Raw genomic sequence first — 223,597 nt, forward strand, 5'->3', positions numbered from 1 at the left:
GGGGGGGGGGGGGGGAAGGGGTTACTTCTTCTGCAGGGCGTTGGCGAGGTCGTTATCGGTCTGCTGGAGCAGCTCGGCCGCCTTCGTCAGGTAGGTGCTCATCCCGTCCAGGCCGGAGATGGTCTTCTTCGCACCGTCGGTGAATTCGGAATAGCCCCGATCGAAGGCCACCGATGACTTGTCGGTGACGTACCCTCCGGAGACCAGGCTGTCGACGAGGCTCTTGAGCTGGGCGAGGCGCGCGTTGATCTCCTCTTCACCGGCCTTGAGACGGGTGGATGCATCCCTCATCTCGTCGTACGTGACGTTCAGGTTGGCCATGGTGTGCCTTCTTTCTTCAGGGCCGGACTGGGGCCGGCCGTCGGGGGGATCAGGAGCGGGCCGGCTCGGGAGCGCTGCGCGTTGCTGCGTAGCGCACGTCGGGGAGCAAGCCGCTGGTGAGCAGGCCGTCGCGCACGGTGAAGCGCCATAGCGCTGCGCTGAAGCCGCCTTTGACGAGCACCACCCAGGAGAAGTCGGGAGAGCCGAAGAGGCTCCGCAAGACCTCCGCCTGCGCGCGGGATGGGGTGCTCTCCAGCACAACGATGCCGCTGCCCTCCTGTTCGAGTCGGGCGAGCAAGGAATCCACGCTCCGCTCTGCGTTCTCCTCGCGTCCGCCGGCCCTGACGACCCGCTGATTGGGGTCGGACCAGGGGCTCGTGGTGAGCTCGGCGACCCACGCGTCGATCACCTCGTCGACCTCTGCGGCGGGCCCGTCGATGCTGACCGGCCCGCCGGCGCGCGAGAAGTCCAGGAGCACGCCTCCGGACGCGGTCATGCCCAGGGAGACCAGGCGCGAGAAGGATGAATCGGTGCCCGGTGGGACGGGCTGCGACTGGAGGTGCGCGAGCGACGTGGTCCACGTTCGCCCGTCGGCCGAGGCGGTCCACCCGATGGGTGCGGTGGCGGCGGGCGCCGTCAGGAGGAGGTGGACGGCTCCGTCGTCCACGGTCACCATGTACAGCCCCGGGAAGCGCACGCCCTCGCGCGCGCAGGCGGCCACGAGGATCTTCAAGGCACTGTCCACGATCCACGAAGACGAACGGTCTGCCCGAAGTGTGACGCCCCGTGCGGCGGACGTCCGGCGACGGCGCATCCGCAGCACGAGGAAGGCGGCGGCGGCGAGCGCCACGAGCGCGGCCGCGATGAGGCCCCCGATGAGGGCGACAGTGGCGGGAGCAACGGCTGCGTCGGATGCTGCCGCTCCGGGCCGCTCGGCCGGGATCGATTCGCCCGCATCCGTACCGCCGCCGGGATTCGTCCCCTCGGACGTCGCTGGGGGGAGTGGGCTGTCCGGCTGGAAATCCGAGATCGGAGGTCCCATCTGAAGTCCGTCGCCACGTGCGTCGGGCGGCATCTGCAGGATCCATCCGGGGTTCAGCACGGCCGGGTCGGTCATCGCCAGGCCGTCCGGCTGGACGCGGCCCTCGTTCAGGGCGAAGATCTCCCGGAACCGCTCTCCGTCGCCCAGGAAACGCTGAGCGATGGCGAAGAGGAACTCCGGCTCGCCGTTGACGGCGGGTTGGACCACGTAGAACGGCACGTCCTCGGCCGACGCCGATGCCGCGGCCGGCCCGATGGGGGTGAGCGCGAAGGCCGGCACCGGCATGGTTGTCAACGAGAGGGCCACGACGGCGCCGGCGACAGCGATGGCCGTGCGCACCCGCTTTCGCGGAGCGCGGGCGCGGGCAAGGGGAGGAAGATCAGCCGGGGGAAGCACTCATCCATTCACCCCCGCAGCGGCGAACCGATCATCCGTGCAACTACGTAAGCCCTACGGATGGATCCAGGGGGGAGACAGGGCCCCCTCTCCGGGGAGCCACTGCCCCGCGGGGGCCGTACTTTCGTACCATGACCGACCCGAACAACCCGCTGGGCGCGGTTCTGCGTGCCCGGCGCGAGGAGAACCCATGACGACCATCGGAATTCTCGGCGCCGGCCAGGCGGGAAGCACGCTCGCCCGCGTCGCCATCAGGGCGGGCTATGACGTCGTCATCGCCAACTCGCGCGGACCCCAGACCCTCAGAGGTCTCGTCGCCGAGCTCGGCCCCCAGGCGCGTGCCGCCACCGCGGCAGAAGCCGCCGCCGCTGGGGACTTCGCGTTCCTGGCCTTCCCGTACACGCCAAATGACATCCTTCCGGTCGAGGAACTCGCGGGGAAGGTTGTCATCGACAACAACAACTACATGGTCTGGCGCGACGGCAACTACCCGGAGGTGGACTCGGGCCTCAAGACGATCCATGAGTTGCGTCAGGAGCAGCTGCCTCGATCGATGGTCGTCAAGGCGTTCAGTCACATCCAGTTCCACGAGCGTTTCCAGATCCGCGTACCCAGCGACGCGCTGCCGGCCATCGTGCGGCTGGCCCGGCCTGCCGGCGCCCCGGACCGGAAGGCGCTGGTCGTCTCGAGCGATTACCCGGAAGCCGTCGAGCTCCTGACGCGCTTCTACGACGACCTCGGTTTCGATGCCGTCGACGACAGCCCGCTGAGCGAGTCCTGGCGCAGTTCCCCCGGCACACCGATGTGGCGCCACATCGTGGATGGGCAGAACCGCGAGGACCTCGTCCGAAACCTGCAGCGCGCACAACGCATCGTCCGTTGAGAGGAACAGAAGTGAGTTCACTCACCGCCGCATCGCGCGGCAATCCCCGAGTAAAAGTGGATGTCTGGGCCGACGTGATGTGCCCGTGGTGCTACATCGGCAAGCGTCGTCTCGAGGAGGCGGTTCGCTCGTTCGAGGCCGCCGGCTTCGGCGAGGGCCGGGCGGTCGAGGTCGAGTTCCACAGCTTCGAGCTCCAGCCGGACCTCCCGATCGGGCCGACGCAGTCGGTCTTCGACTTCAACGTCGAGAGCAAGGGGATGAGCGAGAGCGAGGCCACCGCGCTTCTGGCGCGCGTCACGGTGCGCGGCCGGAGCATCGGGCTCGACATCAACTTCGACACCGCCCTGCTCACCAACACGTCTCTGGCCCACCAGTTGATCCACTACGCCAAGGCGCGCGGGAAGCAGCCCGAGGCGGAGGAGGCGCTGTTCGTCGCCTACTTCTCGCAGGGTCGCAACGTCTCCGACGTCGAGACGCTCGGGCAGATCGCCGACGAGCTCGGCCTGGATCGCGCGGACGCCGTCCGGTCCATCGAAGCGGGGGAGTATGTGGACGCTGTCCACGCCGACGAAGCGGCTGCCGGAGCCTACGGGATCACGAGCGTCCCCTTCTTCGTGATCGACGGCAGGTACGGGGTGGCCGGCGTGCAGCCCACCCAGCTCATGGCGGATGCGCTGCAACAGGCATGGTCGGAGAGACAAGTCTCCCCGTCCGTCTGACCACGTCGCGCGGTGAGTCGACGCGAAAACGCCCGGAAGAGATTCTCTCCCGGGCGTTTCCGTCAGGTTCACGCGTGTCCGCTGACTACCAGGGCAAGATGCCGTGGTCGTCCTGCAAGGTCCCTGTGGGGCCGTCGGGAGCGAGGGTCGCCAGTCGGACGACAACGCGCGCGCTTTCGGCAGCCGGTCTCCCGTCGACCTGCAGGGCGGCCGTCATCTCCGTGGCGGTCGTGCCGGGTTCCACGGCGTTGAACTTGATCTCGGGATAGGCCTTCGCGTACTGCACCGTCAGCATCGTGATGGCCGATTTGGATGCGGAGTACAACGGCAGTGCGACGGCGTACTCCGGTCGCTCCGGGTTGGTGACGGCCCAGAACGACCCCGCGCTGCTGGACACGGTGACGACGGTGGGGTGGGCGGACGCACGGAGGAGAGGCAGAGCCGCCTCCGTCACGCGCACCCAGCCCACCGCGTTGGTGTCGAAGACCCGGAGGGCCGTGGCGGCATCGATAACCCCGTCGCCGTGGATCCCCGCGTTGTTCACCAAGACGTCCAGGCGCGGTTCGGCCGCCGAGATCGTAACGATGGCGGCGTTCACCGATGCGTCGTCGGTGACATCGAGCGGGACGAACCGCGCACCGATGTCGGCCGCTGCCCTTTCCCCCGCCGCGATGTCGCGATCTCCGATGTAAACGGTGTGGCCCACACCCAGAAGCTGCTTGGCGGTTTCGAGGCCGATGCCGCGAGCTCCGCCGGTGATGAGTGTGACGGTCATGGTCGTCGATGCCGGTTCCGGCTGTCAGGCCGCGAGCTGCCGCTTCATGGTGCCGGCGTCGTGGAGCGCCGTCATGTGGATGAAGCGGCCGTCACGCACCTCGTAGATGGCGTACTCCGTGATGGAGAACGACTTGCCCGAGGCCGGGACGCCGAGCCACTCCGTTACGGGAGTGCCCGTGTTGGTGAGGCGCGCGGCGAGACGGTCACCGTCGAACAGCAGTTCGTGCAGTTCCCAATGGAGGTCGGGAACCGCCTCCACGTCGGCCTTCTGCACGGTGAGGAGCACATCACGGGTCGCCGGTACGCCGTTCAGCGTCGTGGTGTCGTTGATGAACTCATCCATGCCGTCGAACTTGTGGGCGTTGAGGTCCGCGATATAGCGCTCGTACCAGCGACGCATGGTCTCGATGTCAGACATGTTGCTTCCTTCTTCTTCTGTTTTCCGTGCCCGGGTGGGGCAGAAGACAAGCTACGAGCGCCTCCCGGGCTCAACCAGCTCCCCGTGTATCCGGGGGTTCAGCAGGGCCCCTCTCCCGCGGAATCGAACCCGTCCGGGTGCGGTTCGAGCGGTGGATGGCAGCAACCCGCGCCACCCTATTCACACTCAGGAGAAGAAGTTGACCACCGCAAACTTGTCGACCGAGCGGTCGACCCCGCACAAGCCAGCGTGGGGCGGCGTCGTCGCACTCGGCGTCGCGATCTTCTCGTTCGTCATGGCGGAGTTCCTGCCGGCGAGCGTGCTGCCCCGCATCAGCGACGACCTCGGAATCACCACGGGCACCGCCGGGCAGATGGTCACGGTGACGGCCCTCGCCGCAGCGTTGACGGCTCTGTTGCTCCCGGCGATCCTGCCGCGCGCCGATCGCCGCCGCGTGATGATCGTGCTGACGGCTCTCGCAATCGTCTCCGACCTTCTGGTGGCCATCGCGCCCAACTTTGAACTCGTGATGCTGTCGAGGATTCTCCTCGGCGTGGCGTTCGGTGGATTCTGGGCACTGGCCACGGCCGTGGCCGCTCACCTCGTGAGTGCCGACCACCTGGGCCGCGCGCTGACGATCATCAACACCGGTGTCGCGCTCGCCACCGTCATCGCGGTTCCGCTCGGGGCGTGGCTAGGCGAGTTCTGGGGATGGCGCGGCTCGTTCATGCTCGCCGCGGTCGTGTCGGCTGTCGCTCTCATCGCCCAGTTGGTGAGCCTTCCGCACGTGACGCCTGCTCAGAGCCACGGTCTTCGTGCTCTCGGTCGGGTGCTGCGTTCGGGCACGATGCTCGCCGGGCTCCTCGCGATGCTCCTGATCTTCGGCGGCCACTTCAGTGGGTTCACCTACATCCGCCCCGCCGCCGAGTTCATCTCCGGAATCGACGCCGGCGGTCTCGCCCTGCTCCTGGGCATCTTCGGTGTCGCCAACCTGGTCGGTGCGGCACTGGCCGGACCGCTGGCGGATCGCGCTCTGCGTGTCGCGGTGCTCCTGTTCCCGGCCCTGATCGGTCTCGGACTCCTCGTGGCCCTGGTGCTGGGTGGATCGACGCTCGGGCTGTTCATCGGTGCGGTGCTGTGGGGGATCGGGTTCGGGGGCACGCCGACCGCGATGCTCACCTGGGGTGCGCGCGCGGAACCGACGCGCCTCGAGCAGGTGGGTGGCCTCATCGTCACGACCTCCAACGTCTCAGTGGCGGTCGGCGGTGTGGTCGGCGGCCTCCTCGTAGACAACGTGGCCGCCAGCGGGCCCTTCGTCGTGGGTGCGATCGCCGTCCTCGTGGGTGCCGTGCTGATCACCAGCCTGCGCATCGGCAAGAGCTGATCTCCCGCAGCCCGAGGAGGTGAGCACCCGGAAGCGGTTGCCCACCTCCTCGGGGTCTGCCCCCGGCTCAGTGACGGCTGGAGTAGGTCCGAGCCGCAGAAGGTTATTGCTCCTCATGGGAAACACGCAGCCATTCGCCCGGGTCCGCTGTTACTGCGATGCCGAGAAGCTCATGATGCTCGCCGCAGCCGCGCCCGGCGTCGACAGGTCGGCCCTGGCCCGAGACCAGCACGACGTGGCCCTGGCTCAGCGCTGACCAGGACGGGCGCTTGCGCTCAGCGCTCCGCCGTGACAGCGGGGTGGACGGGGCGAGAAGCTTCCACCTCGGTGCCGGCGTCGGCGGGATGCCGCTCCGTCTCATGCACGGTGATCTCGGTGAAGGAGCGCAGCGGCAGAGTCGCCAAGATCGCATCCAGTTCCGCCGTGTTCCTCGCGCGCCACAACCCCCAGGTGACCCAGCGACTCGGTACGCCCCACACGCGCAGCAGGGAGCCCTGCCCCGCCAGCGCGGCGAGGGACTCGCGAACTCGCCGCCGGAGATGGTGCACCTCGGATGGCGAGACCCACTCGGGGATCTGCACCTCCATGCGCACGAGAAATTCATTCATCGTGGTCAGCCTCTGCCCCAGCGGAGACGGTCTTCTCCGCGCCCGTCTTCGGGGCTGTCGCATCACCCATGCGGCGTCCCCTCCCCGCCTCAGACCGTGCGGCTCTCGGCGCGCGCGGATGGGCGCTGCAGGAGTTCGATGGTGATGCCATCGGGGCCCCTCAGGTAGCACGCCCAGCCGCCGGCATTTATCCCCGCGGTGATCGCGACAGGCTCCGAAAGGGGGATCGCGCCCCGCGCCGTGACGCGGGCGAAGACCGGACGGATGTCGGGCACGAGAAAAGCCAGATGCATCGCGCCGGGCTGGGGGTTCCGCAGGGCGAGCGGCGCGAGTTCGGGCTCGTCATAGGAGATGAGTTCGACGACGTGGCCGCTCCTGGGCCGCGGGCCATCCGTGAAACGCAACTGAGCGATCCGGAATCGAGCCTCGGGCTCGCCGACGAGAAGACGCGAGTAGGCGTTGTCCTGCACCTGCACGTGGACGAGTTCCATCCCGAAGCAGGAGGTGAAGAAGTCGATCGCCGCGTCCAGGTCGCTCACTGTCAAGCCGACATGGAAGACGGACACACCGCTCACGGTCTCGTGAGGAGAGTCGCTCGAGAGGTCGTCGAGGCCGCCGCCAACCGCGCCGTCGCGATCAGAAATGTTATGCATGCCACAATCACTTTCACGTCAGGTGCGAAGAATGCACGCCCGGATATCATGGAGCTTATAGGTGTACTAACCGCTTGGAGTATATGAACCCCGCTTTGACGACTCATAGGGGATTCGTATACTATGAAGTCATGAGTGGGACCCGCTCGTAACAACGGCGTACGAGATCGAGGGAGAGATGGATCAGACTCGAGGTACTACAGCGGCACCGACCGACACGTTGCCGACTGTCCGCACCGACGCGCCCTTCGGCCGTGACCGACAGCAGACGACGCTGCGCCGGCTCTTGTCGTTCGACGAGCTCGGTCCGCTGCTCGCCCTGCTGGCGCTGGTCCTGATCATCGGTGCGTTTCAGCCCCGCTTCCTCGATGAGGACGTCCTGCTGGCCACGCTCCGCACCGCGTGCCTCGTCGCAATCACCGCCTACGGGATGGTGTTCCTGCTGGCGATGACCGAGATCGACCTGTCCGTCGGCGGCACCTACGCCGTGGCGATCATCCTCGCGGCGGAGTGGATGACGTCGATCGACCCGTGGATCGCGGCGGGACTGGCCATTGTGGTCGCGATCGGTCTGGGCGCGATCAACGGCCTCCTCGCGAACATCTTCCGCGTGCCGGTGATCATCATCACGCTGGGCACGTTCACGGCGTATCGCGGTCTGGTCCAGGTGATCACCGGGGGAAGCCCCGCCACGGGGTTGCCGCTGGATTCGAGCTTTTTCAGCGTGCTCGGCGAGAACGTGCTGGGGCTGCCCGCCGCGGCGTGGGCGGCGCTCCTCCTCGGCGTCATCCTCACCTTCATCTTCAAGAAGACGCGCTTCGGCGCCATGGTTCGCGCCAGCGGCTCGAACTACCAGGCGGCGGAGTTCTCCGGGATCCCCACGCGGCGCATCCGGCTGTACGCGCTCATGCTCACCGGCGGTCTCGCCGGAGTCGCCGGCATCCTGAGCCTGGCGTACTACCAGGGCGCCGACCCGTCGGTCGGGGTGGGCTTCGAGATGCAGGTGATCGCGGCGGCCATCATCGGTGGAACGGCGATCAGCGGAGGCACAGGCACCGTGCCCGGAGCCCTCATCGGAGCACTGATCGTCGCGGTGATCAACAGCGGCATGGTCTTCTTCCGCGTCGACCCGAACTGGACGAGCTTCGTCACGGGCGCCGTGGTGGTCATCGCCGTCTGCTCGGATGCGGTGCTCCGGCGTCGCCGCGACGCACGGCGCCGCTGATCGGCGACACGCCTTCCCCCAGATCACGCACGAACGAGTCAAAGGAGAACTCAGACGCATGAATAGGAACAACTTCGGTAGGACGACGCGCACTCTCGCCGGCCTTGCCGCTCTGACGCTCACCGCCGGCCTCGCCGGCTGCGCCAGCGACAACGGGTCGGAGGCCGGCTCGGGCGGAGGCGACGGGGAAGTCGTCGTCGCTATGACGGTGCTGCACACGGCCGCGAAGTACTACCAGGAGGAGATGCAAGGGGCGAAGGACTTCGGTGCGGAGGATGGCAACGTCGACCTGACCGTCACCGGACCGCCCGCCTACGACGCTGAGATCGCCCAGAAGCAGATCCGCGACCTTCTCGCGACTCAGCCGGATGCGGTCGGCTTCACCCCGCAGCCCCCCGACCTGTGGGTGCGCACGATGAAGGATGCCGCCGAGCAGCTGGACGGCAAGGTCATCGCGTTCAGTGAGCGCCCCACCTCCGCGGAGGAGGACGCCGCCGCCGCCGCTGTCAAGACGACGGTCGGCTACAACGACCGCGGCCAGTCGAAGGCGCTCATGGAGGCGACCATCAAGGAGGCGGGCCTTCCGGAATCCAGCACCGGCACCGTGCTTCTCGGCCCGTGCACGGCCGACACGACCGGAACCGTCGCCCTGCGGCTGGCGGGTTTCGTCGACGCCGTCGAGGAACTGCTGCCCAACGCCAACGTCGTGACGGTGGTCACCGCCCCCTCGGTCAAGGAGAACCAGGACCGGTGGTCGTCTGCGCTGACGGCCGAACCCGACGCCATCCTTGCCGCCGGCACCTGCGAGCCCGATGGCCAGAGCCTGTACCGCCTGAAGAAAGAGCGCGGATACGACTTCGCTCTGGGCGCCATGGAACTCACCGCCGAGGGTGTGGCGGGTCTGGAGGACGGCCTGGTCACCGCCGTCCAGTCCGCCAACACGTGGCTGATGGGCTACACCACCGCGCGCATGCTCACCATGGCCGCCCGCGGCGAGGAGCTTCCGGAAGGATTCGTCTCGACCGGTGGCTCGCTGTTCACGCCGGCCAATGTGGATGAGGTCGACATGCGCGAGAACGACCCGGCGACGTTCTACCAGCCGCTCGTGGACGAGCTGTTCGCCGACGGAATGCCCAAGGCTGCTCCGATCACGGACGCCTGGAAGTAATCGGAATCATCGAAGCGACGTCAGCGAGGACCTCATGTACACGGTCAGAGATCTACACAAGACCTACGGTGGAGTGAAGGCCCTCGCTGGCGTCGATTTCGATATCGCCCCCGGCGAGGTGCACGCCCTGCTCGGTGCCAACGGAGCGGGAAAGTCCACCCTCATCAAAGTCCTCGTGGGAGCGGCCTACCCCGACGAGGGCACGCTCGAACTGGACGGCGAGCCGGTGAGCTTCTCGAACACCCGGGATGCTGCTCGCCGCGGCGTGGCGATCGTGTCGCAGGAGCTGACGCTCTTCCCGCACCTCGACGTGCTGCAGAACCTCTTCCTCGGCCGCGAACCGCTCGCCGGTGGCATCTCCATCGACCGCGGGGCCATGCGCCGCCTGGCCGCCCCGGTGCTCGAGGCGATCGGGCTGGACCTGGACGTGAGTCGCCCGCTCGGGACTCTCCGCCTCGGGGAGCAGCAGCTCGTCGAGATTGCGCGTGCGCTGTTGGAAGACCCGAAGATTCTCATCCTCGACGAACCCACCTCCGCCCTGCAGGCCGCCGACACGGAGCGGCTTCTCGGCGTCGTCCGCAATCTGCGGGACCGGGGCGTCGCCGTCGTGTACGTCTCGCACTTCCTCGAGGATGTCTTCGCCGTCGCCGACCGCATCACCATCCTGCGGTCGGGAGAAGTCGTCGTGCCGCGCCGGCCGCGGGAGGAGATGACGATCTCACAAGCCGTGCAGGCGATGCTCGGCGAGACGGCCGTCCAGGAGAGGCAGTCTCAAAGCTCCGCCGCTTTCAGCGGCGCGTCGGCGTCGGCGGGACCCCTCATCCTCGAGGGCATCGCCGTTACGGGCATGCTCGAGCCGATCGATCTCGTCGCCAGCCCCGGTGAGGTGGTCGGTCTGGCGGGTCTGGAAGGATCCGGTGCGCGGAGCGTGCTCGATGTCGTCTTCGCACTGCAACGCCCCAGCCAGGGCCGCATCACCCTTCCGGGCGGTGGTCCCTGGCCGCGGACGATGAACCGCGCCGTGAAGGCCGGGATCGCCTACATCCCGGCCGATCGAAAGCGTCTCGGCCTCATGCTCGACGTGTCGATCGCCGAGAACATCAGCACGGTGCGCGGCGGTCCGCTCAAGCGCATGGGGATCGTCCTCGGGCGCGGGGCGATGCGACGCAGGGCCGAGCATTGGCGTCAGACCCTCCGGATCGCGATGGCCACGCCTGAGCAGGCGGCGGGCTCGCTGTCGGGCGGCAACCAGCAGAAGATCGTCTTCGCCAAGTGGCTGGAGGCCGATCCGTCCGTCATCCTGCTCGACGACCCATCGCGCGGCGTGGACGTAGGGGCCAAGGAAGAGATGCACGCGGTCATCGCGCAGATGGCCGCCAGTGACAAGGTGGTCCTCTACACCTCGAGCGACCTCGAAGAGATGGCCGCGGTCTGCGATCGCGTGCTCGTCTTCCTCGGCGGCCGCGTGGTCGGTGAGATCGCCGGTGACCGCCTGTCCGAAAGCGTCCTCATGGAGGCCATCAACGGCGGAGACGTCGGCCAGCCCGGCGCGCTCCAGCCCGTCCCCGCGCTACCCGAGAGCCTGTGACCGCCATGACGGTCGGCTCTGTCCTGCCCGCATCAACCGTGAAACGGAGCACCGCCGTGACTTCCTCCATCGACGTCGACAGAGCTCAGGTCGGGGCCATCCTCGGTCGGCCCGTCCACCACATCGGATACGCGGTGGCGAGCATCGAGGAGACGGTGGAGTTCCTCACGGCCACCGCAGGGGCCGGTCCGTTCTTCCTGATGCCCAACATCCGCATCGCCCTGCTCCGCAACGCGCGCGGGCCGATCATCTGGGACCACTCGGCGGCTTTCGGCCAGTGGGGTGGGGTCTCCGTCGAGCTGCAGGAGGTGCATCGACTCGAGCCGGCCGACGCGCTCGGTGCTGCGTACCAGCGAACCACCGGCATCAATCACGTCGCCTACGTCACGGATGACCTCGCCGCAGAGCGGGCCCGTCTCGAAGACATGGGGCTGGAGTTGCTGTTCGAAGCGTCCAACGGACCGCACGACTCCCTGCTGTTCGATGCGCCCCTCCTCGGGCACACGATCGAGGTGCACCGTCCCTTCCCCATGTTCAACGAGTTCTGGTCGTCACTGGCCGTCGCCGCCGACGGTTGGGACGGACGGGATCCGTTGCGTCCGGCGCCGCGCGAGCTGCAGGAGACGCTCGGGAACACGAATCTGTGACCGTGATGGCACCCGAGCACACGGACACGACGCGGTACTTCCAGCTGGCCGACACCGACGGGCGATGGGCATTCACCGACCTGGCGGGTGAACCGTTCTTCAGCCTGGCGGTCAACCATGCGGATGAGTCGAACCTCAAGTACCTCAGCAATTTCGACATCTGGCGGGAGCGGTATGGGTCGCGCGCGTCGTGGATCACGCGAGGCGTCGTTTCCGACCTGACGAGCTGGGGGTTCAACACGATCGGGTGGACGACGGAATGCGTCGCGTTGGGAGAGGTGAAGGTCAACGATTACGACGCACCATATGACGCCCGGCACTCACCGCAGTGGGCACGGGCCGACTTCGCCACCGCGGGCATGCCGTACTGCATCGCCCTGCCGGTCGCCGCGTTCGAGGAGTGGAACCTCCACCCGGCCTTCCCGGACGTCTTCTCGCAGGAGTGGCAGCAATGGTGCGACTACATCGGCAGATCGCTCGTGGCCGACCACGCCGATGACCCGCTGCTGGTGGGCTACTTCTTCGTCGACATCCCATCGTGGCGCACGCATGCCACCGGCGCGTACTTCCCCGGGCAGCAGCCGGGCGATGAGGTCGCACTGGCCGCGGTCGCGAAGCGGTATTACCAGAGCATCCACGACGCCATCCGTGCGTACGACCCGCACCATCTGATTCTCGGAGACCGGTACAACGGCAACGTGGGTATCCCCGATGTCGTGCTGGATGCCATGGCGCCCTACGTGGACGTCCTGTCGGTGCAGTACTTCCCGGATGCCGACCGCGCAGGGCGTAGGCGGATGCGAGACGACCTGGCCCGATGGCATGAACGCAGCGGGAAGCCCGTGCTCATCGCCGACATCGGCAACTGGTGCGCCACGGCGCACAATCCTCAGCGCGCGAGCGGACTCGCCGACCAGCGCGCCCGGGCCGATGACTACATCGCCGCATTCGAGGCCGTGGTCGACGAGCCCTGGCTCGTCGGATGGCACTGGTGCTCTTATTCGGAGAACTACAGCCGGGGGTGGGGGCTCAAAAGCCCCGAGGACGAGCCGTACGACGACCTGGTGGCACCGATCGCCGCCTTCAACGCCACGGTCGCCGGCCGTGTTTTCGGCCACAGCCCGCAACGCCGACCCCCGCGTAACCCGGTTCGAAACTGACGCTCTCGTAGCTCCCCATTGAGCCGGCGGGCGCCGTGGCCCCCGGAAAGGACATCATGGTCGCCGACGACCTTCGGAACTTCTATCACCGCTACATCACAGTCCTCAATGCGCACGAGGCGCATCGCATGGACGAATTCGTGCACGAGCGCATCACCCTTCACGGTGAGCCGAGCACGCGACAGGCAGTCGTGGAGCAGCTCAACAGCATCCTCGACGCCGTTCCCGACATGCACTGGGTCACGCAGGAGATCGCCGTGGACGGTGAACGCCTCGCCGCGCGCCTGATCAATACCGGCACCCCGTCCAAGACCTGGCTCGGGGCGGAGCCCACAGGCAGGTCGTTCGAGATCGTGGAGTTCGCCGTGTACACGATCCGAGACGGGAGATTCCTCCACCTTTCGTCGATGCACGATGCGGAGACGCTGCTCACCCAACTGGCCCCCTGACGTACTTCTCCTCCCTCGGATCGCTGCCGCCTGGTCCGGCGGCGCACCAACCAATAAGCAACCAAGCAACCAAGCAACCAAGCAAAGGAATCTCATGACCGATGAACTGAACGGAAAGGTCGCCCTCGTGACCGGAGGCGCCCGCGGGTTGGGAGCGGCCACGGCCGTCGCGCTCGCCGAGCGCGGAGCCGACGTGGCCATCAGCTACGTGGCGTCGGCCGAGAAAGCCGGCGATGTCGTGCGGCTCGTCGAAGCGCTCGGCCGCCGAGCGATCGCCATCCAGAGTGACCAGGCCGACCTGACCGCCGCGGGGCCGCTGGTGGACGCGGTGATCTCCCACTTCGGGCGGCTCGACATCCTCATCAACAACGCCGCCATCACCGTCCAGGGGCAGAAGGTGGACGACCCGCAGCTGCGGGGGAAGGACCTGGACCACCTCTGGCACACCAATGTGCTCGGAGTCGTGGCCGTCACGCGCGCGGCCTCCCGCGTGATCGCCGACGGTGGCCGGATCGTCTTCATCGGTTCGGCCATCGCCAGCCGTGTGGCCTTCACGGGGGTCGCCGATTACGCCGGCAGTAAGGCCGCCATCGCCGGGTACGCCAAGGGCGTCGCGCGTGACCTCGGCCCGCGAAACATCACCGTGAACGTCGTGCAGCCGGGCGTCATGCCCACCGACATGGCCGCGGATGCCGCACACAACGTGCCATCGACGATGATGGATTACCACGCCATCCGGCGCATCGCCGAGCTGGACGAGGTCACCTCGACCGTGTGCTTCCTCGTCAGCCCCGGCATCGGCTATATCAGCGGCAGCGTCCTGGACATCGCCGGCGGCTTCCACATCTGAGGTCCGCTACGCGGGCAGCCCCTGCGGATGGATGAACAGCTTGGCGTCGCGTCCGGTCGCGGCGCGGTCCATGGCCGCGATCGCGTCCTCGAGGGCGAACCGCCCGGTGATCATCGGCGTCAAGTCCAGTCGTCCGGCGGCGTGCAGGGCGATCACCGCGGGGTAACCGCCGCCGAGGTGAGCCACGGCGCCGTGCATCGACGCGGAGCGGAACATCAGGGGATTGGTGTCCATCGGAAACGGCCCGTTGTTGACGCCGAGGACGACGATCTTGGCGCCGACGGCGATGGAGGCGAAGATCGCCGGCATGACGCGTGACCCGGCGCCGCTGGCATCCACGACCATGTCGACGCCGACCCCGCCCGTCTGATCCATCAGCCAGGACGCGGCGTCGCCGGAGGTGGGGTCGAACGTCGCCGAGGCTCCCAGCCGGGTGGCGATGTCGCGTTTGACCTTTTCCGGCTCGAGGGCGAGAACTTTCCCCGCGCCCAGCGCGCCCGCCAGTCCGACCGCCGCAAGCCCGATGGGTCCGCAGCCGAACACGGCGACGGTGTCTCCGGGGAGGAAGCCGCCAGCGCGCGCGACCATGCCGTTGTAAACGACCGCACCGGGCTCGGTCAGTGCGCCGACATCCAATGCGAATGCTTCCCCGTACCGCTCCGCGACGGCGGTCAACGGCCAGCAGTAGCGTTCCTCGGCGACGGACATGGTCGCTGTTCCCCCGTCGAGGGTGATGCCGCGGTCCTCGATGTTGTCGCAACTGCTGGGGATGCCGCGCAGGCACGGCCGGCAGCGTCCGCAGTTCACCTGTGCCTCGACGGCCACGAGGTCGCCCGGTGCGACGCGCGTGACGGCGCTGCCGACGGCGATGACCTCGCCAGAATATTCGTGCCCGATCGCAATGGGTACGCGCGACTGCGCCGGATGATTGAGATACCCGTCCGCGTCCGGGACGTACATGTGCACATCCGACCCGCAGATCCCGCACACCCGGTTGCGAATGAGGACGTCGTGCTCATCCCTGATGGCCGCATCGGGCCGTTCCCCCACCGCCATCCGCGGGTTGAACCACACCTGATTGCCGTGGCGCGCCCGGCGGGAGCTCTCCTCAGCGGCGGTGACCTCGTAGCCTGCCCTGGGCTTCCATTGGGCCGTCAGAATGAGTCCGCGCATCGCCGGTCCCTCCCTTTCGTTGTCGTTGTCGTACCCGTGCCCGCGTTATCGCGCTCAGGACCCCTGAAGTCCGCCGTGGATCCCGAGGTCTTCCCCGGTGACATAGGTGGCGGCGTCCGAGACCAGGAAGGCGACGACCTCGGCGACCTCGGCGGGGGAGCCCAGGCGCCCGAGCGGGATCCGGCTCTCCCACTCCTGCCGGACGGCATCGGGCGACTCGGCCCCCTGGGCCGTGCGGGCGACGCGGATACCCTGAAGCATGGGGGTCTCCACGAGCCCCGGCGAGACGCAGTTCACCCGGATTCCCGATTCCGCGAGCGCCACCGACGTCGACCTCACGAGTGAGACGATCGCCGCTTTCGAGGCTGCGTAGTGGGCGGCGAGAGGGCGTCCCGCGCGGCCCGCCGTGGACGAGAACAGCACGGCGCTTCCGCCGCCGGACCGAGCCATCTGCGCGGCCGCGGCCTGGAGGAGGAAGAACGCAGCGCGGATGTTGACGGCGAACACCCGATCGAAAGCGTCGGGGGTGATCCGGTCGAAACGTTGGGTGTCCATGATGCCGGCGGCGTTGACCAGACCGTCGAGGCGGCCGTGAACGGAGACAGCATCGTGAAGAGTGGGGGCGATGGCGTCGACATCGGTGAGATCCAAGGTCGCCCAGCTGCCGCCGCGCGGGGCCGCACCCGAGTGGCGATCGATGCCGATCACGGTGGCTCCGCGGGCGGTGAGAAGGTGCGCGCACGCTTCCCCCAGCCCGGACGCGGCGCCGGTAACGGCGATCACCTTGCCTTGCATCGCGTGCTCCTTCGCTCGTGATCACCGGCCAAAGTATGCCGTGACAGCCGAAGTATATCTTCTACAGCGGCGTGTGCACCCGTGGGTTCTCAAGGGAGCCTGCGCGCTCTACCAGGGCACGATCCCGTGGCGGTCGGTGAATGTTCCCGTCGGCCCGTCCGAACCGATGGTGGCCATGGCGACGATCGCGTCGGTGCCCTCTCTGACGGTCTGCGGGCCGCTGTGATCGTTGAGATCGGTGGCTGTGTAGCCCGGGTCGATGACATTGACCCGTACCCCGGGGAGCGCGCGCGCATATTGCGTCGTGAGCATGACAACCGCCGATTTGCTCGGCGCGTACGTCACATTGTTGCTCGCGTTCTCGTCGCGGGTGGGGTCGCTGGTCAGAACAATCGATCCCTGGCCACTCGCGACATTGACGATGACAGGCGCCGCGCTGTCGCGCAGGAGGGGAAGGAACGCGTTGGTGACGCGGACCATGCCCGCAACATTCGTGCGCATCACCTCCTCGACGTCATCGCCCGTCGTGTCCTCGACGGCGACCGATCGCCCGAAGATGCCGGCGTTGTTGACGAGGACATCGAGCCCGGTGCCTGCCTGGCGCACCGTCTGGACCGCTGCGTTCACACTCTCGTCGTCTGTGACGTCAAGGCGAACGAAGCGGGCGCCGATCGCATCGGCCGCCTCGCGGCCGCGCTCCGAATCGCGGGCGGTCACCCACACATCGTGTCCGAGGTCGATCAGGCGTCGGGCGGCTTCGCGGCCGAGTCCCCGGTTGGCTCCGGTGATGAGCATCGTCGTCATGGGCGACATCGTACGTGCACCCGGACTGGTGCCGTCGACAGAAGCCTCCCTGATATTCCTCGCCTGCGCTGGCATACTGGTCGTATGTTTGCTTGGACCGGTGCAGAGAGCGGGAGGTGACCGTGCCTATGGCTGTCGAATCCGATGATCGGGCGGTGGGTGTCACGGAGGCGCGGAATCAACTCCGGCAGGCGGTGCTGCGCACCGAGCTGCGGCCGGGCGCGGTGTACGCGCAGGACGAGGTGCGAAAACTCCTCGACGTGGGCCGGACGCCGTTCCGCGAAGCCCTGCGCATGGTTCAGGTCGAACAGCTCATCGAGATGCTTCCGAACGGGAGGCTCCGCATACCCGAGCTCTCGATGGACGATTTCACACAGGTGCAGGTCGCCCGAATCGCCCTCGAGTCAGCGGCCCTCCGGTTGTCGATCCCGAAGCTCAGGCCTGAGGATCTTGCGCATCTCGAGGGATACATGGCCCAGATGTCGCACTACTTGAGTTCGGATCACTTCGATCGGGTGGAGACTCCGCACCTGGAGTTCCATCACGGGCTCATCGTCGACGCTGGTTCGACGATCGTCTCGAAGATCGGCGAACTCAGCGACCGCGTGCGGCGCTATCGGTGGGCTCACGCGGTGGAGTTGCGCGACGACTGGGTGAATCGGACCGCGGAGCATCGGGCGATTCTGGATGCCGCGATCGCCGGGGACGTCGAAGCTGCCGTCGCGCAGCTCGTTCGGCACTACCTGAGGGCGGGGTTGTTGCTCGCTGACCTGACGCAGGCTTCCGACGGCGCAGCCGGCCGGGAGAAATTCGAGGCGGCCGTTATGGCCAGCCTTGCTCCGAGCGTCCGGTCGGATGTCCTGAAGCTCGGGTAGGCGGAGGGCCACCCTCTGTGACGCCCCGTGCCGTCTAGCCGGGGCGCCGTTCTCCCTGGCTGGGACCAGGTGGACATGCGTCTCGCTATTGTTCGCCAATTGAGCCAGTTGTATACTTTCGCGTGTATTGAACCCGATAAGGTGTTCAGGATATCCAGGCACATGAGAGGGCAATGGCGCATGAGAGGTCTTGTGGTATCGGCGGACTGGAAGCCCAAGGAGGGCTACCGGGTCACCGCTGCGGAGGAACGAACCGGTCGCGTGCGACTGGCGAACCAGGTTCTTCATAACCCGACCCTGGCGGTTGCCGAGCGCCCGGACGCCGTACTCGCGGGTGACCATGACGTCCTGATCCGCAATGTCGCCAGCGGCATCTGTGGAAGCGACCTTCATATGGTGATCTCTGACGGGGACGGGTACATGGACCTTCCGGCGCCCTTCCGCGTTCCTGTGGCCCTCGGACACGAGAACTCCGGCGTTGTGGTCGAGGTCGGAAGCCAAGTGACCCGCGTCAAGCCCGGCGATCTCGTCGCCGTGGAGGCCCAGGTGGAGTGCGGAACCTGCCGCGCGTGCCTGCGGGGCCTGAAGGCCGCCTGCGAAAACCTGTGGGACCGCGGCTTCACGCTCGACGGAGGCACGGCCACGATGTCCGTCGCGCACGAACGGCACTGCTGGCCGTTGACGGATGTGGCGGAGCGATTCGGCGAGCGCAAGGCGGCCGACATCGGCGCCCTCGTCGAACCGGCGAGCGTCGCATACAACGGGATGGTCAACCGCGCCGGGGGCTTCCGCCCCGGCGACACCGTCGCGGTCTTCGGCGCCGGTCCCATCGGTCTGGCCGCGGTCGCACTGGCGAACGCGCTGGGAGCGGGCCGCGTGCTCTCCATCGACCCTGTCCCTTCCAAGCGGGAGATCGCCTCCGCGCTCGGCGCCACGGAGACTTTCGATCCGACTACCGGGCGGACGGAGGAGTGGCTGCTCCAGGTGACCTGCGGTGCCGGTGTCGACATGGCGGTGGACGCGACGGGCGTAGGTCGACTCGTGATTCCGCAGATCGTTCCGATCATCGCGGTGGGCGGCAAGATCGTCTCCGTCGGGGCGAACATGGCACCGGTCGAAATGGACACGATCAAGCTGATGTTCCGGGCAGCATCCATGCACTTCACACTGGGGCACCTCGGGGGTGGGTTCCCCGCCGTCATCGCGCTGCACGCCGCGGGGAAGCTCGACCTGACCAGCATGGTCACGGCGCGCTTTCCCCTGGACGACGGACTCGGGGCGATGGAGCGAGCCCTCAAGGGGCAGGACGCCAAGATCCTCATCTATCCGCACGTCGAGGACTACGAAAGGGCAGTGTCCGCATGAGTGCTGGTACGCCGCTGGTCACCACGGAGGCCATCGATGAGTACATCGCGAAGTACTCGAACTGGGGCCGTTGGGGGGTCGACGACGAGCTCGGAGCGGTCAACCTCATCACCCCATCGATCGTGCGAGGCGCGGCCCATGCCGTGCGTGCAGGGCGTGTCGTCGGGCTGGGCTTGCCGTTCGACCAGAACGGACCGCAGACCGGGGTGCTGGGACGGACCAACTGCCTGCGATACTCCACGGCGACGGGCACCGATCATGCCGAAGGACTGCAACGCCTGGCGGGGGAGCCGCTGCCACATGGCTTCGGGTTCGCTGACGACGTCATCGTGATGCCGTTGCAGTCCGCGACACACTGGGATGTGCTCTCGCACATCTTCCATGACGGGCGCATGTACAACGGGCGCCCGTCTTCGACGGTCACTGCCGCGGGAGCCCAGTTCAGCGGGGCCGAACTCTGGCGCGAGACTCTGGTCGGCCGTGCGGTGCTCCTCGACCTGCCCGCCACACTCGGAGTCGAGTGGCTCGAGGATGGGCACGCCATCGACGCCGACCAGTTGGACGCGGCGGCGGAGTTCGGAAAGGTCGAGATACGGGAGGGCGACATCCTCCTGCTGCGGACGGGCAAGCTCAAGCGCGCCCGCGCCGAGGGGTGGGGTGCGTATGCCGGTGGCGACGCGCCGGGCCTCAGCTACTACACCGTGCCGTGGCTCGCCTCGCACGGGATCGCGGCGATCGCTAGCGACACCTGGGGCGTCGAAGTCCGGCCCAACGAACTCCCTGGGGCGTTCCAGCCCTTCCATATCCCTGCACTGGTCTACATGGGGCTCGCGCTCGGGGAGATGTTCGACTTCGAGGGGCTGTCCCAGGCCTGCGCGGAGGAGGGGCGATACGAGGTCTTCTTCTCTGCGCCGCCCCTCGCCTTCACGGGGTCCGCCGGTGCTCCTCCCGGACCGGTCGCCATTCTCTGACCCTCGCGGGGGGCGGCGTGTGGCAATCGATATAAGAGCGTCTGTGGTGCGAATCAACACCTCGGCAAGGGAGCGGAGACCGCGGTGACGGTCGTCAAGGGACAGGGTGCCGTCGGGGTTCCCGAGGTTCGGGACCGCCTCCGGGAGGCGGTCCTCAAGGGTCGCCTGCGTGAAGGAACCCTGCATTCGCAGGACGCCGTCATGGACCTGCTCGGTGTCCGCCGCACGCCCTTTCGCGAGGCTGTGCGCATGGTGCAGGCCGAAGGGCTTCTTCAGGTGCTGCCGAACGGTCGCTTGAAAGTGCCCGAGCTCTCGATGAGCGCTTTCGGGGAGATACAGATCGCCCGCATAGCGCTCGAATCGGCTGCCGTGAGGGTTGCCGTTCCGCGCCTGGATATGGACGACCTCGCGCGGCTGGAAGGCCTGATGGCCGAAATGTCGCACTACATCGGCAATGCCGACTTCGAGAGACTGGAACGCCCCCACGTCGCGTTCCACCTGGGGCTGGTGGCGCCGGCAGGACCGGTCTTCCTCGGAGCGATCGCCGACCTGATTGACGGCGTGCGCCGTTACCGATGGGCGTTTGCGACCGGGCTACCGCGCTTCTGGGAGGAACGCTTCACCGAGCACCGCGCCATCCTGGACGCGGCAAAGGCGGGGGACGGTGAAGCAGTCGCGCGCGAACTCGCCCGCCACCACATCCAGGCGGGGATGCGGTTGGCTCGCATGATGGGCACGATCGGCGGCGCGACAGAGAGGGAGCGGTTCGCACGCGATCTTCGAGAAAGCCTCCCGCCTCAGCACCAGCGTCTCGTCGAAATGTCGGCCTGAGGCTCCCGAGGCTTTCAGGGTCTATACTTCCTCGATAACGCATATTTTACCTGCAAAATATCCAGAATCTTGGAGTGCCCAATGACGGACATGGCAAAGACGGAACCAGTGGTGCTCGCTCAAGGAGACGCCGCCTACGAGGAGGCCAGACGGAACGCCGTCTGGAATGGGCGCACTCCGGCGCGCTACCCGGACGAGATCGTGCTCGCCGAGAGTGCCGGCGATGTCGTGGCTGCCGTGCGCCGCGCCGTCGAACGTGGGATGCGTATCGGTGTGAAGTCCGGCGGGCACAGCTGGGCGGGCAATCACCTGCGGGACGGCGGCATGCTGCTCGACGTTTCACGGCTGAACCAGCTGGAGGTGGATTCCGAGGCCCTGACCGCCGTGGTCGGACCCGGGTTCAAGGGGCTCGCCGGCGCACTCCAGCCCTACGGGCTCTTCTTCCCGGGGGGCCACGATCTCGACGTGGGCGTCGGCGGCTACCTTCTGCAGGGCGGCTTCGGCTGGAACGGCCGCGTCCACGGTCCGGCATGCATGAGCGTTCAGGCGATCGACGTCGTCACCGCCGATGGCGAGCTCGTACACGCCGACGAGCACCAGCATCCTGACCTGTTCTGGGCGGCCCGCGGGGCCGGGCCCGGCTTCTTCGGCGTCGTGGTCGCGTTCCATGTCCGCCTCTACAAGGCGCCCGGCTACATCGCGAGCAGCCTGATGCGATTCCCCTTCGACGTCGCGGACGAGCTGTTCCCGTGGGTGCAGCAGGTCGCCCCGACGCTCGCCCGCGAGGTCGAGCTCTCCCTCTTCATCCACCGCGCGGAGAACGGCGAGCCCGAGATCACGCTCACAGCTCCTGCCTTGGTCGACACCGCGGAGGAGGCTGCCGCAGCGCTGGCCTTCGTCGCCGAGTGTCCTCTGCGGGAGCGGGCGCTGGAGGTCGTGACAGCCACCGAAGCCTCTTTGGGCGACCTGTACGCCGGCGTCGGCGGGTTCTATCCCGCCGGGTCGCGCTACGCGGTCGACAACATGTGGACCCACGCGCGCGCCGCCGACCTGCTGCCGGGGATGAAGGAGATCGCCCGGACGCTACCGCCCTACCCCTCCGCCATGATGTGGAACCACTGGGGAGGGGACTGGCCGGAGCGTCCCTCCATGGCGTTCAGCGTCGAGGACGAGACATACATCGCCGCCTACGGGGTCTGGGACGATCCCGCGGACGACGACCGCTATGCGACGTGGGCGGAGGAGCGGATCGGCGCGATGGCCCACCTGTCCACCGGAATCCAGCTGGCTGACGAGAACCTCGGTCGTCGACCGGCTCGCTTCGTCTCGGACGAGAACCTGGCGCGCCTGGATGAGATCCGTCACCGGTACGATCCGGCCGGCCTCTTCCACCCGTGGATGGGGCGACTGCCCTCGCCGGACCTGTCTCACGGATGACCTGCCCGTTCCCCCACGTCTGAATCGAGGGTTCCATGCGTTTGAAGGACAAAGTCGCTGTCATCACTGGAGGTGGTCAGGGCATCGGCCGCGGCATCGCGCTGGCTCTCGCTCGCGAGGGCGCGCGCTGCGTCCTCGCGGCGCGAACTCGCGCGAACCTGGAGGCCGTCCAGGCGGAGATCGAAGCGGCGGGCGGGGAAGCGTTCGTCGTGCCGACCGACCTTCGCTCCGAGGACGAGATCGACGATCTCGCCCGGCAGACCCTCGATCGATTCGGCCACGTCGACGTCCTCGTCAACAACAGCGGTGTTACCGGCCCGATGAAGGAGCTGTGGAAGATCGACCCCGCCGAGTGGGACGAGACCTTCGACGTCAATGTCCGCGGGGTCTTCCTTACCTGTCGGGCCTTTCTGCCTTCGATGATCGAGCGGCGCAGCGGAAACATCATCATCATCGGCTCGCCGTCGGGAAAGCGCCCGCTGCACGGTCGCACCGCGTACACCACGGGAAAGCTCGGGCTGGTGGGATTGGTGCGCACGCTCGCGTGGGAGATCGGTCCCTACGGTCTGCGCGCCAACCTCATCTCCCCGAGCGGGTCGGACGGACCGCGCATGGATGCGATGCTGCGAGGCCAGGCGGAGACGCGAGGAATCACGTACGAGGAGGTCCACGCGGAGTTCCTCCGCCTGTCTCCCCTCGGCCAGTTCACGCCGGCGGAGGACGTCGGCAATGCCGCTGTCTTCCTGGCTTCGGACGATTCCGCGTCTGTGACGGGTGAGGATATGAACGTCTCTTCCGGACTCGTCATGTACTGAGACTGCATATTTGCTTGGGATAGCGGATTAAAGGGCCTATAATATACAAGTCGTACGCGATTCGTCTGGATGCAGCGATGTGTCGTATCCGAGCCGCTCACCCATCAACGGAGATCCGCCGTCGGGCAGTCGAGTCGCCTTACCAATCGAACGGAGAACACCATGTCAAACCGCACGGTTTCCCAGCTGGCATATGTGGAGTTGGCAACGCCGCAGCTCCAGCAGTCGCGGGACTTCTACGTCAACGTGCTGGGAATGACCGAGGTCGCCCATAACGACGCGGGGATCTTCCTCCGCGCCTGGGGTGACTTCCTTCCCTACAGCCTGCAGCTGACCGAGGGTGCCGAGGCGCAGGCGGTGCGCATCGGGTGGCGTGCCGACAGCGCCGAGGATCTCGAGCACGCCGTCGAGGTGCTCACCGCCGACGGCGGCGAGGGCGAGTGGACCGGGGAGAACCTGGGGCGCGGTCGCGCGTACCAGTTCCGGTCGCCGGGTGGACACGGGCACGAGATCTTCTGGGATCTGAAGTCCGTGGAGGTTCCCGAGAACCTCCGCTCCACCTACCCCAACCGTCGCCAGAAGTTCTCTCCGCTCGGAGTGGCGGCTCGTTCGATCGACCACGTCACCTTCGGCACCGACGATGTGCTCCGTGACGTCTCGTGGTTCCGCGACAAGCTGAACTTCCGCTACATGGAGTACACCGCGCTGGACGAGTCTCCGGAGACGCCGTTCTTCGGCATGGTGTCCACCACGGAGCAGGCCCACAACCTCGGCATCCTGCACAACACCACCGGCGTCTCGGGCGCGGTCCACCACGTCGCCTACTGGCTCGACCAGGAGATGGACGTCTATCGTGCCGCCGACGTCCTCATCGAGGCGGGCTTCCCGGTGGAATACGGACCGGGCAAGCACGGCATGGGCGAGAACACGTTCCTCTACGTCCGCGAGCCCTCGGGCTTCCGGATCGAGCTCTTCTCCGGTGGCTACCGCAACTACATGCCCGACTGGGAGCCGGTCGGCTGGCTAGCGAAGCAGGGCTCGCTGGACGCGTTCCGCAACCGGTCCGTTCCCGACTCGATCAACGAGCTGTTCCCCGGCGGTCGTGCCGGCGCGATCAACCCGGAGGGCGACCTGGAGACGAGCCCGTTCGCCATCCGCGGCATCAGCTGACCGAAACCAGCGCCTCAGCCGTCCCGTGCGGCATCCCGCGGCCGGTGCCGAGTGGTCATGGCCCCTCGGCGCCGGCCGCGCCGGTGTTCCCGGCGGCGGCGGCGATCATGAGACGGGCCGCGGTGCACGCGGCCACGGAGAGGACCTGAGATGACGCTCGACCCGATGGAGATCACCGGGATGACCCGGACCGTGTTCGTGATCGCCGATCCGGTGTTCCAGCTGCGGACGCCGCAAGCGCAGAACGCGATCTGGCGCGAACGCGGTGCCGACCTGGTCACGGTGCCCGCACATGTGCCGGCCGCGCACCTGCGCTCCTTTCTGGACGTGATGCGTGCCACCCCGAGCACGGCCGGTGCTGTCGTGACGGTGCCGCACAAGCAGGATGCGGCGGAACTGTGCGACGAGCTGGGCCCGGACGCCGTCATCAGCGGAGCGATCAACGCGATCCGCCGCACGGAGGACGGGCGGCTGGTGGGCGACACCTTCGACGGCGCCGGCTTCGTGGCCGGGTTGCGCGCGCAGGGGATTGATCCGGCCGGCCGCTCGGTGCTCCTGATGGGTGCCGGCGGCGCGGCGAGCGCCGTGGCCGCTGCCCTCGTCGGCGCGGGGATCGCCTCGCTCGACATCGAGAACCGCACGCTCGCCAAGGCGGACGCCTTGGCCGAGCGGCTCTCCGACCGGCTGGGGTTCGCGGACGTCACCGTCGGCGGAACCCGTGCGGCCGACGCCGACCTGGTCGTCAATGCGACCTCTGTGGGGATGACCCCCGGCGCGGAGGTCTCCTTCGACGTGGATCGGTTCGCTGCGGGCGCCGTCGCGGCCGAGGTCATCGTCTCCGCCGAGCTCACGCCGTTCCTGGCGGCGGCGGCAGCTCGCGGGCTGGCCGTCCATGAGGGCAGGCACATGCTGGTCGGCCAGATGCAGCCGATCGCCGATTTCCTGGCAGGGTGATCGCCGTGGAGTTCCTGGTGAACATCCGCATCCAGTTGCCGCCGGACATGCCCGCGGACGTGGAGGGGGAGTTGCGCCGAGGAGAACTGGCTCGAGGACTCGAGCTCCGCGAAGCCGGCACTCTCCTGCGCGCCTGGCGGGTGCCGGGCAGGCGGGAGAACTGGAGCCTGTACTCGATCGCGGATGCCACGGCCCTCCACGACGTGCTGAGCTCTCTGCCCATGTGGCCGTGGATGGACATCGACGTGCATCCGCTCGCCGAGCATCCGCTTGAGCAGGCGTGATGACCCACGGGTCGACGGGAAGGTGCCGCGGATGTCCGACAGAGACCTACGGGCGTTCTACGCGCGCTACATCGAGGCGCTCAACGCCCACGAGTTCGACCGTATGGAGGAGTTCGCTCACGAGGACGTGTCGCAGCAGGGGGAGCCGGCGTCGCGCGACGCCCTCATCGCCAACCTGCGCTCGATCACCGATGCGGTGCCCGATTTCCACTGGGAAGTGCAGGAGCTCGTCGTCGACGGCGATCGTCTCGGCGCGCGCCTGCTCAATTCCGGCACGCCCACGAAGGAGTGGCTGGGGGTGGCGCCCCATCACCGGCGGTTCGAGATCGTCGAGTACGCGATCTACACCCTTCGCGACGGCAGGTTCCGGCACATGTCCGCCATCCACGACGCCGCCGTGCTGAGGCAGCAGCTGCAGTGAGCACCGCCGGCGTGTGATCGACGACACTGGATATGTGGACGAACCTGTTGCCACAGACGTCGCCGCGAAGATCGACCACGTCGTAGCGCACTGGACCCCCGGGTGGTGGGGCTCGAGGGGAGCGAGGACGTCCACCTCGGGCCTGGCCAGTTCTACGTGGTGCCGCGCGGCGTCCGGCACAACCCCGTCGCCGACGAAGAGGTCCATATCGTCCTCATCGAGACGGTGACCACCGCGCACACCGGGGACGTCACCGTGTCGGGCGGTGTTCCGATCGAGCGTCAGCTGGGCGACTTCGCCTGACGCCCGGTCGGACGACCCCGGCCTCAGACGATGGCTTCGGGAAACGCGCGCGACCGGGAGTGGGCGTCCGAGGCCGGGAGCTCCCGCACGGTGCGGTCGATCCAGTCGCAGATGTAGTCGCGGACCACCGGGATGTTGTCGACGCTGCAGTGCTCGACGCCGCCCTCGCGGTCGGTGAAGATCTTCAACTGCGGGGCGGGGGAGTTCACGAGATCGTCGTAGAGGGCGTACGCGTAGCGCAGGGGGATCTGCCGGTCGTGCTCGCCGTGCACGACGAGGAAGGGGACGGTGATCCGGTCCGCTACTCCCCGGAGGGTGACCTTCGGAGCCAGTTCGAGGAACTCCTCGAGGCTGTCGCTTCCCCACACCCACTGGACGTGGTCCCAGTAGTGCGGGACGGGGCGGTCTCCCTCATCGCGCATGCGCTGAAGCTGGACCTCACCCCAGTCGTAGTTCGATCCCCAGGCCACGCCGAATCGGATCCGCGGCTCGAATGCCGTCGCCCGCGGGCCGTAGTAGCCGCCCAGCGACCACGCGACCATGCCGATGCTCTCGCTGTCGATCTCCTCGCGGGTCTCGAGGTAGTCGATGCAGGCGCTCGCCCAGATCTCCGTCTCGGGGATGGCGCGCAGATCGGCCAGGCGCAGCGCCTCGCCGGAACCCGGTGTGTCCACGATCAGTGTCGCGATCCCGCGGCGAGCCAGTTCCTGTGCCGTGCCGGTGCCGTAGATCTGCTCTTTCGTGCTGTCCAGACCGTTGAAGAAGAGGACGCACGGCACAGGCCCCGGCCGATCGGGCACGACGAGGATGCCGCCGAGATCCGTGTCGCCGAAGGGCACCCGCACCCGTTCGCCGGGCTCGCCCGATAGCTCGAGGAAGCGCCCGAACGTGTCGAGGGCGTTGGCGTAGGCGGCCTTTCGCGGAGCGTACGTGCGCGCCTGCATCCGCTCCGCCGTCTGGTAGTACACCGAGGCCCGTCCGTATTTCAGGCCCGCGCTGCGGAGATTGCCGGCGGCCTCGTCGTCCTTCGCCAGTTCGACGAGGCGATCACCGAGGCGGCACCACTCCTCGAAGAACGCCAATGCGGCGCTGTCGTCGTTCGCACCGATGCGGCCCTGAAGCTCGCGGCATGCCCGATCGACTTCACCGATCTGGCCGCCCACGGCCAGAGCGAGTCCGACGGACAAGTTCCACACGTATCTCCCGGGGAAGGGTTCGAACATCGGGACCTCCAGCTGGGTGGTGGCGAGCAAGGGTGTGGCGCCTGCGATGCGGGCGCCGAAACCGCCCTTACTTGGGCGAGTCGCTGCGGCGCGCGTGCGGACGTCTGCTGCATCGGCCGACCGGATGAGAGCGCGACGGTGCGTTTAGAATATACAAATATGGAGGCTGCCGCAAGATTCGGCGTCAATATATGAAAGGCGCCGACCGGACTAAACCGAGCCGCGACCGGACCGGTTTGACATATCGTATCCAAACCCATTGACAAAATGCAGTCGCGAGAGTGATATTCAACCTGACGGTGTCCTAGAGGCAAGCGGGCAGCGATGTCCACATCACGAAGGAGTGATCCATGTCGACGACGAGCAGCACACTCAGGTGGCCGAAGCGGTTGGCGCAGGGCTGGCGGTCGCTGAGAGTCGCGGCGCGGGGTTCCGGCCTACGGATCGGCCGCGGGGGCAAAGCGCTGATCTCCGGCGCGGCGATCTGCGTCCTGGTGGCCGGATGCGCGAGCGGCGCAGGCGCCGGGGGCTCCGAGGGGAGCGCCGAGTCCGGTGCCAAGCAGATCGTCTTCTTCGGGCTGGACCGGGCGATCTGTCCGTGCCTGGACCTGATGTACGCCGGCGTCGACGACGAGGCCGAGAAGCTGGGCGTGGACGTCAAGTACGTCTTGTCGGGCCTTGACCAGTCGGCCCAGGTGCAGCAGATCCAGCAGTTCATCGACAGCGGACAGAAGCCGGACGGCTTCATGGTGATGGCCCTCAACCCGAAGGTGGTCTCCGCCTCGGTCAAGAGCCTCACCGCCGTCGCTCCCGTCGTGCAAGTGCAGATCGAGCCGGAGAAGGAGGACTTCGAGTTCATCTCGGCGTTCGCCGGGCTGAACCCCGAGGCGATCGGAAAGGTGATGGGCCAGGCGCTGGTGAAGGTGCGCGAAGACGTCAAGGCGTCCGGGAAGCAGCTGCACAGCCCGGAGGGCAACCTGCTGGTCGTGGGGGCGATGCCCAACTACCCCGAGTACGAGCGGCGGCAAGCCGCTGCCTATGCGCAGTTCGAGGACCAGCCGTTCAACATCATCCGCGAACTCCGTGTGGAGGACAACGCCACGCAGGGCACCTACGAGATGGTCACCCAGGTCCTGCCTCAGATCAAGAACGAGGGCATCGACTTCGTGCTCTCCAACAACGGTGACCAGACGGCCGGCGTCATCAAGGCCTTCGAGCAGGCCGGGATCGAACCCGGCAAGGACGTCACCATCGTCTCCGGCGACTGCTCGACGAGCGGATACGGAGTCGAGGATCAGCGCACGGGCAAGGTCGCCGCGCAGGCGGTCCTCTCCCATGACGCCAGCGGGCACATCTGGGTGCAGACGATCCTCCAGGTGATCGCGGCGGGGAAGAGCACCCCGGGCAGCACGATCGCACCGGTGAGCCCGGAAGGCCCCCCGCCCGTGGACCTGGAGGAGGCGCCGTCCCAGATCACGAGTCCGCCGGTGGTGGCCGTCTCCGGTGTCGACGAGCTGGACAGCGTGAAGATCTGGGGCAAGTCCGTCGAAGAGCTCTGCCCCATGTAGTAGCGGTCAGGCCGGCCGGGCGCGACTCGGCCGGCCTGACCGGCCTCGCACCGGCGGCAGAGAGCCGGCCCCACACCCTCGGCAAGAAAGCACAGTGATGTCTGAGCCAGAACCGATCGAGACCCGCCCCCCCGCATCATCCCCGCCCCTTCGTCTTGCCGTACGCGGCCTGTCGAAGCAGTACGGCGCCGTGCGAGCGCTGACCGATGTCGATTTCGAGCTCCGTGCGGGCGAGGTCATGGCCCTCCTCGGCGAGAACGGTGCGGGAAAGAGCACCCTGGTGAAGACGCTCACCGGTCTCGTCCGTCCCGACGCGGGCGTGATCGAGATCGACGGTGTCGACGCCGACCTGTCTACTGGCACGCGCGCCCGCCTGGCCGGTATCGCCGTCGTGCAGCAGGAGTTCAGCCTGGTCGGCTGCCGGAGCGTGGCGGAGAACCTCGCGCTGGGCCGCCCTGGCGCACCAGCGGTGTGGACGCCGCACCGCCTGCGGCAGCAGGCCCTGCCGCTTCTGCGGGAGGTGGGGCTGTCCCACGTCGATCCGGCCACCCTGGTGGAGCAGCTCACGGTCGCCGAGATGCAGCTGGTCGAGCTCGCCCGCGTCCTCGCCGACAACGCCCGGATCGTCATCTTCGACGAGCCGACGGCAGCGTTGTCCGACGCCGAGATCCGCCGGGTCCTGGATGTGGTGCGCCGCCTGGCGGACAACGGGCAGAGCGTCATCTACGTGACCCATCGCCTGCCGGAGGTCTTCGAGATCGCCGACCGGGTGACGGTCGTGCGCAACGGCCGGGCCAGCCCACCGCGCCCGCTCAAGGACCTCACCACCGACCACATCGTCGAGATGATGCTGGGGCGCAAGCTCAGCTCCATGTATCCGAAGCGATCCGGGACCTTCGGCGACGTCAGCGTCGAGGTGACCGACCTGCTCGTTCCGACCCTGCGGACCCCGGTGTCCTTCGAGGTCCGCGCCGGAGAGATCCTGGGCCTGGCCGGCCAGATCGGAAGCGGTGCGGCCGACATCGCGCGCGGGTTGGCGGGCGTCGTGCCGGCCACCGCGGGCGCCGTGCGGATCCGCGGTCGTGACCTTGCGCTCGGCCGGCGCCACGCCGGCATCAAGGCCGGGGTGGCGTACTGCTCCGCCGATCGCAAGCGCGACGGCATCTTCGCCGACGTGAGCGTCCGCTACAACATGTCTTCCCCGTGGCTCCGGGCCATCGCGCGCGGCGGATGGCTGTCCCGGGGCAAGGAAGCACGGCGCGTGCGGGCGGATGCCGCCGCGTTCGCCATCGACGGGAGCCGTGTGGACGCCCTGGTCAGGAACCTCAGCGGCGGCAACCAGCAGAAGGTCGCCCTCGGCAAATGGCTGGGAGTGGAACCGGCGGTCCTCATCGTCGAAGAGCCGACGCGGGGGGTGGATGTGGGGGCGCGAGCGGAGATCTATCAGCGGCTGACGTCGCTGTGCGACGCGGGCATGGCCGTCATCGTGGCCTCCTCCGATACCTCCGAGGTCCTCGGCATCTGCGATCGCGTGGCCGCCTTCTACAAGGGCGAGCTCACCGGGATCCACCGGACCGAAGACCTCACCGAGGAGCGGCTGGTCAAGGCCGTCATGCAGAAGGAGGAGGTCGCCGCATGACCAGCACACCGGTGGCGGCTCCAGTGGTGGCGGCTCCTCCGGGTGGCGTCCCCGACCGCGGGTCAGCCGTGCGGAGGATCTTCTCCCCGGAGGTGAATCTCCTCATCGCCGTCCTCGCGCTGTTCCTGGCCGGGATGTTCACGACGCCGGGATTCGCCACCGGCGAGAACGTCGCCGCCATCCTCCTGAGCGCCTCCATCACGGGCATCGTCGCCGTCGCGATGACCCCGATGATCCTCTCCGGCCACTTCGTCTCCATCGCCGGGTCGGCGTCGGGGGCGCTGGCCGCGGTGGTCTTCATCGAGATGGTCAGCTCCGGATGGAGCATCCTGCTCGCCTGCCTCATCACGATCGTCCTGCTCAGCGCGATCGGCATCGCCCAGGGCCTGGTGGTCTCGGGCGGGCTGAACCCGATCCTGACGACGCTGGCCACAGCGACGGTCATCCTCGGCGTACTCGCCACCATCACCGGCGGCACGAACGTCTCCCTCGGAAACCTGGGGCCGTCATGGGGCAACACCGCGTTCCTCGGCCTGCAGATCCCGGTCTACGTGTTCCTCGTCGTCACGGTGCTGGTCGTGGTCTTCATGCGCAAGACCGTCCTGGGGCGGCAGCTCATCCTCTTCGGAGCAAACCGCGAGACGGCGCTTCTCAGCGGGATCTCCAGTGTCCGGGTCGCCCTCGTGGTCTTCGTGATCTTCTCGCTGGGAGTGGCGTTCGCGGGGATCCTGTGGGGAGCCCAGCTCGGCGTCGCAGGCGTCGGAACGCTGCCCAACCTCACGGTGAACTCCATCGCGGCCGTCCTCATCGGGGGCAACGCCATCCAGGGCGGTGTGGGCTCGCCCCTCCGCTCCGCCGTCGGCGCCCTGCTCGTCTCGCAAGCGACGAACATCCTGCTGTTGAACGACGCGAGCAACGGCGTCCAGCAAGCCGTCGTGGGAGCCATCGTCCTCGTCGTCGTGGTCGTCATGCAGATCGTCGCTCGGAGGTCGGGACGATGACTTCGCCGAATGCGCCGCGGCGCGCGCGCCGGATCCCGGGCCTCAGGTATGCCCCGCAGGTCGTCCTCCTCGCCGGGATGTGGGGGTACTTCATCGCCTCCAGCACGACCTTCCGCGGCACCTCCGCCGTCTATCCCGTCCTGCAATCCTTCGCCCTGCTGGGGATCGTGGCCCTCGGCATCGGCCTGACGATGATCGTGGGGGAACTGGACCTGTCGGTCGGGTCGATGGCGGCGCTGGCAGGAGTCATCGCGATCATGTTCGCCGACCTGGGGCTCGTGCCCGCCGCCCTGATCGCCGTCGCCTTCGGAGCTGTTTACGGGCTGTTCCAGGGCGTTCTCATCACACGCTTCGGAATCAGCTCCCTCGCCGTGACCATCGCCAGCCTCATCATGCTCAAGGGCGTTGCGCTGGCGCTGACGGGGGAGGCCCCCATCAGCGCGAACGATCTCTCCCTCGGCGAACCGCTGCTCCAGAGGTTCTGGCTGTTCTCGACGGCGAGCCTCCTGGCCGTCGTGCTGTTCGTCCTGGTGGGGCTCTTCATGACCTACACGCGCCTCGGCCACGAGATGTACGCCACCGGGGGTGCGCGGAACGAGGCCCGAGCGGCCGGAGTGCGCACCGGCATGTCGGTCGTGACGGCCTTCACGCTTTCGGGCGCGTTCGCCGCGCTGGCCGGTACGCTCATCGCGCTCAGCTCCGGCGTCGCGTCACCGACGAACTTCACGACCCTGCTTCTGGCGGCGCCGACCGCCGTGCTGGTCGGAGGCGTGGCGCTGACCGGCGGCCGGGGCACGGTGCTGAACATCGCGCTGGGCGTGGCGATCATCTCCCTGATCGCGAGCGGGGCGGGGGACCAGGGCCTGCAGCCGAGCGTGGCCCAGCTGGTGACGGGCGGGCTGCTGGTCGCTGTCGTGGCGATCGAGTTCGGTCGGTCGCGGCTGGCCGTCGCGCGGCAGCGCCGGTCGTCGGCGCCTGCCGACCGGGCGGGGTCGCCGCACGCGGAAGCGCTGCCGGTCGGAGCCGGGCGTGGGGGACGGGCAACGCCATGACCGATACGACCGGGGATCCGGTGATCCGGTGATCCTGGCGAGCTATCTCACGCTCGCCGGAGAGGTGTCGCCGGAAGTTCGAGCAGAAGCCAGGTCAGCCCGCGCGACATCTCAGTGCGGATCGAAGCGGCCGGTGCCGCCGGTTACCGCGGACTCGGGCTGACCCTCCCCGACCTCGAGCACTGGCGAGGGGTGCACGGCGCCACGCGTATCCGGCTCTCGAACCGGTCCAAGGGGCGGGCGTAAAATCGGCCAATGACTAGTACCCGGAGTCGTGCGGCCGGTCGGCCGAGAGCGTTCGACGTGGATGAGGCGTTGGACAGTGCGATGCAGACCTTCTGGCGGCACGGCTACGAGGGATCCAGCCTGACGGATCTCACCGGCGCCATGGGAATCACGAAGACCAGCATGTATGCGGCGTTCGGGAACAAGGAGGAGCTCTTCCGCAGGGCCCTGGACCGCTACCTCCACGGGCCGTCGGCGTATGTGTGGCACGCGCTGGCGGAACCGACCGCGCGTGCGGTGGCCGAGGCCCTGCTGCGCGGCGTCGTGCAGACGACCACCCTGCCCGACAGCCCCCATGGATGCCTGACCGTCCAGGGCGCCCTGGCAGAAAGCGACGGATCCCGGCCTGCCCACGATCTCCTCGTCGACTTCCGCAACGATGCGGGCGACCGTCTGACGGAGCGCTTCCAGCGCGCCATCGACGAGGGTGACCTCCCACCGGACGCCCCGGCGGTTCGGCTGTCCCGTCACCTCATGACGATCATCTTCGGACTCGCGGTTCAGGCCGCCAATGGCGTCGACCGGGCCGAGCTCGAGGACGTCGCCGCCGACGCGCTCCGCGGCTGGATGCCGTAGCGCAGGCAGGGACTCCCTGCGAATCGGAAATTATGTACCGATCGGTGCGGTTCGCAGTATCCTGGCGCCCAGGAAGGCCCTCGGCCACACACGGGTTGAGCGCCGCAGAGAGGAACTGCCATGCTCGACAGCGTCCACCAGGTCATCGCCGGAGTCATCCTTCTCAGCGTCATCGGAATCGCCTACGGCGGCCGCTTCGTCTTCACCGCGGTCACCGGACGGTTCCCGGCCAACGACCTGCAGAAGTCGTTCTTCCGGGCCGGGCACGCCCACGCGGCGGTGCTCGTCATCCTCGGTCTGCTCACGATGGTGATCGTGCAGGCCAACGACGTCCCCGAGCCGTTCGCGACGGTCTCCCTCGGCGTGTTCGTCGCGGCCATCCTGATGCCGACGGGGTTCTTCGTCTCGGTCATCGGCAAGGATCCGGTGCGCCCCAACCGTGCCATCGTGCTGCTGTGGATCGGCGCGATCGTGCTCACGATCGGGGTGCTCGCCGCCGGCATCGGTCTCATCATCCGCGGCGTCTCCGGATGACCACCGTCGTGGAACCGCTGCCGAAGCTAGACCACTGGCATCGGCCGCTGCTGGTGTTCGCCATCACGATGGTGGCGTTCGCGATCGGCGCCGCCGTGATGGCCGCCGTGGATCCACGGGAGGTGACCGGCGCGGGGGTGTGGTTGAAGCCGCTGAAGTTCGCCGTCTCCGGCGCGATCTACACCCTCACGCTGGCGTGGTTCATCGGACAGATCCGGCAGGGACGCCGGATCGCCGACCGGGCAGGAACCTGGGTCGCCATCGGGTTGTCCACGGAGATCGTGCTCATCTTCACGCTGGCGGCGTTCGCGCAATCGAGCCACTTCAACATCACCACTCCGCTGCACACCGTGGTCTGGGGCGTCATGGCAGCCTCGATCGTGCTGGTGTGGGTGATGACGCTGCTGATCGCCGTCGCCATCGTCCGCAACCCGGGCACCGATCCGGCCCGCACGCTTGCCGCGCGAGCCGGAGTGATCCTCGCGCTGATCGGCATGGGCCTGGCTTTTCTGATGGTCTTCCCCACCGCGAGCCAGATCGCCGACTTCCAGGGAATCGTCGGCGCCCACGCGGTCGGCGTTCCGGACGACGGACCCGGGCTCCCGTTCCTCGGCTGGAGCACCGTCGGCGGCGATCTCCGCATCCCCCACTTCGTCGGGATGCACGCGCTGCAGGCGATCCCCCTCGCGCTTCTCGCGATGGAGCTCCTCGGACGGCGCTTCGCGCCGCTGTCCACCCCCCGGGCGCGCTACCGGGTGCTCGTGATCGTCGTCATCGCGTTCTCGGCCGCTCTTGCCAACCTCACGGTGCAGGCCCTGATCGGGCAGTCCATCATCCGCCCGAGCGGCGGGGTGCTCGCCGCCGGAATCGTGATCGCGTCGGGCTCTGCGCTCGCCGTGGCCGCCGTCCTGCTGCGCAGCGGGCGGCGACACGCAGCGGTGGACGAGGACGCCCAGGCGCGCGCGGATGCACGCGCGCCTCGACGCTAGCGGTCGGTGGGCGTGAACCAGCCGTCGGCGGCCAGCTGGTCCCAGATGCCGGTCACGACCTCGCCTCCGCGGCGGATGACCCCCGCCTCGTCATCCACCACCAGGTGACCCTCGCTCACCTGCAGGACGCCCTGAGTCATGACGTTCCGCACCATGCGGCCGTTGGCGTACAGCAGATTGTTCAGGGGCTCCGGGCCCGGGGCGCCGCCGCCGACCAGCAGTCCCGAGACGTCGATCGATGTCAGGTCGGCCAACGCTCCCACCTCGATGCGGCCGAGGTCGTCGCGCCGCAGGCCGATCGCGGGGTTCAGCGTGACCGACTTGATCATGTCCCACACTGTCGGTCGCTTCACCGGCACCGGGCTGGAGGCCCCGATGATGTCGTAGCGCAGCCGGCCGTAGAGCACTGCGAGCTTGGCGTTCTCCAGGAGGTCGTTGGAGTGGGTGTCCAGTCCGACGGCCACGTTGATGCCGGCGCCGAGCGCCTCGATGAACGGCTGGCGCCCCTCGCCGGAGCCGGCTCCTGCGCCCGACGGGCAGTGCACGAAGGTGAAGTTCTCCTTCGTCGCCAGGAAGGGCGAGTCGGCCTCGGGGTCCCAGCCGCCCATGTGGGCGCCGAAGAACGGCACGTCGTACCAGCCGTGATCGTCCACCCACTGCACCGGCGCCTTGCCCCACATCCGGCGCATACGCTCCGCGTCCGAGGGCAGCGTCGCGAGGTGGGTGTGGATGCCGGTGCCGAGCTCCCGGGCGACTGCCGCGATCGCGTCGAGGGTTGCAGGAGTGGCCGTCTCCGGGCCGTGGGGCGCCACCATCGGCTGGATGCGGTCACCCTCCGAGCCGCGCACCGATCGAGCCCACTCGAGGAAGGCTGCGATCTCGGCGAGCGTGGCCGACTCGGACTCGGCCACCAGGCGGTCCTCCGGGGCGAACCACACCGGCAGCATCCGGGAGAAGGTGGGGAGCATCCCGGACGGGTAGCCACGGACGCCCCAGTTCTGCGCGACCCGCACATAGGACTGGGCATGTTCCAGTGACAGCGACTGCTCGAGCTGCGTGGTGCAGCCTCCGCGGAGGATCTCGGCGAGGTTGTACGCGGTCAGGGCGTCCACGTCGTCGCGGGATAGTTGCTCCAGCATCACGGCCGGCACGGCGTAGGAGCGGCCACCCTCGATCACGCCGCGTGTGGGCGATCCGAGGGCGACGTGCGTGTGAGCGGAGATCATCCCCGGGATGAGCAGCTGACCGGTCATGTCGATGCGGACGTCGTTGCCGGCGACCCGGCCCTCCACGATCCGCGCGATCCTGCCGTCTTCCACGACGACGCTGTGATCGGCCGCCAGTTCGACGTCACCGTCGCGGTGCACCAGAGTCCAGCTCGGCTCGAGGATGATCGTCGTCGCCGCCCGCGCCCGCTGGGAATCGGCCAGCACGTCGCTGTTCGCCTGTCGATCGCCCGATGGTCCCATGGTGATCCTCCTCGATCATCCGGGGCGCGATCATCGCGCCTCCGGCCGATGCTATCGGGACTGGGGGAGGTAAGTGTTAAGTATTTGTGAACGCCCGGGATGGGGGGTTGCTAGGCTGTCCGAACGGTATCCGGGAGCGAGCATGTCCACAGCAGAGAACATCGGTGCGCGCATTCGCCACATCCGGCAATCCCAGGGCATCAGCCTGCGGAAGGTCGCGTCCGAACTCGGCGTCTCACCCAGCCTGATCTCGCAGGTGGAGACGGGGAAGAGCCGCCCTTCGGTGGCCATCCTGTATTCGCTGGCGGGCTTCCTCGGAGCCTCGGCGGACCAGCTGCTCGGCCTGGCCGATCAGGAACCGCCCCCGGCCGATCCGACTCCGCCCGCTTCTGCTGCGGTGGCTCCGGAGGTGCAGCGCTCGAGCGAGAACCCCGCAATCGAGATGGAGGACGGGGTGCGTTGGGAGCGCCTCGCGAGCAGCCCGGATGGGCGGGCGGACGCCCTGCTGGTGACCTACCGGCCCGGCGCCTCGAGCTCCGCGGGTGGCAAGCTCACCCGTCACTCGGGGTTCGAGCACGCGTACATCCTCGAGGGTGAACTGACGCTGCAGCTGGACTTCGACGAGTACGTCCTCGGGCCGGGGGATTCGCTGCAGTTCGAATCCGCCAGGCCGCACGCCTATAGCAACCGCGGCTCGGTCGATGCACGCGGGGTGTGGTTCGTCATGGGACGTCGAACGGCCCAGCTCGATCCCCAGCCAGTCGCCGAGATCGTCCGCCGCCAGGGGCCGCTTTCCGGTGCCTTCGACGTGCTCCGCCGCTTCGATCACCTGGACTGAGCCGGGCTGCCCGGGTCTACGTGGACGCCACTGTTCACCATACGTTGACAATCTGAACGCTCGCTGTCACGCTGAGGTTAACACTGGGCGGGAGCCGCCCCCGCTCTCGAACCGACACTGGAGTCCCACATGGCAGTCACCCCTCTCCGTCCCGAGGTCACGGCGATCGTCGAGCAGCTCGACCAGTTGCGCCCGACTCTGATTGCGAGCGGCCGTGAGGCCGATTCCGCGCGCCGCATCCCGCAGGAGAACTTCGACGCGGTGGCTGCGACCGGTGCGTTCAGCATCTCGGCGCCGACCAAATTCGGGGGACTCGCGGCGAACACGGCCGAGTGCCACGCGGTCGCCCGCGCGATCGGTCGCGGCGATGGCAGCATCGCGTGGGTGCACGGCATCCTCGATTCCGGGGCGTGGGTCGTCTCCCTGATGGACGAGCGTGCGCAGCAGGACGTGTGGGGTACCGAGAAGGGCCTGGACTCGTTCATTTCGATCGTGCTGGCCACCACCTCGGACACCGAGCGCGTGGAGGGCGGCCACCGGGTCACGGGCAAGTGGGGCTACGGCACGGGCAGCGTGAACGCGGACTGGTCGCTGCTGGGTGTTCCGCTGAAGAACGACGCGGGTGAGGTGGTGGACGCAGGTCTTGCTCTCATCCCGACGTCGGAGCTGGGTGTCGAGGACAACTGGTATGTCGCGGGGATGAAGTCCACCGCCAGTGTCATGCAGATCGCCGAGGACGTGTTCGTTCCCGAGCACCGGATCTTCCCGTTGACGGCCGCGGTCGAAGGCGACTACCTCAGCGAGAACGAGGAGTTGACCTACCAGACGGTGTTCGTGCCGTCGTTGTTCATGAAGCTCATCGGCCCCCACCTCGGGATGGGGCGCGCGGCGCTGGATTATGTGATCTCCAAGGCCGACAGCAAGGCGATCGCCTACACCGGGTACGCGAAGCAGTCGGATTCGGCCGTGTTCCAGAGCGCGATCGCGAAGGCTGCCGTGCAGCTCGATGCCACCGAGCTCGTCGCCCGCGACATCGCCGATCGCATCTACCGGGGCGCTGAGGACGGCTCCTACGCGCCGTACGCGGAGCGCATCGAGATGCGGGCCAAGGCGGGCTGGGTCGTGGAGACCATCACCACGATGATCCACGACCTGATGACCGCGCACGGCTCGGCCGGTTTCGCGGAGTCCGCCTCGTTGCAGCGGGTATGGCGCGACCAGGCCACCGCGAGTCGCCACGGCCACACCCTTGCCGCGAGCGGCTTCGAGGCCTACGGCAAGACGCTGTTCGGCCGGGAGGACGACGCACGATTCGTGCTCCCCATCGTCTGAGGATCGGCGATACGAGGAGGGACACGACATGACCGGGACGAATTCCGACCCGTGCGTATCGGCGGATGAGTTCAAGCACGCGTTCCGGCATCACCCGGCGGGCGTCGCGATCGTCACCGCCGACGCGGGCGACGGCCCGGTCGCGATGACGGTCAGTTCGGTGGCATCCGTGTCGATCGATCCGCCGACGCTCGTGTTCTCCGCGTCGGCGAGATCGTCGAGCACGCCGAGCATCCGTCGCGCCGAGACCGTCGTGGTGCACCTCCTGGCCTCCGACCAGCTCGAGCTGGCCAAGCTGGGCGCGCGGAGCGGAGTCGAGCGCTTCGGAGACGATGTCGAATGGGGGAGGCTTCCCACCGGCGAGCCGTACTACCCGAACGCCAACGCCTGGCTGCGCGGTCGGGTGATCGACCGCGTCGACGTGCACGGCTCGACGCTGATCGTCGTGGAGGCCATCCAGTCCAAGCCGATCGCCGATGAGGCCGGCGAGCCGCGGCCGCTCGTCTACCACGACCGCAAGTGGTTCGTCTTGAACGACAAGTCCGAGCTGCCCAGAGCCGTTGTCCCTTATTACGTCGTATACGGGCGGGACGACTGAGGGGATCATCCCGATGTCGTCCGCCACAGTGAAACAAAGCCCCGGGAGGAAATCATGACCAACGACCGCATCACCCGCACCGCTTCGCCGACCGTGCCGGGAATCTCCGACAGCACCCGCGTGAAGAGCGGCGACCTCGTGTTCATCTCGGGACAGGTGGGCTTCGAAGCCGACGGCTCCGTCCCGGACAGCTTCGAGCGCGCGATCGAACTCACCTACGGCGAACTGGAGCGCGCGCTGACGGCCGCGGGGGCGTCATACGAGGACGTGGTCCGCGTGAACGTCTACATCACCCACCTCGACCAGGAGAAGCTGGTCACCTGGCGCCGGACGCGCGACCGGATCGTGCAGGCACCCGAGCCCTCGGCCAGCACCGTCATCGGCGTGTACTCGCTCTACAACGGCGCGACGATCGAGATCGACGCCATCGCCGCAGTCTGACGTCGCCAGACCTGAAGGCGTGACGCCGCGACCGACGTGTCCGCGGCGTCACGCCACCCAGCGCGCCCGCGCGACGCCGTCCTGCACGGCACCACACGACGACAAAGGAGTGTCATGAGCATCACAGGTTCAACGAAGTTCCCGGTCACCGCCGACACGGATTACTCGATCTGGTCGCTCGAATTCTGTCATGCGGACATGCCGCACGACTTCTTCGGGGGCTCGGGGATCTTCAGCAACGCGGGCATCGTCCGCATCCCCATGCTGTACACGCTCATCATCGGCGGGGAGGTCGGCGGCAAGCGGCATGTCGCGCTCGTGGACTGCGGCTTCCGCAACGACTACTGGCTCGACCGCTACGCATTCTCGAACTGGGAAAGCCCGACCCAGGTTCTCGCGCAGGTGGGGATCACGCCCGAGGATGTCGACGTCATCCTGGTGTCGCACATGCACTTCGATCACATGGGCAACTTCGAAGCGTTCCCGAACGCCCAGCTGTACGTCCAGTACGAGGAATTCACCGGATGGTCCTCCGCCGTCGACATGGCGAACAACATGTCGACCGAGCAGCAGAAGGCGTGGATCTTCTCCTCCTTCGACCCCACCGACCTCGCCAAGGCCGCACAGGGCATCGCCGACGGACGCATCCGCTTCGTGCACGGTGACCAGGAACTCCTCCCCGGTGTGACGGCTCGCCTCGCGCGGGACTCCCACACCTTCGGATCGCAGTGGTTCAAGATCCAGACCCGCAACGGACCGTTCGTCGCCGCCGGAGACACCGTGTACTGGTACTCCAACATCGAGGGGATGTGGGCCCCCGGCTACGTGCAGGGCAACACCTTCAACCTCATCAGCCTGTACCAGACGCTCCAGAAGGAGCTGCAGGGGGAGACCAGCCGGATCATCCCGGGCCACGACCCGGAGGTGGCGCTGCGGCACACCTCGTGGCTGTCTCCCACCGGCAACTCCATCACGGAGATCAACCTCCGCGAGGACGACGCATCCCGGCGTCCGCACGGGGCGGCGCAGCTGCTCCGCTGAGTCCGGTCGGTGCCACCCGCCGCGTCTGACGCTCTCGCGTCGCGTCAGCGCAGCGGGTGGATCGGGTCGGCGGCGACGACCTCGTTCCGGAATCAGCTCGCGTAGCTGGCCGCGAGGCGGCGAAGCCCCTCGTCGATCGACACGGTCGGCGACCAGGCGAGGGCCTGGCGGGTGTCGCGCTGGTCGAACCAGTGCGCGGTCGACAGCTGCTCCGCGAGGAACCGCGTCATGGGGGGCTCGTCCGCACCGGGCTTGACCGCCCACACCCGTTCGATCACCGACCCCGCGGCACGACCGAGCGCTGCCGGGATGCTCCACCGCGGAGGTCGTACGCCTGCGGCGAGGCAGATGCCCGCCAGGAGGTCGCCGACCGGTCTCGGCTCACCGTTGGTGAGGACGTAGGCGCGGCCCCCGCCCTCCTCCGCCCGCTCGAGGGCGGCGGCGATCCCGCTGGCGGCGTTGTGGATATAGGTGGTGTCGATGAGGGCGGTTCCCCCGTTGAGGAGCGGCAGCCGCCCGGCGCGCGCCCGCTCGACGATCCGTGCGATCAGCTGCGTGTCGCCCGGTCCCCACACCAGGTGCGGGCGGACGGCCACGACACGCATCGACGGGGAATCCCGTCCCAGCGCGATCAGCTCGGCCTCGGCCTTCGTGCGCGCGTAGTCTCCGCGCGCGCGGGCCGGGTCGGCCGGTTCTGCACCGACCCCGGCGAGTGCGGCGCCGGCGTAGGCGACCGAGGGGGAGGAGACCTGCACGAACCTGGTCGCCCCGGCGCGCTCCGCCGCGTCCAGGAGCGAACGCGTCCCCCCCACGTTGACGTCGCGGAAGTCATCGCTCGCGCCTGCGAGCGACACCTTCGCGGCCAGATGGACGACGCCCTCGACACCGTCCATTGCCCGTGACACATCGGCCGGGGCGGTGATCGAGCCGAGGATGTCGGTCGCTCCGTCGACACCGGACGGCCGCCGCTGCAGGGTGCGGACGCGGTTGCCGGCGGCGACGAGTTCCGCGGCTACCGCGCGTCCGAGGAAACCCGACGCCCCGGTGACGAGGACGATCATGGCGACACCGGCCTTCCGCCGGCGAGGATGCGCTCGGCCCACGCGGAGAGTTTCGAGCGGTCGATCTTGGAGTTGTGACGGATGTCGGTGGGGAGCCGCGGGACGGCGAGGACCGCGACCAACGGGATGCGGGTGCTCGCGCGCACGTCGGCTGTGAGGCGTGGGTCGGCGAGGCCCGCCCGGGGCGTCGGGGGGAGCGTCTCGACCACCGCGACTGCTTGGCGGAGCCCCTGCGGTCCGACGCCGACGACGGCCGCGCGGCGCACGGCATCGACGCGTTCCACTTCCTGCTCGGGTCCGACCGGGGCGAGCGGGCCCTCCGCGGTGACGAGAACGTGCGGCATCCGCCCCTCGACCCACAGGCGCCCGCGCGCATCCAGATGGCCCACGTCTCCGGTGCGGTGCCAGCGCGCGCCCGGCTCGACGGGGTCGAGTCCGGCCGTGCCGCGAGCGGATTCCCGGTCGGTGAGCCACAGCCGGTCGTAGTGATCCTTCAGGTGGGGCGCCGAAACGACGATCTCGCCGAGCACCCCCGGTTCGGCCGTGGGGGTCCCCGTTGCGCGGCCGTCCGCGTCGAGCGCACTCACCAGCACGCGGTTGGCGCCGATCGGCAGGCCCACACACACGCCCGCATCCGGGGCGGCTGCCGCTTCCCGCACCCCGTCGAGCGTCACATCGGTGACGAGAAGGCACTCCGTCATCCCGTACGGCGTGTGCGGCGTCGCATTCGGCATCAGCTCTGCGGCCGATTCGAGCAGTCGCGCGCTGATCGGCGCGCCCGTGGAGAGGAACGTGTGGACGCGCGCCAGAGCAGCGCGGTCTTCCGGGGTGAGCGCATCGGCCGTCGCCACCACGTTGAGGACGGCAGCGGGGGAGAGGAACACGATGCCCGCGTCGGACTCGCGTACCGCGGCGGCTACCGCCGTCGCGGTGAGCGTCCGGGGCGATGAGACATCCATCTCCGGCGTGACGGAGCGGGTTCCCAGCGCCGGGCCCAGCAGGGCGAACGGCGCGAACCCCGTGACGAGACCGGTCTGCTTCGTCACCCCGAAATGGTCGGCGAGCACGTCGCGGAGCGCGGCGAGTTGCCCATGCGTGTAGGCGACGCCTTTCGCGGGGCCGGTGGACCCGGAGGTGAACAGGATCGCCGCATCGTCGCCCGGTCCTGGCGGCGTGGGGAGGGGCTCGCCCGTGCCTTTCGCCAGAATGTCGCCCAGGCTGTAGCGGACACCGAGCGCCGCGGCGGCTGCCTTCGGGAGCCTCCTCGCCGAGATCCGCACTCCCGGCCAGCCCAGAGCACGAGCGGCGGTGAGACCGAGGGTCTCACCGATGACGACGTCGGGCCACGATCCGCGGACGGCGCGGGTCAGGCCGCGGACACCGAGGCCGGCGTCGGCGACGACGATGACGGCCCCGATGCGGAGGCACGCGTAGACCACAGCCGAGAGGGTCGGTCCAGGCGGCACCAGGAGGGAGACGCGGTCGCCCTTTCGCACACCGATGCGGTGCAAGCCGGCGGCCAGGCGCCGGACGCGATCATCCAGCTGCCGCCAGGTCACCCGGCTCATCGAGCCGGACCGCGTGGGGGACATATCGACGATGGCCGTCTCATCGTCGGTTCGTCGTTCGTCGAGTCCGTGCCAGATCGGGGTGAACGGCGTGCCGGGGGCGTCAGCCGGGGCGGTCTCTTCGTCCGGGCGCGGCGAGATCGCGTCCGGGGCGGAAAGCAGGTCGCCCTGTTCGCGAAGCCAGGTCAGCACTGCCTCCGCGTACGGGCGATCCTCGGCGAGGAGGTGGCCGGCCCCCTCGAAGCGGTGCACCGCCGCGTGGGGCAGGCGATCGAGGAGGTCGTCGAGGTAGCGGTCGCTGAAGATCGGATCCTGGGGGCCCCACAGGAGCAACGCCGGCACGGCGAGGCCGGCGACCCCCGCGGCGATCCGTTCCAGTTCGGGATGACTCGAGTGACGTGCGTCGACGGGGATGTCAGCGACGAAGTCGCCGATCGCGCGACGCCGCGCCGCGGAACCATACGGCGCCCGGTACGCATGCCTGGTCGCCGCATCCAGTGCCGGCGAGGCGAGCGCGAGAGTCGTGTCCAAGAAGGCCGTCGTGGCGACGGTCGAGGTGGCGAGCACCCCGCGAGCGCCGGCGACCCGCAGGGGCGCCGGGATCGGCACCTCGGGCGGATGGTGCACGGCCGTGTTGAGCAGCATCACGCCGGCGAGGGAGTCGGGGTGGTCGATCGCCCAGCCGGACGCCACCACGCCACCCCAATCGTGGCCGAGCGTGACCACCGGCGTCTCCAGGGCGAGGGCCGACGTCAAGGCGCCGAGGTCGGCGACGCGTTGTGCCAGCGGGCGGCTCACCCCCGTGCGCTCGGAGAACCCCATGTCGAGCTGGTCGACAGCGACGACGCGCCACGCGGGCTCTCCGCGCTCCGCCGCGCGCACCGACTGCGTGACGAGGTCACGCCAGAGGTAGGACCACGTCGGGTTGCCGTGCACGGCGAGGACGGTGCCGGTGACCGGGACGCCGAGGCGGACCAGTTCCGCGCCCGTGTCGAGGCAGTGCCACTCGCGTGTGGTGCCGACGTCGACGCCGGCTCCCGCGGCCGCGACGATACGGCTGAATCGTGGATCGAGACCGGGGAGACCAGGCGGGGGAAGCGTCGCGCCGCCACTCACCAGGCGAGCTCCATCATGGCGGTGTTGAGGCCGGAGCCGACGCCCATCAGCAGCACCCGGTCGCCCCGGGCGAGCGTCTTCTGCTCCTCGGCGAGGGTGATGGGGATGGAGGCGGGGCCGACGTTTCCGTACTTCGGGAAGGTCACAGGCACGCGAGCGCTGTCGAGCTTCGCGGCTTTCACGATCGCGTTCGTGTGCACGGAAGACACCTGGTGGGTGATGTACCGGTCCATCGACGACCAGTCCCACGGCCCCGACGCCTCCTTCCAGGCGGAGACGACGAGGTCCAGTCCGCCCTTCAGGAGCGCTTTCGCATCGGTGAACATGCCGTCCACGCTGCCGACGCACAGCTCGTGGAACTGCGTCGCCGCCCGCGTGACTCCGCCGAGGATGCGGTGACCTCCGGGGTGCTCGTCGGTGCGACCGAGGACCGCGGCCGCTGCGCCCGACCCGAGCGTCAGGGAGGCGAACTCGCTCATGAAGCCCGCTCGGCCGACATCCGTATGCGACAGCCGGCGGATCGTGTTGGTCTGGATCTCGTCGGCGTCCTCGCCGTTGACGACGATGGCATAGCGGATCTGACCCGACTGGATCATGTTCGCGGCAAGGCTCATCCCGCTCACGAACCCGAGGCACGCGTTGGCGACATCGAAGTTGATGGCGGAACTCGGCAGCCCCAGTCCGTGGTGCAGGCGCACCGCGACGGACGGCTCGAGATGTTTCCGCGACACCGACGTGTTGATCAGGAGCCCGACATCGCCGGGGTCGACTCCGACCTCGTCCAGCGCTCGCCGTCCCGCCTGGATCGTCGCGTCGTCCGATGATTCGCCCGGGGCCCAGTTCCGACGCTCGAGCACGCCGGCGACCCGCTGGAGCAGACCCCCGGGCAGTCTGAGCCGCCGGAGCGCGGAGGCGAGACGATCCTCGATCTCCTCGGATGTCGTCACTCGCCCAGGCAGGGTACTCGCAACCGACAACAGGGAGACATTGTCAAAGCGAGTGGTCGCATTTCCGGCCACGAAACCTCCGTCGAACGCGCCCATCTGGCCCGCTCCGTCAAGATCCCGATTTTACGCCTCGCGCAGCCGCGCCGATGACCGGCAGCGCCGATGCGGCACACGGGGTATCCTTGCCCGCGCAAAGGAGGGTCCGCGACAATGACACGATGGCGCAATCGAGGGTGACTTCCCCCTGCCTCCCGTCCCTCCCCGGCACCGGGTCAGCGCGCAGGTGAGGACCCACTTCAGCAGATATCAGGAAATCGCCGACACGCTGGCTCGGCACGGGCTCGGCTTCCTGGCCGGAGCCACCGGCGTCAGCAGGTGGGTGCCCGCCCGACGCGGTGGCGACGCGGCCCGCCCGAGCACCCCGCCATACACGGTGGCGCAGCGGGTCCGCGTCGCCCTCGAGGAGCTCGGCCCCACCTTCATCAAGCTGGGCCAGCTGCTCTCCACGCGACCCGATCTGCTTCCGCCCGCCTACATCATCGAGCTGTCGAAGCTGCAGGATGCGGCGCCTCCGGTGCCTGCCGCGGATGTCCGGGAGATCATCACGCACGAGCTCGGCGCCGAACCGGAGGAGCTGTTCGCGGAGTTCGAGTGGGCTCCTCTGGCGTCCGCATCGATCGGGCAGGTTCACGCCGCGAGGCTGGAGGACGGTGACTCGGTGGTGGTGAAGGTGCGCCGACCCGATGCCGTGCGGCAGGTGGAGGAAGACCTGGAGATCCTCAACGGCCTCGCTGCCCGCGCGGCCCGCGCCTGGGCGCCGGCGCGGGCCTACGACATCCGGGGTATCGTCCGGGAGTTCTCGCGGACCCTCCGGGCCGAGTTGGACTACCACCGCGAGGCGCAGAACGCCGAGCGGTTCGCCGCCCAGTTCGCCGACCGGCCCGACGTCCTGATCCCGCGGGTCTTCTGGGAGAGAACCACGTCGCGCGTCCTCACGCTCGAGCGGATGACCGGCATCAAGATCAATGATCTCGCCGCCCTCGACGCCGCCGGTGTCGACCGGCGCGCTCTGGCGCTCAGCGGCGCCGACATCGTGCTGAGCATGATCTTCGAACACCGCTTCTTTCACGCCGACCCCCACCCGGGGAACCTCTTCGTGCACCCGGACGGGCGCATCGCGCTCATCGACTTCGGCATGGTCGGCGAGATCACGGAGGAACTTCGCGACCGGTTCGCCGACTTCCTCATCGCGTTCACCCTCCGCAACCCCGATAGCCTGGCCGACGCGCTGGAGGGGGTCTCGGTAACCAGGGGCAACGTGGACCGGTATGCCTTCCGTGAGGCGTTGACCTCGTTCATCGCGCTGTACTCCGATCGTTCGCTCACCGAGGTGGGGTTCGCACGCCTCGCCAGTGAGCTCCTTGCCGTGCTTCGGGAACAGAAGCTGCAGCTCCCTCGCGAAGTGTCGCTGATCTTCAAGGTCCTCATGATGGTCGAGGGCATGGGCGTCCAGCTCGACCCGGAGTTCGACCTGACCTCCGTGCTCACTCCGTACACCCGGCGGCTGGTGCGAGAGCGGTTCGCACCGTCGGCCATCGCCAACCGTGTTGCCCGTGCCTCCGCCGACGCCGGGGCCCTGGCGCTGGAGCTGCCCACGCGCCTCCGGCGGGCGATCGACGACCTGGACCGCAACGGTTTGCAGGTGCACCTGCGGGCGGCAGAGCTGGAGCCTCTCGTCGCCCGGGCCGAGCGGATCGGAAACCGGCTCGTCGCCGGGGTTCTCACCGCCGCCGTGATCAACACCGTGGGCAAGCTCATCGCGGGAGATACCCGGTGGAAGTCCCGGCAGAGCACGCTGCTGGGCGCCGGCGTCACCGTCGTCACGACGTTGAGCGGGTACCTGCTGTGGACGGCGCGGCGTCGTTCCGGGCCCAACTGACCCCGGCTGCCTTTCCGTCCGGTCGGACAGGGGTCGACTGTCCCTGGGGAGGGGGTGCCCGGTGGCCTGGGTGAGAAGGCTGAGGGCATGGACGAAAACACCACTCCAGCCATCGCCGTACGCGGGCTGACCAAGCGCTTCGGCGCGCACATCGCCGTGGAGGACGTCGCCTTCGACGTGCGCGGCGGCCGCGTCACCGCTCTTCTCGGACCCAACGGTGCCGGCAAGACCACCACCATCCGCATGCTCCTCGGCCTCGTCTCACCCGACGCCGGGTCGGCGCTGATCCACGGGCACCCCTACTCGGCGCTGCCGCACCCCGGCCGGTCCGTCGGTGCGGTCCTGGACGGCGGCGGACTGCATCCCGGTCGAAGCGGCCGGGATCACCTCCGGATCGCGGCGTCCCAGATCCAGGTGCCGCTGGACCGCGTCGACGCCGTACTCGAAGAGGTCGGTCTCACCTCCGCCGCGCGTCGCCACGTGTCGGGGTACTCGCTCGGGATGCGGCAGCGCACGGCGCTCGCGGCGGCACTCCTCGGCGAACCGGACGTTCTGGTTCTCGACGAGCCCGCCAACGGGCTCGACCCGGAGGGCATGCACTGGCTGCGGGAGTACATCCGCGGGTTCGCGGACGGGGGAGGAACGGTGCTGCTGTCCTCGCACGTGCTGTCCGAGGTCGCCCTCGTGGCCGACGACCTCGTCGTGATCGCACAGGGACACGTCGTCGCCGTGGGCGACATGTCGTCCCTGGTCGCCACGCACGGCGGCGACCTCGAGCGCTTCTACCTCGACGTCACTGCGACCAAGGCGGGGGTGCGCTGATGTTCCGCGGAGAACTCCTCAAGCTGAGCACCACGGCAGCGACCAAGGTCGCGCTCGCCGTGGGCATCCTCGGGCTGATCGGCACGCAGCTCGTGCTCGTCATCCTGTTGCCCGCGCTCGCCAGCGGCGCCATCGGACCCGGAGCCGACGCGCTCGGCGGCGACCTGCCCGCCTTCGATCTCGGGACGGCATCCGCGCAACTGGCGGCGTTGAGCCCGCTCGGCGCCAGCGAAGGCGGCGGATCCCTCGGCATCGCATCCCTCGCCGTGCTGGTTCTCGGAGTGCTGGCCGGGACGACCGACTACCGGTTCGGCGGCATCGTCCCGACCGCGTTGGCCGAGCCCCGCCGCGGCCGCATCCTGGCGGCCAAGGCCCTCGCCATGGGCGTCACGGGCCTCGTGCTGGGTGTCGCTTACGCGATCGTCAGCATCGTCGCCCTGTCGATCTCGCTGGCCGCGACGGGGGCGACGTTGTCGATCGGCATCCTCGATATCGCAGCAGTGATGGCCCAGGGCGCGGTGGTCGTCGCCCTGCTGGCCCTGGTCGGGCTCGGGATCGGCGTCCTGGCACGCAACCAGCTCGCGGGCGTGTTGATCATGCTCGGGGTGGTCGTGCTCGAACTGATGGTGCAAGGTATCGCGGCGCTGGTGAGCGGCGCTCAGCCGGTGTGGGCGCAACTGCTCCCGCTGACCCTCAGCCAGGCCGCGATCGGAGCGACTCCTGCCGCCCTGGCTCCGCTGGCAGCGCTGGCCGGTCTCGTCGCGTGGGTTGCCGTCATCCTGGGCGCGGCTACGGTCGCGATCCGGCGGCGGGACCTCTGACCGCACGCAGCATCGCAGGACACCACCCGCCGAAGCCGCCTCCGGGCAGCTCCGGCGGGTGGCGCGCGTGGGGAGCCGACTCTCCGCACGGCCCGAGCGAGGGCGTGGGGGTGCGGAGCCGGCTGCCAGCGCGGGGAGCACGCGGCGTGCACTTTTCGAATCCGTAAAATCGGCGATTCCTTCCCTCCGGCGGCCGGAAACCTGGCGGGCGCGGGCGGATCGCGTCGATAGTGTTCAGGAGGTCCGGGCGCTGCGCGCCCGCAGAAGACACGAGCGCGAGGGAGCATTCATGGTGCGTATGGGCATCGTCGCCGAGGCCGCGGGGGAGACCCGCGTGGCCGCGACGCCGGCGACCGTCGTGAAGCTGATCGGGCTCGGTTACGAGGTGGTCGTCGAAGCCGGAGCAGGAGCGGCGTCGTCGTTTCCGGACGCGGCGTATACCGACGCGGGTGCGCGCATCGTCGACCGGCCGACGGCGTGGGCCAGCCCGGTCGTCCTGAAGATCAACCCGCCCGCTCTCGACGAGGTCGCCCTGCTCGCCGACGGGGCCACCCTCATCGCCACCCTGTCGCCGTGGCTGCGCGCCGATGTGCGCGAGTCGCTGCAGACCCGCGGCATCACGGCGCTCGCGCTGGACGCCGTGCCGCGGATCTCCCGGGCGCAGTCCATGGATGTGCTCAGTTCGATGTCGAACATCGCCGGCTACCGTGCGGTCATCGAGGCGGCCCACGAGTTCGGGCGGTTCTTCACGGGGCAGGTCACGGCCGCGGGCAAAGTGCCACCGGCGCGCGTGCTCGTGGCCGGCGCCGGTGTGGCGGGGCTGGCGGCGATCGGCGCTGCATCCAGCCTCGGCGCGATCGTGCGCGCCACCGATCCGCGTCCGGAGGTGGCCGACCAGGTGCGCTCGATCGGGGGCGAGTATCTCCCGGTCGTCGTGGACGAGGTGATGGAGTCGGCCGACGGCTACGCGAAGGCCACGAGCGAGGCCTATGACGCCGCAGCCGCTGCCCTGTATACGGCGCAGGCGCGCGAGGTGGACATCGTCATCACCACCGCGCTCATCCCGGGGCGCCCGGCGCCGCGCCTGCTCACGGCGGCCGACGTGGCGCTCATGAAACCCGGCAGCGTGATCGTCGACATGGCCGCTGCGCAGGGCGGCAACGTCGAAGGATCCGTCGCCGGGCAGCGCACGGTGACGCCCAACGGCGTCGTCATCCTGGGTTACTCCGACCTGGCCTCGCGCCTCCCGACGCAGGCATCGCAGCTGTTCGGGACGAACCTGGTCAACCTCGTCACCCTCCTGACCCCCGGCAAGGATGGCGCGATCGTCCTGGACTTCGACGACGTCGTGCAGCGGTCGATCACGGTCGTGCGGGACGGCGAGTCGACGTGGCCGCCACCACCGGTCGCCGTCGCTGCTGCACCGAAACCGGATGCTGCGACACCGGCACCGGGCGCGCCTCCCGCGAAGAAGCGGGTTCTGGGCTCCGCCGGGCGGGGCGGGCTCGTCGTGCTGGGCGCCGCGCTGCTGTTCCTTCTCGCCGCGGTGGCCCCGGCCCCGCTGCCGCAGCACATCACCGTGCTCGTACTGTCCATCGTGGTCGGCTTCTACGTCATCGGGAAGGTGCATCATGCGCTGCACACGCCGCTGATGAGCGTCACGAACGCGATCTCGGGGATCATCGTCGTCGGCGCGATGCTGCAGCTGGCCGTTCCCCACCCCGCGGTGCAGGTCCTCGCCGCCATCGCGGTGCTGCTGGCCTCGATCAACATCTTCGGCGGCTTCGCCGTCACCCGGCGGATGCTCGCCATGTTCTCGAAGGGCGACCGATGACCGCCGCATCCCTCGCGACCGCGGCGTACATCGTCGCGGCGATCCTGTTCATCCTGAGCCTGCGCGGGCTCAGCACCCACGAAAGCGCGCGAGCCGGGGTGACCTTCGGCATCTCCGGCATGGTCCTCGCCCTCGTGGCGACCGTGTGGGTCACGGTGCAGGATGCCTGGGGCGACCCGCAGGCCCTCTTCGGTCTCGTCCTGCTCGTGGTGGCCGTGCTCGTGGGTGGGGCGATCGGACTCTGGCGAGCGCGCCGGGTGGAGATGACCGGCATGCCGGAACTCATCGCCCTGCTGCACTCGTTCGTGGGCCTGGCCGCCGTGCTCGTGGGCTGGAACGGAGCGCTCGAGGCACCGCATCTGGAGGGAGCGCTCCGCGACATCCACCATGCCGAAGTGTTCATCGGCGTCTTCATCGGTGGCGTGACCTTCACCGGATCGATCGTGGCATTCCTCAAGTTGTCGGCGCGGATGTCGTCCAGGCCGCTGCTTCTGCCGGGGAAGAACATCCTGAACGTGGGAGCCCTCGTCGCGTTCGTGGTGCTGACGACGTGGTACGTGATCACGCCGGAGCTGTGGCTGCTCGTCGCCGTCACGGTGCTGGCGCTCGCGCTCGGATGGCACCTCGTGGCCTCCATCGGCGGGGGCGACATGCCGGTGGTGGTGTCGATGCTCAACAGCTACTCCGGCTGGGCCGCTGCAGCCGCCGGGTTCCTGCTGAACAACGACCTTCTCATCGTCACCGGCGCACTCGTCGGTTCCTCGGGTGCGTACCTGTCCTACATCATGTGCAAGGCGATGAACCGCTCCTTCCTCTCGGTGATCGCCGGCGGCTTCGGGATCGAGGCCCCGCGCGCCGGCGCGGGGGAGGAGCACGGCGATCACCGGGAGACCGACGCGGCATCCGTCGCCGACCTGCTGACCTCTGCCCGCCGCGTCGTGATCACCCCGGGCTACGGGATGGCCGTCGCCCAGGCGCAGTACCCGGTGGCCGATCTCGTGCAGCGGCTGCGGGAGCGGGGCATCGACGTGCGCTTCGGCATCCATCCGGTCGCCGGGCGGCTCCCGGGGCACATGAACGTGCTGCTGGCCGAGGCGAAGGTGCCGTACGACATCGTGCTCGAGATGGACGAGATCAACGACGACCTGGCCGGGACCGACGTGGTGCTCGTCATCGGCGCGAACGACACCGTCAATCCGGCTGCCGCCGAGGACCCCACCTCCCCCATCGCGGGGATGCCGGTGCTACGGGTCTGGGAGGCCGACAACGTCATCGTGTTCAAGCGCTCGATGGCGTCGGGGTACGCCGGGGTGCAGAACCCGCTGTTCTTCCGCGAGAACGCCCAGATGCTCTTCGGCGACGCGAAGGCCAAGGTGGAGGACATTCTGCGGGCCCTCTGACGGCCACGGATTCCGCGCGGCCGATGCGGAGGTCCACCCCGGCGAGGGCCGGGGTGGACCCGAAGGTCTGGACGAGACCGGTGGCATGCCGCACGGAATTCAGGCGGCGCGCCGGCTGCCCCGCCTCTCGGCCAACTCCCGGCCCAGGTGGCGGGCGCTGGTCTCCGCTTCGGTCTTGATGGTGGTGGCCACCTCGGTCAAGCCGTCTGCCTCGGTAGCCGGATAAACGGGGCTGAGGGGGCGCTGAACCACGCGGAGATCGAGTCCCCACACGTCCTCGAACACGCGGCGGAGCCACGGGGTGGAGTGATCCCAGCCCTCCCTGGGGTTGCCCGGGCTGTAGTTCCCACCCATCGCTGTGACGAGCACCGCCGGCTTGCCGCGAAGACCGGTGCCCCAGGGGTCGATCGTCGGGACGGTGTAGGCGAGATCGAACCAGGTCTTGAAGTGCTGCGACGGCCCGTAGTTGTAGAGCGGCACCGCGAACAGGAGGGCCTCCGCTTCCAAGAGCTCGTTCGCGAGAAGGTCGCCCAGCGCGAGCGCCTCGCGCTGGGCGTCGGTGCGCTGGTCCTCGGGAAGCTGTGCTCCGATGACGGCATCCGGCCACGCGGTGGGACGGATGGGGTCGGCGGTGAGATCGCGGCGCGTCACCGCCGAGTCGGGATGAGCCGACGTCCATTCCTGCTCGACGAGGTCGGCGAGGGAACGGCTGGCTGAGGCCGAGGGAAGGATGCTGGCATCCAGGCGGAACAACGTCACGAAAACTCCCGGGGGATAGGTGCTGTGCTCTCTTTTTCGGAGCGACTTTGCATAAGCTAGCACGCTAGAATGGACCCATGGCTGCGGAGCTGCAGGAGGCGCGAGACGCGCGCGAGACGCACGACAGGCGCGCCTGCGATGCGCGGGTGACCCTCGCCTTCTCGATCCTCGGCAAGCGGTGGAACGGGATGATCATCGACGCGCTCGGAGGTGGCCCGCTTTCCTTCGTCGTCCTCCGCCGCACGGTCATGGGCATCAGCGACGCGGTGTTGTCCGACCGGCTGTCCGAGCTGGTCGAAGCAGGTCTCCTCTCCCGCACGGTGGAGTCCGGTCCGCCTGTGTCGGTCGGGTACGCCCTCACCCCCGGCGGTGAAGAGCTGGTTCCTGTGCTCGAGCAGCTCGGGAAGTGGGCGGCCAAGAACCTGGCGGCCACCCCCGTGTAAGGGGGAGGCGCCCTCAGAGGTCGGAAACCCGGAGGAGAACCTTCCCGACGGCGCCCCGCTCGACGGCGTCGTGCGCGGCGGCGGTCTCCGACAGGGGGAACCAGGTCAGCGGCAGCCCGGCGTCCTCCCCGACGGGCAGAGCGCCGTCTGCGAGAGCAGCGGTGATGTCGGCCGCTGCGGCCTCCCACGCCGCGGGTCGCACTGTGTAGAGGAGGACGCCCTGAACTCGCAGGTTCTTGGCGAACGAGGGGCGGGTGGGCATGGTGAAGGTCTCCCCGCCGTCGTCGGCGTAGTACGCGATCGAGGCGTGGTTGGCGGCGATGGCCGCGTCGATCTCGGCGTTCGCCGCGATCGATACCTCCACGATGTGGTCGACCCCGTTCGGTGCCACCTCGCCGATCCGCGCGATGACGTCTTCGGTCGTGTAGTGGATGACGTGCTGCGCCCCGGCTGCACGCGCGAGGGCGGCCTTCGCCGGGGAGGAGACGGTGGCGACCACCGTCGCTCCGGCCCAGCGAGCCAGCTGGATCGCGGCGTGCCCGACGGCTCCGGCGCCGCCGGCCACGAGCACCGTCCGGCCGTCCAACGCGCCGGGATGCAGTCGGGATGGGCCGTCCCCATGGACGGTGAGGGCGCGGTGCGCGGTCATGGCGGGGACTCCGAGCGACGCGCCGACGGCCATGTCGATCCCGTCGGGCAGTCGCACGGCGCGCGCGGCCGGGAGCACGGTCAGTTCCTGTGCGGTGCCGGTGGGGCGCTGGTGCTGCGCCAGGTAGATCCACACGCGGTCACCGACCTCGAGATCGGTCACGCCCTCCCCGACCGCGTCGATGACGCCGGCGCCGTCCTGATTGGGGACGATCTCGGCGAAGTCATCACGGCGCGTGGATCCGGTGCGGGCCTTCCAGTCGGTCGGATTGACGCCGGACACGGCGATCCGCACGCGCACCTCGCCGGAGCCGGGGTCAGCCGGTTCGCGGTCGACGAGGGACAGGACCGAGGAATCACCGTGCGATGAGTAGATGATCGCCTTCATATCCAGCACGCTACCTGGTGGCGCGCGAAGCGGGTCCCGTGCTGCGCGCCGTGATCCCGGTGCGGCACCGCGTTCGCGATACCTGCCCGCGTGACGGTAATCGTCCTCGAAGTGTGCAGTCGACGGCTCTGCTCCGCGGTGCTGCCTGTTTAGAGTCATGGTGTCGATGCGCCGGAGACGGCGCAGACGAGCTGGAGCAGTGCACGACGATGTGCGACGGCGACCGCGGATGCGGTGCTTTCGCCTTCCGGCGCCCCGCGGTCGATGACCCGGAGCCCTTCGCGAAGGAGACGTAGATGTCCCAGACAGCGCAGAACCCGACACTTCCCGAGGCGCAGCAGCTCGAGGTGGGCGAGGGCCAGGTGAGCTATCGGCGCCGCGGAAGCGGCACGCCGACCCTCTTCCTCCACTCCGCCGGCGGGTCAGGGGAGTGGGCCGCGTTCCACGCCACTCTGGCCGACGGTCGCGACCTCATCATCCCCGACCACCCGGGCTTCGGCGGAACCGACGACTTCCCGTCACTGACGACCATCGACGACCTCGTGTACCACTACCTCGACCTGCTCGACACGCTGGGACTGGACCGTGTCGACCTCATCGGCGCCTCCTTCGGTGGCTGGATCGCAGCGGAACTGGCGGTCCATTCGCCCGAACGCTTCCGCCGCGTGGCCCTCCTCGCGCCCGCCGGTCTGCGGATTCCCGGTGCGCCCATCGCCGACCTGTTCATCATGACCCCACCGCAACTCATCGCCTCGCTCTACCACGACGAAGCACTCGTGGAGACGATCCTGGCCACGCCGCCATCGGTCGACGACATCCTTCGGGTCTACCGCGACCTCGGGGCGCTGGGACGGTTCGGGTGGAACCCGTATTTGAGCAACCCCCGCCTGGAGCGTCGCCTGCGCCGCATCACGGCGCCGACGCTCGTCGTCGCGGCGGAGGAGGACCGGATCGTTCCGCTCGAGCACTGCCGGCGTTACGCCGAGCGGATCGCGGACGCCGACCTCGTGGTGATCCCCGGTATCGGCCACGCCCTCTACGGCGAGCGCGCAGACCTCGTGTCGACGAGCGTCGTCGATTTCCTCGACCAGTAGGCCACGGACGGAGACCAGAGCCATGAAGTTCAACTTTTTCCACCTCATGCCCTACCCCCACCTGCCCGATGACTTCCACGACGTCGAGAAGTACCCGTCGCCGTCCCTCACGTTCTCGAATGCCAACTTCGACCCGGAGGTCGGTCACGCGCTGTACCACCGGTATCTCGATGAACTGGAGTATGCGGACGAGCTCGGCTTCGATGGCGTGATCGTCAACGAGCATCACCAGTCGGCCTATGGGCTCATGCCCTCGCCGAACATCATGGCCGCGGCCCTGGCCCGCCGCACCAAGAACGCGACCATCATGGTGCTCGGCAACGCCCTCCCCGTGCGCGGCAACCCGCTCCGCGTCGCGGAGGAGATCGCCATGCTCGACCACCTGACCGACGGCCGGCTCGTGTCCGGCTTCGTCCGGGGGATCGGCTGGGAGCACTGGGTGTCGGGCGTGGCTCCCTCCGATTCGCGGTCGCGGTTCAATGAAGCCCACGACCTCATCAAGAAAGCCTGGACGACGACCGGCCCGTTCGAATGGATCGGCGAGCACTACGAGTACCGGTACGTCAACACGTGGCCGCGTCCGCTTCAGCAGCCGCACCCGCCGATCGCGGTTCCCGGCGCCGGAAGCCCCGAGACGATGAAGTGGGTGGCCGAGAACGACTACATGTACGTCTCCGTCTATGCATCCACCGCGACGGTGAAGAAGTGGTTCGACGGCTATCGCAAGGCGGTGACCGATATCGGCAAGACCGTCGACCCGAACAACATCGCGCTGGCGATCCCCATCTTCATCGGGGAGAACGACGACTCGGCCCTCCGGGAGGGGCAGCAGCACCTGGAGTGGCTCTTCCACAAGGGGCTGCGTCAGAGTTCGGAGATGGTGTTCCCGGCCGGGTACATGAGCCCGGGGGCAATGCGCGGAATCCTGAACTCCACCGACAAGCTCTACAACGACCTGACCTACCAGGACATGATCGACGGCGGGTACGTGATCGTCGGCGGGCCCGAGACCGTGCGTCGCCGCATCGAAGAGCTCCGCCAGGAACTCGGGTTCGGCCAGGTGCAGGCGATGCTCCCGATCGGGGACATGCCCGCCTGGATGACGCGGCGCAACACCGAGCTGTTCGCCCGCGAAGTGATCCCCCACTTCCGCGGTGAGGCGCAGGAAGAGCCCGCGCGCTCGGCGGTGGGGGCGGCCTGACGCCGGAAGGCGCCCGGACGTAGACGGAGGAAGGAGGGATCGTGTCGCATCCGCGCACCGTGGCCGATGGCGTCCGCGAGCCGTACGCCACCAGCTCGATCTCGCCGCACCGCGCGGCTGACGCCGTCACCCCGGATGAGTTCAAGGCAGCGTTTCGCAACCACCCCGCAGGGGTGGCCGTGATCACCGCAGACGTCGGGGAAGGCCCGGTCGCACTGACGGCGACCAGTGTCATCTCGGTGAGTGTCACCCCGGCGCTGCTGGTGTTCTCGGTCTCCGAGCTCTCGTCCAGCACACCCACGATCTGCCGAGCCGACACGGTCGTCGTCCATCTTCTGGGGGCCGACCAGATCGAGATCGCCAAGCTCGGGGCCACGAGCGGGATCGACCGTTTCGCCGACACCTCGCGCTGGGCCCGACTGGACACGGGAGAGCCGTACTTCCCCGCCGCGCCGGTGTGGATCCGCGGGCGTGTCGTGCAGAAGATGCAGGCGGGCGGATCGACGGTCGTGGCGGTGGAGGCCCTCCAGGCGAAGGTGCCGGAGGGCGGAGGATCACCTCCCGAGCGTCCGCTGGTCTACCACAACCGCACCTGGCACAGCCTCGGGGAGCACTCGAGGATCGATGACCAGGCCCCTCGGCGCCATACTGAGAGCGACGTATCCACCACAGGGAAGTGACTGGGATATGCATCACGAGCTGAGCGTTCGTCCGGGCGGGGATCACCGTGCCGTGCGGGAGTTCACCACTCGCGACCCCCTCGAGGCGCGCACGCGCAGCGAGAGCTACCTCAAGTGCTCCCACGAGATGGAGGTGTGGGGGGAGCTGGACGAGTTCCAGGCGAACGTCCGTTACTCCGCCATCGGCGACGTCGCGGTGATGTCTGCTCGATACGGTGCCGGCGTCACGATCGCCTGCGATCCGCCGATCCCCCTGATCACGATCAGCGTCGTGTCGGGTGGGCAATCGGTTGTCACCCGCGAGGGTGCGGCGCCGCTCGTCGCGGACGAGCGGCGCGCAGCGGTCATGGACTACCAGCGATCGATGGCGATGGTGTACGACCAGGGCGTGACGCATCACATGCTCGTGATCCCGCGGACCCGCGTAACCGATCACCTGCAGAAGCTGATCGGACGCCCCATCCGCGACCCCATCGAGTTCTCCGATTCGCTCGACATCGCAGGTGCCGGCAAACGGCTGGTCGCCACGATGGGTTCGCTGAGCCGCGCGGCGGCACAGCTCGGTGGAGCGCGGCCATCCGCTGCGCTCATCGGAGAGTTTGAGCACTGCCTCCTGTCGGCGCTCCTCATCGACCATCAGCACAACTACCGTGACGAGATCCTTCGGCCCGCACCCGCCGCCTCTGAGCGGGTCGTCGAACTCGTGACCGAGTACATCCACGCCTTTCCCGACGACCCGCACACCGTGGCCGATCTCGCCGCTTACGCCAACGTGTCGGAGAGAGCGTTGTTCTCCGCCTTCCGCCGCGACCTCGGCATGACGCCGATGGAGTACGTGCGCTCGCGCCGCCTGGCGCTGGTGAGAGCGGATCTCCTCAGGGCGCCGGGATCCGGCACCCTCACCGAGGTCGCGCACCGGCATGGCTTCACCAACATGGGGCGATTCGCCGCCTCCTATCGCGCGGCCTACGGGGAGCTTCCCTCCGAGACCGCACGACTCCGTCGCTCGAAGGCGCTGCCTCGCTGACTCAGGGGCCGGTCGCGATGCCCGTTTCGGTGGGGGCGGGGTTCGCGCGTCCCCATCCCGATTCGCGCGTGAGTTTGCGAAGCAGCGGTGCGAGGCGATAGCGCACGGGGGTGGAGACCGTGAAGGTCGATGTCGTCTTGCGCACCCCCTCGATCGCGACGATCGCCGCCGTCAGCACCTGAAGCTCCTCAAGCGAGCCGATCCCGACGTGGGCGAGCAGATCCTCGCGGCCGGCCTGAATCCGGACCTCGAGGACTTCGGGCAGGGCGTGCAGTCCTCGCACGATCGTCCCCATGCGCCGTTGGTCGATCTCCAACGTCACCAGTGCCTCGACCGGTGCCCCCATCTTGCTGAGGTTGACGATGGGCTGGAAGCCGAGGAGCACGCCCTCTTCCTCGAGCTTGCGGAGCCGGAGCTGCACGGTGGTCCGGCTGACACCGAGTTCGGCGGCGAGTTCCGCGATGCCGATCCGGGCGTTGTCGGCCAATGTGCTGATGATCTCTGCGTCGAGCCGGTCGATCATTGGCATTCCGCCTACCTCCTCCGGGGTAATCGCGAGTCTAGATGTTCGAAATGACCAGTTGTGAGCAGATCACTTGACACCCTGCCCACGTATTTCCAACATAGCTGACAGGGCAGTCGTTTTTGCGAGCGGATGCGCGCGGCCGAGAGGACGCCGACGAACGAGGAGGTTGTCGAATGAGCGCAGGAGCCCGTGGGCCGTCGCCGACCGAGGACGTCCACCGATCCATCGTCACGGTGACCGTTCGCAGCAGTGACTCCGAGGGCCTCCTGCGCCTGGTGTCCGTGTTCCACCGACGCCAGGTGGACATCCTGCAGGCCACCTATTCCTCGGCCGGATCGTACCGATGGATGGCGGCGACGGTGGAGACCACCCAGCATCGGCTGCGCACGCTCGCCCTCACGCTCTCGAACACCGTCGGTGTGACGGGATACGAGGTCACCGCCCCCACCCCCCAGGAGCTCGTATGACCGCCGTCGCCGTCCGCGCCCCTCGACTGATCTCTCCGGCCCGGCCGGAGCCGGCCCTCCCGCCCACGCAGTTCGTCACCCCGGAGGGCGACCTCACCGCCGAGGGTGCGGAACAGGGCGTGGACGTGGTGCTGGCGCGCCAGCTGTATCGCGACATGGCGCGCGCGCGCCGCTTCGACCGGGAGGCCCTCGCGCTGCAGCGTCAGGGCGAACTGAAGCTCTGGCTCATGTCGTGGGGTCAGGAGGCGGCCCAGGTGGGGTCGGCGCGTGCGCTGCGCGACTCCGACCCCATCTTCCCCAGCTACCGCGAGCACGCGGTCGGGCTCGTGCGCGGGCTCTCTCCGAGCGAGCTCATGGCGCAGTGGCGCGGAGTCACCCATGCAGGGTGGAGCAGTACACAGTCGAACTTCCACATCTACTCGCTGGTCCTCGGCACGCAGACCCTCCACGCGGTGGGGTACGCGACCGGTATCGCGCTCGAGGGTTCGGATGAGGTCGTCGCGGTGTACTTCGGCGACGGCGCCGCCAGCGAGGGCGACGTGAACGAGGCGCTCAACTGGGCGGCCGCCGCTGCCCTTCCGGTCCTCTTCTTCGTGCAGAACAACCAGTGGGCGATCTCCACGCCCACGACCACCCAGATGGCGTCCCCCCTGCACCGACGCGCGGCTGGCTTCGGCATCCCGGGCTTCCACGTCGACGGCAACGACGCCCTCGCGGTGCACGAGGTGACCCGCCAGGCGGCGGACTACGTCCGCGCGGGCAACGGTCCTGTCCTCATCGAGGCGCAGACCTACCGGCTCTCCGGACACAGCAGCTCGGACGACCCCAAGAGGTACCGGCACGACGACGATGTCGAGGCGTGGACCGCCCGCGATCCACTTATCCGGCTCCGGGTGGTGCTCGAACGCAACGGAACCCCCGCCCGGTGGTTCGACCGCCTCGACGAGTCGCTGGAGAAGCTCGCCGAGACCACGCGCGCCGAGTGCCGCGCGCTGACCGCCCCCGATTTCGACGACCTGTTCGACGCCGTCTACGCCGAGCCGCACCCGCTCCTGGAACAGGAACGACTCGAGCGAGCCCGCCGGGTCGCGGGAATGGCGGGGATGTGAGCGCCGTGCTCGGGTCGACCGACGCCGCGGAGGAGGGCCTGGGCACCCTCACCCTCGCCAAAGCGCTCAACGCCGGGCTCCGCCAGGCGATGGCCGACGACGATCGGGTGGTCCTCCTCGGGGAGGACGTCGGGGTGCTCGGCGGGGTCTTCCGCGTCACCGACGGCCTCAGTGCGCAGTTCGGCGAGCGACGGGTGATGGACACGCCCCTGGCCGAGTCGGGGATCATCGGAACCGCTATCGGGCTGGCCCTGCGCGGGTTCCGTCCGGTGTGCGAGATCCAGTTCGACGGATTCGTCTACCCCGGGTTCGACCAGATCGTCAGTCAGCTCGCCAAGCTCCGCGCCCGTTCCGGCGGGCGCCTGGCCTTGCCCATCGTCATCCGCATCCCGGCCGGCGGCGGCATCGGGGCCGTCGAGCACCACAGCGAATCGAACGAGGCCTACTTCGCTCATACCGCGGGGCTCCGTGTCGTTTCGTGCTCGAACCCCGACGACGCGTACCACATGATCCAGCAGGCGATCCGCTCCGACGATCCCGTCATCTTCTACGAGCCGAAGCGCCGCTACTGGGAGAAGGCCGAGGTGTCGGCGCACCCGACGCGGGCGATGTCGCAGGCAGCGGTGCTGCGCGAAGGCACCGACTGCACGCTCGTGGCGCACGGGCCGTCGGTGGCCACCGCGCTCGCCGCCGCACAGGCCGCCGAGGAGGACGGATTCTCCGTGTCGGTGGTGGATCTCCGTTCGATCTCGCCCCTGGACCTCCCGACGCTGCGGGAGAGCGCGCGCCGGACCGGGCGCATGGTGGTCGTGCACGAGGCATCGACCTTCCTCGGCATCGGTGCGGAGATCGCCGCCGCCGTCACCGAGGCGTGCTTCTACGACCTGGAGGCACCGGTCCTGCGGGTCGGGGCGTACAACATGCCCTACCCCGCCGCGGAGCTCGAAGACCAGTTCCTCCCCGATGTCGACCGGGTCCTCGACGCCGTCGACCGCGCTCTCAACTTCTAGGAAGGCCCATCATGCCTGTCATGAACTTCGCGCTCCCTGACGTGGGAGAGGGGCTCACCGAGGCCGACATCCTCACGTGGCTCGTCGCCGAGGGCGACACCGTGGGCGTGAACGACCTGCTCGTCGAGGTGGAGACCGCCAAGGCGGTCGTGGAACTCCCGTCGCCCGTGGCGGGAACGGTTCTGTCCATTCATGTCGAGGCGGGAACGACGGTGCCGGTCGGGACGGTCCTCGTCTCCCTGGGTGACCGGAGCGAGGCGGAGGCGGCTGGGGATGGTGCCGGCGAGGCTCCGCCCGGCGCCCGCGCCTTCCGCGGGGCGGCTGCCCGGGATGCGGCGGCGCAGCTCGAAGGGGCCGCTTCGGATGCGGCGGATGACGAGAAGCCGCTCGTGCTCGTGGGCACCGGTCCCACCGCGGCGCCGGCCCGCAAGCGCAGACTGGGCGCCTCGGGCGCCTCCTCGCTGTCGGCGGAGGCGCCCGGGCGTCCACGCGCGAAGCCGCCCGTGCGGGCACTGGCGAAGTCGCTCGGGGTGGACCTGGCCTCCGTGCCCGCCGACGCCTCCGGCGTCGTCCACCGTGACGCGCTGCTCGCCTCCGCCGCGGCGTCCCCCGCGCCGGCGGCATCCCCCTCGGCGCCCGACGACGGCGACCTGCGCACCCCGATCCGCGGCGTGCGCAAGGCGACGGCGGAGGCGGTCGTGCGATCCGCATTCACCGCGCCGCACGTCACCGTCTGGCTGACCGTGGATATCACCCCCACCGTCGAGCTCATCGCGCGGCTGAAGAAGGACCGCGCCTTCCAGGACGTGCGCGTCAACCCTCTCCTCCTGGTCGCGCGGGCCTTCCTCCTCGCCATCCGCCGCCATCCCGCCATCAACGCGTCGTGGGACGAGAGCGCACAGGAGATCGTCCAATACCGGCGCGTGAACCTCGGGATCGCCGCCGCGACGCCGCGCGGCCTGATCGTGCCCAACATCAAGTCGGCCGACACGCTCGCCTTCGAAGGTCTGGCCGGCGCCATCGGCGCACTCGTGGAGAACGCGCGCGCGGGTCGCACCACCCCCGCCGACATGAGCGCCGGTACCATCACGATCACCAACATCGGTGCCCTCGGCGTGGATGCGGGCACCCCGATCCTCAATCCCGGTGAAGCGGCGATCCTCGCGTTCGGTGCGATCCGCGAGATGCCGTGGGTCGTCGGTGGCGAGATCGTGCCGCGCCGGGTCACTCAACTCGCGCTGTCTGTCGATCACCGGTTGGTGGACGGCGAACTCGCGTCTACTGTGCTGGCTGAGCTCGGTGCGATCCTGTCGGATCCCGCGCGCGCCATGACCATCGTCTGAGCAAGGAGAACGTCATGAAGGAATTGACCCATTTCGTCGGCGGCGAGCACGTCGCCGGCACCTCCGGGCGCTTCGGCGATGTGTACGACCCGTCCACCGGCGAGGTGCAGGCACGGGTGCCCCTGGCGAGCGCCGCGGAGGTCGCTGCGGCGATCGCCAACGCCGAAGAGGCCCAGCTCACGTGGGGCGCATGGAACCCCCAGCGCCGCGCCCGGGTACTGCTGCGCTTCCTCGACCTCGTGGCGAAAGACCTCGACCACCTGGCGCGTCTGCTCTCCAGCGAGCACGGGAAGACGGTGGATGACGCGAAGGGCGACATCCAGCGGGGTGTCGAGGTCGTGGAGTTCGCCGCGGGGGCCCCGCACCTGCTGAAGGGGGAGTTCAGCACGGGGGCCGGCACCGGCATCGACGTGCACTCGCTGCGCCAGCCGCTCGGCGTGGTCGCCGGAATCACGCCCTTCAACTTCCCGGCGATGATTCCGCTGTGGAAAGCCGGTCCGGCTCTGGCGGCCGGGAACGCGTTCATCCTGAAGCCGAGCGAGCGCGACCCCTCGGTCCCGCTGCGCATCGCCGAACTCTTCCTCGAGGCGGGCCTCCCCGCCGGGGTCCTCAACGTCGTCAACGGCGACAAGGAGGCCGTCGACGCGATCCTGCACGACGAGCGGGTGAAGGCCGTGGGATTCGTCGGCTCGACGCCGATCGCGCAGTACATCTACGCCACGGCCGCGGCGAACGGCAAGCGCGCGCAATGCTTCGGTGGTGCGAAGAACCACATGATCGTGATGCCCGACGCCGACCTCGACCAGGTCGCCGACGCCCTGATCGGTGCCGGCTACGGCTCGGCGGGCGAGCGGTGCATGGCGATCTCGGTGGCCGTTCCCGTGGGGGAGGCGACCGCCGACGCGCTCGCGGCCAAGCTCGCCGAGCGGGTGACCTCGCTCACGATCGGTCCGGCGCTGGAGGACGGCGTCGACTACGGGCCGCTGGTGTCCCGGGAGGCTGTGGAGCGCGTGAGCGGGTACATCCAGCAGGGCATCGACGAGGGTGCCACGCTCCTCGCCGATGGCCGCGGATACTCGGTGCCCGGCTACGAGAACGGGTTCTACCTGGGTCCGACACTCTTCGATCACGTCACCCGCGACATGACCATCTACCGCGAGGAGATCTTCGGCCCGGTGCTCGTCATCGCCCGTGCGGACGACTACGAGCAGGCCCTGGCGATGGCCTCCGACCACGAGTACGGCAACGGTGTGTCCATCTTCACGCGCGACGGCGACGCCGCCCGCGACTTCTCCACCCGGGTGAACGTCGGCATGGTGGGCGTCAACGTGCCCATCCCGGTACCGATCGCCTACCACACGTTCGGCGGCTGGAAGAAGTCGGGATTCGGCGACCTCAACCAGCACGGACCCGACGCGTTCCGCTTCTACACGAAGACGAAGACCGTGACCACGCGGTGGCCGTCGGGGATCAAGGAAGGCGCCAGCTTCGTCATCCCGACGATGCACTGATCATGCACGCGTACATGACCGAGGAACGCGCGGCCCTCGTCGAAGCCGTCCGCGACTTCTCCGACGCCGCCCTCGCCCCGCACGCTGCGGAGTGGGACGCGCAGAAGCACTTCCCGGTGGACGTGCTCGCCCAGGCGGGTGAGCTCGGGCTCGGGGGCGTCTACGTCCGGGAGGAGAGCGGAGGCGCCGGGCTGACGCGGCTGGACGCGGTCGCGATCTTCGAGGCGCTGGCCGGTGGCGACACCACGATCGCGGCGTACATCTCGATCCACAACATGGTGGCGTGGATGGTGGACACCTTCGGTACCGCGGCGCAGCGGGAGGAATGGCTGCCGGGGCTGACGGCGATGACGCAGCTGGGCAGCTACTGCCTCACCGAGCCCGGGGCGGGATCGGACGCGGCCGCCCTCACCACGTCGGCGCGGCGGGAGGGCGACGAGTACGTCCTCAACGGCGTCAAGCAGTTCATCTCCGGCGCCGGCGCCTCCGCCCTCTACATCGTGATGGCCCGCACCGGGGCGCCGGGAGCAGGCGGCATCAGCGCGATCCTCGTCCCCGACGGCACCCCGGGGCTCAGCTTCGGCCCGAACGAGAAGAAGATGGGCTGGAACGCCCAACCCACCCGCCAGGTGATCCTGGAGGACGTGCGCGTGCCGGTCGACGCGCGTCTCGGCGAGGAGGGCGACGGCTTCGGCATCGCGATGAAGGGCCTCAACGGCGGACGGCTGAACATGGGCGCGTGCTCGCTGGGCGGCGCGCAGTGGGCGTTCGACCGGGCGCGGGCGTACGTGCAGGACCGCCATGCGTTCGGCGCGCCCCTGGCCGCGAACCAGAGCATCGTCTTCACCCTGGCCGACATGGAGACCCAGCTGCAGGCCGCGCGCGCCCTGCTGGAACGCGCCGCGAGCGATCTGGACGCCGGCGCCCCGGGCGTTGCCGCATCCTGTGCTCTGGCCAAGCGGTTCGCCACCGACGCGGCCTTCGACGTCGCCAATCAGGCCCTGCAGCTGCACGGCGGCTACGGGTATCTCTCGGAGTACGGGATCGAGCGCGTGGTGCGCGACCTGCGGGTGCACCAGATCCTCGAGGGAACGAATGAGATCATGCGCCTCATCGTCGGCCGCAGCCTCCTGGAGCGCCGATGATCCTCGCGACCGGATATCACCCACCGAAGGAGAACAGATGACCACGATCGCGTTCCTCGGCCTCGGCCACATGGGCCTGCCGATGGCGACGAACCTCGTCCGTGCGGGTCACGTCGTGACGGGATTCGATGTGGTGCCGGCTGCCCTGGACGGTGCGCGCGCGGCCGGCATCGTCGTCGCGTCGAGCGCGACAGAAGCCGTCGCCGATGCGGAGGTCGTCTTCACGATGTTCCCGAGCGGTCGGCACGTGATCGACGCGTATGCGGGAGCGGCGGGCTCGCCCGGGCTCCTGGCCGCCGCGCCTCGCGGCACGCTCTTCATCGATTCCTCGACGATCGCCGTCGACGAGTCGCGCACCGCGCACGCGCTCGCTCTCGAGGCGGGCCACCGCAGTCTCGATGCTCCGGTATCCGGTGGCGTCGTGGGAGCGGAGGGGGCGACCCTGGCCTTCATGGTCGGTGGCGAGGAGGACGCGTTCGCTGCCGCCCTGCCGCTCCTGGAGCGGATGGGGCGGCGCATCGTGCACTGCGGCGGACCCGGTCTCGGCCAGGCGGCGAAGGTGTGCAACAACATGATCCTCGGGGTCACCCAGATCGTCGTGGCCGAGGCGTTCGTCCTGGGCGAGCGCCTCGGGCTGTCGCATCAGGCGCTGTTCGACGTCGCCTCGAACGCGTCGGGACAGTGCTGGGCGCTCACGACCAACTGTCCTGTCCCGGGACCCGTGCCGACAAGCCCGGCCAACCGCGACTACCAGCCGGGCTTCGCCGGCGCACTGATGTCGAAGGACCTGGGCCTTGCCGAGGCCGCGATCGACCTCACCGGCGTCGACGCGAAGCTGGGCATGCTCGCGCGAGAGATCTATCGCGAGTTCGCCGACGGGGCGGGCGGCGCACAGGACTTCTCCGCGATCATCCACACCATCCGCGCGGACAGCGGCCCGTTACCAGCCGGATGAGAGCGGATGGAGCGGCTCGGCGGCCACGATGGTCTGTCGCGTCCGCCCGATGAGGTCCACCGACATCTCCACGATGTCCCCGGGCTCGAGCCACCCCTGGAACGCGGGGGAGTTCGTCCGGGAGTGCTCCAGGAGGCACCCCCCGCCGACCGTTCCCGACCCGATGACGTCACCGGGGTGGAGAGTCGTTCCGCGTGACGTGTATGCGACGACGTCGGAGAACGCCCAGTCGATCGTCGACCAGTTGCCCGCCACGACCTCGCGACCGTTGACGGATGCGCGCATCCCGACATCGAAACCCTTGCCGGCTCGCCGGGGTGCGAACTCGTCGGCTGTGACAAAGGTCGGGCCCAGCGTGGTGGCGGTGTCCTTGCCCTTGGCGGGGCCCAGGCGGGTGGTCATCTCGGTGAACTGAAGGTCTCGGGCACTCCAGTCGATGTACATCGTGTAGCCGGCGATATGGCTGTCGGCATCCTGAGGTCGCACGTTGTGGGCCGTCCGTCCGATCACAGCCGCGACTTCCAGCTCGAAATCGAACTGGGAGGTGCCCGGCGCCATCGGCACGTCCTGGTACGGGCCGATCACCGCGGCGGCGTTGGAGAGGTAGAACGCGGGGAACTGCGAATGGATGGGGTCCACCGGCCCGAGCGAGTTGCGAATGTGCTCGTGGAAGCACATCGAGTCGCGGAGCGACCCCGGCCGGAGCGGTTCGACCACGGTGAGATCGGCCAGCTCGACCGGCGATACCTCCAGCGCGCGAGTGGCGGCGCGAGAGAGCGAGTCCGCGGTGATGAGGTCGAGCAGGGTCTCGCTGCCCGGGTACGGATGCGCGTGCTCCCCGACCACCACCGCGGGCCGAGCGCCCTCTGCCGTCCTGTACGAGATCCATCGAGTCATCATCGCCTCCAACAATCGACAATACCGTTACTTAAGATTCTTATGTATAGTGTCGTTCACCGGCGCGGACGCCGGGAGTCAGGCTCACGATGGCGAGAGGATCGGAACAGCGCTCATGCCTCAGCACGGTCAGCATGTCGTCATCATCGGGGGCACCAGGGGTGTCGGGCTCGAGCTGGCGAAGCGCGCGCACGCGCTGGGATGCCGGGTCACGATCGCTGGACGCGATCTCGACGTCGGGATGACCGCTGCGGAGTCGGTCGGCGAGAACTGCGCGGCGGCCACGTGCGATCTGTCGGATTGGGCGTCGATCGAGGCCTTCATGGCCGCGTGCGACCCGATCGATCACCTGATCCTCGCGGCGGTGGAGCGGGACAGCCACACGATCGCCGAGTACGAACCGGACGACAGCGCGCGAGCACTCCTCATGAAGAACGTCGGATACGCGACCGCTGTGCATCACGCACTGACGAAGTTCACCGTCGGGGCCTCCGTGGTGATGTTCAGCGGGCTGTCGATGTGGAAGCCGGTGCCCGGCTCGGTCTCCCTGTCGATGGCGAACGCGGGAGTCGTCGGTCTGATGAACTCGCTCGCTCTGGAAATCGCGCCTGTGCGCGTCAACACCATCGTCCCGGGGGTGGTGGGCGACACCCCCGCCAGCCGAGGCGCCGCACCCGCGCGCCAGGCCGTCTATGAGGCGATCCGCCAGCGGACGCCCGGAAAGCGCCTCGTCACGACGGACGACATCGTCGCGGCGACCTTCGCCCTCACCGACAACGCCGGGATCAACGGCGCGACCCTCGTCGTCGATGGCGGAGTCATCCTCACCTGACCTCCGATCGCGCGCGAAGTGGCGTGCGATCGACAACCCATAGGAGCATCGATGAAGAAGTTTCCTGTTCTCGGAGCCGGCCTCGCCGCCGCTCTCATCCTGTCGGGCTGCGGCGCGGCAGAGCCCGCCGAGACCGCCCCTGTCGAGGGCCCGGGCGTCGCCCTCGTCGCCCCGATTGCCGACCTGGACTGCGTCGAGGAGGCCCCGACCGGTGAACCGATCGTGGTGGGAGGGTCCCTCAGTCTCACGGGCAACTTCGCGGCCGCCGCGAAGATCCACGACGCCGTCGCCGACATCGTCGTGGAGTGGGTGAACGAGTGCGGTGGGATCGACGGGCGTCCGATCCAGTGGAGCGTCCTGGACGATGCGTCCACTCCGGCCAACGCGGCCGCGAACTACGAGAACCTGATCAACCAGGGTGTGGATCTGGTGATGGGCCCGTACGCCACCGCCAGTATCCTCGCGGCGGCCGGCCCGGTCGGCCGGGCGGGGTTCCCGTATATCACGCACACTTTCGGCTCGCCGGCCGACTTCGTCGGCGACAACCATTTCCCCGTCTGGCAGCATGGCGGCGGCACCGAGGACCCCGACGAGTTCTTCGTGCCGATGGCTGGGCTGGTGTGGGACGCGCTCGAGCGCACCGGTGAGCCCCCGGCGACCGCTTTCTACGGCATCCCCAAGTTCCCCTCCTCGATCGTCATCGGCGAGGCGGTGCAGGCCGAGTTCGAGGGCAATGATGTCGAGACTCTCGCGAAGGTGGAGTTCGACCTCGGGACCACGGACTTCAGCTCGATCGCCCTCCGCATCCAGCAGGCCGATCCCGACGTGATCTGGTGGGGAGGCGTCGGCGGCGACGTCGTGAACCTCTTCGACGCCTTCGCCACGATCGGATACGTGCCGAAGCAGTTCGTCGCTTCGGTGGCCGCGCCCGCTGCGCTGGAGTCGCTGGGGTCGGAGGCCGAGGGGCTCATGACGCTTTCCATCTTCGAGGAGAACTCGACCCTTCAGGGGGACCCCCAGGCGGAATACTTCGTCGAGCGGTTCCATGCGACTGCCGCCGGGCTCGAACTCTTCCCGCAGGTCGAGACTCAGGCCGCCGCGAGTTTCGCGGCGTGGCAGACCCTGCTCGCCGGAGTGGCCAACGCCGGACTCGATCGCGCGGCGATCATCGAATACCTTCGCGGCGCCACTGTCGACACGATCGCCGGGCCACTGACCTTCGGCGGGTTCAACGGCTACGGCACAGATGTCAACCGCATCACCCAGATCCAGGACGGCGAGCGCGTCACAGTGGCGCCGGCGGACCTGGCGCTTGCGGAGCCGGTCGCACGGTAGCCGCCCCGGCGGGGGAGGCAGCCGTCTCCCCCGTCTTCATCCGCCCATCACGACGAAAGGACCGCACATGGATGCGCTGGCTCAAACGCTCGTGTCCGGCGCCCTCTTGGGCTGCCTGTTCGGCTGCATCGCCCTGGGCATCACGGTGAAGTGGGGCCTGCTCGGCGTCGCCGACTTCTTCCACATCTCCCTCGTGCTCGTCTCGGCATACATTTCGTACACCCTGGTCGTGGAGGCGCAGATGAGTCCCTTCGCCTCCCTCGCCATCACCGTCCCCGCCTTCTTCCTCGTGGGGGTAGGGCTGCAGTACTTGCTGCACGTCATCAAAGCGAGCGTCTTCACCACGCTGCTCATCAGTTTCGGCCTGTTCATCGCCGCGGAGAACACGATCAGTCTCATCTGGAGCTCTGACGTGCTCAGCATGCGGACGGCCCTGCCTGAGGAGTGGCGGACGGCCGTCGCACTCGGGGACCTCGCCGTTCACCCGGTCGATCTGCTCAGCCTGGGTGCAGCGGTCATCCTCGTCGGAGGCGCAGCCGCCTGGTTGCGATACACCAGATCGGGACGCGCACTCCGCGCGATGCATCAGGACCTGCCGATCGCCCAGATCTTCGGTGTTCGCACCCTCACGCTCGCGCTCGTCGTATCCGGCGTCGTGGCCGCCACCGCCGCGGTGGCGGGGACGATCGTCGCCATGAAAATGCCGTTGCAGCCGCACCTCACCACGCAGTGGCTCGGGATCGTCTTCGTCGCCTGTCTCCTCGGAGGCCTGGGGAGGCCCCTCAGCGCGCTGCTGGTCGCGGTCTTGGTGCTGATGATCCAGAACGTCTGGTCGCTGTATCTGTCTCCCTCGTGGTCGCCGGCGATCGCCTACGGCGTGCTCTTCCTCTACCTGGCTCTCGAGCCGGTGGTGCGAGCCGGCCGGCTGCGGATCGCCCTGGGGAGGACGGCATGAACAAGACCACAACGACCCTGGGCGGAATCCTCGCCGCTGCCGTGCTGCTGGTCCTGGTGCCGTTCCTGGTGCCGGGAAACCTGTACATCGTCGCGTTCGGGTTCCAGCTCATGGTGTGGATCGTGCTGGCCACGAGCTGGAACGTCTTCTCCGGCGCCGCCGGATACCCCAGCTTCGGGCACGGGGTGTTCTTCGGGATCGGCATCTACACGACGGCCGTTCTGCTGCGTGCCTTCCCCGGGCTCCCCTTCGTCGTGACGATCCTCGTATCCGGTCTCGTCTCGGCGGCGGTCGCCGCGGCTCTCGGCGCGGCGATGTTCGCGTCATCCCGGTTCCGGAGCGACCTGTTCGGCCTCGTCACCCTCGCACTCGCGTTCGTGGTTCCCACGATCGCCCTGAACATCCCCGCGATCGACGGCGGCGCCGGCGTCTCACTCCTGCAAGCGGCAGAAGGCACCTTCGTGGGCAACGACCCGGTGCGCCTGTATCTCACCGCCGTCGTGCTCGCCTTGCTCACCGTCGCGCTGACCGTCGTGATCTGGCGCGGACGGTGGGGGCGGGCCCTCTCCGGTATCCGCGACGACGAGCAGGTCGCTGAGTCGCTCGGCGTGCCCACCTACCGCTACAAGGTCGGCACGTTCGCGCTCAGCGCGGGCCTGGCCGGGCTCATCGGCGCCCCGCAGGCGGTCTTCCTCGGCTACGTCGACGTGGCGGCGGTGTTCAGTTTCACCGTGCCGCTGTTCGTCGTGATGATGTCGATCCTCGGCGGGGTGACCAAGTGGTACGGGCCGATCCTCGGGGCCGTCGTCATCGTCGTCCTGCAGGAGATCCTCAGGGGGCTCGGGGTTCCCGAGATCGCCCAGATCGTCGTCGGGCTGCTTCTGGTGCTCTTCATCGTCGTCCTCCCTCGCGGGGTGGGCGGTCTCTTCGAATCCCGGCGGAGGAAAGGACCGGTGGTGTCATGAGCGTGCTTTCGTGTCGCGGGGTCGTGAAGCGCTACGGCGGTCTCCTCGCGCTGGACGGGGTCGACCTCGAGGTGCAGGCCGGCGAGATCGTCGGACTCGTCGGACCCAACGGCTCCGGCAAGACGACACTGCTGAACACCATCGGGGGGTCGACCTTCGCTTCGGCCGGCGTGATCGAATTCCAGGGCGACGAGGTCACGACGATGTCGGCCCATCGCCGTGCGCGGCGCGGCATCTCGCGCACCTTCCAGATTCCCCGACCGCTGCCGTCCCTCTCGGTGCACGAGAACGTGGTGCTCCCGGCGATGTTCGGGCGCCACCGCGCCTCTCGAACGGATGCCGACGCCCAGGCGGCCGACATCCTCCGACGAGTGGGGCTGGCCTCGCACGCGGACGCGGCCACCTCGACGCTGACGCTCCACGAACGCAAGTTCCTCGAGATCGCTCGAGCCCTGGCTCTCTCGCCGCAGCTTCTCCTCCTCGACGAGGTGCTCGGCGGGCTCAACCCGACCGAGGTCGAGGCGGGTGTGGAGCTCATCGCGAGTCTTCGCGAATCCGGTGTGGCCATTCTGTACATCGAGCACAACGTGAAAGCGGTCACGCGCCTGGCCGACCGCATGTACGTGCTCAACCGCGGCCGGAACCTCGCCAGCGGCGTACCGGCCGACGTGATCGCCGACCCCGCTGTGATCGAGGCCTACCTGGGGAGTTCGTCCCATGCTTGACGTACAGGATGTCGCTGTCTCCTACGACCAGGCGATCGCGCTGCGCGGAGTGAGCATGTCGATCCGCTCCGGGCAGTCGGTGTCGCTCATCGGATCCAACGGCGCGGGCAAGTCGACCCTGGTGAAAGCCCTCATGGGCATGCAACCGGTCCGCGGCGGCCGCATCCTGTTCGAGGGACAGGACCTCGCCGGCTCGCCGTCCAGTTCTCGACCCGCACAGGGCATCGCCCTCGTGCCGGAGGCCCGGCGTCTCTTTCCGCACCTGAGCGTGTGGGACAACCTCCAGATGGGGCTGCACGATCGCGCTGCGCGTGCGCGTTCGCGCGGCGGACTCGACTGGGTACTGCATCTGTTCCCGGTCCTCACCGAGCGGTCGCGGCAGAAGGCAGGCACGCTCTCCGGCGGCGAGCAGCAGATGGTCGCGATCGGGCGCGCTCTCATCTCCCGTCCGCGCCTGCTCATCCTCGACGAACCGTCTCTCGGTCTCGCGCCCATCGTGGTCGAGCGGGTCTTCCGGCTCCTGGAGGAGGTGCGGACGGAGGGAGTGACGATGCTCATCGCGGAACAGAACATGCACGCCGCCCTCTCCATGTCCGACTTCGGTTACGTCCTGGACGACGGCCGCGTGACGATGAGCGGACCCTCCGCCGAGCTGCTCACCACCCCCGCGGTTCGGGCTGCCTACCTCGGCGGCACGTGATGCGTGGAATCGATAGTTCCTAAAGAATCGATTCTAATCTATCCTGGATCGAGACCATGCCGCACGTGCGGCGACGCACCAGAAAGGCGCACACCATGAAGATCGCCAACCTCGCCGAGCGCCTCGTCATCGTTGAGGATGACCGCGCCATCGATGTCGAGAACGCCAGTGCAGGGCGGTTCTCCTCCGACCCTCAGGCGATCTACGAACGCTGGGAAGAGTTCCTCGCCTGGGCGCCGTCTGTCGCGGGTTCCGCCGCCCTGCCCTTCGATGAGCGACGCGCCGCGGCGCCGGTCCCGCGCCCGCGCCAGGTGTTCGCCATCGGACTGAACTACCGCGCTCACGCGGCCGAGGCGGGGGAGGGCGAGCCCACCTTCCCGCCGACCTTCACCAAGTTCCCTACCTCGCTGACCGGCGCCTTCGCCGAGGTGGAGCTGCCGACCGACACCGTGGACTGGGAGGTCGAACTCGTCGTCGTCATCGGACGCGAAGCCGTCCGCGTGCGTGAAGCCGACGCGTGGGAGCACGTCGCAGGCCTCACGATCGGGCAGGACCTGTCCGAACGGACCCTGCAGCTGCTGCCCCCGATGCCCCAGTTCTCGCTGGCGAAGTCCTTCCCCGGGTTCTCACCCACGGGACCGATGGTCGTGACTCCGGACGAATTCGAGGATCCCACGGACCTGGCTCTGGAAAGCCGCCTCGGGGACGAGGTGCTGCAATCGGGACGCACCTCTCAGATGATCTTCTCCGTCGCGGCCCTCATCGAACGCCTCTCCGCCGTCACCCCGCTCCTGCCGGGTGACCTGATCTTCACAGGCACCCCCTCCGGAGTCGGCGTCGCGCGCGTGCCGAAGCGTTTCCTGCGTCCCGGCGAGGTGCTGACGTCGACGATCGAAGGCCTGGGGGCCATGGAGACGACTCTGGTCGGCTCTGCGCGCGGCTGACCGCGGGTCGTATCGACAGATGCGGTAACAGTCGAGTATTCCAGGTGGAAGAATCCGCGGACGGTACGATCAAGCCATGGCGATGAGAGGCAACGCACGCACGCTCGGCGTCGACGTGTACGAGCAGATCCGCGACCGCATCCTCCGCGGCGACTTCGCTCCCGGTGCCCGGCTGCGCCCGGCCACCCTCGGGCCCGAGTATGACGTCAGCGTCAGTGTCGTCCGCGAGGCGCTCACGCGACTGTCGGAGCAGGGGCTCGTTCTCGCCGAGCCCAACCTCGGATTCGCGGTGCCCCTGCTGTCACGGGAGAGGCTCGAGAATATCGTCCAAGCGCGCGTCGAGGTCGAGGGCATCACCATCCGGATCTCCGTCGAGAGCGGGGATCTCGCCTGGGAGTCGTCGGTGATGGCCGCACATCACACCCTCAACCGCACGCCGCTGCGGCTCGAGGATCAGGGCCTCAATCCCGACTGGGTCACGGCGCACCGCCAATTCCATGCCCAGCTGCTTGCGGGCTGTCAGAACGACGTCCTGTTGGGAATCTGCGCGTCGCTGTTCCAGAGCGCCGAGCTCTACCGCAACTGGTCCGAGCCTTCGCCCGGTGCTCAGCGCAACGTCGCGGCCGAGCACGACGCGCTCGCAAAGGCGGCCATCGCCCGGGAAGCGGACAAGGCCTCGGCGTTGCTCAAGGCGCATATCGAGAAGACGCGAGATCTGGCAGTGAAGAACATCGGCGCGTTTCGCTCGGACGAAGCCGCACCGCGCACGCGGACCCGAGGAGCGTCGGCCGCCGACTGAGACGAAAACAGAACATCTCTAACTATCGACTATTGGGTTCACTGTTGTATAGTTGACTCGAGGCCAAGTCGGCACACCGTGGCACAAGGGAGTGGACACCATGCGGATGCACGTCGGTCATATCGCCATGAGAGTGACGAACCTGGAGAAGTCGGTCGATCACGCGCGGCGCACGCTCGGACTGCGAACCACGTGGGCCTCGCCGACGGAAGTGCATCTGTCGGCCAACGCGCGCCATCACGAGCTTCAACTGATCCAATCCGATCGAGCGGGGCTGGACCACGTCGGGCTGGAGATCGAAGATCCCCGTGACCTCGACGCGCTGCGCGACCGGATCATCGCGTCCGGTGCCATCATCCTCAGCGAACAGGTGCAGGAGGTCGGCATCCAAAAGGCCATCCGGTGCATCGGTCCGGAGGGGATCGTGTTCGAGCTGTACTCCGGAATGGAGCGCCTACCGCTCAGCGTGGATACGGTGATCCCCGCACTCGCACGCAAACTCGGCCACGTCACCTTCTTCGCCGAGGAGAAGGCAGAGGTCGAGAGGTTCCTCCTGGATGTCCTCGGCTTCCGCGTGTCGGACCGGTTCGGCGACTGGGCCACGTGGCTGCGGTGCGACCCCGATCACCACGGTATCGCCATCGCTCAGAGCCCGGCGGGCGGCGGGAGCAGGATGCATCACTACGCCTTCGAGATGGCGAGCATCGGCGAGATCGCCCACTACGCCGATCACGTCGCGCGTGACGGACAGCACTTCCTCTGGGGCCCGGGCAGGCACGGACCCGGATTCAACATCTTCACCTATCTTCTCGACCCGGAGGAGGCAGTCGTCGAGGTCTACACCGACCTGCTCCGCATCGATGACGAGGCCGCGTACAAGGCCGTCGATTGGTCGGCGCATCCGCACGCGATGAATCTGTGGGCACGGGATGACACCCCCGAGAACTGGAGCGAGATCGGCATCCCCATCCTGAACTGACTCAGCGCGGCACTCGACGAAGGCGACATCACATGACCAACCTCGACAACACACCCGACAACCACCCAGGCCCCGCGCTGGATCCGGAACGCAGCGGCCGGCCCGGCGACCGGTACGTGATCCGCGGCGGGGCGGTGATGTCGATGGACCCGCAGGTGGGGGATTTCGAGGAAGCCGACGTGCTCGTCGACGGTTCCACCATCGTCGCGGTGGGGCGCGATCTGGCGGTGTCCGGCATCCCGGTCGTCGATGCCCGCGGCCGCATCGTCATGCCCGGGTTCATCGACACCCATCACCACCTCTTCGAGACGGCCCTGCGTGGCTTCCTCGCCGACGCGGTGCTCTTCAACGACGGGCGTCCGCACGCGGCGGTCAACTACGTCGACTACGTGCTGGATCGGTTCGCGCCGCAGTACCGGCCCGAAGATGTGCACATCAACACGCTGTTCGGCTCGCTCAGTCAGCTCGACGCCGGAGTGACAACCGTGCTCGACGTCTCGCAGATCCACCATTCGCCGGAGCATTCGGACGCGACTGTGGAAGCGCTGGCCGGTTCGGGGCGCCGCGCGGTCTTCGGATACTTCGAAAGTCACGGGGGCAGAGCAGGCAACCAGTACCCGGAGGATGCCGGCCGGCTGCGCTCGCAGCACTTCTCCTCATCGGATCAGCTGCTGACGATGATGATGGGAGGAGAGATCTACCTCCCCGGCTATGAGAGGGCGTGGGAGGTAGGGCGCGAGCTCGGTCTCCCGATCGTCGCCCACGTCGTGGGCAGTTTCGGTCTCGGGCCGGAGTTCGACAAGCTGGCCGCGGCAGGCGCCTTCGGCAGCGACAACCTCTTCCTCCACATGACCGGGATGTCGGAACTCGGGTGGCAGCGGGCGAAGGACGCGGGCGCCGGATTCTCGGCGGCGGTGCCCATCGAGGTGAGCATGGGCCACGGCACGCCTCCCCTCCTGAAGGCGCTGGCGATGGGAATCGAGCCCTCGCTGTCGACCGACATCGAATGCACGTTGACCGCGGACTTCTTCACGCAGATGCGTGGGGCGATGGCACTGCAGCGTGGTCAGGTGCACGAGATGATCCTCTCCGGCGTGGAAGACACCCCGGCGCTCCTCACCGCTCGCGACGTCCTGCGGTGGGCGACGATCAACGGCGCGCGTGATCTCGGACTGGATCACCGGGTCGGAACTCTGACTCCCGGGAAAGAGGCGGACATCGTCATCCTCGACGCGGAGGCCCTCAACGTCGCGCCGCTGAACCACGTGCCCGGCGCCGTGGTGGGGTTGATGGAGCGCTCCAACGTCGAATCCGTCATCGTCGCGGGCAAGGTCCGCAAGTGGAAGGGTCGCCTCCTCGATGTCGACCTCGCGCGCCTGCGCGACGATCTCAGCGCCTCGCGCGACTACCTGTTCGAGTCGGCCGACGTCGCCCGCGACCTGTTCGCGTCCTGACGACGGGTCCTCCGGCGGGCGGAGAACAGGGGAGGAGCAGGTGATCGCGCACATCGTGATCGCGGAGTTCACACCAACCGTGGACGACCGCGACATCCAGCGGTTCCACCAGGAGCTGGGCGCCATGCGGGTGCGTTTGGGTGGGCTGCTGCGACAGTACGTCCACGGTCCGGGCCTCGGGCTGCGCCCCGGCGTGCGCGGGTACGGGATCACCGCGGTCGTGGACTCCGTCGAAGCGCTGGACGCCTACCTGGACGACGAGGACCACCTCCGCATCGGCGCTCACTACGGCCCGCTGCTCTTCTCCGAGCTCAGGTCGGTGCAGGTCCGGGTCGACTGAGCCGCCGGCCGCACGAAGGGATCCGTTCACGATGAGCTCTGCTCTGATCGGCGACGAGGTCGTCGAGCAGCCGCCGTCGGAGATCAGCGAGGTGTTCGCCGCGCTGGCGAACGACCATCGACTGCACCTCCTCGAGGTGCTGCGGGAGAACGTCGGGCTGCGCGGGCTCGGCATGACGGTCACGAGCCTCGCCCTGGCCACGGAGCGGAGCCGATTCGCCACCTCGCACCATCTTGCGGTCCTGCGCGAGGCCGGCCTCGTGGTCGAGCATCGCCGAGGTGCCAGTCGTCTTCACCAGCTCAACGCCGATACGTTCGACCGCTTCTTCGGCTGGCTGATCCCGTTTCTCGATGCCGCCGAAGAATTCCGTGCCCCCTAGCCGCTGTGTGTCGTGGGCGGCCCGCGACGTCGGCCGGGGTTTTCGTACAGGCGCGGTGATCGAAATCCGCGACACATGCTCTGCGTCTCTAGCGTGAGAACCAGTGACCCCGAAAGGAACCCCATGAGTGTGCGAAACCAGCCGGAAGCGCGTGATCGGATCATGGCCGCACAGAACGATCCTGACCGCGCCGTGCTCATCGAGGGGGCGACGGTCATCACCATGGACGGCACCGCCCCGTTCCTTGGTGACGTCCTCATCCGTGGCAACCTCATCGAGGCGGTCGGTCCCCGGCTGGGTGAGCGCGTGACCGACGCGATTCGCGTCGATGCGTCGGGGTGCCTGCTGCTGCCGGGTCTGATCGACTCCCACGTGCATGCGTGGGAGGGGCAGCTGCGCGGGATCGCGCCCGACGCCGAGTTCGCTGACTACGTCGCGCTCACCCACGGCGGCCTGGCAAAGCACTACCGTCCGGAGGACATCGCGATCGGGGAGAAGCTGACCGCCCTGCAGGCTATCAACGCGGGAACCACCACGATCGTGGACAACAGCCACAATTCCCGCAGCCGCGCTCACAACGATGCGGCGATCGAGGCTCTCCTGTCCACCGGCATCCGCGCCGTGTACGCGGCCGGCAGTGCACAGTTCGGCGAGCACGAGAATCACCTGCCCGCGGATCTCCTGCGCCTGCGGCGGGAGTACTTCGAATCCGGGCAGGACCGGGTCACGCTCCGGCTCCTGGACGTTCAACCGTCGATCGGCAACTGGGAATTCGCCCGCGAGTACGGATTCGGTCTCTGTGCGGAGATTGGGTCGTCGAGCCCGATCCTCGATGAGCTCGCGGCCTCCGGCCTGATGGGCCCGGACCACACGTACAACCACTGTGCCGGGCTCTCCGCCGAGGTGTGGAGTGCGATCGCCGACAGCGGCGCCGCCGTCAATCTCGTTCCACGGTCGGATTCGCACTTCGGAGTCGGGGCATTCGCGCCCGTCCTCGAGGCCCAGCGCCGCGGGATCGTGGTTGGCATCAGCAGCGACAACGAGATCAGCTACGGCCATGATCTGTTCGCAGAGATGAGGGCCTTGCTGACGGTGCAGCGTGGGCTGAGCTTCGCCGCGGAGCTGTCCGGAGACACGACAGCACCGCCCCGGTACGGGGCTTACGACGTCCTGCGCGCTGCGACGGTCGGCGGGGCGCGGAACGCGGGTCGCTCGGACGAGATCGGTACGGTGACCCCCGGGAAGCGTGCCGACCTGGTGCTGCTCAGCCTCGAGGACGTGACGACCCGGCTGTGGGGTTCGGCGGTGGGAACGGTCGTGAACTTCGGCGGCACGGGCACGGTGGACACGGTCTTCATCGATGGTGAGGTGCACAAATGGGGCGGCGACGTCGTGGGGGTGGACGTGAACGCGCTCGTGCGGGCGGGCGAAGACTCCCGCGCGTACCTGTTCGAGCGGTTCGGCCTCGACCTCGCCGACGTGCGCGCCGCGCCCGACGGGGAGGTGTCCTCGCGGACGCGCTGATCACGAAGCCCGGCTGTACACCTTGTGGGGCCGTCCGCGCGATTCGGCGATGGCCTCGACGTCGATCTCGCCGAGAGTCACGAGGTACTCCAGGTAGCGCCGCGCCGTCACACGCGAGATCCCGAGCCGCGCGGCCACGAGCGCCGCGGAGAGGGGATGCGCCTCGGTGAGCAGCAGGTCCCGGACGATCTCGAGGCGGTGGGCGGACAGTTCGCGGGGCACCCACGCGCGCGAAGGGTAGGCGGTTGAGCGGAGCTGGTCGATCTCGGTCTGAGAGAGGTGCGCGGCATCCGCGCCGTGATAGTTGCTCAGTTGGCGCACCGATTGGATGAAGCGGTCGGGGCCGACGGGGGCGACGAGATAGTCGTTGGCGCCCAGGCGCAGCGCGTCCCGAAGTGCGTACGCCGACGGCTGTGAGGTCACGATGATCACCTCCAGCTCCAGCCGGGATGCGCGTATCGCGCGTAGGAGTCCGATGGACGGACAGGTCGACAGGACCCCGTCACGCTCGAACTCGCCGAGCACGAGCAGCCCTGGTCGGCTGGAGTTGATCGCCTCGCCTGCGCTGGCGGGATCGCGGCGCACCGCCATCGCCCGAGCTCCCGGGACGGTGCTGCTCCACGCGCGCAGCCGATCGGCGCGCGAGCGGTCCCCGTCGGCGATGAGTACGTCCAAGCGTGCCTCCGTCATCCCGATAACCTCCATCGCTCGCACCTACGCCGGCCTGGAGACAGCATTCCGGACGACCTGCCCGACCTCAAGCGTGATTTCGACGCCATCGACCCGGTTGCGTAACGATGGGCACCGACGCGAGTCGACTTCGAGTCGTACGACCTCGAGCCGGCCGATTCCTTCTGCTTCGACCCCGGCGCCACCGCCTGACTCATTCCTCGAAGGGTCATCTCACCCCCCGATCGGCGCGGCGCCCGCCCGCGCGCGTTACACGTCCAGCCGCTCGCGTCAACCCAGGCGCACGAAGGGCCCGCGGTCGCATAGACCGGTACCGAGTCGGTCCCCCGATCGGCAGCGAGAGGAAGACATGTCAGAAATGTATGGAAGCGGGTCGGCGGGTGCATCGGGGGCTTCAGAGCCTCAGCCGGGCACGGTCGAGACCGCGAAGAACGAAGCAGGCGAGGTCGCCGGTACCGCCAAGGAGCAGGCCGGCCACGTCGTAGAGACCGCCAAGACCGAGGCTGCATCCGTCGCCCGCGAGGCGAAGACCCAGGTCAAGGACCTCTATTCGCAGACCCAGACCGAGCTGAAGGAACAGGCCGCCGTGCAGCAGCAGCGCGTGGCCGATGGCCTCCGCTCCCTCGGGGACGAGCTGGGCTCGATGGCCGAGAAGTCGGAGACGCCCGGGGTTGCCGCAGACCTCGTGTCGCAGCTGTCCTCCCGTCTGAGCGGCGCAGCCACGTGGATCGGCGACCGCGACCCGGGATCCTTGCTGAGCGAAGTGAAGTCGTACGCGCGCCGCAAGCCCGGCGTCTTCATCGCGGCCGCCACGATCGCAGGACTCGCGGCGGGCCGGCTGACGCGTGCCCTCGCCGAGCAGGCGGCGGACGACAAGGACGCATCATCGGCCGCGTCCGGGACCGTGACGACGGGGTCGACCACGGGCACCGTCGGCGCGACCGGCGTCCGTCCGGTGCCGCCGGTTCCCGGTGAGTTCGGTTCCGCACCCGCCGGTTCGCCGGCCGTCGGGACCCCGGTCTACGACCAGATCCGTGGCACCGGGTCCGGTGAGGGGAGCACAGATGTCCGATCAGACACCCTCTGAACAGAAGGCAGCGACGAACTCGCTGGGCGAACTGCTCAGTGAGGTGACCGGCGACCTTTCCACGCTCATGCGGCAGGAGCTCGAGCTCGCCAAGGTTGAGCTGCGAGAGTCCGCCAAGCGCGCCGGAAAAGGCGCGGGCATGTTGGGCGGCGCCGCGTACGCGGCCATCATGGCGATCTTCTTCCTGTCCGTGGCCCTGTGGTGGGCGCTCGGATGGCTGGTCGGTCTCGGCTGGTCGGCCGTGATCGTCGCCGTGATCTGGGGTGTGATCGCGCTGGTGCTGTACCTGTCCGGCCGCAAGCAATTGAACGAGACCAAGGGGGCGCCGCAGACCGTGGACACGCTCAAGCAGATCCCCGACGCCGTGAAGAGAAATGAGGAGAACCGATGAGCGATTCACCGGAAGCCATCCGTGCGAACATCGACCGCACCCGCCAGGAACTCGGCCTCGATGTCGACGCGCTCGCCGACAAGGTGACGCCGTCCAAGATCGCCCAGCGCCAGACTGACAAGGTCAAGGGCGCCTTCGGGTCCGTCCGTGAGCGCATCATGGGCGCCGCCGACGACGCATCCTCGTCGGTGCAGGGTGCCGGCTCGTCAGCGGCTTCGGGCGTCTCCGACGCCGGTCAGCGGCTGGCGTCGAAGGCGGAGGGGAACCCGCTCGCCGTCGGTCTGATCGCCTTCGGCGTCGGACTCGTCGTAGCCTCCCTCATCCCCGCATCGGAGAAGGAGAAGCAGGTCGCCGGAGCCGTCAAGGAGCAGGCGCAGCCTCTCGTCGATGAGGCGACGAATGTCGCCAAGGAGGCCGGGGAGCACCTTCGGGAGCCCGCTCAGGAGGCGATGGCCGCCGTCAAGGACACCGCGACCGACGCGGTGTCCAACGTCCAGGGCGAAGCCACGGATGCGGCCGGCACGGTCACCGACCGGGCGCGCGACGCCCGCGGCACCGTGAGCGACAACGGCTGATCTCGCGCGATCAACGGGTGCTGCGCGGCTGAGGCCGCGCAGCACCCGTCCTTATTTCGACGGTCAGGACGGCTCGGCGGACACCGACCCGCGCAGGCGCAGCGGCATGGGCAGCCGGTCCACATGCGGGGCGACGGGGAAGGGTTCCTCCAGCAGCGTCTGGATCGCGCGGTGACCGAGTTCGTGGTGGGGGATGGCGAACGTCGTCAGGCCGGGGCGCAGCCAGCCGGCGAGCTGATGGTCGTCGAAGGAGACGACGGAGAAGTCACCGGGGATGCTGAGACCCGCCTCCGCAATGGCCTGATACGCACCGAAGGCCAGGCGATCGTTGAACGTGATGAGAGCACCGCGGCGTTCGCCCGTCGAGAGCAGCCGCGAGGTGGCTCGCCAGCCGTCCTCGGGCAACCAGACGTTGCACAGTTGCGCGCTCGCCGGCGATACGCCCGCCTCGGAGAGCGCGGCGAGGATTCCGGCGAGGCGCTCCCTTCCGGCCACGGTCTGCCCTGGAACGTCATCCAGGGAGGGGCCCGCTCCGATCAGGTGGATGCGGTCGTGGCCGGACTCGAGCAACGTCGCGGCCGCCGCCCGGCCGGCGGCGTATTCATCGGGGACCACCGCGGGGGCAGAATCGAGCGGGTCGGGAAGCGCGTTCAGGAGGATGGCGGGGCGGTTGCGCAACGCGCCGGGAAGCGACCGCTCGCGCGTGAACATCGACGCGATGACGAATCCGTCCACCTGGCGATCGAGCATGGCGTCCACGAGGCGATCCTCCTCGTGGCGATCGCCCTCCGTTTCGCCGATGAGCAGCATGTAGCCGTTGCGGTGCGCGTGGCTCAGCGCCCCCTTGATCATGTCGCCGGCGAGTTGCGAGGTGGCCACGGTGTCGGAGATGAATCCGATGGTGCGACTCGAGCCGCTCCGGAGCCCCGCCGATACGATGTTCGGCCGGTAACCGAGCTCGGACGCGACCCGGCGGACGCGTTCCTGGGACGAACTCGAGATCCGCAGCTCATCGCCGCGCTCGCTGAGCACCAGGGACGCGGTGGTCCGCGAGACGCCCGCTGCACGCGCGACGTCGGCGAGCGTGACTCGTCTCTGACTCACTGGGCCCTCCGCTCTGCGAAGATCCTAGCCGGGTCGGTCTTCGTGGGCGGCCGCCCGTCACCGTTGACAGCGGGCGGGTCCAAACGAGATGATGACCGTGCTAACGCGGTTTAGCACCGCATCCATGCATCCTGGTCCGGAGCGAAGGGAGACACCGGTGTCTCATTCACAGCATCCACACGCGCGCGCACTCGCTCAGGGAGGCGTGCTGATCCTCGCGGTGTTCGCCGTCACGGCGTGTGCCCCTCCCGGGGGCGGCACCGCCGCCCCGACCAGCTCCTCCGGCCCGGTATTCGGCGGAGGCGAGCCCACCTGCGGCGAGGACGATGTCGTCCTGGACATGTATGCCGAGACGGGGTTCGCGCTGCCGGGGGAACTGGCCGACGAGTTCACCCGTCAGTATCCAAACGTCACGTTCGACGTTCGCGAAGACCAGTTCGCCGTTCTCACCCAGAACGCGCCTCGCGTGCTGCGCGACTCGCCGCCCGATCTCATGCGCCTGCCGCAGATGTCGGAGCTCGCCGAGGGCGGCCTCCTCCTCGACCTCGACCCCTACGCCGAGGTGTTCGGATGGACCGACTGGCCCGAGTCGCAGCTCGAGCAGCTGCGGGTGGATGAGGACGGCCGTCGCGGCGACGGACCGCTGTACGCCATGGGCCTCAACTTCTCCATGACGGGCGTCTTCTACAACAAGGAACTCGCCGCTCAGATCGGGATGACGCAGGCGCCGCAGACGCTCGAGGAGTTCGACGGCTACCTGCAGGCCGCCCAGGACGCCGGGCTGACTCCGATCGCGCAGTTCAACGGCGGCGCGACAGGCGGTCTGCTCTTCCCGCTGCAGGGGCTCATGGCCTCCTACGGGGAGACCGCGCCCGTCAACGACTGGATCTTCCAGACGCCCGACGCGAGCATCGACACTCCTGACAACCTCGCCGCCGCCGAGCACCTGCAGGGCTGGGTGGAAGCCGGCTACTTCGCCCTTGACGTGAACTCGCTGGATTACTCCCAGATGATGAGCCGGTTCATCGGCGGGGAAAGCGTGTTCATCTTCAGCGGAGACTGGGAGTCGGGCAACCTCGACACGCAGATGGCGGGGAACGCCGGGTTCTTCCTCGTACCGCCCGTCGACGAGGGGGGAGCACAGGGTGCGATGTCCGCCCCGCTGACCTACGGCATCTCCGCGGTTGCCGAGAACCCCGACTGCGCAGCCTTCTTCCTCGACTGGGTCGCGACCGATGAGACAGCACGCACGATCACCGTGGAGGTGGGCGGGTCGCACCCGATGGGCCCCGCGGACGCATTCATGCCGGAGGTGGCTGCCGGGTCGGTGACCGAGGCGACCCTCGCCGCCGGAACCGTCATCAACGAGAAGAACGGCGCGATGGACTTCATCGCGAACGCTACGGGCGCCATCTACGCCCAGAGCTGGACCCCCAACGTCCAGCGTCTGGTCGCCGGCGAGCAGGATGCTGCGGGCCTGCTGAGCTCCGTCCAGTCGGACTACGAGAACGAACTCGCCGACTGACGGATGTCTTCCCCTCGGCAGGCTGCGGCGCCGGTGTCCCGGATCGGCGTCGCAGCCCCTTCCTCAGGCCCGGCGCCCCGCCCCGGCGCGCGCCGGCGGCGCTTCGCCTGGGCGGCGCGGGCGTACCTGCTCGTCGTGCCCGCCGCGCTGTTCTACATCGCGTTCGTCGTGGCACCCATCATCCGCACCGCCCAGTACTCGCTGTATGACTGGGACGGCATCCAACTCGCCACGTGGGCGGGGTGGGACAACTACGTGGAGGTCTTCGCGAACCCCACGCTGGTGGGCTCGATCCTCAATTCCTTCGAGCTGATCATCTACTTCAGCATCATCCCGGTCATCCTCGGTCTCTTCGCGGCGAACATCATCCGGGGCATCGCGGCGAGCCGGCTCGCCGTCGTCGCGCGTACGGTGTTGTTCCTCCCGCAGGTGATCCCGCTGGTGGCCGCCGGCATCATGTGGACGTGGCAGCTGTCGACCAACGGGCTCATCAACCAGCTGCTGGAGGTCGTCGGACTCGGTGGACTCGCGCGCGCCTGGCTGGGCGACACCCAGACGGCGCTGCCCGCGGTCGGTGTCATCGGCGCGTGGGTGCAGTTCGGCCTGTGCCTGCTGCTTCTCCTGGCCGGCATGACCAAGATCGACCCTTCGCTGTACGAGGCGGCGCGGATCGACGGCGCGGGGCCGGTCCGCGAGTTCTTCTCGATCACGCTGCCGAGTCTGCGTCAGGAGATCGCGGTGTGCGTGACGATCACGGTCATCTCGGCGCTGGCGAGCTTCGACATCATCTACATCTCGACGCAGGGCGGCCCCGCCAACAGCACCCTCGTGCCCGGACTGCAGATCTACTATCTGGCGTTCTTCGAGCGGGAGATCGGCACCGCCTCGGCGCTCGCCGTCGTGCTGATGGTGCTGGTGCTCATCATCGTCCTGCCGCTGCAGCGCGTGCTGAGAGGGCGTGACGCGTGATCGTTTCGGCGCGTGAAGTGTGGCTCGGCCGCGCCCTCCTGGTGCTGCTCATGCTGATCACCGTGATGCCCTTCCTGAGCCTCTTCGTTACGGCCCTGCACGAACCCGGCACCTACCCCGGTGGGCTCAGCTGGCCCGAGGAGCCGCACTGGGAGAACTTCGTACTGGCCTTCCAGGCGGCCGACATGCTGCAGCTGCTGTGGTCGAGCGTGCTCATCGAGCTCGGTGTGGTCCCGATCGCGATCCTCATCGCAACCCTGGCCGGCTTCGCGCTGGGGCACCTCAAGCCCGCTGGCGGGCGCGGCGTGTTCATCGCGTTCCTGCTCGGGCTGACCCTCCCGTTCGAGGGCATCATCGTGCCGCTGTACTACCAGATGCGTGAGATCGGGCTCTTGAATACCCGGTGGGCGATCATCCTGCCCCTCATCGGCTTGTTCATGCCCTTCGCGGTCACGTGGATGCGGGCGCACTTCATCAACATGCCCCAGGACGTCTCGGAAGCGGCCCGCGTCGACGGGGCCACCACGTGGCAGCTCTTCTGGCGCATCCACGTTCCGCTTTCCGTCCCTGCGCTGTCTTCCCTCGCGATCCTGCTGTTCCTGTGGACGTGGAATCAGTTCCTCCTCGCCGTGGTGCTGGTGGACGACCCGGCCCAGCGGACGATGGCCGGCGCCCTCGGAGCTTTCCAGGGGCAGTGGGGGACCGACATCCCGCTGCTGTGCGCAGGGTCGCTGCTCATCCTCACGCCGACTCTGATCGTGTTCCTCGTCTTCCAGCGTCAGTTCGTGGCCGCCCTCCTCCAGGGCTCGCTGAAAGGCTGACGATGACGACCCCGCCGCCGTTCGACCCCGAGATCGCCGCTGCCCTGCGGGCGCGAAGCGACGTCGTCACGTCACTGCGGACGAACGAGATCGCCGGCCTCCGGGCGGGAATCACGCGCCCGACCGACGCCGAGATCACTCTCGGCGGGGCGTTCGACTTCTCGGAGCACGTGGTGCCGTCGTTCGACGGGGCAGAAGTGCCGATCGTCGTGCTGCGCCCTCGCGACGCTGAGATCCCTGTGCCCGTTCTGTACCACGTGCACGGTGGCGGGCTCGTGGTGGGGACACCGTACGAGGATCTTCCTTCTCTTGCGGCTCTCGCGAGGGATCTGGGATGCGCCGTGGCCTCGATCGACTACCGGCTCGCGCCTGAGCACCCCTATCCCGTCCCGGTGGAGGACGTGTATGCGGGGCTGACGTGGCTCTTCGCTGAATCGGGCACGTTGGGGTTCGACTCCACTCGTGTGATCCTCAGCGGGGTGAGCGCCGGCGGCGGTCTGGCTGCTGCGGCGGCACTCCTCGCGCGGGACCGGGGCGGTCCGGTCGTTCGCGGGCAGCTGCTGGCGTGCCCGATGCTCGATGACCGGAACGACACGCCATCGGCGCACCAGATGGCGGGTATCGGGGCGTGGGACCGTACCGCGAATGAAACCGGCTGGACCGCCTACCTCGGTGCCGAGCGGGGAGACGTTCCCGCCTACGCGTCGCCGGGTCGGGCGACCGACGTCTCCGGTCTTCCGCCGATGTTCTTGGATGTCGGATCGGCCGAGACGTTCCGCGATGAGGTCGTCGCGTATGCCGCACGGGTGTGGGAGTGCGGGGGCGAGGCCGAGCTGCACGTCTGGCCGGGTGGCGCGCACGGCTTCGACACCCTCGCACCCGACGCGGCCCTCAGTCGCGCGGCCCGCGCCGCGCGACTGGGATGGCTGCGGCGGCGTCTCTCCGCCAAGCCCCCCGCGGCGCGGGAGTCGTCGGTCCCCGCGGCGCGGGTCTTGCCCTGAGCGCGCCGCGGCCGCCCTTGTCGCCGATGCCGCGAGGGGTGCGCCGCATCCCGTTGCTCTGGGCTTCCTGGGCGAGCGGTACGTGGGGAGTTGAACGACGGGGGCTCACCGGGTCCTTTGCAGCGCGGATCTGCGCCTCCAGGCGAGGCACCGATCCACCGCGACGCCCGCGACGAGGGCGATCGTCACGGCGATGATCGTGGCCAGCAGAGGCTCGGGAGTGACGAACGAGCCGACCAGGACCGCGATCACAACGGATACGCAGGCCCACGCCGTGGCGCTCGCCAGGCTCAGCACCAGGAATCGCCGGTAGGGGAGGCGTGCCGCGCCCGCCGCCATGTTGATGAGGATGCGGGCGACGGGGACGAAGCGTCCGGTGAGGAGGATGCTCTCCGGTCGACGGTGGAACTCTCGGCGTACCCCGTCTGCGGCGGCGCCGGATCGTCCGCGCCTCATCCACGGCAGGGGCGTCAGCCCGACCCGGCGTCCGATGGCGTAGGCGATGTTGTCACCGATCCACGCACCGACCGTCGCGGCGCCGACCACCGCGATGATCATCGGCGGGTGGGTGGTCCACGTCACCGCGGCGGCGGTGATGAGCACGACTTCGCTCGGAACCGGCGGGAAGAACCCGTCGATGACGCAGACGGCCAGCAGGACCGGCAGGACCCACGGCGAGGCGGCGGCCGCGACGAGGAATGCGTCCACGTTCGCGAAGAGATCGAGCAGCGGTTGCACGACGCCCCCGCTCAGCGCACCGGTGAGGGCAGCCGGGGGTGCGGGCGGCGGGCACCGGCGCGGCGCGCGACGTCGACGCACCAGCGCACCGACACCACCACTGCGGTGATGAGGACGTACATCAGGACGAAGAGGGCGGTGAGCAGGTGGAAGGCGATGATGCCGAGGATGGGGAGGGCCTTGCCGAGGAAGGAGGTGATGCCGGTCATGATCGTGCCTCTCTGAGGGCGGTCGCTGCTGACCCCGCGAGGTACGGGGACGGGTGCCGACGAGCCATCCAGCGCCGATGCGAGTCGGGTCGGCGGGAGCACAGAGTCGGCGTCGCAGCGCGCGATGATGTCGCCGGATGCCGCGATGAGCACGTCGTCGGCCGGGCGGGACTGCTCGGCGAGCGAAGCGAGGCACCGCCGAGCATCCGGGCGTCGTTGAGGACCGGGATGACGACGGATATCGATGTGCGCATGCCAGCAGGTTAGGAACCCGCGGTCGGCTCGCGCGTCGCCCGGGCGTAGCGACTGACCCCCTACCCGGGTACCACGGGATTGTCTTCTCCAGGAGGATTCGCGCGACGGCCGCGCCTGCGAAAGTCTTCCCATGGCCGACGCATCCCCCATCCGCACCCCGCTTGCAGCGCCCCTCACCCGGTCCGACTGGGTGACGTGGCGCGACCTCGACGCCACCGAGAACGCCGCGGTATCCGTCATCGTCCCGGCGGGTGAATCCGACGTCGATCTCGAGGTGCGCCTCCCGGCCGCGCTCAATCAGACCGTCGCGCCGCACGAGATCGTCGTCATCGACTCCTCGCCGGACGGACGCCACTTCGCCGCCGTCGCCCGCCTCGAGCAGGGCGAGACGCGCACGCCGATCCGATACGTCCGCTCACCGGCTCTGAGCCCGGGGGCCCTTCGCCGGCTGGCGGCGCGATTGGCAGTCGGCAACGTCCGGGCGTTCGCGTTCGCCGGATCACTCCTTCCCGCCACGTGGGTGGAACGGATCACGATCGCCGCGCGCGGGATGCGGTCGCCGACGATCTCGATGGCGTGACGTTGCTCGTCCGCCGGGCCGTCACCGCGTAGCATCCCGCGCCGGGGTGCCAGACTGGTGCGATGACCACCCCGCCGGACGCCGTCACGACCGCGGCCGCCCCGGCACGACGGGGGCGCCCCGGCTACGACCGCGACCGGGTGCTCGCGATCGCCGTGCAGCTGTTCAACGAGCAGGGCTACGACGCCACATCCGTCGCCGATCTGGCTCAGGGGCTCGGGCTCACGAAGTCGGCCCTCTACCATCACTTCGCCTCCAAGGAGGAGCTGCTCGCGGTTGCGCTGGATCAGGCGCTGAGCGGCCTGGAGGCCGTGCTGGATGACGCTCGGGCGCTGGAGGGGGCAGCGATCGATCGCCTCCGCCACGTGATCCGCAGCGCGGCGGACGTGCTCGTGGCGCAACTGCCGTCGGTCACCCTGCTGTTGCGGGTACGCGGCAACAGCCCCGTGGAGCAGAGCGCGCTGGAGCGACGGCGGCTGTTCGACCAGCGGGTGACGCGCCTCGTCGCCGAGGCGCAGCGCGAAGGCGACGTGCGCACCGACGTCGACGCCGCCGTGGTGGCACGTCTCATCTTCGGCATGATCAACTCGGTCGTGGAGTGGTACCGGCCGGGCGGCCCGGTCGACGGCGACCGCCTCGGCCACGACATCCTCACCGTGGCGCTGGATGGCCTCCGCACCGACGGCGCTCGTCCGCGCGAGGCCTGACGCGCCAGGGCTGAACCACCGCGGCGCGGCACCGCCGAAGCGGCACCGCGCCGACGGGCGAAGCGCGTCAGGCGTGCAGGTCGACGCCCTTGGGCTCTTTGATGAGGGACACCCCGACGAGGGAGATGATCGCCGCCGCGGCGATGTAGAGGCCGATCGTCCACGACATCCCCGTCGCGCCGAAGAGCGCCTCGGCGATCATGGGCGCGAACGCGCCGCCGAGGATCGCGCCGAGGGCGTAGCCGATCGAGACACCGGAGTAGCGGACGTTGGCGGGGAACATCTCCGAGTACAGCGCCGCCTGCGGTCCGTACGAGAGGCCCAGCCCGATGGTCATCACGAACAGCGCGACGAAGTACCAGAGGATGTCGGCCGTGTCGATGAGGAACCACATCGGCACCGCCCACAGCGCGAGGATCAGGTAGCCGATCTGGAAGGTGCGGACGCGCCCGAGGCGGTCGGAGACCCGCCCACCCCACAGCGTGAAGGCGAGCCATCCGAAGGACGCCAGCGTCGTCGCCAGCAGCACGGTAGGCCGATCCATCTCCAGCACGTTCACCGCGTAGGTCGCGAAGAACGCGATGAGGAGGTACCCGGCCGCGTTGTTGCCGATGAACACGACGGCGGTGAGCGCCACCTGGCGCCAGTTCTTGCGGAACAGCTCGCGCAGCGGCGCCGAGGACTCCTTGCGGCGACGCACGAGGTCTTCGAAGACCGGGCTCTCCTCGACGGCGCGACGGATGACGTAACCGATGAGGATCAGGACGATCGAGAACAGGAACGGGATGCGCCAGCCCCACTCCAGGAACGCCTCCGTCGACATCGACGAGGTCAGGATCCACAGGGTGGCCGTCGCGAGGATCATGCCGATCGGCACGCCGATCTGGGGGAAGGCGCCGAAGAACCCGCGGCGCCCCACGGGCGCGTGCTCCACCGACATCAGCGCGGCACCGCCCCACTCGCCGCCGGCGGAGAATCCCTGCAGGATGCGCAGCAGGATGAGCAGCATCGGCGCCGCGAATCCGGCCACAGCGTACGTGGGGAGCACGCCGATGAGCGAGGTCGAGGCGCCCATGAGGACCAGGGTCAGGACGAGCATCTTCTTGCGGCCGAGCCGATCACCGAGATATCCGGCGACGACGGCGCCGAGCGGGCGGAACAGGAACGAGATGCCGATCGTGGCGAAGGAGAGCACCTGGGCCAGGCCCGGATTCGACCCGGCGAGCGGTGCGAGGAACAGGGGGGCCAGCACGAGGCCCGCCGCCTGGGCGTAGATGAAGAAGTCGTACCACTCGATGGAGGTGCCGACGAGGGTACCGGCGAGAACCTTGCGCTCCTCGCGGGTGACCGCAGCGTGGGGCAGACGCTCCCGGGTCGATGACGCCATGGGTGAACTCCGTTGTTCGAAGGTGATCGGGTATTCCTGACCGATCGTTGAGTAAAGCACACGATAGCGGAGGCGGCCAGCCTTGCGCGAGTGCACGGCTGGCCGCCGAGCGCACGGCCTTTGCCCGCGATCATCCCGTCCAGTCGGCGAGAACTCGTGCACTCGAGGGATGGGGGGCGGGTTGAGGGACGCGGGATCAGTCGGGGTCGACGAGGAGGTTGCTGATCCGCGCCGTCGCCAAGAGGGTGCCGACCTCGTCCTGGATGCGGATGTCGTAGGTCGCCATGCGGCGCCCGCGATGAAGCGCGGTCGCGATGCCCGTGATGGTGCCGGCGTCGGCGCCGCGGTGGTGGGTGATGTTGAGGTCGACGCCGACGCACACCCGGCCCATCGTGCTGGCGTGGATCATCGCGGCCCATGAGCCGGTCGCCTCGGCCAGCGCCGCGCTTGCCCCGCCGTGCAGGCGCCCGAGCGACTGCGTGTTGCCCGCCACCGGCATCGTGGCGACCACCCGCTCCGGCGACTGCTCCCGCACCTCGATGCCGAGCTTGAGGTCGAGCTCTCCCGGGGTGATCCGCCAGACCGCGTCGCTCATGGGTGCCTTCCCGGGGATGCGGCGCCTTGCCGATACCGCCCGCCTCTGACACTATTACTGAACGATCGGTCTGCAAAGACGGATTTGCATCCTGCGACGGGGCACGAGGAGATGACGATGACCGAAGCCTTTTTGGTCGGTGGCGTACGGACCCCCGTCGGCCGCTACGGCGGCGCGCTGGCCTCGATCCGGCCGGACGACCTGGCGGCCCTCGTGCTGCGGGAAGCCGTCACGCGTGCGGGTGTCCCCGTCGAGAGCATCGACGACGTGTACTTCGGTGCCGCGAACCAGGCGGGGGAGGACAACCGCAACGTCGCGCGCATGGCCGTGCTCCTCGCCGGCCTCCCCGACACCGTCCCCGGACTCACCGTCAACCGGCTGTGCGCCTCGGGGATGTCGGCGATCGCGCTCGCCGCCCAGGCGATCCGCGCGGGCGATGCCGACCTCTTCGTCGCCGGCGGCGTGGAGTCCATGACTCGCGCCCCGTGGGTGCAGGCCAAGCCCGATCGGGCGTGGGGGAAACCGGGGGAGACGTATGACACCTCCATCGGGTGGCGCTTCCCCAACCCGGCGCTGCAGTCCCGTGACAAGGCGACCTTCTCGATGCCCGAGACCGCCGAGGAAGTGGCCCGGATCGATGGCATCACCCGCGAGGACGCCGACGCCTTCGCCCTGCGCAGCCATCAGCGCTCCGTCGCCGCCATCGACGCGGGGCGCTTGGCGCCCGAGATCGTTCCGGTCCCCACGCGCCGTGGGCTCGTCGACACCGACGAGGGACCGCGCCGCGACACCTCCCTCGAAGCGCTCGCGGCGCTCCGCCCGGTCGTCTCCGGCGGTTCGGTCGTCACCGCGGGGAATTCGAGCTCGCTCAACGACGGCGCCTCTGCCATCGTCGTCGCCAGCGCCGAGGCTGTCGGACGCTACGGACTGACACCGCGCGCCCGCATCCTCTCGTCCGCGTCCGCCGCTCTGGCACCGGAGATCATGGGCCTCGGACCGGTGCCTGCGACCGAGAAGGCCCTCGCCGCAGCGGGGCTGAGCATCGCCGCCCTCGACGCCATCGAGCTCAACGAGGCGTTCGCCTCGCAGTCGCTCGCCTCGATCCGCCGCCTCGGGCTCGACCCCGACCTCGTCAACGCCGACGGCGGCGCGATCGCCCTGGGTCACCCGCTCGGCTCGAGCGGGTGCCGGCTCATCGTGACGCTCCTCGGCCGGCTCGAGCGGGAGGGCGGACATCGCGGGCTCGCGACGATGTGCGTCGGCGTCGGACAGGGCGCGGCGATGATCGTGGAGCGCGTGGATGCCTGACACCCTCCGCATCGAACGCCGCGACGATCGGGTCGTGGCGACACTGAACCGTCCTGAGGTCCGGAACGCGATCGACCAGAGGATGGTCGACGAGTTGCACCTGCTGTGCGCCGAACTCGAAGTGACCCCGCGCGTCTTGATCCTCACCGGTGCCGGTGGGGTGTTCGCCTCGGGCGCGGACATCGCCCAGCTGCGCGAGCGGCGCGCCGACGACGCGCGCGAGGGGATCAACACCACCGCGTTCCGACGCATCCGCGAACTCCCGATGCCCGTGATCGCCGTGATCGACGGCTACGCGCTCGGCGGCGGAGCCGAGCTCGCGTACGCCGCCGACATCCGCGTCGGCACGCCGTCGGCGAAGATGGGCAACCCCGAGACGGGCCTGGGCATCCTCGCCGCCGCCGGTGCCACGTGGCGCCTGCCGCAGATCGTGGGGGAGGCCCGCGCCGCGGAGATGCTCCTCACCGGCCGCACGCTCGACGCCGACGAGGCCCTCGCCTGGGGCCTGCTCAATGCGGTGCATCCCGCGGAGACGGTCATGGATGCGGCGCACGCCATCGCCGACCGCATCACCGCGAACGACGCCCTCGCCACCCGGTACACCAAGCGCGCCCTCCTCGCCCCACCCGACGCGCATCCCGGGATCGAACTCGACCTCCAGGCGGAACTGTTCGAGCGTCCCGAGAAGCACCGGCGGATGACGACGTTCCTGGAGCGGAGGAAGCGATGACGACTCGAACTCCCGCGCAGGTCGGGGTGATCGGCGGCGGGCGGATGGGCGCCGGCATCGCCCACGCTTTCGCGCTCGCCGGCTCACGCGTGTTCGTCGTCGAACGCGACCGGGGCTCCGCGGATGCCGCGACCCGGCGCATCCGCGAGAATCTCCGCCGCTCGGCCGATCGCGGTGCGACCACGCGCCCCCTGGGGGACATGGAGGCCGCCGTCTCTGCGGGCACCGACATCGCCGCGGTCGGCGACGCCGGTCTCGTGGTGGAGGCCGTGCCGGAGGACCGCGTTCTGAAGATCGATGCGCTGCGCCGGGCGGAGGACGTCGTCGCCGCCGACGCGGTGCTGGCCTCGAACACGTCCTCCATCTCGATCGACGACCTCGCGGCCGCCCTCGACCGGCCCACGCGGTTCCTGGGCCTGCACTTCTTCAACCCGGTCCCCGCGTCGGCCCTGATCGAGGTCGTCCTCGGCGCGGGCACCGACCCCGCCGTCGCCGCCGCGGCCGGCGACTGGGTCGCAGCCCTCGGAAAGCACGCCGTCGTGGTCCGCGATTCCCCGGGCTTCGCCTCCAGCCGGCTCGGCGTCGCGATCGCGCTCGAGGCGATGCGGATGCTCGAGGAGGGCGTGGCGTCGGCCGAAGACATCGATGCGGCGATGGAGCTCGGCTACCGGCATCCGGTCGGGCCGCTGCGCACCACCGACCTCGTCGGGCTGGACGTGCGCCTGGGGATCGCCGAGGAGCTTGCCGCCCGGCTCGGCGACCGGTTCGCACCCCCGCAACTGCTCCGCGACCTGGTCGCCGAGGGGCGTCTGGGCCGGAAATCCGGCCGCGGGTTCTATGAATGGAGTGATCGATGAGCGACATCCTGCCCAGCTACCTGCGCGACGCGTGGTGGACGCCGGAGAGCGCCGCCGGTGCGACGACGGTGCACGATGCATCCACCGGAGAGATCGTCGCGCACGTCAGCGCGTCCGGTGCCGACCTGGCCGGGGCCCTGGACCACGCGCGCACCGTGGGGCAGCGGAGCCTGGGGCCCCTGACCTTCCACCAGCGCGCCATGTTGCTGAAGCAGTTCGCCCTCGTCCTCACCGAGCGCAAGCAGGAGCTGTACGAGCTGTCCAAGCGCAGCGGCTCCACCGTGCGCGACTCGCTCAGCGATGTCGACGGCGGCATCGGCGTGCTCTTCACCTATTCGTCCAAGGCGCGACGCGAACTCCCCAACGCGAAGGTGTACCTCGACGGCCCGGTCGAATCGCTGTCCAAGGACGGCTCGTTCCTCGGCCGGCACGTCTACACGCGTCTGCCCGGCGCCGCCGTGCAGATCAACGCCTTCAACTTCCCCATGTGGGGCTCGCTGGAGAAATTCGCCCCCGCGTTCCTCGCCGGGGTCCCGTCGGTCATCAAGCCGGCCACCCCCACCGCCTATGTCGCCGAGGCGTGGGTGCGCATCCTCGTCGAGTCCGGCCTCCTTCCCGCCGGCTCGCTGCAGCTGATCAGCGGACGCGTGCCCGACCTGCTCGATCACTTGGCCCTCGGTGACCTCGTCGGCTTCACCGGCAGCGCGTCGACGGCCGACCGACTGCGCCGACACGACAACGTGCAGTCGGGCCGCGTACGGTTCACGAGCGAGACCGACTCCATCAACGCCTCGGTCCTCGGCCCCGACGCGACCACCGGAACCCCCGAGTTCGACGCGTACGTCAAGCAACTCCTGGTGGAGCTCACCGCGAAGGCGGGGCAGAAGTGCACGGCGATCCGCCGTGCGATCGTGCCGGCGGATGCGGTCACCGATGTCGTGGCGGCGCTGAAGGCGAAGATCGACGAGCGCGTCGTGATCGGAGACCCGCATCACGAAAGCGTCACCATGGGCCCGGTCGTCTCCCGCGAACAGCGAGACGACGTGCTCCGCCAGGTCGAGGTGCTCCGCGACGCCGGCGGAGCACTGCTGCTGGGTTCCACAGAGCCGCCCGAGGTCGTCCGCGCCGACGGCAGCGTCGGCCGCGCCGGCGAGGGCGCGTTCCTCTCGCCGATGGTCATCGGCTTCGCCGATGCCACGACCCCGGCCGCTCACGAGATCGAGGCCTTCGGGCCGGTCGCGAGCATCCTCCCGTACGCCACCGTCGCGGAGGCGGCCGATCTCGTCGCGCTCGGCGGGGGGTCGCTGGTCACCAGCGTCGCGACGTCGGATGACGACGTCGCTCTCGAGCTGCTCACCCGGATCGGCGCCTACAACGGCCGCGTGCTGTTCCTCAGCCGTCAGAACACCCGCACCTCGACCGGGCACGGGTCGCCCGTTCCGCACCTCGTCCACGGCGGGCCCGGACGCGCCGGGGGCGGAGAAGAACTCGGCGGCATCCGTGCGGTCCTCCACCACATGCAGCGCACGGCCCTTCAGGGTTCACCCGAGATCCTCACCGCGCTCACCGGAGTGTGGCACGAGGGCGCCGCTGCGGTGTCGGGCGGGCGTCACCCCTTCCGCAAGTCGCTGGCGGAGCTGCGCGTCGGTGACCAGATCGCCTCGGCCTCGCGCACGGTGACGCTCGAGGACATCGAGACGTTCGCGCACTTCACCGGCGACACGTTCTACGCGCACATGGACGAGGCGTCCGCCGCAGCCAACCCGTTCTTCCCCGGCCGCGTCGCGCACGGGTACCTCCTCGTCTCGTGGGCGGCCGGGCTGTTCGTCGACCCGGAGCCCGGGCCGGTGCTCGCCAACTACGGCCTGGAGAACCTCCGGTTCGTCACACCCGTCTCGCCGGGCGACGAGATCCGGGTCATCCTCACGGCGAAGCAGATCACCCCCCGGGAGACCGACGAATACGGCGAGGTGCGGTGGGATGCGGTCATCCGGAATCAGCGGGACGAGCTGGTGGCCTCTTACGACGTGCTCACGCTGGTCGCCAAGGAGGATCGCGCCGATACGGGCGCGGCCGTCGACCGGGAGGCGGTGACGGTGCCGTGACCGACAACGCCGCCACCCGCGCCCCGCTTCGACCCATGATGCGCAACGACCGCGCCTCCGCGTCGCTCGGGATGGTCGTCGAGCGCGACGAGCCTGGGCTGGCGGTGGTGTCGATGCGCGTGCGCGAGGACATGACCAACGGCTTCGCGATCACGCACGGCGGCCTGGTGTTCACGCTCGCCGACACCGCGTTCGCCATCGCCTGCAACGAGGACGAGCGCATCACCGTCGCCGCCGGCGCCGACATCACCTTCCTGAAGTCGACGACGGCCGGACAGACGCTCACCGCCACAGCCGTCCGCCGGGTCGTCAGCGGCCGTACGGGCATCTACGACGTGTCGATCACCGACGACACCGGCGATCTCGTCGCGGAGTTCCGCGGCCGCTCGCTCACCACCAACCGACCCGCCTGATCCCGCATCTCCGTCCGAGGGAGCCCCGATGTCGAAGACGACAACCGAGAGCCGCATCGTCGTGCCGGCGCCGGAGGACCGCGTCGACGTGCTGACCCGTCCAGAACTGGAGAGGATCCAGCTCGCGCGACTCCAGTGGACGGTCCGGCACGCCTACGAGAACGTGCCGCTGTACCGGCGGAAGTTCCACGAGGCCGACGTCGCCCCCGACGACATCCGCTCGCTCGCCGACGTGCGCCGGCTGCCTTTCACCACGAAGGCGGATCTGCGGGAGACCTACCCGTTCGGCATGTTCGCCGTGCCGATGGCCGAGGTGCGCCGCATCCACGCGTCATCCGGAACGACCGGCCGCCCCACGGTGGTGGGGTACACCGCCGGCGACCTCGACCGCTGGGCCGATCTCATCGCCCGATCGCTGCGGGCGGCGGGCATCCGCCCCGGGATGAAGGTGCACAACGCCTACGGGTATGGCCTGTTCACCGGCGGCCTCGGTGCGCACGGCGGCATCGAGAAGCTCGGAGCGACGGTCATCCCCATGTCGGGCGGGCAGACCGCACGGCAGGTGCAGCTCATCCGCGACTTCGAGCCCGACGCCATCCTCTGCACCCCCAGCTACCTGCTCACGATCGCCGACGCCATGCAGGAGGCCGGGATCGATCCGACCTCCACGTCGCTCAGGGTCGCGGTGCTGGGCGCCGAGCCGTGGACCAACCAGATGCGCGCGGAGATCCAGCGCCGTCTTCACATCGACGCGGTCGACATCTACGGGCTCAGTGAGGTGATGGGCCCGGGAGTGGCGAGCGAGAGCGTCCTCACCAAGGACGGCCCGCACGTGTGGGAAGACCACTTCCTGCCCGAGACGATCGACGGCCGCACGGGCGAACCCGTCGCCGACGGGGAGCTGGGCGAACTGGTCTTCACGTCGCTGACGAAGGAGGCGTTCCCGGTCATCCGCTATCGCACGCGCGACCTGACCCGGCTGCTGCCGGGCACCGCCTACCCCGCGATGCGGAGGATCGAGAAGATCACCGGCCGCAACGACGACATGATCATTCTCCGCGGCGTGAACCTCTTTCCCACCCAGATCGAGGAGCTGGTGATGGGGATCGAGACCCTGACCCCGCATTTCGTCCTCGAGCTCACCACGCAGGGGCGGATGGACTGCCTGACGGTGCGGATCGAGCGGCACCCGGATCTGGACCGGGCGATCTGTGAGGCCGCCGCCCTGGTGCTGCAGCAGCGCATCAAGGTGCACATCGGAACCTCCGTCGAGGTGCAGGTCGAGGAGCCGGGCACTCTGCCGCGCAGCGAGGGCAAGTACAAGCGCGTCTACGACCGCCGCTGAGTGCGCGGTTGCCCGCACCGCCGGCGGCCGGTAGAGTAACTGAACGATCGTTCTGTAAAGGAGTCGATGATGACGACGGCAACCGACGCCACCATGCTGCCCGACGAAGAGGCCGAGGCGCAGGCGGCCTTCGACGAGATCATCGCCGCCGAATCCCGGGTTGAGCCGCGCGACTGGATGCCGGCCGCCTATCGCAAGACGCTCGTGCGGCAGATCTCCCAGCACGCGCATTCCGAGATCATCGGCATGCAGCCGGAGGGCAACTGGATCACACGTGCGCCGAGCCTCAAGCGCAAGGCGATCCTCATCGCGAAGGTGCAGGACGAGGCGGGCCACGGGCTCTACCTGTACTCGGCGGCGCAGACCCTCGGTGCCGCGCGGGAGGAGATGACGCAGCAGCTCATCGACGGCAAGGCCAGGTACTCCTCGATCTTCAACTACCCGACGCCCACGTGGGCCGATATGGGGGCGATCGGCTGGCTGGTCGATGGGGCGGCGATCTGCAACCAGGTGCCGCTGTGCCGCGCGTCCTATGGCCCCTATGGGCGTGCCATGGTGCGCATCTGCAAGGAGGAGTCCTTCCACCAGCGGCAGGGGTTCGAGATCCTCCTCACGCTCATGCAGGGCACCGACGCGCAGCGGGAGATGGCGCAGGATGCGGTGGACCGCTGGTACTGGCCGAGCCTGATGATGTTCGGCCCGCCCGACGACGAATCGCCCAACTCCGCGCAGTCGATGGAGTGGAAGATCAAGCGGTTCTCCAACGATGACCTGCGTCAGCGTTTCGTCGGGATGCTCGTTCCGCAGGCTGAGGCGCTGGGCGTCGCCCTTCCCGACCCCGAACTGCGCTGGGATGAGGGGGCGCAACGCTGGCACATGAGCGAGATCGACTGGACGGAGTTCCACGAGATCCTCGCCGGCCGCGGACCCATGAACGCCGTCCGCCTGCAGCACCGCCGGGAGGCGCACGAGGGAGGCGCGTGGGTGCGCGAGGCGGCGGCCGAGTACGCGCGCAAGCAGGCACAGCGAGCCGAGACCCGCGAGGTGGCGTGATGGCCAGCCCTGGGGCATCCCCGGCCGAGCAGTGGCCCCTGTGGGAAGTCTTCATCCGCGCCAAGCGCGGCCTCAGCCACGTGCACGCCGGATCGCTGCACGCACCCGACGCCGACCTCGCCGTGCGCAACGCCCGCGACCTGTACACGCGCCGGAACGAGGGCGTGTCGATCTGGGTCGTGCCGGCCGAGGCGATCACGACGAGCGATCCGGACGCCAAAGGCGCGTTCTTCGAGAGCCCGGCGGGCAAGAACTACCGTCACGCGGCGTACTACACCGCGTCCGAGGGGGTGCCGCACCTATGACTTCCCTTCGACAGGCTCAGGGACCGGGCGGGGCTCAGGGACCGGTCGGGGCTCCGGGACCGGGGGATGTCGCGGACGTCGACCCGCACGGATCCGTCACGGTCGACGGCATCGAACTCTCGGCCGAGCTCACGGGGGAGGGCGGCCGGGCCGGCTCGGCGGATGTCGCGGAGTACGCGCTGTGGCTCGGCGACGACGCACTCATCCTGTCGCAGCAGCTCAGCTGGTGGGTCGCGCGCGCACCCGAGCTCGAGGAGGATGTGGCGCTGGCGAACATCGCCCTCGACCTCCTCGGCCACGCGCGTTCGCTCCTGCGCTACGCCGGAACGTTCGACGGACGCTCGGAGGACGACCTCGCGTACTGGCGCGACGAACGCGAGTTCCGCAGTACCTGGCTGGTGGAGCAGCCCAACGGCGACTTCGCGCACACGATCGCCCGGCAGCTGGCGGCATCCGTCTACATGTTCGAGCTGTACGGCGCGCTGACGACGTCCGCCGACGCGACGCTGGCCGCGATCGCGGCGAAAGCGGTCAAGGAGGTCGACTACCACCGCGATCACGCCGTGCAGTGGACGCTGCGCCTGGCCGGCGGTACCGAGGAGTCCCGCCGCCGGATGCTCGCCGCCCTGGCCGACATCTGGCCGTACGTCGATGAGCTCTTCCGCGACGAGCCACTCATCGACCGGCTCCAGGGGGTCGCCGTGCGTCCCTCGACCCTTCGGCCGGCGTTCGACCGCGTCATCGCCGAGGTGTTCGCCGAAGCGGAGCTCGACGTTCCCGCGCTGCCGCCGGCGATGGCCCGGGGGCGCAGCGGTGCGCACTTCTCGACCCTGGGCTACCTGCTCGCCGAGATGCAGGTGCTCGCCCGTCAGCATCCGGGGGCGACATGGTGATGCTTCGAGACGCTCAGCAACCGGAGGAACAGGCTCAGCAACCGGCGAGGAACCGTGCCTGGGACATCGCCGCGCGGGTGTGCGACCCGGAGGTGCCCGTTCTCACGATCGAAGACCTCGGCATCCTCCGCGACGTGCAGGACGACGGTGATCGGGTTGTCGTCACGATCACACCCACGTATTCGGGATGCCCCGCCATGGACACGATCCGCGACGACCTCACCCTCGCGTTCTCGGCGGCAGGGTACGGCCGCGTGGACGTGCGGCTGGTGCTGGCGCCGGCGTGGACCACCGACTGGATGAGCGACGAGGGTAAGCGCAAGCTCACCGCGTACGGCATCGCGCCGCCGGCCGGCAACGCGGGTGCGGCCGCCGGCCCCGTGCGGGTCTCGCTGGGGGTGAAGTGCCCGCGGTGCGGGTCGCTGAACACGCGCGAGGTCACCCGTTTCGGATCGACGTCGTGCAAGGCGCTGTACGAATGCCGCGCATGCCTGGAACCGTTCGACTTCTTCAAGGTGCACTGATGGCGCCGTCATCCACCCGGTCCGTCTCCGAGACGGTCGCCGGCGCGCTGCTGCACAGCGCGGTGGGCGGGGCCCCGGATTCGACGCGGAGACGTGCGCGCTTCCACGCACTGCGGGTGGCGGAGGTGCGGCCGCTGACCGACGAGTCGATCGAGGTCACCTTCGCCGTTCCGGACGAGCTGATCGCGGAGTACGACTACCTGCCCGGGCAGTACGTGGCGCTCCGCGCCCGCATCGAGGGGCACGAGGCGCGGCGGTCGTATTCGCTGTGCCGGCCGCCGACGCCCGGCTCGGTGAGCGTGGCGATCAAGCGCAACACCGGCGGGTGGTTCTCGGCCTGGGCCCAAACGGAACTTCATCCGGGCGATCAGATCGACGTGATGAGCCCGCAGGGCACCTTCACCACGACGCTCGCCGACCTCGACGGCGCGCACGTGGCCGCCATCGCCGCCGGCTCCGGCATCACGCCGCTCATGGCGCTGGCGACCGCCGTGCTCGCCCGCTCGGCGACGGCGCAGTTCACCCTCGTCTACACCAACCGCTCCACCCAGGACGTGATGTTCCTCGAGGAACTCGCCGATCTCAAAGACCGCCACCCCACGCGGTTCGCCCTTCATCACGTCCTCTCCCGCGAGCAGCGGGCCGCTCCCGTGCTCTCGGGCCGCATCGACGGGGACAGGCTCCGCCGCATCCTCGACGGACTCGTCGTCCCCGGCACGATCGACGAGTGGTTCCTGTGCGGGCCGTTCGAGCTGGTCCAGCTGTGCCGTGACACCCTCGCCGGGGTGGGCGTCGACCGTGAGCACGTGCGCTACGAGCTGTTCACGACGGGGGAGAACGATGCCCCCTCCGGCCCGCGGCCGCCCGTGGTGGTGCGCGAGGACGAGCCCGTCCACACGATCGATTTCACGCTCGGCGGGCAGTCGGCCAGCGTGCAATCGCCCATCAGCGCGCGGGAGTCGATCCTGGATGCGGCGCTTCGCGTCCGCCCCGACGTGCCGTTCGCGTGCGCGGGCGGGGTGTGCGGCACGTGCCGCGCGCGCGTGCTGACCGGGTCGGTCACGATGACGGAGAACTACGCCCTCGAACCCGATGAGCTCGAGCGGGGCTACGTGCTGACCTGCCAGTCGCATCCCACCTCCGACCGGGTCACGGTCGACTACGACAACTGAGGCGCCCATGATCGACTCGCACATCCTCGACGGCGTCGCCCACGTGGTGCTGAACAACCCCGGCAGGCTCAACGCCCTGGACGAGCAGGCGCTCCGAGACCTGGATGCGGCGTACGCGGACGCCGAGCGGGCCGGCGTACGTGCCCTCGTGTTGCGCGGCGAGGGCCGGGCGTTCTGCGCCGGGCGGGACATCTCCGGCGTGGATCCTGCCGAAGACGACGTGAGCGGCTTCCTCGACGGGCTGCTCGCCCCGCTGCTCCGGCGGATGGCCGCCTTTCCGGCACCGACCTTCGCCGCGGCGCACGGTGCGTGCCTGGGCGTCGGGCTGGGGCTCCTCATCGCCACCGACGTGGTGTACATCGCCGACACCGCCAAGGTCGGTTCCCCCTTCGCGGCGCTCGGGGCGACGCTCGACTCCGGGGGGCACGCCCTCTTCTACGAGCGGCTCGGCGCGCACCGCACGTTCGACCTCATCTATTCCGGCCGTCTCCTGGCGGGGGAGGAGGCGGTCCGCCTCGGTCTGTTCTCCCGCAGTCTGCCCGCCGACGAGGTCGAGGACGCCACGGATGCCGCGGCCCGAGCCGCAGCATCCGGTCCGACCGCCGCGTTCGTGGCCAGCAAGCGCATCATCGCCGCGCTCCGCGACGAGCGCGCGGGGCTGTGGCAGGCGATGGCGGCCGAGAACGCAGCACAGGCCGCGCTCCGCGACACCGACGACTACCGCGAGGGCTTCGCTGCGTTCGGCGAGAAGCGCAAGCCCGCGTTCCGCGGGCGTTAGACCGCTTCGGCCGGTCAGCCCAGGTAGGCGTTCCAGTCGCTCGCGCTCCAGCGCGGCACGAACGGTACGCGCCCCATCCGTCGGGAGAAGCTCGGCCGGATCGGGGAGGGGTCGGCCGCCGGCCCGCGCCCCGCCATCTCGGCCGGGGGCTTCTCCGGCCGGCCCAGCGACCCGTCGATCCAGGCCACCACGCATCCGGAGGCGTCGCGGAATTGTCCGCGTTCCAGCCATCCGACGTGGCTGCCATTGGAGGCGTACACGGCGCCGTCGCGCTGCCAGCCCACGACGGAGCCGGTTGGAGAGTACAGGCGGTCGGCTTCGTACCATCCGGCGACCCGTCCCTCGCGGTCGAAAATCGGTGCGAGGGTCATGTCCTCACTCAATCAGTTGCGCTCGCCCACAGCAAGGCGACGCAGCATTACCGCGCGGCGTGGCGGACGTCAATCCGAGGCGCCGAATCGGCGGCGGGAGTAAAAAAGCTCCGCGGGTTGCGAGGGATGCCCCGCGGAAGGGGTGCGCGAATGTCGTCGCCGGGCGTGCAGGTCAAGGAAGTCACGTCGCTCGTTCCCGCCCGGCTGGACCGCCTGCCGTGGTCGCGATTCCACTGGATGATCGTCGTGGGCCTCGGCTTCTCATGGATCCTCGACGGCCTCGAGGTGCAGATCGTCGCGGCGAACGGGTACGCCGAGACCCTGGGTATGGGGCCGTTCGAAGTCGGCCTCGCCGGCACCTTCTACCTCCTCGGCCAGGTCGCCGGGGCCCTCGTGTTCGGCCGTCTCACCGACCGGCTCGGACGCAAGAGGCTCTTCATCCTGTCGCTGGTCGTGTACCTCGCCGGAAGCGCCATCGCGGGGCTCGCGTTCGCTCCGTGGTTCTTCTACATCTGGCGCTTCGTCGCGGGGGCAGGCATCGGCGGCGAATACGCGGCCATCAACTCGGCGATCGACGAGATCATCCCCTCCAAGTACCGGGGACGCGTGGACATCGCCATCAACGGCACGTACTGGGGCGGGGCGGCCCTCGGCGCCGTGGCGAACATCTTCTTCCTCAACACCGATCTGCTCCCGCAGGACGTCGGCTGGCGCCTGAGCTTCTTCCTCGGCCCGGTCCTCGGGCTTCTCATCATCTGGCTCCGCCGCCACATCCCCGAAAGCCCCCGCTGGCAGATGACGCACGGCCTGGAGGCCGAGGCCGAACGCAACGTCGACCGCATCGAGGAGCGCATCCGCGAGGAGGGGAAGACGTTCGAGCCGGTGGATGACAAGAAGGCCATCACGGTCAAGGAGTATGGCCGGGTGCCGTTCCTCGTGATCGCGAAGGTGCTGTTCCGTCAGTATCCACGGCGAACGCTCGTGGGGGTGACGATGATGGTCACCCAGTCGTTCCTCTACAACGCCATCTTCTTCACGTACGCCCTGGTGCTGGAGAACTTCTACGACACGCCACCGGCCTCGGCCGGGCAGTACTTCATCATCTTCGCCGTCGGTAACCTCGCGGGAGCGCTGATCCTCGGTCACTTCTTCGACACGTGGGGACGGCGGCGGATGCTGTTCGGTACCTACGTGCTCGCCGGGCTCATCCTGCTCACGAGCGCCTTCCTCTTCAATGCCGGGGTGCTGAGCGCCGGAACCCACACGGCGTTCTGGTGCGCGTCGTTCTTCTTCGCCTCGGCGGGAGCGTCGGCGGCGTATCTCACCGTCAGCGAGATCTTCCCGCTCGAACTGCGCAGCCAGGTGATCTCCTACGTGTTCTCCATCGGTCAGCTCGTCGGTTCGGTCGCCCCCGCCCTCTACGGCGCCCTGATCGGTGACGGCACCGATCGCCAGCCGCTGTTCTGGGGCTACGTGCTGGGCTCGGTCGTCATGATCGTCGGCGGCGTCGTCTCCGGGGTGTTCGGCGTCAGCGCCGCGGGCAAATCGCTCGAGGACATCGCCGATCCGCTGTCGCTCGTGTCGCCGGCGGAGAAGGGCGTGACGCCCGGCGACCGCGCCTCGTGACCCCCGGCCGCATCCGGACGCTCTGAGTCATGGCCACGCGTCTTCTGCTGATCTCCGACACGCACGTCCCCGCCCGGGCGCGGACTCTTCCTGCCTCGCTTCTGCAGGCGGCGGATGCGGCAGACCTCATCGTCCACGCCGGCGACTGGGTCACCGCATCCGTCCTGGACGAGCTGGAAACGCACGGCGACGTGCTCGGGGTCTGGGGCAACAACGACGGCGCCGACCTGCGCGCACGTCTTCCGGAGGTCGCGCGGCGCGAGGTCGACGGCGTGCGCCTGGCCGTCGTGCACGAGACGGGGCCGGCTCAGCGCCGGGAGGCGCGCATGGAGGCCGCCTTCCCCGATGCCGACGTGCTGGTCTTCGGGCACAGCCATATCCCCTGGGACACCACGACGCCACGGGGACTGCGACTGCTGAACCCCGGCTCGCCCACCGACCGGCGGCGCCAGCCCCACCACACCTTCCTGACGGCGGTGGCCGACGACGGGATGCTGCGCGACGTCACCCTCGTGCGGCTCTGACGTCGGATCGGACGTCTGGCCCCGCGCCGGCACGACGCCCGTGCCGCTGAGCCCGGGAGCGCAACGACCCGCTCCGCTTGACAACGATGGGGCGTGACCGTTTACATGGGGTTTAGTGACAGTGAACACTCGAGATGGGCGCCGCCCGCTCGAGGGGGACCCGCCGCGCGAGGATGCGCCGGCGGGAGAAAGGTCGAGGAGGCCCGCATGTCGAGGTTCGTCGTCCGTCATGCCCGCGACGCCGACTACCGTGACCCGGGCGCTCTCGCGCCCGGCGCGGTCGGGGTCAGCCGGTGGCGCGGCGTAGGCGAGGACGACGGCGCCGCCCACACCGACTTCGGGATCACGCGGCTGGAACCCGGCGGGCGGACCGCGACCCACGTGCACTCGTTCGAGGAGAGCTTCCACGTCCTGGAGGGCGAGGTGATCCTCGCGACCCCCGAAGCGACCGTCCGTCTCGTCGCGGGGGACTACGGGGTGCTGCCGATCGGCGTGCCGCACGCGTGGCGCAGCTCCGGTGAGTCCGCCGCTGCGTGGGCCGACCTCCTCACCCCGCCCGCCCGCGCCCGCCACGGACACGACACCTACCGCGTGAGCGAACTGCCCATCTCCGCTCCGGTGGACGTCGACACGCGAGACCCCCGTATGCGGTCGTTCGGCAACATCCGCACCGAGCACATGGATGCGGGCCGCCAGTCCCAGGAGCTCCTCGCCGTCTCGGCGAGCATGCGCACCGCTCTTCTGGTCTACAGCGGAATCACGCTGAAGATGATGGTCGATTCCGACCTGGGAGCGACGCTGGGCACGCTCTTCATGGTGCAGTACGAGCCCGACGGCACCGCCGGCGCTCACGACCATCCGCTCGAGGAGGCCTATCTCATCCTCGACGGCGAGGTGGCGGCGACGTTCGACGGCGAGGAATTCGTGCTGGGCCCCGGCGACATCGCGTGGGCGGGCGTGGGATGCGTGCACTCCTTCGCCGCGACCGGCGCCGAGGTGCGGTGGCTGGAATCCCAGTCGCCGCAGATGCCGTCCCGTCATGCCTACCGCTTCGCGCGGGACTGGGAGTACTTGCAGGAAAAACTCGAGGAGGAGAATTCATGAGCGGACGCACGATTCTGGTGGCCGGCGGTTCGTCGGGGATCGGACTGGAGCTGGCCAAAGATCTGGTGGCGGGGGGAGACTCGGTCATCCTCACCAGCCGCAGCCAGGAGACCGCCGACGAGGTGGCCGCCGGCATCGGCCCTGGCGCGACGGGCGTCGCCCTGGATGTGTCCGAGCCGGAGGGCATCGCCGAGCAGCTCCGCGGCATCGGCCCGCTGGACGGACTGGCGATGGTGGCGATCGAGCGTGACGCCAACACCATCCGCGACTACAACATCGCTCGCGCGGTGCGCCTGGTCACGCTCAAGCTCGTGGGATACGCAGCGACCGTGCACACGCTGCTCGATCGTCTGGCGCCGACCGTCGACACCGGGATCGTCCTGTTCGGAGGCCGCGCGAAGGATGCTCCGTACCCCGGGTCGACCACGGTGTCGAGCATCAACGGCGGCGTCGACGGCCTGATGAACACGCTCGCGCTCGAGCTCGCGCCCATGCGCGTGAACTCGCTGCACCCCGGCATCATCGGCGACAGCCCCTTCTGGGCCGATAAGCCGGAGGGCGTGCTGTCGGGCTACGAGAACCGCACGCCCGGTGGTCAGCTGGCCACGATGGCCGATGTCGTGGATGCGACGAAGTTCCTGTTGTTCAACCGCGGGGTCAGCGCGCACACGCTCAACGTCGACCGCGGCTGGCGCATCAGCTGACGCGGACTGCACGCCCGAGGACCGGAGGAACCGGCATGCGTCGTCCTCCTGCGGGAGTCATCCTTCCCTTCGTCATCTTCTGGTCGACCCTGGATCGCTCGCTGATCCTCCCGCTGGTTCCGGGGATCGCGGGCGATCTGGGTGTGAGTGTCGCGGTGGCCGCCGGTGCCATCACGGCGCACGCCCTGGCGTATGCGGGGTTCCAGCTGATCTGGGGGCCCCTGTCGACGCGGTGGGGGCGTGTGCGGGTGCTGGTGCTGTCCACCTCGCTGGCGGCGCTGGCCAATCTCGCGAGCGCTCTGGCACCCGACATCGGATGGTTCATCCTGGCCCGAACGGCCTCGGGCGGCGCGTTCGCGGCCACCTTCGCGGCCGTGTTGACCTACGTGGGCGACATGCTGCCCCTCGCCCGCCGGCCCTCGGCGATGTCGAACCTCGCCTCCGCAACGGCGTTGGGGCTGGCCGTGGGGACGCTCGCGGCCGGGGCGATCGGATCCGTGACCACGTGGCGGTGGATCTTCGCCGGGTTCGCCATCGTGACCGCGGTGCTGGTGCCGTTCCTCGCTCTGCTGCCGGAGGCGCCGGGCCGGGGGACCGAGCGCGTCCTTGCGCAGGTCTCGCGTCTGGCACGCAATCCGTGGGCCCTGTCGGTGTGCGCGCTGGTGGCGCTGGAGGGCACTCTCCTGATCGGGATCTTCAACCTGCTCCCGGTGGCCCTGCAGGAGTCGGGGGAGGATGTCTTCGTCGCGGGACTGGTCACCGCATCCTTCGGGGTGACGGTGGTGGTGGTCAGCCAGCTGATGAAGCTCGTGGTGGGGCGGGTGAAGCCGTGGGTGTTCCTGGCCGCCGGCGGGGTCAGCGCCACGGCGGCCTTCCTCGCGCTGACGACCCAGGTGTCGGCGCTGACCGTGCTGGCCGGCGCGGCGCTCATGGGGGTGGCGTGGGCGCTGGCGCACACGACGCTCCAGACGTGGATGACCGATGCGGCCTCGGACTCCCGCGCGCTGGGAATGACGCTGTTCTCGATCAGTCTCATGCTGGGCGGCGCACTGGGCGCCGCTCTCGGGGCTGTCGCCCTCGACCGCGACGCATTCGGCGTGCTCTTCGCCGCCGGCGCGGTCGGCGCCGTCGTCTTCGGGGCCACCAGTGCCGTCGCGCGGGTGCGCTATCGCGTTCGTGAGGAGTGACCGCCGGTCCGACCCCACTGTTCCCGAGACTGAACAGTGAACTGAACAATTGTGCAGTGCAAGTTGACAGATGGAGTTTCCGTTGCTTCACTTAGCTCCATCGAAACCCGTAATCGATAACCCGCACGTATTCCAGCAATACCCGTAGTCCCACTCACGATTTCCTGACGATTCACGACGACGTGGAAGGTCTGATCCCTCGGTGTTCGAACCTGTCTTCCTTGCACAGCAAGTGCTCAACGGACTGAGCTTCGGTGCTCTTCTGTTCCTCCTGGCCAGCGGCCTCACGCTCGTGTTCGGCCTCATGCGGATCGTCAACATGGCCCACGGCGCGTTCTACATGCTGGGCGGCTACATCGGCGTGGTGATCGCGACCCTGACCGGCAACCTCCTCGTGGCGGTGATCGTCGCCATGGTCGCCGTCGGAGTCACCGCCTTCCTCGTAGAGGTGGTGCTCCTGCGCTTCGTGCGAGGACAGGAAATGCCCGAGGTCCTGCTGACGATCGGCGTCTCGTTCGTGATCGCAGACCTGTGCCTGGCCTTCTTCGGGGGAGACCCGCAGAACCTCCCCAACACGGTGAAGATCCCCGGCGCCCTCATGATCGACGGGTTCGTCTACCCCTGGTACCGGATCTTCGTGATCGGCGTGGCCCTCGTCATCGGCATCGCGCTGGCTCTCGTGCAGTACAAGACCCGGGTCGGGGCGATCGTGCGGGCGGGCGTCGATGACCGGGAGATCATCACCGCGATGGGGGTGAACATCCGATGGGTGTTCACCGGCATGTTCATCGTCGGGGCCGCCCTGGCCGCCATCGGCGGCACCATCGGCGCCGGAGTGCAGAGCATCCTCCCCGGGGTGCAGAACGAGGTGCTGCTGTACGCCCTCGTCGTCATCATCATCGGCGGGCTGGGGAGCATCCCCGGTGCCGCAGTCGGCAGCGTCCTGATCGGACTCATCGACGCCTTCGCCAAGGCGTGGATCCCGGAGCTGGCCTACTTCACGATCTTCCTGCCCATGGCGCTCGTGCTGGTGCTGCGACCGACCGGCCTCTTCGGAAAGGCGGCGTGATGAGCAACCGCATCGTCGAGACACGCACCATTCGCACCGCAGGTGCCCCGCGCAACCGCCGGATGTTCCTGATCAACCTCGTCCTGCTCGCCGTGGTCCTGGCCATCGGCATCGCCCTGCCGTACCTCGGTGCGTCGACCTTCGCGGTGTCGCTGACCTCGACCATCCTCATCGCCGCCACCCTCGCTTCCAGCGTCAACTTCCTCGCGGGGCAGGGCGGCATGGTGTCCCTCGGCCACGCCGGCATCGCGGCAGCCTCGGCCTACGGCGCGGGGTGGGCATCGCGCCAGGGCATGGACCCGGGGATGCAGGTGCTGATCGCCCTCGCCGTCACGGTGATCGTGTCGCTGATCTACGGCCTGCTGTCCATGCGCACCAACGGGATCTATTTCCTCATGGTGACCCTTGCCGTCGGGATGCTGATCTACGGACTGGCGTTCCGTTTCTCCTCCGTCACCGGCGGCGAGAACGGCATCTCCGGCATCCAGCGGCCCGAGTGGATGTCCTCCTACTGGATGTTCTACTACGTGGTGCTGGCGGTGTTCGTCGTGCTGACCGCGGCGCTGTGGGTCGTCGGCAACTCGCCCTTCGGTGCGAGCCTGCGGGGGGTCCGCGACAGCGAGAGCCGGATGCGCAGCCTCGGGTACAGCGTGGCCTCGTACAAGCTCGGTGCGTTCATGATCTCCGGCAGCGTCGCAGGACTGGCCGGCCTCCTGTCGGTCTGGCACACGCACTTCGTGAGCCCCTCCTCGGCGGGTGTGGACCGCTCGGTGCATCTGATCGTGATGGTGATCCTCGGCGGCATCGGCACGCTGCTGGGCCCCCTCATCGGTGCCGCCGTGGTCGTTCTCGTCGAGAACGTGCTCTCCAGCTACGTCGACCGCTGGCCGACGATCCTCGGCCTCATCTTCATCCTCGTGATCCTCTTCGCGAGGGCAGGCATCGCCGGAAGCGTGCGCAAGCTCATCAACCGATGGCGCCCGCGCCGCTCGACACCCGAGTCCGGTGATCGGGGCGCACCCCCGGGACACGCCGTGTCCGAACCCGCAACAACCAACGAGTGAGAGTGGAAGGACCTGCAATGACCTCAACGATGATGTCGACGCGCAGCCGTCGCGGGGCTGCGATCGCAGCTCTGGGCGTGGCCGCGGCGCTGACTCTGGCTGCGTGTGCCCCCCCGGGTGCCGCGACCCCGAGCGATGACCCGACGGAGGCGTCGGCGACCGGCGAGCTCAAGGTCGGCTTCATCTCCCCGACGACGGGCAACTTCGCCGTCGCCGGTCAGGAGATGGTGGACGGCTGGAACCTGTACTGGGAGACGAACGGGAACGAGGTGAACGGCGTGACGGTGGAGACCATCGTCGAGGACGACGCCGGAAACCCCGAGACGTCGCTCACCAAGGCCAGCAAGCTGGTGGACCAGGACCAGGTCGACGTCATCGTCGGCCCGCTGATCGCCAACACCGCGCTGGCCGTCGCGGAGTACGCCGCGGGCGCCGGCATCCCGAACCTGCACCCGGTCGCCGCATCCGATGACCTCACGCAGCGCAACGCCAACGAGCTCACGGTCCGCACCGGATCGATGGGCGGCTCGCAGGCCAACTTCGCCGGCGGCGAGTGGGCGGCCACCGACGGCGACGCGCAGACGGCCGTGACGCTGTGCGCCGACTACGCCTTCGGGTGGGAGTCGTGCGCCGGGTTCGCCCAGGGCTTCGAGGCCAACGGCGGCGAGATCGTGGAGCAGATCTGGTTCCCCAACTCCACCACCGACTTCTCCACGTACGCCTCGCAGATCCAGGCGGCCGACGCCGACATCGTCTACGTCGCCACCGCCGGTGGCGCGCCCGGTCCGAACTTCCTCAACGCCTACCTGGGCCTGGGGCTGGACATGGACAAGCTGCTGATGAACTGCTGCGCCGCCGACCAGGGGACGCTCCGCGCCATGGGCGACCAGATCATCGGTCTCAAGTCGGTCAGCTACTGGGCCGAGGGCCGCGACAGCGATGTCGTCCGGGAGTTCGTGGACGTCTACAAGGAGTTCTCCGGTGGGAACGTGCCGGGCGCCTACGCCGCCGGCGGCTACGTCACCGCGTCGCTCGTCGCCTCCGTGCTCGAGGAGCAGGGTCTCCTCACCGGTGAAGACCTCGTGGCGGCCATCACCGAGTACACGTTCGAAGACAGCATCTTCGGCCGCGTCTCGTGGGACGAGTACAACAACACGATCGGTCCGGTGTACATCCGCGAGGTCGAGAAGCTCGACGACGGCCTGCTGTACAACGTCCCGATCGCGGAGGTCGAAGACGTCGACCAGTGGCTCGGACGCAGCCCGGAGGAGGCGCTCGCGCTTCCGACCTACTCGCAGACCTTCCAGGGACTCGAGTAGTGACCGAGGCGACCACGGCGAAGGCCCCGGACCCGCGAGGGTCCGGGGCCCCCGCCCCCGCGCTCGTGGTGAGCGGGCTGGGCAAGAGGTACGGCGGCGTGCAGGCCGTCGACGACATCTCGCTCACGCTGGCTCCCGGCGAGCGGATGGGCGTCATCGGACCCAACGGGGCCGGCAAGACGACGCTGTTCAAGATGATCGCGGGTGACGTCGCCCCCTCGGCCGGAACGATCGCGCTGTTCGGCCGCGACGTGACGCGGCTGGGCACGGCGCGCCGCGCGCGGCTCGGCGTGGGGCGCACCTTCCAGGTGTCGAACCTGTTCCGCGAAATGAGCGTGCTGGACAACGTGCGGGTCGCCGCACGCGGCGGCTCGTCCAAGGCCCGCGTCTTCTGGCGCACGCAGGGCATCAGCGACGAGGTGAGCCGCACGTCCACGGAGATGCTCGAATCGGTGGGCCTGTACGGGCGCCGAGACGACACCGTCGCCGACCTCTCGCACGGCGAGCAGCGGCAGCTGGAGATCGCGATGGCGCTGGTCACCCAGCCGCGCCTGCTGCTGCTGGACGAACCTGCCGCGGGGCTCTCCGCGGTCGAGCGGACCACGCTCCGCCGGCTGATCGAGGAACTGCCCCGGACGCTGCCGATCCTGCTCATCGAGCACGACATGACCCTCGCCCTGGGGCTCACCGACCGGGTGATGTGCATGGAGAACGGTCACCACATCGTGACGGGGACGCCGGACGAGGTCCGCGACCACCCCACCGTCAAGGAGATCTACCTGGGAAGGCGTGACAAGAAGTGACTCTTTCGGTCTCGGGTCTGCGCGCCGGATACGCCACCGCGCAGGTGCTCAACGGTGTCGATTTCACCGTCGGCGACGGACAGAGCGTCGCGCTCCTCGGTCGCAACGGCATGGGCAAGACCACGCTGGTGCGCACCATCTGCGGTCTGCGGCCCCCGGCGGTCTCCAGCGGAACGATCGTCTACGACGGGGTCGACATCACCCGCCGGGCGAGCCACCTCATCTCCCGCGCGGGCATCGCGCTCGTGCCGCAGGGGCGGCGCGTGTTCGGGTCGCTCACGACGCTGGAGAACCTCAAGGTCGTCCCGCGCCGGCGCCAGACGAAGCTGGAGCCCTGGACCGTCGAGCGGGTGTTCGACTTCTTCCCCCGCCTCGCCGAGCGCTCGGGATCGATGGCCCGCTCGCTCTCCGGAGGGGAGCAGCAGATGCTCGCGATCGGACGGGCGCTGATGACGAACCCGAGCCTGCTCATCATGGACGAGCCGAGTGAGGGCCTCGCCCCCAGCATCCTCGACGTCATCCAGGACCGGCTCGAGGGCCTGCGGGCCTCGGGGCTGTCCATCCTCATCGCCGAACAGAACGTCGACCTCGCCCTCGACATCGCCGAGCACGTGATCGTGATCGACGACTCCGGCACGATCGCGTGGTCGGGCCAGCCCGCCGAGTTGCGTGCGGACGACCAGCTCCTCGAGCGCCACCTGAGCATCTGAGCCGTTCCGCTGTGACCACCACCACGCTTCCCCCTGCCCTCCCGCTCGTCGACCTCGTGCTGCGCGGTGGGCGGATCTCGACCTTCGCCGCGCCCGGCGAGGGTCCGGACGAGGTCGAGGCCATCGCCCTCGCGGGCGGCCGCGTCGTGGCGATCGGCTCGGACGCCGATCTCGCCCGCTATGCGGAGCTCGCCCGTCGCGTCGTGGATCTCGGAGGGCGCCGGGTCCTCCCCGGACTCAACGACTCGCACATCCACGCCGTGCGCGGCGGCGTGTCGTGGGCCGGCACGATGCACTGGGAGGACGTGCGCTCCGTCGACGAATCGCTCGCACGCGTGCGCGAGGAGGCGACGCGCCGCGGACCCGGCGCGTGGGTGAGCGCGATCGGCGGCTGGCATTCGAGCCAGCTCGCCGAAGGTCGTGCCCCCACCCGCGCCGAGCTGGATGACGCGGCACCGGAGAACCCCGTGTACCTGCAGGAGCTCTACGACCGCGGCATCCTCAACACCGCCGGGCTGCGCGCCGCGGGGTTGCCCGCCGACACCGGAGAACTGCACGGCGTGCGAGAGTTCGCCGTGCCGACCGGCCTCGCCCTGGCCGACGCGGGGAACCCGGAGGAGGGTGTGCGCCGCATGAACTCCGCGTTCGCCGCGTACGGCCTCACCGGCGTCGTCGACGGTGGCGGGCTGATGGTCACACCGCGCGACTACGACCCCCTCTACGCCGTGTGGCGCCGCGGCGAACTCGACGTGCGTACGCGGCTGTACATCTCGGCGTGGACCCGCGGGGGAGAAGTCGAGAACATCCAGCAGCTGACGGCCCTCGTTCAACCCGGCAGCGGCGACGAGATGCTGCAGGTCGCCGGCGTCGGCGAGATCCCCCACCTGGGCTGCCACGACATGGAGGGGTTCGACGCGTTCGAGATCGCCGACGCCCCCTACCGGGAGCTGGTCGAGATCGTGCGCCTGTGCGTGCAGCGCGGATGGCGCATGAGCGTGCACGCGGTGCTGAACGCCACGCTCGGGCGCATCCTCGACGCGTGGGAGGAGATCGAGCGCGAGATCGGCGGCGTGCGCGGAGCGGGATTCTCCATCGTCCACGCCGACGAGGCATCCCGGGAGAACCTCGAGCGCCTCGCGCGCCTGGAAGCCGGCGTGCTCGTGCAGAGCCGGCTCCTGCTCAAGGGCGGCGACTACGTCCACGCATGGGGCGAAGAAGCGACGATCGCTGCCCCGCCGCTCGGGGATCTCCGCGAACTCGGGATCGTGGTGGGCGCCGGGACCGACGCCACGCGGGCCAACTGGTACTCGCCGTGGGCGTCGATCTGGTGGCTCGTCACCGGCGGCACCCTCAGCGGCCGGGGCGTGCGCGACGTGCGGCACCGGCTCTCCCGAGCCGAGGCGCTCGCCGCCTACACCCGCGATGCCGCCTGGTTCACCGGTGAGCAGGCGCACCGGGGCAAGCTCCTCCCCGGCTACGACGGCGACGTGTGCGTGCCGTCCCTGGACCCGTTCACGTGCGCGGAGGACGACCTCCGCGACATCGGCAGCGACCTCACCGTCCTGGCCGGTCGCATCACCCACGACGCCGGCGTGCTCGACGCAGAGAACGCCGCAGGAGAGGACCCCTCATGACCATCCCCGCCCCGATGAGGGTCGGCAACGCCGAGATCATCCACCACGCCGGGTACGACGCATCCATCGTCAGCCCCTTCGTCCCCGCCATCCGCACCGTGTCCAACGCCCGTCTCGTCTTCATCAGCGGCGTCACGGGCGCCCCGGTGTACCACGATCACCCGCACGTCCCCGAGGTGTTCGACGCGATGCCGATGGATGCCGCCGGTCAGGTGCAGAACGCCTTCGATCACCTCGATCTCGCCCTGCAGGCGGCGGGATGCGAGCGGCACGACGTGGTCAACATGATCCGGTTCTTCACCGACGTCGACGCCGACCAGGACATCGTCAACAAGCACCAGGGGCACTGGTTCGGCGGTCACATCCCCACCAGTTCCACCGTGCAGGTGACGCGCCTGGCCACGGACCCGCGCTTGCGGTTCGAGTTCCACGTCGTGGCCGCCGCCCCGGCGTGACCCACACCACACCCCCCTCTGCCGGCGCATGCCGGCATCACCCGAAGGAGACGACATGACGGACAGCAAGCCCACGGTGGGTTGGATCGGCGCGGGCCGAATGGGAACGCAGCTGGCGACCCGGTTGCTGAACGCGGGCTACGACGTGGCGGTCTACAACCGCACGCGCGCCAAGGCCGAGCCGCTGGCGGAGCTGGGCGCGACGCTCGTGGACCGGCCGGTGGACCTGGCCGGTCGGGACGTGGTCTTCGTCATGGTGTCGGCGTCGAAAGACCTCGAGCAGGTCATGCTCGGCGACGGCGGCCTCCTCACCGATCCCGAGCGGGTGCCCCACGCGATCGGCGACTCGTCCACCGTCTCGATGGAGATGAGCGCGCACATCCGCGCGGCCGCAGAGGAACGGGGCGTGGGCTTCCTCGCGACGCCCGTGTCGGGCAACCCGAAGGTGATCGCCGCGGGCAAGCTCACCGTCGCCGCATCCGGACCTCGCGAGGTCTTCGACCTCGTCCGGCCGCTGCTGGAGACCTGGGGGCGCGGCGTCACCTACGTCGGCGAAGGGGAGGCGGCGCGGATCGTGAAGATCGCCCACAACGTCTTCCTCGGCGTCGTCATCCAGAACATGGTCGAGATCACGCTCCTCGCCGAGAAGGCGGGGGTGAAGCGGGCCGACTTCCTGGAGTTCCTCAACGACTCGGTCATGGGCTCGCCCTACAGCCGGTACAAGTCGCCGGCGCTGGTGAACCTCGACTTCGCGCCGACGTTCACGCCCGTGCTGCTGCTGAAGGACCTCGACCTCGGGCTGGCCGCCGCCCGGGAGATGGGCGTCGTCATGCCGGTGACGGCGATCACCCGGGAGATCGTCGCGACAGAGGTCAACGCCGGGAACACCGAGCAGGACTTCGCGTCGATGATCCTGCGCGCCGCCGTCGCGTCCGGGATCGATCTGCAGGCCGAGAACGTGGCGGTCGATGACGGATTGGACCCGCAGCCATGAGTCATGGTCACTCCCACGGCGGCTCGGCCGGGCGACGCTTCGAGCGTCCGTCCGTCCGGCCGGCGGGGGTGCGGCCGATCGGGGCGCCCGGGCAGACGGGCGTGGACTACGAGCGGCGCGTCGACTTCGACCGGCTGCGCTCGTACCGGCTCGACCGGGCGAAGGCGGCGCTGGAGGCCAGTGACTGCGGAGCTTTCCTGCTGTTCGACTTCTACAACATCCGCTATACGACGCAGACGTGGATCGGCGGCGCGCTCGGCGACAAGATGATCCGCTACGCCCTGCTGATGCGGGGGCGCGACCCGATCCTGTGGGACTTCGGTTCGGCGGTGCGGCACCACCAGCTCTACTCCGACTGGGTGCCGGATGAGAACTACCGGGCCGGGTTTCTCGGATTCCGCGGTGCGGTGGACCCCGAAGGCGCTGGCCTCATGCGCGACGCGGTCGCCGAGATCGTGTCGCTGCTGAAGGCGGAGGGGCTCGCGGATGCTCCGGTGGGGCTCGACATCGTCGAGCCGCCGTTCCTCTTCGAAATGCAGCGGCAGGGTTTGCGGGTCGCCGACGCTCAGCAGGCGATGCTGGATGCCCGCGTCATCAAGAACCCCGACGAGATCCTGCTCCTCAACCAGGCCGCCGCCATGGTCGACGGCGTCTACCAGGACATCGCCGAGGCGCTCAAGCCGGGCGTGCGCGAGAACGAGATCGTGGCACTGGCGAACAAGCGCCTGTACGAGTACGGCAGCGACCAGGTCGAGGCGGTCAACGCGATCTCGGGGGAGCGCTGCAATCCGCATCCGCACAACTTCACCGACCGCATCATCCGCCCCGGCGATCAGGCCTTCTTCGACATCATCCATTCGTTCAACGGGTACCGCACGTGCTACTACCGCACGTTCGGGGTGGGCTGGGCGACGGAGAGTCAGCAGGACGCCTACAAGCAGGCCCGCGAGTGGATGGATGCGGCGCTGGACGCGATCCGGCCCGGAGTCGGGTCGGATCAGGTCGCCGCCGTGCTGCCGAAGGCGGAGGACTTCGGGTTCGCGAACGAGCTCGCCGCGTTCGGGCTGCAGTTCGCGCACGGACTCGGCCTCGGGCTGCATGAGCGTCCGATCATTTCGCGGCTGAACTCCATGAAAGACCCGGTGGAGCTGAAGGCGGGGATGGTCTTCGCGATGGAGACGTACTGCCCGGCATCGGATGGGATCTCCGCGGCCCGCATCGAGGAGGAGGTCGTCGTGACCGACTACGGGATCGAGGTACTCACCAAATTCCCGGCGCAGGACCTGTTCGTCGCGAACCCCTACTGAGCCGTCATCGGTAGGGTTTCCCTCAGCGAGAGGACGACATGGCGGCAGTACTGGGTGGACGCATTCGCGAGGCGCGGCAGGCACGCGGATTGTCTCTGCGCGCCACCGCAGCCGCGGCATCCATCTCGCCCAGCCTCCTCTCGCAGGTGGAGACCGGAAAAGTCCAGCCGTCGGTGAGCACCCTCTGGGCGATCGTCACCGGGCTCGGGCTGTCGGTGGACGACGTCCTGCACGACGGACCGCTCCGCTCGGTGGCGCCGCGAGGAGCAGCAGCGCCCGGGCGCGGCGAGCCGGCCGAGCCGGTGCAGCGCCGCGAGGACGCGCCCGAGATCACGATGACCAACGGCGTCACCTGGCGGGGGCTCGCCGTCACGGGCTCGGCGCCGGGGGTCGACGCGGTGCACGTGACGTATCAGCCGGGGGCGGCCAGTTCGCTCGATGACAGCCACATGCGCCACGAGGGGACGGAGTTCGGCTACATCCTGCGCGGTGAGCTGACGCTCAAGCTGGACTTCGACACCTACGTGCTGGGCGTGGGCGACTCCTTCAGCTTCGACTCGATGCGTCCGCACCTGTACGTGAACGACTCCGCCGCCCCGGCCGAGGGCGTGTGGTTCGTCACCGGACACGCCCGACCCGCCCTGTCGGCGCCCGAGTCCTCCGGTGTGCTGCGCGACGCCGTCGACGTGCTGGACGCGATGAGCCGCCTCCCCGGACGGAACTGAACCGCGTGCCCGAACTCGACACCCCGTGGGACCTCGTCGGCGAGCGCGTGCGGGCCTCGCGGATGGCCGCGGGGCTGACGGTGCGCGAACTCGCGCGCCGCATCGGGCTGTCGGCCAGCCACGTCTCGCAGGTCGAGCGCGGACTCGGCGCCTTCAGCGTGCCTGCCCTGTACGCCGTGGCCAGTGAGCTCGAGGTGTCGATGAGCGACCTGCTCGCCGCCCCCGAGGAGACCACAGCGGAACCGGCGCCCGACGGGGCGCGCGACCTCGTGGCGGAGGGGATCGTGCAGCGGGCCGAGAACCACCCCACGATCAAGCTCAGTTCGGGTCCGCGCTGGAGCCGGCTCACCGCCGTGGGCGAGCCGGATGCGGAGTTCCTCGAGGTGATCTACGCTCCGGGCACGGCGGCGCCGCCCGAGCACATCCATCACGCAGGCCGGGAGTACGGCATCGTGCTCACCGGCATCCTGAGCGTCGAGGTGGCCGGCGCGATCGCGCACCTCAGCCCGGGCGACTCGATCGTGTTCGAGTCGATGCAGCCGCACCGGTTCTGGAACGACTCCGACACCGAGGTGCGCGCGATCTGGTTCGTGCGCGACCGCGACTCGGCGGGGCCTCTCCCGCACGGCTGACCGCCTGTCGACTCGCCATAATCCGTGCGGTTTTCGCGCGTTTCAGGACCGATCTTGGCGAGTCGACGCATGCGCGGGAGGGCGATGCCACGGCAGCCCGATCAGCGCTTGGGGAACTGCGGTCCGAGCTCGCGGACATCGACGCCTTCCTCGCCGTCGAGTCGCCATAAACCGTCCGTTCTCCGGCCCGACAGCGACGGATTGTGGCGAGTCGACGGTCAGGAACGGGCGCGAAGAAGGCGGCGGATGCGGCCGATGAGCGCCGGGCGGTCGTCGAAGTCGCGCGCCGTCACCACGGTGACGCGGTATCCGAGCGACTCGAGCTCCGCCCGCCGCGACATATCGCGGCTCCATTGGTCCCGATCGCGGTGGTAGTCGCCGTCGTACTCGATGATCAGGCCTGCCTCCCGGTAGAGCATGTCGACGCGAGCGACGAAGCGGCGGCCGGCGAAGATGTCGACGTTGCATTCCGGCGTCGGGAGACCGGCCTGGAGAAGAAGTACGCGCAGCTCGGACTCCCGGGGCGACTCCGCGCGCGACGAGCTCCACTCCAGCGCCAGCGGCCGCTGGGCGGCACCGCGGCTTCGCCCGACTCGACGGTGCGCGCGTTCGAGCGCGTCGCGCGTGCACAGCGGATCGCGCCAATACAGGAGCCGATCGGTGACGGCGATGAGCTGGCCGAGTCCGAGTACGCCCGCCAACTCGCACCACGTCCGCTCGGGTGACGTGCACCGCATGCCCCGCACCGAGACCACATCCCCCGGCTCGACGACGAGAGCGCGGCCGCGCACACCGGGACGTCGGATGCGGTTGTGCTCGAGGGGGACGCCGACCAGCGGCTCCGTCAGTGCCCGCTCCTGAAGCGGCCCGGGAAGCGGCAGCCCGAGGACGACCCCGGCCGTCGCCCCGCAGACGAAGGCATGCCCCGGGAGGGCCGCCAAGAGCAGCCGGAGCCGCTCTTCGTCCTCGAGCTCCCGTGACGTGCGCGTGCCCCAGAACGGAGACTCGAGGGCACTCGAGCGCATCCGCCCCTCCGACAGCCCGAACGCCCGCCCGTCGGCGACGGTGAAGGCGGCGGGCAGGTCAGAAGGTGGCAGCATCCCGCCAGCGTGCCCTCGCGGCCTCGCCTGTCGCGGTGCCGGCCTGGCGCCGGTGCACTATCCCGTGGCATCCACCCCTGGGGAGGAGAAGTCCCTCCGTCGAGTCGCCAACAACCGTCCGAATTTTCGCTGGAACGCGACGGATGCTGGCGACTCGACAGGAGGGGGGTCGGGAAGGGTCAGGCGACCCAGACGGTCTTGAGGTTGCAGAACTCGCGGATGCCCTCGGCCGACAGCTCGCGTCCGAAACCCGAGCGCTTGATGCCGCCGAAGGGGAGCTCGGGGTACGAGATCGTCATGCCGTTGATGAAGACGGCGCCCGACTCGATGCCGCTGATGGCCGCATCGATCTCGGCCGCATCCGTGCTCCAGAACGCCGAACCCAGGCCGAAGTCGAGCACGTTGGCGATCTGCAGCGCCTCGTCGAGCGACGAGACCTTGTAGAGGGATGCGACGGGGCCGAAGGCCTCTTCGGCGAACAGGCGCATGTCGGGCGTGATGCCGGCAACGACCGTGGGCGGGTAGAACCAGCCCTCGCCGCCCGGGCGCTCTCCGCCGGCGAGGATGTCGGCGCCCTTCGCCCGCGCGTCGTCGACGAGGTCGAGGATGTCGCGGAGGCCCGACTCGCTGGCGAGCGGTCCGATCTCGGTCGACTCGTCGGCGGGGTCACCGAGCACGAGAGCCGACATCCGCTCGGCGAATCCCGCGGCGAAGGCGTCGTAGACGTCTTCGTGCACGATGAAGCGCTTGGCGTTGATGCAGGCCTGACCGTTGTTCGACGTGCGGGCCGAGACAGCCGTGGCGATCGCGCCGTCGAGATCGGCGGAGGGCATGACGACGAACGGGTCGGATCCGCCGAGTTCGAGCACGACCTTCTTCAGCACATCTCCCGCGGTGCGGCCCACGGCGCGGCCGGCGCCCTCGGACCCCGTCAGTGTCACCGCGGCGATCCGCGGGTCGCGGACGACCGCTTCGACACGGGACGAGCCGACCAGGAGGGTCGCGAACGCGCCCTCGGGGAACCCGGCACGCGTGAACAGCTCACCCAGGTACAGCGCCGAGCGCGGCACGATCGAGGCGTGCTTGAGCAGCCCGGCGTTTCCGGCCATGAGCGCGGGCGCGGCGAAGCGCACGACCTGCCAGATCGGGTAGTTCCAGGGCATCACGGCCAGCACGACGCCGAGCGGCTCGTACCGCGCACCCGCCGCGGATGCTCCCACGACGCCCGGGTTCTCCAGCCACCGCGGCGCGAGGAACTCCTGGGCGTTGTCGGCGTAATACCGCATCCCCCGCGCGGACTTCGCCACCTCGCCCCGCGACTGCGCGATGGGCTTTCCCATCTCGGCGGTGATCGCGGCGGCGACCTCCTCGGCTTCGGACTCGAGCAGGTCGGCGGCTGCCCGCATCCAGGTGGCCCGCGCCTCCCAGCCGGCCTCGGCGAGTGCGGGAACGGCGGCCGACGCGGCGGCGAGCTTCGCCTCGACGGCGGCGTCGTCGTCCTCCTCGAAGATGCCGAGCTCGGCTCCGGTCGCGGGGTTGACACTGCGGATGGTGGGCACGGCGGCGCCTCTCAGAATGCGGTAGGGGAAGGGGGCGGGGGAGCTCAGACGAGGATGCTGAGCGGGTTCTCGATGCGGCGCTGGAACGCGGCGAGCCACTCGGCGGCGATGGCACCGTCGAGCACCCGGTGATCGGCCGACAGGGTCACGGTCATCACCGACCCGACGGTCAGCTCACCGTCGGCGCCGACGACCGGCATCGGACGGGCGGCGCCCACGGCGAGGATGCCGGACTGCGGCGGGTTCAGGATGGCGCTGAACTGCGCCGTCCCGTACATGCCCAGGTTCGACACCGAGAAGCTCCCGCCCTCCAGCTCATGCTGGCGGAGGCGGCCCGCACGAGCACGCTCGGCGAGGTCGGCCACGGTGGCGCTGATCTGCGACAGCGGCAGCCGCTCCACGCCCCGGATGACCGGTGTCGTGAGTCCGCCCTCGGTGGCGACGGCGACCGCGAGGTCGACGCCCGTGAAGTGGCGGATGCTGTCGTCATTCCAGATCGCGTTGGCGGCGGGAACATCGACCAGAGCCGCGGCGACGGCCTTGAGCACGAAGTCGTTGACGGAGATCTTGCGCGGCGCCGACTCGTTGACGCTCTTGCGAAGCTCCAGGAGCGCATCCACGCGGCAGTCCGCGACGAGGTAGAAGTGCGGCACCGTCGACTTGCTCTCGGTGAGGCGGCGCGCGATGGTGCGCCGCATCCGATCGACGGGCACGTCTTCGTAGGTTGCGGCGCCCTCGGCGGAGGACGTCGGCGCCTTGGGTGCGGCGGGGGCGGGGGCGGCCGGAGCTGCAGGCGCCTCGGCGGCGGCCGGAGGCTGCGCGAGGTGCCGCTCGAGGTCGCGCCGGACGATGCGCCCACGCGGTCCGGTGCCGGAGATGTCGGTGAGGGCGACACCCTGCTCGGCCGCGAGACGGCGGACGAGCGGGCTGGCGAACAGTCGCTCACCGGAGTCATCCGACTCCGCCGCAGCATCGGCGGTGGAACCGGTGCGCACTCCGGATCCGTCCATCGGGTCGGGCTCCGGGTCGCCGGGGGCTTCCTCGGCCGGGGGCTGGGCTGCGGTGCCGGCCGACGATGATCCGTTCGGCGCGCGCTCGGCGGCGGGAGCGGATTCTGCGGCGGCGACGCCGGCGGCGCGCAAGGCGTCGTCGATGGCGTCGGCTCCTTCACCCTCGGCGACGAGCACGATGATGGCGTCGCCGACGGCGACACTGTCCCCGGCCGGAACGAGGAGCCGTCCGACGGTACCGGCGGCCTCGGCCGACAGCTCCACGGTCGCCTTGTCGGTCTCGATTTCGGCGAGGGTCTGCCCCACCGTCACGGTGGTGCCTTCCTCGACGAGCCAGGACTGGATGGCGGCCTCGGTGGCTCCGGCCATCACTTCGGGCATGCGAATGATCTCAGCCATGTCAGGCTCCGAATCCGGCGCGGACGGCCTCGAGGGCGACGACCACTTCTTCAGTGCGGGCGATGGCGGCGCGCTCCAGCACCCGGGAGATGCTCGGGGATGCTTCGCCGCCCGTCACCCGCGCGATGGGCTGGTCGAGGTAGTCGAAGTAGCGACGCTGGATCTCGTCGGCGAGCCATGCGCCGTACGAGGTGCCCTGGGCGCCCTGTTCGACGATGAGCACCGCGTTGGTCTTGCGGATGCTCTCGCCGAGAGTGTCCCAGTCGATCGACGCGCGGTCGAGCCAGCGCAGGTCGATCAGCTCGGCGTCCACGCCGGTCTGCTCGATCGCCTCGGCGGCGTGGGCGACCATCGACAGGTAGCTGATCACGGTGACCTCCGCGCCTTCACGGACGACCGCGGCGCTTCCCGGCGGGATGATGTAGTCGAGGTCTCCCTCGGGCACCTCATCGGCCTTGCCGTACAGATCGACGTGCTCGATGACGAGCACCGGGTCCTGCAGGGCGAGCGCGGCGTTCATGAGACCGACGTAGTCGCGGGCGTTGGATGCGGCGACGATGCGCCATCCGGGGCTGGTGGCGAAGATGCCGGCGGGGTCCATGAGGTGCTGCGAGCCGTAGCCCGAACCCATCGCGATCTTGGTGCGGAGCACGAGCGGCACGGGGTTCTCCCCGCCGAACATGTGGCGGGCCTTGCCGATCTGGTTGAAGACCTGGTCGGCGGCCACCCACATGAAGTCGGGGTACATGAACTCCACGACCGGGCGGAACCGGCCGTCCAGTGCCAGTCCGCCGCCGAGACCGACGAACGCGTTCTCGCTGATCGGCGTTCCCATCACGCGGTCGGGACCGTACTTCTTCGCCAGACCCTTGGTCGCACCGTTCGTGCCGCCGTTGAGCTTGTGCACGTCTTCGCCCATGACGACGATGCGCGGGTCTTCCTCCATGCGCCGGTCCATGACCTCGGCCACCGCGTCGACGAACTTCACCGGGCGGGTGGCGGCCGTGGCATCCAGCTGGGGGAGACCCTCGAGCTCGCTGGCATCACCGCGCACGCCGACGTTCACGAACGTCGTCTCGGGCCACAGCTCGGGACGGATGCGGCGCTTGCCGGGGCGGTCGGGGTCGGCCTCGACGAGGGCGTTCACGGCGGCGGTCATGGCCTCCTGGACGCGCGTGCGCAGCGCTGCGACAGCCTCGTCGTCGATCAGGCCGCGGTCGCGCATGCGACTCGCGGTGAGGTCGAGCGGGTCGCGGGCACGCCACGACGCCTCTTCTTCCTTCGTGCGGTACCCGAAGGCGCTGCCGGGGTACGGGCCGTTCTGGTGGAAGAAGCGGTAGACCTGCGCCTCGATGACGGCGGGGCCTTCGCCCGACCGCATCCGCTCGGCCGCTTCCTGCGTGGCGAGGTACACCGCGAGCGGGTCCATGCCGTCCACGCGCCACGAGGGGATGTGGAAGCCCTGACCGCGGACGGAGAAGCGCGTGTCGGCGGTGATCTCGTCGGCGCGGGTGGAGACGCCGTACATGTTGTTCTCGACGAAGAACGCGACGGGGAGCTTCCAGGTGGCGGCGAGGTTCATCGACTCCAGCACGGAGCCGATCTGGGCGGCGCCGTCGCCGAAGTAGTTGATGGTGAGGTCGGTGTCGGTCGCGCTGCTGTGCTTCTGCGCCCAGGCGTTGCCCGCAGCCATGGGAGCGCCGCCGCCGACGATCGCGTTGGTGCCGAGAGCGCCGGCTTCGAACCACTGCAGGTGCATCGACCCGCCGCGGCCGCGGCAGTAGCCCTGGGCGAGTCCGAGGATCTCGGCGAGGGTGCGCTGCAGGACGGTCTGGATGTCGTCGTTCACCGGGGTCGCCGGGTCGATGGTTCCACCGCTCACATGCGTCAGCGCCTTCGCGAGGAACTGATGGTGGCCGCGGTGCGAGCCGTTCACGCCGTCGCTCGAGCGCAGCCCGACGATCGAGCCGACGGCGCCGCCCTCCTGACCGATGCTGGAGTGCGCGGGGCCGTGCACCAGGCCTTCGCCGGCCAGTTCGAGGACCGACTCCTCGAACGCACGGATCAGGTGCAGCTGGCTGAGCATCGTGCCCAGCAGCGCGGGGTCTGCCGCGTTCCAGTCGTCCTTGGTCGTGGACAGTTCGATCCAGTCCACGCCGGTCGAGAGTTTCTTGCGCTCAGGCATCGTCGCCTCATCCATCCCGCGGGCCATACGGCCGGTCCGCTCCTTCGAGAGTAGGGGAGGATTTGATCCAATTCAAGTGTTGGCGGCGAATACTTCGAGAGAACTCTGGGCAGAGGGCACGCAAATGGATACGATGTCTCTCACCAGTCGACGAGGAGGTCGCGTATGACTCAGGGCAACCGCCCCGGAATCCCGGGCCTGCGAGGATCGGATCACATCGGCATCACGGTGCCCGACCTCGACGAGGCGCACACCTTCCTCGTCGACGTTCTGGGAGCCGAGTACATCTACACCCTCGGCGAGAAGCGGGCCGATGACGATTGGATGCAGGTCCAGATCGGCGTGCACCCGCGAACCGTCATCCGCGAGATCCGGTTCTACCGGCTCCAGACCGGGGTGAACCTGGAGGTCTTCCTCTACGACGCCGCCGACGGCCAGAACCCGCAGCCACGCAACAGCGACATCGGCGGGTACCATCTGGCTCTGTACGTCGATGACATGGATGCCGCGGTGGACTACCTCCGCGCATCCGGTGTCGAGGTGATGGGCGAGCCGGTCGCGAGCAAGCAGGCGGCTCTCGGCCAGCGGTGGGTCTACTTCCGCGCCCCGTGGGGGCTCCAGTTCGAGCTCGTCAGCTACCCCGACGGCAAGGCGTACGAGGCGGACGCGTCGCGGCTGCTGTGGAAGCCCACCGACCCGGCTGCATGAAAGGACTCATGATGGCCCCTCCGCGTGCGGGAGTGCACGGCGCCACCGGCGCGCGCATCGCCGCGACCCTGCGCGACGCCATCCTCGACGGCGAGTACACGCCGGGCGAGCGGATCCGCCAGGACGACCTCGCCGAGCGTCACGGCGCCAGCCGGCTCCCGGTGCGGGAGGCGCTGCGGATGCTGGAGGCCGAGGGTCTGGTCACCCTGGTGGCGAACACGGGGGCGTGGGTGTCGACCCTCAGTGCCGACGAGTGCCAGGAGCTGTACCTCGTGCGCGAGCGGCTCGAGCCGCTGCTGTGCAAGATGAACGTTCCGCTGATCACCGATGACGAGATCCAGCGCCTGCAGAACCTCGCCGATCGGATGGAGGAATCCGCCGACGTGGAGGAGTTCCTGACGCTGGACCGCGAGTTCCACCTGCTGGGGATCGATCACGTCGACACCAGCGTGCTGACCGACCTGGTCAAGAGTCTGTGGAACCGCACTCAGCACTACCGGCGCGCGGCGACGCGGCTCTTCTGGAGCGAGGGGGATCGCGGCGTCCACCACGACCACCAACTGCTCGTCGGAGCGCTGCGCCGCCGCGACGCCGACGACGCCGAGATGCTCCTGGCGCAGCACATCCGCCGGAGCCGCCTCGAGCTGTCGCGGCATCCGGAGGCCTTCGACCTCCCCGCCCCCTAGGTCGACTCGCCAGCTTCGGTCGGATTTTCGCCCGAAACCCGACGTTTTGTGGCGAGTCGACAGGGGGTCAGCGGGTGAGGATGAGGGCGTCGCCCTGGCCGCCGCCGCCGCAGAGCGCGACCGCGGCCGTGCCCGAGCCGCGGCGCACGAGCTCGTGCACGGCGTGCACGACGAGGCGGTTGCCGGATGCTCCGATCGGGTGGCCGATCGCGATGCCGCCGCCGTGGATGTTGACGACGTCGTCGGAGAGTCCGAGTTCGGCCTGGGAGCGGGCGACCACCGCCCCGAACGCCTCGTTGATCTCGACGAACGTGAGGTCGGACGGCGTGATGCCCGCCTTCTCGCACGCCTGCACGATCGCGCGGGACGGCTGCTCATGCAGCGAGTTGTCGGGGCCGGCGACCTGACCGCTGGCGCCGACGACCGCCAGCACGTCCCAGCCGTTCTCGTCCGCGTGCGAGCGGGAGGTGACCACGACCGCGGAGGCGCCGTCGGAGATCTGCGACGAGTTCCCGGCCGTGATCGAACCGCCCTCGGCGAATGCGGGCCGAAGCCTCGACAGCGTTTCGACGGTCGTGTCGGGGCGCACACCCTCGTCGGTGGTCACCACGACGGGTCCCTGAGCCTGTCGGGGGGCGCCCTTGCGCTGCGGGATCTCCACCGGCACGATCTCCGCGTCGAAGATCCCCGCCGCCTGGGCTGCGGCGACGCGCTGGTGCGAGCGGGCGGCCACGGCGTCCTGCGCCTCGCGTGACACCTCGAACCGCGCGTTGGCGCGCTCGGTGGAGGCGCCCATGCTCTCGTGGTCGTACGCGTCGGTCAGGCCGTCGTAGGCCATGTGGTCCAGCGCTTCGATCGATCCGTACGTCCAGCCCTCCCGCGACCCCACGAGCAGGTGGGGGGCACGTGTCATCGACTCCATGCCGGCGGCGACCACGACGCGCGCATCGCCGGTGCGGATCATCCGGGCGGCGTCGATGATCGCCGTCAGGCCGGACAGGCACACCTTGTTCACGGCGGAGGCGTGCACGTCCCAGCCGATCCCCGCCGCGATCGCGGCCTGGCGCGCCGGGTTCTGCCCTACGCCGGCCGGCAGTACCTGCCCGACGATGACCGCATCCACCGCGTCGGCGGGGATGCCGCCCCGCTCGAGCGCACCGCGGATGGCGATTCCGCCGAGCTGCGTCGCGGTGAACGGTGCGAGCTGGCCCTTCAGGCGCCCCTGCGGTGTGCGGGCGGCGGCCACGAGGACGATGTCGTCGTCGGGGATCATGAATTCTGCTCCTGGGGGATGCGGACGAGAAGAGGCGGTTCGGTGGCCGCGAGAACATCCTCCACCGTCACGCCGGGGGCGGTCTCCACGAGCACGAGTCCGTCGTCGGTGACGTCGATGACGGCGAGGTCGGTGATGATGCGGTCGACCACACCTCGGCCGGTGAGCGGGAGGGTGCAGGTGTCGACGATCTTCGGGGAGCCATCACGGGCGACGTGCTCCATCAGCACGATGACGCGCGCGGCCCCGTGCACGAGATCCATCGCGCCGCCCGGGCCCTTCACCATCTTCCCGGGGATCATCCAGTTCGCCAGGTCCCCGCTTCGCGAGACCTGCATCGCACCGAGGATCGCGGCGTCGATCTTGCCGCCTCGGATCATTCCGAAGCTGAGCGCCGAGTCGAAGAACGCCGAGCCGGGGAGGGTCGTGACCGTCTCCTTGCCGGCGTTGATGAGGTCGGGATCCACGTCGTCCTCGGCCGGGTACGGGCCGACCCCGAGGATGCCGTTCTCCGACTGCAGCACCACCGTCATATCGTCGGGAACGTAGTTCGGGACGAGCGTGGGCAGGCCGATGCCCAGGTTCACATACGATCCGTCCGCGAGCTCGCGGGCGGCGCGGGCCGCCATCTCCTGCCGGGTCAGAGCCATGTCAGTTCCCCTCGGTTCCCGCGCCCGCCGACGGACGCACGGTCCGCCGTTCGATGCGCTTCTCGATGCCGGTGCCGACCTCCACGATGCGGTGCACGTAGATGCCGGGAAGGTGGATGCTGTCAGGGTCGAGCTCGCCCGGTTCGACGAGCTCCTCGACCTGCGCGATGCAGACGCGCCCGGCCATCGCGGCGAGCGGGTTGAAGTTGCGCGCAGCCTTGTTGAACACGAGGTTGCCGTGCCGGTCTCCGCGCAGCGCGTGGACGAGGGAGAAGTCGGTGACGATCGCCTCTTCCAGGACGAACTCGCGCGGCTGACCACCCACCTCGAACGTGCGGACATCCTTCACCGGAGATGCCAACGCCACGCCGCCCGACCCGTCGTACCTGCGCGGCAGTCCGCCCTCGGCCACCTGCGTGCCGACGCCGGTCTGCGTGTAGAACGCGGCGATGCCCGAGCCGCCGGCGCGGAGCTTCTCGGCGAGCGTGCCCTGCGGCGTGAGTTCGAGTTCGAGTTCGCCGGAGAGGAACTGCCGTTCGAACTCCTTGTTCTCCCCGACGTAGGAGGAGGTCATCTTGCGAATGCGGTGCGCGTTCAGCAGTAGCCCGAGCCCCCAGTCATCCACCCCGCAGTTGTTCGAGACGATCGACAGCCCGCTCGTGCCCTGGGCGAGGAGCGCCTCGGTCAGGGCGATGGGGTTTCCCGACAGGCCGAAGCCGCCGACGGCGAGGGATGCTCCGTCGGGGATATCGGCGACGGCCTCCGTCGCCGAGGGCCAGGTCTTGTCGATCACGTGCGACTCCTTCGTCCTGCGGCGCGCAGCGATGCGCGCCGCATCCCATCGTCGGCTGCCGCCGCGCTGCGCGCGTAACGGGGTGTTGCGATGTGGATACCGGGGGCCGTAACGTCCATATCGTGGACATCCCGGCCGACCGACGCACTGTTCCGGGCGCGCAGGCCGTGGCGCGCGCGGCGCGTCTCCTGCGCCTGGTGACCGCGGCCGGGGCGGACGGGGCGGCGATCGCGCTGCTGGCCGAGCGCGCGGATCTCACGCGGCCCACGGTGCACCGACTGCTCACGGCGCTGCGTCGCGAGGGGCTCGTGGACCGCGACGACGCCACCGGCCGTTGGATGCCGGGGCCCGAGCTCTACCTGATGGGGACGGTTGCCGCATCGCGCTACGACATCACGCCGACGGCGCGCGACATCGTCCGGTCGCTGGCCGTCCGCACCGAGGAGAGCGCGTTCCTGTCGGTGCGCCGCGCGGATGAGACGGTGTGCCTCGTGCGCGAGGAGGGGAGTTTTCCCATCCGCTCGTTCGTGCTCGCAGAGGGGGTGCGTTTCCCGTTGGGCGTGGCATCCGCCGGGCTGGCGATCCTTGCCTTCCTCCCTCCTCACGATGTGGACGCCTATTTCGAACGGCATCCCGGACTCGCCCGCTCGTGGGGGGCGTCGCACGGCGAGAAGCGCTTGCGCGCGCGCCTGCGGGAGACGCAGGAGCGGGGCTACGCCGTCAACCCGGGGCTCATCGTCGAGGGGAGTTGGGGCATGGGCGCCGCGGTGTTCACGCGCGAGGGTGATCCGCAGTGGGCGCTGAGCCTGACGGGCGTTCAATTCCGGTTCGGGCCGGATCGGATTGCCGAGCTCGGTCGCACGCTCCTGGCCCATGCGCATCAGCTCACCACGCGCATCGCGCAGCGCTGACCTGCGCGCGCCTCAGCGAGAGCGCACCCAGGCGTAGGTGATCTCGGGCCGGCCGGGGGTGCCGTGGCGGGGCACGCGGGTCGTACGGCCTTCCTCGACGAGGTGCTCGAGGTAGCGGCGCGCCGTGACGCGCGATATCCCTTCGGCCTCGGCCACCTCGGTCGAGGAGAGGGCCCCGCCGGCCTCGCGCACCCGCGCCGCCACCGCGACCAGCGTCTCCTCGGACAGGCCCTTGGGGAGGGGAGGCGGGGTAGCCCGGAGCGTCCCCAGCAGCGCATCCACCTCCGACTGCGTGGCGGCTCCCTGGGCCTGGGCCATCCCGACGACGTAGGTGCGGTACGACTCGAGTCGCTCGCGGAAGACCGCGAAGGTGAAGGGCTTGATGAGGTAGTGCACCACGCCGATGGAGACCGCCGCCCGCACCGTCGCGGCGTCCCGGACCGCCGTGACCGCGATGATGTCGACCTCGGCGCCGTGGGCGCGGGCCAGGCGCGCGATGTCGAGTCCGCCGCCGTCTGGAAGGGTCAGGTCCAGCAGCACGAGGTCGACGGCGCGGCGGGGGTCGGTCAGGGCAGCCAGAGCCGCGCGCGCGCTGGAGGCGACGCCCGCGACCTCGAACCCCTCGATGCGCTGGAGGTACGCGGTGTGGAGTTCGAGTGCGAAGGCGTCGTCGTCCACGACCAGCACCCGGATCACGGTCGCACCCCGGGAAGCCGCACGCGCACGCACGTCGGGGGTCCATCGACGCGGAGGGAACCGTGATGTGCCGTCACGATGTCGCGCACGAGGGCCAGGCCCACTCCCCGCGTCCCGCTGGCACCGGCCGGCTTGGTGGTCGCACCGAACGCGAACGGGTCGGGGAGGCTCCGCGCGAAACCCGGCCCGCTGTCGGTCACCGACAGCTCGACATCGTCGCCGGCCTCGCGCAGGTCCACGCGTACCCAGCGTGGCTCCGGGGCGCCCGCAGCGGCATCGAGAGCGTTGTCGACGAGGTTGCCGAGGATGGTCACGGCGTCGGCCGCGGGGATGCCCAGGGGCGGCGTGGACGGGGCCACGTCGACATCCAGTGACACGCCGCGCTCCGCGGCGTCGTCGAGCTTGCCGAGCAGGAGCGCCGCGACGACGGCGTCGGGCGATCCGGCGACGAGGCGATCGGCCAGCCCTTGCCGATGCTGCGAGCGCTCGGTGAGAAGCGCGCGAGCGTCGTCCACGCGGTCGAGCTCCAACAGGGCGAGGATCGTGTGGAGCCGGTTGCCGTGTTCGTGGGTCTGGGACCTGAGCGTCTCGGTCAGCGTGCGGACGCTCTCCAACTCTCCCATGAGCGCCTGCAGTTCCGACCGGTCGCGGAGGGTCATGACGTGCCCGCGCTCGGAGGTGCGGCGCCCGCGGAGATCACGGACCTCCTCCTGATTGACGAGGAGGACGCGGGCACCGGCGACGACGGTCTCCTCGACCATCCGGCGCCCCTCGCGCAGCGCGTCCCGCAACACCGGGGGGATGCCGGCCTCGCCGGGGTCGAGGCTGACCAGCCCCGTGCGCGCGGGGGGAAGCCCGAGGAGGGCGGCGGCCTCATCGTTGTAGAGGCGGATGCGGCCCTCGCCATCGGTGACGACGAGGCCCTCGCGGATGGAGTGCAGCACGGTCTCGTAGTTCTCCACCATGCGCGTCAGCTCGTCGGTCGTCAGTTCGCCGGCCACCCGACGCGCGGAGCGCCGCACGAACACCGCGCCCAGAAGGCCGAGACCTACGATGGCCCCCGTCACGACCACGATGAGCGGAACCCGCGGTGCCAGCTGGGCCTGCACGGATTCGAGCGTCTCCCCCACCGACACCAGGCCCACCACCTCACCGTCGTCCTGGATCGGCGCGATCGTCCGCACCGACGGCCCGAGCGTCCCCTCGTACACCTCGGTGAAGGTCCGCCCCGCAAGGGCCGGTGCCCTGGACCCGAGGTAGGGCTCCCCGATCTCCTCCGGGTTGCGGTGCGTCAGGCGGATGCCATCGGGGTCCATGATCGTGACGAACGAGACGTCGGCATCGTCCATCACCTCCTCCGCGATGCGCTGCAGCCCGACGGAATCGCCCTCGGCCGTCAGGGCGGCCACGGCCGGCTCATGGGCGAGGGTCTCGGCCACCGAGCGCGTGACGGCCTCCGCCTCCCGCCGGCCGGAGTCGGCGAGCTGGACGCCGAGGACGATCGAGAGCACCGCGCCGGTGGCCACCGCCGTGCCCAGCGCGACCAGCGCCAAGCGGCCACCCACGGTGAGTCTCACGCCACACACCCTTCCGCCCCGCCTCAGCGCGCGCCGTGAACAATACGACCACAACTGGTCGGGGGCGTCCCGGTTCCTCCACAGTCGAGGCAGCAACGGCACCCGCCGGGCTCGACGACGACGTTGGAAGAGGGGATGGGCGCTGATGGCTCTGTCACTCCGCACGGCACGACACGGGCGACCCCGGAAGAGGATCGACCGCAATCATTGGCTCTATATCGCGGTCATCGTGGCCGTGGTGCTCGGCATCATCGTGGGCCTCGCGGCGCCCGGCCTCGGCGTCGCGCTCGAGCCGATCGGCCAGGGCTTCGTGAGCCTCATCAAGATGATGATCGCCCCGGTGATCTTCTGCACCATCGTCGTGGGCATCGGATCGATCGCGAAGGCCGCCACCGTGGGGAAGATCGGGGGCCTCGCGCTGGGGTACTTCCTGGTCATGTCCACCTTCGCCCTGGCGATCGGGCTGGTGGTCGGCAACATCATCCACCCCGGCGAGGGGCTGGACATCGGCGGAGCGGCCTACGAGGTGGAAGGCGAAGCGGAGAGCACCGAGGAGTTCGTCCTCGGGATCATCCCGACGACCTTCTTCTCCGCCTTCACCGGCGGCAGCATCCTGCAGGTGCTGTTCATCGCGCTGCTGGTGGGCTTCGCGCTGCAGCGGATGGGCGAGCGTGGCGCGCGCATGGTCGAGGCCGTCCGGAGCTTCCAGGTGCTGGTCTTCCGCATCCTGGGCATGATCCTGTGGCTGGCGCCCCTGGGGGCGTTCGGGGCGATCGCCGCCGTTGTGGGTCGGACGGGATTCCAGGCGGTGGTGAGCCTCGGCGTCCTGATGCTCGCGTTCTACCTCACGTGCTTCCTGTTCATCTCCCTCGTGCTGGGCGTGATCCTGTGGGCGGTCACACGCATGAACGTCTTCCGCCTCATGGGGTACCTCGCCCGGGAGTACCTGCTCATCGTGGGCACGTCGTCCTCGGAGTCGGCCCTGCCGCGGCTCATCGCGAAGATGGAGCACCTCGGCGTCTCGCGTCCCGTCGTGGGCATCACCGTCCCGACGGGGTACTCGTTCAACCTGGATGGCACGGCCATCTACCTCACGATGGCCTCGCTGTTCATCGCGACGGCGATGGGCCAGCCCATGTCGCTGGGGGAGCAGATCGGCCTGCTCGTGTTCATGATCATCGCCTCCAAGGGCGCCGCGGGCGTCACCGGAGCGGGTCTGGCCACGCTCGCCGGCGGCCTGCAGGCCTACCGTCCCGACCTCGTGGACGGGGTGGGAGTGATCGTCGGTATCGACCGGTTCATGTCGGAGGCGCGCGCCGTGACGAACTTCACCGGCAACGCCGTGGCGACCGTTCTCATCGGCCGGTGGACGAAGCAGTTCGATGCGGATCGGGCGCGAGAGGTGCTGGCGGGCCGCCTGCCCTTCGACGAATCCATGCTCACGGGAGATCCGGCCGGCGCCGCGGCTCAGGAGCAGGACCGGGTCGGCGGCGACCCCGACGGAGAGCCGCCCGTGGACACGCGGGCGCTCGACGCGTTCCGGGCGCGCGCTGCCGCGGCGCAGCCCACCGAGCGCGGCTGATACCGCGGGATCCGGCCGGCGACTTTCGGCGTCGCGGGCCGGATCAGGAGGGGTGGTGGGGGCGACGCATCCGGATGCGGAAGCGCCGGCGGCGGCGCTCGAGAGGCGGCGCGGATGCGGCGGCCGCCGCCATGCGCGCGTCTCGTCTGGCCTCCCACGCGGCGACATCGGCGGCGACGTCACGCGTCGGGGTCACCACGGGCGGTCCGCCCAGCAGCTGACGGCGCGCCTCGATGACGCGGCGGTTGAAGTCCTCGACCGCCTCTCGCACGTCGCTCTCGCGAGAAAGCGCGTCCAGCCGCTCCTCCATCTCGGCGTGCTCGACGCGCAGGGTGAGGGCGGGCGGCCCGAGACCGGTGAGCTTCTCGGTGGCGATCTTGCGGCGGATCCACCAATCCGGGTCGTGGCTCTCGCCGAGGCCCGGTAGCGGTTTCCCGGCGCCGGGGAGGTTCTCGAAGTCGCCCCGGCGGATGGCCTGCTGGATCGAAGTCTCCACATACGCGGTGCGCTCGGCCGCGCTCGAGCCGCGCTCGGGTGCCTCGGCCTCGCGCATCTCCGCCAGGGCCGCGGCATCCTCGGGCGACAGGCGTCCCGCGCGCGCTTCCCGCTCCAGGCGGTACCGCGCGGCGGCCTGCCTCGGATCCTCGCTCATCAGCACCTCCACAGGGATCTGCATCGAGCCTAGAACGGCCTGGGCGCGGGGGCTCCGGGGCATGCGCGCGGGCCGGCGCTCGCGCGCTAGGGTGAGCGGCGCGGCCGGGGCGCCGCGGGAAGGCGGCAGCATGGGCGAGGACGCGCGCGCCGGTTCCCCGCGCGCCGCCCGCGCGGGCGTGCGCGATGTCGCCCGGGCCGCGGGCGTCTCCCCGCAGACGGTGTCCCGCGTGCTCAACGGTCACCCCAGCATCCGCGACGACACGCGAGCCCGCGTGCTCGAGGCCGTCGCCGCGCTCGGGTACCGGATGAACAACGCCGCCCGCTCGCTGGGAACGAGCACGACCCGGACGCTCGGCGTGGTGGCTTCGGATGCCGCACTCTACGGCCCGTCGGCCGGAATCGCCGCGCTCGAGAGCGCCGCCCGCGCGAACGGGCGCTGGGTCGCCACGGCCTACGCCGACGCGGCCGATGCGGCGTCCGTGGTCGCCGCCGTGCAGCACCTGCTGTCTCAGGGGGTGGACGGCATCGTCCTGGTGGCCGCCCACACCCGCACGAGCGAGGCGGTCGCCGCGGCCGGGGCCGGCGTGCCGGTGATCGCCCTGCACGACGAGGCCGGCGCCGACCGGCAGGCGGAGGGAGCGGCCCTGGCCGTCCGGCACCTGGTCGGCCTCGGACATCGGCGCATCGCCGAGGTGAGCGGCCCGGCCGACTGGACCGAAGCCGTGGCGCGCTCACGGGGGGTCGCCACCGCCCTCGCCGAGGCCGGCCTCGACCCGGCCGGCCGGTGGGAGGGCGACTGGAGCGCCGCGGCGGGCGCCGCCGCAGCCGCTGCCGTGGCCGAGGCCGCGGCGCGTCCGGGAGGCCCGACGGCGGTCGTGACGGCCAACGATCAGATGGCGCTCGGACTGATCGCAGGGCTCCGCGCTCGTGAGGTCGAGGTGCCCGCCGCCGTCAGCGTCGCGGGGTTCGACGACAACCCGGATGCCGCCTTCTATCGCCCGGCGCTGACCACGGTGCGCCTCGACCTGGCCGGGGAGGCGCGTCGGGCCGTCGCCGCGGTCATCGGAGAGCCGCAGGTGGTCGCCGGCCCCGCACCGCCGCGGCTGATCGAACGGGCGTCCACGGCGGTCCCGCCGCGGTCCGGCCCCTGACCGCTCGCGCCCACCCGGTCGCGCCCACCCCCCTCGCGCCAGCCGGATGATACCGGTAACATTTTGCCAGAGATCTCGCCCGCAGACGATGGAGCCCCCGTGACGATTCCCGCCGAGACCGCCGGAGCCGACCGCATCCGGAGCCAGATCCTCTCCGGCCGCACGGTGCTCGGCATCGAACTCGGCTCGACCCGGATCAAGGCCTGCCTGGTCGGCGAGGACCCCGCGGAGGTCATCGGAGTCGGCAGCGCGGCGTGGGAGAACGAGTACGTCGATCGCACGTGGACGTACTCGCTGGATGCGGTGGACGAGGGGCTGCGCGCCGCCTATGCCGACCTTCTCGGCGACGTGGAACGCCGGTACGGCGTCCGGCCGGAGACGTACGCGGCGATGGGCGTCTCGGCGATGATGCACGGCTACCTCGCCTTCGATGGCGCGGGCGAGCTCCTCGTCCCCTTCCGCACGTGGCGCAACACGTCGACCGGTGCGGCCGCGGCCGAGCTCACCGAGCTGTTCGGTGTGAACATCCCCCTCCGGTGGTCCATCGCGCACCTGCACCAGGCGGTCCTGGACGACGAGCCGCACGTGCCCCGCATCCGCTCGCTCACCACGCTCGCCGGATACGTTCACGAGCGACTGACCGGTCGTCGCGTCCTCGGTGTCGGTGACGCGTCGGGGATGTTCCCCATCGACCCGGCGACGAAGACCTACGACCGCGCGCTGCTCGCGAGCTACGACGAGGCCGCGGCCGGCTCGGCCCTGGCCGCACCCCTCGCCGACCTCCTGCCCGAGGTGCTCGTCGCCGGTCGGCAGGCGGGTTCGCTCACCGCCGAGGGGGCGGCCCTGCTGGATCGGAGCGGGACCCTTCGCCCCGGCATCCCGCTCTGTCCGCCCGAGGGCGACGCCGGAACGGGAATGGTCGCCACCCACTCCGTCGCCGCGCGCACGGGGAACGTCAGCGCGGGCACCAGCATCTTCGCGATGGTCGTCCTCGAGCGGCAGCTCGGCCACGTGCACGAGGAGATCGACCTCGTCACCACGCCCGCGGGCGATCCCGTCGCAATGGTCCACTGCAACAACGGGGCGAGCGAGCTCGGCGCATGGGCCGGCGTCTTCGGCCGATTCGCCGAGGCATCCGGCGCCTCGCTGGACGCCGATGCCGTATTCGCCACGTTGCTGACCGAGGCGCTGGCCGGAGAAGCGGATGCCGGCGGAGTGCTCGCCTACAACCATCTCTCCGGCGAGCCGATCGCGGGGCTCGAGGAGGGCCGACCGCTCATCGTGCGCACCCCGGGCAGCCGCCTCACCCTCGCGAACCTGATGCGCGCCCAGGTCTACGGCGTCTTCGGCACATTGAGCCTCGGAATGCGCATCCTCGCGGAGGAGGGCGTGCACCTCGACCAGATGTATGCCCACGGCGGCATCTTCCGAACCGCCGGTGTCGCCCAGCGGTTCCTCGCCGGTGCGCTGGACGCTCCCGTCTCCGTCGCCGAGACGGCATCGGAAGGCGGCGCGTGGGGCATCGCGGTGCTCGCGGCGTACCTCGCCGAAGCGTCGCGCACCGACCTGGACGGTTACCTGAGCGAGCGGGTCTTCGCCGGGGCCGCGGTCACGACCCTCGCTCCCGACCCGGTCGACGTCGCGGGGTACGCGGACTACCTGGAGCGGTACCGCGCGGGCCTTGCGGCCGAGGCCGCCGCGGTCGCCTCCCTGTAAGCCTCCTCCCAGCCCTCACGCCTCCGAGCCGACTCCCCGAAGGGACATCACCCCGATGACACGCACGCCGCTCTCCTCCTCCCTGGATGCCTACGAGGTCTGGTTCGTCACCGGAAGTCAGGCCCTGTACGGCGACGAGACGCTCCGCCAGGTCGCCGAGCAGTCGCAGGTGGTCGTGGCCGGGCTCGACGGTCTGCCCGTGAGGGTGGTCTGGAAGCCGGTGCTGACGGATGCCGACAGCATCCGCCGGCTCGCCCTCGACGTCAACGCGCGCGACGAGGTGATCGGCGTGATCGCGTGGATGCACACCTTCAGCCCCGCCAAGATGTGGATCGGCGGTCTGGACGCCCTCCGTAAGCCCCTGCTGCACCTGCACACGCAGGCGAACGTGGAGCTGCCGTGGTCGGAGATCGATTTCGATTTCATGAACCTCAACCAGGCCGCGCACGGCGACCGCGAGTTCGGGTACATCCAGACCCGCCTCGGGGTGGCCCGCAAGACCGTCGTCGGCCACGTGTCGAACCCGGCCGTACGTCAGCAGGTCGAGGACTGGCAGCGCGCCGCTGCGGGCTGGGCCGCCGCGCGCTCGCTGAAGCTCGCGCGGTTCGGCGACAACATGCGCTACGTCGCGGTGACGGAGGGGGACAAGACCGAGGCGGAACTGCGCTTCGGCGTCCAGGTGAACACCTGGGGCGTCAACGAGCTCGCCGAGGCCGTCGCCGCCGCATCCGATGCCGACATCGACGCCCTCGTGTCCGAGTACGAGGAGCTGTACGACGTCGCGCCCGAGCTCCGCGCCGGCGGTGAGCGCCACCGATCGCTGCGCGACGGCGCCGCCATCGAGCTGGGTCTGAGGTCGTTCCTCGAGGAGGGCGGTTTCGGGGCGTTCACGACGAGCTTCGAAGACCTCGGCGCCTTGCCGCAACTGCCCGGCCTCGCCGTTCAGCGGCTCATGGCCGAGGGCTACGGCTTCGGCGCGGAGGGCGACTGGAAGACGGCGATCCTCGTGCGCGTCGCCCACGTCATGGGCGCGGGCCTCCCCGGCGGGGCGAGCCTCATGGAGGACTACACGTACGACCTCGTCCCCGGAGACGAGAAGATCCTCGGAGCGCACATGCTCGAGGTCTCGCCCTCGCTGACCACCGCCCGGGCCCGCCTGGAGGTGCATCCCCTCGGGATCGGCGGCAAGGACGACCCGGTGCGCCTGGTTTTCACGGCCGACCCCGGACCGGCGCTCGTGGTCGCGATGAGCGACATGCGCGACCGGTTCCGTCTGGTGGCCAACGTCGTCGAGAACATCGACGCACCCGACCTGCCGAAGCTCCCGGTCGGCCGGGCCGTGTGGAAGCCGCAGCCCGACTTCGCCACGTCGGCCGGATGCTGGCTCGCCGCGGGCGCCGCCCACCACACGGTCATGACCACGGCCGTGGGCATCGAGGTCTTCCGCGATTTCGCCGAGATCGCGCGGACCGAGCTCGTCGTGATCGACGAGGACACCACCGTGCGCGGATTCCAGCACGAGCTCCGGTGGAACCAGGCCTACTACCGACTCGCGCAGGGACTCTGACATGGGACGCACGCCCCTCTCCGGCACGCAGCACGTCCTGCGCGCCGGCGACGCCGAAGCCGTCATCGCCGGGGTCGGCGCATCCCTGCGCTGCTACACGCACCAGGGCCGCGATCTGGTCGTGCCCTTCGATGCCGACGAGGTGAGGCCCGGTTATCGCGGCGTGACTCTCGCTCCCTGGCCGAACCGCGTCGTCGACGGACGGTACGCGTTCGACGGGGCAGAGCAGATCCTGCCGCTCACCGAGCGTTCTCGCGGGCACGCCCTGCACGGCCTCCTCGCGTGGACCGATTACGGCGTGCTCGACAAGGGTGCGAGCCACGTGACCCTGTCGGCGACCGTCGAGGCGCAGACCGGATACCCCTGGCGGGTGCTGGTGGAGACGACGTTCGCGCTGACCGCTCACGGGCTCACGCAGAGCGTCCGGGCGCGCACCGACGGAGATTCTCCCGCCCCGTGGGGCACGGGACCGCACCCGTACCTCGTCGGAGGAGACGGGCGCGTGGATGACTGGACGCTGCACCTCCCCGCCTCCCGCGTGCTGGAGGTGACCCCCGAGCGGCTGATCCCGACCCGCCTTGCTGACGTGGAGACCGATCCCGAGCGCTTCGACTTCCGGGACCCGCGCCGGATCGGCCAGGCCCAGATCGACCATGCGTTCACCGGGCTGCACCGCGACGCGGACGGCACCGCGACGGTGACCGTGACGGATGAGGGGGGCCGGGGAGCGGCGATCACCTGGGGTGCGGCGTGCTCGTGGGTGCAGGTGCACACCGCGGACCAACCAGAGGGCGAGGCGTCGCCGGCCCATCGGAGAGGGCTGGCGGTCGAACCCATGACGTGCGCCCCGGACGCCTTCAACGCCGACCGCTACGACTTCGACCCTGGTCTCCTGACCCTCGAACCCGGCGGCGATCCGCTCGAGGCGAGCTGGACGATCCGTCCGATCGGGTGAGGCCGGTTCAGTGCCCGTCGTGCGTGATGGCGGGCACGCTCCCGTCGCCGCGGATGAGCACGGCGTCCTGGGTGGCGCCGAGCGCCGGGGTGACCACGACCGACAGCACTGCCGCGGCGAGGATCAGGCCCCATACGCTCATGGCGCTGTCGGTTCGAACGGCCCGGCGACGCTCGCGGGCGGCATAGACGGCCACGACGAGCACGAGGGCCATGGCGGCCCCGACGGCGAACACGCTCGTGTGTGCGGGGGAGAGCACGAGGAGCATCGCCCCCAGCAGCATCCCCGTCACTGCGGCGGCGAGCACGATACGGGGGATCAGGACGTGGCCGCGGACGAGGCTCGCGGTTCCCCACGCCAGCCACGACAGACCGAGGGCGACCAGCAGCACGCCCGCACCGCGGGTGGCGGCCGAGCCGTCCGGTCCGACGACACCTCCCGCCCCGAGGGCGGCGAGGATCAGTCCGGCGCCCCACGCGGCCACGGCCGGCCAGGAGCCGGTGAACGCGACCGGCACCGCCCCCGCGCGCGATGATGGCGCGGGGGCGGTGCCGGAGGACGCGATCAGGGTCACGCGGGTCGCTTACGCGGTGCGGGTGCGGCTGTCGCGGACGGACTTGTCTGCGGCCAGGCCTACGCCCAGCAGGATGATGGCGCTGGCCAGGTGCAGGAAGTGGTCGGCCACGTTCAGCGCGAGGAAGTTCGCCGGGCCCTGCAGGAAGAAGCCGACGATTCCCAGAAGCAGGTAGGCGGCACCGACGATCACGTTGACCGTCTTGGCCGGGCGCACTCCGGCGATCCCGCCGATGAGCAGTGCCGCGCCGATGAGCAGGTGCGCGATGTTGTGCAGCGGGTTGACCTGGAAGATGCCCAGCAGCAGGCCGCCTTCCGGGCCCACGAAAGCGACATCACCGGTGACGGTGAAGCCGAGCAGACCGATGAGCACGTAGACGGCGCCGAAGATGACGGCAACGAGACGATTCGGTGATGAGCCCATGAGGACCTCCCTGTGTAGGACGCGGCCGAGCCGCATGTTCAAGTGGTTCGGTTCGGTGCAGGAAACGGATTGCCCGCCCTCGGGAGGTGACGAGCCGCGTAGTGAAGGGCCCCGACGATCCGAGGCCTTCCAGGTGGCAGTTGCGACGCGACGCTCAGGGGTCGCGGCGCAACTGCTCGCCCATTTCGTGGCGGTGCTCGGGGTTACCCCCCTCGGCGTCGGCCCGGCGGGTGTCAGCAGCGGGCTGGCTGTTGTCGGCCTTGTCGTTGCTGCCGTCTTTCGCATCCTCGAAGGCTTCCTTCGCCTTGCGTGCGGCCTCGCCCGCGGCGTTCTTGGCGTCATCCATGAGTCCCATGTCTCCTCCTTCCGCAAGAGCTGTTGCCCTGAAGCTAGAGGCGGACCCGGGGGGCGGGAGACGGGGTTGCGTGACGCCGGAGGTCGCGGTATGTGCCGCCTCGGCCCGCGGTGCTCGACGAACGACCCGGGGGCCCGGCCCGCGAGTTGCTAGCCTCGAACATGAGGAGGTGGGCGTTGGGGAGGACGTCGGATGCTGTCGCGGAGGGCGTATCGATCGCCTCGTCCGCCGCGCGACTGACCGTGCGCAACCACATCCTCGTCGAGACGATCGCCGGCGGAGCGACGTTCGACCGCGACGCGCTGGCGGCCTTCGCGCGCGAGACGCTCCTCTCCCTCGCCGAGGAGCAGGAGCGCGCCGCCGACCGCATGCGGGACCTTCGGCGCGGAGCATGGGGCAAGTACTCCACCTCCAGCGGCACCCACGACTACCGCGACCGCGATACCCGCAACCTCCGTCGTCGTCGCAAACAGTACGCCGGGGTGGCCCGCGAACTGCGCGCATGGGCGGACGACGCAGAGCGGGTCTCTGCACTGGTCGACACCGCGCGGGCAGCGGCATGGGGCGACGTCGAGGCCAATCTGCAGCGCCGCCTCGCGGTGGAGGGGATGACGGCGGACGCCGACCCCGACTACGAACGCATGCGCAAGGCGCGGATGGATGCGCTCCGGATGGTGGACCTCCCGAAACTGGCGTCGCAGGCCCGCCGGCGCCGCACCGCGGCGGACGACGTGCCGTCCTGAGGGCGGGTCGAGGGCGGGATGCAGAAATCCCCCGGTTCTCCGTAGAGAGCCGGGGGATTTCTTCACTGTCTCAACACAGTGTGCGCCCGAAGGGACTCGAACCCCCAACCTTCTGATCCGTAGTCAGATGCTCTATCCATTGAGCTACGGGCGCACGGCCTCCGCGCGAAACGGCGCGCAGGCCTCATTGAGAGTACCTCACTCTGCGCCGCCCCCGCGAATCGGGGCCGCGCTTCGGGAGCCCTCCCGCCGCTCGCATTCTCGCGGTCCCGAGGCGCCCGGGCGTACCCTGAACGCATGAGCGCCTACGTTTCGGCGTTCGAGCTGTTCTCCATCGGCATAGGACCCTCGAGCTCCCACACGGTCGGCCCGATGCGCGCCGCGGGCGACTTCGTCACGCGACTCCAGGTGTCCGGCGCCCTCGAAAGCACGGCATCCATCGGATGCGCGTTGTACGGCTCGCTCGGCGCCACCGGCCTCGGCCACGGAACGCCCGACGCGATCGTGGCCGGCCTCCACGGGCACGTGCCGGAGACGGTCGATCCGGCGGTGGTGCGCGCGGCGTGGAGCGGATGGCCCGAGGGGCAGTCGCTGCTCCTCGGCGGTCGGCATCCCATCGCCTTCGTCAAGGACGACATCGTCTTCGCTCCGCGCACGCGGCTGCCGGGGCATCCGAACGCCCTGACGTTCGTCGCCCGCCGCAGCGGGGGAGAGGTGCTCGCGGAGGAGACGTACTACTCCGTGGGCGGCGGCTTCATCCGGCGCGACGGTGAGCCGCCGCGCGTGAGCGCCTCCCGTTTCCCGCTCGATTTCGATGACGCGGCGGGGCTGCTCATGCTCTGCGACGACCAGGGCATCACGATCGCCGAAGCAGCGCGCCGCAACGAGGTGTCGCTGCGCGACGATGCCGAGATCGCCGCGGGCCTGGACCGCCTGTGGGACGCGATGGCCGCGAGCGTTAACGAGGGCCTGCGTGCCGACGGCGTGCTCCCGGGGATGCTCCGGGTCAAGCGCCGTGCGTCGGCGATCCGCGCTCAGCTCGAGGAGGTCGAAGCCGACGGCCGGCGCGAGCTTCCGGGGGAGTGGCTCGGCGCGTTCGCGCTGGCGGTGAACGAGCAGAACGCATCCGGCGGGCGCGTCGTCACGGCGCCCACCAATGGGGCGGCCGGGATCGTTCCGGCGGTGGCGATGTACTGGTGGCGGTTTCTCGCCGATTCGGGGCTCGGCTCCGGCAACGCCGTGACGCCGTACGGCGAGCTGGTGGGCAGCGCCCTCCTCGGGTACGACGGCCACGCGAGCTCCCGCGCGGATGCGGCGGCATGGGACGACGCGCGCGTCGCCGAGGCGAACCGCCGCCGGGGCATCCGCCGGTTCCTCCTGACGGCGACGGCCCTCGGTTCCCTCTTCAAGGCGAACGCGTCGATCTCGGGGGCCGAGGGCGGATGCCAGGCCGAAGTCGGTTCGGCGTGCGCCATGGCCGCCGGGGGACTCACCGCCGTCATGGGCGGCACCAACCGTCAGATCGAGAACGCCGCGGAGATCGCGATGGAGCATCACCTGGGGCTGACGTGCGACCCGGTCGGCGGGCTCGTGCAGATTCCGTGCATCGAGCGCAACGCCATCGCCTCATCCACCGCGGTCGCCGCGGCGCGGCTCGCGCTGCGCGGAGACGGGTCGCACTACGTCTCGCTCGACACGGTGGTCGAGACGATGCGGCAGACGGGCATCGACATGTCCACGAAGTACAAGGAGACGAGCGAAGGCGGTCTCGCCGTCAACGTCATCGAGTGCTGAGGGGCTCAGTACTCCGTGGCACGCGGCTTGCGGAGCTTCGCGGTCAGATCACGCAGCGTCTCAAGCTCGTCGTCGCTCAGGAGTGACATCCTCTCGGCGATCGACGTCGCGTGGATGGCCGCGATGCGGCGGAACAGACTCACGCCGGCATCGGTGGCGCGTACGAGGGCGCCGCGCCCGTCGTCGGGATCCGGGCACTTCTCGATCAGTCCGCGGGCGGCCATCCGGTCGACGAGCCGCGAAACGCTCGGCTGGCTGATCAGCATGTTCGCGGTGACGTCGCGCAGTCGCGCCGTCATGTCGGGTGCGCGGCTGACGGTGAGGAGTACGTCGTACTCCCCGTGCCCCAGATCGGGCCCGGCGAAGTCGAGCTGCAGCTCTTCGAACACCTCGTGCTGCGCGCGGAAGAGGCTCTCCCAGGCATCGACGGCGAGGCGGCGGTCGGTCATACCGACAAGGTTACGGCGCACACGACCCGCCTAGGCTGAGCGGCATGAAGCAGATTCGGCGCCGGGCGGCGGTCCTGATCATCGTCATGGCCTCGCTCATGGGTGGCGTCGTCGCCTCACCTGCCCTCGCCGATGTGAACGACTTCACGTTCGCGAGCATGGACGCCGATTACACCCTCACCCGGGCCGAGGATGGCACGAGCGAGGTGCGGGTGGTCGAGACCTTCGTCGCGGTCTTCCCGCAGAGCGACCAGAACCGCGGGATGCAGCGGGTACTGCCGGAGACCTATCTCGACGCACCGCTGGAGCTCGACGTCGAATCGGTGACCGACGCCGACGGGCGTGCTCGGCCGGTCGAGACAGACAGCGACGACGGGAACCTCATCATCACTTCCCGCGCCGACGACTACGTCCATGGCGAGCAGACGTACGTCTTCACGTACACGATGCGCAACGCCGTCCACTTCTTCGACGACACGGATGCGGACGAGTTCTTCTGGAACGTCAACGGCCTCGACTGGCAGCAGCCTTTCGGCCGGGTGACGGCCAGCCTTCACGTGGACCCGGACCTCGCCGCCGAGCTCACCGGTGACCAGGCCTGCTACGCCGGCCCTCGCGGCTCGACGGCCCCGTGCCCCATCGCCGCGGAGACGGACGCCGACGGCTCGGTGACGGTGCGGGCCGAGGCGACCGATCTCGGCCCCCGGGAGACCCTCACCGTCGCGGTCGGGTTCGCCCCCGGGACGTTCACGCCCTTCGACGCGTCGTACTTCGCGTCACCATGGGGGTGGCTGCAGGCGCTCAGTGGACTGGTCGTGCTCGGGGCGCTCGCCTGGGCGATCGTGGTCAGGGTGCGCCGCCTCGCGGATGCCCCCGGCCGCCCGACGGTCATCGCCGAATACACCCCGCCCGTCGTCGTGGATGCGCTGGAGAGCGCCGTGCTCCTGGGCAAGCCGGCGAAGGCGATCCCGGCCGAGGTGCTCGAACAGGCCGTGGTCGGCAGCATCCGCATCGTCGAGGGGAAGCGCCGGTGGCTCGGCGGTGTGGACCTGGAGGCCCATCTCGTGGACCGCGGGCTGGCCGATGGCGACGGGCGGATGCTGCTGGACGGACTGTTCGGCGACAGCGCCCCGGCCGGCGCGGTGTTCTCGTTCGGACGTCAGGACACACGCCTGTCCACCGCCGCGCGCGGGATCCTCGCGGCCGCGGGGAAGGAGCTCGACCGGCGCGGTCTTCGCCGCGAGGTGCCGCTGCGGGAGAGGGCCTTTCCGGTGCTGCTTGCCTTCGCGGCTGCCGTAGCGGTCGTCATGTTCGGCGTGCTCGCCTTGAGTGCGAGCGTGATCGCGTGGGTGCCCGTGGTCCTGATGATCACGGCGGTCCTCGTGCTCTTCGCCGTCGGCGGCCTCGTCTCGCGGAAGCCGCTCACCGCTCTCGGGGCGGAGACGCGTGACCACCTCGCGGGTCTGAGGCTCTTCATCGAATGGACCGAAGCCGACCGCATCCGCATGCTGCAGTCCCCGGGCGGTGCGGAGCGCGTGCCCGTCGATGCGAGCGATCCGCGGCAGATGCTCCGGATCTACGAGGCGCTGCTTCCCTACGCCGTGGTGTTCGGGCAGGAGAAGGACTGGGCGGAGCGGCTCGCCGTGCTGTACGACTCCACCGGGACGCCCGGCTGGTACGTCGGCACCTCCGGCTTCAGCGCGTCGGCGTTCTCCTCGGGGATCGGGTCGCTGTCGAGTGCGTCGTCTGCGGCGTCCACGTCGGGAGGATCGACCGGCGGCGGTTCGGCCGGGGGCGGCGGCGGGGGTGGCGGGGGCGGCGGCGTCTGAGGGCTCGCCCCTGGGGCGGCGACCGAGCACTGCGGGGCTCCGGGGGGACGACCCTGCCCCGCCCTCGGACGCCGACCGAGCAGGGCGGGCCTGGGGCCGGACGCCCTGCGTTCTCAGGTGACGGCGGTGACGAGGCCGCTGAGTCGGCGGGTGGGGGAGCCGGGGGCGGGGCGCCATCGTGCGGCGGGGTCCAACCACCGCGGGGCACGGATCCAGGGGGTGCCGTGGATCATCCGGACGTCCCATCCGCTGGTTTCGAGGGTGCGATGGTGGAACCAGCACAGCGTGACCCCGTTGTCGGTGTGGGTGGGCCCGCCCCTGGCGGCGGGCTCGACGTGATGGATTTCGCACCACGCAGCGGGGACGTGGCATCCCGGGGTGATGCAGGTTCCGTCTCGGGTGGCGATGGCCCGTCGCTGGTGGGCGGAGAAGATGCGTTGCGGGGCGCCCAGTTCGATGATCCGCCCGTCCGGCCCGAAGACGATGCGTTGGATGGCGCCGGCGCATCCGGTGTGCCGGGCGACGGTCGCCGGAACCGCGCCGGTGTCATCGGCGTCACGGGAGGGGACGAAGGCAACGCCGCGCGGCTGGTCGAGCTGGTCGGCCGCAACGGTGACGACCAGGGTGGGCGGGGAGCCTCCGAGGGTGGGGAGCCCGTCCATCCCGGCGGCGACACCCAGGACGCCGGCGAACGCGTCATGCCGGCGTTGCGCGGGGGTCCGCGGGTCGCGCGGGACGTCATCGGGATCACGGTCGTCCCGCTCGGGTGCGAAACGGGGACCGTCGGGGGAGGTGACCTTCGGGTTCAGGTACGCGTCGAAGAGGCGCTGCAGCTGCGCGGCGACATCGGGGAGGAGGTCGCCGTGCAGCGGTACGACGCCGCCGTGCTCCCGTCCGATGGTGAGCCCGCGGGCCCTCAACGCGCGTTGCTCATCCGGGAGGGTGCCGTCGGGGTCGAGGTAGAGCGCCCAGGTCTTGGCCATGATGGCGACCTCATCCGCGCCCGCCGGGAGTGCGTCACCGGCGCCGGTGGCGGCGTCAACCAGTGCTTCCTCGGCGGCGGCGAAGGCGTGGTCATCGACGGTGGCGCACCTGTCCCGGATCGGTGCGAGCGCGGCCACGATCGCCAGCACCGCGTCCACACCGAGCGACCCCGACGCGAACGCGGCCGCCACGAGGGGGAACGCCGCCGGCAGCGGACCGCCCGTGAGCGCCGCGCGCGGCCGCAGGGGAGCTGCGGCCCGCATCCGGGTGCGCGCGGCAGCGGCCGAAACGCGGGTAACCCGCTCGACCAGTTCGCCCGGCGTGCGGCATCCCCGTCGCGCGGAGAGCCGGTCATCCCCCAGCTCGGGGCGAGATCGGTCGGCGATCTCGCCGGCGAGGGTCGCCCGCGCCGCATCCAGCAGCCGGCCCAGCTCCTCGACCTCCACGGTCTGACGCAGCAGCACGTCGTCGCCCACGGTGTCGGCATTCAGCCCACCGAGCAGCGCCCGCAACCCTTGGCGGAGGTCATCCACGAGGGCGGTGCGGTCGCTGTCGAGCATGCCCCCATTGTCGCGCGGACCACCGACATCCACGCCGGGTACGCCCTGGTCAGGAGCTCTTTTCTGGGGATAACTCCGCCCGCGGTCACCGGGGGAGGAGAAGTCGCTCGGGGGCAAGAGTAAGGGCCGGTCGGAGAGGCTTCCGACCGGCCCTTGTCCCTTGCACCAAGAGTGTCCTGCAATCACATGTCGGTAGCTGCCACAGCAAACAACTACCGTGCGTGAACTCTATAACGGTGAGGTAACGGGAGGGAAGGGCTCGCCGTTATCTTTTTGTGATTTGGAGGGCGGTGTTTGTGCGGCGCTAACCCCTCTGTAGTTCTTGCCACTCGACCTAGGTCCGGGAACGCCATCCCTCTAGGAGAAGCCGCAGTGCGCGCCCGCCGAGGTGGCGCGCCTGGGCCGGTCCGACCGTTCCGAGGCGACCGAGTGCGGCGATGCCGTATAGAGTGCCCCAGATGATCTCGTAGGCCTCTTGCGCTTCGAGCTCGACTTGATGCGTCTCGGCCCAGTCGTCCACGAGCTTCGACAGGACCCCTATGACCGGCGCAGCGGCGGCCCGGCGCTCGTCGGCACCGAGTGTGGTGTCGTTCATCGCTTCGAAGAGGTGCTTGTTCTCGGCGGCGAATCGCAGGTACTCCGAGGCTGCAGCCGCCAGGCGCTCATCAATGTCGATGTCACTCGGTACGGCCTCCATCCGCCTCAGGAGCTCGCCGTACCCCTGGCGGACGAGTTCGCCGATGAGGGCGTCCTTGTTGGCGAAGTGCTGGTAGATGACCGGCGCGGTGTAGTCCATGGCCTCGGCCACCCGGCGCATCGTCACGCCCCCCGAGCCTTCTGTCTCGAGAAGGTGCCGTGCCGACGAGACGATCCGCTCACGCACGCCCGTCTTTTCTTGATTGCGCCGCTCTTTGCTGGGCACGTCAGCCTCCTTTCGGTCTTTCGAACCGTATCGGGTGCGCTGTTGACAGCCGCTGTGGAGCCGGTAGTCTAACGTCGTTAGGTACTCTAACAACGTTAGAACAGAGGCGAGCATGATCTTTCACATCAACCGAGCGACGTTGAAGCCCACCACGACCCCCCAGCAGGTCGAGGCCGCACTGGCCGGCTGGCACACTATGGGCGAGACCATCCCCTCGGTCCGCTCCTACGTCGTGGGCCGCGACCACGGCGGTGACTACTCGTACAGCTGCGTCTTCGTTCTGGACGACCTCGAGGGCTTGTTCGAGTACCTGACCCACCCGGCCACCTACGCCACAGACGCCATCGGCCTCGAGCTGGTCGAGCGCCTGGACATCTTCGACATCAGCGACGACAACGACCCCGAGCTCGGCGCGAAGATCGAGGAGCTGCACCGGCGCCGCAACGAAGACAACCCCACCATCGTGGATCTTCTCGGTGAGGTGCCGACGTTCCGCGGCGCCGGCCTCAAGGCCTGAACCCACCTGCTTCGGCAGACACCTCTCGCGTAGACGGTCCGGCTCAGCCGCTCCTCACGCACCACGGGTGCCAAGCGAAACCCACCGCGGCCCGTCTGTGGCGGGCCGCCACCACCGCATAACCGATCGAACTCGACGCACCGAACGGTGGGATACCCCCATCGAACACGACAAGAAAGAACTGATGGATATGACTGCTGTACTCAACGACGCAGACCCGGGCCAGCGATCCGTACTGGCCGATCGCATTGGCCGCACCCTGATGGGCTTCAACGCCCTCCTCACCGTCGGAGCGGTGATCTACGGGGTGACCCAGATGCTCCAGGCCTCACCCGACACTCTCGTCGTGGAAGCGTGGCGCACCTTCGGGTTCCTGATCTTCCTGTCCCTGAACCTCATGGTCGCCCTCTGGCCGCGCAAAATCGCGGGCGCATGGGAACTCATCCTCCTCCACAAGATCGCCGTCACCATCTTCGCCATGGCCGTCGGAGGTGCCAACGAAGCCGAAGCAACCGCATGGATCGACGGATGGCTCGTCATCACCACCATCGGCGCCTACGTGCTCACCCGAGGATGGCTCGCATGGGGAACCCTCCGCACGACTCGTCCTGACGTCCGAAACCTTCCCACAGTGCACGCGTGAACCGGCCCGTCTCCTGATCCAGCGAAGGCCCCCTGCACGTGTCGACACTGCTCCACACCCAGGGGGTCTTCGTGACCCCGGCCGCTTTCCGAACGAGCTGCGAACGTGGCCGCCGCCGTGGCTGTGGGGGCTACCTTCCGTCTGGGAGGGCGCGTGCACCGACTTCGTCGATGCGCCCGGGGAGTGCGTCTTCGAGCTACCCCACCATTGCGAGCGGACTCACAATGGTGGCGGAGGCATCGCCGAAGAGTGTTGGCGCGGCGATTCGGGATCGCGGTCCGGCGGCTCCCTGTGCTGGCGCTTGTCTACAGCCAGGAGCGCGGATCACTAGCGAGTCGGACCTGACGCGGGCGCGTCCTGCGGGCGACGATGGAACGATGACCGACCTCCAGGGAATCGACGTCGCCGCTGAGCTTGGGCAAGTTCACGAGCACTGGACGCCGCGGGTCGTCGGGCGAGTGAACGACCAGTACGTGAAGGTCGCGAAGCTCCTCGGAGAGCTCGTCTGGCACGCTCACGACGCAGAAGACGAGATGTTCCTCGTCGTCTCCGGTCGGCTCCGGATCCAGTTGCCCGACGACGAGGAGGTCGTGCTCGCGCCGGGTCAGTTTTACGTCGTTCCCAGGGGCGTCCAGCACAATCCGATTGCGGAGGAGGAGGTTGAAATCGTCCTGATTGAGACCATCACAACCGCGCACGCCGGCGATGTCGTCGTCGAGGGCACTGTTCCCGTCGAGAGGCAGGTCGGCGACTTCCGCTAACGGAGGTTCCACCTGGACGTCATCGGATGTCCTGGACCTCGACGAAGGAGGGCGCTCATGCTCCAGTCGCACCAGCCCGGCGCGGTCCTCATGTTCCAGGTGAAGCCTGGGAAGGGCGACCGTCTGTTCGAGCTGACAAACGATCTGCACTTCACCGGTGATCCGGACGGGCCCACCGACTGGGTACTCTGCCGTGCCGACGACGACCCCGACACGCTATGGGCGTTCGAGTTCTACAAGGACGACACGTCCTTCGAGCGACACTTTTCTCACCCCGTGATCGACGCGAATCACGACGAGGTCATCGAGCTTCTCGCCGGTCCCCCGATTGCGCATCACCGTCCCACCCGCGTTCTCCGGCTTCTCCAGCTGACCGGTTGAGACCACCATGGTTCCGGACCATGCCGCGGCCCCGGTTTGTCCGGTGCCCCGGTCAGGCGGACGCTGCCTCGCCGGCCGAGGTGAGTCGCTCGAAGGCATCTGACGTGGGTGATGTCAGGACATGCAGCGCAATCGCGTGCCCCTGCACCGGTACCTGACCGATCACTTCGAAACCCCAATGTTGATACATGGCCCTCGCGGATTCTGCACGGTCGTAGGTTCCGATGAGCGTGTGGGATTCGACGCGATCCCTCAGAAGCTCGCGCAGACAATCGCGTGCAATGCCTCGCCCGCGTTCGGGTTCTCGCACAGCAAGCTCGTGAATCACCAAGGCATCCTGCGGAGCCGCGAGAGCTGCAATGGTCTGGAGCTCGCTCTGATCTTCGAAGTAGGGCGCCGCCGAGAAGCACGCCACGAACAGGTCCGTGATCTCTCGCCATTCCTGCGTAGGTGCGGACAGGTCGAAAGTAAAGAGCGAGACCGGCTGGGGCACGTCGGCATCGTACTCGGACGGGAGCCACGCCGCCGATGCGAGATGAAGAGCGTGATGGGGTGCATCGCCGGCTCGCCAGTGGGGCGCGCGAGGATCGCGACGAGGATCTGTGGCAAAGGGCAGGAGGCATCATCCGACAACCGCCTCCACATGAAGGCCCGTGCCCTCCATGCCGGAAGCCTCGAGGGCACCGAGGCTCACCACATATGTCCCAGGCGGCAGCGCTGCAGTATTGAGGGCCATCGCATCACGCGGCCCATCCAAACTCTGGAAGGCGCGGGAGACCACCTGGCCGGCCGAATCGAGGACTTCTGCGCTCAGGGGCACGCCCTCGACCGACGCCAACCGGATGCCCGGAGCGCGTGCGGTTAGCTCATCAACAGTGAAAAGCAGGTAGTTGATGCGTTCGTCGAGCCGGAAGGGCGGGTCGCCCGGGTCGGGCATGCGGAAGACCACCTCCTCCTGGAACGGTCCCGGAACCTTCCGCTGATCGACCTCCTCGCGCGCGGTGAGGCGGTACCGCGTCGGACTGTTGGACGTGATCTCCACGTAGGTCACGGTCGATGTCGGGAGGAGCATCTCGGTGTGGCGGATGCCCGATGCGCGAGCGAACTCCGTTCGCCCGGCGTCGTAGAGAATGACGTCGACCGGGGCATCGGTCGCGCCGACGCGGACCAGCGGGCGGGAGAAACCACCTGCGCCGGTAGCGATACGGAAGAAGTCATGGTCGGTCGGATCGTGGAGGGTGAGGTCATAGGATCCGGCACGACGCTCGAAGTACGTGGGACCGGCCGCGACATCCAACTCTGATGCCCTAGCGATGGAGAAGCGAGTCGCGGCTTCAAAGCTGTCGTTGAACTCCATCTCGTCCCGCGGCAGCGGAGTCCCTTGCAGTGTGACCGTGAGCTCGTACATGTTGACGCCGCCGCCCACCCGCAGGCGATAGCCGCCCGGGGCAACGGTGCCATGCAACCGTCGGACGCCCGGCCGATTGGCAACGACCAACTCGTCGGTGGCACGGCTATCGGGGTCGTCGGTCAGCATCGTCAAGGAGATGGATCCTAGGAGCGGGTAATAGGCAGCCTGAATATCGACGGTCGAAAAGTCGCTCACGGTGAAGCTGTGCCAGTCCGCGTCACCGGCACCCGACAGTACAGCGAGCGCTTTCCCCATCGTTCCCAGTTGGCCCGGGCCACCCCTGGGCTGCATCCGCCGAGCCGAGGCGGCCGTCTGGTTGGGCTCGGTGAGATCTTCGGGGAGGCGCCCTCCCATCGCCTCCAACACTGCCGCGTAGGCGTCGAGACGACGATCTGCCCGACTCCCGGGAGGCCCCGCCCATGCGGTCCGTCGAAGGATCTGCTTGGCGGACTCGGAATCGATGGACGGGTTGACGGCGCGCATCATGGCAACGACGCCGGCGACGAAAGGGGAGGCCGCCGAGGTCCCGTCGACGACCGCTCCGGTCGGGGAGTCGCCGTCCGGGATGGTGTTGATCCGCACGCCCGGCGCCCAGATGTCGACCGACGAGCCGTGGTTCGACATCTGCCAGGCATCACCGTCAGGGTTCGAGGCGCCCACAGTGATGGTGCCGGGTGTCCTCGTCGCGGGGCGGATGGCGGATTCGTCCGGAACGTTCTCGTTGTCATTGCCGGCGGCGCACACGACGATCAATCCGTTGCTCGTGGCAAATCGGAAGCTGTCAACCCAACTACCGTCGCCCCACAAGAAGTTGCCGCCGCTCATCTCCCAGGAGATGTTGAGCACGTCGACCCCTCAGGCCAGGCAGACTGCGAGGCAGCGGTAGGTCTGGGACTTCGTGATGGCTTTCTTGAACAGAACCGGCACCGCGACCGTCCCGCCCGTGCCCGCGGTTCCGAGGAAATTGTTCGGCTTCGCCGTGGCGATTCCGGCCATTTGATTGCCGTGCCACGGACAGCTGTAGGCGTCGCCGCACTTACTGCCGCTGGCTCCTCCAGCGCCCACGCGCTCATCGAGCAGGTTCAGTTGCATGACCGCCGCGCCGAGATCGGACCCGGACTGATTGACGGCGACCAGAGGGGTGCGGCCGGCGAGCCAGAAACCGGTGTCGAGCACCCCGACCGTCACGAGCGGCTTCACCCGCTTCACCGCGCGAAACGCCTCGACGAGCTGCCACGCGGCCGTGACCCGTGCCCGGCCTCGCAAGGCTGGGATGCTGAAGGTCGCCTCCGGGTTGCTGTCGGTGGCGGATGTCAGCGGCAACGCAACCGGCGAACCGACGACGTCCAGTTCGACCGGGAGACCGTCCTCGAGTGACTCTGCCGCCAAGGACAACAGCTTCGCTGCGTCGCGGGATGTCAGTGTCGCGCGCGCGCCCAGCCTCTCGCGCACGATGTGCGCACCCCGCTCCGACACGTCGGGCAGCTCGCGGAACCGCAGCGCAGTGAGCCGCGGGCGTTCACTCATGTCCAGGCCGTCACGCGGCGCCATCCCCTCAGGCGGCGGCGGCAGCGGGGCCTCTTCCACAACCTCCGCACCGTAGCGAGCCGCGAACTCGGCGATGACGTCGGGATTGCGGCTGTCAACGAGCAATTGGCGCGGCGCGAAGGCGAGCTCGCGTCGCCCCCCGACGTCGACGGCATCCACCAGCGTGCCGCCCGACATCGCCGCCCACTGTGCGATCGCCGCCGTACGGGAACTCCCGTCGATCGGGATGGGCCCGTCCTCGGACGCGGTCACGAGATGCCCCGAGAGCTGATCGGCGGGTCCGCCGGGTAGGAGGAGTGCGTCTCGAATCCGACCGCGTCCTGGCCGTCGGGGTCTTCGACGACCGCGGCGCTGGCCGGGTCGACGCGATATCTGCGCCCCGGCCGGACGTCCTGGCTGGACGCTGCGACGATAATGATTTGATCCGCGGTGAGCCCGGAGAGGTGGGATGCGGTGTGCCGCGAATCTTCGATCCCCCCTGGATCGCCGGCGAAGTGCTCGACCAGCAGAATGCGACCCGATGAGGAATCGGCCGCAACCCACACGTGCTCCGTGTCATCCATGTCACACGGGAGGGTCGACGATGAAAGTGATCTGCGCGACGGCGTTCGCGTGGTCGGCTGTGAGCATGTAACACACTCGGCAGCAATTGCTGATGAAGAACGAGTTCCGCTCGGTCAAGCCAGGGGCATCGCCCTCGCGCCCGTCGACGGCCGTGTACCGCTGTACGCTGCCGTCTGGTCCATACTGCTCCCAGCCCCAGATCCCGGCATGCGCGCCCGCCGCCCCTTCCCAATTCGGCGCGGGGTGAGTGTCGGGGAAGTCCAGGCGGGAAAGCGCGATCGTGGTCCACACGTTGACCCCCGGCTTATTGACCGGCGTCCACAGCGTGGTCGAGGAGGAGGCCCCCGGGCTCAACCACTTCATGTAATAGCCAATGAAACGCACGGGAACCCTCGTCTCCACAGTTGCTCGGCCCGCAGGTGACCGCGTGAGTGCTCGGTCGATTTCCCCGTGCACAGAACAGGGCACTCTGTCAGGCTTGATCCACACTCATCCTCGGAGTGCGCCACGGATCTCGCCTAGTAAGAAAGCGACACGTCAGGGTGCCGGCGGAAAAGGGGAACACATTGTGCGTACCGTGCAGTCGGCGTCTGCCTCGCCCGCGCTCCGCCGGTACGTGCGGGCGTTCGCCCAGCGCACCGCTGAGGGTGCGTACGAAGAGCAACCGATGCCGGCCTACCTGGAGAGCGTTATCCAGTTCGACTTCGGTGCTCTCCCTACCGTGAGGTCGCGCGGCGGAGGATGGGAAACCGCCCGCCGGCGCAGCCTCGTCGGCCCCCACACTTACGCTGGCACGGGCCTGCGGTTCGAGGGTCACGTCGACTCGTTCGCCATCTTCCTTCAACCCACTGCGCCGTGGTCGCTCTTTCGGATACCGGTCGCTGAGGTGATGGAGACGCACTTCGACGCTGACGATGTCTTCGGTCCACCCGTTTCGGAGCTGTGGGATGCGCTGGCCGAAGCAGCCGACTTCCGTGAGAGGGTGCGCGCCGCCGAGGCGTATCTCTCCCAGCACCTGGAGCACGATCCGGAGGATACGGCGACCACGGCCGCCGCCAAACTGCTGGCACGTCAAGGCGGTCAAACGGGGATAAGCGACGTCGCTTCGCACCTGCACGTCAGTCTCCGGCAGTTGGAGAGGGCCTTCGTTCGCGAGATGGGAATCACCCCGAAACGGTTCGCCCGGGTAGCCCGCTTCCAGCGCGCCCTGGACGCGCGGGTCAGAACGCCCGGTCGATCGTGGATCGCCATCGCCACCGATGCGGGGTACTTCGATCAGATGCATCTCGTTCACGAGTTCCACTCTCTCGGCGGGCTGTCGCCCACGCTTACCCTTCAGCGGCTCGGTGATTCCCGCCCTTCGGCCCTCGCATCCTCCGACAATCCTTAGCTGCGCAACCGGCCCGCGACAGCATCGGCGGTGACGACAAGTGCGCGTCATCCGACGTGCGCCATTGATCATCCCTTGGGGATCTCGAGCGCGAAGTACTGCTCGCTGGACTGGTCGGCGTCCGGGCCGCCGCGGACGCCCGTGTCGAGGGCGTCGATGCGCGCGATCTCCTCGCCGGTGAGCTCGAAGTCGAAGACGTCGAAGTTCTCGGCGATACGGGTCGGGTTTGTGGATTTCGGGATCACCGACCGGCCCTCCTGGATCCCCCAGCGCAGCATGACCTGTGCGGGAGTCTTCCCGTGCCCCCGGGCGATGTCGGCGATCGTGGCGTCCTGCATCACGTTGCGGGTCTCGCCACCCCACGGTCCCGGGTAGAACGTGATCCCGCCGATCGGTGACCACGCCTGGGTGAGAATGCCGTGCGCGGCGTGCGCGCGCTGCAGGTCGGGCTGGGCGAAGTAGGGGTGCAACTCCACCTGGTTCACCGCGGGCACGACGTCCGTTTCCTGCAGGAGGCGTTCGAGGTGGTTGGCCTTGAAGTTGCTGACGCCGATCGCGCGGACCTTCCCCTCGGCGAGAAGAGTCTCCAGCGCCTTGTACGCGGCAACGGTGGTGTCGAACCGGGTGGGGATGGGCTGGTGCAGGATCAGCAGATCGATGGTGTCGACCCCGAGCTTGCCGGCCGCCGTATCGAAGGCGTGCAGAGTCTTGTCGTAGCCGTAATCGGTGATCCACACCTTCGTCTCGAGGAACACGTCGTCGCGGTCGACACCCGAGCGCCGCAGGCCTTCGCCGACCTGACGTTCGTTTCCGTAGGCGGCGGCGGTGTCGATGTGCCGGTACCCCACGCGCAGGGCGGTGTCGACGGCGGCGGCGGTCTCCTCGGGCGCGCTCTGGAACACGCCGAGCCCGATGGTGGGGAGGGTGACGCCGTTGTTGAGGGTCAGATCGATCATGAGTTCCTTCTTCCGGTGAGGAGGCTGTCGCCTGGGTGATGGGTCAACTCAACCCCCGCGTCTCCCTGCTCGGCAGTGACCGGTGTCCCCGGTACTGACAGACCCTCCCTCCGTCGGCGATCGGAGCGTACGGTCTCAGTCATGGACCACCGCAGTGAAGTGCGCGAGTTCCTCTCCACGCGCAGAGACCGCATCACCCCCGACCAGGCAGGGCTCCCCGCCTACGGCGGCAACCGCCGCGTCCCGGGCCTTCGCCGTGAAGAAGTCGCGTTGCTCTCCGGTGTCAGCGTCGACTACTACACCCGCCTCGAGCGGGGCGATCTCTCCGGCGCATCCGACAGCGTCCTGGATTCCCTCGCCCGCGCGCTGCAACTCGACGACGCAGAGACGGCGCATCTGTTCGACCTCGCCCGCACCGCCAACGCCTCACCCGGGTCGAGGAAGCCGCGCAAGCGGGTCGACGGGCTACGGCCGAGCATTCAGCGCCTCCTGGATGCGATCACCGATGCACCGGCGATGATCCGCAACAACTACTTCGACTACGTCGCCACCAACCAGCTCGGCCGCGCCCTGTACGCACCCGTCTTCGCCGAACCCGCACCCAACGGCGCCCGCTTCGCATTCTTGAACCCTGCCGCCCCCGACTTCTTCGTCGATTGGGAGAGGAACACCCACGAGCTCGTCGCCGCGCTGCGCGGCGAAGCCGGCCGCAACCCGTACGACAAACGACTTACCGATCTCGTCGGTGAGCTGTCCACCCGGTCGGAGCGGTTCCGCACGTTGTGGGCAGCGCACAACGTCCGCTACCACCGCAGCGGCGTGAAACGCCTCCGGCATCCGGTGGTGGGCGACCTCGAGCTCACCTACGAGGCGTTCGAGTTGCCCGCTGACCCTGGCCTGGCGTTGTCCACCTACACGGCTGAACCCGGCTCGCCCTCTGCCGATGCGCTGCGTGTTCTTGCGAGCTGGGCAGCCACCACGCTCCCGCCTGCGGCCTCGGAGACCCGGAACGCGCCTGCAGAACGATAGGCGCAGCCTCACAGTAGACGCGGTTGTTGCCAAGAAATACCATCGGACACACATCAATGACGACGAAGACGCCGGCAGGATCGCGGCAGAGAGCGGGGGACCGATGAGCGGATGGACGAGTGAAGAACTCCGCGAACTGGAGACTTCTGGCGAGGTCCATGTCGCCGGACGCCACGCAGACGGTTCTCCACGCACGCTCGTGACCGTCTGGGGCGTCGTTGTCGACGACAAGCTCTATCTGCGATCGCTCAAAGGCCCGGAGGGCCAGTGGTACCGGGGTGTTGCTCAGTACTTCGAGGGATTCCTCAGCTGGGACGGCGAGACCCGGCCGGTGACCTACACCCTGGACTCGACACAGGATGCCGCGGTCGACGCCGCCTATACGGCCAAGTACGGCAACGGGCCGAACACCCGCGCGATCATCGACCCCCTTGCGAAGCAAACCACTATGCGAGTCGACCCACGCTAGGTCAGCGGGCAGCCCCGCCCTCTCGATCCAGCCGAGTCGAGGGGACGGGGCCAGGGCGCGTTCACACTAAACGGTGAGGTCCCACTCGGCGGCTTGCGCTTCCCGGGCCTGGCGCTCCGTCGACGACGGAAACACGTTGCGGTAGCTGGAGATCTCACCGGTGATGACCTTGACGATCACGTCGACCATTTCCTGCGGGTCGCCCTGCCCGGGGTAGGTGAACGTCGGCTGCTCCCAACCCGGGAGGATCGCCGTCTCCGGGTCATACCAGTAGGACGACGCCTCGATCGCGGTGTCGTTGAAACCGGTTTGGAAGGGTCCGGGCTGCACCGTCGCCACGGCGATGCCGAGGGGCTTCAGCTCCTCCCGCAACGTGGCGGCGATCGCCTCGATCGCGTACTTGGTCGCGCTGTACGCACCGCCGAAGGGCTGAGCCTGCAGGCCGGCAATGGAGGAGTTGAACACGATCTTGCCGCTGCCGCGCCCGGCCATCTGGCGAATGAAGCGCTTCGTCAACTCCATCGGAGCGAACACGTCCGACTCGAAGTTCGCCCGAAGGAGTGACATCGGCAGGTCGGTCAGTGTTCCGATGTGAGCCACAGCGGCGTTATTGAAGAGCACGTCGACGTCATAGCGGAGCGCGTGCGCGACATCGACCTCGTCGAACAGGTCGAGCTTGATGACCTCGATGTTCTCCAGGCCGGCCGCCGCGATCTCCTGACGCAGCTGCGTCGCCTGCGGCCAGATCTGCACGCCCGCGATCACCCGGTACCCGAGACGGGAAAGATCGAATGCCGACAGCCGGCCGAAGCCGCTACCCGCGCCGGTAATAAGAACGGTCTTCATGTACTCGCCTTTCGATAGAAACCAACTGGTTGGTAGTTAAACTAGCGCGCCACCTCGCTGCTGTCTACCGACTGGTTAGTTTTATTTCGGGCGCGATCATGCGCCGAAGCGCGAGCGCCGATGCGGCGCATCCTGGACGACGCCGCGTGTGCGCCGAACCCGGCGCCGGTGCTCTAGGAGAACTCGCTCGAATGTGCTCGGCGCAGATAACCCACCACGTCGCGGAGGTCATCGACGATGGGATGCCGGCCGTGGTCCGGTGGATGTTGATGCCCTCTGTCGAACCGGAGAAAGGGCACGTGGAGAAGCTCAGCGATCTCCTCGTCGTGGTTGGTGTCGCCGACCATCAGCACGCGCCGAGGGTCATGGCCGGAGCTTTCCAACCATGACTCCACCACGTGCGCCTTGGAGGGGATATACACCCCACTGCTCGGGCGAACAACTCGAGGTACTGGTCGGCGGCTTCCGCAAAGATGCCCTCGTCGATGCCTAACCGTGAGTAGAAGCCGGTGATGGGGAATCCGAAGACTCGTCGGTACGCGTCCTCGTCAGGGATGACCGGCAGCTGGCGGTCCCGGAGAACCCTGTTCATCGCCGCCTGAGCAACAGCCACGTCATTGAGGAGAGTGCCGTTCCAGTCCCAGCACGCGGCATCGAAGGACGCGTGGCTGATCGACATCACAGCACCGAGTCTCCCAGCTGCGGAGGCGGGAATTGCGGCCCGTCGCGGCTGCGAGATATCGTCGGCGGTGGTCTACCCGCGTAGATTCTGGCACCGAATCTACGCGGGTAGATCCCACCCTCACTGTGTACCTGACGCGCTGAAGCGCCTGGCCCGATCGAGCAGCGATGCTCGACCGAAGGGAAGAACCCCGTGGAACCCACTCAGTCCTCCGACGTCCTCGCCGCGGACGCCGAGCTTCAATCCCGCGAGGGACGGAAGAACTTCCGCAACGCCACGCTGTCTTCGTGGCTGGGCACCACGATGGAGTACGTCGACTTCGCGCTTTATGGTCTTGCGACCGCTTTGGTGTTCAACACCTTGTTCTTCCCCAACTCATCCCCGGCGGTCGCGATGCTCGCCGGGTTCTCGACCTACGCTGTGGGGTTCCTCGCCCGACCTGTCGGCGCGTGGTTCTTCGGGCGGTTGGGCGATCGCCGCGGCCGGAAGATCGTGCTGGTCGCCACGATCGCCCTCATGGGGGGCGCAACGACCCTCATCGGTCTGCTCCCCACCTACGAGCAGGTCGGGTTCCTCGCGCCGCTGCTCCTTCTCCTGCTGCGTATCGCGCAGGGCTTCGGCGCCGGTGCAGAGTTGTCGGGAGCCGCCATCATCCTCACGGAGTTCGCGCCGGCCAAGCGTCGCGGACTGGTCGCGTCCATCGTCGCCCTCGGGTCGAACAGTGGCACGCTGATCGCCTCGGCAGCGTGGCTGCTCGTCGTCCAGCTGCCGGAGGAGGACCTCTACTCCTGGGGCTGGCGGGTGCCGTTCCTGGCGAGCATTGTCATCGCGGTGTTCGCGCTCATCCTTCGTCGGACTATGAAGGAGACCCCGGTCTTCGCGCAGCAACGCGAGTACATCCAGACGCGAACCGGCAGCATCCGGGCCCCGAAGACCGGGTCGTTCTGGCGCCGCAACCGCGCTTTCTTCATCATGGTGGGCCTGCGGATCGGGGAGAACGGGCCGTCGTACATGGCCCAGGGTTTCCTCGTGGGTTACGTGGCGAACGTGCTGATGATCGACCGTTCAGTGCCCACGACGGCCGTCCTCATCGCCTCATTGATCGGGTTCGCGGTGATTCCGCTGTCCGGGTTGCTCTCCGATCGCTTCGGCCGTCGCATCACCTACCGCTGGTTCTGCGTCCTGCTCGTGGCGTACGCGTTCCCGGCCTTCGCCCTGCTGGAGTCCCGCGAGCCGGGCGTGGTCATGGCGATCATCATCGTCGGCATGTGCGTCGCGTCGCTCGGAATCTTCGGCGTCCAGGCGGCCTACGGTGCCGAGCTCTTCGGCGCCAAGAACCGCTTCACCAAGATGGCTCTGGCGAAGGAGTTCGGTTCCATCCTCTCCGGCGGCACCGCACCGGCCGTCGCATCCGGTCTCCTGGCCGCGTTCGGTGCGTGGTGGCCGCTAGCGTTGTACTGGGCGGTGATGGCGGGGATCGGCCTGTTTACGACTTTCGTTGCACCGGAGACGCGCGGCCGCGATCTGAACCTCGTCCAAGACGCGACCGACCCAGAGCCGGCGGCGCAAACGGTCGAGACGAGGAGTGCGTGAGTAGAGGAAAAGTCACCCGCACCGATGTGGCGCGAGCCGCGGGAACATCCGTCGCCGTGGTCAGCTATGTCGTCAACAACGGGCCGCGTCCGGTGGCCGCCGCGACAAGGCAGCGTGTGCTCGATGCCATCGAGGCCACCGGGTACCGCCCGGACGGCATTGCCCGCGCCCTGGCTTCGGGATCCACGCGCACCTTCGGATTGATCGTCCCCAACATCGCCAACCCCTTCATCGCCTCGCTCGCTCACGCCATCGAAGATGAGGCCTACCGGCGGGGGTTCAGCCTCCTGCTGGGAGACTCGGCCGATGACAAGTGGCGGGAGGCGGAGCTGGTGAGCACCTTCCTGCAGCATCAGATAGACGGATTGTTGTTCTACGGCGTCGACCGCACGCACCCCTGGCTCGAGGAGGCGACGACCAGGATTCCCGTGGTGATCCTCGACGAGCCCGAGTCGATCCCGGGTGTCGGGTATGTGCGGATCGACGAGCGCGCCGCTTCGCTGGCCGCGACCCAACACCTTCTCGATCACGGGTACCGATCGCTCGCGGTGATCGCGGGCCCCCTCCATCAGCAGAACTCCCGCGATCGTCTGGCCGGCTGGCGGGATGCGGTGAGTCGATCAGGCGGCGGTGAGGGCGGGGAGCGCGTCCTCGAGGCGGAGTACACGCGTCGCGGCGGGTACGTCGCGGGCAGGCAGCTCTTGCAGGAGCCGAACGTGCCGGAGGCCGTGTTCCTGTCCAACGAGCAGCAGGCCCTCGGGTTCCTCGCGGCGGCGGCCGAGCTGGGAGCCGCCGTGCCCGACGACATCGCAGTGATCTGCTTCAACGGCACCACGAACGCCGAGTACGCCATTCCAGCCCTGTCCACCATCGAGCAACCGGTCGAGCAGGTGGCCGCGCACGCGGTTCGCCTGCTCGGGGACCGCAACGCCGACGTGCGGCAGACGGTGGTGTGCGACTTCCGTCTGGTCCCTCGACGCTCGTGCGGATGCGACTATCCGCGGGGCATCACGGCCGCCGCTGCCCTCGACCGAGGCGGTGCGGTGTCATGAGAGTGGTCATCGACTGCGACCCCGGCAACGGAGTCCCCGGCGCCAACGTCGACGACGGGCTCGCCCTCGGGCTGGCGGTCGCCGCGGCCGAGCGGCTGGATCTCACCGCGGTCACGATCGTCGCCGGCAATACCCCGAACCACGTCGGGTTCGCCGCCGCCCAGACACTGCTCGAGGATTTCGGTGTCGAGATCCCCATCTTCCTCGGGGCAGACCGGGCGCTGGTAGAAGACCCCGATCGTTGGCGGACCCAGCTCGATCGTGCGGCATCCGACCCGTCGGTGGAGCAGCTGTGGGCCGGCACGCCCCGGTCTCGGGCGCCTCACGACATCCCCTCGCTCCCCGCGGCGGAGGTGTTGGGCGCGCTCGTCCAGGAGAACCCGGGTGCGATCACGATCGTGGCGATCGGCCCTCTCACCAACGTGGCCCTCGCTCTGCGGTTGCACCCGGGCTTTGCCCGCGATGTCGGCCGCATCGTCGTGATGGGCGGCGTCTTCGACGTCGATGGATATCTTGTCGACACCAACTTCGGCTTCGACCCCGAAGCAGCGGCCATCGTGATGGCGAGCGGCGCCAACGTCACCCTTCTCCCGATGGATGTGACAACCCAGACGCTTCTGACTCTCGCTGACCTGGGTCGCCTGGAGGAGATCGACAACCGGCTGACGAGGGCGCTCACGCCGGGGATGCGGCCATGGGTGAGCTATTCCGCCCAGACGCGGCGCATCGGCGGAATGTGGATTCACGACGTCGTTGCCGTTGCTCTCCTGCTCGATCCGTCGCTCGTCCAGTCCCGCGCCTGCGGGGTGACCGTCGAACTCGCGCCGGGCCCCACCCGCGGACGGACCGCCCGGCTGGATTCCGGAACCCCGCCAGAACAGGGCAGCTTCATGGGGGAGCCGCCATCCATCGACGTCATCGAAGAGGTCGACAACGACCGTTTGCTCCATCTCATCGTCGACACCTTCCACGCGCACTCGGCGATCACGTCCTGACCGCGTGGGGGCGATCGGCTACCTCGCCGTGCGAGTCGGGCCGGGGGATTCGGCTCGGCGGAGCGCGGACGAGGTGATGCCGGGAGCGAGGACACAGGCGGTGATGGCGAGTCCGAAGCCCGCGATGAGGAACGCTGTCGGGACGCTGTACATCGATCCGAGGAGGCCACCGGCAAGTCCCCCGAACGGGACGACCCCGAGGACGATGAGTCGGTAGGAGGCGGTGACCCTTCCGAGGACCGCATCGGGCACCGATGCCTGTCGCAGCGTCGATACGACGATCTGGTTGCAGGCCGTCGCCAGTGCGGCCACGAACATGGCGGTCACCGCGAGGATCGCGTTGTCACTCGCTCCCACGACGATGTAGCTGGCTGCGGGAAGGAGAGCGGCGAGCCAGATGACGGGCCCACCACCGATGCGAGGGATAACTTTTTCCGCCACCAACGATCCGATGACAGCCCCGATCGCGGGAATGGCGAGGAAAACACCGTACAGGGACACGGGAATCCCGAGGTGGCCCGTGGCGATGAGGACGAGCAGAGCCCCGGTGGCGGTGCCGAAGAAATTGATCGCGGCAGACATGAATGCCACGCGACGCAGCAGATGGTTGTCCCAGAAGTGCCCCCAGCCGGCCCTGATATCGCCGAAGCCGGCCCTGGGGGTCTTCGCCGGTCGCGGGGCTTCGTCGTCTTGCGGAGGGAGTCTCGGCAGCAACAGCGCCGCTGCCGCGCCCAGGGCGAAGAGGCCGGCGCTCGTGAAGAACGCGAGGCTCGCCGCGATCGCCACGAGGAAGGACCCGACGGGTGGGCCGACGAAGGTATTGACCACGGACTGCGTGGCGAAGAGGCGCCCGTTGGCGCGTTCGAGCATCCTCCTCGGCACGATGCGCGGGGGGATCGTGAGCGCGGCATTGTCCACGAGCGTCTCGGCCGTTCCCGCGATGAACACCGCGCCGTACACCAGCCACACACTTTCCCAGCCGAGAGTGATCGCCGCGACGAGCAGGGCGAACCCCGATGCTCGGAGCAGATTGCCGGCCACCATGATCTTCCGCCGGTCGATCTGATCCGTGAGTGCACCGGCAGGCAGCGTGAACAGCAGCCACGGCAGGAACTGAGCCACAGTCATCCCGGCGACCAGAAGGGGGTCTCGAGTGATGGATGCCACGAGCAGCGGCGCCGCGGCGGCGAGAATCCCGTCCGCGGTATTCGTCGAAGCCTGCGATGACCACAGGGCGGCAAAGCCTCGTCCCCGCATGCGGGCTAACTCCTCGTCGGCGAGTTGACCATTAGTCGTACACTAGTGCACAACCCGCACAGATGAGGATGAGGTTGTCCGCACTTCCGGAAGTGACGCCGTCGCGGCTCGGTGGAGACATCGCCGTTGATTTCTTCAACACGGTCGATTGGCGGTTGGATCCGCCGCGACGCCGAGAGCAGCTTCCGACGTACGCGCATCTACTCGCATGGTGTCTGGCAGTGGGCCTGATGTCGCAAGAGGAATCCGACGGCCTGGCAGAATCCGCATCCCAGCGGGTCGACGACGCCGCAACGGAGCTACGTCGCGTCGTGGACCTCCGAGATGACACGTACGAATGCCTCACGGAGACCCGAGCCGCGACGTCACTGCAGCGCCATTTGAGCGAGGCGCACGCGGCGAGTTCGCTGCAGTTGACCCCGGGAGGCTCCTGGAGCTGGGCTCCGGACAGCCTCGACCTCATGAGCCCGCGGCACCGGATCGCGCTCGCGCTCGGAAGGCTGCTCACCTCCGACGCGATCACGAGATTCCATCGGTGCGAGGACAAGCACTGCGGATGGGTGTTCCTCGATAACTCCTCTCGGCGAAACCGTCGCTGGTGCAGTTCTGCAGACTGCGGAAATCGAAATCGCGTCAGGGCGCACTACGAACGCGTCAAGGGCATGTGAGCACCGTCGCGGGGGCGGAACGGTCCTAGCCGCCGGCGACGGTGAACCGCGCAGTTCGAGGTGGGGAGATGTTTCCCGCGACGTCCGTCGCGGTGACGGTGATGGTGTGCCGCCCCGCGCTCAGTGCGCCGGCCGGTACACATGACCACGCCCCGAACAACCCGGCGGTCGTCGTGCAGACCGCCTGGTCCCCCTCTGTCACGGTGATCGTGGCCCGCGGCTCCGTCGACCCCTTGATCGCGGGTCGGGTGTCGTGCACGGTTCCCGCGGGGGTCTTGACCGTCGGGACGGGCGGTGCGGCCGTGTCGCGCCACAGCACGCGTCGGATGGTCGCGGAGGTGTTGCCCACCGCGTCCGTGGCGGTGACCTTCACCTGGTGCACGCCGTCGCGGACGGGGAGGTCGCACGACCACGCGCCGTCGGCGCCGGCGGTCGCTTCGCACGTGCTGCGTCCCGCGCTGACCGACACGACAGCACCGGGCTCGCTGGTGCCCGCCACGGCGCTGGACCGGGTCGGCTGGGGGATGCCCCCGGCGGGGGTGGTGAGCGTGATCGGCGGCGCGACGGTGTCCACCGCATAGGCGTCGATCACCGTCTCCTTGAATGTGGCCCCCGCGTCGTCCCACGCTTCCGAGCGCAGCGAGATCGTGGTGGCGCCCCGCGGTGCGGTCACCTTCGCGGAGTATGCGCCCGCCCCTCGACCGGGCGCCACACGCACCGGTGTCCAGGTGGCACCGGCGTCGGCGGACGACCACAGCTTGAGGCCTCGCACCTTTCCGCCTTCGGAGCCGTCCTGGTGCGACACGGTGAGATTCAGTTCGGTCGTGCGCCCATCCGTATTGAAGGCATTCAGTCCCTGCACCCCGTAATCCAGCTGCAGCAGCGGCAGGATCGTCGCGGTCTTGGTGTTCGCGGACGGGAATCCCCACTCCGTGGAGATGTCGGTGGACAGCGGCCACCACGCGACATCCCGGTGCGTGTTCAGCGTCATCCGGTACGCGCTCTTCTCCGCTGGGACGGACGGGGTGCCGCTCGGGGCCTCTCCCTCGACCAGCAGGGCATCGCCCTCCCACAGCTCGAATCTCCCGGTCGACGCCACGTCGGGCCCCCACAGCTGCGCATGACCGTCTCCATCGACCCGGTACGGCAGGTTGACGGACAGGACATCGCCGTCACGGCTCACCGCAGCATCCTGCGGCGTAGCCGGAGACGGTCGCAGTCCACCGTGATGCACCTGGCCCACGAATGTCTCACTCGCCCGCTGCCCCGGCCGGTACGTCACGTGCGCGCTCTCGAACGGCGCGGGGTCCGCGTTCCATGCTTCGCCCGCCTGCACGGAGCGTTGGAAGGTGAGGTCATCGTCAGTGGAGTAGTACACCTCTCGGCCGAGCAGCGGCCCGGTGAAACGGAATCCGAACCCGGTGTAGTTTCCTCCGCCGATCATGGTGACGTATTCCACCATCGGGGTGCCGGGCACGAAAGCCTTGACGTCGACGTTCACCGTGGCGGTCGTCTTCCCGTTGGCCTCGTAGGTCAGATCCGTGGGAACGCCCTCTTCGATATAGCCGAGCTGGTACTGGTACGAGGGGTCGGTGATGCCGGTGCCCTGCAACCGGGCTTTTCCGTCGCCCGCGAGGCTCACCAGCTCGAGGCCGAGGTCGCGGGGCAGCGTCAGTGTGGGCAGCGCCTTGCGAGCCATCCCCGGGAATCTGCGCGGGTCGACCGACTCGAAGTACGGACCAGGCGTCGCCCCGTAGACGATCGCGGCCACGGCTCCCGCGTCATACGCCGCCTGCGCTTGAGCGTTCAGATCCTGATCGCCGCGATCCTCGATCAGGACGACGGACCCGCGAGCGCCGGCAGCTGCCAGCTCGTCCGGCGCCCCCTTTCCCGCGTTCACGATCGGCGCGTCCAGCGTGCCCAGGTACTGCGGAGACAGCACGCCGTAGTTCAGCTCGCGGGAGATGTCGATCTTCTGACGGGAGCCCACCGCGCTGACGTCGAGCAGTGGTTGGTTCAGCACGTAACGCGAGTGGACCTTCATGTCGCCTGCCAGCGGCTCCTGCGTCCCGAGGACGGAGACGTCGAGATCGAGGCCTCCCGTCGCGCCGCCGATACCGCCCGACACCCAGGTCGTGACCGGGTAGCCGCGATTCGGCAGCCATCGGGCGATGGTCTCCTCCAGGCCGGTCGTCTTGGCTTTCTTCTCGGTCTTCATCTCGACCGGAATCGCCTTGCTCCCGTCGACGACCACCGTGGTGTCGCCCTGCAGGTCGACGTCGCGCGTGAAGCCCGTGAAGCCGTCGACGAAGAGCGCATCCGGGGATGCGACGTTCAGAAGCTGGCCGAGCAGCGCGTACCGGCCGGGCCGGAGCCGGACTTCGGTGACGCCGTCGACGAGGCTGAACGGCTGATCGATCCGCGAGTCGTCGAGCCCGTGGATCATGCCCGCGCTGCCCAGCGGAGCGGGCGTACCGTTCGCCTGGGTGGCCTCGATCCGCAGCGTGTGCAGATCGGGCTCGGACATGAACGCGAGCACCGTCCGGATGGGCGGGGCGCCCTCGCCCACCGCGGTGAGCACGCCGGTGTAGACGCCGGGGTCATCGGCGCGCGGGTCGACGATGACGTCGAGGGAGGCGGTGCCGTGAGCAGGCACCGTCACAGTGTCTGTCGAGAGCGTGACCATCCCTGCGGGTGCCGCGTCGCCGTCGGGCTGCGTGACCGTGACGCCCACGCGGGTCACGACGTCGACGTCGGAGGTGTTCGTGTACGTGACCGTCTGGGAGCGCGGCGCCTGCGTGTCTCGCGGCGACGAGAAGACTCCGAAGGACAGCGAGGCGGGAGTCGCGTACACCGTCTCCTCGAGCGCGCCCGGGATCCAGGTGCGCCCCGCGCCCTCGGAGTACACCGGGTTTCCGGCCGGCTGCGCCGAACCCATCAGCACGGACTTGACAGCCTGGTCCCCCAGGTCCGGTCGTGCGGCCTTGACGATCGCTGCGGCGCCGGCCACATGCGGTGCGGCCATGGACGTGCCGGACATGGCCTGGTAGAGCTCGCCGACGGGCTCGAACGGATTTGTCTCCGCCGCCGCCCGGGCTGCGACGATCCCGTGGCCGGGCGCAGCGATGTCGGGCTTGATCGCCCAGTCGCCGAACCGCGGCCCGAGTGACGAGAACGACGCGAGCGAGTCGTCGTCCGTGACGGCAGCCACGGTCAGTGCGCTGTCGGCCGTGCCCGGGGTCGTCACCGTTGTCGCCCCGAATTCGCCCTCGTTGCCGGCGGCAACCACGACGAGCGTGTCGTACCGCTCGGAGATCGAATTCACGGCCAGGGCACCGGGGTCGGTGCCATCCGTGTAGTCGCCCTGGATTCCCAGGCTCATGTTGATGACGTCCGCACCGTTGCCGGCGGCCCACTCCATCGCGTCGATGACCCACGAGGTCTGGCCCTGTCCCGCGGCGTTGAGGACTCTGCCGTTGAGGAGGCGGGCTCCGGGAGCGACGCCCCGGTAGTCGCCGCCGGACGCCTCGCCGCTGCCGGCGATGATCGATGCGACGTGGGTGCCGTGCCCGGCCTGATCCATCGCGGTGCCGCTGGCGGTGAAGTCCGCCTCCAGCGTGACGATCCCCTCGTCGAGATCCGGATGGTTCGTGTCGATGCCCGTATCGAGGACGGCGACGACCGCGCCGGTGCCATCCGCACCGCCGGCCCACGCCTGCGGAGCGCCGATCTGCGGCATCGAGTCGGTGTCGAGCAGTTCGACGGGGGAGTCGAGCCAGACCTTCTCGACCGTGTCGGCGCTCTCCACGGCGTCGACGAGCTCAGGAGCACCCCCGGGTGCGACCTCGCCCGCGACGGAGGAGATGGACTCCAGGGTGTGCTCCGGCTCCACGCCGAGCGCCTCCCAGCTGGGCGCGGCCGCGCGGGCTCCGGGCTCCGTGGCCGTCTGAACGATGACAGGCAGGCCGCCCTCCGAGTCGTCCGCTTTCAGGTCTTGGAGAGCGAGGACGTCGAACAGGTTGCGGTCCAGGTGGTCGGGCACCAGATGAGCGACGTCCGAGGGAATCACGAAGAGCTGACCGTCATCTCCGAAGCTGTTGTAGCTGACGGGTCGTCCGTCATCCCGCGGCGCGGGCTGGAACGAGAGGGCGGGATCCCCGTCGGGTCCGGCCAGCACCGTCACGCGGTCGCCCGTGATGAGGGTCACCACGTCGCCCGACTGCTGCGTGGGCAGCGCCGCGGTTGCCGCGTCGTCCTCGGTTGCGGCCGCGACCGGGGGGATCGCGCCGGCTACGACGGCCATGCACACTCCGCCGACGACGGCACCGACGACTGCTCTTCTGACTCTCACGCTGTCTCCCTGATGGGAAGCGGCGTGCCAGGTCCCCCGGCCCGGCACCCGCTCCGTGCGGGCGCCCACGGCACGAGAGCAGCAGAGATGCTCTCGTGCCCAGCTCCCTGCTGATGACTCGATCTATGGCGGCCGACGCGTCGGCCTGGCTTGAAAGTAGCAATTGTTGTCGCGCCATACAATTGCCCCTGCACGCAGATGGTCCCGCGTTGCCGGACTGTAACAACCGCGCAATACCCCCGTCATGCGGGCGACGACCCACGCGCCGCGGCGGGGCTCAGCGCTCGCAGAGCCTGGGCGTATCGCTGCGTCCGAACCGGTAGTCGTAGGCGGTGCCGTCGACATCGACCACGATGCGCATGCCCTCGACGATCGCCTGCGCATACGACCGTCCCGGCGCCGGGCAACCGAGGGCGCTGCTGGGCCACGTCACGGCCTCGGCCAAGATCAGAGCCGGCTCTCCTGTCACGCCACGCGCCGAGAGGTCGTCGATGATGGCGCGCCAGCGTGCGATCGGAACCTCCGTCGGCCTGCCGACGGAGCCTCCGGCGGGGGACTGTCCGCGGAACGTATTCACCCCGCCATCATGCCGGTGTGCCTGCCTGCCCGGAAGCGCTCTCAGAGCCCGGGCGCCGAGGCGGCGCCGTTCGCCCGTAAGCTGCATGGGTCGTGCACCACGAGTGGGCCGTCCGAGTCCCTGTTCTCCGTGCGACCTGCACACCTACCGAGGAGGCGCCCGATGAGCGCTCAGAGGGACGGACGACTCCTCCGCGGCCTCGTCACGGCCGCGGGTGCGAGCTACACCGGCAACGTCGCGTTCGGAGCGGCCGTGGCATCCGGTGCGATCGACAACAGCCGCATCCGGTGGGTCCACCACGCCCTGTACCTCGCAACGGCGTCACTGACCGCGCTCGCGCTTGCGTGCGCAGCTGTCCGGCGTCGCCCCGAGGCATTCGCCCTCGTGCCGGGGGCGCTGACGCTGGCCGTCCTGCCCTACGCCAGCGGACGGATGCGGCGGCACGCTACCGTCGCGGGGTTGGCCGCTCCGTCATTCGCGACCGCTGTCGTTCTGGCCTGGAGGAGGCGCTGATGGAGTTCCTGGACGTGGTGCGTCGTCGGAAGACGACCAACGGGGCGTTCCTCCCCGACCCGGTCTCGGAGGAGCATCAGCGGTTGCTGATGGAAGTGGCTAGCCGAGCCCCGTCGCAGCTGAACAGCCAGCCTTGGCGGTTCGTGATCGTCGAGGAGCGCGCCACGATCGAGGAGATCGCGCGGATCAGCGGTGAGAGCATGACCGAGGCCATGTCAAACGGCACCTTCTTCGAGCGGTACAAGCCGTACTTCCGATTCAGTGCGGCGGAGATGGAACGGCGTCGCGATGGGATGCTGTTCGACCGACTCCCCGCACCGCTCCGCCCGTTCACGAGCCAGGTGTTCACCTCCCGGGGGCAGAAGCTGATGAACGCGCTGCGTGTCCCGCAGAGCCTGGGCGAGGAGAATCGCAAGCTCGTCTCCGGGTCGCCGCTGCTTCTCGGGGTGATGCTCGACCGGTCGGAGTACCGGCCCGGGCAGCTGTCGTCGTTCTACTCCGTGTTCAGCATGGGGGCGGCGATGGAGAACATCTGGCTCACCACCGTCGAACTCGACATGGGCATCCAGTTCATCTCCTTCCCGATGGAGGTCCCGGGGCGTTGGGACGAGATCGTCCGCCTGCTCGAGGTGCCGGATGACCTCGAGCTGATGGCGGTGTACCGGCTCGGCTATCTCCCCGCCCACCAGCGCCGACCCCCGATCGACTGGACGAGCGGGCAACGAAAACTTCCCTCGCAGTACGTCTTCCGGGGAACCTGCGCCACGCCCCAGGAGGGATGGGACGAGCCGCCCATGCCCGCTCGGTCCGGTGGCAGCGGCGAGTCGTCGTCGCTTCCCGGGCGCTCCTGACCGACCGTTCATCGTTCCGGACGGACGGACCTCGGGACCGGCACGGGGACCGTTCGGCCCTCCCGGTTCCGGGTCTGTGGATGTCGAATAGGTGGAGAAGAATCGTTGCCCCCGGGTAGACGCACCGATGCGAGGAGAATCCCATGCGCCAGGTCTTCATGGACGCCCCCGGCGAGATCCGCGTCGGCGAGCGCGCTGAACCGGTCATCGTCGAGCCGACCGACGCGATCATTCGTCTCACGGCGACCTGCATCTGCGGGTCGGATCTGTGGCCGTACCGCGGCGTCGAGCAGGTCGATCACACGCCGATGGGGCACGAGTACGTCGGGGTCGTGGAAGAGACCGGTCAGGACGTGAAGACCCTCGCGGTGGGGGACTTCGTCGTCGGTTCGTTCGTCATCTCCGACAACACCTGCGAGATCTGCCGAGCCGGGTACCCGTCGAAGTGCGTGCACGCCGAGTTCGTGTCCAGGACGATCGGCACCCAGTCCGACAAGGCTCGCATCCCTCACGCGGATGGCACCCTCGTCGCCACCCCCGGTCAGCCCGACGCCGACCTCATCCCGTCGCTTCTCGCCGCGTCCGACGTGCTGGGCACCGGCTGGTTCGCCGCCGTCGCCGCTGAGGCGGGCCCCGGCAAGACCGTCGCGGTGGTCGGCGACGGGGCCGTCGGTCTCATGGGCGTGCTCGCCGCGAAACAACTCGGCGCGGACCGCATCATCGCCATGTCCCGCCACTCCGACCGCCAGAAGCTCGCGATCGAGTTCGGTGCGACCGACATCGTCGAAGAGCGCGGGGAGGAAGGGGTGAGGCGGATCAAGGAGATGACCGGCGGGCTCGGGGCGCACAGCGTCATCGAGGCGGTCGGCACGCAGGAATCGATCCTGCAGGCCATTCGCTCCACCCGAGGAGGCGGGCACGTCGGATTCGTCGGGGTCGCCCATCAGGGCGTGTCCCTTCCCCTCGACCAGCTCTTCTTCGCCGAGGTCCACCTGCACGGCGGGCCCGCACCGGTGCGCCGGTTCCTCCCTGACCTCATCCCACTGATCTGGGACCGGAAGATCGACCCCGGGAAGGTGTTCGACCTCACCCTTCCCATCGAGCGGGCCGCCGAAGGCTACACGGCGATGGATGAGCGCCGCGCCACCAAGGTGCTGCTCACGCTCTGACACGAGCGCGGGCGCGTCGTATCCGACCTGTCACCTGCGACGTAGGAGCGACCGAGCCCGGCGCGCGGCGCGGCCCGCGACGTCCTTGAGCCGCCCGGCCGGCCACTCGCGATGGAGCTCGGCGACCCCGCCCTCCGTCGCCTCGAGGTAGCAGGTGGGCCCGGCAAGGATCGGTGAGCGCCCCGTGGCGGCGAGAACCGCCGGGTCGGCTGTCAGCGGGACGGTGAAGGTCCAACCCGCCCGACGAACAGCGGCGAAGAGCCGTCCGCCGCGGGAGGGATCGGTCCGGCTGAAGACCCTCAGGGGATCGATCGAGAAGCGGACGGACGCGAGGTCTTTCGATCGGCGTCCGGCGATGACCCGTTCGGTTCCCTCCGCCTCGTCACGCAGGAGGAGGTCGACCCGGTCACCGCGAAGGTCGCGCGCCGCCTCGAGGAGGCCGGCCGGCAGGGCTGCCAGTGACGGCGGCGGCCGCCACGCGAGGCGCTTGGCTCCTGCACCCGCTGGTTGCTCGAAGACGAGCGCGTCCTCGCCGTCGCGCGTGATGCCGACGCCGATCCGGAGATGGAGTCCTCCGCCTCGCGACCACCGGGCGGAGGTGACAACGGCGCGGCACTGCAGGTCGGCTTCGAATTCCGCGAGGCGGAGCAAGTCGGTCCGCTGTTCGGCGCGGAGCAGCGCGGCGCGGATGCGGTGGGGGAACGCGAGACCCTTGTCCACGCCGGGGCCGAATCTCGCCTGCGCGATGGGCGTGACCACGTCGAGGAAATGCTCGCGGTAGTCGTCCGGATACCGCACCATCTGGCGCCCCGCGAGCCGCTTCAGGATCTTCCCGCGGAACCAGTGGCGCAGGAGCCTGTCGCGCAGTTCGCCCGGCTCCGTCCGCGACTCCACGAGGTCGAGGACGGCCTCCAGATGAGGGAAGTACGTGTCGGGATCTATCCGCGACGCGCTGGCGCTCCCGGGGTGCTTCACCCACGCGTAGCAGGGTTCGCTGGCGAGGACCGAGATCGTTCCGGCGTCGAAGTAGGCCCGCATGACGAAAAGGTGGTCCTCGAGGCGGACCCGTCCGTCGGGAAAACGGATCTCGTTCTTGCGGAGGAACGACGTGCGGAAGAGCTTGTGCGGGGTGAGGAGCTCCAGGAGCGGGTCTTTCCCGAGCGTGGCGCGGGGGATGTCGCGGCGGAAGATCTGGCGGGGAAGGCTGCGCCCGACCCCCACCTCCTTGCCGACGACGACATCGGATCTGTTCAGGTCGGCGTAGTCGCAGAGCTTCTCCAGTGCGGCGTCGAAGAGGTAGTCGTCCTGGTCGACGAAGTACACGTAGTCGCCCTGGGCGGCATCGATCCCGTGGTTACGCGGCGTGCCGGGCCACCCGGTGTGCGCAAGGGTCAGGACCCGGACGTTCGATCGGTCGCGGGCGGTGTGCGCGAGACGCTGGCGGGTCGGCTCGTCGGATCCGTCATCGCAGAGGATCACTTCGAATTCCGCAGCCGGCAGTGTCTGCCGGTCAAGAGACCCGATGAGCTCGTCGAAGGCCGGCCCCGGATTGAACACCGGAACGACGACGCTGGCACGAACGGGCACTGGTCACCCCATCCACTCGTCACAACTGCTTCATCGCCTCGACCCGGACATCGATCTCCCCGGCGCGGGGCAGACCTCCGGGCAACCGGCGATCGGTCTCGCCCTCAGTAGAATCGAACCTCCTGGGAGGGAGGTGTGCGGTGCCGTTGGATCCATTTTTCTCAGAGCGTTTGCGGGTGCACCGCCGCTACCTCCTCCGTCAGCGCGTCGATGCCCTCCGTCGCCGGGTGGCCGACCTGCTGCGACGGGTCCGGCCTCCGGCGGACGTGCCGGCGACGGGCGCTGTGGCGCCGCGGGACCGCCCGCGCGCTGATGCCCCGGACGCGGCACCCGCACGACCCGATGCCGGACGGGCGAGGGCGCGGCATCGTCGTGCGGCGCTGGCGTGGGATCGCAAGGAACTCGAGACGGTCGGAACGGCCGGTCCCGCGGTCCGAACGGCCGAGCATACGGTGCCTGTCCCCGGGTTCCCCTCGGTGCGCGTCCGCATCTACTACCCGACCGGCGCGGACACCACGGCGAGCGACGCGCGCGTCCCGGCATGGCTGACGTTCTTCGGCGGCGCATTCCGCATCGGCGGCATCGACTATCCCACGACGGATGCCGCGAACCGACGTCGCGCGTCCGAGGCATCCGTCGCAATGGTGGCCGTCGACTATGCCCTCGCCCCCGAGCATCGCTTCCCGACCCAGATCGAACAGGCCTACGCGGCGCTCGAGTGGCTGTACGAGAACGCCCACGACCTCGGCATCGACCCCGATCGCATCGGCGTCGCCGGGGTGTCGGCGGGGGCGTCGCTCGCGGCGGCGCTGACGCTGGCCAATCGCGACCGCTCGGGTCTTCCCATCCGCCTGCAGGTGCTGGAGGTGCCGGTCGCCGACCTCACGGGGCGCCACATCGACCTGCGCGCGACCCGCGCACTCGGCATCCCCAGCTTCCTGGCCATGCGGGAACTCCGTTCCGTCGCGCGCACCTACCTGCCGCATTCATCCGATGCCCGCGATGCCCTCGCCTCACCCTTGCTCGCCGAGTCGCATGCGGGCCTGCCCGAAGCGGCGATCTTCACCGCCGAGTACGACCCGCTTCGCGGCGACGGTGCAGCGTACGCGGCACGTCTCCGCGCCGACGGTGTCGAAGCCAGTGCGGTGCAGTACCTCGGAGTGACCCACGACGTCGCAATCTTCACCGGCGCGCTTCCTGCCGCGCGTCGCTGGCACCGCGACGTGGTGGCCGCGCTCGCGCGACTCCACGAGCCGGGACGCCGCTGACGCCGCTGACGCCGCTGATGCCTGGTCGCCAGCGATGTCAGCGGCCGCGCGACACGACGTCCACCTGGGTCTCGTCGTCCCCGCGACGCCGTACCCCGTTTACCCACGGACTCGTAAACATCCAGGGTTATCATCGCGGGCGCACGGGGCCCTGCTCACCAGGCAGCGGCACCGCGCAGAGAAGAAAACTCCTACTCATGAACCAGGATGAAGGAACGAGTCGATGACTGAAGCGAACCAAGAGTTCGATGGCAAGACCGTCGTCGTGACCGGCGGCACCATCGGAATCGGCCGGGCCGCCGTGAACGCTTTCGCGGCCGCAGGCGCCCGCGTGATCGCGGTCGGCCGTGACAGCGTGCGCGGTGCGGAAATCGTCAGGGAGGCCTCCGGCGACGTCCGCTTCGTGGCAGCGGATCTGTCGAAGGTCGGGGAGACGCGCCGTCTCGCGGAAACCACAGGACCCGTCGATGTGCTCGTCACGAGCGCGGGGTACCATTCCCCGCCCGGAGCGGCCGCCGAGACCAGCGAGGCGGACTTCGCCCAGACCCTCGCCGTGAACGTCACCGCTCCCTTCTTCCTCTCCGCCGCCTACGCGCCGGCCATGGCCGAGCGCGGATCCGGGGCCATCGTGCACGTGTCCAGTGGGAACGCGACACGGGATCAGAAGGGATTCGCGGCATACAACGTGTCGAAGGCGGCACTGAATGCGGTGGTGCGTGCGTTCGCCAACGAGTGGGGCCCGTCGGGAGTGCGCGTGAACGCCGTCGCGCCCGGTCCGACTCGCACACCGTACGCGGAGCAGTTCGGTTCCGCGGTCGATGAGCTGATGGCCCGCACGCCACTCGGGCGTCCGGGGTCGGTGGAACAGGTCTCCGACGCGATCCTCTTCCTCGCGTCGGACCGCTCCAGCCACACCACGGGAGCCGTCCTGCCCGTCGACGGCGGTCAGTTGATCTTCATCTGACCGGTCGCCCACCTCCCGGGGTGCGACATCGACCTGCGCGAGACCCGCGCACTCGGCATCCCGGGTTTCCTCGCAATGAGGGAGCTCCGTTCCGGCGCTCGCGCGACTCCACGAGCCGGGCAGGGGACGGGCTGCGTCTTCGGCCCCGCGGAGATCGATAACGTGAGGGAATGATCGCCTCCCCACTCCCGCCCGCGCACGCCGCGGATCGGTCATCGCGGCTCCCACGGCGTGCGGGAGCGGCGGCGTGAGCGCCCTCGTTCTGGCCGGAGGCCGCGTCGTGGACCCGGGCACCGGGTTCGACGGCACCGCGGACGTGCTCATCGAGAACGGCCGGATCACCGCGATCGGCCCGGATCTCAGACCCGCCGGTGCCCGGGTCGTGGACGTGTCCGGCAGGATCGTGGGACCGGGGTTCGTCGACTTGCACAGCCACGTGAACAGCGTCGCCGGGCAGCGGCTCCAGGCGATGGACGGCGTGACCACGGCCCTCGAGCTCGAGGCCGGGCTGCTGCCCGTGGAACGCGCGTACGCGCGCGCCGCGGAGGAGGGACGACCCATCAATTTCGGGTTCTCGGCGTCGTGGGCGATGGCGCGGGCGGAGGTCCTGTCGGGCCGTGTCGCCGACGCGGACTTCATCGGAGGGCTCGCGATGCTGGGGGATCCGGCCTGGCAGCAGGACTCCACGCCCGCCCAGCTGACCGCGTGGCTGTCACGACTCGAGGCGGAGCTGGCCGGCGGCGCCCTCGGCATCGGGATTCTGCAGGGGTACGCCCCGCGGACCGACCCCGCCGAATATCGCGCCGTCAGCGCGTTGGCCGCGAGGGCCGGTGCCCCCACGTTCACGCACGTGCGGGAGATCGTCGAGGCTGACCCGACGACGCCCATCGACGGCACCGTCGAGGCCGCGCAGATGGCCATGGAGTTCGGCGGTCAGGTGCATCACTGCCACGTCAACAGCACGTCACGCCGCCACATCGACCGCGTGCTCCGCACCATCGACGATGCCCGGACAGGCGGGGCGACCATCACCGTGGAGGCCTACCCCTACGGCGCCGGGAGCACCGGGATCGGCGCCGCCTTCCTCGCGCCCGAGCGGTTGCCGGCGTGGGGCCTCACCGCGCAGAACCTCGTGATCGTCGCCACCGGCGAGCGGATCCGCGACGAGGCGCACCTCCGACACCTGCGCGCGATCGACCCGGGGGCCGCGTGCATCGTCGAGTTCCTGGACGAGAACAACCCCGCCGATCGGATGCTGCTCGAGCAGTCGCTCGCGTTTCCCGACAGCATCGTCGCCTCGGATGCGATGCATGTCACCTGGCCGGACGGTTCCACCGACACGCGCCAATGGCCGCTTCCCCCCGGGGGTATGACGCATCCGCGCACCTCCGGCACCTTCGCTCGGTCCCTCCGCACCATGGTGCGCGAACGCGGGGTGTGGACGTGGCTCGATGCGTTCCGCCGCTGCAGCTACCTGCCGGCGCGCGTCCTCGACCTCGTCGCCCCCTCGTTCCGGGCCAAGGGGCATCTCGGCGTGGGGGCCGATGCCGACATCGCGGTGATCGACCCAGAACGCATCACCGACCAGGCGACGTACCTGGACTCCACGAGACCCTCCGTCGGCGTCCAGCACCTTCTCGTGCGGGGCGAATTCGTCGTCCGCGACGGTGACATCGTCCTCGACGCGTACCCCGGCCGCGGTCTTCGCGCCCAGCCGCGGTGAGTCACCGGCTCCGCGACCGCGCCGTCGGACTCAGCACCGGATGGGACACGGTAGCGTAGCCGGATGCCCGAGATCCGCCGCTCCGTTGTCGCCGAGATCGACCCGACGACGCTCTACCGAATCATGTGGTTGCGCGTCAGCGTGTTCGTCGTCGAGCAGAAGGTCGCCTACCCCGAGATCGACGGCCGTGAGATCGAGCCCGGCGCGGAGCTCCTGTGGACCGAGGAGGGTGAGGCCGTGCTCGCCACCCTGCGGATCCTGCAGGATGACGGCGCTCTCCGCATCGGTCGCGTGGTCACGGCAGCCGCCGCACGCGGCCGCGGCTACGCCGCTGACCTCATGCGCGCGGCCATCGAGCGCTGCGAGCGGCGCGACCCCGGTGCGCCCATCAACCTCGACGCGCTGTTTCCGCTCGAGGGCTGGTACACGCGCTTCGGATTCGCGCGCTCGGGCGAGCCCTTCGAAGAAGACGGAGTCCTTCACATCCCGATGAGGCGGCCGTGACCCCGCTCCGCACCCATCGGCTGACCCTTCGCGACTGGACGACCGACCCCGACGATCTCGACTTCGTGCTCGACATGTATTCGCGCGGGGACGTGCAGCGCTACCTCGGGCGCTCGCCGCGCCTCATGGTCGACGTGGAGGTGGCCCGCGCGGCGGTGGGGCGGTGGACGGCGCTCGAGGACGGACCCCTCAGCGTCCGCGCGATCACCACGCACCAGGGCGAGAGGGTGGGCAGCCTGCTCCTGAAGCGCATCCCGTGGTCGGCGGATGCCGTGCCGCCCGGCACGCCCGAGGACATCGAGATCGGCTGGCACCTGCATCCGGGCGCGTGGGGCCACGGGTATGCGTCGGAGGCGGCCGCCGCCGTGCTGCAGGAGGCATGGGATGGCGGCATCCCGCGGGTGATCGCGGTGACGAACCCCTTGAACCTCCCCTCCCAGGCGGTCTGCCGGCGGATCGGGATGAGGGCTCGCGGCGCCACCGACCGGTATTACGGCACGACGTGCGAGCTGTTCGAGATCGCGTCGCCCCGACGGTGAATCCGACCGCCCGGTAGCGCGGTTCCTGGTCGGCGCACAACCCGCCGGTGACGGCGCCGCCGCCGCGGGAGGATGGGCCCATGGCCGAGATCCCCACGCTCTCCTTGAACGACGGCACCGCCTTCCCCGAGCTTGGACTCGGCACGTACCACCTGCGCGGGTCGGAAGGGGTGGAGGCGATGCTCGCGGCGCTGGACACCGGCTACCGTCTCCTCGACTCCGCGGTGAACTACCGGAACGAGACGGAAGTCGGCGAGGCGGTGCGGCGGAGCGCCGTCCCGCGCGACGAGATCCTCGTCACGACGAAGATCCCGGGCCGCGACCACGGGTACGCGGAGGCGACCGCCAGCGCGCGGCGCTCCCTCGAGACGCTGGGGCTCGACCGCATCGACCTGTACCTCATCCACTGGCCCAACCCGAGCGTGGACAAGTACGTCGACACGTGGCGGGCGATGATCGACCTGCGCGCGTTCGGGCTCGTCCGCTCGATCGGCGTCTCGAACTTCACCGAGCCGATGCTCCGGCGGCTCGTGGACGAGACCGGCGAGGTGCCCGCGGTCAACCAGGTGGAGCTGCATCCCTACTTCCCGCAGGACGATCTCCGTGCCGTGCACGCCGAGCTCGGTATCCGCACGGAGAGCTGGAGTCCGTTGGCCCGGCGGAGCGAGCTGCTGAGCGAATCGGTCGTGACGGAGATCGCCGCCATCCACGGGGTGACCCCCACCCAGGCGGTGCTGCGCTGGCACGTGCAGCTCGGCTCCACCCCGATCCCGAAGTCATCCGACCCCGCGCGGCAGCGGGAGAACGCCGACGTGTTCGGCTTCGAGCTCACCGCCGACGAGGTCGACGCGCTCTCGGCGCTCCGCCGCGGGCGCCTGTGGGATGCCGACCCCGACACGCACGAGGAGATGTGAGCGCGAGAAACGACAATCCCGGCGAGACGGCACGCGCCGCGCCCTTTCCCGTCCGGAACGTCGTTTCTCGCTAGCGGTGGACGGCCTCGGGGAGCACCGAGCCGGGCGGGCTGGGTTCCACCCGCGGAGTCGCAAGAATTGCCAGCAGCACGCCCGCCAGCGCGATCGCGCCGCCCAGCGCCTTCACCGGGTCGAGGGTCTCGCCCAGCAGCAGGGCCAACGCGTAACCGAAAGCGGGGATGGCGGCCGTGGCCACCCCCGACACCGCGGCCGGCACGCGCTCCGCGCCGTAGTTGAAGAGCACGAGCGTGGGGGCGGTCACCACCAGCGCCAGCACCAGGATGCTGATCACCCCGCGGTCGTCCGCCGGCAACGCGAGGGTGCCCGTCACCGCCTCCCACCCGAGCCAGGGGAGCATCAGCGCCGTGCCCCACACGCCCGTGGCGGTGGCGAGCGACAGCGCGTCCGGGGCATCCGCCCGCCCCCCGTCCCGGCGGAGCAGCACGGTGTAGATCGCGTAGGAGGCCAGCGCTCCCACGTTGAGCACCACGCCGAGGTCGAGACGGAACCCGGATGCGGCGACCAGCGCGACGCCGATGGTCGCGAGCGTCAACCCGGCGATGGTGCGGCCGGAGAGCCGCTCGCGGATGATGACGACCGCCGCGACCGCGGTGAGGACCGGCAGGAGCGAGACCACGAGCGCGGCCGTGCCGGGAGTCGTGAAGAGCAGGCCGATGTTGGCGAGCGCGTAGTACAGCGTCACGCCGGTCAACCCCAGAAGGATGGTGCGCGGCTGACGCAGCGTCCGCGCGAACGCCGGGCGGCGAAGGGCGAGCGGCACGAGGATGACCAGCGCCAGGCCGAAGCGGCTGACCGACAGGACAGCAGGCGAGGCGGTCTCCAGGACCCAGCCCGACAGGACGTAGGCGAACGACCACAGGATCACTGACACGCCGATCGCACTGATCGGCAGCCACCGGGCCACGGGCGGCGTCAGAGCTCGATGCCGCGGTCGTCGTCGTTCACGCCGGAATTGCGTCCCCGCCACGACTCGTACGCGATCAGCCAACCGATGGAGATGACCGCTCCCAGCACGATGCCCAGCCACACGTTCTGCAGCACGAGTCCGACCAGCACGCCCAGCACCAGGAGAAGCACGGTGCCGATGATCCACTGGGTGCGGCCGCGCGGCCAGCCGGTGCGGGGTTCGGACATACGCACAGCCTAGAGCCTGGGAGGACAGCTCCCCGAGCACACCGCCACCGCGCGCCCGTCGCTCAGGAAGAGGGCGCGATCGAGATCATCCAGGACACCCCGAAGCGGTCGGTCAGCATCCCGAAGCGCCCGCCCCACGGCGGCGCGTCCAGCGGCATCGTGACCGTGCCGTCCTCGGAGAGCGCGCTCCAGTACCGCTCGAGCGTCGCCTCGTCGTCGCCGCTGAGCGACACGGAGAACCCGGCGGGCGGGGAGTATGGCATGGTGCTCGGGGTGTCGGATGCCATGAGCATGAAGCCGTCGGGTGTCTCGAGCTGCGCGTGCATCACGAGATCGTTCTCCGCTGCATCCTGGCCCATGTCATAGGACGCGAAGGTGTCGATCGTCAGCTCGCCGCCGAAGACCGCGTGGTAGAACTCCATCGCGCCGCGCGCGGAGTCTCGGAAGGACAGGTAGGGGTTGAGGGTCGTTGCCATGGCGACAGTGTCGTGCGGGGTGCCGACATTGCGGACAGCTGCGTCGCGGTCACCGGTGGCGGTGGTCTTCGGGATGCATGCGCGGCCCCCGGCGCGGCTCGATCACTCCGCTGGCGTAGATGAGGCGGATGACCCGTTGACGCTGACCTGCCCACGGGGCCAGCAACTCCAGCATCCCGTCGTCATCGACACGGGAGCCCGTCAGCGCGTAGCCGACGTGGTGCGCGAGATGGAAATCCCCGACGCTGACGGCGTCGGGGTCGCCGAACGCCCGGATGCGCGTCTCCGCGCTCGTCCAGACCCCCACCCCGCGGAGGCTCGTGAACACCCGGTCGCGTTCTTCGCCACCGGATGCGGCCGCCGCGGCCCGCGAGACCGCGTCGGCCCGTGCCGCGGCTTCGACGATGGTGCGCGACTGCGGCGGTTCGAGCCCGGCCCGGTGCCAGGCCCACGAGGGGACGCGACGCCAGCCGTCCGCGTCGGGCGGGGCGAACAGGGGCCGGGGGGTGGGGCCGGGGGCGCGCTCGCCGTACCACGTGACGATCCGCCGCCAGGCGGCGAACGCCTGGATGGCCGTGACCTTCTGTTCCATGATGGCGCTGGCCAGCGCGTCGAAGACGAGATCGGTGCGCCCGATGCGGAGACCCGGATTGCGCCGATGCACCTCGCCGAGGAATGGATGCTCGGAGCAGTCGAATCCGCCGGCGTCGTCGTGGGCGCCGCAGAGTGCCGGTAGTTGGGAGAGGGCCCATTCCGCCCCGGGCCCCCACGCGGCGCCGCGGACGATCCCGCCCGGTCCTTCGCGCAGGGCGAGGGTGGCCGCCCCCTCCGGTGTGCGGCTGGCCCGCCAGATGACGCCGCCGGCCGTGACCATCGTGGGGTCGCCGGGGCCATGGCGCTGGGCGAGCACGGCGCGCGGAAGATCGAGCGCATGCGCCGGACGGTACACGGTCTCGAGAGGCCGGGGGTGCACCGGGCGGGGATCACGGGCCGTCCGGGTCTGCGTATCGCGCACGCGCACGCCGATCGGCCTCATGCCCGCCACCTTACGTCCTCCCGGTGACACGCCGCCTGAGCGCGACGCCGCGGATGGTGCGGGGACAGCATCCGCCGGCTCAGCGGAATCCAGGCGGCCGATCCTGTCCCCTGAAGGTGGAGCGGGAGCTCAGACGCGGTCGGGGGAGGGGGTGCCGTGGCCGAAGCGGATCACGACGTCGGCGTGCCGATCGAACCGGTATCCCGCGCCGCGAACCGTCCGGACGATGTCCTCGTAACGGCCGAGCTTGGCGCGAAGGCGGCGGACGTGCACATCGATGGTCCGCTCGCCCGGGGTCTCGTCATCCGACGCGCCCTGCCACAGTGACCCGACCAGTTCGCTGCGGTCGATCGTGCGGCCCTCCCGCAGCACGAGGTACTGCAGCAGCTCGAACTCCTTGAACGTGAAGGCGGCGGATTCTCCGTCGATGAGGACGCGCTTGCGGGAGATGTCGACGACCACGCCGCCGGCCAGGCCCTCGGCGTCGTCGGGCTCGTTCTTGGTGCGGGCCACGGCCGAGGGCTCATGCAGGGCGAGGCGAACGACATCCACATCCCGACCGCCGGACCCGGTGGGGGCGAGGGCGACGGTGGCGTACGTCTGAGCGCTGGGCGCGAGGTCGGCGAGGGTGCGGCGCAGGGCGTCCACGAGAGCACCGAGGCTCACGCCGTCGGCGGCCGCCTTGACCTCGTCGATGCCGACATAGAGGGCGAAGCCGCGGGGCGCGGTACCCGGCGGGAGGTGTCGGGCCGGCGATGCGGGGGCTGCCGGCGCAACGGGGGAGGGGGCGGCGTCGGGGGAGGTCACGGCGCGAAGGTGGCGGACGGCGGTGGGGCGGTCGAGAAGGGCAGTGGTCGACATGATGATGGGTGTCCTAAGAAGGGGGAACCTGCGCTCGAACGAACAGCCGGTTCGGGTACGAGAGGGAGGGCCGCGATGGCCAGGGAGGAGGCGTCCGGGTACGCGTGATCGACGCGACATCCGGTGCGCTCGTGGACGATCTGCTCGGCATTCAGAAGCGCGAGCCGGCGTCCGGCGGAGTCACCGAGTCAGCGACACATTCGACACGAACCAACGCGGCCGGCCATCATCATGCCGGCAGTCCCGTTCGCCTCCCAGGCGGACAGAGAACGCGCGTTGTCAGTCATGGGGCCGATTATGTCGGAATGCGTCACCGCGCGTCAAATGTGCCGGCCGCCGCGACGCGTTTGTTTCACTTCATGACGGGCGCCACAGGAGCTTCCAGGAGTCCTCCCGCAGATATGTTGCGCAGTCCGGCAAATCTCTTGTGCCGCAGGAGGCGATGACCTAACGTATCTGTCGAAGCGCTTCCCGTAAGCGCTTCGACACCAGGTAAGTGCGGCCTCGGTCGCGGACGATGGAGTCGCAATGGCGAAGATCGACGAAGTGGCCAAGGCCGCCGGCGTGTCGATCAGCACCGTCTCCTATGCGCTCAGTGGCAAGCGGCCCGTCGCCAAAGACACCCGCGAACGCATTGAGCGAGCCGTCCGCGAATTGGGCTACAGCCCCAACGCGGGCGCGCGGATGCTGGCGGGCGATCGCACCCATATCTTCGCCCTCACCGAGCCGCTTCGGCCGGACACGCACGCGCCGACGCACATGGCGTTCGTGCTGGCGGCGACCATCGCCGCGCGGCGGCAGGATTACGACATCCTGCTGCTCACCGACGAAGAGGCACAGGCGGGCATGAGTCGGGTCGCAGCGTCCGGCCTGGTCGACGGCATCATCGTGCTGGATGTCGCGCCCGACGACCCGCGCGTCGCCCTCGCGCGCGCCATCGACACCCCGTCCATCTTCATCGGCGTTCCCGACGATCACGAGGGCTTGGTCTGCGTGGACCTGGACTTCGAACGAGCTGCTGCCATGGCGGTCGACGCCCTCCTGGACTCGGGCCACGAGCGCATCGCCCTGATCGGTCAGACCGACATCGCCTACCGCACGTCGAACTTCCCCCCGCGGGTGCGCAATCGCGCGGCGGAGCGGGCAGCCGAGCGTGGCGTCGAGCTGGCATTCCGGGCTTCGGGGGCGGTGATGGCCGACCCGCTCGCAACGCGGCGCGCCGTTGCCGAGCTGCTCGAATCAGGTGTCACCGGGATCATGCTGCACTGCGCGCAGGAAGCGCACACGGCAGCGCTCGAGGAGCTCATCGCATCCGGCGCATCCCTTCCGGGCACCGTCTCGGTCGTTGCGGTGGGAGCGACCTTCGACACCGCGGCGATGCCGACACCCGTCGACACGATCCCGCTCATCCCGCAGGCCTCCTGCGACCTTGCTGTCGAGCTGGCCGTCCGTTCGCTCGGGCCCGATCGCCCGGCGCCCGGGTTGCACCTCATCCCTCCGACGTACCTCGCGCGCGGTACGGTCGCGCGCTCTGCCGTCTCCTCTCCCTCCTGACAGTCCCGTCCCGTCCATCCGCATGCCCATTGTCGAAGCGCTTCGACAACTCATTCCGCCCGGTCCCACCCTCACAGAAATCTCAGGCAAGTCCCCCAGAAAGGAGTGCCGACGATGGCACGAATCACCGGAAACACACGGCGTCGCACCGCTGCCGCCCTGGCCACAGCGGCGGTCGCCGCGCTCGCTCTCAGCTCCTGCTCCGGCGGGGGCGGTGAGGGTGCCGGCGACGACACCCTCACCCTCTGGCACTACGAGGGCGACAACAGCGCCATGGGCATCGCCTGGGCGGAGGCGATCGAGGTCTTCGAAGAGGAGACGGGCGCAACGGTCGAGTTCGAGGAGCGCAGCTTCGAGCAGATCCGCTCCACTGCGAGCCAGGTGCTCAACTCCGATGAAGCACCCGACCTGATGGAGTTCAACAAGGGCAACGCGACCGCGGGCTTCCTTGCGAGCCAGGGGCTGATCGCCGACATCAGCGACGCGGTCGAGGAGTACGGCTGGGACGGCCAGCTGGCCTCGGCGCTGCAGACCACGGCGCGGTACGACGAGGACGGCGTCATGGGTTCGGGCGCCTGGTACGGCGTACCCAACTACGGCGAGTTCGTCACGGTCTACTACAACAAGGATGCCTTCGCCGCCGCCGGGCTCGAGGTGCCGACGACCTACGACGAGTTCATCGCCGTGCTCGACGCCTTCCAGGCGCAGGGGATCACGCCGCTGGCGGAGGCAGGCCTGGAGTACCCGCTCGGTCAGCTCTGGTACCAGCTCGCGCTGAGCCAGGCCGACCGGCAGTGGGTCAGCGACTACCAGCTGTACGAGAACCCGGTCGACTGGACCGGAGACGAGGTCAGCTACGCCACCGAGACGATCCTCGAGTACGCCGACAGGGGCTACTTCTCCCCGGACGTCACGGGCCAGAAGGCCGAGGACGCGGGTCTGTCGTTCATCAACGGCACCGCACCGATCTTCGTGTCCGGCAGCTGGTGGTACGGACGCTTCGTCGACGAGATCGACGGGTTCGATTTCGGCCTGTTCCCCTTCCCCGACAGCGACCTGAGCCTCGGATCCTCGGGCAACCTCTGGGTGGTCCCCGAACGGGCGGAGAACAAGGAACTCGCGTACGAGTTCATCGACATCACCATGCGCCCCGAGATCCAGGCGCTCATCGGCAACAACGGCGGTCTGCCCGTCGCCGCGGATGAGGCGGACATCACCGACCCGAAGAGCCTCGAGCTCATCCAGGCCTTCAACGCCGTCAACGAGCAGGACGGGCTGTCGTTCTACCCGGACTGGCCCACGCCGACGTTCTACGACACCCTCGTCGCCGAGCTCCAGGAGCTGGTCAACGGCACCAAGACGGCCGCAGAGGTTCAGGAAGCCCTCGGCGCGGAGTACGACTCCTACGTCGACGACTTCCGCTGATCGACCCGGGTGGCCCGCCGTGCGGCGGGCCACCCGCATCCCCTCATCCATCCACGTCCGAGGAGCCGGCGATGTCCGCTGTTCCCTTCCTCCGCGCCCCGCGGGCCACGCTCCCCCCTGAGGAGCCGCTGATTCCCCAGCGCCGGGGAGGTACGGCCGGCTACTGGCCGTACCTCGTGCCGGGCCTCCTGCTGGCCACCGTGATCGTGGTCATCCCGCTGATCTGGAACGTCTATCTGAGCTTCACCGACTGGCGGGGTATCCGCCCTCCGGAGTTCATCGGTCTGGAGAACTGGATCGAGCTGATGGGCGACGCCAAGTTCTGGACGTCCTTCGGCAACAGCATCTGGATGATCATCGCGATGGTCGTCTTCCCGACGATCATCGGGCTCGTCCTCGCCGCCCTCCTGTTCGATGTGATCGGCCGCAAGTTCGGCGGGCGGTTGGCGAGCTTCCTCCGCGCCACCTACTACCTCCCGCAGATCCTCCCCGCCGCCATCGCCGGCATCGTCATCGGCTGGATCCTGCGGCCGCAGGACGGCGCGTTGAACACTCTCCTCGAGAACGTCGGGCTCGGCTTCCTCGCCCACAACTGGCTGGGTTCGCCCGACACGGCGCTCGGGGCGATCATGGTCGTCCTCGTCTGGATCCAGATCGGCTACCCGGTCGTGGTGTTCATGGCCGCTCTCCAGCGCGTGGACCCCGAGCTGTACGAGGCGGCCGAGCTCGACGGCGCGAATTGGTTCCAACGCTTCCGCGCCATCACGGTGAGCATCATCCGCCCGGAGATCTATGTCGTCACCCTCACGTGCACGATCGCCGCGCTGAAGGTGTTCGGGCCCGTGTACGTCCTCACGCGCGGGGGACCGGGCACCTCCACGATCGTCCCCGCGTACTACGCGTACAGCGAGTTCTTCCAGTCGCAGCAGGTGGGCTACGGCGCCACCATCGCCACGGCGCTCACGGTCGTCATCGCGATCGTGTCGATTCTGTTCATCCGCGCGCAGAACAGCGCGGAGCGCAAGGAAAGGGCGGGACTGTGATGGCCGCCACGATGGCCGTGACCACGACCACGACCGCTCCCCCCGCCAAGCCGCGCTCCCCGCGGGCCCGGGCGCGAGGTGGAATGACGAAGAAGCGCGGTGTGGACTGGCTGCTGCTGGCCTTCGCGGTCGTCGCCGCGATCGTCATCATCGCGCCGTTCTACCTGATTCTCATCAACTCGTTCAAGTCGCCCGCCGACTACTCCAACGGCGGGCCGCTCGCGCTGCCGACGGCGCTGAACTTCGACGGCATCGTCGCGTTCTGGGAGCGGGTGAACTTCCCGCAGAAGGTCTGGAACTCGTTCTTCGTTGCCGGGATGGTGTCGGTCCTGGCGGTGCTGATCTCGGTGCTGAACGCCTTCGCGATCGGCATCGGGCGGGTCCGCGGACGCGCGTGGATCGTCCTGTTGTTCCTGCTGGCCAACCTGCTGCCGCAGGAGGCGCTGCTGTACCCGCTGTACTACATGTTCCGCGAGGTGGGGCTGTACAACAACGTGTGGTCGGTGATCATCGTCTTCACCGTCATCCAGGCCGCGTTCGGCACGTACCTGTTGTCGTCGGTGTACGGCACGTTCCCCAAGGAGGTGCTCGAGGCCGCCTCGATCGACGGCGCCAGCCGGTGGCAGATCCTCTGGCGCGTCATCATCCCGATCAGCCGCCCCACGCTCTCTGTGCTGCTCATCTTCTTCTTCATCTGGACCTGGAACGAGTTCCTCATCCCGCTCACGTTCCTCGTCTCCAACGAGAACCAGACCGTGCCGGTCGCGATCGCCGTCCTCCAGGGCGACCGACTCATGGATGTCACGACCACGAGCGCCTCGGCCCTTCTCGGCCTCATCCCCACCCTCCTTTTCTTCCTCATCTTCCAGCGCACCCTCACGCGCGGCATCACCGCAGGAGCAGTCAAGTAATGAAGTTCACCGATGGTTTCTGGCAGCTGCGACCGGGCGTCACCGCCCTGTACGGTCAGGATGCGTACGACATCCGCGAGACGCAGACGGTCGACGGTCCGGGCATTCGCGTCATCGCCCCGACGAAGGTCATCGAACGCCGCGGCGACACCCTCAACCGGCCGGTCCTCACCGTGACCCTCTCTTCGCCGCTGGCGGGCGTGGTGCGCGTGCGGGTGGAGCATCACACCGGCGGCGGCCGGGGGCTGTCGTTCGCCCTGCCGGGCGCGGCGGGGAACGCGGCATCCGTCGAGGTGGATGCGGCGGGCGCGAGCCTGCGCACGGGTGACCTGACGGCGGAGGTCTCCTCCGGCGCACCGTGGTCGCTGTCGTTCGCCTCGGCCGGGCGCCCCCTCACCGCGAGCGGACCCAAGGGGCAGGGCTACATCACCCTCACCGACGACGCCCAGGTCGACCCGGGAATCGTGGGGAACGCCCGCGCCGGCACTCCGGCCGGCCGCCCCCGCGCTTTCGTGCACGAGCAGCTCGAGCTCGGCGTGGGCGAGCTCATCTACGGTCTGGGCGAACGCTTCGGCCCCCTCGTGAAGAACGGCCAGAGCGTCGACATCTGGAACGCCGACGGGGGAACCTCCAGCGAACAGGCGTACAAGAACGTGCCGTTCTACCTCTCCAACCGCGGCTACGGCGTGCTCGTGAACGACCCCGGTCACGTCTCCTTCGAGGTGGGATCCGAAGCGGTCGAGCGCGTGCAGTTCTCGGTGCCGGGCGAGGCTCTGGAGTACTTCGTGATCGACGGGCCCACGCCGAAGGACGTCCTCTCGCGCTACACCGCCCTCACCGGCCGCCCCCCGGTGGTGCCGGCCTGGTCGTACGGGCTGTGGCTGTCCACGAGCTTCACCACCGACTACGACGAGGCCACGGTCACGTCCTTCCTCGACGAGATGGCTCGACGCGAGCTGCCCCTCTCCGTGTTCCACTTCGACTGCTTCTGGATGCGCGAATTCCAGTGGACCGACTTCGAGTGGGACGAACGCGTCTTCCCCGACCCCGACGGGATGCTGCAGCGTCTGCACGACCGCGATCTGCGGGTGTGCGTGTGGATCAACCCGTACATCGCACAGGCGGCGCCCCTGTTCGCCGAGGCCGCCGAGCAGGGCTTCCTCGTGAAGCGCCCCGACGGGTCGGTGTGGCAGTGGGATCTGTGGCAGGCCGGCATGGGGCTCGTCGACTTCACCAACCCCGATGCCACGCGCTGGTACCAGGAGAAGCTTCGCGCCCTGGTCGCGCAGGGCGTCGACTGCTTCAAGACCGACTTCGGCGAGCGCATCCCCACCGACGTCGTGTACGCCGACGGCAGCGCCCCGGACCGCATGCACAACCTCTACACGCACCTGTACAACAAGGCCGTCTTCGATGTGCTCGAGGAGACCCGCGGCGAGGGCGAGGCGGTGCTGTTCGCCCGCTCGGCCACGGCCGGCGGTCAGACGATGCCCGTGCACTGGGGCGGCGACTCCACCTCGACGTTCGTCTCCATGGCCGAGACCCTCCGGGGCGGTCTGTCGCTGGCGATGAGCGGGTTCGCCCACTGGAGCCACGACATCGGCGGTTTCGAGGGCACCCCGGATGCGGCGGTTTTCAAGCGCTGGACCGCGTTCGGGCTGCTCGGCACCCACAGCCGGTTCCACGGCTCGGAGTCGTACCGCGTCCCGTGGCAGTTCGATGAAGAGGCCGTCGATGTCACCCGCACCTTCACACAGCTGAAGATGCGCCTCATGCCGTACCTGTACCAGGCCGGCATCCAGGCGGCAGAAACCGGTGTGCCGGTCTTGCGGCCGATGGCGCTGGAGTTTCCGGATGACCCGGCCGCGGCGCACCTGGACCGGCAGTACATGCTGGGGGCCGACCTCCTGGTCGCGCCGGTCTTCTCCGCCGAGGGCCAGGTGGAGTTCTATCTCCCCGCGGGGGAGTGGACGCACCTCCTCACCGGAGAGACCGTGACCGGCGGCACGTGGCGCCGCGAACGCCACGGGTTCGACAGCCTTCCGCTGTATGTCCGGCCCGGCACCGTGCTGCCGTGGGGCGCGCGCACCGATCGTCCCGACTACGACTACCTCGACGGCCTCACGCTCCGGGTGTTCCCGGGCGGGGAGGGCGCCGCCGACGTGCGGATCACCGCCCCCGACGGACGCACCGCCGTCCTCTCCGCCGATCGTTCGGAGGTCACCCGATGACCATGACCGTCCCCGCTGGCGCCACCGACTATCGCGACAGCGGCCTCGTCTTCCCCGAAGGGTTCACCTTCGGCTCGGCGACGGCCTCCTACCAGGTGGAAGGAGCCGCCCGCGAGGACGGCCGCGGCCCGTCGATCTGGGACACGTTCAGCAAGACGCCGGGCAAGGTGTGGCACGGCGACACGGGCGACGTGGCGTGCGATCACTATCACCGGTGGGAACCCGACCTCGACCTGATGTCGGACCTGGGTCTCGGTGCGTACCGCTTCTCGATCGCCTGGCCCCGGATCATGCCCACCGGAAGGGGGCCCGTGAACCAGGCCGGCCTGGACTTCTACTCGCGCCTCGTGGACGGGCTCCTCGAGCGCGGCATCCGTCCTGTCGCAACGCTCTACCACTGGGACCTGCCGCAGGCCCTCGAGGATGCCGGCGGCTGGGCGGCCCGCGCGACCGCCGACGCGTTCGAACGCTATGCCGAAGTCGTCGGCGCGGCGCTGGGCGACCGCATCCACACCTGGACCACCCTCAACGAGCCCTGGTGCTCGGCGTACCTCGGGTACGGCCAGGGCGGGCATGCGCCCGGGCGGCGGGACCCGGCAGCGGCGCTGGCCGCGGTGCACCACCTCAACCTCGCGCACGGGCGCGCCGTGCAGGCGCTGCGGGCGACGTCCACCGGCGACCCCGAGTACTCGGTGACCTTGAACTTCCACGTCGCGCGCGGGCGCGGCGACGGTGGCGCGGAGGCGGTGCGCCGCGTCGAGGCGCTGGCCAACCGCGCGTTCACCGGCCCCATGCTGCGCGGCGAGTACCCCGCCGACCTGCTGGAGGACACCGCATCCGTCACCGACTGGTCTTTCGTCAAGGATGGCGACCTGGGGTCCATCCACCAGCCGATCGACGTTCTCGGCGTCAACTACTACTCCACCGTCACCGTGCAGATGTGGGACGGGGTGTCGCCCCAGCAGCACAACGATGGCCACAAGGCCGCCGGTGGCGGCACGGCGTGGCCCGGCAGTGACGGCGTCGTGGAGTTCCTGGAGCAGCCGGGGCCGTACACCTCCATGGGATGGAACATCGCCCCCGAGGGACTCGAGGAGCTGCTGGTCTCGCTGGGCGACCAGTTCCCCGGGCAGCCGCTCATGGTCACCGAGAACGGCGCCGCGTTCGACGACGTCGTCGCGGAGGACGGCTCCGTGCCCGATCCCGAACGCGTCGATTACCTGCGTCGCCACTTCACCGCCGCGCACCGGGCGATCGAGAAGGGCGTGGATCTGCGCGGCTACTTCGTGTGGTCGCTCATGGACAATTTCGAGTGGGGCTACGGGTACTCCAAGCGGTTCGGGATCGTGCGCGTCGACTTCGACACGCTCGAACGCACCGTGAAGGACAGTGGCCGTTGGTACGGCGAACTCGCGCGCACCGGGGTTCTCCCCGCCTGAGCGCCCTCTGGCAGACTCGGCACCTGTGAAGCTGCGGATCGTCGGGGTGTCAGGGGCGGGCAAGACCCGCCTGGCGCGGGAGGCCGGCGCCGCGCTCGGACTTCCCGTGCTCGAATTGGACGCGGTCTTCTGGGCCGCGGGATGGCAGCACCGCGACGTCGAGGAGGCGCGCGCGTTGGTCCGCGAGTTCGCCTCGACCCACCCCGACGGATGGATCGTCGAGGGCAACTGGAGCTCGAAGCTGAACGGGCTGCTCGATCCCGGGACTCCGGGCGGGGCCGACGCGTTCGTGTGGCTCGATCATCCGCGGAGCGTGGTCATGCGCCGGGTCGTCGTGCGCACCCTGCGACGCGGACTCACGCGCGAGGAACTGTGGCACGGCAACCGCGAGCGGCCCTCAGGCTGGCTGCGATGGGCGCCCGAGCACAACATCGTTCGCTGGGCCTGGGTGCAGCATCCGGTTCAGCGGACGCGGATGCAGGCGAGGATCGCCGGGGGAGCGTCGGTGGTGCGCCTGGCCGGTCAGAAGGACGCGGATGCGTGGCTCGCGGGGGTGGCGGAGCCCGGTGCCCCAGACAGGCGTACCCTGTCGGGGTGACCGAACTGCGCTTCACTGACGAGAAAGACGCCTCGCGCTACACGCTGCACTGCGGCGACGATCTCGTGAGCGTGCTGGAGTACCGCGACGACGGTCGCTCTGTCGCGATGACCCGCGCGTACACGATCCCGACGTTCCGTGGGCACGGCTACGCGGGAGAGTTGGTCGACCGTGCCGTGGCACAACTGGAAGCCGCGGGCGACCGCGAGGTGATCCCGGTGTGCTGGTACGTCGAGGAGTGGTTCGACGCGAACCCCGACCGCGCCGGGATCCTGCGCGCACGCCACTCCGCCTGACAGAGCGCTCGGCGGCGAAGTCGTCGCAGCCGGCCCGTCAAGCCCCTGCGTCCGGTCGGGGTGAGGCGGGAGGGTGGAACGCGACGGAAGGAATGTGCCATGGATGATCGCGATCTGCCCGAGGGTGTCATCAACGCCGACCCGCCCGGCGGGTGGGAAAGCGGGGCCGCCGCAGACGGCGAGACGGCGAGACGGAACCAGGACGCCCAGGGTTCGTCGGAGTTGACCGACCCCGGCCTCGACCCGCACGGATCCAACGGCGCGACCGATACCGGCGCCGATGCGCCGGTCGAGAGCGACGTGCCCACCCAGGTCGCCGACCCCGACCTGTCCACCGATGAGGAGAGCTGACGATGTCGGGTACTGCCAACGAGTTCGACGAGCCGGGCGGGAACTACCCCGACCGCAATGACGAGTCCCCGATCGAGCCGGCGGGCGACGAGGATCGCGGGGGCGAGGACGCCACCATCCAGCACGGCGAGGCGCCCTCGACCGTGCAGGGCGGCGCCGTGGCGCCCGATGCTCAGGCGCCGACGGCGGGCTCGGGATCCAGCGACACGCAGGATGCCCCGGCGATGGACATGCACGATGCCTCGGACGAGGAGCGGGTGAACGGGATCGTCGCGCAGACCCGTGCCGACGTGGGTGACGCCCCGCAGGAGCGCATCGCCGAGGTTCTGCGCCAGCGCTTCTCCGAGACCGGGACCGACGTCGGGGAGGACCGCATCCGAGCGCTCGCGGCGGAGATCGCGCAGCGCTGACCTTCCGGCGGCGCCGCGCCACGGATCGCGGCTCGCGGAAGGATGCCGAGTCGTCTGCACAAAAGGGAGGGCCGCACCGGATGTCCGGTGCGGCCCTCCCTTTGTGCGAGGTCAGGCGGTGCGGCGTCGCAGGAGCCGCAGGGCCGCGCCTCCGCCGAGGAGCAGCAACGCGATCCCGGCGAGAGCGACGGGTACCTCAGCACCCGTGGCCGGAAGCACCGCCGGCCCGGGGAAGTAGCCGAAGCCCCCCGCCAGTGAGCCGGTGCCGCATGTGCCGCCGCCGACCACGCTGACGGTCACCGCACCGGTGGTCGTCCGCGCCGGTGCCGTCGCGCGGATCTCCGTGTCGCTGATGACCGTGAAGCTCGGCGACGCGGTGCCACCGAAGAGCACGGCCGTAGCTCCCGTGAAGCACGAGCCGGTGATGGTCACCGTGGTGCCGCCGCCGGTCGGGCCGCTCCCCGGCGTGACGGAGTCCACAGCGGTCACCGGGGTGTACGTGAACACGCCCGCGTCACTGCTTCCGGCGGGGCCGGTGACCACGACATCCGCGGTGCCGGGCGTACCCGCCGGAGCGGTGATCCGCAGCTCCGTGTCGCTGACCACGACGAGCCCGGTCCCGGGAGCCCCGTCGAAGGTCACGCCGGTGACGCCCGTGAAGTTCACGCCGGTGATGGTCACCACCGTTCCTCCGGTCTCGGGCCCGGCCGCGGGATCGATCGTCCCGATCACCGGGTCATCGGTGTACTCATAGGCATCGGGAAGCGTGTCGGTCCCGCACGCGTCGGCACCCTCCACGGTGACATCCACGATGCCGGTGCCCGCCGGAACGGTCGCCGTGATCTGGGTGTCGCTGTCGACGGTGAAGGATGTCGCCGGCACGCCGCCGAACGATACCCCCGTGGCGCCGGTGAAGCAGTCGCCCGTGATCACGACCGTGTTCCCGCCGGCGAACGGCCCGCCCGGAGGCGTCACCGCGTCCACCTCGGTGCCCTCGATGTAGGCGAACGACAGCGGCGGCGCGTCGCCGTTGGGGTGCGTCACCACGACGGCGGCGTTCCCCGGGACGTGCGCCGGGCTCGTCACCGTGATCTGCGTGTCGCTGTCGACGGTGAAGACCGTGCCGGGCGCCCCGTCGAAGGTGACGCCGCTCGCACCGGTGAAGCCCTCACCGGTGATGACGACCACCGTGCCGCCGTCCTCGGGTCCCTGGTTCGGCGTGAGCGAGGCGATGCTCGGCACGTTGAGGTACAGGAAGTCGCCGGCATCGACGTCGCCACCGGGGTGCACGACCGTGACCGTCACGGGGCCCGGCGCGTGCGGCGGTGCCACGACCCGGATCTCCGTGTCGCTGATCACCTCGACCGTGCCTGCGGAGATGCCGTCGAAGGTGACATCCGTCGTGCCGTCGAAGCCGGAGCCGATGATCGTCACTGGCGTGCCGCCGGTCTCCGGCCCCTCGGCGGGGTCGAGATCGGTCACGACCGGAGGCAGGAAGTACTCGAACGCGTCGGGCGCTTCCGCCGTGCCGCAATCGCCCGCGCCGACGACGGTCACGTCGACCGCGCCTTCGCCCGCTCCGGCGGGGACGACCGCCGTGATCGTCGTGTCGTTCACGACCGTGAAGCTCGTCGCCGCGATGCCGTCGAACTCCACGGCGGTGGCACCCGTGAAGCACGACCCGGTGATCGTCACCGTCGTGCCGCCCGCCACCGGACCGGCGTCGGGGGAGACGGACGAGATGTCCGCGACGGCGAAGTACTCGAAGTCGAACCCTGCCGAGTCGCCGGCGGCGTTCGTCACGATGACGTCGACTCCGCCGGGCGCGTGCGGCGGCGAGACCGCCCTGATCAGCGTGTCACTGATGACCTCGAACTCCGTCGCGTCGATGCCGTCGAAGGTCACGGCCGTCGTCCCGGTGAAGTCGACGCCGGTGATCTCCACCGTCGTGCCACCGGTCTCGGGGCCCCGGTCGGGGTCGATCCCCGTGATGGTCGGGGCGCCGGGGTTGACGTAGGTGAACCCGTCCTCGATCGTCGCGTTCCCGCACTCGGTCGGGTTGACGATGGTGACGTCGGCGAGACCGGCGGTGCCCGGCGGGGTGGTGACGGTCAGCTGGGTGTCGCTGACGACGTCGAGATCGGTCCCGGCGACACCGTCGAAGAGCACCTCGGTCGCACCGGTGAGGCAGACGCCGGTGATCGTGACCACGGTGCCGCCCTCCGTCGTGCCGGAATCGGGAGCAATGGCGGTCACGGCCGTGACGGGGTAGTACTCGAAGACGAGTGACGTGTTCGTCCCGTCCGGGCCCGTGACGGCGACCGTCACGACTCCGGGGGCTGCTCCCGCCGGGGTGACCACCGTCAGGCTGGTGTCCGAGTCGACGAGGAGTTCCGTGCCGGGCACTCCGCCGAACGTCACGTCGGTCACGCCCGAGAGGCCGGTTCCCGTGATCGTCACGGGGGTTCCGCCGGTCACCGGCCCGCGGGGCGGATCGATCGCGAGCCCGGCAGGCGGAGCCAGTGCCACGGCGCGCACGGTGGCCGAGGCCAGGCGCAGAGTGATCACGCTCGGACCGAGGTCGGGAGCGATCCGCAGCTGCACCGCGCGCTGGGTGAATGACCCGGCATCCGTCCCGGCGGCGTTGCGGAACGTGCCAGGGCGCTCCTGCACGTTGACGGTGATCTCCACGACCTCATTGACCGCGCCGAGGAGCGGCGCGAGCGCCGTCACGGCCCCGCTCGTGGTGGTGTCGAGATATGCCTCGAATGCGGCGGGGTCGAGGGCCGGCTCGAGGATGGCACCCACCGCGGGCACCAGCGTTGCCGTCACGTAGTCCTCGATCGGGCCGGTGAGAAGGTCGAGGTCGACCGCCGCGGGCAGTCCGGGCGCGGCCACGCTCACCGCGGGCTCCGCGGCCCCGGGGAGGTCGAGGAAGCCCCCCACCGTGCCGTCGACGTCGATCACCAGTTCGCCCAGGGGCACTCCGCCGACGGTGAGGCTGGTCGCGACCCCGATGTCGAGAGACGCGGCGTTCAGAGCGTCCTCGATCGTCGAGGGAAGAATGCCGGTCAGCAGGCCGCTGATCGTCGAGTCGATCGCGGAGATGACCGCGGCATCGCTCAGCAGCACGGTGTTCGGATCGAGACCGTTCAGGCCCTGGAGCTCCTCCAAGTCCAGGATGACGGTGCCGGTGGACAGCACGATCGTCACGCCGTCCTCGGTCAGGGGCGTGGCCGCGGCGGCCGCGAGGGCGGCACCCAGGTCGACGTCCACCTCGACCGTCGGGGTCCCGAGCACGACCGCTCCCGCGAGCCGGTCGCCGAGCTCGTCGGAGACGACCCCGAGCAGCCCGGCCGCGTCCACGTCCAGTGCTTCGACGGCGGCGTCGAGATCTGCGACCTCCGCGGTCAGGCTCGCGTACAGCTCCGCGAGGGCGGGCGACTGCAGGATGAGGTCACCGCTCGCGATCTGGTAGTCGCTGTCGATCGTGGCACCGGTGGTGGTGCGGGTGGCGCTCGCCTCGGCGGCGAGGGCACCCAGCTCGAGCGAGGCGCTGCTGATGACATCCGCGGCACCCAGGGCCGAGAGCACCGGGGTCAGGTCCACGGTGGTGTTCTCACCCGGAGCGCCCGTACCGGCCGCGATTGCGCCGTCGGCTCCGATGAGGCCGGAGGACGCGAAGGCCCCGGTCGCGTCCGTCCGGGCGTACTGATCGACAGCCCCCAGCTCTACGACGTCATTGCCGTCGAAGAGCTGGACGCCGAGCCCGAGGTCCAGAAATCCGAGCGCATCGACGTCGAGCGCCTGACTCGACTCCCCACCCGGCGGAAAGGCGTTGTACGGTGCCTCGAGCGTCGCCAGGGTGTCGATGTTCACCGCGCCGCCCGAGCCGGAAAGGAACAACCCCTCCGCCTCCGCGCGATCGCCCGGTGCCGCCAACGCCGGCGTCGCTCCCGCGATGACGAGCGCCGCTGCCAGAGCCGCCGACGTCGACGCGATGGCGCGCCGTCGCCTCCTCGACCCGCCGCGCCGTCCGCTTCCGTCTGTCCGATTCGTTCCCGACACGAACTGCCCCATTCACCGTCGGTCGGACGGCTTGCCCCCTGCCAGTCGTCGCCTTCGGTCCTCGGAACGTAGCGGCCCGGGCGTCCGACACTTTAACCGTTGACACCGGTGGACACGGCACGCCAATATTTTCTGCTCGCGCCGCGTGTCAGGCGGTGGTGAACGCCAGGATGCGCGCTGCCGCGGGCGCCGCATCCCGGATCATCATCTCGTGTCCGCAGTCGGGAATCTCCTCCAGCCGGCCGTCGGGCAGCGTCTCCGCGACGAAGCGGCACCAATCCCGCGGGCAGACCGGATCGTGCGCGCCGCGCAGCACGAGCGTCGGCACTTTCACCCGCGGAAGGGTGTTCTCCGGCCGATGCGCCAGCATCGCCCGGAACTTGCGCCTCAGGTGCGGCCCGGCGCGGACGTACTCGCGGGCGCCGGCGAAGATGACCTTCGGATGCTCGTTCGCGACGTCGCGCAGGAGCCGCCACCCCTGGACGATGAGGTTGCGTGCGCGGCGGTCGACGGTGGGGGCAGCCAGGACGAGGCAGGACACGATGCCGGGGTGGCGGGCGGCCACCTCCAGCGCCACCTGCGAGCCCATCGAGTGTCCGACGATCACGATCCGGCCAGGGACGCGCGCGACGAGGAAGGCGGCGACGAGGTCCGCCATCCGCTCGATCGTGGGCGTGCGGGCGGGTTCCGGGGCCTCGCCGTAGCCGGGCAGGTCGACCGCGATCATGCGGCCGTGCCGGCGGAGGTGCCGCGCCGCGTCCGCGAAGACAGTACGGCCCATGCCGATCCCGTGCACCAGCACGAACGTCGTCGCCCCGACGCCCTGGGCTTCGGCTACGAGGGTCGACCCGGAAGCGGTGAACGAGCTGACCGACGCATCATCGCTCAGTTCAGGCTCCACCCCTCGACGCTACTGGCTCTGGATGCCGAGACCCGACGCGCGTACCGTGGCGGCATGTGCCGGAACATCCACACCCTCCACAACTTCGCACCGGCCGCCACCGAGGAGGAGATCCACGCCGCGGCGCTGCAGTACGTGCGGAAGATCGCCGGAACGACCAAGCCCTCCCGCGCGAACCAGGAGGCGTTCGACCGGGCAGTGGCCGACATCGCGCATGCCACCGAGCACCTGCTCCACGACCTGGTGGCCGTCGCACCGCCGAAGGACCGCGACGAGGAAGCCGCGAAGGCGCGTGCCCGCGCGGAGCGCTCCGGCCGGTACGAACCGCGCGTCGCCGCTGCATCCTGACCGGGTGTCGGCGGCGAGCGTCCGGCGTTAAGCGACCGAGCGGGGCCCCTCCGCCACGACGGTGGCGAGGTCGTCTCCGAACGTGTACGTCGCGCTGACCGATCCGCCGCGGAGGACGTCGGGGAGCCACCGTGCCGCGTCGTCCCACATCCGGGCGAACGGAATGCCGTCGACGGGAAACCAGGCCGGCACGATCTCTTCCGTCTCGACCGGCTCGCCCTCCCACCGGCGGCACGTGAAGACATGCGAGCGCTGCGACCAGGCCGGTCGCGCCGGGAAGAGGTAGTCGAGCACTCCGGCCGGCACGAGGTGGGCAGCATCCACCCGCAGCCCCGTCTCCTCCGTGATCTCCCGGACGGCGCCGTCCCGCACGCTCTCGCCGGGCTCCACCTTGCCGCCGATGCCGACGACGCGGCCGAGCCCGAGTCCGCGGCGCTTGTAGCCGAGGAGCACGTCGAGCCCCCCGTCCACGCGATCACGGAGGAGGTAGACGACGCACACGTCGGGCAGATCCACGCCCCGAGGCTAGCCGCGTCGTGTTTCCGTCGTGTAGCGCGCGCGCGTCCCGTCGAGTCGCCAGCATCCGCGGGATTCCGGCGCGAAACCGTACGTTTGCTGGCGAGTCGACGGGGGTGCGGGGTGGCTCCGAGGCGATGTCGGTGGCGCCACGTACCGTGCTGGCATGCGCATCTTGCACACCTCCGACTGGCACATCGGGCGGTCCTTCCACGGGCACGCCACGCTCGATGCGCTGCGCACCGTGCTCGATGCCCTCGTCGCCCAGGTCGACGAACGGCAGGTGGACGTCGTCGTCCTCGCCGGCGACGTGTTCGACTCCGCCGCGCCCGCACCCGCCTGCTACGCGCTCCTCACCGACACGCTCGCCGCGATCTCCACGGCGGGCGCCCGCATCATCGTCACGAGCGGAAACCACGACTCCGCCGCGCGGCTGGGGTTCCAGTCGGCGCTCCTGCGCGACGGAATCACCGTGGTCACCGATCCCGCCCGAGTCGGCACCCCCGTCACGATCGCCGACGACGACGGCCCCGTCCACTTCTACGGCATCCCCTACCTCGAGCCGGCCATCGTGCGCCACCGCTGGGAGGGCGTCGAACTGCGCAGCCAAGCGCAGACGATGATCCACGCGATGAGCCTGGTGCGTGCCGACCTGGCCGAGCGCGGGGGACGATCGGTCGCCCTCGCCCACTGCTTCGCCGCCGGCGTGGAGGCCACACCGGGCGTGGAGCGCGAGATCCGCCAGGGCGGGCTGGATGTCGTTCCGCTGTCGGCCTTCGACGGGCCCGACTACGTCGCCCTCGGGCACATCCACGGGCGCCAGCAGTTGTCGGAGCGGGTGCGCTACGCCGGTGCGCCGTTGCACCACAGTTTCGGCGAGGCCGACAAGCCGCGCGGATCGTGGCTCGTCGAACTGGATGAGACGGGCCTGGCTGCGGTGGAGTGGCTTCCGCTCCCCGTCCCCCGTCGCCTCGTGACCCTGCGCGGCACGCTCGACGAACTTCTCGACGACCCGCGGTTCGCCGCCGACGAAGACGCGTGGGTGTGCGCGCAGTACACCGATCCCACCCCGCAGACCGACCCGATGAGGCGTCTGCAGCGGCGCTTCTCGTTCTGCGCGACGGTGGTGCACAGCCCCGACGGCGCGGCCGCACCGGATGGCCGCGACTACTCCGGTCGGGTGCGTTCGGCGCGTGACGACGTCGAGCTGTTCGAGGCGTTCCTGGCGCACGTGCGCGCCGGTGAGGGCGCGACGGATGCCGAGCGCGCCCTCATCCGCGACGTCGTGGACAGCCGCACGGTCGCGGAGGTGCAGGCGTGAAGCTGCACCGCCTCGAGCTGGCCGGTTTCGGGCCTTTCCGCGACCGCCAGGTCGTCGACTTCGACGCGTTCGCCGCCGACGGCATCTTCCTCATCTCCGGCCGCACGGGGGCGGGGAAATCCAGCGTGCTCGACGGCGTGTGCTACGCGCTCTTCGGCGGGACGCCGCGCTACGACGGTGGCGAGCGGCGTCTGCGGAGCGATCACTGCGACCCCGACGACCCCACCGAGGTCGTGCTGGAATTCACCGCGGCAGATCGCCGCTGGCGCGTGACTCGCTCGCCCGAGTACGAGCGCCCGAAGCGGCGCGGTGGCGGCATGACGACCGAGCCGCATCGCGCGATGCTCGAGGAGTTCGACGGCGCGCGCTGGACGGGCGTGGCGGCGCGTCCGGTGGATGTCGCCGCTCATCTCGACGAGATCGTCGGGCTGACGCAGCAGCAGTTCCTCCAGGTCATCCTGCTCGCCCAGAACCGTTTCGCCCGGTTCCTGCTCGCCCGCAACGACGAGCGCCAGGCGCTGCTGCGCACGCTCTTCGGCACGCGCACGTACGAGGAGTACGCGGCACTTCTCGACGGCATGCGCAAGGACGCGGAGGCCGCCCTGGCCGCTGAGGGCGAGAGCGTGCGGATGCTGCTGGAGGAGGCCGAGCGCACGGCTCGGGGCGCCGATCTGCTCACCGAGGACGACGCCGACCCCTCCGCCGATATGCCGGCGCGCCTCGGTCTCGTCGTGCGGGCGGTCGATCGTGCGGCCTACCGCGCTGAGGCGGCCGCGCAGGAGCAGCGCGCCGCCGACGCCGCCCTCGACGAGACGCTCGATCGCGAGCGCGCCGCGGTGGCCCTCGCCGAACAGCAGCGCCAACGGCTGGAGGCTCGGGACCGCCTGGCGCGGCTCGAGGCCGAAGGGCCGGCCATCGCGGAGCTGAGGGAGACCCTCGCGCGGGCGCGCGCCGCGGAGGACCTCCGCGCGGTCCTGGACGCGGCCGATCGCGCCGCGGCCGCCGCCGCCACGAGCGCGGCCGCGGCGACCGCGGCCGCGGAGGCGTGGATGGCCGCGGGGGAGTCGGCCACCACGCAGCAGCAGTTGCGGGCGCGGGAGGACGAACTGGCCGCCATCGTGGCCGCCTGCACGGACGCCCTGGTCGCCGAGGCCGACCTCGTCGCCGCCGAGAAGGACGCCGCACGGGCGAGAGCCGCCGCCGCCGACGCGGAGCGCGCCGTGAGCGCCCTCGATGCGCAGCGATCCGCGGTGCCCGATCTCCTGCGGGGCCTGGATGCCGAGCTGCGCGCACTCGCCCCGGCCGCCGCCGACCGGGCGACGGCGGAGGCGCTGCTGGCCGAGGCCGCCCGCCGGCGCGATGCCGCGCGCGAGGCCGACGAGCTCGTCGCGCCGCTGCGCGAGGCCGAACGGCGCGCGGTCGCATCCGGCACGGCGCTGGCCGACGCAACGACCCGGCACACGACGCTCCTGCAGCGGCGCCTGTCGTCGGCGGCCGGGGACCTTGCCGCACAGTTGGTGGAGGGCGAACCGTGTCCGGTGTGCGGAGGTGCGGAGCATCCGCACCCCGCGCCGCCGAGCGATGATCCGGTCACCGACGCGGAGCTCGACGACGCGGCACGCGTGAAGGATGCGGCGCTGGCCGCCGATCGCCGGGCCGCCGAGGCGCTGCGCGCCGCGAGCGACGCCTACGCCGCCGCCGCCGCGCGGGCGGGAAGCGGGAGCCGCGCCGACGCCGACCACGCATACGCACAGGCGCGTGCGGCGCTGGAGGCTGCCGAGGAGCGGGTGGCGGAGGCCGAGCGGCTGGCGGCAGAACGCGCCGGCCTGGCCGCCGCCGACGCGGACGCGGCCACCGCGCGGGAGGCGCTGGTCGCCGAGGCCGCCGGCTGCCGGCAGGACGCCGCCCTGGCCGAGCAGCGCGCGGATGCGCTCCGCGCCCGTGTCGAGGCGACGCGCGCGGATGCCGCGTCCGTCGCCGAGCGTCGCGACGATGCCGAACGACGTCGCGAGCTGGTGCGCGCGCTCGCTGAGACGGGGGGCGACAGCGCCGTGCGCGCCCAGGTGCTCGCCGATGCCGTCGCCGATCGCGACGCGCGGCTGGCGTCGTCCGTCTTCGCCGAGGTCGACGACGCGCGAGCGGCACTGCGCCGCGCCGACGAACGAGCGGCCATGGACGAGAAGGTGAGCGCGCACGAGAGCGCCGAGCGGGCCGACCGCGGGCGCCTTCTCGAGCTCGAACTCGCTCTCGTCGACCAGCCCGAGCAGCCGATCGATCTGGAGCCGGTGCGCGCAGACCTCGCCGCCGCCCGCGGCCGCGTGACGGCGGCCGCATCGGCCGCGGCGGAGTCCTCCTCCCTCCTCGCCCGGTTGCGCGACCTCGCCGAGCGGGCGGACGCCGCCCACCGAGGAGTCGCCGAGACCAGCACACGCGCGGCCGTGGTCGGGCGCCTGGCCAACACGGTCGCCGGCCGCGTTCCGAACACGCACCGGATGACGCTCGAGACCTTCGTCCTTGCCGCCGAGCTGGAGGAGATCGTCGCGGCGGCGAACCTGCGCCTGGGCGAGATGTCGTCCGGCCGGTACCGGCTCCAGCACTCCGACGCGCTGGCGGCGCGCGGCGCGGCATCGGGACTCGGGCTGGAGGTTCTCGACTCGTACACCGGGCAGGCGCGCCCGCCGCAGTCGCTCTCCGGCGGTGAGACGTTCCTGGCCTCCCTCGCGCTGGCGCTCGGACTGGCCGAAGTCGTCACGGCTCGGGTGGGCGGCATGCGCCTGGACACCCTCTTCATCGACGAGGGCTTCGGCTCCCTCGACGATGACACGCTCGAGCTGGCGATGCGCGCCCTGGACGAACTCCGCCAGGGCGGGCGGACGGTCGGTGTCATCAGCCACGTCGCGGCGATGAAGGAACAGCTCCCGGCGCAGCTCCTCGTGGAGGCGACCCCCCAGGGGCCGAGCGTCATCCGGCAGGAGGCCGGGATCCTCGCCTGAGCCCTGCCGCACTAGGCTGAGGGCATGAAGAGCTCGACGATCTGGACCGTCCTGGGCGTCGTCGCCGCCGTCGTGATCGCGTGGATCCTGGTGAATGTGCTGTTCTCGTTGATCGCCTTCGCCTTCAAGCTCATCATCGTGGCGATCGTGGCGGTCATCGTCTTCTTCGTGCTCCGAGGGATGTTCGGCCGCAGCCGCGACGGAGCCTGACCGGGCCGGAGCGACGCGACCTCCCGCAGGAGTAGCCTCGGAGGAATGTCTCCCACCTCAGCATCGACCGGCCCCGGGGGTGGGAACCCGCCGACACGTGACATCGAATTGCCCGCGGCTCACCGGTGGCGCGCCTACTGGATCGCGGTGTCCGTCGCGGCGCTCACCATCCTCGACCTGACGAAGGTCAACGTCGCGCTGCCGGTCATCGAGACCGCTCTGAACGCGGGGCCCACCGAACTGCAGTTGATCGTGTCGGGGTACATCCTCACCTTCGGTCTCGTGCTGGTGCCGGCCGGGCGCCTGGGCGACCTCCGCTCACGGCGCATGCTGTTCATCGTCGGGCTGTCGCTGTTCCTCGTCACGAGCCTCGCGTGCGCGCTCGCTCCCGACGCCGGGTATCTCCTCGTCTTCCGGCTCCTGCAGGGTGTGGCCGCGGGCATCCAGATGCCGCAGGTGCTCGGCCTCATCCAGCAGCTGTTCGTCGGTGCCGAGCGCGGGCGCGCGTTCGGGCTCTTCGGGGCGACCATCAGCATCGCCACCGCGCTCGGCCCGACCCTCGGCGGTCTGCTCATCGCGGTGGGCGGCGAGACCGACGGGTGGCGTCTGATCTTCTGGATGAACGTGCCGTTGGCCCTCATCGTGATCGCCCTCGCGGCGTGGATGCTGCCGAGTACGCGCACGCGTTCGCACCGGCGGCTCGATCTCGACCCGGTGGGGGTCGTGCTCTTCGGGCTCACGGTGCTGGCGTTTCTGTGGCCGTTCCTGTTCACGACGGGTTCACCGGGTGACGACCCCCGCCGGTGGTGGTTCCTCGTCGCATCCGTCATCTTCGTCGCCCTTTTCCTCCTGTGGGAGCGGCGGTACGCCGCCCGCGGAAAGCTCCCCCTCATCCCCTTCTCGGTCTTCCGAGCCGCGTCATTCCGCAACGGCGTGATGGTCTCGGCGGCCTACTTCGCCGCCGGACCGGCGATGTTCCTGCTCGGCACGCTGTATCTGCAGACGGGGCTCGGCCTCGCGCCGGTGTTCGCGGGCATGGTCACGATCGGTTTCGCCGTCGCCTCGGCCTACTCGTCCTATCTCGGCGGTGCGCTGGTCAACCGCCTCGGCCGGCCGCTCGTGGTGTGGGGCCTCCTCGGCCTCCTGATCAGCGTCGGCGGCCTCGTCCTCACCGTGCTGTTCACCCCGCCCGAATGGACGGCGTGGGTCATGACGGCCGTCATGGTCGTGGGCGGTTTCGCGGCGGGGCTGGTGATCTCCCCGAACCAGACGCTCATGCTCGCGGACATCCCCGTGCGCCAGGGAGGGGTCGCCGGTTCCATCGGGCAGCTCGGACAGCGCATCGGCACGGCCGTCGGTACCGCCGTGGCGCTCGCCCTGTTCTACGCGACGGTGTACCGGGAGAGCGGCAACGAACCCGATGTCGTCGTCTTCCACGACGCCTACGCGATCGGAATGATCTCAGTCGGGGTCTTCCTCGGTCTGGCGCTCATCGCCGGCGTGGTCGATCTCGTCTCGCGACGCCGCAGAGGAGAACCGCTGACCCCGGCGGGCGGGGATCAGACGCCGTAGAGCTCCCGGATGCGCTCGCGCAGCTGTCGCGAGCACGCGATCACGGCGGTATCCCACAGTTCCGTCGCACCGTCCTGGGCGGAGTCGGAGACGGCCTTGAGGATGCGGATGCGCACGCCGAACTGCTCGGCCACCCACGCGTACGCGTACGACTCCATGTCGACCAGGCGCGCCCCCAGCCCCCGGATCGTCTCCACCACGGCGGCGTCGTCGACGAACGAGTCACCCGTGGCGATCGTGACGCCTCCTGGTGTGACCGTCACCCGCGTGGGGAGGCTGACGTGCTGCCCCAGGGCGCCGTCGAGATTCTGCACGTCGTGCTGCACGGTGGCGTCGATCTCGTAGACCCCCGGCGGGAGAGCGGGATCGACCGAGCCGGCGGTGCCGACCACCACGATCTCGTCGTAGTGTGCGGCATCCAGCGCGCGGGTGAGGGCATAGGCCGCCTTGAGCTTGCCGACGCCGGTGAGGAGTCGATCGAAGCCGGGGAGCTCGGGCTCGAATGCGGTCAGTTCATCCGCGTGCGCGGCGACGAGAAGTCTCATCCGACCATTCTCGCGGGTCCGGGTCACCCCCCGGTCGTGATGATTCCGATGATGCCGGACGCGAGCATGTAGACACCGACTCCGGCGACGACGATCCACACGCCGACGCGCGCGGGCGACGGCTTCTTGGGGTCGTTTGCGGGAGGGAGCATGGCGGGCCTCAAGGTCGGACGAGCGTGAAGATGGATGCGGCGACGGTCAGGACTCCGCCGGTCAGAGCGATGGCGCCCACGATCGGGCCGCCGCCGAGGAGGAACGCCGCAGCCCCGAGGGCGAGGAAGATCGCCCCCACGACGATGCCGATAACGGCAGCGGTACGGGGGCGTCGGTCGGCGCGGTCGTTCTCCATCCCGCTCAGGTTATCTCCTCGGGGGCAGAGCCACCGGATCCAGCACCATTCCCGCCGGCGTCCGATGCCACACGGCGCGGGTCTGACGGTGCTCGGCTCGCGTGGTGAACCGGTAGTGGTACGACACGACCCGGATCCACGCCGGCCGGCGCCCGTCGAACGGATCGTGGTGCAGCAGCCGCAGCATCCGCGGGTCAGCCTCCAGCAGCCGGACGATGAACGCCTCGAACCACTCCTCGAGCGACCGGCCCAGCGGAAGGAACCACATCAGCCAGTCCAGCCGGAGGTGGTACGGGGCCACCTGGGGAGGGATGCGGCGCACGTCGCCGGGCTTCCCCCGGAATCCATACTCGTGCCACGTCGCATCCGGGTCGTCGGGATCGCGCGACAGCGTGCCCTCCACGACGTACTCGATGCGGCGCTTGGTGACCGTTCCGAAGGCGCCGTACGCGTTGGCGAGGTTCCAGCGGTTGAAGCTGGCGTTCATCAGCTGCCGACGTGCGGCGAGATTGCGCAGCGGCGCCCAGCTGAGGACGACGTAGAGCGCCGTGACGGCCAGGGTGACGATCAGCCAGTACAGCGGCACGCCGGCCGGCTCGCCCGACCCCGGGATGCTGACGGCCGAGAACGCCAGCACGATCGAGATGACGTTCAGCCAGGCGAAGTTCCCCGTGGCCACCAGCCACAGCTGCGTGGCGATCACGACGCCCCCCGCGATCGTGCCGATCCACGCGAAACCGGGCCACGGGATCCACACCCCGAGGAGGGGGGCGAACAGGAACCACGGCACGACGAGCTGGGCGAAATGGTTGCCCAGCACCTCCATCTTGTGGAACCAGCGCGGAAGCAGGTGCGCCTGCCGGCTGAGCGGACCCGGCATCGGCTGTGTCTCGTGGTGATAGGTCAGAGCGGTGAGGTCCCGCCACTCGGAGCCGCCACGGATCTTGATCATCCCCGCTCCGAACTCCAGCCGGAACACCAGCCACCAGAACAGCACGATCACCGTCGTGGGAGGCGGCTGGTCGGCGGAGCCGAGGAACGCCGCGAGGAACCCCGCCTCCAGGAGCAGCATCTCCCACCCGAAGCCGTAGAAGGTCTGCCCGACGCTGACGATCGACATGTACGCCAGCCACACGAACAGGAAGCACAGCATCGGCACCCACGGAGGCCCGAGTTGCGGCAGCCCCGCCACGAGGGCAGCGGCCACCACGACCCCGGCGCCGCACAGGAGCACCAGGCGCCGGTCGGTATAGCGCCACCAGCGGAAGATCGTCGGGTGGAGCAGTCGCCGACCCCGCTCCGACGTCCTCGCCCACTCGAGCAGTCGGGGCGCGGGCATCAGCCCGTGCTCGCCCAGCAGGACGCGGAACTGCGCAGCGGTGGAGAGGAACGCCACGATGTACACGCCCGCGATGCCCCGCTGAAGCACCTCGCGGGCGAAGGCGAAATCGATCGCGGCGAAGCCGTCCATGCCACGAGGCTAGAGGCGGCCGCGGCCCGGGCGCTTCGGGTTGCGCGCTGCCCTCGCGGGGCTTCGGCGCGGTTCCCGCCCTCTCCGGCGCATCCTGTCGTACCGTGGAGCATGGCGCACACAGCGAGAACCGGAACCATCGTCGCCGTCGTCGGTGCCGCATCCGCCGACGCGCTGGAGAATCTCGAGGGACTCAGAGGGGTCGAGACCCTCAGCCTGCAGGGCACGGAACCCGCACTCGCCGCGCGGCGGATCGCCGCCGCATCCACTCCCTGGATCGTGCACGACGCCGACCCGCTCGAGCACGTGGCGGCCGCGTGGGTGGAGCTGTACGAGGAGCGCGCGACGCTCGGCACGCTGGAGGTGGAGGTCGAAGCCGCGCTCGCGGAGTTCGACGCCGGCAGGGCGATCATGCCCGATTACTACATCGTGCTGAACCCCGACCAGGCCGAGAAGACCTGGCGGCACTGGTGGCTGGGGGCGCTCGGGCACCGCGCTCCGCGGCGCATCCTGCCGGCAGCGGCTCCGACCACGCCCCGGGATGCGGCGCTGAAGCGCCTGCTCACGTCGCTGCCGATGTCGCGCCCCTGGCCCGAGCCGGCGTCATGGCTTCCCGGTCTGGCCTTCGACATCCCCGACCGCGTCGGCCTCCACGAGTAGCGCGCTCGCGAGAAACGACAGGCCGGACGAGACGCACCGCCGCGCGTCGTTTCTCGTCCGGATCGTCGTTTCTCGTGGCGTCAGGAGGCGAAGACGTCCGGGAGGGCGGCGTGCAGCTCCGCCAGCCATGCCCGGGCGTTGCCGTCGGAGGGGGCGCGCCAGTCGCCCCGCGGGGACAGCGAGCCGGCGGGCGACACCTTCGGGCCGTTCGGGATCGCCGAGCGCTTGAACTGGGCGAACGCGAAGTACCGCTGGAGGAACACCTCGAGCCACCGGGCGATCGTCGGCAGGTCGTACGCGTACCGCTCGTCCTCGGGGAAACCGGGCGGCCATTCGCCGGCGTCCGCGTCACGCCACGCCTGGTGGGCGAGGAACGCGATCTTCGAGGGACGGACACCGAAGCGCAGCACCGAGTGGAGCGTGAAGTCATGGAGCGCGTACGGGCCGATGCGGTCTTCCGTGGACTGGATCTTCCCGTCCTGCCCCGCCGGGACGAGCTCGGGGCTGATCTCGGTGTCGAGCACCGACTGCAGGACGTCCTTCGCCTCATCCACTTCGCCCGCCCCGATCACCCACCGGATGACGTGCTGGATGAGGGTCTTCGGAACCCCGGTGTTCACGGCGTAGTGGCTCATCTGGTCGCCGACGCCGTACGTCGCCCACCCCAGGGCCAGCTCGGAGAGGTCGGACGTGCCGATCACCAGCCCGCCGTGATGGTTCGCGAGGCGGAAGAGGTAGTCGGTGCGGAGGCCCGCCTGCACGTTCTCGAAGGTCACGTCGTGCACCGGCTCGCCCGCGGCGAAGGGGTGCCCGAGCTGGCGCAGCATCTCCTCGGCGGCGGGGCGGATGTCGATGGTCTGGATGGATGCGCCGAGGGCCTCCGCCAGCGCAATGGCGTTCTCACGCGTGTGGTCGCTCGTGGCGAAGCCGGGAAGCGTATAGGCCAGGATGTCGCTGCGAGGACGTCCCATCCGATCCATCGCCCGTGCGACCACCAGCAGCGCGTGCGTGGAGTCCAGCCCCCCGCTCACCCCGATGACGGGCTTGGGCCCGCCGATCGCGGTGAGACGCTGCTCGAGACCGGAGACCTGGATGTTGAACGCCTCGTAGCAGTCCTGCGCGAGGCGGGCGGGGTCATCGGGGACGAACGGGAAGCGGTCGAGGGAGCGGCGGAGCCCGATGTCGGCGGCGGGGGGATCCAGCTCGAAGTGCACGGTGCGGAAGATGGGCGCGTAGGTGCGGCGGTTGTCGTCGAACGTGCCCTGACGCAGGCGGTCCTGGCGGAGCCTGTCGAGATCGATGTCGGCGACGCTCCGGCGCGGTCCGTCCGGGAACCGCTCCGTGGTGGCCAGGAGCTGCCCGAGCTCGTAGATCATCGTCTGGCCGTCCCACGACAGGTCGTTCGTGGATTCGCCGTGGCCGGCCGCGGCGTAGGCGTACGCCGCGAGGCACCGCAGCGACTGCGACTGCGCGAGGAGGTTGCGGTCGTCGGCGCGGCCGATGGTGATGGGGCTCCCGGACAGGTTCAGCAGGACGGTCGCGCCGGCCAGCGCCGCCTCAGAGGAGGGCGGCACGGGCACCCATGCGTCCTCGCACACCTCGGCGTGCACGATGAGGCCCGGAACATCCCGTGCCTCGAACAGCAGGTCGGGGCCGAACGGCGCTTCCCGTGCGCCGATGCGGATGACCTCGCCCGCCTGGTCGTCGCCCGCGGCGTACCAGCGGCGCTCGTAGAACTCGCGGTAGTTCGGCAGGTAGGACTTCGGCGCGACGCCCAGCAGCTCACCGCGATGGATGACGAGCGCGCAGTTGTAGAGGCGGTTGCGGTGCCGCAGCGGTGCGCCGACCACCAGCATCGGGAACAGATCCGCGGATGCCTCGACGAGACGCTCGACGGCCGCCTCCACCGCATCCAGCACGGGGTCCTGCAGGACGAGATCGTCGATGGCGTAGCCGGTCAGGCACAACTCCGGGAACAGCGCCACCGCCACCGATTCGGCGTCGCACGCGCGGGCCGTCTCGAGGACGTACTCGGCGTTGGTCGCGGGGTCGGCGATCGACACGGGGATGGTGCACGCGGCGACGCGGGCGAATCCGTGCCGGTACGCACTGGCGAAGGGGAGAGTCGTGCTCACGCCCCCATCCTGGCAGGTGCGTCGTACCGGGGGCCGGGGTTGACGCGCGCGGGAACGTCGGAGGCCGCGGTTAGGGTCGAAGACGGAAAAGGGGAACATGCGGTACATCGAAGACGAAGGCCGGATCGTCTGGAGCGCGAGCGACCTGAAGGCGGCCGCCGAGTGCGAGTTCGCGTGGCTGCGCGCCATCGACGCGAAGCTCGGCCGGGTGGCGGCGGTGGAGGAGCCGGACGACCCCACGCTCGAGCGCGCCGGGCGTCTGGGCACCCTCCACGAACGCCGCACCCTCGAGGCCTACCGCGGAACGTTCGGTGCGGGCGTCGTCGAGATTCCCGAGACGCGATCATCGGATGCGGCCGGCCTCGCCGACGCGGTCGCCCGCACCCGGGCGGCCCTGGCCTCGGACGCGGACGTGGTCTACCAGGCCGCGTTCGCCACCGACGAGTTCGTCGGATTCGCCGACTTCCTCGTGCGCGACGCGACCAGCCCCGGCGAACCGCCGCGGTGGCTCGTTCAAGACACCAAGCTCGCCCGGCACGCCCGAGTGACTGCCCTCATGCAGCTCGCGGCATATGTCGATCAGCTCGATCGGCTGGGGGTGCCGCGGTCCGACCGCGTCGAACTCCTCCTGGGGGACGGCACCGTGAGCGCGCATGCGGTGGACGACCTGCTGCCCGTCTTCGAGCTTCGCCGCAGCCGCCTGCGTGCGCTGATCGCCGACCGCCGCGTCGACCTGGGCGCCGCCGGCGAGCCGATCGCGTGGCGAGATGAGCGCGGAGAGCTCGGCGTCGTGGCCTGTGGCCGCTGCGCCACCTGCGAGCTCGAGGTCGTCGCGGCGCGTGATCTTCTCCTGGTGGCCGGCATGCGGCCCGTGCAGCGGGCGCGGCTGATGGCGGCCGGAGTCGCGACGATCGATGAGCTCGCCGCCGCGGCCGAACCACCGTCGGGCATGAGCGTCGACACCTTCTCCTCGCTGCGCACGCAGGCGCGGCTCCAGCTGCGGAGCCCCGCACCGGATGCCGGCTCCGCGGGCTCCGAAGGTGATACCGGCCCGGTCATCCCGGTGTACGAGGTGGTCGCCCCGAAAGCGCTCGGCGCCCTCCCGCGTCCGGATCTCGGTGACCTCTTCTTCGACTTCGAGGGCGACCCCCTGTACACGGAGGGGGAGGGCACCCAGTGGGGTCTGGACTACCTGTTCGGGTGGGTCGACATGCAGGAGCAGTACTCGGCGCTGTGGGCCCACGACTTCGCCGCGGAGAAGGCGGCGCTGGAACGCTTCCTCGATCTGATCGCCCTGCGCCGGCAGCAGCATCCGGAGATGCACATCTACCACTACGCGCCGTATGAGCCCACCCATCTGCTGACGATGGCCGCACGCTACGGCGTCCGCGAGGCGGACGTCGACCGGCTGCTGCGCGAGGGCGTCTTCGTCGACCTGTATCCGATCGTGCGGCGAGCACTGCGGGTGGGATCCCGGTCGTATTCGATCAAGAAGCTCGAGCCGCTGTACATGGGTGACGAGGTGCGCACCTCGGACGTCCAGCGGGGGGATGACTCGATCGTCCGCTACGTCGAAGCGCGCTCCCTCGCCGCCGAGGGTGACGCCGCCGCATCCGACGCGGTCCTGGCCGACCTCGCCGACTACAACCGCTACGACTGCGTCTCGACGCGGCGCCTGCGCGACTGGCTCGTCGACCGCGCGCGCGAGGCGGGGCTGCGTCCGGCTCGCGGCCTCGACCCCGACGAGGTGACCTATGCCGAGTCGCCCCGCGCGACCGCTCTGCAGCGCTGGGCCGCCGAGGCCCCCGACACCGAGGCCGGCGCCCTGCGTCTGGGCGCCGCGGCGATCGACTACTACCCGCGGGAGGCCAAATCGTTCTGGGCCACGCACTTCCTGCGCCTGCGCGAACCGGTGTCGGTGTGGGAGGACGCGCGCGACGTCGTGGTCGTGGACGCCGCGCGGTCGCGCGTGGTGGAGGACTGGCACTTCCCCGAGTCGGGCAAGGGTGCCGAGCGCCGCGTCGTGGAGCTGCGCGGTGAGGTGGCACCGGGTACGCGCCTCAGCACCGGCGGCGAGCCGTTCGCCCTCTACGAGCTGCCCGCACCCTTCCCGTACCAGCCGCGCCCGCGGTGGATCCACGCCGCGAAGTGGGTGCGGGTCATCGAGGTGCTGGATGACGGCGCGGTCATCGAGGAGACGGCGGTGGAGGGCTTCACCTGGTCGGAGCTGCCGCTCGCCCTCACCCCGGCCGCCCCGCCGCGCGCCGGCAACCAGCAGGCCGCGATCGACGCGTGGGCGGACGCCGCCCTCGCCGCGGCGCCGGTGCTCCCGCGAGACGCGGCCACGGACATCCTCCTGCGGCGACCGCCCCGCACCCTCGCGCCGCGGGTCGACCCGGCGGCGCTCGTGCCGGGGTCGGGGGACGACGTCTCGGCGATCGTGCGGAGCGTGGCCGACCTCGACCACAGCTATCTCGCCGTGCAAGGACCTCCGGGCACCGGGAAGACCTACGTCGGATCGCACGTCATCGCGCGGCTGATCACCGAGCGGGGATTCAAGATCGGCGTCGTCGCCCAGTCGCACGCGGTCGTGGAGCACATGCTCGACCGCGTGGTCACCGCCGGGGTGCCCGCCGCGCTCGTCGGGAAGACGCCGAAAGACCCCGACGGCTCGCCCTCCTTCACGGCTCTGCCCAAGGGCGGCCTGGCCGCCTTCACCGCCGCGCACGCTGCGGAGGGGTTCGTCGTCGGCGGGACCGCGTGGGACTTCAGCCATGAGGGCCGCATTCCCCGGGGAAGCCTCGACCTCCTCGTGATCGACGAGGCCGGGCAGTTCTCGCTGGCCTCCACGATCGCGGTGTCGCTGGCCGCGCCCCGGTTGCTGCTCCTGGGAGATCCGCAGCAGCTTCCCCAGGTGAGTCAGGGCACGCATCCCGAACCGGTCGACACGTCGGCTCTGGGCTGGGTCATGGACGGTGCCGAGGTCGTGTCGCCGGAGTACGGGCACTTCCTCTCCCGCACATGGCGGATGCATCCGCGCGTGGCCGGCCCCGTGTCGCGCCTGTCGTACGAGGGCAAGCTCGCGTCGCATCCCTCCACGGCTCTCCGCGACCTCGACGGCGTCGAGCCCGGGGTCCACCCCGTGCCGCTCCGGCACACCGGGAACGCCACGTGCTCTCCCGAGGAGGCCGCCGAAGTGGTGCGCATCGTCTCCGGCCTCGTCGGCCGCGCGTGGACGGCCACCGAGGTCGACGATGACGGGACGGTGCGGATGCTGCCGCCCCGTCCGCTCCGCCCGGAGGACATCATCGTGGTCACCCCGTACAACGCGCAGCAGGTGGCGGTGGAGGAGGTGCTCGGCGAGGCCGGGTTCCCGACGGTGCCCGTGGGAACCGTCGACCGCTTCCAGGGTCAGGAGGCGGTCGTGGCGATCGTGTCGCTGGCGGCATCGTCGGGGCGCGATGCGCCGCGGGGCCCGGAGTTCCTGCTGCTGCGCAACCGCATCAACGTCGCACTGTCACGCGCGATGCAGGCGGCGTACCTCGTGTATTCGCCGGGGCTCCTCGACGACCTCCCGCGCACGCCCGAGGGCGTCGCACGCCTGAGCGCCTTCGCGCGTCTGGTAGGCGCATCCGCCCCCGCCCCGTCCCTCGTCGCCGTCTGACCCGCCCGCCCCCGCGCCCGCCCGCCCCCGCCCACCCCGCGAGAAACGACAAAACGGACGAGAAACCCCGCGCCGCGGCGTTTCTCGTCCGGATCGTCGTTTCTCGGGGAGGGGAGCGGGGTCAGACCGTGCCGTAGAGGCGGTCGCCGGCGTCGCCGAGACCGGGGACGATGTACCCCTTCTCGTCGAGTCGCTCGTCGAGCGCTCCGAGCACGAGGGTCACGTCGCGGCCGGCGACCTGCTTCTCGATGGCGGCGACGCCCTCGGGTGCGCCGAGGAGGCAGATCGCGGTGACGTCCTGCGCACCGCGGCGGAAGAGGAAGTCGATCGCGGCGCCCAGCGATCCGCCGGTGGCGAGCATCGGGTCGAGCACGAAGCACTGGCGGTCGCTGAGGTCGTCGGGCAAGCGCTCGGCGTAGGTGGTCGGCTCGAACGTCTCCTCGTCGCGCACCATGCCGAGGAATCCGACCTCGGCGGTGGGGAGGAGCTTCACCATCCCATCCAGCATCCCCAGTCCTGCCCGCAGGATCGGGACGACGATGGGGCGGGGTTCGCTGATGCGGACGCCCGTCGTGGTGGTCACGGGAGTCTGGATCTCGCGCGGCTCGACGCGCACGCCGCGCGTCGCCTCGTAGGCCAGCAGCGTCACGAGTTCTTCCGTGAGCTGCCGGAACACCGGCGACGGCGTACGCGCGTCGCGCAGCACCGTGAGCTTGTGGGTGATCAGGGGGTGGTCGGCGACGTGCACACGCATAGGCTCAATCTATCCTTTCGACCCCCCCGGAGCCGCATGACCGTCCCGCCCGCCGACCTCGTCGCGATGCGTCGCGCGATCGTCCTCGCCGCCCAAGCGGGCGTTCACGGCGATGTCCCGGTAGGGGCAGTGGTGATGGATGCGGCGGGCGCCGTGATCGGCGAGGGACGCAATGTCCGCGAACTCCGTCACGACCCGACGGCGCACGCCGAGATCGTCGCCCTCCGCGAGGCCGCCGCATCCCTCGGCACGTGGCACCTGGCCGGCTGCACGCTCGTGGTCACGCTGGAACCGTGCGTCATGTGCGCGGGGGCGGTGCTGCAGGCGCGCGTGCCGCGGCTCGTCTTCGGAGCGTGGGACGACAAAGCCGGCGCCGCCGGCTCGGTCTACGACATCGTGCGCGACCGCCGGCTGCCGCATCGCGTCGAGGTCGTCGCCGGTGTCGAGGCGGCTGCATCCACTGCCCTGCTGCAGCGCTTCTTCGCCGAGCGCCGCTGACCCGCGCAGTCCGTCGACTCGCCAGGAAACGTCCGGTTTCGGCGCGGACGTGCGCGTTTGCTGGCGACTCGACGGGGTTGGGGGGTCAGCGGGGGAGGTGCGGCAGGACTTCTTCGCCCAGGAACTCCACGTGCTCGACGTCCTGCTGATCGAGCAGCTGGAAGTACACGCGCTCGATGCCGTGCGAGCGGTACACCGCGACCCGGTCGGCGATCTCCTCCGGGCCTCCCACGATGTTGGTTCCGTCGCGCACCTCGTCGAGGGTGCGCCCGATGCGGGCGGCGCGACGGGCGACCTCGTCATCGGTGGCACCGGCGATCGTCGACATCGCGATCGAGAGGCGCACCGTGCCCGGGTCGCGACCGACGCGCTCGCAGGCCGCGTGCAGATTCCGGATGCGCTCGGGGATCTGATCATCGGTGGGGAACCCCAGGTTGTACTCGGCGGCGAAGCGGGCCGCGAGCTCCGGGGTGCGTCGTTTACCGCCGCCGCCGATGATGATCGGGAGCGGTCGCTGCACCGGCTTCGGGAGTCCGGGCGCCTCCGTGAGGCGATAGTGGGAGCCCGAGAACGAGTAGGAGTCGCCCACGGGTGTGCGCCAGAGCCCGGTGACGATTTCCAGTTGCTCCTCGAGGAGGCCGAAGCGCTTGTCGGGGAACGGGATGCCGTACGCCTCGTGCTCGCGCGTGAACCATCCGGCCCCGAGGCCGAGCTCGACCCGCCCGCCCGACATGTCGTCGATCTGAGCCACCTGGATGGCGAGAGGTCCGGGCAGCCGGAACGTCACCGGCGAGACGAGGGTGCCCAGGCGGATGCGGGACGTCTCTCGCGCGAGCCCGGCGAGGCTCGTCCACGCGTCCGTCGGACCGGGAAGCCCGGCGCCGGAACCGGCGAGGTAGTGATCGGAACGGAAGAATCCCGTGAAACCGAGGCGCTCGGTCGCCTCGGCGAAGGCGAGCTGGTCACCGTACGTCGCGCCCAGGTGCGGCTCGGTGAAAATGCAGTACTCCACCGTGCCAGTGTGTCAGGGGCGGCAGGTCACGGTGCACCGACCGTGCCGGGTTCTCCCTCGGCCGGCACAGCATCACCGGTGGGGAGGCCGCCGGTGACGGCGGTGCGGTCCACGTCCGGCTCGAGGTAGATCGCCCGGGCGACCGGCACGGCCGTGCGGATGCGTTGCTCGACGGTGTCGATCCGTGCCGCCACATCGGCGAGCGGCTCATCGTGGGGGAGAGCCACCTTCGCGGCGACGAGCAGCTCATCGGGCCCCAGGTAGAGCGTCTTGATGTGGATGACGCGGTCGATCTCGGGTCCGTCCTGGATCGCCTCGACGATGCGGTCGTGGTCGGCGTCGGTGGCGCCCTCTCCGACGAGGAGACTCTTCGTCTCGATGCCCAGGACGATCGCGACGCCGATGAGGAGCGTCCCGATCATCAGGGTGCCGATGGCGTCGAACACCGGGTTGTGCGTCAGGGCGGCGAGCCCCACCCCGCCGAGGGCGAAGACGAGGCCGATGAGGGCGGCGATGTCTTCGAGCAGGACGACGGGCAGTTCGGGCGCTTTGGAGTGGCGGACGAACTGGACCCATGACTGGCCCGGCAACCGCACGTGGTTGCTCTCTCGCACGGCCGTTCGCAGCGAGAACGATTCCAGAACGATCGCCACCACGAGCACGGCGATCGGGATCCAGACGTTCTCGAGTTCGTGGGGGTGCGTGAGCTTGTCGATGCCCTCGTAGATCGAGAACAGCCCGCCGACCGAGAACAGGATGATCGACACGACGAACGCGTACACGAACCGTTCGCGGCCGTAGCCGAACGGATGCTCGCGGTCGGCCTCACGCCGCGCCCGGCGTCCGCCCAGAAGCAGGAGCAACTGGTTGCCGGAGTCGGCGAGGGAGTGGATCGCCTCGGCGAGCATCGACGCGGAGCCCGAGAGGAACCACGCGAAGAACTTGGCGATGGCGATTCCCATGTTGGCCAGGAACGCCGCGATGATCGCGCGGTTTCCGCCGGTTGCACTCATACTCAGTCCGCCGATCGGATGATGATGGCCTCCGTCGACGGGGCCGGGTCTGCTGGGGTACCGACGTAGCCTATCTGCGTCAGCAGCGCGTGGCGGAACGCGGCAGGGGCCTCCAGATGCGGACTGTGTCCCACGCCCGGGAGGAGCACCTCGGTGACCTCCCCGCCTGCCGCCGCATAGGCGTCCAGCACGTCGCGGGTCTGCGACACCATGGGCTGCGGCGGAGCGACATCGTCTCCCGGCCAGTCGGGCAGGATCCCGAGGAGGCCGAGGTCGTTCGGCTCGTAGATCGAGGCATCCGACACGATCGCGTCCACCTCCCCGCGCACCCACAGGACGGGGGGCTTGTCGGCGAGGCCGACGATGCCCGAGACGTCGAAGTACTTCGGTGCGAGCGCGTTGAGAACGCCGGTCGCTCCAGCGGCGAAGCCCGGCCACGTGGACGTGCGGACGATCTCGCCGGGGTAGTTTCCCGTTGCCGTGGATGTGCCGAGCATCGCGCTCACCCACACGTCCTCGTGCTCGGTGACGTAACCGCTCGCCACGAAGGCGGCACGGAACACGCTCCGGGGCGAGGTTTCCGCGTCGTCGCCGGTGTCGCCGGCATCCAGCCGCCGCACGAAGTCGGGGTTCACCATCCCGCCGCCGGTCCCGGCATCGTCCTCGGTGATCCGGGAGCCGTCCCGGCGCGTACCGCCGAAACCGTACGGCGAGATCGGCGCCTCGAGCGTGAGGGAGAGGACGGGGTGCTCCAGGGCGTACTGCAGGATGACGGCGGCGCCCAGCGACCAGCCGACCAGGTGCGCCGCGGGGAGCCCGAGGGCCTCCATGGTGGCGGCGAGGTCGTCGCTGAAGTCCCGCACGCCGCGCGTGGCGTCGACGGGAACGTTCTCCGTGCCGCCGTAGCCGCGCAGATCCACCGCGATGACCCGCAGGTCACCGGGCAGATCCTGGAGGATCTCCTGCCAGAACAGGGATGACCCGACCGTGCCGTGCACGAAGACGAGGGTCCGCTCGGCGGGGGTGGCCGGGTCATCCGCCGCCCGCTCCAGGACACTGACGCTCAACCGCGATGTCTCGAGGCGGCGCGAGGTGATGCCGTCGAAAAGGGTCGTCATGGGATCCTCCGCACTTCCTCGCGGGTGCCGGGACGCCCGCGACTCGACTATATCTCCGGCCCTCGCGCGACGGAACGCGGGGCGGCTCAGCCCTGGGGCGGCGCCTGCCCCGTGTAGAAGGCGTAGGTCGCCCTGGACCGGGGCGAACCACGTCAGGACCGAACCAAACGGCCCTCATAGGATGGCGCCATGAGCGCTCCGCACCCCGATTCCCTGCCCGCCATCGCGATCCTCGGGGCGGGCTCCATGGGCGGGGCGATCCTGCACGGCCTCGTCCGCTCAGGTGCCGCCCCGTCGATCACCGCGACGAACCGCACGCGGGCGAAGGCCTCCGAGCTCGCCGGGCAGGCCGGGGTGACCAGCGTCGCGCTCGAGGACGAGCCGGGCGCCAACGTCGCAGCCGCCGCAGCCGCGGACGTCGTCCTCATCGGGGTGAAACCGGCGATGGTGCCCGATCTCCTCCGCGAGATCGCGCCGCACCTCCGCGACGGGGTGCTCGTGGTGAGCCTGGCGGCAGGCGTCCCGATCGCGACGTTCACCGGCATCCTCGGCCCGCGCGCGGTGGTGTTCCGTTCGATGCCGAACACGCCGGCCGTGGTCGGCAAGGCCGTGACGGGGATCGCGGGGGACTCCGCCGCATCCCCCGGCGACATCGCCGTCGTGCGGCGCCTGTTCGAGACGGTGGGAGCGGTGGTGGAGGTTCCGGAGTCGCAGGTCGACGCGCTCTCCACGATCTCCGGGTCTGGTCCCGCGTACGTCTTCCTGCTGGTGGAGGAGCTCACCAAGGCCGCCGTGGCGAAGGGGTTCGCCGAGCCGGAGGCGCGGCTGCTCGCCGAGCAGACCTTCATCGGTGCCGCCTCCTTGCTGGAGGCATCCGGCGAGGAGGCGGGGGAGCTCCGCCGCCGCGTCACGAGTCCCAAGGGCACGACCGAGCGGGCGATCGCCGTCCTGCAGGACGCCGACCTCGCCGGCCTCTTCGCACGGGCGACGGATGCTGCCCTGGCCCGCGCGCGGGAACTCGCCGCCGGGGACTGACCGCCGCGACGGCTCAGCGCCTGACCGCCGCGACGGCTCAGCGCCTGACCGCCGCGACGGCTCAGCGGTCGAGTGCGGCGAAGCGCTCGATGTCGGAGTTCGTCCCCGACACGATGATGAGGTCGTGGTTCGTGACGACGGTGTTCGCCTCCGCGTAGCGGAAGGGGCGGCCCGGGCTCTTCACACCGACGACGGTCACGTTGTACCTCGTCCGCACACCGGATTCGTTGAGGCCGACACCGCGGATGAACTTCGGCGGGTACATCTTGGCGAGCACGAAATCGTCGTCGAAGCGGATGAAGTCCAGCATCCGCCCGCTCACCAGGTGCGCGACGCGCTCGCCGGCCTCGCGCTCAGGGTAGATGACGTGGTTCGCGCCGACACGGGCGAGGATCTTGCCGTGCGACTGCGACACGGCCTTCGCCCAGATCTGCGGAACCTTGAGGTCGACCAGGTTCGCGGTGATGAGCACGGACGCCTCGATGAGCGACCCCACCGCGACCACGGCGACCTGGAAGTCTTGCGCGCCGATCTGCTTGAGCGCGTCGATGTTGCGCGCGTCGGCCTGCACGGCGTGGGTGACCCGCTCCGACCACTTCTGCACGAGGTCCAGGCCCGCATCGATCGCGAGCACATCGCGGCCGAGACGGTCGAGCTCTCCGGCGCAGGCGGCGCCGAAGCGCCCCAGGCCGATGACGAGGACGGGTGCGTCGCCCCGGATGCGGTCAACCAACGATGGGCCTTTCCACGGGCAGGGAGTAGAGCTGGGTGCTGGATGTCGCGGCCACCGCCGCAGCGAGTGTCACTGTACCAATGCGGCCCATGAAGATGGTGGCGGCCATCACGTAGACCGCCGGGTCGGAGAGACCCGCCGTCAGTCCGGTGGACAGGCCCACCGTCCCGAACGCGGAGATCACATCGAACAGCACATCCGAGATCGGGTCCTTCGTGAGTTGCGCGATCACGATCGTCGACAGCGCCACGATCGTCGCGCCCCACGCCACGACGGATAGGGCGACCCGCTGGACGTCGCTCGGGATGCGGCGACCGAAGGCCTGCACGGAAGACCGGCCCTTCGCCTCCGAGAAGACCGCCAGCGCCAGCACCGCGAGCGTGGTCACCTTGATTCCGCCGGCGGTGGAGGCCGACCCGCCTCCCACGAACATGAGCATGCTGCCGACCACGAGGGACGAACCATTGAGTTCCCCGATGTCGACGACGGAGAATCCGCCCGAGCGCGTCATGGCGGACAGGAAGAAAGCCTGGAAGGTGGTGTCCCACGCGTCCATCGATCCGAAGGTGGCGGGGTTGTCGTACTCCAGAGCGACGAAGGCGCCGGCGCCGAGGACGAAGAGGACGGCGGTCGTGATGAGGGTCAGCTTCGCGTGCAGCGACCACCGGCGCACGTGCCAGTAGTGCTTCCACAGCGTGTAGATGACGGGGAAGCCGATGCTGCCGAGGAAGACGCTGATCATCAGGATCGTCAGCATCGCGTAGTCATCGGCGAAGGGCGCCAGTCCGCCCGGGTTGGGCGTGAACCCGGTGTTCGTGAACGACATGGCGGCGTAGTAGGGCGCCTCCCACAGGGCGACGAGCGGGTCGACGCCGGCCAGGAGCATCGTGGGGTACAGCAGGACCGCCACGACGCCCTCGATGACGAGGGTGGACAGGGCGACGGTCACCAGGAGCTGTCCCACTTCTCCCAGGCGCACGGTCTGGCTTTCGTTGACCGGTCCGGCGTGGGCGCGCATGGGGTTCGTGTCGCTCGCGGCGATGAGTTTGGCGCGGAGCCCGAGCCGGCGGGAGATCACCAGGCCCAGCACGGAGGCGAGGGTGAGCACCCCCATCCCGCCGATGTTGACGCCGATGAAGATGATGACCTGTCCGAAGGCCGACCAGTGGCTCGCCATGTCGAGGGTGGCCAAGCCGGTCACGCAGATCGTCGACACCGCGGTGAACAGGGCGTCGGCGAACGGCGTCCG

The 223,597-nt window shown here is 69.4% G+C and carries 224 protein-coding genes and 1 tRNA gene (1 of these 225 cut by a window edge); 151 read left to right on the plus strand and 74 right to left on the minus strand.

Annotated elements, in window-relative coordinates; genetic code table 11:
- Nucleotides 1-21 precede the first annotated feature (21 nt).
- Both AC2DFQ_RS04925 and AC2DFQ_RS04930 read right to left on the minus strand, forming a co-directional pair.
- Entirely contained in the window at nt 22-321 is a 300-nt protein-coding gene (locus tag AC2DFQ_RS04925; RefSeq protein ID WP_484508076.1) for a WXG100 family type VII secretion target, read from the minus strand.
- A 49-nt stretch (nt 322-370) separates the two neighbouring features.
- Nucleotides 371-1,702 (minus strand): LysM peptidoglycan-binding domain-containing protein, encoded by a 1,332-nt coding sequence (locus AC2DFQ_RS04930; RefSeq protein WP_484533135.1) that lies wholly within the window; start codon nt 1,700-1,702, stop codon nt 371-373.
- Between the two features lie 247 nt (nt 1,703-1,949).
- On the opposite strand from AC2DFQ_RS04930, the gene AC2DFQ_RS04935 reads away from it, so the two are divergent.
- Together AC2DFQ_RS04935 and AC2DFQ_RS04940 are read left to right on the plus strand one after the other, a co-directional pair.
- Nucleotides 1,950-2,642 (plus strand): NADPH-dependent F420 reductase, encoded by a 693-nt coding sequence (locus AC2DFQ_RS04935; protein WP_484533136.1) that lies wholly within the window; start codon nt 1,950-1,952, stop codon nt 2,640-2,642.
- Nucleotides 2,643-2,653: 11 nt separating this feature from the next.
- Nucleotides 2,654-3,361, plus strand: a complete 708-nt coding sequence (locus AC2DFQ_RS04940) for a DsbA family oxidoreductase (RefSeq protein ID WP_484533137.1) — start codon at nt 2,654-2,656, stop codon at nt 3,359-3,361.
- Nucleotides 3,362-3,446: 85 nt separating this feature from the next.
- On the opposite strand, the gene AC2DFQ_RS04945 is transcribed toward AC2DFQ_RS04940, so the two are convergent.
- On the minus strand, nt 3,447-4,136 hold the full coding sequence (locus AC2DFQ_RS04945) for an SDR family NAD(P)-dependent oxidoreductase (RefSeq protein WP_484533138.1): 690 nt from the start codon (nt 4,134-4,136) through the stop codon (nt 3,447-3,449).
- 24 nt (nt 4,137-4,160) lie between these two features.
- Nucleotides 4,161-4,556 (minus strand): ester cyclase, encoded by a 396-nt coding sequence (locus AC2DFQ_RS04950; protein ID WP_484533139.1) that lies wholly within the window; start codon nt 4,554-4,556, stop codon nt 4,161-4,163.
- A 199-nt stretch (nt 4,557-4,755) separates the two neighbouring features.
- Between AC2DFQ_RS04950 and AC2DFQ_RS04955 the strand changes: the two genes are divergently transcribed.
- Entirely contained in the window at nt 4,756-5,940 is a 1,185-nt protein-coding gene (locus tag AC2DFQ_RS04955) for an MFS transporter (RefSeq protein ID WP_484508082.1), read from the plus strand.
- A 115-nt stretch (nt 5,941-6,055) separates the two neighbouring features.
- The gene (locus tag AC2DFQ_RS04960) at nt 6,056-6,196 is read left to right on the plus strand and encodes a hypothetical protein (protein WP_484533140.1); all 141 of its coding nucleotides are present in this window, start codon (nt 6,056-6,058) and stop codon (nt 6,194-6,196) included.
- Nucleotides 6,197-6,215: 19 nt separating this feature from the next.
- Here the strand turns inward: AC2DFQ_RS04960 and AC2DFQ_RS04965 are convergent, their stop codons facing one another.
- Both AC2DFQ_RS04965 and AC2DFQ_RS04970 read right to left on the minus strand, forming a co-directional pair.
- Nucleotides 6,216-6,548: a muconolactone Delta-isomerase family protein gene (locus AC2DFQ_RS04965; RefSeq protein ID WP_484508084.1), complete on the minus strand. Its 333-nt coding sequence runs from the start codon at nt 6,546-6,548 to the stop codon at nt 6,216-6,218.
- Nucleotides 6,549-6,637: 89 nt separating this feature from the next.
- Entirely contained in the window at nt 6,638-7,201 is a 564-nt protein-coding gene (locus AC2DFQ_RS04970) for a VOC family protein (protein WP_484508085.1), read from the minus strand.
- 178 nt (nt 7,202-7,379) lie between these two features.
- Here AC2DFQ_RS04970 and AC2DFQ_RS04975 point away from each other — a divergent pair, with 178 nt between their 5' ends.
- The 7 genes from AC2DFQ_RS04975 (at nt 7,380) to AC2DFQ_RS05005 (ending at nt 14,288) form a co-directional block, all read left to right on the plus strand.
- Entirely contained in the window at nt 7,380-8,426 is a 1,047-nt protein-coding gene (locus tag AC2DFQ_RS04975) for an ABC transporter permease (RefSeq protein ID WP_484508086.1), read from the plus strand.
- 58 nt (nt 8,427-8,484) lie between these two features.
- Complete coding sequence (locus AC2DFQ_RS04980; RefSeq protein ID WP_484508087.1) at nt 8,485-9,594, plus strand: sugar ABC transporter substrate-binding protein; 1,110 nt, start codon at nt 8,485-8,487, stop codon at nt 9,592-9,594.
- Nucleotides 9,595-9,628: 34 nt separating this feature from the next.
- Complete coding sequence (locus AC2DFQ_RS04985; protein WP_484533141.1) at nt 9,629-11,182, plus strand: sugar ABC transporter ATP-binding protein; 1,554 nt, start codon at nt 9,629-9,631, stop codon at nt 11,180-11,182.
- Between the two features lie 56 nt (nt 11,183-11,238).
- The gene (locus AC2DFQ_RS04990) at nt 11,239-11,829 is read left to right on the plus strand and encodes a VOC family protein (RefSeq protein ID WP_484533142.1); all 591 of its coding nucleotides are present in this window, start codon (nt 11,239-11,241) and stop codon (nt 11,827-11,829) included.
- Nucleotides 11,826-12,989: an agarase gene (locus AC2DFQ_RS04995; RefSeq protein WP_484533143.1), complete on the plus strand. Its 1,164-nt coding sequence runs from the start codon at nt 11,826-11,828 to the stop codon at nt 12,987-12,989. The genes AC2DFQ_RS04990 and AC2DFQ_RS04995 overlap by 4 nt, the downstream gene beginning before the upstream one ends.
- A 35-nt stretch (nt 12,990-13,024) precedes the next feature.
- Entirely contained in the window at nt 13,025-13,438 is a 414-nt protein-coding gene (locus AC2DFQ_RS05000; protein ID WP_484533144.1) for an ester cyclase, read from the plus strand.
- Nucleotides 13,439-13,532: 94 nt separating this feature from the next.
- Complete coding sequence (locus tag AC2DFQ_RS05005) at nt 13,533-14,288, plus strand: SDR family NAD(P)-dependent oxidoreductase (protein WP_484508092.1); 756 nt, start codon at nt 13,533-13,535, stop codon at nt 14,286-14,288.
- Between the two features lie 6 nt (nt 14,289-14,294).
- Here the strand turns inward: AC2DFQ_RS05005 and iolM (AC2DFQ_RS05010) are convergent, their stop codons facing one another.
- The 3 genes from iolM (AC2DFQ_RS05010) to AC2DFQ_RS05020 form a co-directional block, all read right to left on the minus strand.
- Nucleotides 14,295-15,461: a scyllo-inosose 3-dehydrogenase gene (iolM, locus tag AC2DFQ_RS05010; protein WP_484508093.1), complete on the minus strand. Its 1,167-nt coding sequence runs from the start codon at nt 15,459-15,461 to the stop codon at nt 14,295-14,297.
- 54 nt (nt 15,462-15,515) lie between these two features.
- Nucleotides 15,516-16,256 carry an SDR family NAD(P)-dependent oxidoreductase gene (locus AC2DFQ_RS05015; RefSeq protein ID WP_484508094.1) on the minus strand — a complete coding sequence of 247 codons (741 nt, stop codon included), beginning with the start codon at nt 16,254-16,256 and terminating at the stop codon, nt 15,516-15,518.
- A gap of 108 nt (nt 16,257-16,364) precedes the next feature.
- Entirely contained in the window at nt 16,365-17,060 is a 696-nt protein-coding gene (locus tag AC2DFQ_RS05020; RefSeq protein ID WP_484508095.1) for an SDR family NAD(P)-dependent oxidoreductase, read from the minus strand.
- Nucleotides 17,061-17,188: 128 nt separating this feature from the next.
- Here AC2DFQ_RS05020 and AC2DFQ_RS05025 point away from each other — a divergent pair, with 128 nt between their 5' ends.
- The 11 genes from AC2DFQ_RS05025 (at nt 17,189) to AC2DFQ_RS05075 (ending at nt 26,486) form a co-directional block, all read left to right on the plus strand.
- Nucleotides 17,189-17,935, plus strand: coding sequence for a GntR family transcriptional regulator (locus AC2DFQ_RS05025; protein ID WP_484508096.1), 747 nt, complete (start codon nt 17,189-17,191; stop codon nt 17,933-17,935).
- 180 nt (nt 17,936-18,115) lie between these two features.
- The gene (iolM, locus tag AC2DFQ_RS05030) at nt 18,116-19,300 is read left to right on the plus strand and encodes a scyllo-inosose 3-dehydrogenase (RefSeq protein ID WP_484533145.1); all 1,185 of its coding nucleotides are present in this window, start codon (nt 18,116-18,118) and stop codon (nt 19,298-19,300) included.
- Nucleotides 19,297-20,271, plus strand: coding sequence for a cyclase family protein (locus AC2DFQ_RS05035; protein ID WP_484533146.1), 975 nt, complete (start codon nt 19,297-19,299; stop codon nt 20,269-20,271). The genes iolM (AC2DFQ_RS05030) and AC2DFQ_RS05035 overlap by 4 nt, the downstream gene beginning before the upstream one ends.
- Before the next feature lie 84 nt (nt 20,272-20,355).
- Nucleotides 20,356-21,102, plus strand: a complete 747-nt coding sequence (locus AC2DFQ_RS05040; protein ID WP_484508099.1) for a GntR family transcriptional regulator — start codon at nt 20,356-20,358, stop codon at nt 21,100-21,102.
- Between the two features lie 81 nt (nt 21,103-21,183).
- Nucleotides 21,184-22,539, plus strand: a complete 1,356-nt coding sequence (locus AC2DFQ_RS05045; RefSeq protein WP_484533147.1) for an FAD-binding oxidoreductase — start codon at nt 21,184-21,186, stop codon at nt 22,537-22,539.
- 35 nt (nt 22,540-22,574) lie between these two features.
- Nucleotides 22,575-23,354 carry an SDR family NAD(P)-dependent oxidoreductase gene (locus AC2DFQ_RS05050; RefSeq protein WP_484508101.1) on the plus strand — a complete coding sequence of 260 codons (780 nt, stop codon included), beginning with the start codon at nt 22,575-22,577 and terminating at the stop codon, nt 23,352-23,354.
- A gap of 162 nt (nt 23,355-23,516) precedes the next feature.
- On the plus strand, nt 23,517-24,524 hold the full coding sequence (locus AC2DFQ_RS05055; protein WP_484508102.1) for a VOC family protein: 1,008 nt from the start codon (nt 23,517-23,519) through the stop codon (nt 24,522-24,524).
- A gap of 150 nt (nt 24,525-24,674) precedes the next feature.
- Nucleotides 24,675-25,478 carry a shikimate dehydrogenase family protein gene (locus AC2DFQ_RS05060; protein WP_484533148.1) on the plus strand — a complete coding sequence of 268 codons (804 nt, stop codon included), beginning with the start codon at nt 24,675-24,677 and terminating at the stop codon, nt 25,476-25,478.
- A complete protein-coding gene (locus AC2DFQ_RS05065) occupies nt 25,475-25,762 on the plus strand; it encodes a muconolactone Delta-isomerase (RefSeq protein WP_484508104.1) in 288 nt (95 codons plus the stop codon). The genes AC2DFQ_RS05060 and AC2DFQ_RS05065 overlap by 4 nt, the downstream gene beginning before the upstream one ends.
- 31 nt (nt 25,763-25,793) lie before the next feature.
- Nucleotides 25,794-26,183, plus strand: a complete 390-nt coding sequence (locus AC2DFQ_RS05070; RefSeq protein ID WP_484508105.1) for an ester cyclase — start codon at nt 25,794-25,796, stop codon at nt 26,181-26,183.
- 102 nt (nt 26,184-26,285) lie between these two features.
- Nucleotides 26,286-26,486 carry a cupin domain-containing protein gene (locus AC2DFQ_RS05075; RefSeq protein ID WP_484533149.1) on the plus strand — a complete coding sequence of 67 codons (201 nt, stop codon included), beginning with the start codon at nt 26,286-26,288 and terminating at the stop codon, nt 26,484-26,486.
- 23 nt (nt 26,487-26,509) lie between these two features.
- Here AC2DFQ_RS05075 and AC2DFQ_RS05080 read toward each other — a convergent pair whose 3' ends face one another.
- A complete protein-coding gene (locus tag AC2DFQ_RS05080; protein WP_484508107.1) occupies nt 26,510-27,739 on the minus strand; it encodes an alpha/beta hydrolase family protein in 1,230 nt (409 codons plus the stop codon).
- A gap of 320 nt (nt 27,740-28,059) precedes the next feature.
- Here AC2DFQ_RS05080 and AC2DFQ_RS05085 point away from each other — a divergent pair, with 320 nt between their 5' ends.
- The 7 genes from AC2DFQ_RS05085 to AC2DFQ_RS05115 all read left to right on the plus strand — a co-directional run bounded on the left by AC2DFQ_RS05085 (nt 28,060) and on the right by AC2DFQ_RS05115 (nt 35,353).
- Nucleotides 28,060-29,277, plus strand: a complete 1,218-nt coding sequence (locus tag AC2DFQ_RS05085; protein WP_484533150.1) for a sugar ABC transporter substrate-binding protein — start codon at nt 28,060-28,062, stop codon at nt 29,275-29,277.
- A 97-nt stretch (nt 29,278-29,374) separates the two neighbouring features.
- Nucleotides 29,375-30,916, plus strand: a complete 1,542-nt coding sequence (locus AC2DFQ_RS05090; protein ID WP_484508109.1) for a sugar ABC transporter ATP-binding protein — start codon at nt 29,375-29,377, stop codon at nt 30,914-30,916.
- Nucleotides 30,913-31,917, plus strand: a complete 1,005-nt coding sequence (locus AC2DFQ_RS05095) for an ABC transporter permease (RefSeq protein WP_484508110.1) — start codon at nt 30,913-30,915, stop codon at nt 31,915-31,917. Before AC2DFQ_RS05090 ends, AC2DFQ_RS05095 begins: the two co-directional genes overlap by 4 nt.
- Nucleotides 31,914-32,969: an ABC transporter permease gene (locus tag AC2DFQ_RS05100; protein WP_484533151.1), complete on the plus strand. Its 1,056-nt coding sequence runs from the start codon at nt 31,914-31,916 to the stop codon at nt 32,967-32,969. Before AC2DFQ_RS05095 ends, AC2DFQ_RS05100 begins: the two co-directional genes overlap by 4 nt.
- A 255-nt stretch (nt 32,970-33,224) precedes the next feature.
- Nucleotides 33,225-33,830: a TetR/AcrR family transcriptional regulator gene (locus AC2DFQ_RS05105; RefSeq protein WP_484508112.1), complete on the plus strand. Its 606-nt coding sequence runs from the start codon at nt 33,225-33,227 to the stop codon at nt 33,828-33,830.
- A gap of 120 nt (nt 33,831-33,950) precedes the next feature.
- Nucleotides 33,951-34,364, plus strand: coding sequence for a hypothetical protein (locus tag AC2DFQ_RS05110; protein WP_484508113.1), 414 nt, complete (start codon nt 33,951-33,953; stop codon nt 34,362-34,364).
- A complete protein-coding gene (locus AC2DFQ_RS05115; protein ID WP_484533152.1) occupies nt 34,361-35,353 on the plus strand; it encodes a hypothetical protein in 993 nt (330 codons plus the stop codon). Before AC2DFQ_RS05110 ends, AC2DFQ_RS05115 begins: the two co-directional genes overlap by 4 nt.
- Here the strand turns inward: AC2DFQ_RS05115 and AC2DFQ_RS05120 are convergent.
- Nucleotides 35,350-36,822: an amidohydrolase family protein gene (locus AC2DFQ_RS05120; RefSeq protein WP_484533153.1), complete on the minus strand. Its 1,473-nt coding sequence runs from the start codon at nt 36,820-36,822 to the stop codon at nt 35,350-35,352. The two genes, AC2DFQ_RS05115 and AC2DFQ_RS05120, sit on opposite strands and share 4 nt — an antisense overlap.
- A gap of 142 nt (nt 36,823-36,964) precedes the next feature.
- On the opposite strand from AC2DFQ_RS05120, the gene AC2DFQ_RS05125 reads away from it, so the two are divergent.
- The 5 genes from AC2DFQ_RS05125 to AC2DFQ_RS05145 all read left to right on the plus strand — a co-directional run bounded on the left by AC2DFQ_RS05125 (nt 36,965) and on the right by AC2DFQ_RS05145 (nt 41,072).
- Nucleotides 36,965-37,660 carry a helix-turn-helix domain-containing protein gene (locus AC2DFQ_RS05125; protein WP_484508116.1) on the plus strand — a complete coding sequence of 232 codons (696 nt, stop codon included), beginning with the start codon at nt 36,965-36,967 and terminating at the stop codon, nt 37,658-37,660.
- 129 nt (nt 37,661-37,789) lie between these two features.
- The gene (locus AC2DFQ_RS05130) at nt 37,790-38,992 is read left to right on the plus strand and encodes an acyl-CoA dehydrogenase family protein (RefSeq protein WP_484508117.1); all 1,203 of its coding nucleotides are present in this window, start codon (nt 37,790-37,792) and stop codon (nt 38,990-38,992) included.
- 28 nt (nt 38,993-39,020) lie between these two features.
- Nucleotides 39,021-39,590 carry a flavin reductase family protein gene (locus AC2DFQ_RS05135; RefSeq protein ID WP_484533154.1) on the plus strand — a complete coding sequence of 190 codons (570 nt, stop codon included), beginning with the start codon at nt 39,021-39,023 and terminating at the stop codon, nt 39,588-39,590.
- A gap of 54 nt (nt 39,591-39,644) precedes the next feature.
- Nucleotides 39,645-40,031 carry a RidA family protein gene (locus AC2DFQ_RS05140; RefSeq protein ID WP_484508119.1) on the plus strand — a complete coding sequence of 129 codons (387 nt, stop codon included), beginning with the start codon at nt 39,645-39,647 and terminating at the stop codon, nt 40,029-40,031.
- Between the two features lie 114 nt (nt 40,032-40,145).
- Entirely contained in the window at nt 40,146-41,072 is a 927-nt protein-coding gene (locus tag AC2DFQ_RS05145) for an N-acyl homoserine lactonase family protein (RefSeq protein ID WP_484508120.1), read from the plus strand.
- A gap of 92 nt (nt 41,073-41,164) precedes the next feature.
- On the opposite strand, the gene AC2DFQ_RS05150 is transcribed toward AC2DFQ_RS05145, so the two are convergent.
- The 3 genes from AC2DFQ_RS05150 to AC2DFQ_RS05160 are packed head-to-tail and all read right to left on the minus strand — an operon-like array spanning nt 41,165 to nt 45,860.
- Nucleotides 41,165-42,133: an NAD-dependent epimerase/dehydratase family protein gene (locus AC2DFQ_RS05150; RefSeq protein ID WP_484533537.1), complete on the minus strand. Its 969-nt coding sequence runs from the start codon at nt 42,131-42,133 to the stop codon at nt 41,165-41,167.
- Nucleotides 42,130-44,820 (minus strand): alpha/beta fold hydrolase, encoded by a 2,691-nt coding sequence (locus tag AC2DFQ_RS05155; protein WP_484533538.1) that lies wholly within the window; start codon nt 44,818-44,820, stop codon nt 42,130-42,132. Before AC2DFQ_RS05155 ends, AC2DFQ_RS05150 begins: the two co-directional genes overlap by 4 nt.
- On the minus strand, nt 44,814-45,860 hold the full coding sequence (locus tag AC2DFQ_RS05160; RefSeq protein ID WP_484508122.1) for a 3-oxoacyl-ACP synthase III: 1,047 nt from the start codon (nt 45,858-45,860) through the stop codon (nt 44,814-44,816). Before AC2DFQ_RS05160 ends, AC2DFQ_RS05155 begins: the two co-directional genes overlap by 7 nt.
- 187 nt (nt 45,861-46,047) lie before the next feature.
- On the opposite strand from AC2DFQ_RS05160, the gene AC2DFQ_RS05165 reads away from it, so the two are divergent.
- From AC2DFQ_RS05165 to pntB, 5 genes are all read left to right on the plus strand, one after another.
- A complete protein-coding gene (locus AC2DFQ_RS05165) occupies nt 46,048-47,703 on the plus strand; it encodes an ABC1 kinase family protein (protein WP_484533155.1) in 1,656 nt (551 codons plus the stop codon).
- An 87-nt stretch (nt 47,704-47,790) separates the two neighbouring features.
- Complete coding sequence (locus AC2DFQ_RS05170; RefSeq protein WP_484508124.1) at nt 47,791-48,525, plus strand: ABC transporter ATP-binding protein; 735 nt, start codon at nt 47,791-47,793, stop codon at nt 48,523-48,525.
- Complete coding sequence (locus AC2DFQ_RS05175; RefSeq protein ID WP_484508125.1) at nt 48,525-49,346, plus strand: hypothetical protein; 822 nt, start codon at nt 48,525-48,527, stop codon at nt 49,344-49,346. Before AC2DFQ_RS05170 ends, AC2DFQ_RS05175 begins: the two co-directional genes overlap by 1 nt.
- Before the next feature lie 289 nt (nt 49,347-49,635).
- Nucleotides 49,636-51,180 carry a Re/Si-specific NAD(P)(+) transhydrogenase subunit alpha gene (locus AC2DFQ_RS05180; RefSeq protein ID WP_484533156.1) on the plus strand — a complete coding sequence of 515 codons (1,545 nt, stop codon included), beginning with the start codon at nt 49,636-49,638 and terminating at the stop codon, nt 51,178-51,180.
- Entirely contained in the window at nt 51,177-52,580 is a 1,404-nt protein-coding gene (gene pntB / locus AC2DFQ_RS05185; protein WP_484533157.1) for a Re/Si-specific NAD(P)(+) transhydrogenase subunit beta, read from the plus strand. Before AC2DFQ_RS05180 ends, pntB begins: the two co-directional genes overlap by 4 nt.
- Before the next feature lie 99 nt (nt 52,581-52,679).
- On the opposite strand, the gene AC2DFQ_RS05190 is transcribed toward pntB, so the two are convergent.
- On the minus strand, nt 52,680-53,339 hold the full coding sequence (locus tag AC2DFQ_RS05190; RefSeq protein WP_484533158.1) for an FMN-dependent NADH-azoreductase: 660 nt from the start codon (nt 53,337-53,339) through the stop codon (nt 52,680-52,682).
- A gap of 77 nt (nt 53,340-53,416) precedes the next feature.
- On the opposite strand from AC2DFQ_RS05190, the gene AC2DFQ_RS05195 reads away from it, so the two are divergent.
- The gene (locus AC2DFQ_RS05195; RefSeq protein ID WP_484508129.1) at nt 53,417-53,782 is read left to right on the plus strand and encodes a winged helix-turn-helix transcriptional regulator; all 366 of its coding nucleotides are present in this window, start codon (nt 53,417-53,419) and stop codon (nt 53,780-53,782) included.
- A 13-nt stretch (nt 53,783-53,795) separates the two neighbouring features.
- Here AC2DFQ_RS05195 and AC2DFQ_RS05200 read toward each other — a convergent pair whose 3' ends face one another.
- Complete coding sequence (locus AC2DFQ_RS05200; RefSeq protein WP_484533159.1) at nt 53,796-54,818, minus strand: NADPH:quinone reductase; 1,023 nt, start codon at nt 54,816-54,818, stop codon at nt 53,796-53,798.
- Nucleotides 54,819-55,114: 296 nt separating this feature from the next.
- Between AC2DFQ_RS05200 and AC2DFQ_RS05205 the strand changes: the two genes are divergently transcribed.
- The 4 genes from AC2DFQ_RS05205 (at nt 55,115) to AC2DFQ_RS05220 (ending at nt 58,820) form a co-directional block, all read left to right on the plus strand.
- A complete protein-coding gene (locus AC2DFQ_RS05205; protein WP_484533160.1) occupies nt 55,115-55,912 on the plus strand; it encodes an alpha/beta fold hydrolase in 798 nt (265 codons plus the stop codon).
- 22 nt (nt 55,913-55,934) lie between these two features.
- Complete coding sequence (locus AC2DFQ_RS05210) at nt 55,935-57,113, plus strand: LLM class flavin-dependent oxidoreductase (protein ID WP_484533161.1); 1,179 nt, start codon at nt 55,935-55,937, stop codon at nt 57,111-57,113.
- Nucleotides 57,114-57,211: 98 nt separating this feature from the next.
- Nucleotides 57,212-57,793, plus strand: coding sequence for a flavin reductase family protein (locus tag AC2DFQ_RS05215; protein WP_484533539.1), 582 nt, complete (start codon nt 57,212-57,214; stop codon nt 57,791-57,793).
- 52 nt (nt 57,794-57,845) lie between these two features.
- Nucleotides 57,846-58,820, plus strand: coding sequence for a helix-turn-helix transcriptional regulator (locus AC2DFQ_RS05220; RefSeq protein ID WP_484533162.1), 975 nt, complete (start codon nt 57,846-57,848; stop codon nt 58,818-58,820).
- A gap of 1 nt (nt 58,821) precedes the next feature.
- On the opposite strand, the gene AC2DFQ_RS05225 is transcribed toward AC2DFQ_RS05220, so the two are convergent.
- Entirely contained in the window at nt 58,822-59,349 is a 528-nt protein-coding gene (locus AC2DFQ_RS05225) for an Lrp/AsnC family transcriptional regulator (protein ID WP_484533163.1), read from the minus strand.
- A gap of 170 nt (nt 59,350-59,519) precedes the next feature.
- Here AC2DFQ_RS05225 and AC2DFQ_RS05230 point away from each other — a divergent pair, with 170 nt between their 5' ends.
- The 7 genes from AC2DFQ_RS05230 (at nt 59,520) to mmsB (ending at nt 66,886) form a co-directional block, all read left to right on the plus strand.
- Entirely contained in the window at nt 59,520-59,813 is a 294-nt protein-coding gene (locus AC2DFQ_RS05230; protein WP_484508135.1) for a hypothetical protein, read from the plus strand.
- Nucleotides 59,810-60,922, plus strand: coding sequence for a thiamine pyrophosphate-dependent enzyme (locus AC2DFQ_RS05235; protein WP_484533164.1), 1,113 nt, complete (start codon nt 59,810-59,812; stop codon nt 60,920-60,922). The genes AC2DFQ_RS05230 and AC2DFQ_RS05235 overlap by 4 nt, the downstream gene beginning before the upstream one ends.
- Nucleotides 60,923-61,011: 89 nt before the next feature.
- Nucleotides 61,012-61,932 carry an alpha-ketoacid dehydrogenase subunit beta gene (locus AC2DFQ_RS05240; RefSeq protein ID WP_484509966.1) on the plus strand — a complete coding sequence of 307 codons (921 nt, stop codon included), beginning with the start codon at nt 61,012-61,014 and terminating at the stop codon, nt 61,930-61,932.
- 11 nt (nt 61,933-61,943) lie between these two features.
- Nucleotides 61,944-63,275: a dihydrolipoamide acetyltransferase family protein gene (locus AC2DFQ_RS05245; RefSeq protein ID WP_484533165.1), complete on the plus strand. Its 1,332-nt coding sequence runs from the start codon at nt 61,944-61,946 to the stop codon at nt 63,273-63,275.
- Between the two features lie 14 nt (nt 63,276-63,289).
- A complete protein-coding gene (locus AC2DFQ_RS05250) occupies nt 63,290-64,786 on the plus strand; it encodes a CoA-acylating methylmalonate-semialdehyde dehydrogenase (RefSeq protein ID WP_484508138.1) in 1,497 nt (498 codons plus the stop codon).
- A 14-nt stretch (nt 64,787-64,800) separates the two neighbouring features.
- Entirely contained in the window at nt 64,801-65,931 is a 1,131-nt protein-coding gene (locus AC2DFQ_RS05255; protein ID WP_484533166.1) for an acyl-CoA dehydrogenase family protein, read from the plus strand.
- A 37-nt stretch (nt 65,932-65,968) separates the two neighbouring features.
- Nucleotides 65,969-66,886, plus strand: coding sequence for a 3-hydroxyisobutyrate dehydrogenase (gene mmsB, locus AC2DFQ_RS05260; protein WP_484508140.1), 918 nt, complete (start codon nt 65,969-65,971; stop codon nt 66,884-66,886).
- Here the strand turns inward: mmsB and AC2DFQ_RS05265 are convergent.
- The gene (locus tag AC2DFQ_RS05265) at nt 66,872-67,783 is read right to left on the minus strand and encodes a fumarylacetoacetate hydrolase family protein (protein WP_484533167.1); all 912 of its coding nucleotides are present in this window, start codon (nt 67,781-67,783) and stop codon (nt 66,872-66,874) included. The genes mmsB and AC2DFQ_RS05265 overlap by 15 nt on opposite strands.
- 115 nt (nt 67,784-67,898) lie before the next feature.
- Between AC2DFQ_RS05265 and AC2DFQ_RS05270 the strand changes: the two genes are divergently transcribed.
- The 13 genes from AC2DFQ_RS05270 (at nt 67,899) to AC2DFQ_RS05330 (ending at nt 79,714) form a co-directional block, all read left to right on the plus strand.
- Entirely contained in the window at nt 67,899-68,615 is a 717-nt protein-coding gene (locus tag AC2DFQ_RS05270; protein WP_484508142.1) for an SDR family oxidoreductase, read from the plus strand.
- Nucleotides 68,616-68,666: 51 nt separating this feature from the next.
- A complete protein-coding gene (locus tag AC2DFQ_RS05275) occupies nt 68,667-69,950 on the plus strand; it encodes an ABC transporter substrate-binding protein (RefSeq protein WP_484533168.1) in 1,284 nt (427 codons plus the stop codon).
- A gap of 67 nt (nt 69,951-70,017) precedes the next feature.
- Nucleotides 70,018-70,905, plus strand: coding sequence for a branched-chain amino acid ABC transporter permease (locus AC2DFQ_RS05280; RefSeq protein WP_484508144.1), 888 nt, complete (start codon nt 70,018-70,020; stop codon nt 70,903-70,905).
- Nucleotides 70,902-71,870, plus strand: coding sequence for a branched-chain amino acid ABC transporter permease (locus AC2DFQ_RS05285; protein ID WP_484533169.1), 969 nt, complete (start codon nt 70,902-70,904; stop codon nt 71,868-71,870). Before AC2DFQ_RS05280 ends, AC2DFQ_RS05285 begins: the two co-directional genes overlap by 4 nt.
- Entirely contained in the window at nt 71,867-72,595 is a 729-nt protein-coding gene (locus tag AC2DFQ_RS05290; RefSeq protein WP_484508146.1) for an ABC transporter ATP-binding protein, read from the plus strand. Before AC2DFQ_RS05285 ends, AC2DFQ_RS05290 begins: the two co-directional genes overlap by 4 nt.
- Nucleotides 72,588-73,295: an ABC transporter ATP-binding protein gene (locus AC2DFQ_RS05295; RefSeq protein WP_484508147.1), complete on the plus strand. Its 708-nt coding sequence runs from the start codon at nt 72,588-72,590 to the stop codon at nt 73,293-73,295. The genes AC2DFQ_RS05290 and AC2DFQ_RS05295 overlap by 8 nt, the downstream gene beginning before the upstream one ends.
- Nucleotides 73,296-73,390: 95 nt before the next feature.
- A complete protein-coding gene (locus tag AC2DFQ_RS05300; protein ID WP_484508148.1) occupies nt 73,391-74,239 on the plus strand; it encodes a fumarylacetoacetate hydrolase family protein in 849 nt (282 codons plus the stop codon).
- Between the two features lie 76 nt (nt 74,240-74,315).
- Nucleotides 74,316-75,038, plus strand: coding sequence for a GntR family transcriptional regulator (locus AC2DFQ_RS05305; protein ID WP_484508149.1), 723 nt, complete (start codon nt 74,316-74,318; stop codon nt 75,036-75,038).
- 106 nt (nt 75,039-75,144) lie between these two features.
- Nucleotides 75,145-76,017 carry a VOC family protein gene (locus tag AC2DFQ_RS05310; RefSeq protein WP_484509967.1) on the plus strand — a complete coding sequence of 291 codons (873 nt, stop codon included), beginning with the start codon at nt 75,145-75,147 and terminating at the stop codon, nt 76,015-76,017.
- A gap of 32 nt (nt 76,018-76,049) precedes the next feature.
- Entirely contained in the window at nt 76,050-77,471 is a 1,422-nt protein-coding gene (locus AC2DFQ_RS05315) for an amidohydrolase family protein (protein ID WP_484533170.1), read from the plus strand.
- Between the two features lie 40 nt (nt 77,472-77,511).
- Nucleotides 77,512-77,811, plus strand: coding sequence for an antibiotic biosynthesis monooxygenase family protein (locus AC2DFQ_RS05320; protein WP_484533171.1), 300 nt, complete (start codon nt 77,512-77,514; stop codon nt 77,809-77,811).
- A 31-nt stretch (nt 77,812-77,842) separates the two neighbouring features.
- The gene (locus AC2DFQ_RS05325; protein WP_484508152.1) at nt 77,843-78,190 is read left to right on the plus strand and encodes an ArsR/SmtB family transcription factor; all 348 of its coding nucleotides are present in this window, start codon (nt 77,843-77,845) and stop codon (nt 78,188-78,190) included.
- Between the two features lie 123 nt (nt 78,191-78,313).
- The gene (locus tag AC2DFQ_RS05330; protein ID WP_484533172.1) at nt 78,314-79,714 is read left to right on the plus strand and encodes an amidohydrolase family protein; all 1,401 of its coding nucleotides are present in this window, start codon (nt 78,314-78,316) and stop codon (nt 79,712-79,714) included.
- On the opposite strand, the gene AC2DFQ_RS05335 is transcribed toward AC2DFQ_RS05330, so the two are convergent.
- Nucleotides 79,715-80,404 (minus strand): hypothetical protein, encoded by a 690-nt coding sequence (locus AC2DFQ_RS05335; RefSeq protein ID WP_484533173.1) that lies wholly within the window; start codon nt 80,402-80,404, stop codon nt 79,715-79,717.
- Nucleotides 80,405-80,753: 349 nt separating this feature from the next.
- On the opposite strand from AC2DFQ_RS05335, the gene AC2DFQ_RS05340 reads away from it, so the two are divergent.
- The 3 genes from AC2DFQ_RS05340 to AC2DFQ_RS05350 are packed head-to-tail and all read left to right on the plus strand — an operon-like array spanning nt 80,754 to nt 82,457.
- Nucleotides 80,754-81,491: a hypothetical protein gene (locus tag AC2DFQ_RS05340; protein WP_484533174.1), complete on the plus strand. Its 738-nt coding sequence runs from the start codon at nt 80,754-80,756 to the stop codon at nt 81,489-81,491.
- Entirely contained in the window at nt 81,469-81,882 is a 414-nt protein-coding gene (locus AC2DFQ_RS05345) for a phage holin family protein (protein WP_484508156.1), read from the plus strand. Before AC2DFQ_RS05340 ends, AC2DFQ_RS05345 begins: the two co-directional genes overlap by 23 nt.
- On the plus strand, nt 81,879-82,457 hold the full coding sequence (locus AC2DFQ_RS05350; RefSeq protein WP_484508157.1) for a DUF3618 domain-containing protein: 579 nt from the start codon (nt 81,879-81,881) through the stop codon (nt 82,455-82,457). Before AC2DFQ_RS05345 ends, AC2DFQ_RS05350 begins: the two co-directional genes overlap by 4 nt.
- A 63-nt stretch (nt 82,458-82,520) precedes the next feature.
- Here the strand turns inward: AC2DFQ_RS05350 and AC2DFQ_RS05355 are convergent, their stop codons facing one another.
- Nucleotides 82,521-83,561, minus strand: a complete 1,041-nt coding sequence (locus AC2DFQ_RS05355; protein ID WP_484508158.1) for a LacI family DNA-binding transcriptional regulator — start codon at nt 83,559-83,561, stop codon at nt 82,521-82,523.
- 157 nt (nt 83,562-83,718) lie between these two features.
- Here AC2DFQ_RS05355 and AC2DFQ_RS05360 point away from each other — a divergent pair, with 157 nt between their 5' ends.
- From AC2DFQ_RS05360 to AC2DFQ_RS05375, 4 genes are read left to right on the plus strand one after another with little or no spacing between them, the layout of a single operon-like run.
- Nucleotides 83,719-85,086 carry an ABC transporter substrate-binding protein gene (locus tag AC2DFQ_RS05360; protein ID WP_484533175.1) on the plus strand — a complete coding sequence of 456 codons (1,368 nt, stop codon included), beginning with the start codon at nt 83,719-83,721 and terminating at the stop codon, nt 85,084-85,086.
- 3 nt (nt 85,087-85,089) lie between these two features.
- Entirely contained in the window at nt 85,090-86,055 is a 966-nt protein-coding gene (locus AC2DFQ_RS05365) for a carbohydrate ABC transporter permease (protein ID WP_484533176.1), read from the plus strand.
- On the plus strand, nt 86,052-86,876 hold the full coding sequence (locus AC2DFQ_RS05370) for a carbohydrate ABC transporter permease (RefSeq protein ID WP_484533177.1): 825 nt from the start codon (nt 86,052-86,054) through the stop codon (nt 86,874-86,876). Before AC2DFQ_RS05365 ends, AC2DFQ_RS05370 begins: the two co-directional genes overlap by 4 nt.
- Nucleotides 86,877-86,878: 2 nt before the next feature.
- On the plus strand, nt 86,879-87,877 hold the full coding sequence (locus AC2DFQ_RS05375) for an alpha/beta hydrolase (protein WP_484533178.1): 999 nt from the start codon (nt 86,879-86,881) through the stop codon (nt 87,875-87,877).
- Nucleotides 87,878-87,982: 105 nt separating this feature from the next.
- Here the strand turns inward: AC2DFQ_RS05375 and AC2DFQ_RS05380 are convergent, their stop codons facing one another.
- Both AC2DFQ_RS05380 and AC2DFQ_RS05385 read right to left on the minus strand, forming a co-directional pair.
- Complete coding sequence (locus tag AC2DFQ_RS05380; RefSeq protein WP_484533179.1) at nt 87,983-88,615, minus strand: DedA family protein; 633 nt, start codon at nt 88,613-88,615, stop codon at nt 87,983-87,985.
- Nucleotides 88,616-88,626: 11 nt separating this feature from the next.
- Nucleotides 88,627-88,824 (minus strand): hypothetical protein, encoded by a 198-nt coding sequence (locus tag AC2DFQ_RS05385; protein ID WP_484533180.1) that lies wholly within the window; start codon nt 88,822-88,824, stop codon nt 88,627-88,629.
- Nucleotides 88,825-89,209: 385 nt separating this feature from the next.
- On the opposite strand from AC2DFQ_RS05385, the gene AC2DFQ_RS05390 reads away from it, so the two are divergent.
- Both AC2DFQ_RS05390 and AC2DFQ_RS05395 read left to right on the plus strand, forming a co-directional pair.
- Entirely contained in the window at nt 89,210-89,659 is a 450-nt protein-coding gene (locus AC2DFQ_RS05390; RefSeq protein WP_484533181.1) for a hypothetical protein, read from the plus strand.
- A gap of 62 nt (nt 89,660-89,721) precedes the next feature.
- Nucleotides 89,722-90,366: a TetR/AcrR family transcriptional regulator gene (locus tag AC2DFQ_RS05395; protein WP_484533182.1), complete on the plus strand. Its 645-nt coding sequence runs from the start codon at nt 89,722-89,724 to the stop codon at nt 90,364-90,366.
- Nucleotides 90,367-90,433: 67 nt separating this feature from the next.
- Here AC2DFQ_RS05395 and AC2DFQ_RS05400 read toward each other — a convergent pair whose 3' ends face one another.
- A complete protein-coding gene (locus AC2DFQ_RS05400) occupies nt 90,434-91,753 on the minus strand; it encodes an MFS transporter (protein WP_484508167.1) in 1,320 nt (439 codons plus the stop codon).
- A 196-nt stretch (nt 91,754-91,949) separates the two neighbouring features.
- Nucleotides 91,950-92,348 (minus strand): PaaI family thioesterase, encoded by a 399-nt coding sequence (locus tag AC2DFQ_RS05405; protein WP_484533183.1) that lies wholly within the window; start codon nt 92,346-92,348, stop codon nt 91,950-91,952.
- 117 nt (nt 92,349-92,465) lie between these two features.
- On the opposite strand from AC2DFQ_RS05405, the gene AC2DFQ_RS05410 reads away from it, so the two are divergent.
- From AC2DFQ_RS05410 to AC2DFQ_RS05465, 12 genes are all read left to right on the plus strand, one after another.
- Nucleotides 92,466-93,656: a thiolase family protein gene (locus AC2DFQ_RS05410; RefSeq protein WP_484533184.1), complete on the plus strand. Its 1,191-nt coding sequence runs from the start codon at nt 92,466-92,468 to the stop codon at nt 93,654-93,656.
- A complete protein-coding gene (locus AC2DFQ_RS05415) occupies nt 93,649-94,386 on the plus strand; it encodes an enoyl-CoA hydratase/isomerase family protein (protein WP_484533185.1) in 738 nt (245 codons plus the stop codon). Before AC2DFQ_RS05410 ends, AC2DFQ_RS05415 begins: the two co-directional genes overlap by 8 nt.
- On the plus strand, nt 94,383-95,243 hold the full coding sequence (locus AC2DFQ_RS05420) for a 3-hydroxyacyl-CoA dehydrogenase family protein (RefSeq protein WP_484533186.1): 861 nt from the start codon (nt 94,383-94,385) through the stop codon (nt 95,241-95,243). Before AC2DFQ_RS05415 ends, AC2DFQ_RS05420 begins: the two co-directional genes overlap by 4 nt.
- Nucleotides 95,240-97,348: a phenylacetic acid degradation bifunctional protein PaaZ gene (gene paaZ, locus AC2DFQ_RS05425; RefSeq protein ID WP_484533187.1), complete on the plus strand. Its 2,109-nt coding sequence runs from the start codon at nt 95,240-95,242 to the stop codon at nt 97,346-97,348. Before AC2DFQ_RS05420 ends, paaZ begins: the two co-directional genes overlap by 4 nt.
- Nucleotides 97,345-97,761, plus strand: coding sequence for a hydroxyphenylacetyl-CoA thioesterase PaaI (gene paaI / locus AC2DFQ_RS05430; RefSeq protein ID WP_484508173.1), 417 nt, complete (start codon nt 97,345-97,347; stop codon nt 97,759-97,761). Before paaZ ends, paaI begins: the two co-directional genes overlap by 4 nt.
- Nucleotides 97,762-97,789: 28 nt before the next feature.
- Entirely contained in the window at nt 97,790-99,106 is a 1,317-nt protein-coding gene (gene paaK, locus AC2DFQ_RS05435) for a phenylacetate--CoA ligase PaaK (RefSeq protein WP_484533188.1), read from the plus strand.
- A gap of 69 nt (nt 99,107-99,175) precedes the next feature.
- Nucleotides 99,176-100,159 carry a 1,2-phenylacetyl-CoA epoxidase subunit PaaA gene (gene paaA, locus AC2DFQ_RS05440; protein WP_484533189.1) on the plus strand — a complete coding sequence of 328 codons (984 nt, stop codon included), beginning with the start codon at nt 99,176-99,178 and terminating at the stop codon, nt 100,157-100,159.
- Complete coding sequence (gene paaB, locus AC2DFQ_RS05445) at nt 100,159-100,464, plus strand: 1,2-phenylacetyl-CoA epoxidase subunit PaaB (protein ID WP_484508176.1); 306 nt, start codon at nt 100,159-100,161, stop codon at nt 100,462-100,464. The genes paaA and paaB overlap by 1 nt, the downstream gene beginning before the upstream one ends.
- Entirely contained in the window at nt 100,461-101,357 is an 897-nt protein-coding gene (gene paaC, locus AC2DFQ_RS05450) for a 1,2-phenylacetyl-CoA epoxidase subunit PaaC (RefSeq protein WP_484533190.1), read from the plus strand. Before paaB ends, paaC begins: the two co-directional genes overlap by 4 nt.
- Nucleotides 101,357-101,881 (plus strand): 1,2-phenylacetyl-CoA epoxidase subunit PaaD, encoded by a 525-nt coding sequence (gene paaD / locus AC2DFQ_RS05455; RefSeq protein WP_484533540.1) that lies wholly within the window; start codon nt 101,357-101,359, stop codon nt 101,879-101,881. Before paaC ends, paaD begins: the two co-directional genes overlap by 1 nt.
- Nucleotides 101,881-103,053, plus strand: coding sequence for a 1,2-phenylacetyl-CoA epoxidase subunit PaaE (paaE, locus tag AC2DFQ_RS05460; protein ID WP_484533191.1), 1,173 nt, complete (start codon nt 101,881-101,883; stop codon nt 103,051-103,053). Before paaD ends, paaE begins: the two co-directional genes overlap by 1 nt.
- 7 nt (nt 103,054-103,060) lie before the next feature.
- Nucleotides 103,061-103,831: an enoyl-CoA hydratase/isomerase family protein gene (locus AC2DFQ_RS05465; protein WP_484533192.1), complete on the plus strand. Its 771-nt coding sequence runs from the start codon at nt 103,061-103,063 to the stop codon at nt 103,829-103,831.
- A 14-nt stretch (nt 103,832-103,845) separates the two neighbouring features.
- On the opposite strand, the gene AC2DFQ_RS05470 is transcribed toward AC2DFQ_RS05465, so the two are convergent.
- A complete protein-coding gene (locus AC2DFQ_RS05470; protein WP_484508181.1) occupies nt 103,846-104,202 on the minus strand; it encodes a 4-fold beta flower protein in 357 nt (118 codons plus the stop codon).
- Between the two features lie 150 nt (nt 104,203-104,352).
- Between AC2DFQ_RS05470 and AC2DFQ_RS05475 the strand changes: the two genes are divergently transcribed.
- From AC2DFQ_RS05475 to AC2DFQ_RS05550, 16 genes are all read left to right on the plus strand, one after another.
- Nucleotides 104,353-105,828 (plus strand): MFS transporter, encoded by a 1,476-nt coding sequence (locus AC2DFQ_RS05475; protein WP_484533193.1) that lies wholly within the window; start codon nt 104,353-104,355, stop codon nt 105,826-105,828.
- Between the two features lie 29 nt (nt 105,829-105,857).
- Nucleotides 105,858-106,352 carry a metallophosphoesterase family protein gene (locus AC2DFQ_RS05480; RefSeq protein ID WP_484533194.1) on the plus strand — a complete coding sequence of 165 codons (495 nt, stop codon included), beginning with the start codon at nt 105,858-105,860 and terminating at the stop codon, nt 106,350-106,352.
- 207 nt (nt 106,353-106,559) lie between these two features.
- Nucleotides 106,560-107,456 carry a cupin domain-containing protein gene (locus AC2DFQ_RS05485; protein WP_484533195.1) on the plus strand — a complete coding sequence of 299 codons (897 nt, stop codon included), beginning with the start codon at nt 106,560-106,562 and terminating at the stop codon, nt 107,454-107,456.
- Nucleotides 107,453-108,160 (plus strand): SDR family NAD(P)-dependent oxidoreductase, encoded by a 708-nt coding sequence (locus tag AC2DFQ_RS05490; protein ID WP_484508185.1) that lies wholly within the window; start codon nt 107,453-107,455, stop codon nt 108,158-108,160. The genes AC2DFQ_RS05485 and AC2DFQ_RS05490 overlap by 4 nt, the downstream gene beginning before the upstream one ends.
- A 35-nt stretch (nt 108,161-108,195) precedes the next feature.
- A complete protein-coding gene (locus AC2DFQ_RS05495) occupies nt 108,196-109,347 on the plus strand; it encodes an MFS transporter (protein ID WP_484533196.1) in 1,152 nt (383 codons plus the stop codon).
- Between the two features lie 202 nt (nt 109,348-109,549).
- The gene (locus AC2DFQ_RS05500) at nt 109,550-110,416 is read left to right on the plus strand and encodes a branched-chain amino acid ABC transporter permease (RefSeq protein WP_484508187.1); all 867 of its coding nucleotides are present in this window, start codon (nt 109,550-109,552) and stop codon (nt 110,414-110,416) included.
- Nucleotides 110,416-111,480, plus strand: coding sequence for a branched-chain amino acid ABC transporter permease (locus AC2DFQ_RS05505; protein ID WP_484508188.1), 1,065 nt, complete (start codon nt 110,416-110,418; stop codon nt 111,478-111,480). Before AC2DFQ_RS05500 ends, AC2DFQ_RS05505 begins: the two co-directional genes overlap by 1 nt.
- 17 nt (nt 111,481-111,497) lie before the next feature.
- Complete coding sequence (locus tag AC2DFQ_RS05510) at nt 111,498-112,799, plus strand: ABC transporter substrate-binding protein (protein ID WP_484508189.1); 1,302 nt, start codon at nt 111,498-111,500, stop codon at nt 112,797-112,799.
- On the plus strand, nt 112,799-113,602 hold the full coding sequence (locus AC2DFQ_RS05515) for an ABC transporter ATP-binding protein (protein WP_484508190.1): 804 nt from the start codon (nt 112,799-112,801) through the stop codon (nt 113,600-113,602). Before AC2DFQ_RS05510 ends, AC2DFQ_RS05515 begins: the two co-directional genes overlap by 1 nt.
- Nucleotides 113,599-114,312 (plus strand): ABC transporter ATP-binding protein, encoded by a 714-nt coding sequence (locus tag AC2DFQ_RS05520; RefSeq protein ID WP_484533197.1) that lies wholly within the window; start codon nt 113,599-113,601, stop codon nt 114,310-114,312. Before AC2DFQ_RS05515 ends, AC2DFQ_RS05520 begins: the two co-directional genes overlap by 4 nt.
- 11 nt (nt 114,313-114,323) lie before the next feature.
- The gene (locus AC2DFQ_RS05525) at nt 114,324-115,946 is read left to right on the plus strand and encodes an amidohydrolase (RefSeq protein WP_484533198.1); all 1,623 of its coding nucleotides are present in this window, start codon (nt 114,324-114,326) and stop codon (nt 115,944-115,946) included.
- The gene (locus tag AC2DFQ_RS05530) at nt 115,943-116,401 is read left to right on the plus strand and encodes a RidA family protein (protein ID WP_484533199.1); all 459 of its coding nucleotides are present in this window, start codon (nt 115,943-115,945) and stop codon (nt 116,399-116,401) included. Before AC2DFQ_RS05525 ends, AC2DFQ_RS05530 begins: the two co-directional genes overlap by 4 nt.
- 55 nt (nt 116,402-116,456) lie before the next feature.
- Complete coding sequence (locus AC2DFQ_RS05535; protein WP_484533200.1) at nt 116,457-117,395, plus strand: NAD(P)-dependent oxidoreductase; 939 nt, start codon at nt 116,457-116,459, stop codon at nt 117,393-117,395.
- A complete protein-coding gene (locus AC2DFQ_RS05540; RefSeq protein ID WP_484508195.1) occupies nt 117,392-118,702 on the plus strand; it encodes a M24 family metallopeptidase in 1,311 nt (436 codons plus the stop codon). Before AC2DFQ_RS05535 ends, AC2DFQ_RS05540 begins: the two co-directional genes overlap by 4 nt.
- Nucleotides 118,703-118,740: 38 nt before the next feature.
- Nucleotides 118,741-119,427, plus strand: a complete 687-nt coding sequence (locus AC2DFQ_RS05545; protein WP_484533201.1) for a cupin domain-containing protein — start codon at nt 118,741-118,743, stop codon at nt 119,425-119,427.
- A 5-nt stretch (nt 119,428-119,432) separates the two neighbouring features.
- Nucleotides 119,433-120,059, plus strand: coding sequence for a cupin domain-containing protein (locus AC2DFQ_RS05550; protein ID WP_484508197.1), 627 nt, complete (start codon nt 119,433-119,435; stop codon nt 120,057-120,059).
- A 218-nt stretch (nt 120,060-120,277) separates the two neighbouring features.
- On the opposite strand, the gene AC2DFQ_RS05555 is transcribed toward AC2DFQ_RS05550, so the two are convergent.
- From AC2DFQ_RS05555 to AC2DFQ_RS05570, 4 genes are all read right to left on the minus strand, one after another.
- Entirely contained in the window at nt 120,278-121,159 is an 882-nt protein-coding gene (locus tag AC2DFQ_RS05555; protein WP_484533202.1) for an endonuclease domain-containing protein, read from the minus strand.
- Between the two features lie 179 nt (nt 121,160-121,338).
- Complete coding sequence (locus AC2DFQ_RS05560) at nt 121,339-122,718, minus strand: aldehyde dehydrogenase family protein (RefSeq protein ID WP_484533203.1); 1,380 nt, start codon at nt 122,716-122,718, stop codon at nt 121,339-121,341.
- Between the two features lie 44 nt (nt 122,719-122,762).
- Nucleotides 122,763-124,127, minus strand: coding sequence for a dihydrolipoamide acetyltransferase family protein (locus AC2DFQ_RS05565; RefSeq protein ID WP_484533204.1), 1,365 nt, complete (start codon nt 124,125-124,127; stop codon nt 122,763-122,765).
- Nucleotide 124,128: 1 nt separating this feature from the next.
- Complete coding sequence (locus AC2DFQ_RS05570) at nt 124,129-126,312, minus strand: alpha-ketoacid dehydrogenase subunit alpha/beta (RefSeq protein WP_484533205.1); 2,184 nt, start codon at nt 126,310-126,312, stop codon at nt 124,129-124,131.
- A gap of 165 nt (nt 126,313-126,477) precedes the next feature.
- On the opposite strand from AC2DFQ_RS05570, the gene AC2DFQ_RS05575 reads away from it, so the two are divergent.
- Both AC2DFQ_RS05575 and AC2DFQ_RS05580 read left to right on the plus strand, forming a co-directional pair.
- On the plus strand, nt 126,478-127,020 hold the full coding sequence (locus AC2DFQ_RS05575) for a VOC family protein (RefSeq protein ID WP_484533206.1): 543 nt from the start codon (nt 126,478-126,480) through the stop codon (nt 127,018-127,020).
- Nucleotides 127,021-127,031: 11 nt separating this feature from the next.
- Nucleotides 127,032-127,706 (plus strand): GntR family transcriptional regulator, encoded by a 675-nt coding sequence (locus tag AC2DFQ_RS05580; RefSeq protein ID WP_484533207.1) that lies wholly within the window; start codon nt 127,032-127,034, stop codon nt 127,704-127,706.
- Nucleotides 127,707-127,773: 67 nt separating this feature from the next.
- Here AC2DFQ_RS05580 and AC2DFQ_RS05585 read toward each other — a convergent pair whose 3' ends face one another.
- Genes AC2DFQ_RS05585 through AC2DFQ_RS05595 form a run of 3 tightly spaced genes read right to left on the minus strand, consistent with a single transcriptional unit; the run spans nt 127,774 to nt 130,422 of the window.
- Nucleotides 127,774-128,979 (minus strand): acetyl-CoA C-acetyltransferase, encoded by a 1,206-nt coding sequence (locus tag AC2DFQ_RS05585; protein WP_484533208.1) that lies wholly within the window; start codon nt 128,977-128,979, stop codon nt 127,774-127,776.
- Nucleotides 128,976-129,629 carry a CoA transferase subunit B gene (locus tag AC2DFQ_RS05590; protein ID WP_484533209.1) on the minus strand — a complete coding sequence of 218 codons (654 nt, stop codon included), beginning with the start codon at nt 129,627-129,629 and terminating at the stop codon, nt 128,976-128,978. Before AC2DFQ_RS05590 ends, AC2DFQ_RS05585 begins: the two co-directional genes overlap by 4 nt.
- Nucleotide 129,630: 1 nt before the next feature.
- A complete protein-coding gene (locus AC2DFQ_RS05595) occupies nt 129,631-130,422 on the minus strand; it encodes a CoA transferase subunit A (protein WP_484533210.1) in 792 nt (263 codons plus the stop codon).
- Between the two features lie 128 nt (nt 130,423-130,550).
- Here AC2DFQ_RS05595 and AC2DFQ_RS05600 point away from each other — a divergent pair, with 128 nt between their 5' ends.
- On the plus strand, nt 130,551-131,333 hold the full coding sequence (locus AC2DFQ_RS05600) for an IclR family transcriptional regulator (protein ID WP_484533541.1): 783 nt from the start codon (nt 130,551-130,553) through the stop codon (nt 131,331-131,333).
- A 12-nt stretch (nt 131,334-131,345) separates the two neighbouring features.
- On the opposite strand, the gene AC2DFQ_RS05605 is transcribed toward AC2DFQ_RS05600, so the two are convergent.
- Both AC2DFQ_RS05605 and AC2DFQ_RS05610 read right to left on the minus strand, forming a co-directional pair.
- Nucleotides 131,346-132,029: a response regulator gene (locus AC2DFQ_RS05605; RefSeq protein ID WP_484508207.1), complete on the minus strand. Its 684-nt coding sequence runs from the start codon at nt 132,027-132,029 to the stop codon at nt 131,346-131,348.
- On the minus strand, nt 132,026-133,606 hold the full coding sequence (locus AC2DFQ_RS05610; protein ID WP_484508208.1) for a sensor histidine kinase: 1,581 nt from the start codon (nt 133,604-133,606) through the stop codon (nt 132,026-132,028). Before AC2DFQ_RS05610 ends, AC2DFQ_RS05605 begins: the two co-directional genes overlap by 4 nt.
- A 145-nt stretch (nt 133,607-133,751) precedes the next feature.
- Between AC2DFQ_RS05610 and AC2DFQ_RS05615 the strand changes: the two genes are divergently transcribed.
- Entirely contained in the window at nt 133,752-135,188 is a 1,437-nt protein-coding gene (locus AC2DFQ_RS05615; RefSeq protein ID WP_484533211.1) for a cation:dicarboxylate symporter family transporter, read from the plus strand.
- 43 nt (nt 135,189-135,231) lie between these two features.
- On the opposite strand, the gene AC2DFQ_RS05620 is transcribed toward AC2DFQ_RS05615, so the two are convergent.
- Nucleotides 135,232-135,864 carry a DnaJ family domain-containing protein gene (locus AC2DFQ_RS05620; protein WP_484508210.1) on the minus strand — a complete coding sequence of 211 codons (633 nt, stop codon included), beginning with the start codon at nt 135,862-135,864 and terminating at the stop codon, nt 135,232-135,234.
- A gap of 106 nt (nt 135,865-135,970) precedes the next feature.
- Here AC2DFQ_RS05620 and AC2DFQ_RS05625 point away from each other — a divergent pair, with 106 nt between their 5' ends.
- From AC2DFQ_RS05625 to AC2DFQ_RS05640, 4 genes are all read left to right on the plus strand, one after another.
- Complete coding sequence (locus AC2DFQ_RS05625) at nt 135,971-136,993, plus strand: LacI family DNA-binding transcriptional regulator (RefSeq protein ID WP_484508211.1); 1,023 nt, start codon at nt 135,971-135,973, stop codon at nt 136,991-136,993.
- Nucleotides 136,994-137,092: 99 nt separating this feature from the next.
- The gene (locus AC2DFQ_RS05630; RefSeq protein WP_484533212.1) at nt 137,093-138,709 is read left to right on the plus strand and encodes a xylulokinase; all 1,617 of its coding nucleotides are present in this window, start codon (nt 137,093-137,095) and stop codon (nt 138,707-138,709) included.
- A gap of 55 nt (nt 138,710-138,764) precedes the next feature.
- Nucleotides 138,765-140,276, plus strand: coding sequence for an L-arabinose isomerase (gene araA, locus AC2DFQ_RS05635; protein WP_484533213.1), 1,512 nt, complete (start codon nt 138,765-138,767; stop codon nt 140,274-140,276).
- A 1-nt stretch (nt 140,277) separates the two neighbouring features.
- Nucleotides 140,278-141,231, plus strand: coding sequence for an aldose 1-epimerase family protein (locus AC2DFQ_RS05640; protein ID WP_484533214.1), 954 nt, complete (start codon nt 140,278-140,280; stop codon nt 141,229-141,231).
- 7 nt (nt 141,232-141,238) lie between these two features.
- Here AC2DFQ_RS05640 and AC2DFQ_RS05645 read toward each other — a convergent pair whose 3' ends face one another.
- The 3 genes from AC2DFQ_RS05645 to AC2DFQ_RS05655 all read right to left on the minus strand — a co-directional run bounded on the left by AC2DFQ_RS05645 (nt 141,239) and on the right by AC2DFQ_RS05655 (nt 142,583).
- Complete coding sequence (locus AC2DFQ_RS05645) at nt 141,239-141,805, minus strand: hypothetical protein (protein WP_484533215.1); 567 nt, start codon at nt 141,803-141,805, stop codon at nt 141,239-141,241.
- Nucleotides 141,806-141,814: 9 nt separating this feature from the next.
- Complete coding sequence (locus AC2DFQ_RS05650; RefSeq protein WP_484508216.1) at nt 141,815-142,228, minus strand: DUF4383 domain-containing protein; 414 nt, start codon at nt 142,226-142,228, stop codon at nt 141,815-141,817.
- 154 nt (nt 142,229-142,382) lie between these two features.
- Nucleotides 142,383-142,583 carry a hypothetical protein gene (locus AC2DFQ_RS05655; protein WP_484508217.1) on the minus strand — a complete coding sequence of 67 codons (201 nt, stop codon included), beginning with the start codon at nt 142,581-142,583 and terminating at the stop codon, nt 142,383-142,385.
- Nucleotides 142,584-142,744: 161 nt separating this feature from the next.
- On the opposite strand from AC2DFQ_RS05655, the gene AC2DFQ_RS05660 reads away from it, so the two are divergent.
- Nucleotides 142,745-143,326: an asparagine synthase gene (locus AC2DFQ_RS05660; protein WP_484508218.1), complete on the plus strand. Its 582-nt coding sequence runs from the start codon at nt 142,745-142,747 to the stop codon at nt 143,324-143,326.
- An 81-nt stretch (nt 143,327-143,407) separates the two neighbouring features.
- Here AC2DFQ_RS05660 and AC2DFQ_RS05665 read toward each other — a convergent pair.
- Nucleotides 143,408-143,480 (minus strand) — tRNA-Arg (locus AC2DFQ_RS05665).
- 143 nt (nt 143,481-143,623) lie between these two features.
- On the opposite strand from AC2DFQ_RS05665, the gene AC2DFQ_RS05670 reads away from it, so the two are divergent.
- On the plus strand, nt 143,624-145,120 hold the full coding sequence (locus AC2DFQ_RS05670) for an L-serine ammonia-lyase, iron-sulfur-dependent, subunit alpha (RefSeq protein WP_484533216.1): 1,497 nt from the start codon (nt 143,624-143,626) through the stop codon (nt 145,118-145,120).
- 5 nt (nt 145,121-145,125) lie between these two features.
- Here AC2DFQ_RS05670 and AC2DFQ_RS05675 read toward each other — a convergent pair whose 3' ends face one another.
- The gene (locus AC2DFQ_RS05675; RefSeq protein ID WP_484533217.1) at nt 145,126-145,569 is read right to left on the minus strand and encodes a MarR family winged helix-turn-helix transcriptional regulator; all 444 of its coding nucleotides are present in this window, start codon (nt 145,567-145,569) and stop codon (nt 145,126-145,128) included.
- A gap of 44 nt (nt 145,570-145,613) precedes the next feature.
- Between AC2DFQ_RS05675 and AC2DFQ_RS05680 the strand changes: the two genes are divergently transcribed.
- A complete protein-coding gene (locus AC2DFQ_RS05680) occupies nt 145,614-147,398 on the plus strand; it encodes a DUF2207 domain-containing protein (protein ID WP_484533218.1) in 1,785 nt (594 codons plus the stop codon).
- 113 nt (nt 147,399-147,511) lie between these two features.
- On the opposite strand, the gene AC2DFQ_RS05685 is transcribed toward AC2DFQ_RS05680, so the two are convergent.
- Nucleotides 147,512-148,942: an HNH endonuclease signature motif containing protein gene (locus tag AC2DFQ_RS05685; RefSeq protein WP_484533219.1), complete on the minus strand. Its 1,431-nt coding sequence runs from the start codon at nt 148,940-148,942 to the stop codon at nt 147,512-147,514.
- A 334-nt stretch (nt 148,943-149,276) separates the two neighbouring features.
- Nucleotides 149,277-149,864, minus strand: a complete 588-nt coding sequence (locus AC2DFQ_RS05690) for a TetR/AcrR family transcriptional regulator (RefSeq protein ID WP_484533220.1) — start codon at nt 149,862-149,864, stop codon at nt 149,277-149,279.
- Nucleotides 149,865-149,976: 112 nt separating this feature from the next.
- Between AC2DFQ_RS05690 and AC2DFQ_RS05695 the strand changes: the two genes are divergently transcribed.
- From AC2DFQ_RS05695 to AC2DFQ_RS05710, 4 genes are all read left to right on the plus strand, one after another.
- On the plus strand, nt 149,977-150,381 hold the full coding sequence (locus tag AC2DFQ_RS05695) for a Dabb family protein (protein ID WP_484533221.1): 405 nt from the start codon (nt 149,977-149,979) through the stop codon (nt 150,379-150,381).
- A 184-nt stretch (nt 150,382-150,565) separates the two neighbouring features.
- Nucleotides 150,566-151,024 (plus strand): hypothetical protein, encoded by a 459-nt coding sequence (locus AC2DFQ_RS05700; protein WP_484533222.1) that lies wholly within the window; start codon nt 150,566-150,568, stop codon nt 151,022-151,024.
- 377 nt (nt 151,025-151,401) lie between these two features.
- The gene (locus AC2DFQ_RS05705; RefSeq protein WP_484533223.1) at nt 151,402-151,785 is read left to right on the plus strand and encodes a cupin domain-containing protein; all 384 of its coding nucleotides are present in this window, start codon (nt 151,402-151,404) and stop codon (nt 151,783-151,785) included.
- Between the two features lie 57 nt (nt 151,786-151,842).
- Nucleotides 151,843-152,166 carry a putative quinol monooxygenase gene (locus AC2DFQ_RS05710; protein ID WP_484508228.1) on the plus strand — a complete coding sequence of 108 codons (324 nt, stop codon included), beginning with the start codon at nt 151,843-151,845 and terminating at the stop codon, nt 152,164-152,166.
- Between the two features lie 52 nt (nt 152,167-152,218).
- On the opposite strand, the gene AC2DFQ_RS05715 is transcribed toward AC2DFQ_RS05710, so the two are convergent.
- The 5 genes from AC2DFQ_RS05715 to AC2DFQ_RS05735 all read right to left on the minus strand — a co-directional run bounded on the left by AC2DFQ_RS05715 (nt 152,219) and on the right by AC2DFQ_RS05735 (nt 156,052).
- Nucleotides 152,219-152,659 (minus strand): GNAT family N-acetyltransferase, encoded by a 441-nt coding sequence (locus tag AC2DFQ_RS05715; protein ID WP_484533224.1) that lies wholly within the window; start codon nt 152,657-152,659, stop codon nt 152,219-152,221.
- Between the two features lie 129 nt (nt 152,660-152,788).
- Nucleotides 152,789-154,423: a S8 family serine peptidase gene (locus AC2DFQ_RS05720; RefSeq protein WP_484533225.1), complete on the minus strand. Its 1,635-nt coding sequence runs from the start codon at nt 154,421-154,423 to the stop codon at nt 152,789-152,791.
- A gap of 9 nt (nt 154,424-154,432) precedes the next feature.
- Complete coding sequence (locus AC2DFQ_RS05725; RefSeq protein ID WP_484533226.1) at nt 154,433-155,377, minus strand: hypothetical protein; 945 nt, start codon at nt 155,375-155,377, stop codon at nt 154,433-154,435.
- A complete protein-coding gene (locus AC2DFQ_RS05730) occupies nt 155,374-155,688 on the minus strand; it encodes a hypothetical protein (RefSeq protein ID WP_484508232.1) in 315 nt (104 codons plus the stop codon). Before AC2DFQ_RS05730 ends, AC2DFQ_RS05725 begins: the two co-directional genes overlap by 4 nt.
- Before the next feature lies 1 nt (nt 155,689).
- Nucleotides 155,690-156,052 carry a hypothetical protein gene (locus AC2DFQ_RS05735; protein WP_484508233.1) on the minus strand — a complete coding sequence of 121 codons (363 nt, stop codon included), beginning with the start codon at nt 156,050-156,052 and terminating at the stop codon, nt 155,690-155,692.
- 304 nt (nt 156,053-156,356) lie between these two features.
- Between AC2DFQ_RS05735 and AC2DFQ_RS05740 the strand changes: the two genes are divergently transcribed.
- Nucleotides 156,357-157,079, plus strand: coding sequence for a helix-turn-helix domain-containing protein (locus AC2DFQ_RS05740; RefSeq protein ID WP_484508234.1), 723 nt, complete (start codon nt 156,357-156,359; stop codon nt 157,077-157,079).
- A 68-nt stretch (nt 157,080-157,147) separates the two neighbouring features.
- Here the strand turns inward: AC2DFQ_RS05740 and AC2DFQ_RS05745 are convergent, their stop codons facing one another.
- The gene (locus AC2DFQ_RS05745) at nt 157,148-158,035 is read right to left on the minus strand and encodes an aldo/keto reductase (protein WP_484533227.1); all 888 of its coding nucleotides are present in this window, start codon (nt 158,033-158,035) and stop codon (nt 157,148-157,150) included.
- Between the two features lie 141 nt (nt 158,036-158,176).
- Here AC2DFQ_RS05745 and AC2DFQ_RS05750 point away from each other — a divergent pair, with 141 nt between their 5' ends.
- A complete protein-coding gene (locus AC2DFQ_RS05750; protein ID WP_484508236.1) occupies nt 158,177-159,064 on the plus strand; it encodes a helix-turn-helix transcriptional regulator in 888 nt (295 codons plus the stop codon).
- Between the two features lie 103 nt (nt 159,065-159,167).
- Nucleotides 159,168-159,533: a DUF2255 family protein gene (locus AC2DFQ_RS05755; RefSeq protein ID WP_484508237.1), complete on the plus strand. Its 366-nt coding sequence runs from the start codon at nt 159,168-159,170 to the stop codon at nt 159,531-159,533.
- 66 nt (nt 159,534-159,599) lie between these two features.
- Here AC2DFQ_RS05755 and AC2DFQ_RS05760 read toward each other — a convergent pair whose 3' ends face one another.
- The 3 genes from AC2DFQ_RS05760 to AC2DFQ_RS05770 all read right to left on the minus strand — a co-directional run bounded on the left by AC2DFQ_RS05760 (nt 159,600) and on the right by AC2DFQ_RS05770 (nt 161,058).
- Nucleotides 159,600-160,379, minus strand: a complete 780-nt coding sequence (locus AC2DFQ_RS05760) for an SDR family oxidoreductase (protein WP_484533228.1) — start codon at nt 160,377-160,379, stop codon at nt 159,600-159,602.
- 173 nt (nt 160,380-160,552) lie between these two features.
- The gene (locus AC2DFQ_RS05765; protein WP_484533229.1) at nt 160,553-160,732 is read right to left on the minus strand and encodes a hypothetical protein; all 180 of its coding nucleotides are present in this window, start codon (nt 160,730-160,732) and stop codon (nt 160,553-160,555) included.
- Nucleotides 160,726-161,058 (minus strand): HAD family hydrolase, encoded by a 333-nt coding sequence (locus AC2DFQ_RS05770; RefSeq protein ID WP_484533230.1) that lies wholly within the window; start codon nt 161,056-161,058, stop codon nt 160,726-160,728. The genes AC2DFQ_RS05765 and AC2DFQ_RS05770 overlap by 7 nt, the downstream gene beginning before the upstream one ends.
- Before the next feature lie 195 nt (nt 161,059-161,253).
- Here AC2DFQ_RS05770 and AC2DFQ_RS05775 point away from each other — a divergent pair, with 195 nt between their 5' ends.
- Genes AC2DFQ_RS05775 through AC2DFQ_RS05785 form a run of 3 tightly spaced genes read left to right on the plus strand, consistent with a single transcriptional unit; the run spans nt 161,254 to nt 164,701 of the window.
- Nucleotides 161,254-162,654 carry an MFS transporter gene (locus AC2DFQ_RS05775; protein WP_484533231.1) on the plus strand — a complete coding sequence of 467 codons (1,401 nt, stop codon included), beginning with the start codon at nt 161,254-161,256 and terminating at the stop codon, nt 162,652-162,654.
- Complete coding sequence (locus AC2DFQ_RS05780; protein WP_484508241.1) at nt 162,651-163,706, plus strand: LacI family DNA-binding transcriptional regulator; 1,056 nt, start codon at nt 162,651-162,653, stop codon at nt 163,704-163,706. The genes AC2DFQ_RS05775 and AC2DFQ_RS05780 overlap by 4 nt, the downstream gene beginning before the upstream one ends.
- Nucleotides 163,703-164,701 (plus strand): nucleoside hydrolase, encoded by a 999-nt coding sequence (locus AC2DFQ_RS05785; protein WP_484533232.1) that lies wholly within the window; start codon nt 163,703-163,705, stop codon nt 164,699-164,701. Before AC2DFQ_RS05780 ends, AC2DFQ_RS05785 begins: the two co-directional genes overlap by 4 nt.
- An 18-nt stretch (nt 164,702-164,719) precedes the next feature.
- Here AC2DFQ_RS05785 and AC2DFQ_RS05790 read toward each other — a convergent pair whose 3' ends face one another.
- On the minus strand, nt 164,720-165,958 hold the full coding sequence (locus AC2DFQ_RS05790; RefSeq protein ID WP_484533233.1) for an MFS transporter: 1,239 nt from the start codon (nt 165,956-165,958) through the stop codon (nt 164,720-164,722).
- 74 nt (nt 165,959-166,032) lie between these two features.
- Between AC2DFQ_RS05790 and AC2DFQ_RS05795 the strand changes: the two genes are divergently transcribed.
- Nucleotides 166,033-166,626, plus strand: coding sequence for a CGNR zinc finger domain-containing protein (locus AC2DFQ_RS05795; RefSeq protein WP_484533234.1), 594 nt, complete (start codon nt 166,033-166,035; stop codon nt 166,624-166,626).
- A gap of 25 nt (nt 166,627-166,651) precedes the next feature.
- On the opposite strand, the gene AC2DFQ_RS05800 is transcribed toward AC2DFQ_RS05795, so the two are convergent.
- A complete protein-coding gene (locus AC2DFQ_RS05800; protein WP_484533235.1) occupies nt 166,652-170,977 on the minus strand; it encodes a S8 family serine peptidase in 4,326 nt (1,441 codons plus the stop codon).
- Between the two features lie 277 nt (nt 170,978-171,254).
- On the minus strand, nt 171,255-171,554 hold the full coding sequence (locus AC2DFQ_RS05805; RefSeq protein WP_484508246.1) for a hypothetical protein: 300 nt from the start codon (nt 171,552-171,554) through the stop codon (nt 171,255-171,257).
- A gap of 162 nt (nt 171,555-171,716) precedes the next feature.
- Between AC2DFQ_RS05805 and AC2DFQ_RS05810 the strand changes: the two genes are divergently transcribed.
- The 3 genes from AC2DFQ_RS05810 (at nt 171,717) to AC2DFQ_RS05820 (ending at nt 174,087) form a co-directional block, all read left to right on the plus strand.
- Nucleotides 171,717-172,067, plus strand: a complete 351-nt coding sequence (locus AC2DFQ_RS05810) for a hypothetical protein (RefSeq protein ID WP_484508247.1) — start codon at nt 171,717-171,719, stop codon at nt 172,065-172,067.
- Nucleotides 172,067-172,918, plus strand: coding sequence for a nitroreductase family protein (locus tag AC2DFQ_RS05815; protein WP_484533236.1), 852 nt, complete (start codon nt 172,067-172,069; stop codon nt 172,916-172,918). The genes AC2DFQ_RS05810 and AC2DFQ_RS05815 overlap by 1 nt, the downstream gene beginning before the upstream one ends.
- 143 nt (nt 172,919-173,061) lie before the next feature.
- Nucleotides 173,062-174,087: a zinc-dependent alcohol dehydrogenase family protein gene (locus AC2DFQ_RS05820; protein WP_484533237.1), complete on the plus strand. Its 1,026-nt coding sequence runs from the start codon at nt 173,062-173,064 to the stop codon at nt 174,085-174,087.
- Nucleotides 174,088-174,117: 30 nt separating this feature from the next.
- On the opposite strand, the gene AC2DFQ_RS05825 is transcribed toward AC2DFQ_RS05820, so the two are convergent.
- Nucleotides 174,118-175,674, minus strand: coding sequence for a glycosyltransferase family 2 protein (locus AC2DFQ_RS05825; RefSeq protein WP_484533238.1), 1,557 nt, complete (start codon nt 175,672-175,674; stop codon nt 174,118-174,120).
- A gap of 452 nt (nt 175,675-176,126) precedes the next feature.
- Between AC2DFQ_RS05825 and AC2DFQ_RS05830 the strand changes: the two genes are divergently transcribed.
- The 6 genes from AC2DFQ_RS05830 to AC2DFQ_RS05855 all read left to right on the plus strand — a co-directional run bounded on the left by AC2DFQ_RS05830 (nt 176,127) and on the right by AC2DFQ_RS05855 (nt 181,586).
- Nucleotides 176,127-176,942 carry an alpha/beta hydrolase gene (locus AC2DFQ_RS05830; protein ID WP_484533239.1) on the plus strand — a complete coding sequence of 272 codons (816 nt, stop codon included), beginning with the start codon at nt 176,127-176,129 and terminating at the stop codon, nt 176,940-176,942.
- 223 nt (nt 176,943-177,165) lie between these two features.
- Entirely contained in the window at nt 177,166-177,906 is a 741-nt protein-coding gene (locus tag AC2DFQ_RS05835; RefSeq protein ID WP_484533240.1) for an SDR family NAD(P)-dependent oxidoreductase, read from the plus strand.
- Nucleotides 177,907-178,153: 247 nt separating this feature from the next.
- Nucleotides 178,154-179,629, plus strand: coding sequence for an amidohydrolase family protein (locus AC2DFQ_RS05840; protein ID WP_484533241.1), 1,476 nt, complete (start codon nt 178,154-178,156; stop codon nt 179,627-179,629).
- A gap of 63 nt (nt 179,630-179,692) precedes the next feature.
- The gene (locus AC2DFQ_RS05845; RefSeq protein WP_484508254.1) at nt 179,693-180,133 is read left to right on the plus strand and encodes a GNAT family N-acetyltransferase; all 441 of its coding nucleotides are present in this window, start codon (nt 179,693-179,695) and stop codon (nt 180,131-180,133) included.
- Complete coding sequence (locus tag AC2DFQ_RS05850; RefSeq protein ID WP_484533242.1) at nt 180,130-180,672, plus strand: GNAT family N-acetyltransferase; 543 nt, start codon at nt 180,130-180,132, stop codon at nt 180,670-180,672. The genes AC2DFQ_RS05845 and AC2DFQ_RS05850 overlap by 4 nt, the downstream gene beginning before the upstream one ends.
- 80 nt (nt 180,673-180,752) lie before the next feature.
- Nucleotides 180,753-181,586, plus strand: a complete 834-nt coding sequence (locus AC2DFQ_RS05855; protein WP_484508256.1) for an aldo/keto reductase — start codon at nt 180,753-180,755, stop codon at nt 181,584-181,586.
- Nucleotides 181,587-181,656: 70 nt separating this feature from the next.
- On the opposite strand, the gene AC2DFQ_RS05860 is transcribed toward AC2DFQ_RS05855, so the two are convergent.
- From AC2DFQ_RS05860 to AC2DFQ_RS05880, 5 genes are all read right to left on the minus strand, one after another.
- Nucleotides 181,657-182,538, minus strand: coding sequence for a DMT family transporter (locus AC2DFQ_RS05860; protein WP_484533243.1), 882 nt, complete (start codon nt 182,536-182,538; stop codon nt 181,657-181,659).
- A gap of 41 nt (nt 182,539-182,579) precedes the next feature.
- Nucleotides 182,580-182,801, minus strand: coding sequence for a hypothetical protein (locus AC2DFQ_RS05865; RefSeq protein ID WP_484533244.1), 222 nt, complete (start codon nt 182,799-182,801; stop codon nt 182,580-182,582).
- Between the two features lie 62 nt (nt 182,802-182,863).
- Nucleotides 182,864-183,277 (minus strand): VOC family protein, encoded by a 414-nt coding sequence (locus AC2DFQ_RS05870; protein ID WP_484508259.1) that lies wholly within the window; start codon nt 183,275-183,277, stop codon nt 182,864-182,866.
- Nucleotides 183,278-183,326: 49 nt separating this feature from the next.
- Nucleotides 183,327-184,313 carry a DNA-3-methyladenine glycosylase family protein gene (locus AC2DFQ_RS05875; RefSeq protein WP_484533245.1) on the minus strand — a complete coding sequence of 329 codons (987 nt, stop codon included), beginning with the start codon at nt 184,311-184,313 and terminating at the stop codon, nt 183,327-183,329.
- A gap of 129 nt (nt 184,314-184,442) precedes the next feature.
- Nucleotides 184,443-185,174, minus strand: coding sequence for a winged helix-turn-helix domain-containing protein (locus AC2DFQ_RS05880; protein ID WP_484508261.1), 732 nt, complete (start codon nt 185,172-185,174; stop codon nt 184,443-184,445).
- A 528-nt stretch (nt 185,175-185,702) separates the two neighbouring features.
- Between AC2DFQ_RS05880 and AC2DFQ_RS05885 the strand changes: the two genes are divergently transcribed.
- The 10 genes from AC2DFQ_RS05885 to AC2DFQ_RS05930 all read left to right on the plus strand — a co-directional run bounded on the left by AC2DFQ_RS05885 (nt 185,703) and on the right by AC2DFQ_RS05930 (nt 195,432).
- Complete coding sequence (locus tag AC2DFQ_RS05885) at nt 185,703-186,728, plus strand: LacI family DNA-binding transcriptional regulator (RefSeq protein WP_484533246.1); 1,026 nt, start codon at nt 185,703-185,705, stop codon at nt 186,726-186,728.
- Between the two features lie 114 nt (nt 186,729-186,842).
- A complete protein-coding gene (locus tag AC2DFQ_RS05890) occupies nt 186,843-188,153 on the plus strand; it encodes an ABC transporter substrate-binding protein (RefSeq protein ID WP_484508263.1) in 1,311 nt (436 codons plus the stop codon).
- A 71-nt stretch (nt 188,154-188,224) separates the two neighbouring features.
- Nucleotides 188,225-189,196, plus strand: a complete 972-nt coding sequence (locus AC2DFQ_RS05895; protein WP_484533247.1) for a carbohydrate ABC transporter permease — start codon at nt 188,225-188,227, stop codon at nt 189,194-189,196.
- The gene (locus AC2DFQ_RS05900; protein ID WP_484533248.1) at nt 189,196-190,107 is read left to right on the plus strand and encodes a carbohydrate ABC transporter permease; all 912 of its coding nucleotides are present in this window, start codon (nt 189,196-189,198) and stop codon (nt 190,105-190,107) included. Before AC2DFQ_RS05895 ends, AC2DFQ_RS05900 begins: the two co-directional genes overlap by 1 nt.
- Nucleotides 190,107-192,338, plus strand: a complete 2,232-nt coding sequence (gene yicI, locus AC2DFQ_RS05905) for an alpha-xylosidase (RefSeq protein ID WP_484533249.1) — start codon at nt 190,107-190,109, stop codon at nt 192,336-192,338. The genes AC2DFQ_RS05900 and yicI overlap by 1 nt, the downstream gene beginning before the upstream one ends.
- Entirely contained in the window at nt 192,335-193,777 is a 1,443-nt protein-coding gene (locus AC2DFQ_RS05910) for a GH1 family beta-glucosidase (protein ID WP_484533250.1), read from the plus strand. The genes yicI and AC2DFQ_RS05910 overlap by 4 nt, the downstream gene beginning before the upstream one ends.
- 25 nt (nt 193,778-193,802) lie before the next feature.
- Nucleotides 193,803-194,375 carry a P-loop NTPase family protein gene (locus tag AC2DFQ_RS05915; protein WP_484533251.1) on the plus strand — a complete coding sequence of 191 codons (573 nt, stop codon included), beginning with the start codon at nt 193,803-193,805 and terminating at the stop codon, nt 194,373-194,375.
- Nucleotides 194,372-194,671, plus strand: a complete 300-nt coding sequence (locus AC2DFQ_RS05920; protein WP_484508268.1) for a GNAT family N-acetyltransferase — start codon at nt 194,372-194,374, stop codon at nt 194,669-194,671. The genes AC2DFQ_RS05915 and AC2DFQ_RS05920 overlap by 4 nt, the downstream gene beginning before the upstream one ends.
- A gap of 99 nt (nt 194,672-194,770) precedes the next feature.
- Complete coding sequence (locus AC2DFQ_RS05925) at nt 194,771-195,022, plus strand: hypothetical protein (protein WP_484508269.1); 252 nt, start codon at nt 194,771-194,773, stop codon at nt 195,020-195,022.
- Between the two features lie 2 nt (nt 195,023-195,024).
- The gene (locus tag AC2DFQ_RS05930; RefSeq protein WP_484508270.1) at nt 195,025-195,432 is read left to right on the plus strand and encodes a hypothetical protein; all 408 of its coding nucleotides are present in this window, start codon (nt 195,025-195,027) and stop codon (nt 195,430-195,432) included.
- A gap of 111 nt (nt 195,433-195,543) precedes the next feature.
- Here the strand turns inward: AC2DFQ_RS05930 and AC2DFQ_RS05935 are convergent, their stop codons facing one another.
- Together AC2DFQ_RS05935 and AC2DFQ_RS05940 are read right to left on the minus strand one after the other, a co-directional pair.
- The gene (locus tag AC2DFQ_RS05935; protein ID WP_484533252.1) at nt 195,544-199,500 is read right to left on the minus strand and encodes an IPT/TIG domain-containing protein; all 3,957 of its coding nucleotides are present in this window, start codon (nt 199,498-199,500) and stop codon (nt 195,544-195,546) included.
- Between the two features lie 148 nt (nt 199,501-199,648).
- Nucleotides 199,649-200,401 carry an alpha/beta fold hydrolase gene (locus tag AC2DFQ_RS05940; RefSeq protein WP_484533253.1) on the minus strand — a complete coding sequence of 251 codons (753 nt, stop codon included), beginning with the start codon at nt 200,399-200,401 and terminating at the stop codon, nt 199,649-199,651.
- Between the two features lie 54 nt (nt 200,402-200,455).
- Between AC2DFQ_RS05940 and AC2DFQ_RS05945 the strand changes: the two genes are divergently transcribed.
- Complete coding sequence (locus tag AC2DFQ_RS05945) at nt 200,456-200,749, plus strand: DUF2277 domain-containing protein (RefSeq protein ID WP_484533254.1); 294 nt, start codon at nt 200,456-200,458, stop codon at nt 200,747-200,749.
- Between the two features lie 27 nt (nt 200,750-200,776).
- On the opposite strand, the gene AC2DFQ_RS05950 is transcribed toward AC2DFQ_RS05945, so the two are convergent.
- The gene (locus AC2DFQ_RS05950) at nt 200,777-201,265 is read right to left on the minus strand and encodes an 8-oxo-dGTP diphosphatase (protein ID WP_484508274.1); all 489 of its coding nucleotides are present in this window, start codon (nt 201,263-201,265) and stop codon (nt 200,777-200,779) included.
- Between the two features lie 166 nt (nt 201,266-201,431).
- On the opposite strand from AC2DFQ_RS05950, the gene AC2DFQ_RS05955 reads away from it, so the two are divergent.
- From AC2DFQ_RS05955 to AC2DFQ_RS05970, 4 genes are read left to right on the plus strand one after another with little or no spacing between them, the layout of a single operon-like run.
- Nucleotides 201,432-202,586: an exonuclease SbcCD subunit D gene (locus AC2DFQ_RS05955; protein ID WP_484533255.1), complete on the plus strand. Its 1,155-nt coding sequence runs from the start codon at nt 201,432-201,434 to the stop codon at nt 202,584-202,586.
- Complete coding sequence (locus AC2DFQ_RS05960) at nt 202,583-205,579, plus strand: AAA family ATPase (protein WP_484533256.1); 2,997 nt, start codon at nt 202,583-202,585, stop codon at nt 205,577-205,579. Before AC2DFQ_RS05955 ends, AC2DFQ_RS05960 begins: the two co-directional genes overlap by 4 nt.
- A 24-nt stretch (nt 205,580-205,603) precedes the next feature.
- Nucleotides 205,604-205,789, plus strand: coding sequence for a hypothetical protein (locus AC2DFQ_RS05965; RefSeq protein ID WP_484508277.1), 186 nt, complete (start codon nt 205,604-205,606; stop codon nt 205,787-205,789).
- A gap of 45 nt (nt 205,790-205,834) precedes the next feature.
- Nucleotides 205,835-207,361: an MFS transporter gene (locus AC2DFQ_RS05970; protein ID WP_484508278.1), complete on the plus strand. Its 1,527-nt coding sequence runs from the start codon at nt 205,835-205,837 to the stop codon at nt 207,359-207,361.
- Here AC2DFQ_RS05970 and AC2DFQ_RS05975 read toward each other — a convergent pair.
- From AC2DFQ_RS05975 to AC2DFQ_RS05990, 4 genes are read right to left on the minus strand one after another with little or no spacing between them, the layout of a single operon-like run.
- Nucleotides 207,349-207,906: a phosphorylase family protein gene (locus tag AC2DFQ_RS05975; protein WP_484533257.1), complete on the minus strand. Its 558-nt coding sequence runs from the start codon at nt 207,904-207,906 to the stop codon at nt 207,349-207,351. The two genes, AC2DFQ_RS05970 and AC2DFQ_RS05975, sit on opposite strands and share 13 nt — an antisense overlap.
- 23 nt (nt 207,907-207,929) lie before the next feature.
- Complete coding sequence (locus AC2DFQ_RS05980) at nt 207,930-208,058, minus strand: hypothetical protein (RefSeq protein ID WP_484508280.1); 129 nt, start codon at nt 208,056-208,058, stop codon at nt 207,930-207,932.
- Nucleotides 208,059-208,066: 8 nt separating this feature from the next.
- Entirely contained in the window at nt 208,067-208,255 is a 189-nt protein-coding gene (locus tag AC2DFQ_RS05985; protein WP_484533258.1) for a hypothetical protein, read from the minus strand.
- Between the two features lie 10 nt (nt 208,256-208,265).
- Nucleotides 208,266-209,726: a lipase maturation factor family protein gene (locus tag AC2DFQ_RS05990; RefSeq protein ID WP_484533259.1), complete on the minus strand. Its 1,461-nt coding sequence runs from the start codon at nt 209,724-209,726 to the stop codon at nt 208,266-208,268.
- Nucleotides 209,727-209,837: 111 nt separating this feature from the next.
- Here AC2DFQ_RS05990 and AC2DFQ_RS05995 point away from each other — a divergent pair, with 111 nt between their 5' ends.
- Nucleotides 209,838-210,386, plus strand: coding sequence for a hypothetical protein (locus AC2DFQ_RS05995; RefSeq protein ID WP_484508283.1), 549 nt, complete (start codon nt 209,838-209,840; stop codon nt 210,384-210,386).
- A gap of 80 nt (nt 210,387-210,466) precedes the next feature.
- Here AC2DFQ_RS05995 and AC2DFQ_RS06000 read toward each other — a convergent pair whose 3' ends face one another.
- On the minus strand, nt 210,467-212,521 hold the full coding sequence (locus tag AC2DFQ_RS06000; protein WP_484533260.1) for an NAD(+) synthase: 2,055 nt from the start codon (nt 212,519-212,521) through the stop codon (nt 210,467-210,469).
- A 97-nt stretch (nt 212,522-212,618) separates the two neighbouring features.
- On the opposite strand from AC2DFQ_RS06000, the gene AC2DFQ_RS06005 reads away from it, so the two are divergent.
- Entirely contained in the window at nt 212,619-216,185 is a 3,567-nt protein-coding gene (locus AC2DFQ_RS06005; RefSeq protein ID WP_484533261.1) for a TM0106 family RecB-like putative nuclease, read from the plus strand.
- Between the two features lie 121 nt (nt 216,186-216,306).
- Here the strand turns inward: AC2DFQ_RS06005 and upp are convergent, their stop codons facing one another.
- A complete protein-coding gene (upp, locus tag AC2DFQ_RS06010) occupies nt 216,307-216,939 on the minus strand; it encodes a uracil phosphoribosyltransferase (protein WP_484508286.1) in 633 nt (210 codons plus the stop codon).
- A 36-nt stretch (nt 216,940-216,975) separates the two neighbouring features.
- Here upp and tadA point away from each other — a divergent pair, with 36 nt between their 5' ends.
- Complete coding sequence (gene tadA, locus AC2DFQ_RS06015; protein WP_484508287.1) at nt 216,976-217,437, plus strand: tRNA adenosine(34) deaminase TadA; 462 nt, start codon at nt 216,976-216,978, stop codon at nt 217,435-217,437.
- 85 nt (nt 217,438-217,522) lie between these two features.
- On the opposite strand, the gene AC2DFQ_RS06020 is transcribed toward tadA, so the two are convergent.
- Genes AC2DFQ_RS06020 through AC2DFQ_RS06030 form a run of 3 tightly spaced genes read right to left on the minus strand, consistent with a single transcriptional unit; the run spans nt 217,523 to nt 220,580 of the window.
- Nucleotides 217,523-218,449 carry an LLM class F420-dependent oxidoreductase gene (locus tag AC2DFQ_RS06020; protein ID WP_484533262.1) on the minus strand — a complete coding sequence of 309 codons (927 nt, stop codon included), beginning with the start codon at nt 218,447-218,449 and terminating at the stop codon, nt 217,523-217,525.
- A 26-nt stretch (nt 218,450-218,475) separates the two neighbouring features.
- Nucleotides 218,476-219,462 (minus strand): cation diffusion facilitator family transporter, encoded by a 987-nt coding sequence (locus AC2DFQ_RS06025; RefSeq protein WP_484533263.1) that lies wholly within the window; start codon nt 219,460-219,462, stop codon nt 218,476-218,478.
- Between the two features lie 2 nt (nt 219,463-219,464).
- A complete protein-coding gene (locus tag AC2DFQ_RS06030) occupies nt 219,465-220,580 on the minus strand; it encodes an alpha/beta hydrolase (protein WP_484533264.1) in 1,116 nt (371 codons plus the stop codon).
- A 189-nt stretch (nt 220,581-220,769) separates the two neighbouring features.
- Between AC2DFQ_RS06030 and proC the strand changes: the two genes are divergently transcribed.
- On the plus strand, nt 220,770-221,615 hold the full coding sequence (gene proC / locus AC2DFQ_RS06035; protein WP_484533265.1) for a pyrroline-5-carboxylate reductase: 846 nt from the start codon (nt 220,770-220,772) through the stop codon (nt 221,613-221,615).
- A 61-nt stretch (nt 221,616-221,676) separates the two neighbouring features.
- Here proC and AC2DFQ_RS06040 read toward each other — a convergent pair whose 3' ends face one another.
- Together AC2DFQ_RS06040 and AC2DFQ_RS06045 are read right to left on the minus strand one after the other, a co-directional pair.
- Nucleotides 221,677-222,348 carry a potassium channel family protein gene (locus AC2DFQ_RS06040; protein WP_484508292.1) on the minus strand — a complete coding sequence of 224 codons (672 nt, stop codon included), beginning with the start codon at nt 222,346-222,348 and terminating at the stop codon, nt 221,677-221,679.
- Nucleotides 222,341-223,597, minus strand: the 3' portion of a protein-coding gene (locus tag AC2DFQ_RS06045) for a TrkH family potassium uptake protein (protein WP_484509969.1). The gene runs 138 nt beyond the window's last position; the window shows 1,257 of its 1,395 coding nt (coding positions 139-1,395); its start codon lies beyond the right edge, outside the window — the gene reads right to left on this strand; the stop codon is at nt 222,341-222,343. Before AC2DFQ_RS06045 ends, AC2DFQ_RS06040 begins: the two co-directional genes overlap by 8 nt.

This window comes from Microbacterium sp. Z11_20, from assembly GCF_057197605.1.

Bases quoted from the DNA above. Each gene is read 5' to 3' on its own strand.
- AC2DFQ_RS04925 (WP_484508076.1), bottom strand. From the start codon at position 321: ATGGCCAACCTGAACGTCACGTACGACGAGATGAGGGATGCATCCACC.
- AC2DFQ_RS04935 (WP_484533136.1), top strand. From the start codon at position 1,950: ATGACGACCATCGGAATTCTCGGCGCCGGCCAGGCGGGAAGCACGCTC.
- AC2DFQ_RS04945 (WP_484533138.1), bottom strand. From the start codon at position 4,136: ATGACCGTCACACTCATCACCGGCGGAGCTCGCGGCATCGGCCTCGAA.
- AC2DFQ_RS04950 (WP_484533139.1), bottom strand. From the start codon at position 4,556: ATGTCTGACATCGAGACCATGCGTCGCTGGTACGAGCGCTATATCGCG.
- AC2DFQ_RS04960 (WP_484533140.1), top strand. From the start codon at position 6,056: ATGGGAAACACGCAGCCATTCGCCCGGGTCCGCTGTTACTGCGATGCC.
- AC2DFQ_RS04965 (WP_484508084.1), bottom strand. From the start codon at position 6,548: ATGAATGAATTTCTCGTGCGCATGGAGGTGCAGATCCCCGAGTGGGTC.
- AC2DFQ_RS04970 (WP_484508085.1), bottom strand. From the start codon at position 7,201: ATGCATAACATTTCTGATCGCGACGGCGCGGTTGGCGGCGGCCTCGAC.
- AC2DFQ_RS04975 (WP_484508086.1), top strand. From the start codon at position 7,380: ATGGATCAGACTCGAGGTACTACAGCGGCACCGACCGACACGTTGCCG.
- AC2DFQ_RS04980 (WP_484508087.1), top strand. From the start codon at position 8,485: ATGAATAGGAACAACTTCGGTAGGACGACGCGCACTCTCGCCGGCCTT.
- AC2DFQ_RS04985 (WP_484533141.1), top strand. From the start codon at position 9,629: ATGTACACGGTCAGAGATCTACACAAGACCTACGGTGGAGTGAAGGCC.
- AC2DFQ_RS05005 (WP_484508092.1), top strand. From the start codon at position 13,533: ATGACCGATGAACTGAACGGAAAGGTCGCCCTCGTGACCGGAGGCGCC.
- iolM (WP_484508093.1), bottom strand. From the start codon at position 15,461: ATGCGCGGACTCATTCTGACGGCCCAATGGAAGCCCAGGGCAGGCTAC.
- AC2DFQ_RS05015 (WP_484508094.1), bottom strand. From the start codon at position 16,256: ATGCAAGGCAAGGTGATCGCCGTTACCGGCGCCGCGTCCGGGCTGGGG.
- AC2DFQ_RS05020 (WP_484508095.1), bottom strand. From the start codon at position 17,060: ATGACGACGATGCTCATCACCGGAGCCAACCGGGGACTCGGCCGCGAA.
- AC2DFQ_RS05025 (WP_484508096.1), top strand. From the start codon at position 17,189: ATGGCTGTCGAATCCGATGATCGGGCGGTGGGTGTCACGGAGGCGCGG.
- iolM (WP_484533145.1), top strand. From the start codon at position 18,116: ATGAGAGGTCTTGTGGTATCGGCGGACTGGAAGCCCAAGGAGGGCTAC.
- AC2DFQ_RS05035 (WP_484533146.1), top strand. From the start codon at position 19,297: ATGAGTGCTGGTACGCCGCTGGTCACCACGGAGGCCATCGATGAGTAC.
- AC2DFQ_RS05045 (WP_484533147.1), top strand. From the start codon at position 21,184: ATGACGGACATGGCAAAGACGGAACCAGTGGTGCTCGCTCAAGGAGAC.
- AC2DFQ_RS05050 (WP_484508101.1), top strand. From the start codon at position 22,575: ATGCGTTTGAAGGACAAAGTCGCTGTCATCACTGGAGGTGGTCAGGGC.
- AC2DFQ_RS05055 (WP_484508102.1), top strand. From the start codon at position 23,517: ATGTCAAACCGCACGGTTTCCCAGCTGGCATATGTGGAGTTGGCAACG.
- AC2DFQ_RS05060 (WP_484533148.1), top strand. From the start codon at position 24,675: ATGACGCTCGACCCGATGGAGATCACCGGGATGACCCGGACCGTGTTC.
- AC2DFQ_RS05070 (WP_484508105.1), top strand. From the start codon at position 25,794: ATGTCCGACAGAGACCTACGGGCGTTCTACGCGCGCTACATCGAGGCG.
- AC2DFQ_RS05085 (WP_484533150.1), top strand. From the start codon at position 28,060: ATGTCGACGACGAGCAGCACACTCAGGTGGCCGAAGCGGTTGGCGCAG.
- AC2DFQ_RS05090 (WP_484508109.1), top strand. From the start codon at position 29,375: ATGTCTGAGCCAGAACCGATCGAGACCCGCCCCCCCGCATCATCCCCG.
- AC2DFQ_RS05095 (WP_484508110.1), top strand. From the start codon at position 30,913: ATGACCAGCACACCGGTGGCGGCTCCAGTGGTGGCGGCTCCTCCGGGT.
- AC2DFQ_RS05100 (WP_484533151.1), top strand. From the start codon at position 31,914: ATGACTTCGCCGAATGCGCCGCGGCGCGCGCGCCGGATCCCGGGCCTC.
- AC2DFQ_RS05105 (WP_484508112.1), top strand. From the start codon at position 33,225: ATGACTAGTACCCGGAGTCGTGCGGCCGGTCGGCCGAGAGCGTTCGAC.
- AC2DFQ_RS05110 (WP_484508113.1), top strand. From the start codon at position 33,951: ATGCTCGACAGCGTCCACCAGGTCATCGCCGGAGTCATCCTTCTCAGC.
- AC2DFQ_RS05115 (WP_484533152.1), top strand. From the start codon at position 34,361: ATGACCACCGTCGTGGAACCGCTGCCGAAGCTAGACCACTGGCATCGG.
- AC2DFQ_RS05120 (WP_484533153.1), bottom strand. From the start codon at position 36,822: ATGGGACCATCGGGCGATCGACAGGCGAACAGCGACGTGCTGGCCGAT.
- AC2DFQ_RS05125 (WP_484508116.1), top strand. From the start codon at position 36,965: ATGTCCACAGCAGAGAACATCGGTGCGCGCATTCGCCACATCCGGCAA.
- AC2DFQ_RS05130 (WP_484508117.1), top strand. From the start codon at position 37,790: ATGGCAGTCACCCCTCTCCGTCCCGAGGTCACGGCGATCGTCGAGCAG.
- AC2DFQ_RS05135 (WP_484533154.1), top strand. From the start codon at position 39,021: ATGACCGGGACGAATTCCGACCCGTGCGTATCGGCGGATGAGTTCAAG.
- AC2DFQ_RS05140 (WP_484508119.1), top strand. From the start codon at position 39,645: ATGACCAACGACCGCATCACCCGCACCGCTTCGCCGACCGTGCCGGGA.
- AC2DFQ_RS05145 (WP_484508120.1), top strand. From the start codon at position 40,146: ATGAGCATCACAGGTTCAACGAAGTTCCCGGTCACCGCCGACACGGAT.
- AC2DFQ_RS05150 (WP_484533537.1), bottom strand. From the start codon at position 42,133: ATGATCGTCCTCGTCACCGGGGCGTCGGGTTTCCTCGGACGCGCGGTA.
- AC2DFQ_RS05160 (WP_484508122.1), bottom strand. From the start codon at position 45,860: ATGGGCGCGTTCGACGGAGGTTTCGTGGCCGGAAATGCGACCACTCGC.
- AC2DFQ_RS05170 (WP_484508124.1), top strand. From the start codon at position 47,791: ATGGACGAAAACACCACTCCAGCCATCGCCGTACGCGGGCTGACCAAG.
- AC2DFQ_RS05175 (WP_484508125.1), top strand. From the start codon at position 48,525: ATGTTCCGCGGAGAACTCCTCAAGCTGAGCACCACGGCAGCGACCAAG.
- AC2DFQ_RS05180 (WP_484533156.1), top strand. From the start codon at position 49,636: ATGGTGCGTATGGGCATCGTCGCCGAGGCCGCGGGGGAGACCCGCGTG.
- pntB (WP_484533157.1), top strand. From the start codon at position 51,177: ATGACCGCCGCATCCCTCGCGACCGCGGCGTACATCGTCGCGGCGATC.
- AC2DFQ_RS05195 (WP_484508129.1), top strand. From the start codon at position 53,417: ATGGCTGCGGAGCTGCAGGAGGCGCGAGACGCGCGCGAGACGCACGAC.
- AC2DFQ_RS05200 (WP_484533159.1), bottom strand. From the start codon at position 54,818: ATGAAGGCGATCATCTACTCATCGCACGGTGATTCCTCGGTCCTGTCC.
- AC2DFQ_RS05205 (WP_484533160.1), top strand. From the start codon at position 55,115: ATGTCCCAGACAGCGCAGAACCCGACACTTCCCGAGGCGCAGCAGCTC.
- AC2DFQ_RS05210 (WP_484533161.1), top strand. From the start codon at position 55,935: ATGAAGTTCAACTTTTTCCACCTCATGCCCTACCCCCACCTGCCCGAT.
- AC2DFQ_RS05225 (WP_484533163.1), bottom strand. From the start codon at position 59,349: ATGCCAATGATCGACCGGCTCGACGCAGAGATCATCAGCACATTGGCC.
- AC2DFQ_RS05230 (WP_484508135.1), top strand. From the start codon at position 59,520: ATGAGCGCAGGAGCCCGTGGGCCGTCGCCGACCGAGGACGTCCACCGA.
- AC2DFQ_RS05235 (WP_484533164.1), top strand. From the start codon at position 59,810: ATGACCGCCGTCGCCGTCCGCGCCCCTCGACTGATCTCTCCGGCCCGG.
- AC2DFQ_RS05240 (WP_484509966.1), top strand. From the start codon at position 61,012: ATGGCCGACGACGATCGGGTGGTCCTCCTCGGGGAGGACGTCGGGGTG.
- AC2DFQ_RS05245 (WP_484533165.1), top strand. From the start codon at position 61,944: ATGCCTGTCATGAACTTCGCGCTCCCTGACGTGGGAGAGGGGCTCACC.
- AC2DFQ_RS05250 (WP_484508138.1), top strand. From the start codon at position 63,290: ATGAAGGAATTGACCCATTTCGTCGGCGGCGAGCACGTCGCCGGCACC.
- AC2DFQ_RS05255 (WP_484533166.1), top strand. From the start codon at position 64,801: ATGACCGAGGAACGCGCGGCCCTCGTCGAAGCCGTCCGCGACTTCTCC.
- mmsB (WP_484508140.1), top strand. From the start codon at position 65,969: ATGACCACGATCGCGTTCCTCGGCCTCGGCCACATGGGCCTGCCGATG.
- AC2DFQ_RS05265 (WP_484533167.1), bottom strand. From the start codon at position 67,783: ATGACTCGATGGATCTCGTACAGGACGGCAGAGGGCGCTCGGCCCGCG.
- AC2DFQ_RS05270 (WP_484508142.1), top strand. From the start codon at position 67,899: ATGCCTCAGCACGGTCAGCATGTCGTCATCATCGGGGGCACCAGGGGT.
- AC2DFQ_RS05275 (WP_484533168.1), top strand. From the start codon at position 68,667: ATGAAGAAGTTTCCTGTTCTCGGAGCCGGCCTCGCCGCCGCTCTCATC.
- AC2DFQ_RS05280 (WP_484508144.1), top strand. From the start codon at position 70,018: ATGGATGCGCTGGCTCAAACGCTCGTGTCCGGCGCCCTCTTGGGCTGC.
- AC2DFQ_RS05285 (WP_484533169.1), top strand. From the start codon at position 70,902: ATGAACAAGACCACAACGACCCTGGGCGGAATCCTCGCCGCTGCCGTG.
- AC2DFQ_RS05290 (WP_484508146.1), top strand. From the start codon at position 71,867: ATGAGCGTGCTTTCGTGTCGCGGGGTCGTGAAGCGCTACGGCGGTCTC.
- AC2DFQ_RS05295 (WP_484508147.1), top strand. From the start codon at position 72,588: ATGCTTGACGTACAGGATGTCGCTGTCTCCTACGACCAGGCGATCGCG.
- AC2DFQ_RS05300 (WP_484508148.1), top strand. From the start codon at position 73,391: ATGAAGATCGCCAACCTCGCCGAGCGCCTCGTCATCGTTGAGGATGAC.
- AC2DFQ_RS05305 (WP_484508149.1), top strand. From the start codon at position 74,316: ATGGCGATGAGAGGCAACGCACGCACGCTCGGCGTCGACGTGTACGAG.
- AC2DFQ_RS05310 (WP_484509967.1), top strand. From the start codon at position 75,145: ATGCACGTCGGTCATATCGCCATGAGAGTGACGAACCTGGAGAAGTCG.
- AC2DFQ_RS05315 (WP_484533170.1), top strand. From the start codon at position 76,050: ATGACCAACCTCGACAACACACCCGACAACCACCCAGGCCCCGCGCTG.
- AC2DFQ_RS05325 (WP_484508152.1), top strand. From the start codon at position 77,843: ATGAGCTCTGCTCTGATCGGCGACGAGGTCGTCGAGCAGCCGCCGTCG.
- AC2DFQ_RS05330 (WP_484533172.1), top strand. From the start codon at position 78,314: ATGAGTGTGCGAAACCAGCCGGAAGCGCGTGATCGGATCATGGCCGCA.
- AC2DFQ_RS05335 (WP_484533173.1), bottom strand. From the start codon at position 80,404: ATGACGGAGGCACGCTTGGACGTACTCATCGCCGACGGGGACCGCTCG.
- AC2DFQ_RS05340 (WP_484533174.1), top strand. From the start codon at position 80,754: ATGTCAGAAATGTATGGAAGCGGGTCGGCGGGTGCATCGGGGGCTTCA.
- AC2DFQ_RS05345 (WP_484508156.1), top strand. From the start codon at position 81,469: ATGTCCGATCAGACACCCTCTGAACAGAAGGCAGCGACGAACTCGCTG.
- AC2DFQ_RS05350 (WP_484508157.1), top strand. From the start codon at position 81,879: ATGAGCGATTCACCGGAAGCCATCCGTGCGAACATCGACCGCACCCGC.
- AC2DFQ_RS05365 (WP_484533176.1), top strand. From the start codon at position 85,090: ATGTCTTCCCCTCGGCAGGCTGCGGCGCCGGTGTCCCGGATCGGCGTC.
- AC2DFQ_RS05375 (WP_484533178.1), top strand. From the start codon at position 86,879: ATGACGACCCCGCCGCCGTTCGACCCCGAGATCGCCGCTGCCCTGCGG.
- AC2DFQ_RS05385 (WP_484533180.1), bottom strand. From the start codon at position 88,824: ATGACCGGCATCACCTCCTTCCTCGGCAAGGCCCTCCCCATCCTCGGC.
- AC2DFQ_RS05390 (WP_484533181.1), top strand. From the start codon at position 89,210: ATGGCCGACGCATCCCCCATCCGCACCCCGCTTGCAGCGCCCCTCACC.
- AC2DFQ_RS05395 (WP_484533182.1), top strand. From the start codon at position 89,722: ATGACCACCCCGCCGGACGCCGTCACGACCGCGGCCGCCCCGGCACGA.
- AC2DFQ_RS05400 (WP_484508167.1), bottom strand. From the start codon at position 91,753: ATGGCGTCATCGACCCGGGAGCGTCTGCCCCACGCTGCGGTCACCCGC.
- AC2DFQ_RS05405 (WP_484533183.1), bottom strand. From the start codon at position 92,348: ATGAGCGACGCGGTCTGGCGGATCACCCCGGGAGAGCTCGACCTCAAG.
- AC2DFQ_RS05410 (WP_484533184.1), top strand. From the start codon at position 92,466: ATGACCGAAGCCTTTTTGGTCGGTGGCGTACGGACCCCCGTCGGCCGC.
- AC2DFQ_RS05415 (WP_484533185.1), top strand. From the start codon at position 93,649: ATGCCTGACACCCTCCGCATCGAACGCCGCGACGATCGGGTCGTGGCG.
- AC2DFQ_RS05420 (WP_484533186.1), top strand. From the start codon at position 94,383: ATGACGACTCGAACTCCCGCGCAGGTCGGGGTGATCGGCGGCGGGCGG.
- paaZ (WP_484533187.1), top strand. From the start codon at position 95,240: ATGAGCGACATCCTGCCCAGCTACCTGCGCGACGCGTGGTGGACGCCG.
- paaK (WP_484533188.1), top strand. From the start codon at position 97,790: ATGTCGAAGACGACAACCGAGAGCCGCATCGTCGTGCCGGCGCCGGAG.
- paaA (WP_484533189.1), top strand. From the start codon at position 99,176: ATGACGACGGCAACCGACGCCACCATGCTGCCCGACGAAGAGGCCGAG.
- paaB (WP_484508176.1), top strand. From the start codon at position 100,159: ATGGCCAGCCCTGGGGCATCCCCGGCCGAGCAGTGGCCCCTGTGGGAA.
- paaC (WP_484533190.1), top strand. From the start codon at position 100,461: ATGACTTCCCTTCGACAGGCTCAGGGACCGGGCGGGGCTCAGGGACCG.
- paaD (WP_484533540.1), top strand. From the start codon at position 101,357: ATGCTTCGAGACGCTCAGCAACCGGAGGAACAGGCTCAGCAACCGGCG.
- paaE (WP_484533191.1), top strand. From the start codon at position 101,881: ATGGCGCCGTCATCCACCCGGTCCGTCTCCGAGACGGTCGCCGGCGCG.
- AC2DFQ_RS05465 (WP_484533192.1), top strand. From the start codon at position 103,061: ATGATCGACTCGCACATCCTCGACGGCGTCGCCCACGTGGTGCTGAAC.
- AC2DFQ_RS05470 (WP_484508181.1), bottom strand. From the start codon at position 104,202: ATGACCCTCGCACCGATTTTCGACCGCGAGGGACGGGTCGCCGGATGG.
- AC2DFQ_RS05475 (WP_484533193.1), top strand. From the start codon at position 104,353: ATGTCGTCGCCGGGCGTGCAGGTCAAGGAAGTCACGTCGCTCGTTCCC.
- AC2DFQ_RS05480 (WP_484533194.1), top strand. From the start codon at position 105,858: ATGGCCACGCGTCTTCTGCTGATCTCCGACACGCACGTCCCCGCCCGG.
- AC2DFQ_RS05485 (WP_484533195.1), top strand. From the start codon at position 106,560: ATGTCGAGGTTCGTCGTCCGTCATGCCCGCGACGCCGACTACCGTGAC.
- AC2DFQ_RS05490 (WP_484508185.1), top strand. From the start codon at position 107,453: ATGAGCGGACGCACGATTCTGGTGGCCGGCGGTTCGTCGGGGATCGGA.
- AC2DFQ_RS05495 (WP_484533196.1), top strand. From the start codon at position 108,196: ATGCGTCGTCCTCCTGCGGGAGTCATCCTTCCCTTCGTCATCTTCTGG.
- AC2DFQ_RS05505 (WP_484508188.1), top strand. From the start codon at position 110,416: ATGAGCAACCGCATCGTCGAGACACGCACCATTCGCACCGCAGGTGCC.
- AC2DFQ_RS05510 (WP_484508189.1), top strand. From the start codon at position 111,498: ATGACCTCAACGATGATGTCGACGCGCAGCCGTCGCGGGGCTGCGATC.
- AC2DFQ_RS05530 (WP_484533199.1), top strand. From the start codon at position 115,943: ATGACCATCCCCGCCCCGATGAGGGTCGGCAACGCCGAGATCATCCAC.
- AC2DFQ_RS05535 (WP_484533200.1), top strand. From the start codon at position 116,457: ATGACGGACAGCAAGCCCACGGTGGGTTGGATCGGCGCGGGCCGAATG.
- AC2DFQ_RS05540 (WP_484508195.1), top strand. From the start codon at position 117,392: ATGAGTCATGGTCACTCCCACGGCGGCTCGGCCGGGCGACGCTTCGAG.
- AC2DFQ_RS05545 (WP_484533201.1), top strand. From the start codon at position 118,741: ATGGCGGCAGTACTGGGTGGACGCATTCGCGAGGCGCGGCAGGCACGC.
- AC2DFQ_RS05555 (WP_484533202.1), bottom strand. From the start codon at position 121,159: ATGCTGCCACCTTCTGACCTGCCCGCCGCCTTCACCGTCGCCGACGGG.
- AC2DFQ_RS05565 (WP_484533204.1), bottom strand. From the start codon at position 124,127: ATGGCTGAGATCATTCGCATGCCCGAAGTGATGGCCGGAGCCACCGAG.
- AC2DFQ_RS05570 (WP_484533205.1), bottom strand. From the start codon at position 126,312: ATGCCTGAGCGCAAGAAACTCTCGACCGGCGTGGACTGGATCGAACTG.
- AC2DFQ_RS05575 (WP_484533206.1), top strand. From the start codon at position 126,478: ATGACTCAGGGCAACCGCCCCGGAATCCCGGGCCTGCGAGGATCGGAT.
- AC2DFQ_RS05580 (WP_484533207.1), top strand. From the start codon at position 127,032: ATGGCCCCTCCGCGTGCGGGAGTGCACGGCGCCACCGGCGCGCGCATC.
- AC2DFQ_RS05585 (WP_484533208.1), bottom strand. From the start codon at position 128,979: ATGATCCCCGACGACGACATCGTCCTCGTGGCCGCCGCCCGCACACCG.
- AC2DFQ_RS05590 (WP_484533209.1), bottom strand. From the start codon at position 129,629: ATGGCTCTGACCCGGCAGGAGATGGCGGCCCGCGCCGCCCGCGAGCTC.
- AC2DFQ_RS05615 (WP_484533211.1), top strand. From the start codon at position 133,752: ATGGCTCTGTCACTCCGCACGGCACGACACGGGCGACCCCGGAAGAGG.
- AC2DFQ_RS05620 (WP_484508210.1), bottom strand. From the start codon at position 135,864: ATGCAGATCCCTGTGGAGGTGCTGATGAGCGAGGATCCGAGGCAGGCC.
- AC2DFQ_RS05625 (WP_484508211.1), top strand. From the start codon at position 135,971: ATGGGCGAGGACGCGCGCGCCGGTTCCCCGCGCGCCGCCCGCGCGGGC.
- araA (WP_484533213.1), top strand. From the start codon at position 138,765: ATGACACGCACGCCGCTCTCCTCCTCCCTGGATGCCTACGAGGTCTGG.
- AC2DFQ_RS05640 (WP_484533214.1), top strand. From the start codon at position 140,278: ATGGGACGCACGCCCCTCTCCGGCACGCAGCACGTCCTGCGCGCCGGC.
- AC2DFQ_RS05650 (WP_484508216.1), bottom strand. From the start codon at position 142,228: ATGGGCTCATCACCGAATCGTCTCGTTGCCGTCATCTTCGGCGCCGTC.
- AC2DFQ_RS05655 (WP_484508217.1), bottom strand. From the start codon at position 142,583: ATGGGACTCATGGATGACGCCAAGAACGCCGCGGGCGAGGCCGCACGC.
- AC2DFQ_RS05660 (WP_484508218.1), top strand. From the start codon at position 142,745: ATGAGGAGGTGGGCGTTGGGGAGGACGTCGGATGCTGTCGCGGAGGGC.
- AC2DFQ_RS05670 (WP_484533216.1), top strand. From the start codon at position 143,624: ATGAGCGCCTACGTTTCGGCGTTCGAGCTGTTCTCCATCGGCATAGGA.
- AC2DFQ_RS05675 (WP_484533217.1), bottom strand. From the start codon at position 145,569: ATGACCGACCGCCGCCTCGCCGTCGATGCCTGGGAGAGCCTCTTCCGC.
- AC2DFQ_RS05680 (WP_484533218.1), top strand. From the start codon at position 145,614: ATGAAGCAGATTCGGCGCCGGGCGGCGGTCCTGATCATCGTCATGGCC.
- AC2DFQ_RS05685 (WP_484533219.1), bottom strand. From the start codon at position 148,942: ATGCTCGACAGCGACCGCACCGCCCTCGTGGATGACCTCCGCCAAGGG.
- AC2DFQ_RS05695 (WP_484533221.1), top strand. From the start codon at position 149,977: ATGATCTTTCACATCAACCGAGCGACGTTGAAGCCCACCACGACCCCC.
- AC2DFQ_RS05700 (WP_484533222.1), top strand. From the start codon at position 150,566: ATGGATATGACTGCTGTACTCAACGACGCAGACCCGGGCCAGCGATCC.
- AC2DFQ_RS05705 (WP_484533223.1), top strand. From the start codon at position 151,402: ATGACCGACCTCCAGGGAATCGACGTCGCCGCTGAGCTTGGGCAAGTT.
- AC2DFQ_RS05710 (WP_484508228.1), top strand. From the start codon at position 151,843: ATGCTCCAGTCGCACCAGCCCGGCGCGGTCCTCATGTTCCAGGTGAAG.
- AC2DFQ_RS05730 (WP_484508232.1), bottom strand. From the start codon at position 155,688: ATGGATGACACGGAGCACGTGTGGGTTGCGGCCGATTCCTCATCGGGT.
- AC2DFQ_RS05735 (WP_484508233.1), bottom strand. From the start codon at position 156,052: ATGAAGTGGTTGAGCCCGGGGGCCTCCTCCTCGACCACGCTGTGGACG.
- AC2DFQ_RS05740 (WP_484508234.1), top strand. From the start codon at position 156,357: ATGCCGGCCTACCTGGAGAGCGTTATCCAGTTCGACTTCGGTGCTCTC.
- AC2DFQ_RS05745 (WP_484533227.1), bottom strand. From the start codon at position 158,035: ATGATCGATCTGACCCTCAACAACGGCGTCACCCTCCCCACCATCGGG.
- AC2DFQ_RS05750 (WP_484508236.1), top strand. From the start codon at position 158,177: ATGGACCACCGCAGTGAAGTGCGCGAGTTCCTCTCCACGCGCAGAGAC.
- AC2DFQ_RS05755 (WP_484508237.1), top strand. From the start codon at position 159,168: ATGAGCGGATGGACGAGTGAAGAACTCCGCGAACTGGAGACTTCTGGC.
- AC2DFQ_RS05760 (WP_484533228.1), bottom strand. From the start codon at position 160,379: ATGAAGACCGTTCTTATTACCGGCGCGGGTAGCGGCTTCGGCCGGCTG.
- AC2DFQ_RS05770 (WP_484533230.1), bottom strand. From the start codon at position 161,058: ATGTCGATCAGCCACGCGTCCTTCGATGCCGCGTGCTGGGACTGGAAC.
- AC2DFQ_RS05785 (WP_484533232.1), top strand. From the start codon at position 163,703: ATGAGAGTGGTCATCGACTGCGACCCCGGCAACGGAGTCCCCGGCGCC.
- AC2DFQ_RS05790 (WP_484533233.1), bottom strand. From the start codon at position 165,958: ATGCGGGGACGAGGCTTTGCCGCCCTGTGGTCATCGCAGGCTTCGACG.
- AC2DFQ_RS05810 (WP_484508247.1), top strand. From the start codon at position 171,717: ATGAGCGCTCAGAGGGACGGACGACTCCTCCGCGGCCTCGTCACGGCC.
- AC2DFQ_RS05815 (WP_484533236.1), top strand. From the start codon at position 172,067: ATGGAGTTCCTGGACGTGGTGCGTCGTCGGAAGACGACCAACGGGGCG.
- AC2DFQ_RS05820 (WP_484533237.1), top strand. From the start codon at position 173,062: ATGCGCCAGGTCTTCATGGACGCCCCCGGCGAGATCCGCGTCGGCGAG.
- AC2DFQ_RS05835 (WP_484533240.1), top strand. From the start codon at position 177,166: ATGACTGAAGCGAACCAAGAGTTCGATGGCAAGACCGTCGTCGTGACC.
- AC2DFQ_RS05845 (WP_484508254.1), top strand. From the start codon at position 179,693: ATGCCCGAGATCCGCCGCTCCGTTGTCGCCGAGATCGACCCGACGACG.
- AC2DFQ_RS05855 (WP_484508256.1), top strand. From the start codon at position 180,753: ATGGCCGAGATCCCCACGCTCTCCTTGAACGACGGCACCGCCTTCCCC.
- AC2DFQ_RS05865 (WP_484533244.1), bottom strand. From the start codon at position 182,801: ATGTCCGAACCCCGCACCGGCTGGCCGCGCGGCCGCACCCAGTGGATC.
- AC2DFQ_RS05870 (WP_484508259.1), bottom strand. From the start codon at position 183,277: ATGGCAACGACCCTCAACCCCTACCTGTCCTTCCGAGACTCCGCGCGC.
- AC2DFQ_RS05875 (WP_484533245.1), bottom strand. From the start codon at position 184,313: ATGAGGCCGATCGGCGTGCGCGTGCGCGATACGCAGACCCGGACGGCC.
- AC2DFQ_RS05880 (WP_484508261.1), bottom strand. From the start codon at position 185,174: ATGTCGACCACTGCCCTTCTCGACCGCCCCACCGCCGTCCGCCACCTT.
- AC2DFQ_RS05885 (WP_484533246.1), top strand. From the start codon at position 185,703: ATGGCGAAGATCGACGAAGTGGCCAAGGCCGCCGGCGTGTCGATCAGC.
- AC2DFQ_RS05890 (WP_484508263.1), top strand. From the start codon at position 186,843: ATGGCACGAATCACCGGAAACACACGGCGTCGCACCGCTGCCGCCCTG.
- AC2DFQ_RS05895 (WP_484533247.1), top strand. From the start codon at position 188,225: ATGTCCGCTGTTCCCTTCCTCCGCGCCCCGCGGGCCACGCTCCCCCCT.
- AC2DFQ_RS05900 (WP_484533248.1), top strand. From the start codon at position 189,196: ATGGCCGCCACGATGGCCGTGACCACGACCACGACCGCTCCCCCCGCC.
- yicI (WP_484533249.1), top strand. From the start codon at position 190,107: ATGAAGTTCACCGATGGTTTCTGGCAGCTGCGACCGGGCGTCACCGCC.
- AC2DFQ_RS05910 (WP_484533250.1), top strand. From the start codon at position 192,335: ATGACCATGACCGTCCCCGCTGGCGCCACCGACTATCGCGACAGCGGC.
- AC2DFQ_RS05925 (WP_484508269.1), top strand. From the start codon at position 194,771: ATGGATGATCGCGATCTGCCCGAGGGTGTCATCAACGCCGACCCGCCC.
- AC2DFQ_RS05930 (WP_484508270.1), top strand. From the start codon at position 195,025: ATGTCGGGTACTGCCAACGAGTTCGACGAGCCGGGCGGGAACTACCCC.
- AC2DFQ_RS05945 (WP_484533254.1), top strand. From the start codon at position 200,456: ATGTGCCGGAACATCCACACCCTCCACAACTTCGCACCGGCCGCCACC.
- AC2DFQ_RS05955 (WP_484533255.1), top strand. From the start codon at position 201,432: ATGCGCATCTTGCACACCTCCGACTGGCACATCGGGCGGTCCTTCCAC.
- AC2DFQ_RS05965 (WP_484508277.1), top strand. From the start codon at position 205,604: ATGAAGAGCTCGACGATCTGGACCGTCCTGGGCGTCGTCGCCGCCGTC.
- AC2DFQ_RS05970 (WP_484508278.1), top strand. From the start codon at position 205,835: ATGTCTCCCACCTCAGCATCGACCGGCCCCGGGGGTGGGAACCCGCCG.
- AC2DFQ_RS05975 (WP_484533257.1), bottom strand. From the start codon at position 207,906: ATGAGACTTCTCGTCGCCGCGCACGCGGATGAACTGACCGCATTCGAG.
- AC2DFQ_RS05980 (WP_484508280.1), bottom strand. From the start codon at position 208,058: ATGCTCCCTCCCGCAAACGACCCCAAGAAGCCGTCGCCCGCGCGCGTC.
- AC2DFQ_RS05985 (WP_484533258.1), bottom strand. From the start codon at position 208,255: ATGGAGAACGACCGCGCCGACCGACGCCCCCGTACCGCTGCCGTTATC.
- AC2DFQ_RS05990 (WP_484533259.1), bottom strand. From the start codon at position 209,726: ATGGACGGCTTCGCCGCGATCGATTTCGCCTTCGCCCGCGAGGTGCTT.
- AC2DFQ_RS05995 (WP_484508283.1), top strand. From the start codon at position 209,838: ATGGCGCACACAGCGAGAACCGGAACCATCGTCGCCGTCGTCGGTGCC.
- AC2DFQ_RS06005 (WP_484533261.1), top strand. From the start codon at position 212,619: ATGCGGTACATCGAAGACGAAGGCCGGATCGTCTGGAGCGCGAGCGAC.
- upp (WP_484508286.1), bottom strand. From the start codon at position 216,939: ATGCGTGTGCACGTCGCCGACCACCCCCTGATCACCCACAAGCTCACG.
- tadA (WP_484508287.1), top strand. From the start codon at position 216,976: ATGACCGTCCCGCCCGCCGACCTCGTCGCGATGCGTCGCGCGATCGTC.
- AC2DFQ_RS06025 (WP_484533263.1), bottom strand. From the start codon at position 219,462: ATGAGTGCAACCGGCGGAAACCGCGCGATCATCGCGGCGTTCCTGGCC.
- AC2DFQ_RS06030 (WP_484533264.1), bottom strand. From the start codon at position 220,580: ATGACGACCCTTTTCGACGGCATCACCTCGCGCCGCCTCGAGACATCG.
- proC (WP_484533265.1), top strand. From the start codon at position 220,770: ATGAGCGCTCCGCACCCCGATTCCCTGCCCGCCATCGCGATCCTCGGG.